We start from the raw sequence: 224,713 nt of genomic DNA, 5'->3' as shown, positions 1-224,713 counted from the left end.
GGATCGCCGCGGTGACAGCGACGATGGCGATGGCGAAAAGGCCGTAGCGCAGGCGGCGCGTTGCGGCGGTGGTCTGGCTCAAGTTGGTCTGCCTCAAGGAAGACTCCGAACGACATGACGGCCCGCCGGGGCCGGCCCATCGGCGCCGAATATCCGGCTTCAAGCCGCTTGCAAAGTCCGGACCATCCATTCGCGCCTAAGATAATTTTCATGCCGTTGCATCGTTGAATTGGGCGGCCTGCCGGGCCAGAGTAGCGCTGGTAACTGTCGCGCACTCGAACCGTGGGAGTGGTCGTTTGAGAGTCATCGAGACGGCGATTGAAGGATGTCTGCTACTGGAGACGGCCATCTTCGAGGACACTCGCGGTTGGTTTCTCGAAACCTACCGCCAGAGCCCGATCGGGGCCGTGCTTGGACGGCCACATCGTTTCAGCCAGGGCAACCACTCGCGATCAAAGCCCGGAGTCCTGCGGGGGTTTCATACCGAGCCATGGGACAAATTCGTCTATGTGAGCCGCGGCATGGCGCTCTGCGTGGTCGCCGATACCCGCCCGGACAGCCCGACCTTCGGTAAAACAGCGCGCTTTCTCCTCGGCGATCCGCCGCACCATCGTCACCGCGTCTTCCTGCAGAAGGGGCTCAGCAACGCCTTCTACTGTTTCACGGAGGTCGACTATCTCAACGACGTGTCGGAGGAGTTCGACCCGAACAACCGTGGCGGCGTTCTCTGGTCGGATCCGTTTCTCGGGGTCGAATGGCCGACGGCGGAGCCGATCCTTTCGGAGAAGGATGCCCTGCTGCCGACGTTGAAAGAACTCTATCCGGACCATCCGGTTTTCGCCGTTGGGCTGCACGCCTGATATTCGTACAGGCGTCGCCGTCGATCCTCAGATGCGCAGCCGACAGAGGTGATGGGAGCGCGGCTTCGGCCGAATTCATCTCTCGGGCATGGGCGGTTGTTAGCAGCCGATGGCTCAAGCCTGCGCCTCGAGCGCGGCGAGTTGCTCCTTGACCCGTCGGCTCATATTCTGTGCGACGTTGCCGATCGCGTGTGAAATTCTCCTCGCCGTGGCCGGACGGTCCATGGCGGCGTCGGCGAAGGCCCTCCTGTCACTATCCTGCGCCTCCGGCGCGCCGGCTTTCACCGCCAGGAAAGCCAGTTCCGCCTCTGCCCGCTGGTCGCGGGTCATCGGAATCTCCATCGGTGCGCCGTCGACAGCGATGTTGCCCGGAGCTTTTTCATCGACGATCAGCATCCCGCATCGCCGCATGGCGGCCTTGAACGAGACGGCGAGTTGCGCCTTGTGGACCGGCAGGCTCCGCGAGACGAGTTCCATGACGCTGGCGCTCTTCAAGACGGCCTCGAAGACGCCCGGAGCGTTGACCCGGGCAAGCCAGGGGGCGAGTTCCGCCGCCCGGAAGGTTGCGCTGAAGCCGCGCCGCTCGGCGCTGCTCGGCAGTTTCAACACGCTCGGACGGGCGCTGCAGGCGACGCTGACGTCGTCGCGGGCAAGGAACTTGTTCCACATATAGACATCGGACGGTGCTTTGGGTGGCGCCGGCATCCAGCCTTTTTCCAGCCGCAGATAGGCGTCGCGGCGATAGGCGACGTTGTTGAGACCGCTTGGAGGAATATGGCGTTTCCGCCGCGTGCCATGATTGCAGACGAACCACGAGGCCGCGCCCGAGTGATCCAGAAGCAGGGGCGACTGGACGGCAAAGTCGGCCTGTTCAAGCATGGCCGTCATGTTGCCGAGATGACCTGCCGTCCAGATATCGTCGTCGCTCAGATGGCAGACGAACGCCTCCGAAGCCTCGCGGATGACGGGGTCGCGATAGGCTTCGCCGAAGCGCTCCCCCTTATCGTGCCGCACGTAGGTGATCCGCGGGTCCTGTTGCGCGAAATGCTCGAGGATTTCGGTCGTGCGGTCCGGCGAACCGTCGCAGATCACCACCATACGCCAATCGGTGTCATGCTGGGCGCGAACGCTGCCGATCGACATCAGCAGCGCGTCTGCATGGTCGTGGGTCGGGCAGATGATGAGAGTGCGAGCCATGGTTCATCCGCAAGCTGCAAAGGCAGCGAGACCTATCAGAGCGTTTCCTCGCGGTCACCACGCACGCCACCGCCGTGACCATCCGCGAAGGCGCCGCGCCGGACCGTGAAGCGGGTATCGCAATCGGCAGCCGGTACCCCCGGCAGGCTTTCGGTTCGAGTGCAAAGCCTTCGCGATTGGCCGCGCGCGGGGTCAGTTCGCCGAGGTGATGCGCCCGTCGGTAAAGGGCTCGTAGGGGCCGTCTCTGCCGGCGAGATAATTCGCCACCACCTCGTCGAGCGCCGGGCCGAAGTCGTAGGCCTCGCTCGCCTTTTCCTCGAACACCGCGTAGCCGTCGCCGCCCGAGCGCATGTAGTTGTTCGAGACGACGCCATAGACCTTGTCCGGATCGAGCGGCACGAACTTGCCGTTCTCTTTGACCATCACCTCGGCGATCCGGCTGCCCGGCGCTGCGGCCGGCTTCCAGGCAAATTTCAGTCCCGCCACCTGGGGAAAACGCCCGGCGCCTTCCTCGACCTTCGAGACGCCGTTTTCCAGCGCCGCCTTCACGTCCGAGCCCTTGAGCCTGAAGGTCGAAAGCGTGTTCTGAAACGGCAGCACCGTCAGCACCTCGCCCATCGTCACCTTGCCTGCGTCGATCGAGGCCCTGAGGCCGCCGCCATTGGTGATCGCGATGGTTATGCCCTGATCCTTCACCCGCTGGAGCATCGCGTCGGCGACGAGATCGCCCATCGGGCATTCTGCGATCCGGCAGGTCTTGCTGCCGTCGATCGGCGAGGCCGTTTCGGCGACCACCTCCTTGCGGATGGCCTCGAGCGGCTTGGCGAGTTCCGCCACACGCTGCTTCAGCGTCGAATCCTCGGCGATCTCGCCGTCCATGATCAGCGGCTGGCCGGACGCGGCAGTGACGACGCCCTTCTCGTCGAACGTCACTTCGAGTTCGCCGAGATACTTGCCATAGGCATAGGCCTGGACGATTGGCACGTCGTGGCCGTCCGGCCCCTTCACCATGGTCGGATAGGGGCCCTCTGCCTTGGCGTCGATATTGGAGAGAAGCGAGTGGCTGTGGCCGCCGACGATGACGTCGATGCCCGGCACCTCGGCGGCGATCCGCTTGTCGACGCTGTAGCCGGAATGGCTGAGGAGGATGATCTTGTCGACGCCCGTGTCGGTCAGTGCCTTCACCTCGCGGGTCAGCGCCTCGACAGGATCGGAGAAGCGGATCTTCTTGCCGGGGCTCGAAAGCTCGTCGGTGTCGGCCGGCGAAACGCCGAGAAGGCCGATCTTCTCGCCCTTCTTCTCGATGACCACCGATCGCTTCACGACGCCGGCAAGGCCCGGTTCCTGCGAAACGTCGGCATTGGCGAGAAGCACTGGAAAGTCGACCGCCTTGATGAAGGCGGTCAGAACCTCGGGCCCGTCGTCGAATTCGTGGTTGCCGACGGTCATCGCCTCGTAGCCGATGGCGTTCATCATCTCGGCCGCCGCCTTGCCCTTGTAGGTCGTGTAGAACAGCGTGCCCTGGAACTGGTCGCCGCCGTCGACGAGGATCGGATTGTCGGCGGTCTGGCGCGCCGCGCGGATCGCTGTCAGGAGCCGCGCCGATCCGCCGAAGCACTTCGCCGCGGCAAGGTCGTCCTGATCGCAGGTCGAATCGTATTTGTTGATCGGCTCGATCCGGCTGTGGAAGTCGTTGGTGTGGAGGATGGTCAGCTTGTAGTCGGCATGGGCCGCATGGGCACCGAGGGCGAGGATCGCCGCTGCTGCTGCCGAAACCAGACGATGCTTCATGGCCAGTCCTTTCCCCTCGGCGCCGCCGACGGCGCGATGACGTGGTTCTTGCCGGGCGAGTTCGGCCGCGGGCAATCGCTGACCCGATCATAGGTCGGTTGGACGACAGTTGGATAGACACCGCCCGGTCGCCGCGACTGGGTCCGCGGAGCACCGTCCCAAGGTCGGTGGCCGGCATTTCCCGCAGCATTGATTGACTGATCAATCAATGCTGTTATCGTTGCGGCATGACCGATCCCGGACGCCAGACCGGCCGCCGCTCCGTCGAGGCGGCGCGGCGCGAAGCCGCCATCGCCGCGACCATTGCGGCGATCGACGAGGCGGGATCGCTCGACGTCACGGTGGCCGAGATCGCCGGCCGGGCCGGCATTTCGCCGGCGCTGATCCACCATTATTTCGGCACCAAGGACGACCTGATGATCGCGGCCATGCGGCGTCTGCTGAGGCAGTACCGGCAGGAGGTCGCCCGCCGGCTCGCGGCGGCGGAAAGCCCGCGCGGCAGGATCGGCGCAGTGATTTCCGGCAGTTTCGCGCCGAGCCAGTTCAGCCAGGAGACGATCTCCGCCTGGCTCGCCTTCTATCTCTACGCCCGGCGCTCGGGCGAGGCGGCCCGGCTCCTGCGGATCTATTTCCGCCGGCTCGAGACCAATCTCGTCTCGGCCCTCAAGCCGCTCGTCGGCATGCCGAGGGCAAGCCGGATCGCGGCTGCCGCCGGGGCGATGATCGACGGCGTCTGGCTGCGCCAGGCCCTGACCCCCCTCATCCAGCCCGACCCCAAAAGCGCGGCCGACATGGTCGAGCGCTACATCGACGCGGAGCTCAATTCATGAAGACCATCGACGAAGCCGACTATGTCATCGTCGGCTCCGGCTCGGCCGGCTCGGCCATGGCCTATCGCCTGTCGGAAGGCGGCCGCTACCAGGTGGTGGTGATCGAGGCCGGCGGCACCGATGCCGGGCCGTTCATCCAGATGCCGGGCGCGCTGTCCTTTCCGATGAACATGCGCCGCTACGACTGGGGCTATGTCGCCGAGGCCGAGAAGACGCTGGCCGGCCGAAGGCTGGTGACGCCGCGCGGCCGGGTCATCGGCGGCTCCTCCTCGATCAACGGCATGGTCTATGTCCGCGGCCATGCCCTCGACTACGAGCACTGGGCGGCGAGCGGCGCGTCCGGCTGGGCCTATGCCGACGTGCTTCCCTATTTCAAGCGGATGGAGAACTTCCACGGCGGCGCCGGTCGGGGCGTCGATCCTGAATGGCGCGGGACCGATGGGCCGCTCCACGTCAAGAACGGCGACATGAAGAACCCGCTCTACGACGTCTTCGTCGAGGCGGGGCGCCAGGCCGGCTATCCGGTCACCGACGACTACAATGGCCACCAGCAGGAGGGCTTCGGCCCGATGCAGCAGACGATCTGGCAGGGGCGGCGCTGGTCTGCCGCCAATGCCTATCTGCGCGACGCCCTGAAGCGGGACAACTGCAAGCTCGTCTATGGTCAGGCGCTGAAGGTGGAGATCGACAGGCGGACGAGCCGTGCGACCGGCGTCGTGCTCGGCTCCGGCAAGCGCGTCTCCGGGGTGGTCAAGGCACGGCGCGAGGTGATTCTTGCCGCCGGCTCGATCAATTCGCCAGTCCTGCTGATGCATTCCGGCGTCGGCGACCCGGCCGAGCTCTCTCGCCACGGCATCGACGTCGTTGCGCCCCGCGCCGGCGTCGGCCGCAACCTGCAGGACCATCTGGAACTCTATATCCAGGAGACCTGCGTCCAGCCGATCACCCTCAACGGCTATCTCGACCTGTTCTCCAAGGGTCGCGTCGGTCTCGAATGGATGATGCTGCACACCGGCTACGGGGCCACCAACCATTTCGAGGCGGCTGCCTTCATCCGCTCCGACGCCGGCATCGAATATCCCGACATCCAGTATCACTTCCTGCCGGGCGCGATCCGCTACGACGGCAAGGCCGCGGCCCCCGGCCACGGCTACCAGTCGCATGTCGGGCCGATGCGGTCGAAATCGCGCGGCGAGGTGCGGCTGAAGAGCGCCGACCCGACCGCAGCGCCGTCGATCCGTTTCAACTACATGTCCCATCCTGACGATTGGACTGAGTTCCGCAAGGCGATCCGGCTGACCCGCGAGATCTACGCGCAGCAGGCCTTCGACCCGTATCGCGGCCCGGAAATCCAGCCGGGAGCAGGGGCGACCACCGACGAGGATCTCGACCGCTTCGTCGCCGAACATGCGGAAAGCGCCTACCATCCCTGCGGCACGGCGCGGATCGGCGCGGCGGACGATCCGCAGGCGGTGGTCGATCCGGAATGCCGGGTGATCGGCGTCGACAATCTGCGGCTGGCCGATTCGTCGATCTTCCCGCGCATCACCAACGGCAATCTCAACGGGCCGTCGATCATGGTCGGCGAGAAGGCGGCGGATCACATTCTGGGGGAAGGGATGCTGGCTGGCGAGCCAGAGCTGAAGCCCTGGATCAACCCTGACTGGCAGACGAAGCAGCGGTAACCGCCGCCGTAATCGTCGCTCGATTACATGCGGCCTGCGGCTCGCCGAATCGGACGGGCCGCAGGCTGGGGCGCAGAACTCTCTTCGGTCAGGCCGCGAGCGGCAGGACGGCTTCGATCTCTTCCGGGGCGAAGGGTTTTTTCACCTGCGGGATCGCCTGCATTTCGCCCGGGATGCTTTCGGTCGTTGCGGAGACGAAGCAGAACGGCACCTTCGCCTCCATCAACAGCCTTGCAACCGGGATCGAGGTCGCGCCGTCGCGTCCGAGTTGCAGGTCGAGCAGCGCGAATTCGATGCCGTCGCGATGTTCGAGGACGTAGCGGAGGCCGTCGGACAGCGTTCCCGCCACGACGACATTGCCCTCCACACGCCCGAGAACGATCTCTTCGAGATCGACGGCGATGATCGGTTCGTCTTCCAGAATCAAGATATTCATCGGTTTTGCCCTTCCTCGGCTACGAAATGGCCGAGCAGGGGTTTTGGTTGCCGAAGGCGACGAAGAATCGGACAAGTTCAGATCAAATGCCGGCGATCGTGACTGCGCGGCCTTACGCTGCGGCGGCCGAAGCGGGCGCCTTGTGGTGGTGCAGCGGCCGCGGCGGGTTTCGCGGCGGCCTTGCCCCTGCAGTTGCCGGTTGCGCCGTAGGCAAGGGTAATTCGGCGCCCGTCGCAGGTCCGCTTTCCGCTGGCGAACAGGGCATCGGGTTGCGCTGCAGCGACACGTTGCCATGGCTGCCGGCTCGGCACTGGACAAGGGCCAAGGTTACCGCTTAGAACCACTGCAATCATCGCGGCGGGGGGCGTGGGTGTACGTTAGCTGGCCATTTACATGTCGCGACAAGGTTGAAAACGACATATGGCCGGCCGGAAGCTCCGGCTCTGCTTCAAGGGAGTTGCAGCGACCGTGAGCGTGCACGATACCGCCGAACCCAATCGCCGGGATTTCCTCTACATTGCCACTGGCGCCGTCGGTGCTGTCGGCGTCGCAGCCGTCGCCTGGCCGTTCATCGACCAGATGAACCCGGACGCCGCGACGCTGGCCCTGGCCGAGATCGACGTCGACATCAGCCAGGTCGCCGAGGGCCAGTCGATCACCGCCAAATGGCGCGGCAAGCCGGTGTTCATCCGCCAGCGCACCGCCAAGGAGGTCGAAGAGGCCAAGGCCGTCGATCTCGGCAGCCTGAAGGATCCCGTCGCCCGCAACGCCAACCTGCCGTCCGATGCGGAGGCGACGGACGCCAACCGCGCCGCCGAAGGCAAGGAACAGTGGCTGGTGATGATCGGCGTCTGCACCCATCTCGGCTGCATTCCGCTCGGCCAGTCCGGCCCCTATGATGGCTGGTTCTGCCCGTGCCATGGCTCGGCCTACGACACCGCAGGGCGCATCCGGCAGGGGCCGGCGCCGGAGAACATGGCGATCCCGCCGTTCGAATTCACCACCGACACGAACATTCGCATCGGCTGACCGGGGGGCAGCGAAAACCATGAGTGGTCATTCTTCCTACGTGCCCTCCAGGGGAATCATGCAGTGGCTGGACGCGCGGCTGCCGCTGCCCCGGCTGATGTACGATTCCTTCGTCGCCTATCCGGTGCCGCGCAATCTGAACTACGCCTATACCTTCGGCGGCATCCTCGCGATCTTCCTGGTGGTGCAGATCCTCACAGGCGTCGTGCTCGCCATGCACTATGCGGCGAATTCGGCGATCGCGTTCGATTCCGTCGAGAAGATCATGCGCGACGTCAACTGGGGCTGGATGCTGCGATACATGCACGCCAACGGCGCGTCGTTCTTCTTCATCGCCGTCTATGTCCACATCTTCCGGGGCCTTTATTACGGCTCCTACAAGGCGCCGCGCGAGGTGCTGTGGATTCTCGGCGTGATCATCTTCCTTCTGATGATGGCGACGGCCTTCATGGGCTACGTGCTGCCCTGGGGTCAGATGTCCTTCTGGGGCGCCACGGTGATCACCGGCTTCTTCACCGCCTTCCCGCTGATCGGCGATCCGATCCAGCAGCTGCTGCTCGGCGGTTTTGCCGTCGACAACGCGACGCTCAACCGCTTCTTCTCGCTGCACTACCTGCTGCCCTTCATGATCGCGGGGGTCGTCATCCTGCATGTCTGGGCGCTGCATGTGACCGGCCAGACCAATCCGACGGGCGTCGAGGTGAAGTCGTCGAAGGACACCGTGCCGTTCACCCCGCATGCGACGATCAAGGACAGCTTCGCCATGGCGATCTTCCTGATCCTCTTTGCCTACATGGTGTTCTACCTGCCGAATTATCTCGGCCATGCCGACAACTACATCGAGGCGAACCCGCTGAAGACGCCGTCGCACATCGTGCCGGAATGGTACTTCCTGCCGTTCTACGCGATGCTGCGGGCGATCACCTTCAATATCGGCCCGATCGATTCCAAGCTCGGCGGCGTGCTCGTCATGTTCGGCTCGATCCTCGTCCTGTTCTTCGTGCCGTGGCTCGACACGTCGCGGATCAGGTCGACGGCGTTCCGGCCGGTCTACAAGATCTTCTTCTGGATCCTCGTCGCCGACTGCATCTTCCTCGGCTGGCTCGGTTCGCGGCCCGCGGAGGGCATCTATCCGGCGCTCGCGCTCGCCGGGACGATCTATTATTTCGGCCACTTCCTCTTCGTCCTTCCGGTGCTCGGTCTCGTCGAGACGCCGGCGCGGCTGCCGGGCTCGATCTCCGAATCGGTGCTGGCGAAGCACGGTGGCAGCGGCACGCCGGTGGGCGCCGCCGCGGCGCCGGAAACCAAAGGCTGATGGAACGAGCGTGGGGGACAGACCGATGAAGAAAATCCTGCCGGCTCTTTTGGCCATGGGGCTCGCTTTCGCCCCGGCAAGCCTCGCCTTTGCCCAGGACGGCCAGGGACCGACGGAAAACTCGGCCTCCGAACAGGCGGCTGCCGGAGAAGATGCCAGCGCCGAGGCGGCCGAGGAGGGCCACGCCGAGACGCCGCATTATCCGCTGAAGGAGCCGGAGACCCTCTCCTGGTCCTTCGCCGGCCCGTTCGGGCACTGGGACGTCGGCCAGCTGCAGCGCGGGCTGAAGGTCTATAAGGAGGTCTGCTCGGCCTGCCACGGCATGCGGCTCGTCGCTTTCCGCAACCTTGAGGCCCTCGGCTACAACGAGGCCCAGGTAAAGGCCTTCGCCGGCGAATACACCGTGCAGGACGGCCCGAACGGCGACGGCGAGATGTTCGACCGGCCGGGCATTCCGTCCGACTACTTCCCGTCGCCCTTCCCGAACCACGAGGCCGCCGCAGCTGCCAACAACGGCGCCGCGCCGCCGGACTTCTCGCTGCTCGCCAAGGCGCGCGCCGTGGAGCGCGGCTTCCCGACCTTCCTGTTCGACCTGTTCTCGCAGTATCAGGAGGGCGGCCCGAACTACATCCACGCGCTGCTCACCGGCTACGGCCAGGAGCCGTCGCCGCAGGTGGAGAGCCTGATCCAGGAAGGCACCTACTACAATCCCTACTTCATCTCCGGCCCGGCGCTGGCGATGCCGCCGCCGCTCTCCGACGACCAGGTGGAATATCCCGACGGCGCGCCGCAGACGGTGGACCAGTATGCCCGCGACGTCGCGGCCTTCATGATGTGGGCGGCCGAGCCGCATCTTGCCGAGCGCAAGGCGACCGGCTTCGTGGTGATGATCTTCCTCGTCGTCTTCGCCGGTCTGCTCTTCGTGGTGAAGCGCAGGGTCTGGGCCGGCACGCCGCACTGACGGCCCGAACCTCAGACGACACCAAAGTGATCCGGGGAGCCATGCGGCTCCCCGTTTTCGTCTGCGGTCGGCCGCCTGGCTCCGGTCGTATCGCCGGGAATTGCGTCGCCCCGCTTGCAATCGGCCGGGCGACGGCGGAAAACCGCTCGACGGTGCGGCCGGCCCGGATCGCCGGCCGAATGCGAGAGAGGATTTTCCATGTTCATTGCGATGAACCGTTTCCGCGTGCTCCCCGGCGCCGAGGAGGAATTCGAGGCGATGTGGCTGAAGCGCGATTCCAGGCTCAAGGAGGTGCCGGGCTTCGTCGAGTTCCACATGCTGAAGGGGCCGGAAGGCGAGGGGCATCGGCTCTATTCCTCCCACACCGTCTGGGAGAGCGAGGACGCTTTCGTCGCCTGGACGCGCTCGGAGGCGTTCCGCGCCGCCCATGGCGGCGCCGGCGGCACCCGGCCGCTCTATGACGGCCACCCGAACTTCGAGGGCTTCACGGTCATCCAGACGATCGGCAAGGACACGTGAAGGGCGCCCATCATGTCTGAGACGACCGACTTCGCGGCTGCGATCCGGACCATTCCGGACTATCCCAAGCCCGGGATCATGTTCCGCGACATCACCACGCTGCTCGCCAGCCCGGAAGCCTTCCGCGCGGCGGTGGACGCGATGGTCGCCCCCTATACGGACGACGGCGTCGCGCTGGTGGCGGGGATCGAGGCACGGGGCTTCATCCTCGGCGGCGCGATGTCCCATCAACTGTCCGCCGGCTTCGTGCCGATCCGCAAGAAGGGCAAGCTGCCGCTCGAGACGATCCGCGTCGCCTACAGCCTCGAATACGGCGTCGACGAGATGGAGGTCCATCGCGACGCGGTGGTGCCGGGCAGCCGCGTGCTCCTCACCGACGACCTGATCGCCACCGGCGGCACCGCCGAGGCGGCGGTGAAGCTGCTGCGCGAGCTCGGAGCCGAGATCGTCGGCGCCTGCTTCGTCATCGATCTGCCGGAACTCGGCGGCCGCAGGCGGCTGGAAGAGATGGGCGTTTCGGTGAAGACGCTGGTCACCTTCGACGGCCATTGAGCCGCGGCCCGTCCCCGGGCGCGCAGGCGGGGCCGGCTTCTTTACCAAGTTTTCCGGAGTTTCAGGCGTGACGACGAGGCTTTCCATCGAGGCCGCCGAGCGGCTCGTCGCCGAGGCGATGCAGCGGGCGGGCACCGGCCCGGCTCAGGCCGCCTCCGTCGCCCGGGCGCTGGTCGCCGCGGAAGCGGCCGGGCAGGGCGGCCACGGCCTCAGGCGGGTCGCCGCCTATGCCGCCCAGGCCAAGGCCGGCAAGGTCGACGGTTTCGCGGCGCCGACGACGGAGCGCGTCAGGCCCGGCGTGCTCGCCGTCGATGCGGCGCATGGCTTTGCCTTTCCGGCCTTCGACCTCGTCGCCGGGCAGCTGCCGGCCCTTGCCTGCGAGACGGGCATCGCCTGCGCAGCGGTCCGCCGCTCGCATCACGCCGGCGTCCTCGCACTAACCGTCGAACGTTTCGCGCAGGAGGGTCTCGTCGCCCTGATGGTGGCGAATGCGCCCGGCGCGATGGCCGCATGGGGCGGCACGCGGCCGCTCTTCGGCACCAACCCGATCGCCTTCGCCGCGCCTTTGGAGGGCGCCGACCCGCTGGTGATCGACCTGTCGCTGTCGAAGATCGCCCGCGGCAAGGTGATGGCGGCAAGGCAGAAGGGCGTACCGCTCCCGGAAGGCTGGGCGCTCGACCGGGACGGTAATCCGACCACCGATCCCGACGCCGCCATGGCCGGGACGATGGTGCCGGCGGGCGACGCCAAGGGCGCGGCTCTTGCCCTGATGGTCGAGGTGCTGGCGGCGGGGCTGACCGGCGCGAACTTCGCCTATGAGGCCTCGTCCCTCTTCGACGACGTCGGCGATCCGCCGGGGCTCGGCCAGTTCGTCGTCGCCATCGACCCGGTGGCGATCGGTGGCCCGGGCACCTTGCGGCGGCTTGCCGGCCTTGCCCGGGAGATCGCCGCCGATCCCGGCACCCGGGTTCCCGGCCGCAGGGGCATCGAGGCGCGACGCCTGGCGGCCGAAACGGGCCTCGCCGTCGAAGACGACGTCATGGCCGCCATCGCGGCGGTCTGAGCATCGGTCTCATCCGCCTGCTCGAGACTGGCCCTTCCGTCGGCGGCCGGGGGCATTCTCAGGCGCAGGTTTCGCGCACCCAATCCCAGTAGGCGCGGGCAGCTTCCCGGGTCTTCGGCCCGACGGTTCCGTCGCCGATCGGATGGCCGTCGATCCTGGTCACCGGCGTGATGCCGCCGAGCGTGCCGGTGACGAAGGCCTCGTCCGCGGAATAGGCCTGGGCGAGGGTGAAGTCCTTCTGCATCGACGGGCCGATCTGCTCGCCATAGAGCCGCGAGACGTGGCTGCGGGTGATGCCGTTGAAGCTGTAGAGGCCCGGCGAGGTCCACAGCTCGCCCTTCCTGACGATGAAGAAGTTGGTCGAGTTGCAGCTTGCGACATAGCCGCGATGGTCGAGCATCAGCGCCTCGTCGGCGCCGGCGGCGATCGCCTGGATCAGCGCCTGGATGAGGTTCAGCCGGCTGTGGGAATTCAGATGCAGGTCGAAGACGTCCGGCGTCGAGCAGCGGAAGGTCGAGGTGAACAGCGTCAGGCCAGTCTCGGCGAACTGTGCGCGCGGCCGCTTGATCTCCGCGACGATGACGATCGTCGCGCCCGAGGCCATGAAGCGCGGATCCTGGTTCGGCGTCGTCTTCCGCCCCCGCGAGATCATCAGCCGGATATGGGTGTCGGTGGTAAAGCCGTTGGTCTCGCAGGTGGCGAGGATCGCGTCGGTGATCTCCTGCCGGCCAAGGCCGATGTCGAGGCTGATCGCCTTCGCCCCTTCGAACAGCCGGTCGAGATGGAGGTCGAGCGAGAGGAGCTTGCCGTTGACGAGGCGCAAGCCCTCCCAGATGCCGTCGCCGAGTACGAAACCGGCGTCGAAGACCGAGACCGACGCCTTGTCGCGGTGGACGAACTCGCCGTTGAGATAGACCAGCGCCGCGTCGTTCTTCGGATCGCCGTCATAGGATTGGGCGCTGGATGTGGAGGCCATGGGTCGTCCTTCGCTTGGAGCTCGTTCCGCTGGTCTCGCACATGCGCGCGCCCTCGGCAAAGCGTGTCCGCGGGACGCTGGCGCAGGCGTTGCCGCCGCCGCGAGTCAGCCCGGCGCAAACTCCGCTGGTTAATTCTCGTTAACCAGATCATTCGCCCCGAAGGCCATTTTCCCGGACCCATGACCAAGACGATCGCCAAGACGCTGACCGATACCCGCCCGATCCGCCTGAAGGGACGCTCCTTCCTGGCGCTGGTGCTGTCGCCGGAACTGCCCTTCACGAACTGGCTCGAACGTCTCGACGATCTCGCCGCCCGTTCGACTGGCTTCTTTCTCGGCCGTCCGATCGTCCTCGACCTCGAGGGCCTCGACATCACCCAGGCCGATCTGAAGGAACTGCTCGGCGAACTCGGCGAGCGCGGCGTGCGCGTCATGGGCCTCGAAGGGGCCAGGGGATCGCTGATCGGCGCCAACATGCCGCCGCTGATGAAGGGCGGCCGGCCGGCCGGCGACATCGAGCCAGAGCCGAACCCGGCACCGACCGCCGAGGCCGCCGCCGCCGCTCCCGCCCAGGAGAAGAAGCCCGAGCCGCGCGTCGAGCCGCAGCGCCAGGCCTCCTCCATCGTCATCACCGAGCCGGTCCGCTCCGGCCAGTCGATCATCTTCCCGGAAGGCGACGTCACCATCCTCGGCTCGGTCGCCTCCGGCGCCGAGATCGTCGCCGGCGGCTCCATCCACATCTACGGCACGCTGCGCGGCCGGGCGCTCGCCGGCTCGGTCGGCAACGCATCGGCGCGGATCTTCTGCCGCAAGCTGGAAGCCGAGCTGCTGGCGATCGACGGGCTCTACAAGATGCCCGACGACATGGACCCCAATCATCGCGGCCAGCCCGTCGTGGTCTGGCTCGAAGGCGACACCATCAAGGCTGAGAAGCTGGCCTGAGGCCATGACGGCCGGGCAATAGCAGGAGAATGACATGGCGAAAGTGATCGTGGTGACATCGGGCAAGGGAGGCGTCGGCAAGACGACCTCGACCGCCGCCCTCGGTGCGGCCCTTGCCCAGCGCGGCGAGAAGACCGTGGTCGTCGACTTCGACGTCGGTCTTCGCAACCTCGACCTCGTCATGGGCGCCGAGCGCCGGGTGGTCTACGACCTGATCAACGTCGTGCAGGGCGATGCCAAGCTGAACCAGGCGCTGATCCGCGACAAGCGCCTCGAGACGCTGCATCTGCTGCCGGCCTCGCAGACCCGCGATAAGGACAATCTCACCGCCGAGGGCGTCGAGATGGTGATCGACGAGCTGCGCAAGAGCTTCGACTGGATCATCTGCGATTCCCCGGCCGGCATCGAGCGGGGCGCCACCCTCGCCATGCGCCATGCCGACACCGCCGTCGTCGTGACCAATCCGGAAGTCTCGTCGGTACGCGATTCCGACCGCATCATCGGCCTCCTCGACGCCAAGACCAAGAAGGCCGAGAACGGCGAGCGGATGGAAAAGCACCTCCTGCTCACCCGCTACGACCCGAACCGCGCCGAGCGCGGCGACATGCTGAAGGTCGACGACGTCCTGGAAATCCTGTCGATCCCGCTGCTCGGCATCATCCCGGAATCGATGGACGTGCTGCGCGCCTCCAATCTCGGCGCCCCGGTCACCCTCAACGACGCCGCCTGCGCCCCGGCGCTCGCCTATCGCGACGCCGCCCGCCGGCTCGCCGGCGAGCAGGTGCCGATGACCATCCCCGGCGAGCGCCGCGGCTTCATGAACAAGCTGTTCGGTCGGAGGGCTGCATGAGCCTCTTCAGCTTTCTGAACAAGCGCAGCTCCGCGCCGACGGCGCGCGAGCGCCTGCAGGTCCTGCTCGCCCACGAACGGGCGACGGTCGGCCATGCCGATCTCGTCGGCCTGCTGCGCGAGGAGATTCTCGCGGTCATCGCCAAGCACGTCCAGCTCGACGGCGACAAGGTGAGCGTCACCATGGAGCGGGGCGAGCATGTCTCGACCCTCGAGGTCGATATCGAGATCCCGGTAACGGCGAGCATGCGGGCCGCCTGACCGGCGCCCGCCGCATGGCCGCCCTCCCGGCGTAATGCCGAAAGGGCGGCAACGGCACAGACAAGGAGAAGTCGATGAGCCGAGCACAGCTGATCAATCGACTGCAGGAACTGCAGAAGCTGCCGAAATTCGAAAAGCGCGACATCCGCTCGATTGCGGGCTTCCTGCCGAACGAAGCCCTGGCCAAGCACGTCCAGGCCTGCGAGGAAGCCGCCGCGCGCTGACTTTTATCGCCGGCGCCGGACTTCGGCCGGCGCCAGGGGATACGGCTCACGCGCTGCGTGGGCTTGATACCCGCGCGACCAGGCGAGGGTCTCTCAGGCCGTAGGTGTTACCGATTGCGGCCGACGCTCCGCCGGGCGTTGGCCGCCACCACCGGACCGGCGATGGGCCGGATCCCGAAGACGACGAAGGCGCCTGCCGCATGATGCGGCGGGCGCCTTCTTGCATTCGGGGCCAGCTTCCCAGTCCGCCCGAGCCCAGCTTCCGCATCTGCGCCGTGCAGAAAATTGCATGCAATTTGCATTTCTGCCTCATCGATGGGCAGTTTAGATTGGGACTGTCCGGCTAAGCCATTGAAAATCTGCCTGCCGCGAACTGGCACGGACGTTGCATGCAATCCCCTCGAGGACGTCGGCTGCCAAGCCGGGTCACGTCAGGCCGGCCTTTGGCCGGGTCCGCGATTCAAAGGACAGGGGAACCCAACCGAATGACCATGTTTCCGCTCAACCGCCGCCGTTTCCTGATGGCCGGTGCTGCGCTCGGTGCGGCGCCGCTCGTCATGCGTTCGCGGCCGGCCTTCGCCGCGTCGCTGACCGCCGGCTTCATCTATGTCGGCCCGCGTGACGACTACGGCTACAATCAGGCCCATGCCGAAGGCGCCGCGGCAATCAAGGACATGGAAGGACTGACGGTCGTCGAGGAAGAGAACGTCGCCGAGAGCGACGCGGTCGTCAAAACCATGGAATCGATGATCCAGCTCGACGGCGCCGAACTGCTCTTCCCGACCTCCTTCGGCTACTACAACCCCTTCGTCGTCGACACGGCGAAGAACTATCCGGACGTCCAGTTCCGCCATTGCGGCGGCCTGTGGACGGACAAGGACCCGAAGAACGCCGGCTCCTATTTCGGCTATATCGGCACGGCCCAGTACATCTGCGGCATCATCGCCGGCCACATGACCAAGTCGAAGAAGCTCGGCTTCGTCGCCGCCAAGCCGATCCCGCAGGTCCTGATGAACATCAACGCCTATACGCTGGGCGCCAAGTCGGTCGATCCGTCGATCCAGACCCAGGTGATCTTCACCGGCGACTGGGCGATGCCGGTCAAGGAGGCAGAGGCCGTCAACGCGCTGGTCGACCAGGGCGCCGATGTTCTCACCTGCCACGTCGACAGCCCCAAGGTCTTCGTCCAGACCGCCGCCGGCCGCGGCGCCTATGTCACCGGCTACCACACCAGCCAGGCGCCGCTCGCTCCCGAGAAGTACCTCACCGGTGCCGAATGGCATTGGGAGACGGTCTACAAGATGTTCGCCGAGAAGGCGCTCGCCGGCGAGGAGCTGCCGAACTTCGTGCGCGGCGGCCTCGCCGAGGACTTCGTCAAGATCTCCGACTACGGGCCGGCGGTCACCGAGGAGGCGAGGAAGCAGGCCGACAGCGTCAAAGCCGAGGTGATGAAGGGCGGCTTCGCCGTCATCAAGGGTCCGCTGAAGGACAACAAGGGCAACGAGGTCGTCGCCGCCGGCAAGGAATATCCCGAGACCGCCATCGAACTTGAGAAGATGGACTATCTGATCGAGGGCGTCATCGGCTCGACGTCGTGAGGCTGAAATGAGCGAGATCACGCAAGGCTCGTCCTTCGCCGGTGCTGCCGCCCGTCCGCTTCTTGGCGAGGCGGCGCGGCGGCGGCTCGAAGGCGTGCTCATCCCGGTGACCGCGCTCCTCGTCGGGCTCCTGCTCTTCGGCCTGTTCATCGCGCTGAACGGCAAGAGCCCCGAGGAGTTCTACTACCTCGTCTACCGGGGTGGCTTCGGGACGTGGTTCTCGCTGCAGAACACCATGACGCGCGCGGCGCCGCTGCTTTTGACGGCGCTCTGCGTCGCGCTGCCGGCGCAGCTCGGCCTCGTCGTCATCGGCGGCGAGGGCGCCTTCGTCCTCGGCGGTCTAGCGGCCGCCGTGGTCGGCCCGCTCTTCGGCTTTGCCCCGGGCTGGGTGGCGATCGGCCTGATGGCGCTCGCCGGCATCTGCGCCGGCGGGACCTGGATCGGCCTCGTCGGCGCCATGCGCCACTATCGCGGCATCAACGAGACGATCTCGAGCCTTCTGATGGCCTATATCGCCATTGCGCTGATGCATCATTTCGTCGAGGGCCCGCTGAAGGATCCGGCCAGCCTCAACAAGCCGTCCACCGTGCCGCTCGGCCCGGACATGCGGGTCGGCGAGATCCCCGGCATGGACGTCCATTGGGGCTTTGCCGTCGGCATCCTCGCCTGCCTTCTCGCCGGCTTCGTCCTGTCGCGCACCACCTTCGGCTTTTCCGCCCGGATCGCCGGCGGCAATGCCCGCGCCGCGGCGGTGCAGGGGCTGCCGGTCGGCCGGCTGATCCTCGCCTTCACCGCCGCTGCGGGCGCCGCGGCAGGGCTCGCCGGCATGATCCAGGTGGCCGCCGTCCAGGGTTCGGCCAACGCCTCGCTGGCGGCGGGCTACGGCTATACCGGCATCCTCATCGCCTTCCTCGCGCGGCAGAACCCGGTCGCCATCATTCCGATGGCGCTGCTCATCGGCGGGATCGACGCGGCCGGCGGCTTCATCCAGCGGCGGATGGATCTTCCGGACGCCACGGTCCTCGTCCTGCAGGGGATCCTCTTCGTCGCGATCCTCGTCTCGGAAACCCTGTCCGGCCGGCTTCTGCCGAGCCGCAACGCCAAAGGCTGAAAGGGAGGCGCAAGATGAATTCCGATCTCGGCCTCTGGGCAGTCCCGATCGCCGTCCTCGGGGGAATGCTGCGGGTCTCGACGCCGTTTCTCTTCGTCAGCCTCGGCGAATGCGTGACTGAAAAATCGGGCCGCATCAATCTCGGCCTCGAGGGCACCCTCGTCTTCGGCGCCATGGCCGGCTATGGCGGCTCCTATCTCACCGGCTCGCCCTGGCTCGGGGTGCTCGCCGCCGGGATCGCGGGGCTTCTCTTCGGCCTCCTTCATGCCGCCCTCTGCTCGCTGCCGAAGGTCAACGACATCGCGGTCGGCATCGCGCTGATGATCCTCGGCTCGGGGCTTGCCTTCTTCTTCGGCAAGCCGCTGATCCAGCCGGCCGCGCCGATGCTTCCCGGCCTGTCGCTCGGGGCCTGGTCGAGCGTGCCGCAGGTGCGGGCGGCGCTCGAGGTCTCGCCGCCGTTCCTCATCGGCGTCGTCGTCGCCGTCCTTCTGCTCTTCGTCTTCAAGCGCACGCGCATCGGGCTGGTGCTCCGAATGGTCGGCGACAGCGCCGATGCCGCGAGAGCGATGGGCTATCCGATCATCCCCGTGCGGGTCGCCGCCACCGCCTTCGGCGGCTTCATGGCCGGCGTCGCGGGGGCCTATCTGTCGCTCTACTATCCGGGCTCGTGGAACGAGCACATCTCCTCCGGCCAGGGGCTGATCGCCGTCGCGCTGGTCATCTTCGCCAGGTGGAACCCGCTCGCCTGTCTCGGCGCGGCGCTGATCTTCGGCGGGGCGGGGGCGCTCGGCCCGGCGCTGCAGTCGGTCGGCGTCACTTCCGGCTACTATCTCTTCTACGCCGCGCCTTACATCCTGACGCTCGTCATCCTCTTCGTCACATCCTCGCCGCGCAAGGCGCTCGAAGGGGCGCCGCGCGAACTCTCGATCACCAGATAAGGAGCCTCGCCATGAATGGTCTCGGCGGTCTCAACAAATCCGCAAACGGCGTCGTCATCGGCTGCGTCCAGCTGCAGCTGCCGAACGTCGTCACGAAAGCCGACCTCGCGGCGCAGACCGAGAAGATCGTCTGGATGGTCGGCAAGGCGCGGCGCAATCTCGGCACGATGGACCTCGTGGTCTTCCCGGAATATTCGCTGCACGGCCTGTCGATGGACACCAATCCGGAGATCATGTGCCGGGTCGACGGGCCGGAGGTCGCAGCTTTCAGACAAGCCTGCGTCGACAATGCGATCTGGGGCTGCTTCTCGCTCATGGAGCTGAACCCCGGCGGCATGCCCTACAACACCGGGCTCGTCATCGACGACAAGGGCGAGATCGTCCTCAACTACCGCAAGCTCCACCCCTGGGTGCCGGTCGAGCCCTGGGAGCCGGGCGACAAGGGCATCCCGGTCATCGACGGGCCGAACGGCTCGAAGCTGGCGCTGATCATCTGCCATGACGGCATGTTCCCGGAGATGGCCCGCGAATGCGCCTATAAGGGCGCCGAGATCATGCTGCGCACCGCCGGCTACACCGCGCCGATCCGCAACTCCTGGCGGTTCACCAACCAGGCGAACTCGTTCCAGAACCTGATGATCACCGCCAATGTCTGCATGTGCGGCTCCGACGGGTCGTTCGATTCCATGGGCGAGGGGATGATCGTCGACTTCGACGGCACGGTGATCGCCCATGGCGAGACCGGCCGGGTGGACGAGATCATCACCGCCGAGGTGCGGCCGGATCTCGTGCGCGAGGCAAGAGCCGGCTGGGGCGTCGAAAACAACATCTACCAGCTCGGCCATCGCGGCTATGTCGCGGTGAAGGGCGGCGCGCAGGACTGCCCCTATACGTTCATGCACGACATGGTCGCCGGCAAGTACCGGGTGCCATGGGAAGACGAGGTCAAGGTCACCGACGGCACCTCCTGTGGCTTCCCGGCCCCGACGCGGATGTTCGGGGAGCGGTTCAAGGATGCGGCGGAGTGATGGGCGCGTTCTTTCCCTTTGCTGTCGGCGGAGTGGCAAGGCCTCTTTTTGCCGTTGCAGGGCAGGGCATACCCCCCTCTGTCCTGCCGGACATCTCCCCCTCAAAGGGGGAGATCAGCAGCGTCGGGGGTTGCTCCTCTTCGGCCGCCCGTCTTGCAGTCTTAGCCCTTACCGAGTGGCTGCAGGCGTGTGAGCGGGATCGATCTCCCCCCTTGAGGGGGAGATGGGCTGCAGCCCAGAGGGGGGCGCGAAAGGGCGCGGACGTAAGCGGGGCTAGCGGCCAGCCCGCATGGTTTGCTCCGCCAATCGCCGGCCTCCCGGCCGAAGCGCGATGAACCGACAAGGACACCGCCGATGACCGACACCCTCGACGAGCGAATCGATGCCGCCATGGTCCCGGGCGGGCGGACGGTCGACTCCGATCCCTATCCCTGGCCGTTCGACGGTGATCTGAGGCCCGAAAACACCGCCATCGTCGTTATCGACATGCAGGTCGATTTCTGCGCGCCCGGCGGCTACGTCGATTCGATGGGCTACGACCTCTCCCTGACGCGTGCCCCGATCGAGCCGATCGCCAGGCTCCTGAAACTCGCCCGCGAAAAGGATTTCACCGTCATCCACACCCGCGAGGGCCACAAGCCGGACCTCTCCGACCTTCCGGCCAACAAGCGCTGGCGTTCGCAGCGGATTGGCGCAGGCATCGGCGATCAGGGCCCGTGCGGGCGCATTCTCATCCGCGGCGAGCCCGGCTGGGAGATCATTCCGGAGCTTTCGCCGATCGCCGGCGAGCCGATCATCGACAAGCCGGGCAAGGGCTCGTTTCTCGCCACCGACTTCGACCTCGTGCTGCAGACCAAACGCATCCGCAACATCGTCCTGACCGGCGTCACCACCGATGTCTGCGTCCACACGACGATGCGTGATGCCAACGACCGCGGCTACGAGTGCCTCGTCCTGTCGGACTGCACCGGCGCAACCAAGCGGGAAAACCATCTCGCTGCCCTGGACATGGTGAAGATGCAGGGCGGCGTCTTCGGCGCGGTGGCGACCAGCGACGCCTTCATCGAGGCGATCGGCTGATGCGACAGGCGCGGGTCCATCGGATCGCGACGGCCGGGCCGGACGACGTCTCCGGCCTCGACGAGGCGATCGCGGCGGGGCGGATCGATCCGGCCGGCATCGTCGCGATCCTTGGCAAGACCGAGGGCAATGGCTGCGTCAACGATTTCACCCGCGCCTTCGCCGTTTCGGCGCTCAGCGCCGCGCTGGCCGCCCGCCTGCCGCCCGCGGCGGTGGCGAGGATCGCCATGGTGATGTCCGGCGGCACCGAGGGTGCGCTGTCGCCGCACATCCTCGTCCTCGAACGGGGCGAGGCGGAAGCGGATGTGGCGAAGGGCCCGGCGCTCGCCATCGGTGTCGCCCATACGGCCGACCTTGCGCCGGAGCATCTCGGCCGCATGGGCCAAGTCTGGCTGGTCGCGGAGGGCGTCGCCAAGGCGATGCACGATGCAGGCATCGACGATCCTGCCGACGTTCATTTCGTCCAGATCAAATGCCCGCTTCTCACCGCCGAGCGCATCGCCGCAGCCGGTGCAAGGGGCGCCGACACCGCCACCCGCGACACGCTGAAGTCGATGGGCCTGTCACGCGGCGCCTCGGCGCTCGGCGTTGCTCTGGCGCTGGGCGAGATCGAGGCCCATGCCCTGAACGACGCGGTGATCGGCAGCGACTTCGGCCTTTATTCTGGCCGGGCCAGCACCTCCGCCGGCGTCGAGCTGCAAAATCACGAGATCGTCGTCCTCGGGATGAGCCAATCCTGGTCCGGGCCGCTCGCCATCGATCACGCCGTGATGGCGGACGGCATCGACATCGAGCCGGTGCGCGCCGCGCTGAAGCGGCTCGGCCTCGAGGCCCGCGGCCAGCTTGCATCGGAAGAGCGCTCCCGGCTCGTCGCGCTTCTCGCCAAGGCCGAGGCAGGCTCTTCGGGTCGGCTGCGCGGCTCGCGCCACGCCATGCTCGACGACAGCGACATCGCCTCGACGCGCCATGCGCGCGCCTTCACCGGCGGCGCGCTCGCCGGGCTCACCGGCCTCACCGAGCTCTTCGTCTCCGGCGGCGCCGAGCATCAGGGGCCTGACGGCGGCGGCCCGGTCGCTCTCGTCGTCGACCGTAGGAAAGGAGAGAGCTGATGTCCGCACTCGCCGAACCGGAAGCGATCGAAGCCGCTCTGGCCGAACCTGCCGCCCGCCGCGACCGGCCGCTGCTCGAAGCCGTGGGCCTTACCAAGCATTTCGGCTCCTTCACCGCGCTCGACCACGTGTCGATCGCGCTCAATGCCGGCGAGTTCCACGCGCTGCTCGGCGAGAACGGCGCCGGCAAGTCGACGCTCGTCAAATGCATGCTCGGCTACTACCATCCGGACGAGGGCGGGGTGATCCTCGACGGCCGCGAGCAGCCGATCGCCAGCCCAAGGGACGCCAGACGCCTCGGCATCGGCATGGTCTACCAGCATTTCACCCTGGTGCCGTCGATGACCGTCCTCGAAAATCTGGTGATGTCGCGCGCCGACGTGCCCGGCTATATCGACTGGCGCGCCGAGCGGCGGTCCCTCGAAGCTTTCCTTCAGACGATGCCCCTGAAGGTGCCGCTCGACACCAAGGTGGACAGGTTGTCCTCCGGCGAGCGCCAGAAGACCGAGATCCTCAAGCAGCTCTATCTCGGGTCGCGCGTCCTCGTCCTCGACGAGCCGACCTCGGTGCTGACGCCGGACGAGGCGCGCGAGGTGCTCGGCTTCCTGCGCTCGCTCGCCTCCGAGAGCGGCATGGCGGTGCTCCTGATCACCCACAAATTCGCCGAGGTGACGGCCTTCTGCGACCGGGTCACCGTGTTGCGGAAGGGCGCCAAGGTCGGCGAGGGCAGGGTCGCTGCGCTCTCGACCGCGGAGATGGCGGAGATGATGATCGGCGAGCGCGAGCTCGCCGCCGTGCCGGAGCGCGTCGCCCGCAGCGAGCCCGGCGAGCCGGTGTTGCAGGTCGAGAAGCTCGTCTCCGGCGATGCCGGCACCCGTGGTTCCGTCCAGATCGACCGGCTGGAGGTCCGTCCCGGCGAGATCGTCGGCATCGCCGGCATTTCCGGCAACGGCCAGACACGGCTGGTCGAGCTGATCTCCGGCCAGGCGCGGCCGGACGGCGGCGAGATCCGCGTCAAGGGCAAGGCCTATGACGCCAGCCGCGCGGCGGCGCAGGCGATGAAGGTGCGCTGCCTGCCGGAAGAGCCGCTGCGCAATGCCTGCGTCGGCAAGATGAGCGTTGCCGAAAACCTCGCCTTCCGCTCCTTCGACCGCGACGCTGACGGCAAGCGTCGCCGGCTGGTCGACAAGGGCTCGATGCGCCGCGAGGCCGAGCGGCTGATTGCCGCCTATTCGGTGAAGACCCAGTCGCCCTCGGCCAGGATCGAGACGCTGTCCGGCGGCAATGTTCAGCGGGCGGTGCTTGCCCGCGAGCTCTCCGGCGAGACCGACCTTCTGGTCGCGGCCAATCCCTGTTTCGGCCTCGATTTCGGCGCCGTCGCCGATATCCGGGCGCAGATCCTTGCGGCGCGCAATCGCGGCGCCGCGGTGCTCCTCGTCTCGGAGGATCTCGACGAGGTGGTCGCCCTGTCGGATCGCATCGCGGTGATGTTCGAGGGCCGCATCGTCTTCGAATGCCAGGGCGGCGAGAAGGCCGACACCCGCGAGATCGGCGCGCATATGGCCGGCCACTCGGCGGCGGCGTCAGCGGGAGGGCCGCACTGATGGCGAATGTTTCCGCGAGCCCGTTTCCCTTCGACCTTTCTCCCGCCCGTGTCGCCTTGATCGTCATCGACATGCAGCGGGATTTCCTCGAGCCGGGCGGTTTTGGCGAGAGTCTCGGCAACGACGTCTCGCGGCTCCAGGCGATCGTGCCGGCGACGCGCCGGCTGATCGAGGGCTTCAGGGCCGCCGGCCGGCCGGTGATCCACACCCGCGAATGCCATCGCCCCGACCTGTCCGACTGCCCGCCGGCCAAGCGCCTGCGCGGTGCGCCGGGCCTCAGAATCGGCGACGATGGGCCGATGGGCCGCATCCTGATCGCCGGCGAGCCGGGTGCCGAGATCGTGCCGGAGCTGTTTCCTGCGGACGGTGAACTGGTGATCGACAAGCCGGGCAAGGGCGCCTTCTACGCCACCGGGCTGTCGGAGCATCTGGAAGCGCTCGGCATCACCCAGCTGGTCTTTGCGGGTGTCACCACGGAAGTCTGCGTCCAGACGACGATGCGCGAAGCGAACGATCGCGGCTTCGAATGCCTTTTGGCGGAAGACGCGACGGAGAGCTATTTCGACGCCTTCAAGCGAGCCGCCATCGAGATGATCGTCGCGCAAGGGGCGATCGTCGGCTGGGCAGCGCCGGTGGACGCGATCCTCGCCGGCCTCGAGCTTGGCATGGCGGCCACGGCCACGACGCTTGAGACAGGAGCTGTGGGCAGCGCTGCCCCTGTGGCCACAGCCGCGGGTGGATCTCCAGGCGGTGCGGGCCCCGACCAAGGCCTTCGGCCGGCTGAGCCGCTTGCCGCGCCGCCGCTCTGTTTGGGAAGTGCCGTCTGATGCCGGCCGTCTTCCCGGGCCTCCTCGGTCTCGACCTCGCCGCTGCGACCTTCGAGCCGTTTCGCGATGGCGTCGAGATCGCCAGGCTGTCCGGCCGGACCGGTCAGGGGGAGACCGGCCCGGGCGAGACGGCGCTGCTGCGCTACGCTCCGGGCGCTTCGGTGCCGATGCACGAACACACCGGCCTCGAGACGATCGTCGTCCTTTCCGGCTCGCAAGCCGACGACGATGGCCTCTACCGGGCCGGCGACGTCGTCCTCAATGCTGCCGGATCGCGCCATCGGGTGTGGTCGGAGGAAGGCTGCCTCGTCCTGATCACCTGGGCTGCGCCGGTGCGGATCCTGGAGGCGGGGGAATGAGGTGTCTGGCCTGGTCTTTGCCGCGCCCTGGCTGCCGAGCCGATACGGCCGGGACCGATCGCCTGATCGGCACTAAGGCGCTGGCTTGCCCCCCTCTGCCCTGCCGGGCATCTCCCCCTCAAGGGGGGAGATCGGCAGCTTTGAACTCGGCGGCCTTTTGCAGACCTTTGCGCAACAAACGGCGTCTGAGGATCGGCGAGACCCGGATGCAGCTTCGATCTCCCCCCTTGAGGGGGAGATGGGCGGTAGCCCAGAGGGGGGCGCCTGGCGCCGGCCGCAGCAGAGAGGCCGCCGACCTCTGGCCCTTCGAGGCTCGCTCCGCCAGCCCCTCGAGATGAGCGGTCCAGCGGGCGCCGCAGCATAGACGACGACAACATGCCCCCGGGGAGGGGACTGATGACCGACCTGCCGACGATCCTCGATTTTGCCAGCATGCGGGCGCTCTATGCCTCGGGCACCAGCCCGGCCGAGGTGATGGAAGCGGTGGCGCTGCGCATGGAGAGCTGCGATCCGGCCGCCTTCATCCTGAAACGGCCCAAAGAGGCGATCCTTGCCGAGGCACGGGCGCTGCTCGATCGCGCGCCGGAGCCGAACTCGCTGCCGCTCTGGGGCGTGCCCTTCGCCGTCAAGGACAATATCGACGTTGCCGGCCTGCCGACCACCGCGGCCTGCCCGGACTATGCCTATACGCCGACGGCCGACGCCACCGCCGTGCAGCGGCTGAAGGAGGCCGGCGCGATCCTGATCGGCAAGACCAATCTCGACCAGTTCGCCACCGGATTGAACGGCACCCGCTCGCCCTATGGCGCGCCGCGCTGCGTCTTCGATGAGGCCTATGTGTCAGGCGGATCGAGTTCGGGCTCCGCCGTGGTCGTCGCGGCCGGCATCGCCGCCTTTGCGCTGGGCACCGACACCGCCGGCTCGGGGCGGGTGCCTGCGGCCTTCAACAACATCGTCGGCATCAAGCCGTCGCCGGGCCGCGTGCCGACCACCGGCGTCGTCCCCGCCTGCCGCTCGATCGACGTCGTCACGGTCTTCGCTCCGAGCGTTGCCGACGGGATCGCGGCGCGAGCGGTCGCCGAGGGGTTCGAGCCTGCTGACGCCTATGCCCGCCGTTTTGCCGACCATGGTCTGCCGCAGGCGCTGCGGATCGGCGTGCCCGAGGCGAGCGAGCGCGAATTCTACGGCAACGAGGCCTATCGCGCGCTCTATGGGGCGGCGATCGCCCGGGCCGAGGGGCTCGGTGCGACCATCGTCCCCTTCGACTACCGGCCGTTCCGCGAGGCGGCGGCCCTGCTCTACGAGGGGCCCTGGGTCGCCGAGCGGCTGGCGGCGATCGAGGCGTTCTTCGAGGACAGCCCGGACAGTCTCGATCCGACCGTCCGCAGGATCATCGAGGGCGCGCAGACGATGAGCGCCGCCGATGCCTTTCGCGGCGCCTACCGGCTGGAGGAACTGCGCCGCGAGGCGGAAGCCGAATGGGCGAAGGTCGACTGCCTGCTTTTGCCAACCTCGCCGGACATCCAGACCGTCGAGGCGATGCGTGCCGATCCGCTGGCGCTGAACGCCCGCTTCGGCCGCTTCACCAACTTTGCCAATTTCTTCGGCTGCGCGGCGATCGCAGTCCCGGCCGGATTCACGCCGGCGGGCCTTCCCTTCGGCGTCCAGCTGGTCGCGCCGCAGGACACCGATGACGCCCTTGGTGCCTTCGCCAACCGGATGCATGTCGCCGCGGCGACCGGGGCCGGCCTCGCCCGCGACTTCAGCCCGCCGGACTTCGCCGCGCCGGCAGTTGCGGCAGGGGCCGAAGGCGGTGCGATCGAGATCGCCGTCGTCGGCGCGCATCTGACGGGGATGGCGCTCAACCACGAGCTGACCGAGCGGGGCGCAAGGCTCGTCCGCGCAGCGAAGACCGCGCCGGACTACCGCTTCTATGCCCTCGACACGACGCCCGAAAAGCCCGGCCTCTCTCGCGATCCCGGCTTTACCGGCCCGGGCATCGCGCTCGAGATCTGGTCGATGGCGGCTGTGGAATTTGCCGGCTTCGTCGCCGCGATCCCGGCGCCGCTCGGCATCGGCAAGCTCACCCTCGACGATGGAACGAGCCTGCCCGGCTTCATCTGCGAGCCCGCCGCACTCGTAAGCGCGCATGAAATTACGTCCTCGGGAGGGTGGAAAAACTACCTGGGATCGCGCAACAGTGCTGCCTGAATCATTCATTGCATCCTGATGGAATCGGCGTGAAGAAACGCACCCAGGTCGACATGATCCGCGAGGCCCTCGCCGACCGGATCGTCCACGGATATCTGAAGCCTGGCGATCCTCTGGACGAGACCTCCCTCGCGGCCGAATTCGGGGTGTCGCGCACGCCGATCCGCGAGGCGCTCCGGCAGCTGGAGACCAATGGTCTCGCTCTGTCGCGGCCGCATCGCGGCGCCATCGTCACCAATCTTTCGGCCAGGCAGCTGACCGAGACCTTCGCGGTCATGGCGGAACTCGAGGCGTTTTCGGCGCGGCTCTGTGCCAGCGTCCTCAAGGGCGGGGCGCTCGGCGAATTCCAGGCGCTGCACGACAGCGGCGCCGAGGCTGCGCGGATGAACGACATCGCCGCCTATCGCCGCCACAACGAGCGCTTCCATGCGGCGATCTATGCCGGCTCCGGCAACGGCTTTCTGGAGGAGACGGCGCTCGCCGTGCGGCGGCGCCTCGCGCCGTTCCGGAACCTGCAGTTCGAAGCGTTCCGGCGGCCGGAGGCCTCGCACCGCGAACATGCGGCGATCGTCGACGCGATCATCGACGGCGATGGCGAGCGGGCGGCGAATGCCATGCGCGATCACATGCTGATCGTGCGCGAGGTGGTGGACGCCGTCGAGCATTCCCCGCCGCTGGAGGCCTGAGGCTTTCGAGCCCGCCGACCCGTCTGCCGACGAGCCGGGCGCCAGTCGGTCGGCCGTTGCGGGTGGTCACGCCGCCGGCTGAAACGCCGGCTTCTCAGGCAATGCGGCGCTATGCCACGACCATTTCGGGAGGCATTGCGACTATGACTGCCGCCGCGGACCATCCGGCAGATGCTCGCGCAGTTCGTTCATCGGCTCCGCCAGCCGGCCGAGCAGATCCTCGGGAAGCGGCGCCAGCACCTCGGCGTAGCTCTGGGTGGTGACCGCGGGAAACTCGGCAAGGAGCGCCTGACCCTTGCATGTGAGCGTGATCAGCTTCTGGCGGCGGTCGCCGGGCTTTTCGGTCCGGTCGAGAAAGCCCGCCTTCACCAGACGATCGACCATCCGGCTCGCGGCCGTCGGGGTGAGCTCCACCTCGGCGGCGATCGCGGCGATGTTCTGCGGCCCGGCGAATTTGATCGTGAACATGGTTACCAGATGCTGGAACGACAGCTCCTGGCCCTTGAGAAAGCGCGCCATGTGGGGGAACACGCGCGACATCACCGTCGCATGAAGGTGATGGAAGGCGTTCACGATTTCGCCATCCTGGCGGCGCTTCATCCCGGTGTCCTTGCATTAGATGCAATGTTGCATGTATTGAACCGCCCGCGCGACGCCGCGTCAAGCGGCCGTGGCAATTTTGGCTGGAGACGAAACCCATGACCCGATCCGACATCGGAAGCGGCGCCTGCAAGTTGGCGCGCAGCCTCGGCCGCCCGGTGATCGCGGCGGGGCTGGTGCTCTGCCTGGCGGCGGCCAGCGCCTGTTCGGACAGCGGCAGCGGCGAGTCGGGCAAGAGCGGCGCGGGGGCCGCCGGAGCCGGCGGCGGCCAGCAGGCGTCGAAGGTCGGCATCATCACCGTCGAGCCGAAGCCGGTGACGATCACCGCCAATGTCGCCGGCCGCGTCGTCGCCTTCCAGACGGCGCAGGTGCGCCCGCAGGTCGGCGGGCTGATCACCGAGCGGCTGTTCGACGAGGGCGCCAAGGTCGAGAAGGGCGACGTCCTCTACAAGCTCGATGACCGGTCCTACCAGGCGCAGGTCGATTCCGCCGAGGCGACGCTGCAGAAGAACGAGGCGGCGCTGGCTTCGGCCAAGCTGCAATATGAGCGCTACCAGAATCTCACCGCCAGCAACGTCGTCAGCCAGTCGGATCGCGACGATGCCCTGTCCACCTATCGTCAGGCGCAGGCCGACGTCGCGGTGGCCAATGCCGAACTCGAAACCGCGAAGCTCAATCTCGACTACACTTCGATCAAGGCGCCGATCGCCGGCCGCGTCGGCACCGATCCCGCCGATCCCGGCAACCTCGTCACCGCCGACCAGACCGACGCGCTGGCGACGATCCGCCAGATCGATCCGGTCTATGTCGATTTCACCGAGTCCTCCGGCAATCTTCTGAAGTTCCGCGACCAGATCAAACGCGGCGGCGTCAAGGCGCTGGTCGGGCCGGACGATGCCGGAAAGGCGAAGGTGAAGATCCGCTTTGCCGATGGATCCACCTATCCGATTGCCGGCACGATCGACGCGGCCGACCAGTTCGTCTCGGAGACGACGTCTAGCTTCACCGTCCGGACGCGCTTTTCCAACCCGGAGAACGCGTTGCTGCCGGGCATGTATGTCCGCGGCACGATCACCCTCGCCATCGCCGACGAGGGCATCCTTCTGCCGCAGATGGCCGTCTCGCGGAACGGCGACGGCCAGCCGACGGCGATGTTCGTCAAGACGGACGGCACCGTCGAGACGCGGGTGCTCGAGGTCTCCACCGACATCGGCACGAACTGGCTGGTCACCAAAGGCGCCAGGGCCGGCGACCGGCTGGTCGTCGACGGCACCATGAAGGTTCGCGACGGCGCCAAGGTCGAGGTGGTGCCGGTTCGGATCGACGAGAACGGGCGTATCCAGCCGGCGAACGACAAGGGCGAGGCCAAGCCGTCGGCCGCCGGCGGCCAGTCCGCCGATGCCGGCAGTGGTCCGGACGCGGCGGCAAACGGCGACGATGACAGCGCCGCAAAGCCCGCCGCGGGTGCCGGCAAGGCGTCCTCCGGCATGGAGGCCAAGGCGGCGGAGGCCGGGGAGGGCGGCAAGAGCGGCGCTGACGGTAGCGCGTCGGCCGCCGGCAGCGCGGAGTAACCGGCGATGGCACGCTTCTTCATCCACCGCCCGGTCTTTGCCTGGGTGATCGCCATCGGCATCATGCTGTTCGGCGTCCTCGCCCTCTACCAGCTGCCGATCGCACAATATCCGGACGTCGCGCCGCCCTCGGTCTCGATCGCCACGACCTATCCCGGCGCCAGCGCCGAGACCGTCGAGAATTCGGTGACCAAGGTCATCGAGCAAAACATGACCGGCGTCGACGGCCTGCTCTACATGTCGTCGACCTCGTCGAATTCGGGGCAGGCGCAGATCCGCCTGACCTTCGAGACCGGCACTGATCCGGACATTGCCCAGGTGCAGGCCCAGAACAAGCTGTCGGCGGTGGAATCGCAACTGCCCGACGCCGTCCAGCAGCAGGGCGTGACGGTCACCAAGTCGTCCTCCGGCATTCTGATGGTCGGCGCGCTGACCTCGAAGAATCGCGACTACACCTCCGTCGATCTCGCCGACCTGATCGCCACCGACCTCGAGGACACGGTGCGCCGGGTCACCGGCGTCGGCGACCTGCAGATCTTCGGCTCGGGCTACGCCATGCGCATCTGGCTCGACCCGGACAAGCTCGCCGAGTTCCAGCTGACGCCCTCCGACGTCACCTCGGCGATCGAGACCCAGAACGTCCAGGTCTCCGTCGGCCAGCTCGGCAATCTGCCGCAGACGCCCGGCGCGCAGATGAACTACACGATCACCTCGCAGAGCCAGCTGGAGACGCCGGCGCAGTTCCGCTCGATCATCCTCAAGACCGAGAGCGACGGTTCGCTGGTGTCCATCGGCGACGTCGCGCGGGTCGAGATCGGCGCCGAGAGCTACCTCACCTCCGGCCGCTACAACGGCTATCCCGCCGCCGGCTTCGGCGTCGAGCTCGCCGCCGGCGCCAACGCCATCGACACCGCCGAGGGCGTGCGCGCCGCGCTCGACACGCTGAAGTCGACGCTGCCTTCCGACGTCGAGGTGGTCTATCCCTACGATACGACGCCCTTCGTCGAGCTCTCGATCGAGAAGGTCTATCACACGCTGTTCGAGGCGATCGGCCTCGTCTTCCTGGTGATGCTGGTCTTCCTGCAGAACATCCGGGCGACGCTGATCCCGACGATCGCCGTCCCGGTGGTGCTGCTCGGCACCTTCGGCGTCCTCTCCGTCGCCGGCTTCTCGATCAACACGCTGACGATGTTCGCCATGGTGCTCGCCATCGGCCTCCTCGTCGACGACGCCATCGTCGTCGTCGAAAATGTCGAGCGCGTCATGTCGGAGGAGGGGCTGCCGCCCCGCGAAGCGACGGAAAAGTCGATGAGCGAGATTTCCGGCGCCCTCGTCGGCATCGCGCTGGTGCTCTCGGCGGTGTTCCTGCCGATGGCCTTCTTTGGCGGTTCGGTCGGCATCATCTACCAGCAGTTCTCGATCACCATCGTCACGGCGATGCTGCTCTCGGTGTTCATCGCCCTGGTGCTGACGCCGGCGCTCTGCGCCACCATGCTGAAGTCCACCCACGGCAAGAAGAAGTTCGTTCTCTTCCGCGGCTTCGAATGGGGGCTGACCAAGACCACCAACGGCTACACCGGCACGACCCGGCGCGCCGTCCGGCATCCGGTGCCGGCGCTCATCGTCTTCCTGCTCATCACCGGCGGCGCCTGGTGGGTGTTCTCCAGCCTGTCGAGCTCCTTTCTCCCGGAGGAGGACCAGGGCGTGCTGATGACGATGATCCAGCTTCCCGCCGGGGCGACGCGCGAGCGCACCGAGGCGATCGTCGAACAGGTGGAGAACCACTATCTCAACGACGAGAAGGACAACGTCACCAGCGTCTTCTCGGCGCTCGGCTTCTCCTTCTCCGGCTCCGGCCAGAACTATGCGCTGACCTTCGTCAAGCTGAAGGATTTTGACGACCGGCAGGATGCCGCCGCCGCCGCGAGCGCCATTGCGGGCCGTGCGATGGGTGCCTTTTCGCAACTGCGCGACGCCGTCGTCATCGCCTTGACGCCGCCGGCCATCCAGGGCCTCGGCTCCGCCGGCGGCTTCGACATGTATCTCAAGGACAGCGGCAATCAGGGAACCGAGGCGCTGGAGGCCGCCGCCCAGCAGCTGATCGCCACGGCGAACGGCGATCCGCAGCTCACCTCGGTGCGCCGCAACGGCCAGTCCCAGCAGCCGCAGTTCAAGATCGACATCGACAACCGGCTCGCCGGCTCGCTCGGCGTCGAGACCTCCGACATCAACGCGACCCTCTCGACCGCCTGGGCCGGCAGCTACGTCAACGACTTCATCAACAGGGGCCGGGTGAAGCCGGTCTATGTCCAGGCCGATGCGCCGTTCCGCATGACGCCGAGCGACATCGACCGCTGGTACGTGCGCAACGGCGACGGCGAGATGGTGCCGTTCTCGGCCTTCTCCAGCGCCAGCTGGACGCAAGGGCCACCGCGGCTGGAGCGCTACAACGGCGTCTCGGCCGTCGAGATCCAGGGCTCGCCGTCGGGCGACGTCAGTTCGGGCCAGGCGATGAACCGGATGCAGAGCCTCGTCGGCGACCTCGGCAACGGCTTCACCGTCGAATGGACCGGCCAGTCCTATCAGGAGCGGCTGTCGGGCTCGCAGTCGACGCTGCTCTATTCGATCTCGGTGCTCGTCGTCTTCCTGTCGCTCGCCGCGCTCTACGAGAGCTGGTCGGTGCCCTTCTCGGTCATCCTGGTGGTCCCGGTCGGCGTCTTCGGCGCGGTTCTCGCGGCCTATCTCACCGGCCACAGCAACGACATCTATTTCAAGGTGGGCCTGCTGACGACCATCGGTCTCGCCGCTAAGAACGCCATTCTGATCGTCGAATTCGCCCAGGAGCTTCGCCAGCAGGGCGAGAAGCTTCTCGAGGCGACGCTGCATGCGGCGCGGATGCGGCTGCGGCCGATCCTGATGACGTCCCTGGCCTTCATCCTCGGCGTCACGCCGCTCGCCACCGCCTCCGGCGCCGGCTCCGGCGCCCAGCAGGCGATCGGCATCGGCGTCATGGGCGGCATGATCTCGGCGACGATCCTCGGCGTGTTCTTCGTGCCGGTGCTCTACGTCACGGTGATCGGTTCGACGCTCTGGGTGCAGCGCAAGCTCGGCAGGGGCGGCGAGGCGGCTCCGGCCCCGGCGGAGTAATTCGAGCCACCCGGGAGATCGGTTCCCGGTGGCGGGTAGTAAGCCCGCACGGCGCTTGAGCTTCCCCCCTTGGCGCTAGGCGCCGGTCGCAGGCCGGGGCCGACGGTATCAGCGGTCGGCCTTCGGCGAGCGGCGCGGTCAGGCGTTCCAGACGCCGCCGCGCTTGTCGGGATTTCGCGAGAAGCGCGTCTCGTGCTCGTAGAGATCCGGCCGGTAGAGGCCGAAGATCCGCTCCACCGGACGGCCGGTTTCGTCGAAGACGGTTCGCCGCACCGACAGCAGCGCCTCGCCGATCTGGACCGCGAGGAGCCTTGCGACGTCGGGCGTCGCCAGCATCGCGGTGATCGCCTGGCGGGCGCTCGCCACCTTGTGGCCGGTCCGCTCGATCAGCTTCAGAAGCGGTTCGCGGCCCATCTCCTCGCGGGTGAAGCTGCGGCCGATCTCCTCGGGCAGCCAGGTCGTCAGATGGCTGAAGGGGATGCCGTCGAGGCTGCGAACCCGCACCGCGCGCTGCATGATCGTGCCCTCGGCAATGCCCATCTCGGTCGCCACCGCCAGCGGGGCGGGCAGAAACTGGACGTCGACGACGCGCACATTGGTGCGAAGGCCGAGCGCCATCAGGTTTTCGATGTTGCCGGACAGGCTGGCGCCGATCGGCGACTCGCTGCGCTCGCGAACGAAGGTGCCGCGACCGCGCATGCGCTCGACGATGCCTTCCTGGGTCAGGCGTTCCATGGCGGTGCGGATCGTCACCCGCGAGACGCCGAACTCCTTGGCGAGCGCCACTTCCCCGGGCATCGGCGCCGACGAGCCGTGGCGGCCCTCGAGGATCTCCTGGCGCAGCACCAGATAGACCCGGTGATGCTTCGGCATGGCGGCAAGGTCGTCGGCGCCGATCCGCCGCGCCGGCAGCGCCTCGGACATGCCCGGTTCGGCCGCTGTCAAGGACGCCGGACTTGCCGCGTCGCTCGCACCTTCGCCTCTCTGCATCATCCCCCCTGTCGCGCTCCCCATGGCCGCCGGCCGCCTCGAAGCCGTTGCCAGTCTAGCGCGAACCGACCGGCTTGTACAGGAAATGTCCTATTGACATGACATTAGGTCTATGGTGCCCTTCCGACGGGATATGATTTTCATTGGGAGGATGACATGCAACGATCACACGGATCGACGCGGCGGCGTTTCGTCGCGCAGATGTCGGGCATCGCCGCTCTGGCGCTGGCGACCGTCAGCGGGCTTTCGACCACCGCTGCCCCGGCTCGCGCCGACGACTGGCCGAGCGGTCCGGTGACGATCGTCGTGCCCTTCGACGCCGGCGGCAGCGCCGACCGCATGGCGCGCACCCTGGCGGAACCGCTCGGCGAGAAGCTCGGGCAGCCGGTGGTGGTGGAAAACCGCCCGGGCGGCGCCGGCGGCCTCGGCGCCACCTATGTCTCGCAGCAGGAAGCCGACGGCAACACGCTGCTTCTGATGCAGGCGACCCCCTATCTCGCCAATGCGATCCTCGTCGGCGGCGCACCGGTCTCCTGGGAGGACTTCGAGCTTCTCAACGCCCAGTGGAACGACTACGCCATCGTCGCGGTCAACAAGGCGAGCCCCTACCAGACCTTCGACGATCTGGTCACGGCGATGAAGAAGCCCGGCGAGGTCTCCTCCGGCATCATCTACGGCAATGGCGGCCACCTGCAGACGCTGATGATGATGGATGCGCTGAAGATCCCGCAGGACAATGTCCGCTTCGTCACCTATAGCGGCGGCGCCCCGCTGCGCACCGCGCTCGCCGGCGACCAGGTCGACTTCGAGATCCTCGCGGCGGAAGGTGCCCGCGGCATTTCCGACAAGCTGAGGGTGCTGGCCATCGTCAATGACGAGCAGCCGGAGGGCACCGACGAGCCGCTGTTCAACGACGTCATGAGCAAGCTCGGCACCGACAAGCAGCCGATCATCGGCGGCAACGTCACCGGCCTCCTGGTTCCGAGCGCCTTCGTCACCGACTATCCGGACCGCTACAAGAAGCTTCTCGACGCCTACAAGGCGGTGGTCGAGGATCCCGACTACAAGGCTTCGGCGAAGAAGGCCGGCGTCGGTGCCGACTGGGTCGGCCCGGAGAAGAGCCAGGCGATGGTCGACGACGCTTACAAGGCGCTGTCGAGCTATGCGGACGTCGTGAAGCAATGAGTCGGAGCGCTCCGGCGGCGGGCAGAGCGAAACCGCCCGTCGCCGCCGAGACGGCGATGGGCGTCGGGGCGGTCGTCTTCGCCCTTCTCGCCGCCATCGCCATGGCGAGCTACGCCTACAGCGTCGTCCAGTCCTCGCGCACCGTTGCCGACTACATCCTGATCCTGCCGACGGCGGTCCTCGGCGTCGCGGCGCTGCTCCTTGCGGCGGTTCGGGAGGCGGTAAAGAAGGGCGTCAGCTTCGGCGCGATCTCCCGCGCCGACCGGCAGCCGGTGCTGCTGCTGGTGCTCACCGTCGTCTATGCGGCGACGGTTCCCTACGCCGGCTTCGACGTCGGCACGGCGGTGTTCATCGCGCTTGCCCTCCTCATTCAGGGCGAGCGGCGGGTCTGGCTGATCGCGCTTGCCGCGCTGCTCGGAGCCGGGCTGACGGCATGGCTGTTCCACGATCTCCTCCTGGTGCGCATGCCCGTCCTGTTTCTGTGACGTTGTTGGAAATCTTTCGATGATTGATCTTGCCGCCTTCGGCGGGGCCCTGCAGCTCCTCACGAGCGATGCCATGGCCTGGCTGGTGGTCATCCCCGGCCTGCTGATCGGCCTCGTCTTCGGAGCGATCCCCGGCCTGTCGATCTCGATCGCCATGGCCGTGTTCCTCCCGGCCACCCTCTACATGGACTTTCTGCCGGCGATCCTGTTCCTCTCGGCAATCTTCACCGGCGGCAGCTTCGGCGGCGCGATCCCGGCGATCCTGATGAACATTCCCGGCACGTCGAGCGCCGTCGCCACCGCCTTCGACGGCTATCCGATGGCCCAGAAGGGCCGGCACGGCGAGGCCCTCGGCATCGGTCTTGCCGCCTCGGTGATCGGCACCTTCTTCGGCTATCTGATGCTCCTGCTCCTTGTCGGCCCGGTGTCGGACTGGGTTCTGATGCTCGGCCCGACGGAAATGCTGGTCGTCGCGGTCGGCGGGCTGCTGCTGATCGCCGTCCTCAATGATTCGAGCTTCTCCAAGGGCATTGCCGCCGGCGCCCTCGGGGTCCTGATCAGCACGGTCGGCTATTCCGACACCGGGCTGATGCGCGGCACCTTCGGCTCGATGTATCTCCTCGACGGCATCCCGGCTATCCCGGCGTTGATCGGCCTCTTTGCCGCCTCGGAGCTGATGAATCTCGCCGGCCGCGACTACATCGTCGCCGACAGCGCCAGCCGCCGCATCGCCCTTTCGCCGATCCTGAAAGGGCTGAAGGACACCCTCGTCAGCTGGCCGGCGGTGCTGCGCGGCTCGATCATCGGTACGCTGATCGGCATTGTCCCGGGCGTCGGGGCGAGCGTTGCCAATCTCGTCTCCTACGCCTTTGCCAAGCGTCTCGCCGGCCCGGCCCAGCGCTTCGGCGAGGGCGAGCCGGACGGGGTGATCGCGTCGGAAGCCGCTAACTCCTCCTCCGAAGGCGGCGGCATGGTGACCCTCCTGGCGCTCGGCCTTCCCGGCGGCGCCGGCACGGCGATCATTCTCGGCGCCTTCGCCATGCATGACGTCACCGGCGGGCCGCGCTTCATCGCCGAGCAGACCGACATCGTCTATGCGATCATCCTCGGCAACATGGTTCAGGCGGCGCTGCTCCTGTTCGTCGGCGTGTTCTTCGTCTTCTTCGCCGGCTTCATCGTCAAGGCGCCGGTGCGCTATCTCATTCCCTTCGTCGTCGCCATCGCGATGATGGGCAGCTACGCCATCACCGGTTCGATCGTCGGTCCGCTGACGGTCGCCGGCGCCGGCTGCCTGGGCTGGCTGATGCGTCGCTACGGCTATCCGGTGACCGCCACCGTCGTCGGCCTCCTGGTCGGGCCGATGGCCGAGGGCGAACTGGTCCGCTCGTGGCAGATCAGCGGCGGCGACCCCAGCTTCGTCCTCGGACGACCGATCACCCTGGTGCTGATCGCCGTGCTCGCCGGCGCCATCATCGCCACCACTCTCGGCCAGAAGCGGGCGAAGGCGAAACTCAAGGAGGCCTGATCGATGAGCCAGTCCATCCTCGACAAGATCTGGTCCGCGCACGAGATTCTCTCCCGCGACGGCTCGAGCCTCGTCTTCGTCGACCGCCATCTCCTGCATGAGGGATCGCACCACGCCTTCGCCAAGATCGGCGAGGCCGGGCGGAAGGTCCGCCATCCCGAGCTGACCTTCGGCGTTGCCGACCACTATGCGCCGTCGAGCGAACTCAGGGCCAATGCCGCATCGGCAACGATGATCGAGCGTCTCTCGGTCAACACCGCCCGCCACGGCATCGAAAGCTTCGGCCTCGGCGACGCGCGCCGCGGCATCGTCCATGTCGCGATGCCCGAGCAGGGGCTGTCGCTGCCCGGCACGATCATCGTCTGCGGCGACAGCCACACCGCCACCCACGGTGCCTTCGGTGCCTTCGCCTTCGGCATCGGCGCCTCCGAGGTCGCCCATGTGCTGGCGACCCAGGCGCTGTGGCAGAAGAAGCCGCCGCTGATGAAGATCACCGTCACGGGCGGGCTGCCCTTCGGCACGACGGCGAAGGATCTCGCCCTCCATATCATCGCGACCATCGGCACCGGCGGCGCGACCGGTCACGCGGTGGAATATGCCGGCGAGGCGATCGCGGCGCTGTCGATGGAAGGGCGCATGACGCTCTGCAACATGACCATCGAGATGGGCGCGCGCTCCGGCATCGTGCCGCCGGACGAGACCACTTTCGCGTGGCTGAAGGGCCGGCCGATGGCGCCGAAGGGCGCGGCGTTCGAGGCCGCGGTTGAGAGCTGGAAGGCGCTCCGCTCCGACGACGGCGCGGCCTATGCCCGCGAGGTGGTCATCGACGCCGGCGAGGTGGCGCCGATGGTCACCTGGGGCACCAGCCCGGAACAGGTGGCCCCTGTCACCGGCGAAGTGCCCTCGGTCGACCCCGACGCGCTCGACTATATGGGTCTTTCCGCCGGCGAGGCGCTTTCCACGATCAATATCGACCGCGGCTTCATCGGCTCCTGTACCAATGGCCGCTATTCCGATCTTCTCGCCGCGGCCCGCGTCCTCAAGGGCCGGCGGCTCGCCGTGCCGCTGCTCGTCTCGCCGGGCTCCAGCGATGTGGCGCGGCAGGCCGAGGAAACCGGCATTGCCGAGATCTTTCGCGAGGCCGGCGCCGAATGGGGCGAGAGCGGCTGTTCGCTCTGCGTCGGCATGAATGGCGACCAGGTGCGGCCGGGCGAGCGTTGCGCCTCCACCTCCAACCGCAATTTCCGCGGCCGCCAGGGGCCGGGCGCCCGCACCCATCTGATGAGCCCGGCGATGGTCGCGGCGGCCGCCGTCAGCGGCCATATCGTCGACGTCAGGGCCATCGACCTCGCGGACCTGCCGGAGCCGGTCTCCGCGCCAGACGTCCATTTGGAGGCGTGATCCGATGCAGCCCTTCACCACCGTCAGCGGCCCGGGCGTCGTCCTTGCCCGCGACAACATCGACACCGACCAGCTGATCCCCGCCCGCTTCATGAAGCGCACGCGGGCGGAGGGCTACGGCGACCAGCTTCTCTACGACCTGCGCTTCGACGAGGACGGCGACCCGGTCGAAGGCTTTCCGCTCAACCAAATGAGCGAGCGGCCGGTGCTGATGCTGGCAGGAAGGAACTTCGGCTGCGGTTCCTCGCGCGAGGCGGCCGTCTATGCCCTCGTCGACCACGGCATCCGCGTCGTCGTCGCCGACAGCTTTGCCGACATTTTTCGCGGCAATGCCGGCAAGAACGGCCTTCTGACGATTGCGCTCGGCGCTGCCGAGCGCGGCAGGCTGGCGAAATTTCTCGAGCCCCGCCCGGGCGAAAACGCCCCTGCCGAAGTCTTCGTCGACCTCGATGCGCAGGAAATCTCCGCCGAAGGTCTCGGCACGATCGCCTTCGACATCGACAAGGGGCTGAAGCGGCGCCTGCTCCTCGGTCTCGACGATCTCTCCGAAACCCTCGAGGACGAGCCGACCATCGCGGCTTTCGAGGAGCGCTACTTCGCGGCAGCGCCGTGGGTGGTGCCGAGGGGCGCGTAAGGCGGGTGAGGGGCGACTGTCTGGGCCAATCCCGACAGCTTGTCTGCTCAACCCGGCGCGATGCCGACGCCGTAGCGATCAAGTAGATCAAAGAACCAGTCGGCGGATCGAAGATCTACGGTTTGACCGATGGCTTCGATCGCATTACCAGCCCGGTCGAACAGCCCGTAGCAGATCTCCGCGTCGTCATGCCGGGCCGTATAGGCGATGCCGTCAAAGCGGGCGGGATGCGAGCGGATTGCCGCCGACCACGCCTGAGGCGCATCGTAGGGGAGGCCGCCATGGGTGATCTCCGCCGTGGCGCCCACCCGGGCAAGGCCTGGACCGTGAAGCTGAAACAGTCGCAGGTCTCGGGTCAGCCGAATTTCGACGAGCGCCTTCCGGGAAATGAAATCGGAGGAAAGCAGCGTGTGTCCCGGGTTGCGCAGGAACGTCTCGGCGAAGGCGCCCGCTCGTGTCGCCGCGGCATAGAGCACACCGTAGGACCCATCGGGCGCGTTGAGGCGGCCGAGCCTGGATGGATCGAAGAAAATCGGCCCGCGATCGGCAGTGTGGAAGCGGTAGACGATCGTTCCTGCAGCGAGCCCGACGACAAGCGGGTCTCGGTTAGTCAGATCAAATGGCGGCAGAGGCGTGCTCACGCACCCTGTTCGCCCATGCGTTTCGCCGCCTCGACCACGATCGCGACCTCGCCTCCATGAAGCAGCGCGATCGGTGCGCGCCCGCCCAGTCGCGGGTCCGGATTGACGAGAAAGTTCAGCACTGCCCAGGGATCGGTCGTCGGCAAGGCGGCCCGGACTTGGCGCAAGCCCTGCACCAATGACCCGTCGTCGGAAAACTGCAGCGTCGGATAGCGGCGGCTATTGCCTGGCCCTGGTACGGCAAGCAGTGAACCGTCCCGCGCTTTCTTATCGATTGCCTGGCGGGAAATGGCACCGAAGAGTTCGCGGACCTCTGAAAGGTCGTAGGTGCCGCCGGCCGCGACGAGATCGGCACGCTGCATGCGTCGGCCTCGCAGGATGGCTCGCGCCCGCGCGTCAGGTGCGAAAGCATCTGAGAAATCCTCAAGGGATGATGCAGCAACGGATCGGGCGTTCGACATAGGCAGAAGATGCGATCGGCGTGAACAACTGTCAACTTCGACAACGTCGCCAACCGCATGTTCAGCGCAATGGCCTGGATGCCACAAGCGCAGTTAGGACCTGCGGTGCCTTTGCAGGCAGACGTCGAGAACAGGATTGGAGCTGGCCGGTCGCACCTCGCGCCGCCGTCGAGAAGTACCGTCTGCGCCTCGTGTCAGGGCGCCCTTTACTCCCCGCCGAAGCGCGCCCGTTCGATCCGCTGTTCACGGTCGAGGCCGGGGGCGGGCCTCTCCGTCGTCAGCCCGCTTCGGGAAAACACGATCGGCGTTCTGAGCCCCGGAATGCCGCCGGCCTCGATCTTCAGGCCGCGCGCCTCGATCTGCGGTTCGGCGAGGGCTTCGGCCACCGTGTTGATCGGGCCGCCGGGCACGCCTGCCTTTTCCAGCGCGGCGATGATCTCGGCGCGCTCCAGCCGTTCGATCGCCGGCCCGAGCAGCGCCACCAGCCGCTCACGGTTCTCCACCCGCGCCGGATTGGTCGCAAAGGCCGGGTCCGCCGCCAGGCCGCCGAGATCGAGAACCTGGCAGAGGCTGGCGAACTGCCGGTCGTTGCCGCAGGCGACGATGACATGGCCGTCCTTCGCCGCGAAGACCTGATAGGGCACGATGTTCGGATGGGCATTGCCCATCCGGCGCGGCGACTTGCCGGAGACCAGCGCGTTCATCGCCTGGTTGGCGAGGGCCGCGACGCCGCAATCGAGAAGCGCGAGGTCGATATGCTGGCCGAGGCCGGAGCGCTGGCGCTCGATGATCGCGGCCTGGATGGCGATCGTCCCGTAGAGCCCGGTGAGGATGTCGATCCAGGCGACGCCGATCTTCTGCGGCTCACCCTCCGGATCGCCGGTGAGATCCATGATCCCGCAAAGGCCCTGGATCAGGAAGTCGTAGCCGGGGCGCGTCGCCTCCGGCCCAGTCTGGCCGAAACCGGTGATCGAGGCATAGACGAGGCGTGGATTGCGGGCTGAGAGGCTGTCGTAATCGAGGCCGAAACGCTTCAGCCCGCCGACCTTGAAATTTTCGACGACGATGTCGGCGCCGTCGATCAGGCGCTTCAGCGCCTCGAGTTCAGCCGGGTCCTTGAAGTCGCAGACGTAGCTCTGCTTGCCGCGGTTCGCCGCATGGAAATAGGCGGCGCTCACCGAGCCCTCGTGTTCGACGAAGGGCGGCCCCCAGGTCCTGGTGTCGTCGCCCTCCGGCGCCTCGACCTTGATCACCTCGGCGCCGAGATCGGCCAGCGTCTGGCCGATCCAGGGACCGGCCAGGATGCGCGCGAGCTCGACGACCTTGAGGCCCTTCAGCGGCGCCTCGGCCATCAGAAGAAGGCCTGCAGACCGGTGATCGCCCGGCCGAGGATCAGCGCGTGGACGTCGTGGGTACCTTCATAGGTGTTGACGGTCTCGAGATTGATCATGTGGCGCATCACCGGAAACTCCTCCGAGATGCCGTTGCCGCCGTGCATGTCGCGGGCCATCCGTGCGATGTCGAGGGCCTTGCCGCAATTGTTGCGCTTGACCAGCGAGATCATCTCCGGCGCGGCATTGGCCTCGTCCATCAGCCGGCCGACCCTGAGCGAGGCCTGCAGGCCGAGGGCGATCTCGGTCTCCATCTCGGCGAGCTTCTTCTGGAAGAGCTGGGTCTGGGCGATCGGCTTGCCAAACTGCTTGCGGTCGAGGCCATACTGGCGCGCGGCATGGAAACAGGCTTCCGCCGCGCCCATGACGCCCCAGGAAATGCCGTAGCGGGCGCGGTTGAGGCAGCCGAACGGGCCCTTCAGCCCTTCGACATTCGGCAGCAGCGCGTCTTCCGAAACCTCGACATCCGACAGGACGATCTCGCCGGTCACGCTCGCCCGCAGGGAAAGCTTGCCGCCGATCTTCGGCGCCGAAAGCCCCTTCATGCCCTTTTCGAGGACGAAGCCCTTGATCTTGCCGCCATGGGCCTCGGACTTCGCCCAGACGACGAAGACGTCGGCGATCGGCGAATTGGAGATCCACATCTTCGAGCCGTTGAGGACATAGCCGCCGTCGGTCTTCTTGGCGACGGTCTTCATGCCGCCGGGATCGGAGCCGGCATCGGGCTCGGTCAGACCGAAGCAGCCGATATAGTCGCCCGAGGCCAGCTTCGGCAGATAGCGCTTGCGCTGCTCCTCGCTGCCATAGGCATAGATCGGATACATCACCAGCGAGGACTGCACCGACATCATTGAGCGATAACCGGAATCGATCCGCTCGATCTCCCGGGCGACAAGGCCGTAGGCGACATAGGACGCGCCGATGCCGCCGTATTCCTCGGGGATCGTCACGCCGAGGAGGCCCATCTCGCCCATCGCCGGAAAGATCGACGGATCGATGGTCTCTTCACGGGCCGCCTCGGTGACGGCAGGGGCAAGACGGCTCCTGGCGAAACTTGCGGCCGCCTCGGCCAGCATGCGCTCGTCTTCCGTGAGCTGGGCGGCAAGGCGAAAGGGGTCCGACCAGTCGAATCGGCCGAGATCCGGCGCATCCTTCGGCTTCAGGGCCATGAGACTTCTCCCGAATGTCTGTGCAATCTCCGGCTGATAGCAGCTCGTCGGGGCTGCATTCAAACGAATTGGACTTGCAAACTCATGAGGATTGCTCATGAAGTGGCGCGATCGAAGGGCTCGGCGCCCTCTCTCCCCCTTGTGGGAGAGAAAGCGATTTCATCGGCTTAGACGCGAAGCGGCTAAACGATAGAAATCGCAAGAGAGGGGTTTCCCCGTTTCTGCCAATGCGGCGCGGCCTTGTTGACATGCCCGCCCCTTTCTTCTCGTCGGCGGCGGTCGGAACGGTGAAACTCCTCTCTTGCCTTTTCAGCGACTTAGCCCTCGCAAGGCTCGGGCTAAGACCGCGAAAAGGCTTTCTCTCCCGCGAAGGGGAGAGAGGGCGCCCCGCCTGACACGTCGCTGCCGAGGCCATCCCCCATGCGTCGCTCCTACACCCCCACCATCGGCGAGCTCGAAACCTTCCGGGCGCTCGCCGAGTCCGGCTCGGCGACACGGGCGGCTCAGACGCTCGGGCTCACCCAGAGCGCCGTCAGCCGTTCCCTGCAGAGCCTCGAGGAGCGACTCGGCGTGCGTCTTTTCCACCGGGTGCGCCAGCGGTTGATCCTGTCTGATGCCGGACGCTCCTTCCTGCGCGACGCCGAGAAGATCCTTGCCGCGATCGATGGCGCGGTGCTCACCGTCATGTCCTTCGGCGGCCGGGAAAAGCTCTTGCGGCTCGTCGCCCTGCCGACCTTCGCCAGCGCCTGGCTGATCCCGCGGCTGCCGCGCTTTGCCGAGATCGCGCCGGAGATCACCATCGACGTTACCTCGGCGCTTGGCCCGGTCGATTTCTCCCGCGACCCGGCGGATGCCGCGATCCAGCGCCTCGAACTCAGATCCCGCGGCGCCGAAGCGAATGCGCTCCTCGGCGAGACGCTGATCGTCGTCGCCAGCCCCGAGGTTGCCGGCCGATCGGGCGAGCTCGACGACAGCCAACTCGCCGGGTTGCCGCTGTTGCAGCAGGCGACGCGGCCGGATCTCTGGCTGCGCTGGTTCCAGGAGGCGAGGATGGATGCCGTCAGCATCCTCAGGGGGCCGCGCTTCGAGCATTTTGGCATGGTGCTGACCGCGGCCCGCGCCGGGCTCGGCGCCGCGCTGGTGCCGGAAATCCTCGTCGAGGAGGATCTCGCCTCCGGTCGTCTGGTGCGGGCCTCGCCGCGCCGGCTCGACGGCGGCTCGCCCTATGCGCTGATCTTCCCGCCGCAGCAGGCGGACAATCCCGCCTTCTGCCTCTTCCGCGACTGGCTGATCGAGGAGGCGGCGCGGTCCGGCGGCGGGACGGCGGGCTGACGCGCCTGCTCAGCTGCCGGCGAGTCGCCGGCCGGCCGCGTCCCCGGCGATCCGGCCAAGGGTGACGGCGGTCAAAAGGCCGTTGCCGGAGAGATAGCCGGAGGCCTTCGACCCCGAGACGCCGCAGGCCGCCCCGCCGGCGGCATAAAGATTGGCGATCGCCGTTCCGTCCTCGCGCAGCACCCGCGCCTCGCTGTCGACGACGAGCCCGCCCTGGGTGTGGAACAGCGCCCCGGTCACCCGAACGGCCCGGAACGGCGCCTGCAGCCGCGGCGTCTCCTTGAGGCCGCGGCCGAACGGATCGAGCTCGCCATTGACCTTGGCGAGTTCGAAGGCCTCCATCGTCGCCAGCAGCGTCTCCCCCGGCAGCTTCAGCTTTTCGGCAAGCTCGCCGATCGTCGGCGCAGCAATGACGGCGTTCATCGCTTCGAGATTGCGGAAGTCCTCGAACTGCCGGCAGATGCCGGCGATCCGCTCGTCGAAGAGGGTGAAGGCGATGCCATCCGGCTGCTTCAGGACTTCGGTGGCCTGTTCGGAATAGCCGCGGGATTCGTCGCTGAAGCGTTCGCCGCGAAGGTTCACCTGGCAACCGCCCTCGGTGATCGTCGCCCAGGTCAGAAGCACGCCGGCGGGATGGGCGACGGAACCGTGGCCCTGATGGCCGGAGAGATGGTTCAGCCTCGCGCCGATCGCCTCGCCCCAGAGCACCGCCTCGCCGCGATTGCCCTCGTGGCCGAAATAAAGGGCGTCGGAAAGCTCCGGAATGTGCCTCGCGACGAGTTCGCGATTGCCGCCATAGCCGTTGCAGGCCAAGATCAGCACCGATGTGCCGAGCCTCTCGCGGGTGCCGTCCGGCCGGGTGAAGGAAACGCCGGTCAGCGACCCGTCGGCGCCGACAAAGAGCGTGTCGACAAGGCTGTCGCAGAGGATGTCGCAGCCGGCGGTCTCGGCAGCCTGGCGCAGCCGGTCGACGAGTTCCTGGCCGGATCGGCTCGGCATGCCGTGCATCCTGCGGCGGGAGTGCCCGGGATAGGAGAAGTCGGCGACCAGCGAGAAGGGAAGGTCGAACCTGTCGGCCAGCCATTCCACCGCCGCGCCGCTTGCCGTGGCGACCTGCGCGACGAGGGCCGGGTCGGGCTCGTCATGCGCCTTCGTCATGATGTCTGCGGCAAACAGCTCGGCGCTGTCCTCGATGCCGGCGTCGCACTGGAAGCGCGTTCCCGCTGCCGGCACCAGCCCGGCGGAGAGGGCCGTCGAGCCCGACGGCGTCGCGTCGCGCTCGAACAGGACCACGTCTGTCACCCCGGCCTCCTTCGCCGCAAGGGCGGCCGTCAGCCCCGCGGCGCCGGCCCCGACAATGGCGAGCGCGACGGTGGTCTCGAAATCCGAAGGCTCCGCCCGCTCGATGCTCGGCATTTCAGGACCTTTCTCTGTGTCGCAGCCGGCATTGCCCGGCTGGCGTGTCATGCGAAGGCTAATTTGTCTGGTGGAAAAGACAAGATCGGTCTGCACCCTCAGTCAAAAGGTCGCTGCCGCCCGGGCCCGGATATCTCGGGCAGCTTCGATGAATGCGGGGCGGGAGAGACGGACGGCATCCGGTTGACAGGACCAGATCTGTCTGACTGAATAGACAGATAACGGGAGGAAATCAGAGCATGGCCGCGCCGTCGCAGCCTATGGTGTCGGAGCCGCGCAAGGCGCTTCGGGTGTATCTGCATCTGAAGGACCGCATTCTGTCCGGCGCCCTCGCGCCGACCGCGCGCATGCCGAGCGAGCCGGATCTCGCCACCCAGCACGGCGTCTCGCGGGTGACCATCCGTAGCGCGCTGGAGCGGCTTGCCGAGGAGGGGCTCGTCGAGCGGCGGCCGGGTTCCGGCACCTATGTGCGCTCGCCCTCGCGCACCGCGACGCTGGTCGCCGACTTCTCCAATGTCTTCACCCATCTCGTCGAGATGGGCCGCAGCACCGAGGTGAGGCTTCTCGCTTTCGGCTACATGCTGCCGACGCCGGCGGTGGCCGAAGGGCTGGGCCTTGATCCGGGCGAAGAGGTGCAGCGCTCGGTGCGGGTGCGGATCACCGACGGCATGCCGTTCTCCTATCTGGTCACCTATGTCCCGAAGCGCATCGGCATCTCCTATTCGGAGGCCGATCTCCGCTCGACGCCACTTCTGGAACTCCTCGAGCGCTCGGGCGCGCGGGTCGCCAGCGCCCGGCAGACCGTCGGCGCCAGCCAGGCCGGCCCGGAGATCGCCGATGCCCTCGGCGTCGAGACCGGCGCGGCGCTCCTTTCGATCACCCGGATCGTCAAGGACGAGACCGGCGCCGGCGTCGAATATCTCTACGCCCTCTACCGCCCCGATCTCTACGAGCTGCAGCTCGATCTCGAACGCACCCGGCAGGGCCGGTCGATGCGCTGGGCGGCGATTTCGCCCTCGGCGGCGGGGCGGCCCGCCGGCGCCCGCCGTTCCGAACCCCGCAATGCCAAAAACCCCGGAATCGTCAAAAGGAAAACCACGCGATGAGCATCTTCAAGCAGACGATCAGCCGCCGCACCGTGTTGGGCGGCGGCGCCGCCCTTGGCGCGAGCCTCGCGATGCCGGGCGTTTTGAGGGCCGAGACGCCGAAGACCATCAAGATCGGCATTCTCCAGCCGGTGACCGGCAATCTCGCCCAGGACGGTGAACTCGGCCGCACCGGCGCCGAACACGCCATCAAGTTCATCAACGACAATGGCGGCATCGCCTCGATGGACGGCGCCAAGCTCGAAATGGTGTTCGGCGACGCCCGCTCGACGCCGGAGGGCGGCACCGCCGAGGTCGAGCGGATGAAGTCGGAAGGCGTCGTCGGCATCGTCGGCGGCTTCGCCAGCCCGATCTGCCTTGCCTCCAGCCAGGCCGCGGCGCGCTACGACCTGCCCTACATCGTCGACGTCGGCGTGTCCGACAAGATCGTCCAGCGCGACCTGAAGAACACCTTCCGCTTCGGCCCCGGCTTCGGCACGTGCTCCGAGACGGCGATCGCCAATCTCGTCAAGCTCAACGAGGCGGCCGGCAACCCGGCGAAGACCGTCGTCCTCGTCCACGAGGACGGGCTGTTCGGCTCGGGCCTTGCCAAGCTGATGGCGACGGAGCTTCCCAAGCACGGCTTCGAGATCCTCGAGACGATCGCCCATCCGACGCCGGCCCGCGACATGTCGAATGTCGCCCTGCGAATCCGCTCCCTGAAGCCGGACCTGATCATCCCGTCCTCCTATTACGGCGAGACGGTGCTTTTGATGCGCACGCTGCAGCAGCAGCGGGTGCGGCCGATGGGCTATTATTCGGTGCTCAACGGCGCGGCCTCCAACATGCGCTTCGTCAAGGAGTTCCCCGAGGCGGCCGACCACGTCATGGACTGCAACCACTGGCACGACCCCCGCAAGGAGGAGGCCGAGGCGCTGAAGAAGTCGGTCGAGGATGCCGGCGGCCTGTGGGCCTACAACATCCCGCTGAACTATTCCTGCGTGAAGCTTCTCGCCGACGCCATCGACCGGGCCAAATCCACCGAGCCGGATGCGGTCAACGAGGCGCTGGCGGCTTCCACCTTCGAAAAGCACGTCATGCCCTACGGCCCGACCAAGTTCGAGGGTGGCCAGAACACCGGCGCCGCCCCGGTGTCGCTGCAGGTGCAGGACAATGCCATCAAGGTGATCTACCCGGAGGATTTCGCCGACGCCAAGCCGGTGTTTCCGATCAACGGGTGAGGCGCGTTCGCTCTAAAGGGCGGGTCGTTCCAGTAGCCCCTCATCCTGAGGTGCGAGCCCAGCTCGCCTCGAAGGGCGAGGGGCGCCAGGCGCGGCGTCGGTCGTATCCATGAGTCTGACCTCTGCGCTCACTGGAGCACCCCCCTCTGCCCTGCCGGGCATCTCCCCCTCAAGGCGGGAGATCGACTCTTGATCGAGGCCGCGGCCACTCGCTGACGCAGGGACATGCACCGGCGGCAAAGACGGCAGGCCGGCGCTGACGCTTTCAATCTCCCCCCTGGAGGGGGAGATGGGCGGCAGCCCAGAGGGGGGCGCCTGGCGCGAACGTCGAGCCATTCGCCGCCGCCGCGACCCCGACCGAACGCAACGCCCCAGACCACCCCAACGCGCCAACCGGCGCCGGAGACACAAACAGCCGATGTATTCTGCCGACATCATCATCGAGGCATTGTTGAACGGGCTTCTGACCGGGGCGATCTACGCTCTCGTCGCGCTCGGGCTGACCCTCGTCTACGGCGTCCTCCACATCATCAACTTCGCCCATGGCGCGCTGCTCGCCGCAGCAATGTTCGCCGTGCTCTTCGTCAACCAGATCCTCGGCCTCGACCCTTACGTCCAGATCCCGCTCCTGGCGGTGATCTTCTTCGGCCTCGGCTACGGCCTGCAGCGCCTCGTCATCGGCCCGGCGAGCCACGGCCGCGACGAGAACATCCTGCTCGTCACCCTCGGCCTGTCGATCATCATCGAGAACCTGCTTCTGGCCGGCTTCGGCTCCGACACCCGCTCGCTCAACACCGACTATTCCTTCGCGGTGTTCGAGGTCGGTCCCTATCTCCTCGGCCAGGCGCGGGTGTTCGGCGCAGCCGGTGCGCTGGCGACGGCGGCGCTGCTCTGGCTGTTCCTGTCGCGCTCCGACACCGGCAAGGCGATCCGCGCCGTCGCCAGGGAAAAGATCGGCGCCAGCCTTCAGGGGATCAGCGTGGGCCATGTCTATGCCGTCACCTTCGGCCTCGGCTGCGCCTGCCTTGCGGTTGCCGCCTGCCTGCTTCTGCCGACCTTCTACGTCAATCCGCGCATCGGCAGCGCCTATGTCCTCGTCGCTTTCACCATCGTCGTCCTCGGCGGCATGGGCTCGATCGTCGGGGCGATGCTCGGCGGGCTGATCATCGGCGTCGTCGAATCGATGAGCGGCCTGTTCCTCGGCGAAAGCCTCGGCCAGATCGGCATCTTCCTGATCTTCATCCTGGCGCTCCTGTTCAAGCCGACCGGCCTCTTCGGAGCCAAGGCATGAGAACGCTCCGCCCCTATCTCCCGGTGCTCGTGCTCGGCGTTCTCCTCGCCCTTGCGCCGCTGTTCGTCACCTCCAACGTCGTCCTCAACTTCCTCGTCTTCACCCTGACCGTCGCTCTGGCGGCGCAGGGCTGGAACCTCCTCGGCGGCTTCGGCGGCCAGTTCTCCTTCGGCCACGCCGCCTTCTTCGGCACCGGCGCCTATGCCTCGGCGATCTGGCAGATGCAGCTCGGCTTCGACGCCTGGACCGGCTTCGTCGCCGGCACTCTCGCCGGTGCGCTCGCCGGCCTCGTCATCGGCTTCCTGTCGTTCCGGGCGGGGCTTCGCGGCTCCTATTTCGCCCTCGTCACCCTCGCATTCGCCGAAGTGTTCCGGGTCCTCGCCAATTCCTCCGAGGTCACCGGCGGGGCCGCCGGCCTGCTGCTGCCCCTGAAGATCGGCGCCGAGAACCTGCAATTTGCCGACCGCGCGACCTTCCTCGGCTTCGTCGTCGCGCTGGTGATCGTCGTTCTCCTGCTGGTCCAGTGGATCCGCGGCTCGCGCTTTGGCGCGCAGCTGGTGGCGCTGCGGGAAAACGAGGAGGCGGCCCGCGCCCTCGGCGTCGACGTCCTCGTCGTCAAGCTGAAGGCGATCTGCCTGTCCGGGGCAATCACCGCCGCGGCGGGCGTCCTTTATCTCCAGTATTTCCTGTTCATCGATTCCGGCATCGCCTACGGCACCTGGATCTCGGTCGAGGTGTTGCTCGCGGCGATCGTCGGCGGCCTCGGCACGGTGCTCGGCCCGGTTGTCGGCGCCCTTGCGCTGCATGGCGTGGGCGAGCTCGCCAAGTCGCTGGCCGGCGGCCTGCCGGGCATCGACCTTGCCGTCTACGGCGCCGTCCTCGTCGTTGCGGTGGCCTTCCTGCCGGGCGGCCTCGTCGGCATCGTCAGGCGCCGCGACAGGCCGCGGCCGGTCCGCGACGCCGCGCCGGTCGAGGGAGAGGCCTGATGCTCACCGTCGACAACGTCACCATGCGCTTTGGCGGTCTCACCGCCGTCAACGACGCCTCGATGCAGGTGAAGGCGGGATCGATCACCGGCCTCATCGGCCCGAACGGCGCCGGCAAGACGACGCTCTTCACCATCGTCTCCGGCTTCCTGAAGCCGACCGCCGGAAAGGTCGCCTTCGAGGGCGAGACGATCACCGGCGTCGCCGCCCATCGGCTGGCAGAACGAGGGATCGGCCGCACCTTCCAGATCGTCAAGCCGTTCGCCGGTCTCTCCGTCCTCGAGAACATCGTCGTCGGGGCGTTCCTGCGCCATCCGCGCCGGCCGGATGCGGAGCGGCTGGCGGCCGCGGTCGCCGAAAAGGTCGGCCTCGGCGACAGGCTGGACGCGCCGGCGTCGAGCCTCACCGTCGCCGGCCGCAAGCGGCTGGAGCTCGCCCGGGCGCTGGCGACGGAGCCGCGGCTCCTTCTCCTCGACGAGGTGCTGGCCGGGCTCAACCCGTCGGAGGTGCGCGATATCCTTCCGGTCATCCGCTCGCTTCGCGACGACGGGATCACGATTTTGATGATCGAACACGTCATGCAGGCCGTCGTCAGCCTCTGCGACGAGGTCTTCGTCCTCGCCCAAGGCGCGATCATCGCCCGCGGCACGCCGGCTGAGGTGGTCGCCGACCAGAAGGTGATCGAGGCCTATCTCGGCCATGGTGCAGCCGCCCGGCTGAAAGGCGGGGAGGCGGCCGATGCTTGAGGTCGAAGGGCTGCGGGCCGGCTATGGCAGCGTCGAGATCCTGCGCGGCATCGACATGAAGGTCGAGGCGGGGGAGATCGTCGCCGTGCTCGGCTCCAATGGTGTCGGCAAGACGACGCTCAACATGGTGCTGTCCGGCCTCGTCAGGCCGCGCGGCGGGACGATCCGCTTTTGCGGGCGCTCGCTTGCCGGCGCATCGCCGGCCGAGATCGTCGCGAGCGGCCTCATCCAGGTGCCGGAGGGCCGCCGCATCTTCCCGAACATGGGCGTGCGCGAGAATCTCGAACTCGGCAGCTACGGCCGGGCAAAGCCGAACCGCGCGGCCAATCTCGAAAAGGTCTTTGCGATCTTCCCGCGGCTGAAGGAGCGGATCGGCCAGTTCGCCGGCACGCTCTCCGGCGGCGAGCAGCAGATGCTCGCCATCGGCCGCGGCCTGATGGCCGAGCCGAAGCTGCTGATCCTCGACGAGCCGTCCCTCGGCCTGTCGCCGCTCCTCGTCGAGGAGATGTTCGCCCTCATCAATTCGCTCAATGCCGATGGCCTGTCGATCATGCTGGTCGAGCAGAACGTCGTCCAGTCGCTGGAGCTCGCCGGCCGCGCCTACGTCATCGAGAACGGCGAGGTGGCGATCGCCGGCTCCGCCGCATCCGTCGCCGCCGATCCGGAACTGCGCCGAACCTATCTCGGCCTCTGACATAAGGGCCGCTCCCCGCGGCCGACAAAAGACAAGGAAACTGCCCATGTCCCTCAAAGCCAGACTGTCACGGGACGGCGTCGTCGTCGCCCCCGGCGTCTACGATCCGCTGACCGCGCTGATCGCCACCGATGCCGGCTTCGAGGCCCTCTATCTCTCTGGTGCCGGCGTCGCCTATACGCGGCTCGGCCGCTCCGACATCGGCCTTGCGACGATGAGCGAGATGACCGAGACGATCCAACTGGTGCGCGACCGGGTGGAGACGCCGATGATCGTCGACGCCGACAACGGCCATGGCAACGCCCTCAATGTCCAGCGCACCGTCAGGCTCTACGAGCGGGCCGGGGCGAGCGCCCTGCAGCTCGAAGACCAGAGCCTGCCGAAGCGCTGCGGCCACCTCTCCGGCAAGAAGCTCGTCACCTGCGGCGAGATGGTCGGCAAGATCAAGGCGGCGGTCGACGCCCGCAAGAGCGAGGAGACGCTGATCGTCGCCCGCACCGACGCGATCGCGGTCGATGGCTTCGATGCCGCGATCGAGCGGGCCGAACGCTATGTCGAAGCGGGCGCTGACATCCTCTTCGTCGAGGCGCCGCGCGACGAGGCTGAAGTGTTGGGCATTGCAACCCGCTTCTCGCGCCGTCTGCCGCTGCTCGCCAACATGGTCGAGGGTGGATCGACACCGCTGAAGAGCGCCGACGATCTCGGCGAGATCGGCTTCAAGGTGGTGATCTTTCCGGGCGGCATCGTGCGCGCCATCGCCAGGACCGCCCAGGACTACTACCGCTCGCTCCACCAGCACCGCACCAACAAGCCGTTCAAGGACAGGATGTTCGACTTCGACGGCCTCAACGCGGTGATCGGCACGCCGGAGCTTCTCGCCCTCGGCGAGCGCTACGAGGACCCCGCCGGGATGAAGGCCGGGGGGGAGGAATGAGCGCCATCGATCCCGTCACCCTTGCGGTCCTGAAGGGGCGGCTGGAGCAGATCGCCGACGAGATGGACGCGACCCTCTGCCGCTCGGCCTTCAATCCGATCATCGCCGAGGCCAAGGACGCCTGTCACGGCCTTTATCACGCGAGCACCGGCGCCACCCTCGTCCAGGGCACCAGCGGCCTGCCGATCTTCGTCGGCGCCATGAGCTTTGCGGTCCAGGCGGTGATCGAGAAGGTGAACCGCGAGGGCGGCCTCGCCCCCGGCGACACCTTCCTCTTCAACGATCCCTATTGCGGCGGCACCCACCTCAACGATTTCCGCCTGGTGCGGCCGGTATTCCGCAATGGCGCGCTGTTCGCCTGGCTCGCCTCGGTCGGCCACTGGCTCGACATCGGCGGCAACGTCGCCGGCGGCTATAACCCCAAGGCGACCGAAAGCTTTCAGGAGGGCATGCGCCTGCCGCCGGTGAAGCTGATCACCGCCGGGACGCTCAACCAGGATATCGTCGACATCCTGGCCGCAAATTCCCGGGTGCCGGCCTCCAACTGGGGCGATCTCAACGGCCAGCTCAACGCCCTCGACCTCGGCGAGAAGCGCTTCGCCGCCCTGCTCGACCAGTATGGCGAAGCGGTCGTCTCAACGGCACTCGATGCCTTTTCGGACCGGGCGGAGGCGATGATGCGGGCTGCCATCGCGACACTTCCCGACGGCTCCTATGCCTTCGAGGACGTTCTCGACAATGACGGCATCGTCGATGAGGAACTCACCGTCGCCCTCGACGTGACGATTGCCGGCGAAGAGATGACGCTGGACTTCTCGCGCTCTTCGCCGCCGGCACAGGGGCCGATCAACATCTCCTACGCGACGACGGTCGCCGCCTGCTATGTCGCGCTGAAACACATCTTCACCGACGTTCCGGCCAATGCCGGCTGCCTTCGCCCGATCAAGTTTGTCGTCCCTGAGACGACGCTGCTCGCCGCCAGGGCGCCGAAGCCGATGGCCGGCTATACCGAGACGATCCTGCGGCTGATCGGCGTCATGCTCGGCGCGCTCGCCAAGGCCGACCCATCCCGCGCGACAGCGGCGCCCTTCGGCACGATCAACGCGTTGTCGATTGCCGGCAACCGGGCGGACGACAGCCGCTTCGTGATGTTCTCCTTCTTCGGCGGCGGCATGGGCGGCAATCCCGAAAGCGACGGGCTGAACCACGCCAACAACCCGATCTCGACGGCGACGATCCCGCCTTTGGAGATTCTCGAGGCGGCCTATCCGGTGATGTTCACGCAGTGGGCGCTGCGGCCGGATTCTGCCGGGGCGGGCGAGCATCGCGGAGGCCTCGGCGCGGTCTACGAGATCGAGATGCTGACCGACAGCGACGTCGCGCTGCTCGGCGAGCGCGGCAAGGCGGCGCCCTTCGGCGTTTCGGGCGGCATGGCCGCGGCGCTCAACCGCTTTTCCTGGCAGGAGGGCGAGGAGACGCGCTCGCCGCCCATGGTCTCGAAGATCACCGACGTGAAGGTCAGGGCCGGCGAGCGGGTGCGGCTCGAAACGCCGGGTGGCGGCGGCTGGCGCGACCCCAAGACCCGCCCCTCCGCGCAGGTCGCACGGGACGTGCGGCTCGGCTATGTCAGCCGCGAGGCGGCTGCGCGAGACTACGGCGTCGCACTCGCCGACGATCTCTCCCTCGACGCGGTGAAGACCGCCGAGCTTCGGCAGGGAGTTTCGGCATGAGCACTCTCGGCAGGATCGTCGGCGTCGATGTCGGCGGCACCTTCACCGATCTGTTCTACTATGACGAAGGCGCCGGTGCTTTCCGCACCGCCAAGGTCTCGTCCAATCGCGGCGACGAGGCGGTCGGTTTCATCGAGGGCCTGAAGAGCTTCGGGCAGCTTTCCGATCTCTCCTCCGTCGTCCACGGCACAACCGTCGGCACCAATGCGCTGCTCGAACGCAAGGGCGCGAAGGTCGGCCTCATCACCACCCGCGGCTTTCGCGACGTTCTCGAGATGCGCCGGCGCGACCGCCGCAACACCTGGGGCCTGTGGGGCGACTTCGTCCCCGTCGTCGATCGGGATTTTCGGCTGGAGGTCGACGAGCGGGTGCTCGCCGACGGCACCGTCCGGAAGGCGGTCGATCCCGCCCAAGTGAGGGCGGTCGCCGAGGCGCTGCTCGAAAAGGGCGCCGAGGCGCTGGCGATCGTCTTCGTCAATGCCTATGCCGATCCCGGCAACGAAATCGCGGCGCTGGAAGCTGCGAAGGCCGTCTGGCCGAACGACGACATCGTCGCCTCGAGCCAGATCCTGCCGGAGATCCGCGAGTTCGAGCGGACCTCCACGACCGTGCTCAATGCCTATCTCCAGCCGGTCGTCGGCGGCTATCTCGGCAAGCTCGACGCGGCGCTGAAGGACGATGGCTTCACAGGCAAGTTCCACATCGTCCAGTCGAATGGCGGCGTGATGTCGACTGCGACGGCCCGCCGGCTGCCGGTGCGCACGGCGCTGTCGGGGCCGGCCGCGGGCGTCATCGCCGCTGCGGCGATCTCGGAAGCGGCGGGCTTTCCCAATGTCATTACCGGCGATCTCGGCGGCACCTCCTTCGACGTGTCGCTGGTCGCCGGCGGTGAGACCGCGCTCGCCGCCCAGACGACGATCGATTTCGGCCTCGTCATCCGCACTCCGATGATCGAGATCTCGACGATCGGGGCAGGGGGCGGTTCGATCGCTCATGTCGATGCCGGCGGGCTTTTGCAGGTCGGCCCGGAAAGCGCCGGCTCGCGGCCCGGCCCGGTCTGCTACGGTCAGGGCAATGACCGGCCGACACTCACCGACGCCAATGTCGTACTCGGCCGGATCAATGCCGAGCGGCCGATCGGCGGCAAGGGCAACCGCCTCGATGTCGAGGCTGCCAAGGCCGCCATCGCGAGCCATGTCGCCGGGCCGCTGGGGCTCGGGGTGATGGACGCGGCCGAGGCGATCGTGCGCATCGCCGACGACAAGATGGCCGGCGCCATTCGCCTCGTCTCGATCGAGCGCGGCCACGACCCGGCCGACTTTGCTGCGGTGCCCTTCGGCGGCGGCGGCGCGCTCCATGCCGGCGCGCTGATCAAGGATGTCGGCCTGAAGGCGGCTTTGGTGCCGCGCTTTCCCGGCGTCACCTCGGCGCTCGGCTGCGTCATCGCCGATGTCCGCCACGACCAGGTGCAGACCGTCAATCTCCTCCTGTCCTCCCTCGATGCCGAGGCGCTTTCCGGGCGCATGAAGGCCGAGGCGGCGGAGGCGAGGGCGGTGGTCGAGGCGGCGGGGCTCGCCACCGACAGCGTCGACACGCAGTTCGAGCTCGACATGCACTATCTCGGCCAGACCCACACCATCGCCGTGCCGCTGCCGGGCGAGGCGGCCGAGGGGCTGACGGCAGGCGACATCAAGGCGGCCTTCGAGACTGCCTATCAGAAGACCTTCAGCCGGCTTCTCACCGGCATCGACGCCAGGATCGTCAACCTGCGGACCGCCGCCATCGGCCGGCGCCCGCGTTTCGATCTTTCGGCGCTGGCGCCCGAACCTGGCACCACTGTCGATGCGGCGCGGCGCGAGGCGCGGCCTGTCTGGTTCGACGGCGCCTGGCACGATACCGCCGTCTACGACCGGCTGGCCCTGCCGGTCGGCGCCATCGTCGAGGGACCGGCGATCCTCGAACAGGCGGACGCCACAACGGTCGTCGATCCCGACCTGACGGCCCGGGTCGACGATTTCGGCAATCTTATCCTCGAACGCCGCGCAGCGAAGGACGTGTCATGAGCGGGACTCCCTCGATCGACAAACGCGCGCTGCTCCTCGTCGATCTGCAGAACGACTTCATCCATCCCAATGGCGCCTATGCGCGCGGCGGCGCGAAGAGCGCCGACATCGCGGCCCTGCCGGCCCGGCTGAAGCCGCTTGTCGAAGCGTTCCGGGCGAAGGGTGGTCTCGTCGTCGCAACGCTCTTCACCCTTGTGCCGGGCCGTGGCGGCGAGCCGATCGTCTCGCCGCATCTGAAGAAGCTGCGCCCCTTCATCGGCAAGGGCGATTTCCTGCCAGGCGGCTGGGGACAGCAGCTTGTTGACGAACTCGCACCCGCCGACATCGCCGTCGAGAAGGTGGCGTTCTCGGCCTTCTACATGTCGCGGCTCGAATGGGTTCTGAGAAAATCCGGCGTCGAGCATCTGACGGTCGGCGGCATCGTCACCAATGGCGGCGTCGCCTCGACGGTGCGCGAGGCCCATGTCCGCGACCTCGGCGTGACGGTGCTTGAGGACGGCTGCGCGGCGTTTTCGCGAGCGACCCATGACGAGGCGATCGCCGGGCTGAAGCCGGTGGCGGAGATTGCGACGATTAAGATGGTTTTGGAAGGGCTGTAGAGCGCTCATACGGCGCGGCGCCCCTCTCTCCCTTGAGGGAGAGAAAGTCATTCCAAGGAATTGGGTCGAGCGGAGCGAGATCCAAACCTTGAGAATGACAAGAGAGGGGGGCCACCGCTTCAGCTTCTGCCATTACTGCGGATTGACCCTGTGCAACCCCTCACTTGCGATTTCTATCACTTGGCTTCGCCAAGACGATGAAATCGCTTTCTCTCCCGCAAGGGGGAGAGAGGGCGCCTTCCTCGTCCGCCGCTGAACCGATCATCAACCTGAGGAGCACCCCATGCCCGATCCACGCCGTGTCCTCGTCCTCGTGCCCTTCCCGATGGACGCCGACAATCTCGAAAAACGCCGGGCGCAGATGCAGGCGGTGAAGCTCGGGCCGGACATCGCCTTCGACTTTCGCCCCGTCGCCATCGCGCCCATAAACTACGTCAGCCAGCAGGACATGCTGATCGCCGACATCGGCATGGTGGAAGCCGGCCGGCGGGCCGAGGCGGAGGGATACGACGCGGTCTGCATCGACACGGTATCGGACAGTGGCATGACGGCGCTGCGCTCGATCCTCTCCATCCCGGTCATCGGCGCCGGGCGCCATGCGATCCTTTTGGCGCTGATGCTCGGCGAGCGGTTTTCCTTCGTCTCCATGTGGGACCGCTGGCGCCCGCTCTACGAAAAGACCCTCGCCGAACTCGGCCTTCAGGGCAAATGCGCCTCGATGCGCTCGGCCGACCTGCAGCCGAACAATCAGTCGCTGCTTTCCGGCCGCGAAGAGGAGGTCTTCCCGGTCCTGCTCGCAACCGCGCGGCGCTGCGTCGAGGAGGACCGGGCCGACGTGATCATCCTCGGCTCGACGACGATGCACGAGGCCCATGCCCATCTCGCCGCCAATCTGCCGGTGCCGGTGATCAATCCGGGGCCGCTGACCTACCGGCTCGCCGATGCGGCGATCCGCCTGAAGCTGTCCCATTCCAAGACCACCTATCCGGCGCCGCTCGTCCCCCGCCTCGACCTCTTCGAGGCGATGGGCGCTGCGGTGCGAAACTGAGGAGAACGACCCATGCCGAAGATCCTCGTTCTCAATCCCTTCCCCCTCGACGAAGAGGGCGTGAAGCGCCGCGCCGCCCAGACCGGCCATGTCGAGCTCGACCCGGACACCGAGCTGGTCTTCCGGCCGGTGAAGATCGGCCCCACCTCCTTCATGAGCCCGCACGACTGGCTGGTCATGGATCTCGGCATCTACGAGGCGGGCCTTTCCGCCGAGGAAGAAGGCTTCGACGCCGTCGTCATCGACACCATGTCGGATAGCGGCATGGCGGCGCTCCGTTCGGTGCTGTCGATTCCCGTCGTCGGGCCGGGCAAGGCCTCGATGCTTTATGCGCTCACCCTCGGGGCGAAATTCTCTGTCCTCGCCCAGTGGAAGCCGGCACTGCCGAGATACGCCAAGGTCATCCGTGACTACGGCTTCGAGCGGCAATGCGCCTCGGTGCGCTCCTTCGATGTCGAGCCGGATTTCGTCAACCTCACCGAGGGCAAGGAGGATGCGACCTTCCCGGTGATGCTCGACGTCGCCATGCGCTGCGTCGAGGAGGACGGCGCCGACGTGATCTGCCTCGGCTCGACGACCATGCATCAGGCCGCCGCCTATCTTGCCGAGCGTCTGCCGGTGCCGCTGATCAATCCGGGGCCGTTCTCGTACAAGCTCGCCGAGACGCTGGTCGCCCTTGGCCTCACCCATTCGCGCCGGGCCTATCCCGAGCCGACCCTGAGGAAGGACGATCTCGTCCACGGGATCGTCGCAGCTGCCGCCAAGGCCTGAGAGCAGTCGACCGGGAGATCGCTCTCCCTGTCGCTGGTATCGCCCGCGCGGCGCCTGGGGCGACGGTCCGAGACCGCCGGCCGCGTCATGGTTGCATGCAATCCTCTTGCCACAGGGTTGCATGCGGGGCAGACTTCGCGCTCTCAACCGGCACGAGGTCGATCCATGACTGCCACCTCCGACCTTCACATCGACGTCGTCGTCCACCCGCGGCCGTCCCGCGTCGTCTTCAACCTCGACCACACCGCCTTTGCCGGCGGCGAGCCGATCGGGCTGAAATTCATCCAGCTGATGCGGGCCTTCTATGTCGAAGACGATACCCCGCTGGAAGCGATCGCGATCTTCCACGGCGCCATGGGCTATCTCTCCCTGAACGATGCCGCCTATGACCGCGATCAGAAGACTTCCGCCGGCAACCCCTACAAGACCATGATCGCCGCCGAAGCCGGGCAGGGCACGCGTTTCGAGGTCTGCGCCCAGACCGCGCGGGAGAATGGCTGGGTGAACGCCGATTTCCTGCCGGAGATCGCCGTCAATTCCGGCGCCAATCTGCGCCTCGTGCAACTCGTCCAGGAAGGCTTTGTCGCGATCCAGCCGTAGCGTCGGGGGAGACGATCCGGGCGCCGGTCCAACCGCATCTGACCTTCCGGCAACAGGCCGTCGACGATTAGCCGGAGTACGGTCCGCCCGGTGGGGCTCGACCGCAATTTCGTCGGCTTTCGGGCGCGATTGCGGCGAAGCATCAACCGCGGACCATAGCCGATGATCGCCCGTTTCCGCCGCAGCGCCCGTGGCACAGCTATGGCCGCGCTGTTCCTTGCCCCCCTCGTCGCATCGCCGGCGATGGCGCAGCAGACACCTGTCCGGGCCGGCGAGGAGCCGCGCAGCCTGCTCCTCGACCAGCTCTACGCGCTGGCGGGGCGGCAAAGACCGCTGTCCTTCGGCTCCGAGGCGATCCTGACCGCCTGCTGGAGCCCCGCGGAACTCGCCTCGAAGGGCGCTGCAGAAAAGGCGATCACCCACCGCGGGCCTGATGTCCGGCTCGGCCCGCCCCCGCGCCTTCGCCCGCAGCTTTCCTCGCCGCCACTGCCCGCTGCCGAGCAGAACTCGATCCGCCACGTCGATACGGGCGGCGAGAAGCTCGTCGCGCTCACTTTCGACGTCTGTGAGCAGAACAACGAGAAAGCCGGCTATGATGGCGCGATCGTCGACTATCTGAGGGCGAGCGGCGTTGCCGCCACCTTCTTCCTCGGCGGCAAATGGATGGCCACCCATCAGGAGCGGGCGATGCAGATCATCGCCGATCCGCTGTTCGAGGCCGGCAACCATGCCTGGACCCACGGCAATATGCGCGTTCTGACCGGCCAGGACATGCAGGACCAGATCGACTTCACCCAGGCCGAATACGAGCTGACGCTGGACCGGCTTTTCGAAAAGCCCTGCGCGCTGGCTGCCGGCGCCGCCGAGATGCGCCGCATCCCGCTCGCCATCCGCGCCTTCCGCTATCCCTATGGCACCTGCAGCGCCGAGTCGCTCGCCGCCGTCAACGCCGCAGGGCTCGCGGCGGTGCAGTGGGACGTCGTCACCGGCGATCCCGGCAAGGGCACCTCCGCCCGGTCGATCGAGCGGACGGTGGCGAACCAGGTGAAGCCCGGCTCGATCGTCGTCATGCATGCCAATGGCCGCGGCTGGCATACCGCCGAGGCGGTGCCGCAGCTCGTAGCGGCGCTGAAGGCGAAGGGCTATCGCTTCGTCACCGTCAGCCAGCTCATCGGTGCGGGCCGGCCGGTGGCGGCGAAGACCTGCTACGAGGTCAAGCCCGGCGACAACAGCCGCTACGATCGGCTGTTCGGCCGCGGCACCGGCGACCGACCGGTGCATGCCGCCTCCGGCCCCGTGAGGAATGGCCGTGGCGATCCCGCAAAGGGCGAAAAGGCGCTCCGGCCCGATCCCGGAGCCTCGCCCGACGGGGTCAGCCGGGCCATGCGCAAGTCCCTCTCGACGGAGCGCGATGACGCCGGCACTCGCGCGCGGCCGAAGATCGCGTCCGAAACGCTGCCGGCTTCGCAGCCGTGATCGGCGGCGGCACGGCGCCTTTTCGGGCCGAAGCGTATCATGTCGCTGGCCATTGGATCGCGCCGCTCGCCGCCGGCGAAGCCGCGATCCTCGCGGCGGAGATGGCAACGCTCGACCCCTGGGCGCGGCTCGGCATCGCTGCTGAAGGTCTTGCCGCGACACTGTCGCCGGCCGGCGATCCCTCGCTTTATGCGCCGGTCGCCTTCGGCCTGCGCCAGGCGGGCGTCGAAGCGCGCCTTGCCGGGCAAGACGAGCTCCTCGGCGCCTGCGCGATCCGCCCGCGCTTCCTCAATGGCCCCTATCTCGCGCTGCTCTTCGTGCGCCCGGCGGCGCAGTCGCGCGGTACCGGCCGGGCAGCGCTCGCCTTCATGGAGCAGGAGGCCCGCCGCAGCGGCGCCAACGGCCTCTGGGTGTCGGTCTCGGCCTTCAACGACCGGGCCTTCGCCTTCTACCAGCGCTTCGGCTTTGCCGAGGTCGGGCTGGTGCCGGACCTGTTGCGGGAAGGCGAGGACGAGCGGCTGATGCGGAAGGCGTTGTAGGGCATGCGGTCGCGCAATGATAGCGGTCAGCACCGAGCGGCCGAGAAGCCTCAGCGCCCCGCTCCCTCCGCCACCAGATGTCCGCCGCCGACATCCACCAGCCGCAGCCGCTGCGGCGCGTCGCCGACCTTGCGCACCGGGCTCGGAATCTCGCTGACCGAGCGTTCGAAGGCCGGTCGCCTGCGGGCCGGGTCCGGCTGCGGCACGGCGGCGATCAGCCGCTTCGTGTAGGGGTGGCGCGGATCGGAAAAGATCTGGTCGCGTGTTCCCGCCTCGACGATCTGCCCGAGATACATCACCGCGACCCGGTCGGAGACGTTCTCCACCACCGCCATGTCGTGGGAGATGAACAGATAGGCGATGCCGAACTCCGCCTGCAGTTCCCTCAGAAGCTTCAGCACCCGCGCCTGGACCGAGACGTCGAGGGCCGAGACGCTCTCGTCGGCGATGATCAGCTTCGGCCGCAGCGCCAGGGCCCTCGCGATGCAGATGCGCTGGCGCTGGCCGCCGGAGAATTCGTGCGGGTAGCGGGTCATCTGGTCCGCCGACAGACCCACCCGCTCGAACAGTCCCGCCACCCGCTCGCGTCGCTCCCGCCCCGAGGCGATGCCGTGAATGACCATCGGTTCTGCGACGAGCTCGCCGACATTCATCCGCGGATCGAGCGAGGCGAAGGGATCCTGGAAGATCATCTGGACGTCGCGCCGCAGCGCCTTGGTCTCGGCGGCGGTGCGCCCCGCCATGTTGCGGCCGGCAAGCAGGATATCGCCGCGATAGGGCACGAGGCCGGCCAGCGCCTTGGCGGTGGTCGACTTGCCGCAGCCGGATTCGCCGACAAGCGACAGCGTCTCGCCGGGCATGATCCTGAAGGAAACTCCGGCGACCGCGTGGACATGCGCCTGAACGCGCGAGAGGATGCCACCCTTGATGTCGAAGCTGACCTTCAGATCCTCGACCTCGACCACCGGCTGCGTGACGGCGTCTCCGGGCTCGCGCGTCGCCACCCGGCCATCGCCGCTGCCGATCCGCGGCACCGCGGCGAGAAGCTCGCGCGTATAGGCGTTTTTCGGCGCACCGAAGATCTCCCCGACCGGTCCTTCCTCGACCATCCGGCCATGGCGCATGACGATGACGCGGTCGGCCATCTCGGCGACGACGCCCATGTCGTGGGTGATCAGGATCAGCGCCGTGCCGAGCTCCTTCTGGAGGTCGCGCAGGAGTTCCAGCACCTCGCCCTGGACGGTGACGTCGAGGGCCGTCGTCGGCTCGTCGGCGATCAGCACGTCGGGCTTCAGGGCAATCGCCATGGCGATCATCACCCGCTGGCGCATGCCGCCGGAAAGTTCGTGCGGATATTGCTTCAGCCGCCCCTCGGCATCCGGGATGCGCACCGCCTTCAGCGCCTCCAGCGACCGCTGCCGCGCCTCGGCGCGACCGACGGGCTCGTGCGCCATGATCGCCTCGCCGAGCTGGCGGCCGATCGACAGCACCGGATTGAGCGAGGTCATCGGTTCCTGGAAGATCATCGCGATGCGGCTGCCGCGCACCTTGCGCATCGCCGCTTCTGAAAGCTGCGTGAGATCCTGCCCGCCGAGCCGCACGGCGCCGGCGGCGATCTTTGCACCAGGCTTCGGCAAGAGGCCCATGATCGCCAGCGAGGTCATCGACTTGCCGGAGCCGGATTCACCGGCGATCGACAGCGTCTCGCCGCGCTTCAGCTGGAAGGCGAGATTGGACACGACCGGCCGGGGGCCGTCCTCACCGCCGACGACGACGGTGAGGTCTTCGACCGTGAGGACACTGTCGTCATGCGTGGCAGGAACGCGGCGGCGTTCGATTGTCATGGTGGGAATGAGGCTCATCCGACGGCACTTTGCGGCGCTCGTGCCCGTGCCGGCCGGGGATGGCGGCGACGACGATCCCCCTCTGCCCTGCCGGGCATCTCCCCCTCAAGGGGGGAGATCGGCTGATCGCAGACGCCGCCGCTTTTCTTCAACGATGCAGAAACCGCGAAACCGTCGACGCGCGGGATCTCCCCCCTGGAGGGGGAGATGGGCGGCAGCCCAGAGGGGGGCGCGAAGGGCGCGACGCCTGGACCGGCCACCCCAAAAACCATACGCTGCATTTCATGCCGCACGCCACCGTTCCCGAGATCCACCGCAAGAACGCCCGCCGCATGCGCAGGGCGATGACCGAGGCCGAGCTGAAATTCTGGAACGCCGTCCGGGCGCATCGCCTGATGGGGCTCGGCTTTCGTCGTCAGCTTCCGGTCGCTGGCTTCATCGTCGATTTCGCCTGTCCGGAGTATCATCTGATCGTCGAAATCGACGGCAGCCAGCATGGCGACGACCTCGACGTGGTCCGCGACGCGCTGCGCACCGAGTGGCTGGAACAGGCGGGCTGGACCGTCGTCCGTTTCTGGAACGACGAGGTGTTGAGGGATATCGACGGCGCCTGTGCGCATGTCCTCGCCGTCATCGAGGAGAAGTCGCCAGGTATGTTCGTGACCCCGGCGGAGCGGTGATGCGAGTGCGTTTCGTTGCATGTGACGGCGGCGGCGGCGACCCCCCTCTGCCCTGCCGGGCATCTCCCCCTCAAGGGGGGAGATCGGCTGGTCGCAGACGCCGCCGCTTTTCTTCAACGATGCAGAAACCGCGAAACCGTCGACGCGCGGGATCTCCCTCCTTGAGGGGGAGATGGGCGGCAGCCCAGAGGGGGGCGCGAAGGGCGAGACATCGGCCGACGCCCCAGTGATCATCCCGGTCGAGCCGGCGAAAAGCTGCCACCCGGTCGCCGAACGCGCCGTCATCGCAGTGGATTGCGCACCAACGCCGACGCGCCTGATCTCCCCCCTGGAGGGGGAGATGGGCGGCAGCCCAGAGGGGGGCAAGCCGCGCCCCGCGTCGGAGGATTTCCCCCCGACGCCGCGCCGACGGTGGCTCGAGACTCCTGCCAGCGTCATTCGAAGACGCAGCGGGGGAAGTAGAACGACACCACCCAGTTCGGCATGTCGACGATCTCCGAGATCCTGAGGTCGCCGCAGGTGGAGACCAGCATATAGGCCTCGACCGGGTCCATCTGGTAGCGCCCGGCGAGGAGGTCGACCATCTGGGCGACGGCCTCCTTCGCGCCGGTCATCAGGTCGGGACCGATGCCGGTCGTCACCTCGTAGCCCTTGGCGTCGAGATGGCGGGTGACAGGCCCCGGCGTTGTGAAGCGCGGCATCTTCAGCCGCGCGTCCTTGACGAGATCGAGGGTCAGCACCGTGTTCATCGGGCTCTCGATCGCCGTGCCGCAGACCTCGCCGTCGCCCTGGGCAGCATGGGTGTCGCCGACCGAGAACAGCGCGCCCGCCACCTCCACCGGCAGATAGAGCACCGTCCCGGCCGCAAGGTCTCTAATGTCGAGATTGCCGCCGACCCGGCGCGGCGGCACCACCGAATGATGGCCGGGCTCGGCGAGAGCGCAGCCGATGGTGCCGGCGAAGGGCTTCAGCGGCACCCGGCCGTTCTTGCCGAACAGCGCCGGCTCGAGGGTCTCCGGATCGTATTTCCAGATGTTGATCGCCGGATCGGGAAAGTCGTCGGCGAGGAGGCCGAAGCCGGGGATGTTCGCCGTCCAGCCGAAGCCCGACGGCTTGAAGCTCTCGATGGTGATCTTCAGCGCGTCGCCGGGCTCCGCCCCCTCGACGAAGATCGGCCCGGTGACCGGGTTGATCTTGCCGAAGTCGACGGTCTTCACGTCCTCGACGGTGGACTCCGGCGAGAATTGCCCGCCGGAGGAATCGAGGCACTCGAACTCGATGGTGGAGCCGGGGGCGACGCGCGCCGCCGGCTCGAACGAGTTGTCCCAGCCGAAATGGTGCTGGTGGCGATGGATGGTGTAGTCGCAGTTACTGCACATCGGTCACATACACGTAGTCGTAGTTGATCGGGATGTGGACGGGATCGACATAGAGGTTGTCGGCGCCGCCCATCCGCTTCGACTTCATGGTGAAGCGCTGCTCGTTGAAGATCGGCACCCAGGGCGCGTCGGCCATCACCTTGTCGTAGATGTCGCTCCACATCTTGTCGCGCTCGTCGGCCTTCGCCGGGTCAACGATGGAATCGGCCTTCGCGGCTTCCTTGTCGAGGTCCTCGTTGCAGTACCACGACCAGTTCCAGCCGCCCGGCACGGCGCCGGCGCAGCCGAGGATCGGGCCGTAGAAGTTCGACGGATCGGGGAAGTCGGCGATCCAGGCCATGCCGCCCGACCAGATCATCGGCGCCTGGTCCTTGGTGCCGCCCGCGGCGATCACGTTGGCCTGGGCGAGCGACTGGATGTCCGCCTTGATGCCGATCTGCGAGAGATCCTGCTGGATCGCCTGGGCGATCCGCGGGTTGGGATCGGTGTTCATGACGTAGAGCTCGGTCGAGAAGCCGTCTGCAAAGCCGGCCTCGGCGAGCATCGCCTTGGCCTTTTCCGGATCGTAGGCGTAGCCCTCGAAGCTCTTGTCGTAGCCCGGCATCGAAGGGGGAAGCGGCTGGTTGGCCGGGATCGCCCGGTTGTTGATCATCTGGACGATGCGGTCCTTGTTGATCGCCATGTTGACCGCCTCGCGAACCTCCTTCTTGTCGAAGGGCGGCATGGTGACGTTCATGGTGATGTAGCCGGTCTGCAGCTGGCCGCCCTCGACGACGCGGGCCTTCTGGTCGGGATCGGCCATCACCTCCTGGAACTTCGCCGGCGGAATGCCGTCGCCGGGGATGTCGACCTCGCCCTTCTGGAGGCGGAGGAGAGCGACGATCGGCTCCTGGCCGATCTCGAAGGTGATCTGGTCGAGATAGGGGACGCCGTCGCGCCAGTAGTCGGCGTTCTTCTCGAAGGTCAGCTTCTGGCCGATCGTCCAGTCGGACAGCTTGAAGGCGCCGGTGCCGACCGGATGGTGGCCGAAATCGGCGCCGTATTCCTCGACTGCCTCGTGCGGAACGACGGAGGCGAAGTTCAGCGCCATCACATGCAGGAAGGTGGCGTCGGGCCGCGACAGGGTGATCTTCACCGTCGAAGGATCGACCACCTCGACGCCGGACAGGCCGTCGGCCTTGCCGCTGGCGACCTCGTCATAGCCCTTGATCGAGCCGAAGAAGCCGGCGCCCGGCGACTGGGTCTTTGAATCGGTCACCCGGTCGAGGGAATATTTCACGTCGTCGGCGGTCATCTCGCGGCCGTTGTGGAACTTCACGCCCTTCCTCAGATGGAAGGTGAACACCGTGCCGTCGTCGGAGATCTCGTAGCTCTCGGCCAGCGCCGGGCGAAGCTCGGTGGTGCCGGGAACATAGTCCATCATGGCGTCGAACAGGCTCTTGATCATCGACCAGTTCTGCCAGTCGTAGCCGATCGCCGGATCGAGGGTCGAAACGTCGTCCTTGTAGGTGACGGTGATCGCGCCGCCCTCCTTGGCGTCCGGATCCGGCTGGTATTCGGCGGCCTTTGCGCTCGCCATGCCGGCGTCCTCGGCGAAAGCCGGCGCCGATGCGCTGAGGGCAAGGCCGAGCGCGAGCGCGGCGACGCTGCAAGACAGGAATGATTTCATGCGTCTGTCCTTTCTGGAAGTTACTGGAGCTTGATGCGGGGATCGATGAAGGGGGTGACGAGATCGGCGAGAAGATTGCCGAGGACGATGGCGCAGGCCGAGACCAGGGTGACGCCCATGATGATCGGGATGTCGACACGCTGGATCGCCTGCCAGGCCAGCTGGCCGATGCCCGGCCAGCCGAAGACGCTCTCGACGACGACGATGCCCGACATGAACATGCCGATGTCGATCCCGATCATCGCGATGACCGGCAGGACGGCGTTGGGCAGCGCGTGGCCGAAGATCACCGCGCTGCGGCGCAGACCCTTGGCGCGGGCGGTGCGGATGAAGTCCTGGCGCAGCACGTCGACCATCGAGGAGCGCATCATCCGCGAGTACCAGCCGGCGCCGAGGATGCCGAGGGTGAGCGACGGCAGGACGAGATGGGAAAAGCTGCCGTAACCGCCGATCGGGAACCACGACAGCCGGACGGCGAAGACGTAGAGGAGCAGGAGCCCGACGACGAATTGCGGCGCCGAGACGCCGACGAAGGAGCCGACCATCAGCGCCTGGTCGGTGGCGGTGCCCCGCTTCAGCGCCGCGACGAGGCCCATGGTCAGGCCGAGGATGAGCTCGCAGACGATCGCCCCGACCATCAGTTCGAGGCTTGCCGGCAGCCGCGCCGCGATCAGCTCGCCGACCTCGGTGCGCTGCAGATAGGAGCGGCCGAAGTCCCCCTGCACGAGGCCGAGGAGATAGCGGCCGTACTGGACGATGAAGGGCTGGTCGAGGCCGAGCTGGTGGCGGATGTTCTCCACCGTCTGCGGCGTCGCCGAGCGGCCGGCGATCTGGCGCACGGGATCGGCCGGCAGGACGTAGAGCAGCGCGAAGGTGATCAGCGAGACGCCGAGAAGGATCAGCAGCGACTGGACGAGGCGGCGGGCGACATAGGCGAGCATCTACATCCTCCCCGTCTGGGTCGGGTCGAGGATGTCGCGCAGCGCGTCGCCGACGAGGTTGAAGGCAAGGGCAAGGGCGAGGATCGCCGCGCCGGGGAAGAAGACCAGCCAGGGCGCTGCCTGGAAATAGGTCTGGTTCTCGAAGATGATGTTGCCCCAGGAGGGGGTCGGCGGCTGCACCCCGACGCCGAGATAGGAGAGCGTCGCCTCGAGCAGCACCGTCGTCGAGATGCCGAGCGTGCCCCAGACGATGATCGTCGGCAGGAGATGCGGCAGGATGTGGCGAAACAGGATGCGCGGCGTCCCGGCGCCCATCGAACGCTCGGCCTCGATGAACTCGCGGCGCGAGAGCGAGGATGTCTCTGTGTAGATCACTCGCGCCGTCTGCACCCAGTTCACGAGCGCGATGACCATGGCGACGATCCAGAGGCTGGGCGAGAGGATCGCGGCGAGGCAGATGGCGAGAAGCAGCGCCGGAAACGCCATCATCAGGTCGGTGAAGCGCATCAGGATGGTGCCGATCCAGCCGCGGTAGAAGCCCGCCGTCACGCCGACCAGCGTGCCGATGACGAGCGCGATGCCGTTGGCGACGATGCCGATGATCAGCGAGGTGCGCGCGCCGAAGAGGATGCGGGTGAGGAGGTCGCGGCCGAGGAGGTCGGTGCCGAGCAGGAACTTTTCGCCCGGCGGCATCGGCGCGCCTTCGAGGCTCAGCCCGTCGAACATCTGCTCGTCCGGCGAATAGGCCGTCAGATAGGGCGCGAAGATGGCGCCCCCGACGGTGATCAGGATGATCGCGATGCCGAGGATCGCCAGCGGTCGGCGCAAGAGCCGCGAGACGACGCCGCGCCGCGCCGGCGGCGTGCCGGGCGAGATTGCATCGCCGGTGGCGATGACGGCGCTAGTTTGCGACGGGGTGCTCACGGCGCACTCCCTGTTCGAGTTCGACGATGCGGCGGGCGGCGTCCTCGATGGTCACCTGCCAGCTCATGGCGAGCGCCCGCAGCTGGGCATAGGCACGCTCCTCGCCGACGCCGCCGGCCGAAAGGGCGACGACGGCGCGGACGATGGTCTGGCGTTCGGAAACCCGCGCCCTGAGGCTCTCGACCTCGCCGGCGAGCGCCCGCCGCGCTTCGAAGCCGCGTTTGGCGATGAGCAGTGCGGCATAGATGCCGGAATTGCCGACCGGCTTGACCAGATGGCTGTCGGCGCCCTGGGCCAGCGCCCATTCGATGCGGCCGGGGGCTTCCGAGCCGATCAGCGCGATCAGCGGCATCGGCGCTTCGCCGGCCTTCCAGGGGAACTGGTCGTCGAAACCGAGATCGGCGTCGAAGAAGCAGAAGTCGGCGCCGAGGGCTTCAGCCGGAAGCTCCGGCCAGACTTCCACCGCATCGAGGCCGATGGCGCCGAGCTGGCGCATCAGCGTGCTCGTCGCCGGATGCGGGCGATGCAGGACGAAGGCCGTCGCGCCGCCGAGATTGGGGATGCGCTCGCGCCGGGTCATGAGACGACCCGCAGCGGTGGCCGGCCGAAATGTGCGGCCGGATCGTAGCGCGACAGATAGGGGTCCGGCGCGACGAGGGCCGGGCTCGATTCGACGAGGTCGAACCGCCCGCCGCGAACCCGGCCGATGCGGATCGGCAGATGCGCATGCTGGCTGGCAGGATCGATGGCGATCGCCCCGAGAGGCGTCTGGAACGTGCGGCCGGCAAAGCCGAGGGGGCCATCGGCGGAGGCAGCGTCCCCTGCTTCGAGGAGATCGGCGAGGACGAGGACGGCCGAATAGGCCGCCGTGTAGAAGGACGAGGCGTCGCAGGCCGTCGCTCCCGCCGGCGCGAACCATGGGCCGACGGAGAGATGACCTTCCGCCGAGGGGCCGATCGCCGGCAGTTCGATCTCGGTGAGATTGCAGGAGAGGATCGGACAGCGCTCCGGCGTGAAATGCGCGTCCTCCGCGCCGAGCCGGCCATAGGCCTCGAAGAAGGCATAGGAGGAGGGGCCGATCAGATTGTTCAGGATGAAGTCCGGCCGGGTCGCCCGGATCTCGGCGATCAGCCGCTCGACGTCGGTATCGCCGAGCGGCAGGTAGCGCTCGCCGAGCACCTTGCCGCCGGCGTCGAGAATGACGTCCCGCGCGACGCGGTTGGTCTCCCAGCCCCAGATGTAGTTGGATCCGAGGAGAAAGCCATCGGCGCCGAAGCGCGGCACGACATGGGCGAGCAGCGGCACCAGATGCTGGTTCGGGCAGGCATGCATGTAGACCACCTGCTCGTTGGTCTCGAAGCCCTCATAGGGGCAGGGATACCAGAGCGTGCCGCCATGCTTTTCCAGGACCGGGATCACCTCCTTGCGGCTCCAGGAGGTGGTGCAGCCGATGACGTGGCGGGCCGTGGAGGTGCGGAAAATCTCTTCGCAGAGCGGCGCATAGCGCTCGGTGCGGCCCTCGGGGTCGAGCGCCACCGGCGAGAAGGCGACCGTTCGGCCGGCATCGGCATTCACCGCCTCGATCGCCGCCAGCGCGCCGGCATGGGAGGCGCCGGAAAGCAGCCGGTAATTGCCGGAACGGGAAAACAACAGGCCGAGATCGACGCTTCGTCGCACTTGGAGTTCCCTGAACGAAAAAGCCCCGTTTGGCTGCGACGTCCGGGGACGCCGCAGCCAAACGGGGCTCGAATGCCGCCGGCGGTCATCGCCGGTATGTGCCGCCGAGACTATCAGGCGCACCCTCTCTGTCAATCCGTGATCAGATTTTCCTTTGCACAGATACTGTGCAGCAGGTCGCGGCTCGGCGCGAGCGCGCTCGGATGGATGCTGTCGGCGCACATCGCCACATCGACGGTCACGAACGCAAAACGGGCGCGATCCGGAAAAGACCGCGCCCGCCGCTTGCAAACATCCTGCCGAAGGGTCAGCAGCCGGAGGCAGACAGCATCGCGCTCTCGCCGTCGGTCTTGTCGACCTTCACCGAGCAGCCGCCGCCGAGATCGACAGACTTGCCGCTGGCGACTTCCTCGCGGCCCTTGCCGACGATGTAGAGGGTCGCGCCCTTGTCGGAGACCGCCGAGACGAACACCTTGTGATCGCCGAAGGTCTTGGTCTGGCCGGTGGCGGTGCCTTCGTCGGACCCGCCGGAGGCGTCGGACGCGGCGGCATCGCTCGATGCCGGCTCCTTGGCCGGGGCGGCCGTCTCGCCGCCGGACTGGGCGTTTTGCTCGCCGGAAGACTGCCCGCTCTCGGCCTCTGCCGGCTGCTGCGCGGCCGCGTCGTTCGAGCCACCCGCAGCGTCGCCTTCGCCAGACGACTTCTCTTCGCCTTCTGCCGGCTGCGCCTTCTCTTCGCTCGCCGCCGGCCGCTGCGACTGCTGCTGGTCCGCAGACCCGCCGGAAGCCGCCTGGCCGCTGCCGTCGCAGCCTTCTGCCGAAAGCTTCGCCTGGCCGTCCTCGACGGCATCGAGCGTCACCGAGCAGCCATTGCCGACGTCGACGCTCTTGCCGACTTCGACGCTCTGGCGGCCCTTGCCGCCGACGACGAAGAGCGTCGCGGCATTGTCCTCGACGCCCGAGACGAAGATGCGATTTTCGCCGAACACCGCGGTCTGGCCGGCGCCGAAGCTGTCGCCGGAGGACGACTGGTCGCCGCCGCCCGCCGCGGCCTGGCTGCCGCCCGCCGCGGCCTGGCCGCCGGCGGAGCCACTGTCACCCGCAGGCTGTTCGCCCGAGGACTGGCCCGACGCCGCACCCTTTTCGCTGCCTGAGCCCGAAGCCGGAGCCGCCGCGGCCTTGTCGCCGGAGCTGCCGCCGCCGGACTGACCGGACTTCTGCGCCTCGCCCGACTTCTGCGCCTCGCCGGACTGGCTGCCGTCGCAGCCCTTGCTCGACAGGCTGGCACCATTGTCGCCGACCTTGTCCAGCGTGATGCTGCAGCCATTGCCGGCATCGATGCTCGAACCGGTCTTGACCTCCTGGCGGTCGCCGCCGACGACCATCAGCATGGCGCCGTCGTCGGTGATCCCCGAAACGAAGACCTTGGTGTCGCCGAAGGTCGCGACGCCGCCCACCGGCACCGGACCGCTATTGCCGCCGGAGCCGCTGCCGCCCTCAGAGGAGCCCTGCTGGCCGGACGTAGCCGCCTGCTGCTGCCCGCCCTGCGCGGATGTCTGCTCGCCGCTCTGGCCCGCCTGGCCGCTCTGCTCGCCGCCGGACTGGCCTTCCGCCTCGCCAGTCGCCGCTGCTGCGGCGGCGCCCTGGCCGGCGCCGTCATTGCCGCCGCCGGAGCTGCTGCCGCCTGCGGCCGCGGCCTGCTGGCCGCCGCCCTTCGAGGCGTCCTCACCACCCGAAGCGGCCTTGCCGCCCTCGCAGCCTTTCGACGACAGGAATACTGCACCGGACGCTGCGCCGGACAGCGTCACCGAGCAGCCGTCGCCGACATCGACACTGTCGCCCGCCTTGACGTCCTTCGCCTCGCCGTCGCCGGCGGCGATCTTGGCGCTGCCGTCGGACACCTCGGAAACCTGGATCCGGCTCGAGCCGAAGATCGCCGACTGCCCGGCCAAAAGGACCGCGCCGGTCGGCCCGACCGACTCGACCAGCGAGGCCATGTCGCCGCCGCCCGACGCGCCGCCCGATGCGCCGCTCTGGCCGCCGCTGCTCGACAGGCCCGACACGCTTTCCTGCAGCTTGGCGATCTCGGCCTTCAGCTCTTCGATCCCCTGGCTGGTCTTGTCGCCGCCGTCCTTCGGCTGCACCGCCTGCGAGATCTGGTCCGTCTTGGTCTCGACGGTCTGGCCGATCTGGTCGAGCTGCTGCTTCAGGCCGGCGAGGGCATCGGTGACGCTCTTGCCGGTTTCGTCGAGCTTGCTCGACACCGTGTCGGAAACCGACTGGACGTCGGTCCGAGTCGCATCGATCGGCTCCTTGAGGGACGCGATCTGCTTGTCGACATTGTCGCTGACGTCGTCGACGTCGGGGCCGAGCAGCCAGCCGATGAACAGGCCGACGACCAGCGCCACGACGATCGGAATGAAGTTCGAACCGCCCATGCAATCTTCCTCCCGGGAATTTCGTGCAGGCCAAGGAAGGAAGGGGGACCGGGCCGGAAGTCAACCGCGCAGGGCGTCAAAGCAAGTTTTTTTGCGCTGTCCCTTGCCATGGCGGGCGGGTGAAAAATGTTCGCCCGATTGGCCCTTCGTTCCGGTGCCGCCCTTTCGGTTGCGTCGCTCGGCGGTGCATGGGATGGACGCGGGCACCGCAAAGGGCAGGAGAGGATCTTTTCAGCGATGACGGTCGAGCTTTCGGTCAATCTCAATGCGGTCGCCATGCTGCGCAACCGGCGCGATTTGCCCTGGCCCTCGGTCACCGGCCTTGGCCGCATCGCGCTTGCCGCCGGCGCCCACGGGCTGACGGTGCATCCGCGCCCCGATCAGCGGCATATCCGCTTTTCCGACCTGCCGGCGATCCGCTCCCTCATCGACGAGGAGTTTCCCGAGGCCGAGTTCAACATCGAAGGCTACCCGTCGATCGAGTTCCTCGCCCTCGTCTCGGCGGCAAAGCCCGAACAGGTGACCCTCGTCCCCGACGATCCCTCGCAGCCGACTTCCGACCACGGCTGGGATTTCGAGCGCCGGGGCGCGTTCCTGCGGCCGATCGTCGAGCGGCTGAAGGGCGAGGGGGCCCGGGTCTCGCTCTTCGCCGACGCCGACCCCCGGGCGATGCCGGCCGCCGCCGCGACCGGCTGCGACCGGGTCGAGCTCTATACCGGCCCCTATGGCGGCACCCATGACGATCCGCGCGCCGCCGAGGCGGAGATCGACAGGCTCGGCGCGGCCGCGGATGCGGCGCTGTCCCTCGGGCTCGGGGTCAATGCCGGCCACGACCTCACCGTCGCCAACCTGCCGCCCTTGGTCGAGCGCATTCCCGCCCTCGCCGAAGTCTCGATCGGCCACGGCCTGACGGCGGATGCGCTGGAATACGGCATGGCCGAGACGATCAGGCGCTTCCGCCGGGCCTGCGGCCAGGCGGTGTGAAAGCTGCCGGACCAGCCACCCGCTGGCGACCAGGCTCGATAACTTCGTGGCCGGCGCGGGCGCCAACCCGCCGTTCGAGGCAATGGGGCGCTTAGTAGCGCAGATCCTTGTCGTAGATCGCCAGCACCCAGTCGGGCAGGGTCGCATCCGCCTGGGCGAGATGGCCGCGCCTGAACACGAGGAGACGTCTCGGCGGTGCGTTGAGTGCCGAGTTGTCGAACACCATGCCTCTGTCGGCGAGAAGGACGGCTTCCCGGATGAGCGGCCCGCCGCGATCGTATCGTGCCCTGATCTTGGCTTCGGGCACGTCGTGGCCGCCTTCTTCGGTGCGGCCCTTCACGCGCTCGACAGAGAGGTCCGCGCCGGCAATTCCGACATGCATCAACACGACGAGGAAGTCGCAATCACGGGCCCTTCGGATCAGCTCCAGCTTCGAGGGGTGAGAGAAGACCGTCTCGGTCGCGAAGCTCCCCCGTTTCTTGAGTTTCTCGTCGCGGCGGTCCGCAGCGATCTCGGCGGCCTTGTAGGCCGCCTGCATCGACGGGTCTTCGAGTTCGTCCCGCTGAATGAGGTCGGCATTGATGAAGGGACCCGCGAAGCTCGGCGCCACTCGGGTCTCGTAGAGGGTCGACTTGCCGGCGCCGTTCGGTCCGGCGAGAAGCACGAGGGTCGGCCTCATGGAGTGGTAGGAGCCGCCGCGTGGACGAGATTGCCGCCGGCATCGAGCCCGACGCCGCGCCCGAGAGACCGGCGCTTTGCGAAAAAGGCCTTCTCGCTTTCGGAAGGCTGACCCATCGTCTCCGTAAAGGCGTCGAGCCAGGCGGCCTCTTCCTCTTGACTGAGTTCAATCGTGTCGAGGCGGCCTTCGAGCGCCGCGACGATCCGGGCATTGTCGTAGGCGCCGGACTGCTCGATTGCCCGGCCGAGCTTCACCCAGTGGGTGATCTGGCCGGCGACGGAGCGGCTCTGCAGCTCGGCCTCGCGGCGAATGAGGGCCATGGTTTCATCGGAGAGTTTGACGGACTGGGCCATTGTTTCACCGCTCGGTTCGTCGGCACGGATCGGAAGGATGGTTGCGATCAGTCTGCCGGTCAAGGGAAAGGGTGGCAAATTGACACCTGCCGTCATTGGTTGCGCCGGACCACCGTGGCTCGCCGCACCGATCGCTGTGCGTTCACGCTGGCGTGCCGGGCTCGTCGAGCCGAACGTCGCCGCATCGGCGAACGCGACTCAATCCTCGCCGATCCTCACCACCAGCTTGCCGAAGTTCTTGCCTTCCAGAAGCCCAATGAAGGCGTCCGGGGCATTTTCGAGCCCGTCGACGACGTCCTCGATGATCTTCACCTCGCCTGCCTTCACCCAGCCGGCCATGTCGCGCTCGAAATCGGCGAACTCGCCGGCATAGTGGTCGGAAATGATGAAGCCCTGCATGCGGATGCGCTGGCGCAAAAGGATGCCGGCGAGCAGCGGCAGCCGGTCCGGGCCGTCCGGCAGGCCGGTGGCGTTGTAGCTGGCGATGAGGCCGCAGACCGGCACCCTTGCATGGACGTTGAGCAGCGGCAGCACCGCGTCGAACACCTTGCCGCCGACATTTTCGTAATACACGTCGATGCCGTCCGGCACCGCCTGCTTCAGCTTTTCGGCAAAGCCAGGATCCTTGTGGTCGAGGCAGGCGTCGAAGCCGAAGGTCTCGACGACGGTCCGGCACTTCTTCGGCCCGCCGGCGATGCCGATCACCTTCGCGCCCTTCAGCCTGGCGATCTGTCCGACGATCGAGCCGACCGGGCCGCTTGCCGCCGCGACGACGACTGTCTCGCCCGCCTTCGGCTCGCCGATCTTCAGGAGCCCGTGCCAGGCGGTGAAGCCCGGCATGCCGAGGATCGAGAGGGCGTAGGAGGGATGGTCCAGTTCAGGCGGCAGCTTCCTCAGGTCGCGCCCGTTGGACAGCGAGAAATCCTGCCAGCCGCCCTGGGCGAGGACGAGGTCGCCCTCAGAGAATCTCGGGTTGTTCGAGGCTTTGACGACGCCGACCGTGCCGCCGCCCATGACGGCGTCGATCTCCACCGGCGTCGCATAGGATTTGGCGTCGCTCATCCGTCCGCGCATATAGGGATCGAGGGAGAGGAAGCGGTTGCGGATCAGCACCTCGCCGTCGCCGGGCACCGGCGTCTCCACCGTCTCGAAGCGGAAATTCTCCGGCGTCGGCGCACCTTTCGGGCGGGAGGCGAGGACGAAGCGGCGATTCTTGGCCATTGACGGGATTCCTTCGTATCGGGTCGGGCATGATGCGGGCAGAGCGACCGCCGGCCGGTTTCGTTCGCGGGTCGGCTCGGATCTGCGGCCATGTTGCATGGCCCACCTGCCGTGGCTAAAGATGTGTCGAAGGCCTTGCCCGGGCCACCCCCCTCCAGTCGGGAAAGCACCAGTCGTGCGGGGCCATTTCATCGTCGAGACGTCTTTCGTTCGAGCACGCATGAGGAGGGATTGCGCAATCGGCTCGGGCGAGGAGGCTGCCGATGAAACTCTCTCTGCCGATCTACCGCCTGAAACGTCAGGCCCGGCTTCTGTCCCGTGAAGCGAAAATTCCGCTTGCCGAAGCGCTCGACCGGATCGCCCGGCGCGAGGGCCAGCCAAGCTGGAGCATGCTCGCCCATTTGTCCGCGCGCCAGAATGTCGGGGCGCGGCTTTTGTCCGAGTTCGCCCCGGGCGATTTCCTGCTTCTTGCCGCCCGCCCTGGCCATGGCAAGACGCTTCTGGGTCTCGAACTCGCCGCCGCTGCGGCGCGGGCAGGGCGCGACGCCGTCTTCTTTTCGCTGGAGGAGACCCAAGCGGGGCTCTTGAAAAGGCTCGCCGATCTGCGCGTCGATCCGCCCGCCCAGCGTTTCGCCATCGACACGTCGGACGAGATCTCCGCCGGCCACGTCATCTCCCGGCTCGAGACGTCCCGCCGCGGCGCCCTTGCGGTCATCGACTATCTGCAACTCCTCGACCAGCGCCGCAGCAATCCCGACCTTTGTGTTCAGGTTCGCGATCTCGGCGAATTCGCGCGGGCGGCCGGGGTGACGATCGTCGCCATCTCGCAGGTCGACCGGGCGTTCGAGGCGCATGGCGGCTCGCTTCCGGGTCTTGCGGATATCCGCCTGCCCAATCCGGTGGATCTCGGGCTGTTCTCCCACGCCTGCTTCCTCCATGACGGGCAGATGCGGCTGCAGGCGATCGGCGCAGTGTCTTAGCGCGCCTTGCGTCAGATCGGACGCCCCGCGCACTATCTCTTTGATTCGACACATCGTGCTTCCCGAAAATCGATTCCGGTTTTCGGGCCGATGCTGTAGCCGCGCGCGATCGGCGAATATCGCCTATTGCGTTCATCCGCCGGAGCCGATAGAGGCATCGGCCGTAACGTACGGTACGGTACTGATGGATCTGGCGGTCGGCAACATTCAGGCGGGCGATAACGCGGCAGAGGGTGCCGGGGAGAAAACCCCGACGCCGCGCCAGCAGGCCGTGCTCGACGCCGCTCTGGGGCTGATCGTCGATCCGAAGGCGGCGCTAACCATGTCGAGCCTTGCCCGCGCCGCGTCCTGTTCGAAGGAATCGCTATACAAATGGTTCGGCGACCGCGACGGGCTCCTCACCGCCACGGTGCGCTGGCAGGCGGCCAAGGTGCGCGGCCGGCCGGTGCGGCGCGGCGAACTCGACGGCGAGCTCCTCAAGGAGAGCCTCGAGCGCTTTGCCGCCGACTGGCTGACGGTGATCTCCGGCGAGACCTCGGTGGCGCTCAACCGCCTCGCCATCGGCGAAGCGGCAGGCGGCGGCACCGGCCGCAATCTCGGCAGGATCGTCGCCGACAACGGCCCGCTCGCCATGGGCCGGCGGCTGACGCCGCTGCTTGAAATGGGCCGCGAGGCCGGCCTGCTCGCCTTCGACGAGGTGACGGAGGCGTTTCGCGACTTCTTCGGCCTCGTCGTGCGCGACGTGCAGATCCGGCTGCTTCTCGGCGACAGGCTCGATCTGTCGCCGGCTTCGATCCGTGCCGACGCCGCGCGCGCGACACGGCAGTTCATGGCCCTTTACGGGGCTCACCAGGGGCCCGACGGGCCGGCATTGAAAATGAAAGGGAAGGAATGACCATGCGCGTTTATTACGATCGCGACGCCGATCTCGGGCTCATCAAGGGCAAGAAGGTGGCCGTCATCGGCTACGGCTCCCAGGGCCGCGCCCATGCGCTGAACCTCAAGGACTCCGGCGTGCCGGATATCGCCGTCGCGCTGCGCGAGGGTTCGGCGACGGCCAAGAAGGCCGAGGCCGACGGCTTCAAGGTGCTCTCGGTCGCGGAAGCTGCCGGCTGGGCCGACCTGATGATGATGGCGACGCCCGACGAGCTGCAGGCCGATATCTACAGGAACGACATCGCGCCGAATATCAAGGACGGCGCGGCGATCGCCTTTGCCCACGGCCTCAACGTCCATTTCGGCCTGATCGAGCCGAAGTCGACGGTCGACGTCCTGATGGTCGCGCCGAAGGGTCCCGGCCACACGGTGCGCTCGGAATATCAGCGCGGCGGCGGCGTGCCCTGCCTCGTCGCCGTCCACCAGGACGCCTCCGGCAACGCCCTCGACCTTGGCCTCTCCTACGCCTCGGGCGTCGGCGGCGGCCGCTCGGGCATCATCGAGACGACCTTCCAGGAAGAGTGCGAGACCGATCTCTTCGGCGAGCAGGTGGTTCTCTGCGGCGGCCTCGTCGAGCTCATCCGCGCCGGCTTCGAGACGCTGGTGGAAGCCGGCTATGCCCCTGAGATGGCCTATTTCGAGTGCCTCCATGAGGTGAAGCTGATCGTCGACCTCATCTATGAGGGCGGCATCGCCAACATGAACTACTCGATCTCCAACACCGCCGAATGGGGCGAATATGTCTCGGGCCCGCGGATCATCACCGCCGAGACCAAGGCCGAGATGAAGCGCGTCCTCGATGACATCCAGTCGGGCCGCTTCACCTCCGAATGGATGCAGGAGTACCGCTCCGGCGCCGCCCGCTTCAAGGGCATCCGCCGGCGCAACGACAGGCATCAGATCGAGGAAGTCGGCGAGAAGCTGCGCGGCATGATGCCGTGGATCAAGGCCAACGCCCTCGTCGACAAGGCGCGCAACTGATCGCAGAGGCAGCGACCTCGCTCTGATCCACGGCATCTTTCCTTTGCCCGTCCTCGCGGCCCCACGAGTGGGTCGCCGCTGCGGTCGGGCGGGGGATCAAGGCGGGCGCCCTCGTCGACAAGGCGCGCAACTAAGCTTGACGCCGCGCCTGCGGCGAATCCACGGCATCTTTCCTTTGCCCGTCCTCGCGGCCCCACGAGTGGGGCGCCGCTGCGGTCGGGCGGGGGATCAAGGCGGGCGCCCTCGTTGACAAGGCGCGCAACTAAGCTCGACGCCGCGCCTGCGGCGAATCCACGGCCTCTTTCCTCTGCCCGTCCTCGCGGCCCCACGAGTGGGGCGCCGCTGCGGTCGGGCGGGGGATCAAGGCGGGCGCCCTGGTGGATCAGGCTCGCAGCCAGGCTAGACGCCGCGCCTGCCGCAAGGCCGGCCGGGGCTGTGGCGCGGATCGATTCGCCGATCGATCACGCTCTGCTTTGCCGATGCTTCCGTCCGAGCTGAAGATCTGCCGGAACGGCGCCGCGAGAGCCGTCGCAAAGACCATGAGGAGGCGCCGGATCAGTTCGGCGCCTCTTCTCCATTGTAGAGACGATGACGATTTTCCTGGCGGGCTTCATGGTTTCGAAACTGTGGAGATGCGACAATCAGTCCTGCATGTTTGATTCTGGAGGCTTGGAGATGACTGCGACAGCGCCGGAATTTGAAGGGGCGGAGCGCCGCGGCGCCCCTCGCATGCGCGTGTTGAAGCGGGCCAAGCTCGTCTTCAACAACGGCTTTTCCACCTTCGACTGCATTGTCCGCAACATTTCGGCGACGGGCGCGCTGCTCACCATCGACGACAGCGTCCATCTGCCGAAGGAATTCCGCATGCGGATCGGCGACGAGCAGACGATGCGCCCGGCCGAGCTGATCTATCGCCGCTCGATGTTCGCGGGGATCCGCTTTCTCGACGTCGGCGAACGCGAGCCGCACCTCAGCGCCCCCGCGCCAGCCCGCCCGGCCGCGCCGCAGGAGCCTGTCGCCGAGCCCGGCCGCGGCACCATCCGTCGCATCGTTCCGGAGGTGCTACCCGAGGCGGTCACCCGCCGCTTTGCCTGGCACCGCCGCGAAGAGGCCTGAAGCCAATCGGCAAGCCTTGGTGGGCGGCGACGCTGGGGCGTAGGGCATGGAGCCGTCAGAAAAGTCCGCTGCTTCCGCCAAGCGCCCAAGCGCTCTGAGGCGTCCGATTTGCGCTTTGAGGCACCCGGCGCGCGGCCAAAGGTCTGTGACGATCAAGACGGTCAACCTCTCCGGCGAGGCGCCACGCGCAGGCCGTCCGGCCTTCATAAAAAGCCTTTGCGGCTTGCATCGAAACGGAAGTTTCACCGCTTTGCCGAGAAAGGCGAAAACGAGGGTGGACAGCCCCGGCATCGCTCTTTATACAGCCGCAATCCGCGAAGGCGGCCGGCGGGTGATTAGCTCAGTTGGTAGAGCAGCTGACTCTTAATCAGCGGGTCGTAGGTTCGATCCCTACATCACCCACCATTCAACCTCTTTGTAGTCTTGGCCTTCCAGCGTCGTTCTTCGGCGCGGCATGACAGACTCAATTTCCCGGTTCGTGGGTTTGGTTTGTGCAAGTCGGCGCTCGGCCTGACGCTTTGCCGCGGCGTTGGTCTAGATGCGATCCGTTCGGCCGAGGTCGTTCCGGTCGAGCGTGTCGCTGTCTGGAGCGAACGCCCGGCGATCGAGGCAGTCGACTGATTCCCGAACCCGGGAGCCGCGTCACGGCGTTTCCCCGGATGTCGCCGAACGTCAGTCCGTCCAGCTTCAAGCTGCTCACCGCGCGTCCCCAAGACGCTCGAAAGCCGTTGCTCGTCCACATTTGGCCGCGGGTGTTCATTGGAGCGGCGTGCGTCCGAATGGACGCACGAAGGGCGCTCTAAGTTATTGAATCACCGCATCGCGCTTTCCGAAAATCGATTCCGATTTTCGGGCCGGCGCGGTCGGATGATCGGCGCGCGTTCGTCGACGCGTCGGTTCAAGGAGCCGCGTCAGGGCGTCCCTGGCCCGTCCCGCCGGACCCGACGCTCTGGCGGCGCGTCCCTCTCAGCCGAACATCGAATTGGGGATCAGCAGCGCGATCTGCGGGAAGGCGATGATCAGGATCAGGCAGAGGATCATCGCCGCCAGGAACGGCATCACGCCCTTGAAGATCGTCGCCATCGGCACGTCGCCGGCGACCGCCCGGATGACGAAGACGTTGAGGCCGACCGGCGGCGTGATCATCCCCATCTCGATGACGATCACCGCGACAACGCCGAACCAGATCGGGTTGAAGCCGAAGCCGGTGATCACCGGAAAGAAGATCGGCAAGGTGATCACCAACATCGCCAGGCCGTCGAGGAACATCCCGAGCAGCACATAGGCGAAGATGATCATCGCCAGCGAGCCGTAGGCGCCGAGGCCGAGCGAGGTCATCAGCTCGCCGAAGGCGTCCGGAATGTGGGTCACCGCCAGGAACGGGTTGAGCACGTTGGCGCCGATGACGATGGCGTAGAGCATCGCCGTCGTCTGCACGGTCTCCAGAATGGCGTTCCTGAAGCCGGCAAGCCCCATGCCACGCCTGAAGGCGGCAAAGAGGATCGTCAGCCCGGCGCCGACGGCGGAGGATTCGACCGGGGTGAAGGCGCCGACATAGATGCCGCCGATCGAGATCACCATGACGGCGATCAGCGGCGCGGCGCCGGCGAGAAACCGCAGGCGCTCGCCGAAGCCGAGCTTCGGGCCGCGGCGCCCCGCTTCGGGCCTGCGCAGCACCGTCAGCCACACGGCGACGATGAAGAAGCTGCACATCAGGACGCCCGGCAGGATGCCCGCCATGAACAGCCGGCCGATCGATTGCTCGGTCAGGATGGCGTAGATGACGAAGCCGGTGGAGGGCGGGATCAGGAAGCCGAGGGTGCCGCCGGCGGCGACCGAGCCGGTCGACAGGCCGTCGGCATAGCCGAGCCGGCGCATCTCCGGGAGCGCCACCTTGCCGATGGTCACGGCGGTCGCCACCGACGATCCGCTGACCGCCGAAAAGGCCGCGCAGCCGAGCACCGAGGCCGAGGCGAGGCCGCCGCGAAACCGCCCGACCCAGGCATTCGCCGCATCGTAGAGGCCGCGGCTGAAGCCCGCCTCCGAGGCGACATTGCCGAGAAGCACGAACATCGGCACGACGAGCAGCGAGTAGTTGGTCACCGCCGAATAGGATTCGGTCACCAGCGTCGCGCTCGCAAAGCGCATGCCGCCCGTCGCCAGCATGCCGAAGAAGCCGACGATCAGCATCGAAAAGGCGACCGGCGTCCTCAGCACCATCAGCACGAACAGGCAGGCGAATCCGACGGCGCCGATGGCGACATCGCTCATGGGTATTCCTCACCGCTGACGAGGAGCAGGACGATCTGGATGAGAAGCACCACGACGGTCAGCGCGAGGCCGAGGGCCATCAGTCCGTAGAACGGCCAGATCGGCAGAGCGAGCATGTTGGTCGCATCGCCGAACTCGCGGGCGTCGAGCATCTTGCCCCAGGACCGGTAGACGAGAACCGAGAGCACGAAGCCGGATACGGCGCGCGAGAGGATGTCGCCGCCGAGCCGGCCCCAATGGCCGATGAAGGGATCGAAGACGTCGGCCCTGACATGGGCGTTGCGCTCGGTGCACCAGGGCAGCGCCAGCATCACCATGGCGACCCCGCCGAGCTGGACGATCTCGTTGACGCCGAGGATCGGGGCATTGGCGAAGTAGCGAAGCAGCACCGCCGCGCAGACGAGGATGACGGTGCCGATCAGGCAGACCCCCGCCATCGCGGCGAGTATGAGCGTCGCCCGGTCGAGGATCAGCGACCGGGCTTTGGCCGTGACGAGGCTCATCGGTCAGTCGGAGGACAGCGCGCCGACCACCTTCTTGGCGGGAAGCCCGTTCGCTTCGGCGTCGGCGACGACCTTGTCGGTGACGTTCTTCGACAAGTCGTCGAAGGCCTTCTTCTCCTCGTCGGTGAGATGGATCACCTCGTGGCCGGACATCTCGCCGAAGGCGTCGATCCCTTTGTGGGCGGCCTTCAGCTGGGTGTCGTTGGCCATGATGGAGATCTCCTTGCCGACCTTGTCCACCGCCTGTTGCGCCTCGTCGCCGAGCGACTGGTAGCTGTCGCGGTTCATCAGGATGAAGAAGGGCGAGATCGTCGTGTTCATGCCGACGGTGACGTATTTCGACACCTCGCCGAGCTTGAAGGCCTTGGTGCCGGTGCCGTCGATCATCGCCGCGTCGATGACGCCCGTCTGCAGGGCGTTGTAGATCTCCGAAACCGGCATCGACACCGGCGTCGCGCCCCAGCTCTCGACGACGAGGCCGGTGTTGCGGGAGGGGACGCGGATCTTCAGGCCCTTGACGTCGTCGGGCGTGTGGATCGGCTTTTCGCGGCTGTAAAGGACGTTCTCGGCGTTCGACCAGAGGCTGACGAGATGCACCCGGCGATATTCCGGCTGGAACAGCTCGATATTGTCCCAGATCGCCTTGGTGCCGGTGTCCTCGCCGATGACGCCCGGCAGCTCGCTGAGGAGGGTGATCGGAAAGGTCGAGGCGGTGTAGCCGGGCAGGCTGACGACTAAGTCGGCAACGCCGTCGACGGCGCGGGAATACTGCTCCACCGGCCCGGCGCCGAGCTCGCCGCCGGAGAAGACTTCGACGCTCACTTCGCCGTTGGTCGCCTCTTTCAGCTTCTCGGCGAATGGCTGGAACGCGCCCTTCTCGTAGGGGTTCGTCGGCGGCATGAAATTGGCGAATTTCAGCTCCGCCGCATTGGCGGTGCCGATCGCCAGGCCCATTGCGAGGGCCGCGCCGGTCAGTCGTGTCACGAGGGTCATCGATTCCTCCCTGGCCATGGGCAGACCTCCCGCCTGTCCCTTTTCATCGATCCCCGGACGATGCCCGCCGGGCCTCAAAGGAGCCATTCAATAATGCGTCCCTTCGGATAAGATTTGGCTATATCGCCGCGATTTCGCGGACGAGGTCGAGAAGCTCGGCCTGGCTCCTGGTTGGGCGCCAGCCGCGCCGCGTCGTCAGGCCGATGACCCGTTCCGTCCCGGGCAGAGCCATCGGCAGGACATGCATCGCCCCGTGCTTCGCCTCGGCCTCGGCCTGGCGCCGCGAGACGCAGCCGAGATGCTCGGAATGCAGCAGCATCTCCCGCATGAAGATCATCGAGCCGCTTTCGATCAGCCCCGGCCCGCCGGCCGGCGCGCCGGCGACGAGCCGGTCGAAATGCTGGCGGGTCGGCGTGCCGGCGGTGGCGACGACGAAGGGGTAGGGGAGGATGTTTTCGCGGGTCACGGTGACCGAACCGGCGAGCGGATGGGCGGGGCCGCAGACGATCACCAGGTCGTCGCTGAACAGCGCTTCCTGTTCGATGTCGGGGCTCGGCGGCGGATTGCGCAGCGCGCCGACCAGAAAGTCCAGAGTGCCGGATTCCAGCCCGTCCAGAAGCTCGACATAGGGGCCGTCGACGATCCGCACGGTGATCGCCGGGCGGCTCCGGCGAAACCGCGCCACCGCCAGCGGCAGCGCCACGGCGCGCGAGAGCGGCATCGCGCCGATGGCGATGCGCCCGACGTCGCGGGCGCCGAGTTCCGCGACCTCCATGCTGGCCTGGTCCATCTCGGCGAAGGCAAGCTGCACCGCGCGGGCGAGTGCGCTGCCGAGGCGGGTCGGGACGAAGCCGCGCGAGGTCCGCTCCATCAAGGGGCGCGTCGCCTCCTTCTGGATCGCGGCCGCGGCGCGGTGGAGGGTCGGCTGGGCGATGTGCAGGGCGCGGGCGGCGTCGGTCGACCTGCCGGTGCTGGCGAGCGCCACGAAGGCGGCAAGTTGGGCGCTGGTCGCCGTCCAGGCAAGCCGCGGGCCTGCCGCCGAGGCGGCCTCCGTCAGACGAGCAAGGGCGCGTTCGGCCCGGGCGGCGAAGAGCGCCCCCGCCGGTGTCGGCTCGACACGGCGGTGGCCGCGGTCGAGGAGCGTCGCCCCGAGCTGCTTCTCCAGCCGAACGACCGCCTGGGTGACGGCCGGCTGCGACAGCCCGATCCGCGCCGCCGCCTCGGTGACCGAGCCGGTGGCGACGACATCGGCGAAGATCCTCAGATGCCGGAGGTTGAACTCCATCAGGCCTCGTCGGACTGAAGGGCCGCGTTCAGCCGGTCGGCGCGCTCGGCAAAATCGTTCGCGCCGCCGGCAAGGCCGAGCCCGCCGATCGCCCGCTGCCATTCGGCGATCGCGGCGCTCATGCGCGGCGGCAGGCCGAGATCCTCCACCGTCCGGCGCACCTCGTCCATTTCGGCGGCGCGGCGTGTCCCGTGCACCATCATGCGTTCGAGATTATAGGCCGAGCGGGCGGTCCAGTCCTGGCCCGGATCGGAAGCCTGCAGCGAGGCGAGCACCGCCTCTTCGACGCCGGCCCGGCGGGCGGCGAGCAGGCACTCTGCGGTCAGCGCCTCGAAACCCTTGACCATCACCGAGCGAAGCATCTTGATCGCCGACGCCTGGCCGACCTCGGCCCCGGCGGGGGCGGCGTTCATGCCGAGTTCCTGCAGGGTCAAGCGCGCCGCATCGGCATGCGGGCCGGAAACGAGCAGCGGCACCCGGTGGCCCTTCGGATGCACCGGCGCCATGATCGCCATGTCGACATAGCGCCCGCCGGCGGCCTCGATTCTTTCGCCCGCCTGCCGCTTGCTCTGCGGGCTGGCACTGTTGCCGTCGAGCCAGAGCGCGCCCGGCTCGAGCGCTCCCGCGGCCTGCCCGGCGGCCTCGACGGCGCGGTCGGCGGTAACGAGGCAGAAGACGATCACTGCCCCCGCCAGCGCCTCGCTCGCCGTTCCGCAGCCTTCGACCCCGGCCCCGGCGTAGCGCGACCGCATCGTCGCAGCCGTCTCGGGCTCGTCGGTCTTCACGTCGAAGGCCCGGATCGGCCGCTCGCCGGCCGGCCAGCCACGGCTGATCGTCATGGCGGCCTCGCCGAAGCCGATCAGCGCGATGCTCCGGCTGGTGGCATGTCCCGGCGCTGCGTCCATCCTCGTTCCTCTCTTTGCGGCTCAGCCCGAAGACGCCTGCAACAGCCGCAGCAGGTCGGCGGATGATTTGTTCGACGCTTCGGCGATGGCGCTGAGCGTCGCGTCCGGTGCGGGAATCTCGAAGCCGGCCGCGGCAAGTCGAGCCTTCGCCTCGTCTGCCGTCAGGCCGACCAGCGGTGCCACATCTTCCACGGTGCCATTGTCGAGAACGCGCTCGGCAAAGGCAAATTGCGGCGGCCCGCCCCGCGCCGCCTGCCGGCCGGTCGGCACGAAGAAGGCCAGGGATGCGGCGATCGAGACGCCAAGGGCGAGCGCCATCGGGACGTGTCGGAAATAATTCGCAAAGCCACGCCAGTTTCGCCACAGATGCATAAGGAAGGGCAGGATCAGCACCATGCTCAGCCATTCGTGGATGCCGTGAAAGGCACCGGGCCCGACATGGAAGAACAGGGCGATGCCGGAGATCAGCGACACCAGGAAAAGGCCGGTGACGAAAGGCGTGGCATAGCGCCTGAAAAGTGCAGTCATGGATGCGGCATCCTCATTGGCGGAGAAATTCCCTTGCGTTCGCCGATCATGACATGGCGGCTCCTGCCCTTGTGCAACGAAGCGCGACAAAAGCTTGCCGAACGCGCTCGTGCCCTCTCACCGACCGCTTCCCGCTGCGGACCGATCGCGCCGATGATAGCCGGAATGCCCATCGCCCGGCGATGCTGTATAGCTTGAACTTATGTGAAGGGACGCTTTTCCGATTGGAGAGGCGCCCGGTCGCGGTTCATCCTTCCCGGCAAGACGACCGAACGATGCCGTCACCAGCAGAGGAACGCCATGGCCACGCAAAAAACCGCCCTCGTCGTCTCGGCCCATGCCGCCGACTTCGTCTGGCGCTGCGGCGGCGCGATCGCCCTGCATGCCGAAAAGGGCTATGACGTCACCGTCCTCTGCCTCTCCTTCGGCGAGCGCGGCGAGAGCGCCAAGCTCTGGAAGCAGGAGGGCATGACCCTCGACCGGGTCAAGAGCGCCCGCCGGACCGAGGCCGAAAACGCGGCGAAGGCGCTCGGCGCCGCCGATCTCGTCTGCCTCGATCTCGGCGACTATCCGCTGGAGTTCTCCCGCGACAACAAGATGAAGATCGTCGAGGTGATCCGGAGGGTGCAGCCCGCCTTCATGCTGTCGCACTCGCAATATGATCCCTACAACACCGACCACATGAACACGACCAACGCCGTCCTCGAATGCCGGATGATCGCCCAGGCCTGGGGCCACAATCCCGGCGAGAAGGTGCTCGGCGCGCCGCAGCTCTACCTCTTCGAGCCGCACCAGACCGAGCAGATGGGCTGGAAGCCCGACACCTTCCTCGACATCACCCCGGTCTGGGAGAAGAAGCGCGCGGCGATCGAGTGCATGGAGGGGCAGGAGCACCTCTGGGAGTATTATACGCGCGTCGCGATCAACCGGGCGAACCACTTCAAGCGCAATTCCGGCGGCCAGTCCGGCGGGCGCGACTGCCGCTATGCCGAGGGTTTCCAGTCGATCTTCCCGCGCACCGTGGACGAGCTGTGATGACCGGCTGGGGAGACATCGCCCATCTCGGCCATGTCGAGATGCTGACCGACAGATTCGACGAGAGCCTCGATTTCTTCACCCGCGTCTACGGGCTGAAGCTCTCCGGCAGCGACGGCAGATCCGCCTATCTCAGGGCCTGGGACGACTACGAATTCTGCACCCTGAAACTGACGAGCGCCGATGTCACCGGCGTTGGCCACGTCGCCTATCGGGCGGCGTCACCGGAAGCGCTCGAACGCCGGGTCGCGGCGATCGAGGCGTCGGGATACGACGTGATTGGCTGGGTCGACGGCGACCAGAGCCATGGCCGCGCCTTCCGCTTTGCCGATCCGTTCGGCCATGTCTTCGAGATCTACTATGATCCGGTCTGGTACGAGGCGCAGCAGGAGGCCGAGAAGGCGGCGCTGAAGAATACCGCCTCGGCCTATACCGGCGCCGCGCCGCGCCGGATCGACCATCTCAATCTCCTTGCGGACGACGTGACGGAATTCCGCCGCTTCATGGAGACCTGTCTCGGCTCGCGTGTGACCGAGATGATCCGGCTCGACAACGGCCGGATCGGCGGCTGCTGGTTCACCGTCAACAACAAGAGCTACGACCTCGCCTGCACCGAGGAACACGGCAAGGGCCATGGCCGGCTGCACCATGTCACCTATGCAGCCGACCAGCGCGAGGACGTGCTGCGCGCCGCCGACATCTTCCTGCAGAACGGCGTCCACATCGAGACCGGACCCCACAAGCACGCGATCCAGGGCACCTTCTTCCTCTATGTCTGGGAGCCGGCCGGCAACCGCGTCGAGATCGCCAATTCCGGCGCCCGGCTGATCCTCGCCCCCGACTGGCAGCCGGTCGTCTGGACCGAGGCCGAGCGCAGGAAGGGCCAGGCCTGGGGTCTCAAGACCATCGAGACCTTCCACACCCACGGCACGCCGCCGGTCGAGGAATGATCGCGGAACGACGGCATCGGCCCGAAAACCGGAATCGATCTTCGGAATGCATGGTGCGGTGATTGAAAAAGCTGGAGCCCTCGGCGCGTCGGTTTGGAGGCGCCACGCTCCAAGCACGGGAGGAGGAACGATCATGATGAAACGCATTGCCCTGATCGCCGGTCTGATCGCGGCACTTGCCGCCATTCCGGCCGCGGCCCAGACCGCCGACGGCAAGCAGGCGAGCCCGGCGGTTTCGCAGGACGCCGCGACCATCAAGGTCACCCTGCTCGGCACCGCCTCGCCCGCCCCGCGACCCGATCGCAGCGGCATCAGCACGCTGGTCGAGGCCGGCGGGCTTCGCCTCGTCTTCGATGCCGGCCGCGGCGTTCCCGTGCGCCTGTGGCAGCTGAAGATACCGGTCGGCTCCGTCGACGCGCTGTTCCTGACGCATTTACATTCCGACCATGTCGGCGGCATTCCGGATCTGTGGATGACGAGCTACATCCCGGCTCCCTACGGCCGGCGCTCGAAGCCCTTCAAGGTCATCGGCCCGACCGGCACCAAGGCGATGATGACGGCGATTCGTCAGGCATTCGCCGAGGACGGCCAGATCCGCATCGCCGACGAGAAGATATCCGAGGAAGCCACGGAGGTCGACGCGAGCGACTTTGCGAAGGAAGGCGTCGTCTTCGAGAAGGACGGCGTCACGGTCAGCGCCTTCAAGGTCAATCACGGCGAGGCGATCAAGCCGGCCTATGGCTACCGGGTCGACTATGGCGGCCACTCGGTGGTGCTCAGTGGCGATACCAAATACGACGAAAACCTCATCGAACACGCCGCGGGCGCCGATCTTCTGATCCACGAGGTGGCGATGGCCCGGCCGGAGATCGCCGGCGGCCCGGTGCAGTCGCGAATCCTTGGCCACCATACCCTGCCGGCCGAGGCCGGCCGGGTGTTCGCCAAGGTCCGTCCGAAGATGGCCGTCTTCAGCCACATCGTCCTTCTCAGCACCAAGGACGTCCCGGAGCCGTCTCTGGACGATCTCGTTGCCGAGACCCGCACCACCTACGACGGGCGGCTGACCGTCGGAGAGGATCTGATGTCCTTCACGATCGGCGATGGCGTCACCATCGAGAGTGTTTCGCAATAGCTCGGCGCTCGTTCCGCCGGGGCGCGGAAGAGCCGTTCACAGTCAGAAGAGGAGGGCCGTGATGGCCGTCGTCGTCCAGAACATTCCTCGTGCAGATGCCGCCGTCATCGCCGGGCTCGCCAAGGCGGGCGTCGCCACCGTCCACGAGGCCCAGGGCCGCACCGGCCTGCTCGCCAGCTATCTGCGACCGATCTATGCCGGGACGCAGCTCGCCGGCTCGGCGGTGACCATCTCCTCGCCTCCCGGCGACAACTGGATGCTGCATGTGGCGATCGAGCAGCTGAAGGAGGGCGACATCCTCGTGCTTGCGCCGACCAGCCCCTGCGAAGACGGCTATTTCGGCGATCTCCTCGCCACCTCGGCCAAGGCCCGGGGCTGCAGGGGGCTGATCATCGATGCCGGCGTGCGCGACACCAGGGATCTCGAGGAGATGGGCTTTCCCGTCTGGTCGAAGGCGGTCTTCGCACAAGGGACGGTGAAGGAGACGCTCGGCTCGGTGAACGTTCCGGTGGTCTGCGGCGGCGCCTATGTCGAAGCCGGCGACGTCATCGTCGCCGATGACGACGGCGTGTGCGTCGTCAGGCGCGAGGACGCTGCGACGGTGCTCGAGAAGGCCAATCAGCGGCTGGCCAACGAGGAGGCGAAGCGCCAGCGTCTCGCCGCCGGCGAGCTCGGCCTCGACATCTACGACATGCGCGGGCGGCTCGCCGAAAAGGGCCTGAAATATGTCTGACGGCTCGCGCCCTGATCCCGAGCGCGACGGCATCGCCTGCCTCTGGATGCGCGGCGGCACCTCGAAGGGAGCCTATTTCCTCAAGGCGGATCTGCCGGCCGACGAGGCCGAGCGCAACGATCTTCTCCTCAGGATCATGGGTTCCCCCGATCCCCGCCAGATCGACGGCATCGGCGGCGCCGATCCGCTGACCTCCAAGGTCGCGGTCCTCTCGCCATCGAGCCACGACGACGCCGACGTCGACTATCTGTTCCTGCAGGTCTTCGTCGACCAGAAGCTTGTCTCGGACGCCCAGGGTTGCGGCAACATCCTCGCCGGCGTCGGCCCGGCGGCGATCGAGCGGGGGCTGGTTCCCGTCGCCGGCGAAGAAACCCCGGTGCGCATCCACATGGTCAATACCGGCGAAGTCGCGATCGCCCGCATCGCCACCCCGAACGGCCGCGTCGGCTATGCGGGCGAGGCGTCGATCGACGGCGTTCCCGGCCGCCATGCCGCCGTGCCCTTGATGTTTGCCGACATTGCCGGGTCGATGTGCGGCGCACTGCTGCCGACCGGCAACGCTGTCGACGTGATTGACGGCATCGAGGCGACGCTGATCGACAACGGCATGCCGATCGTCGTCCTGCGGGCGAAGGATTTCGGCATCACCGGGGAAGAAAGCCGCGAGACCCTCGACGGCGATTCCGACTTGAAGGCGCGGATCGAGACGATCCGCCTGAAGGCGGGGCCGATGATGAATCTCGGCGACGTCGCGGAAAAATCCGTACCGAAGATGACCCTCGTCTCGCCGGCAAAGAACGGCGGGACGATCTCGACCCGCAGCTTCATCCCGCATCGCTGCCACGCGACCATCGGCGTCTTTGCCGCCGTGTCGGCGGCCACGGCCTGCACCCTCGAAGGCACGCCCGCCGGCGAGATCGCCCGCCTCCCCGAAGACGGCCGCTTCCTGATCGAGCATCCGACGGGCGCCGCCGAGGTGCTGATCGAGCGGGACGGGAAGGGCGCGGTCGTGTCCGCCGGCACCCTGCGCACGGCGCGCAAGCTCTTCGACGGCGTGGTCTTTCCGAGGCCGCGCGAGCTCTCCTGAGGAGGCCGGGCTTGCCGTGGTCGAGGAGGCGGCACTGACCTTGGCTCGAGCTGCTTCAGGCCGCGCTAGAGCGCCGTGCGTCCGAATGGACGCACAAAGGACGCTCTAAGTTATTGAGTCTACGCATCGTGCTTTCCGAAAATCGATTCCGATTTTCGGGCCGATGCTGTAAGGGCGCGGTCCACGGCCTCGGGCTCGGCCTCGATGACGGCGAGATAGGCGAGCGCCGGTGCATCGGGCATGCGCCTCGCCTGCTCCCAGTCCTTCACGGTTCCTTGCGGGATCCGGAATCGCGCTGCGAATTCGGCCTGAGACAGGTCCAGTCGCCGGCGTAGCCGCTTCAGCCGGCGTGCGAGAACGGCTCGCTCGAGCATCGCCTCGTCAGGCGGAGACGCGGCATCGTCGGTCAGCTGCATCGCCTCGATCTCGTCCTCCGTCAGCGCGGCGAGACGATCCCGTAAAGTCTGCGGTAGCATCGGGCGATTATCCGGGGCTCTTTCATAGCTTGCCACGATAGGCGCTCCTCTGCTTGCGGCTGGCCGGCCAGACGGTGATGATCCGGCAGACGGCACCGCGCATCGTGTAGACGACTGTGAGCAGGAGGCCGTCGGCTTCGCCGATGGTGATCCGCCTTTCCTCGCCATAGGGCTGCCTGTCATCCACCATGTCGAGACGGTCGGGATCATCGAACACCGCCGTCGCCAGCGCAACGGAAATGCCGCGTTCCGCCTCGATCCTGGCGGCCTTCGCATCATCCCATTCGAAGCGGCGCGGCGCTCTCATCGTTGGAAAGTATACGGCAATGCCGTATGAGTTTCAATGTCGCTCGGCGGCCTGTTCACGGTTACGGGACTGAAAATGCGGGAACGCCGACGCTGGAACGCCCGCCAAACGGACGATGTCCAAAGCGCGTCGCGCCAGGGCGCCGGAAGGCGCTCCGCCCCTCACATCCGCTTCAGAAATCCGTCCGGCGAAGCGGTGATCATCAGCTTGTTCTCGATGGTCCTGTCGGTCGCAAAGCGCAGCGGCTCGCCGTCGCGGCCCGTGGCGCCCTCCTTTTCCAGCCGATCGAGATAGGCCCAGACCGCGGTCTTGGGATTGTTGCCCTTGCCCCATGGCCGGTCGCCGCACATGTCGGCGGGTAGGTCCTCGACCCCGGTGTCCCAGACCACGCAGTAAGAGCCCTTCGAGACCAGCGGCGCATAGAGCCTCAGCTCTTCCAGCACATGCTCGTGGGTGTGGTTGGAATCGAGGAACACCATCACCCTCTCATAACCCTCGGCATGGGCGTAGATCGTCTCGGCGATGCCGGGGGCGATGGAGGAGCCCTCGAGGAGATGCATCTTGTGGCGCATCGGATGGGCGTCGAGGGCCGAGCGGTTGTGGGCCCTGATGTCGATGTCGACGCCGACCACCTTGCGCCGGCTGCCCCTCGGATCGAGGGTCGCGCCGGCCTCCACGGCGTCGCAATAGTCGAGCATCGCCAGCATCGAGGCGCTCATCACCAGAGAGCCGCCATGGGCGATGCCGGTTTCGACGACGAGGTCCGGCCGCGCCGTCCAGATCAGTTCCTGGATCGCGTAGCTGTCCTGCGGCACCTGGATGATCGGCCGGCCGAGCCAGGTGAAGTTCTGGGCATAGGCGTGGCGGATCGATTCGCGCACCCACACCTCCGACAGGCCGCGAAAGCCGGTGTCGGCGCCGGCCCGCTCGATATTGCCGGCGACATAGCGGCGGAAGTTCTCGATGGGGTCGTTGTCGCTCATATAGTCCTGTCCGATGGCTGGTCCCCGGCATAGGCGTAGAGGACCGTTTCGAGGAGGCTCGCCGTATGATGGCGCAGCCTGAAGCGATAGTCGCCCGAAAGCTCCGTGATGAAGCCGGGAATGTCGAGGAAATCCTCGAGCCGGTGATAGAGGCTGATGGCGAGCTTCGGCCGGTGCGCCGAGATCATCCGCCGGGCGCCGTAGAGCATCGCAAGCTCCATCCCCTCGACGTCGGCCTTGAGAAAGCTGACGGTCTGGTCCGCGACGATTTGGTCGAGCGGCAGGACGGCGATCGTCTCGCCGGTGCCTGTTCCGGCCGGCACCAGCGCATTGCTGGTCGGCATCGCCGCATCGGCAGCGAGCGCGAGCGTCATGGGTTTGGCGCCGACCCCGGCATTGACGAGGGTGACGCGCTCCGGCGAGAAGCCCCAGCGTTTTCCGAGCACCGCGACGTTTCTTTCGAGCGCGGCGAAGGTCGACGGGGTCGGCTCGATGGCGACGATGCGCTCGAAGCGGCCTTTGTGAAAGTCGAGAAAGGCGGCGACCGTATCGCCGTCATGGGCCCCGGCGTCGATGAAGACCTCCCGCTCGGCCCGGGCTTCCTTCGGGAAATGGAAATACTGGTCCGGCGAGACGATCGCTGCGATCGGCGCCGCGTCGCCGGTCAGCATGGCGAGGAGCAGCGTGTCGAAGACCCTTTTGGATTCGGTCTCGGCAAAGAATTTTTCGCGGGCTATCTGCAGGCGACCCAGGTGCCGGGCGACGAAAAAGGCGTCGTAGGAGAGATGGTCGATCCCCGCCTGCGACAGCTGGCGCGACAAAAGCGGAACGACATGGCGTGCCGTGATCAGCACGAAGCCATGTCGCTCCTGCCGGTAGGCGGCGAGCGGCAGAACCGGCAGACCCTCTTGCGTCGTACCCTGCTTCCTCGGATCGTTGTCGAAGAAGCCGGCCAGCTCGCGGCCTTCGCCGCGAAGGGTCGCCGCGGCATGGCGGCCGTGAAATCCGCAACCCATCAGGCTGAGGTGCCCTGCGGCCTCCGCCGCCTCGACCTTCGCCGAAAGGCTTGCGGCCTCTCGCTCGACCCGCGGCCAGAGATCGTCGGCATCGCTGCCGCGATGGGCTGCCTTCAAGAGCATCGCGGTCATGGCACGCGCTCGTCCGGGATGGCGTAGAGGACGGCGCCGGTGCCGCAATAAGCGTGGGTGCGCATCAGGATGCCATAGTCCGCAAGCTCGCGCATCAGGAAGAGCGGCGATTCGATGAGCCCCGCCGCGTCGTGATAGACGGTCAGCATGACGATCGGCCGGTTGCGCCGCACCGTTTCGAGCCCGCCCTTCAGCGCGGCAAGTTCGCCGCCTTCGAGATGCAGCTTGAGGATGGTCGCATCGAGACCGAGCGCGTCGATGGTCGTCGTTTCGCGGAGCGTCGATCCTGTGGCCGCGGTCTGCGAGGCATAGCCGAGACCGGCGTGGAAGCGCGCCTTCTTGCCGCAGTCGGCGAGCACGGCATCGACGATCTCGACGCGGTCCCGTAGGACGCTCGGCCAGCCGATCTGCGCTAGGCCGAGCGCGTTGAGGCTTTGCGGATCGGGCTCGATCGCCCAAAATTTTTCCGCACTGCCATCGAGCGCCGCCCAGAAGCGCGGCAGAAGCTCGCCCTGATGGGCGCCGGCATCGACGACGCGCTCTCCCGGCTGAAATGCGGAGCAGGTCTCGGGAATGAAGAAGCGGTCGCCGGTGGTGACGGGTGCCTTCGGAAAATCCCATTCCTGGCGGGCGAGCCGCCATGCCGCAAAGCGCAGATAGTGGGCCCGCGAGGCGTCGTCGGCAAAGCCTTCCAGAACCTCCCCGGCATCGCCCATCGCCTCGGTGCCCATGGCGGCGGCAAACCAGCCATTGGAGAGCGGATGGCGGTCGCGATAGGTCTCCGCGACGTCGTAGAAGGGAACGACGGTCCGCCAGCCGCTTGCCACGAGCTCGGCCTGAAGCGGCGCGAAGGGCGACGTCACGACGGAGACCGCCAAGAGGGCCTCTTCCTTCACCGCAGCGGGCACCTCGTCCGGCGCCAGGACGGGCAGGCCGGCAAAGGCGTCGGTCCCCGCGAAGGCCTGCGCGTTGCGGTCGATGATCCCGGCGACCGGCTGGCAGACGGCCTCGAGGTGGCGACAAGCGAGGCGGCCGAGATTGCCGGCGCCGTAGAGCCAGAGGTCGCGATTGCGGACGACGACGGGCTCGCCGCCGGGTGCCCGCAGATTGGCCTCGCAGAGAAGCGCCAGCGCTTCCCTCGCGTCCGGCAGCTTCGAGATTGTCCGGGAGATCGTGCGCCCGGGAAAAACGGCGTCCATCTGATCGTCCGATGCTCAAATCCGCTTTCCTTATCGCGGACAAGTCTCGCGCAAAGCTTGCGGTGGATGAAGACGATTGAAATCATCTCCGGTCGATGGTGGCCGGATAGCTTTGCAAAGACGGACGATGTCCCGGCCGACCACCTTACGGAAACGCGTTCTCCTCACCGGCGCCACCGGCTTCGTCGGCCGGCAGATCCATCGCGCGCTGATGGCGGATGGCCACGAGGTGCGCGCGCTGTTGCGGACGGGATCGGCCGGGCGCCTCGCCGCGCCCGCCGCAATCGTCGAGATCGACGACGTCTTTGCCCCAATTGCGCAAACGCTCGCCGCGGCTTTCGAAGGCATCGACACGCTCGTCCATGCCGCCTGGTCCGTCGAGCCGGGCCAGTATCTCGAATCCGAGGAAAACCTTGCCTGCCTCTCCGGCAGCCTGGCGCTGGCACGCGCGGCGGTTTCCGCCGGCGTTGGCCACATCGTCGGCCTCGGCACCTGCTTCGAATACGCCCTGCCGGCCGACCGGTTGACGATCGCCTCGCCGCTTGCCCCGACGACGCTTTACGCAACGACGAAGCTCGCGCTGTTTGCGACGCTCGAGCGCTACCTCGCCGCGCGAAACGTCCGCTTTTCCTGGGCGCGGCTGTTCTATCTCCACGGCGAGAGCGAGCACCCCTCCCGCCTGGTACCTTATCTTCGCCGCTGCCTTGCCTCGGGTGAGCGGGCGAAGCTCTCTTCCGGCACGCAGCTGCGCGATTTTCTCGACGTCGCCGAGGCCGGGCGGATGATCGCGAGCATCGTCGAAACTGAACAGGCTGGCGCAATCAACATCTGTTCAGGTCGCGCCGTCACGCTGCGCGCCTTTGCCGAGGCGATCGCCGACGAGACCGGCCGACGCGACCTTCTGGATTTCGGCGCCGCACCGGCTAGGGCCACCGACCCCGCGGCCGTCGTCGGCGTCCCGAACCTCTTGCCGCGGGCTCCGAGCGGCCCGCAGGGCGACTGAAACGATCGGCCGCCCGTCCCCGGCGGCTACAGCATCGGCCCGGAAATCGGAATCGATTTTCGGTCCGCACGATGCGGTGATTCAAAGAGTTAGAGCGTCCTTTGCGCGTCCATTCGGACGCATGGCGCTCTGAGGAAAAGAGCGACACGATGAAAGCCGAGATCAAGCCGCGCATCAATCTCGAAGGCCGGACCCGACTGGAAACCGTGATCCCGCTGGAGACGCCCTTCGTCGTCTTCGTCGATCCGGCGAGCGCCTGCAATTTCCAGTGCTCCTTCTGCCCGACCGGCCACCGCGACATGATCCGCGATACCGGGCGGTATCAGGGTGCGATGAAGTTCGACCTGTTCACCAAGATCGTCGACGACCTCGGCGAATTCGGGCAGCCGATCAAGGTGCTGCGCCTCTACAAGGACGGCGAGCCCTTCCTCAACAAACGCCTCGCCGACATGATCCGCTACGCCAAAGAGAGCGGCCATGTCGACTATATCGACACCACCACCAACGGCACCTTCATCACCCCGGAGCGCCTCGGCCCGGTGATCGAGGCCGGCCTCGACAAGATCAACATCTCCGTCGACGGCATGACGCGCGATCAGTATCGCCGCTTCACCAAGACCGATTTCGACTTCGACGGTTTCGTCGCCAATGTCCGCTGGCTCTATGCCAACAAGGGCGATTGCGAAGTGGTCGTGAAGATCCCCGGCGAGCTCATCACCGACGCCCAGCGCCAGGAATTCTACGACACCTTCGGCGATCACTGCGACCGGATCTTCATCGAGAATTTCGCGCCCTGCTGGCCGGAATTCGACATCGAGGCCCATACCGGCGTCAAGATCCAGGGCGGCATCTACCAGCAGGAGGTCGGCGACACCGATACCTGCCCGTATATCTTCTACGGCTATTCGGTGAATGCCGACGGCCTGGTCAGTTCCTGCTTCCTCGACTGGGAGCGCAAGCTCGTCATCGGCGACGTCCGCCGGCAGTCGATGAAGGAGATCTGGACCTCCGACAAGATGAATGCCCTGAGGCTCCAGCATCTTCAGGGCAGGCGCTGCGAGAACGGCGTTTGCGGCGGCTGCGGCCAGCTCACCCATTGCCTGCCGGACAATATCGATCCCTATCGCGAGACGCTGCTCCAGCGCTTCGGCGAGAGCGTCGCCTTCGACCGCTCGGTGCCGGCGCCGGGCGGCGTGCGGCGGCTGCCGGAAGCTGCCGAATGAGGATCCTCCACGTCGCGGCACATCTCGGCGGCGGCGTCGGAAAGGCCCATGCGGCGCTGGCCGAGGCGAGGCAGGCAGCCGGATGCCTGGAGAGCCATCGTTTTCTACTTCTCGAAGCGCCGCAGGACAGGCGCTTCGTCGATCGTATCGTCGCTGCGGGAGCCGAAGTCGTCGTCGCGCCGGACGCGGCGGCGATCGCCCGGCACACCGAAGCGGCCGACATCCTGCAGGTCGAGTGGTGGAGCCATCCGCGGCTCTACGAATGTCTGGCGCGCCGACCTCTGCCGCCGCACCGGCTGGTGCTGTGGGCCCACATATCGGGGCTTGCCCCGCCGGTCATTCCGTCGGCGCTGGCCGAGCTTGCGGAGGTCACGGCCTTCACCTCGGCCTGCTCTTTTGCGGCCGGCAATCTGCAGCCGGAGATCGCCCGCCGGCCCGAGGCCTTCATCGTGGCGAATTCCGGCTTCGGCTTTTCGGCGCCGCGTGAGCCGAGTGAGCGTCCGTCCGGCCCGCCGCGCATCGGCTATCTCGGCACCCTCGATTTCGCCAAGCTGCATCCGGGCGTCTTCGCGGCGATCGACGCTGCCCGCAGCGATATCCGCGTCCGGCTGTTCGGCTCGGTCGATCCCGGCGGTGCGGTGGCAACCGCCGCAGCAGCCATGAGACGGCCCGAGCGGGTCAGCCTCGAAGGCCATGCTGACGACCCGGCGTCGGCGCTTGCCGGCCTCGATGTCTTCTTCTACCCGCTTTCGCCCGATCACTACGGCACCGGCGAGAATGCCCTCGTCGAGGCGATGTCGCTCGGCCTCTGCCCGCTGGTGCTGGACAATCCGGCCGAGCGGGCGATCGTCAGCCATGGCGAGACCGGGATCGTCGCAGGGTCGTTGGAAGAATGTGCCGGCTGGCTCGACTGGATGGTCGGCCATCCGAGCGATGTCGCGGCACTCGGCGCGGCGACCGCCCGCCACGTCGCGGCCCACCACGCGCCGGCCGCGACCCTCAGTGTCTTCGCCGCTCTTTACGACCGCGCCGTGGCCGCGCCGAAGCGCCGCCGCGACTATGTCGAGGTTCTGGGTGCCGGGCCGGCGGAATGGTTCGCGGCGAGCCTTGGAGTGCCCGCGCGGGGCGGGGAGGCCTTGTCGGAAGCCTCCGGCCTGTTCGGCCCGACCGCGACGAAGGGCTCGATCGCCCATTTCCGCCGATGTTTTCCCGGCGATCCGGCGTTGTGGGCGATCGCCGGCTGACCAGGCTCGCCCGACATACGCATGTCGCCAGCCCGCAGTTGTCGAGCGCCGGCCGAACCCTCGAGCACCAGGACGGTCTCCTCTCGCCAGCCGAGCCGCGCCGCCTCTTGGGAGATCGCTTCGCCCGCCATATAGGCACAGACGACGAGGCCTTCCGATGAGAGCGGCGGCCCGGCGGGGCCGATCGGCAACCCGTCGACGGTCAGCTTCTGCTTGCCGCCATTGCCGTCGAAGAGCCGCACGGGGAAGCGCCGCTTGAGTTCGTTTCCGAGTCTTGCCCACAGGTTCAGGAATTCGAGGCTGATCCCCCAGAAGGCGATCCGTTCGTGTCTTTCACAAAAGGCCGAGATCGCCTGCGCCTGTTCGGCAAAGGCGCGGATCTCCGCCGCAACGTGTTCGGGCAGCGCCTTGTCAAACGCGCCGGACACCGCGGCGGCTGACGCATCTTCGGTTTTCCTGGCGACGACGATCAGCGAGGGATAGGCCTTGCCGGCACGCATCGGCAGGTGCGAGCGCACCGTGCGGAGCACCGAAAAGCCGTTGCGGGCGAGGATCGCCGCGAGGGCATCTTTCGTGAAGTGATAGACGTGTTCCTTCATGGCGAGCCAGAACATCGTCCCGACCCGCGCGTCGTCGGCGCCGTAGTCGGCCGCATCCGGCACCTCGATGAAGAGCAGGCCCTCCGGCATGATCACCCGGGCGGCTTCCTTGAGCACCTGATCGGTGTCGAGGATATGCTCGAAGACGTGGAGGTAGGAGAGCATCGACTGGCTGGCGGTCGGAAGCGGCAGGTCGAGCGCGCTGCCGGGGCTGGCGGCGATGCCGGCCTGGCGCAACGACGCAAGGCTCGCCTCGTCGAGGTCGATGCCGGAGAGCGGCAGTTCGGGAAACCGGTCCTTCAGATCGCGCAGCATGCCGCCCCGCGAGCAGCCGACATCGACCAGCCCGGCCTTGGCGGAAATCTCCCCGACGAAGGGCGCGAGAATGTCGGCATAGTGCTCGTAGCGTGCGGCGTCCTCGGGCGTGTTGCCGCCGACGCCGACGCCGGTCATCTCCACATAGAGGCAATCGTCGGCATAGTGCCGGGCGATCGCCGCGTCGCTCAGCCCGGTATCGACGGCGCCGAGGCCGCATGCGGTGCAATGGCGGATGACGCCGGAGCGCGAAAACAGCGAGCCGTCGAAATCACGAAAAACGACGTCGTCAAGCGGACGCGTCGGCGCGCCGCAGGCATGGCAGGAGGTCATGGGGGTCAGTGTCTCCGGGAAGAGCTTCGTCGGGGATACTCGTCCGTCACTCGCCGTACAGCAGGTAGCCGCGATACTCTTGCGGGATGTCGTACATCACGACCATTCTCTCGATCAGCGCCAGCTGGGCAGGCGACATCAATTCACGGCCGCGGCCATTGACGCCCCGGTTGAGCCGGCGGCTCTCCAGCCGTTCGGCGCCGTCGCCGGCCTTGGTATCGATCTCATAGTCCAGCCCCAGCATGGCCGGGATCGTCCTGAGGAATGCCATGTTGTCCCGGGCGAGATCCTCGTATTTCAGCCAGACCTCTCCAAACCGCTCGTAGCGGCTCCACGACTTGAAGAATTTGAGCAGCCACGGCGTCTGGAAGTGAATGACGTAGTCGATCTTTTCCTCCATAGACCTTGCCTGAAAATCTACTGGAAGTAGGAAGTTTTCCTTAGTATTGTCGTTCTGAGCATAGTGATCGATCGAAGAAATCAGGTCGTCCGGCAGGTTCCGCGTCGACACCAGCGGCAGAAGCAGCTTGCCGTCGATGAAGGAGCGGGTGGTGTTCGACAGGCAGACATGGGTCTGCGCCACGAAGGTCCGGCCGACATTGGCGGCGAGCTGCTGCTCGAGGATCTTGATGTCGATTTCCTGCTCGCGAATGTCGAAGGCCGGCACCAGGAAAGCCGTGCGGACATTCGGAAAGCGGCTGATCATCCGCGCCGTCGAGGACGAGCCGCTCTTCGGCATGCAGGCGAGCAATATGCCCGACTGATGGGTGCCATTGAAGGTCTGCAACGGTGTTCTCCGCTCTGTCGCCGTCAATGCCCGATGGCAAGTTCCGGCACGGCGGTGACGAAGCGTCCGCCCCATTCGCCGACATAGGCGAGCTGCCGGGTGAGCTCGTCCCTGATGTTCCACGGCAGCAGCAGCACATAGTCCGGCCGGGCCGCCTTCAGCCGCTCTTCCCCGACGATCGGGATGCGGCTTGCGGGCAGGAACTTTCCGAGCTTGCCGGGGCTGCGATCGACCACGAATGGCAAAAGGTCGGGGCGCACGCCGGCAAAGTTCAACAGCGTGTTGCCCTTCGCCGCGGCGCCATAGGCGGCGACGCTGCGCCCTTCGCGCTTTGCCGCGATCAGGAAGGCGAGGAGGTCGTCCTTGATCCTCTCTGCGACCGGCTGCAGGCGACCGTAGAAGGTGGCGCCGCTCATGCCGGCCGCATCTTCGGCGGCGAGCACCGCCGCGACCTTGGAAGAGACCATGCGGGGCACGCCGTCGGCCCGCCGGGCGAACACCCGCAGGCTGCCGCCATGGGTAGAAAGCTCCTCGACGTCGAAGACCGCAAGGCCGTTTCCGGCGAAGATCCGGCAGACGGCAGAGAGCGACAGATAGGAATAGTGCTCGTGATAGGCGGTATCGAACTGCCCGCCTTCCACCATGCGCAGAAGATGCGGGAACTCGAAGGTCGCAACGCCCGCTGGCTTCAACAGCGCGGCAAAGCCTGCGACGAAGTCGTTGATGTCCGGCACATGGGCGAGAACGTTGTTGGCGGCGATGAGATCGGCAGCGCGGCCGTCTGCGGCCAGCACCTCGCCGAGTTCCCGGCCGAAGAACGCCTCGACGACGTCGATGCCCTTTTCGCGCGCCGCCGCGGCGGTGCCCGCCGTCGGCTCGATACCGTAGCAGGGGATGCCGGCATCTTTCACATATTGCAGGAGATAGCCGTCATTCGCCGCGACTTCGGCGACGACGCTGTCAGGCGACAAGCCGAAGCGCTGGGTCATCTCGGCGACATAGCGGCGGGCATGATCGAGCCAGGACGACGAGACCGAGGAGAAATAGGCATAGTCGCCGGCAAACAGCGCGTCGCGGCCGGCATAGTCCTCGGTCTGGACGAGGAAGCATTCCTCGCAGACGAGGAGCTTCAGCGGAAAGGTGGTCTCCGGCGCGCCGAGCTGCGCCTCGCTCAGATAGGCGTTGGAGGGCGGCGCGCTGCCGAGGTCGAGGAAGGGGAGCGACAGCCCGGCGCCGCAATGGCGGCAGCACGCCGCCGCGCGGTCATTTTCTGCCGGGACGGGGGAGAGTGCGGCGCGCATCGTCAGATCGGGAAGTTCGATTCGATGTCGCCGGTGCTGACGATCAGCCCCTTCTCGAAGCCTTCGCCCATGAAATGCGCGCGCCGCGCCTCGTCGCGCAGGAAGACGAAGCTCCGCTCCTTCGGCGTATCGTCTGCCGCCCCGACTGTGCTGCTGGCGACGACGGCGATGTGATCCTTCAGCCCGAGATCGCGCAACGTCGTCTCGAAACCGGACACGTCGTCGATCCCGTCGAGGATCAGCCGATCGATCTCGGCGATCCCGTTGGCGAGCTGCGCCAGCACCTGCGCCCGCACCAGCGGCAACAGCTGCTCGACGCCGGCGATGTTCCGGACGCTGGCGGGATTGAGATAGCTCAGCCTCGTGATCAGCTCATAGGCCTTCAGATAGTCCCGCCGGCCGAGCCAGAGCCGGAGCGAGACATGCATGCGCATCGACAGGAAGCTGTCGACCATGTCGCGGAAGATCCGCTGCAGCTCGCGGTCCGGCGTCAGGCCGAGGCGCTTCAGGAGGCTGAACACCATGAATTCGAGGCCGCCGCGAAACGCATCCCAGTTGTAGAGATTGTCGTGGGTGCCTTCCTGATGCCGGTTCGGCATTACCGGCGTCAGCGTCACCGAGCGGTAATAGGGCACGTCCCGGAAGGCCACCGGCCCCTGCGAGACCATCGTCGCGAGATAGGCGAAGGCCCAGTAGCAGAACTGCGGTGCCGAGACGAGCTGGCGCACCGCCTCGGCCCGGTAGATGCCGATCTCCGGCATCACGTGGTTCTCGACCAGCATCTTCAGAAGATCGACTTCCTGGCCGGGCTGGAACACCTCGACTGGTTTGCGCAGATGATAGAACAGGCAATGCCGCTCGCCGTTGAGCGCGTCGTAGATCTCGAAGGGCGTATAGACGACGCGGATCTGAGGGTTTTCCATCATGAAGCGGATGTTGTCGGCGAGCGCTTCGGGGATCATCAGGTCGTCGTCGGCGAGATAGACCAGAAACTCGCCGCGGGCATGGCGGAAGGCGCTGAACTGGTTGGAGAGGCGCTTGTTCTCTTCCTGGCGGAAATAGCGGATCGGCAGGCCCTCGGCCTTGAACCTTGCCACCACCTCGGCGGTGTCGTCGGGCGAGGCGTTGTCCGAAACGACGATCTCGTAGGAAAAGTCGAAGACCTGCGAGGCTTCGCGGATATGCGGGAAGAGATGTTCGAGGAACCGCGCCCGGTTGTAGGTCGGAACGCAGAGCGACAGCACGACGTCGGTCGGCGCTTCGGGGCCTTCGAGCGCGCTTGCGGCCGAGAGGCGGGCGGGATCGACGGTGATGGTCATGGCAGAAAATCCTCGGCGCTGGCATCGCGGGGCGAGATGAGCGTGGGGGCGGCCGGCCAGTCGATCGCGAAGGCCGGATCGTCCCAGCGGACGGTCCGGGCGCAATCGGGCGCATGGGCTGCGGAGACGAGGTAGAGAACCTCGCAGTCCTCGGTGAGGGTGAGAAAGCCGTGGGCGCAGCCCTCGGGGATATAGAAGGCGTTGCGGTGCGAGGCGTCGAGCTCGACGCTCGCATGGGCGAGATAGCTCGGCGATCCCGGCCTGAGATCGACGGCGACATCGAAGATCCGGCCCGCAGTCGCGCGCACCAGCTTGGCCTCGCCATGCGGTGCTGACTGATAGTGCAGGCCGCGCAGGGTACCGCGTGTCGGATTGAACGAGGTGCTCGCCTGCACAAGCCGGGCTTCGAGGCCGCGCGCCGCGAAAGTCTCGGCGCAGAAGGTGCGGGCGAAGAGCCCGCGCTCGTCGGTAAAGGGTTCCGGCTCGACGAGATAAGCGCCCGCGATCGCGGTCTCGGCAAAACGCATCACGCCGCCTCGACGCGGCGGGGTCGGCGCAGTGCCTCATAGGCGGCGATTTGCGCCTCGGTGACCTGGCGCATGGCGGCGCCGGAACTTTGGGCGCGATACCATTCGGCGGTCCAGGCCAGCGTCTCGTCCAGCGACAGCAGCGGGCGCCAGCCGAGCCGCTCGGCCGCGAGTCTTGAAGACAGGCGAAGCTGCCGCGCTTCGGGCGGATGGACGCCGCCCGCCGGCAGCCAGGGCAGCGGCCTCTCGAAGGCGCGGCCGAGCGCTTCGGCAACGGTCGCGACGCTTGCGAACTGGGCCGGGTCGGGGCCGAAATTCACCGCTTCCGGCGCCTCGGAGGGGCGTAGCGCCAGGGCCTCCGCCAGCATCAGATAGCCGGCCAGCGGCTCGACCACATGCTGCCAGGGGCGCACCGCCATCGGCGAGCGCAGGCGGATCGGCTCGCCCCGCTCAACGGCCCGGACGAAATCCGGCACCAGCCGGTCGGCGGAAAAGTCGCCGCCGCCGACCACATTGCCGGCCCGTGCCGTGGCGATGGCCGGACCGCCCTCAGCGAAGAAACTTGCCCTGAAGCTCGCGGCAACGAGTTCGGCGCAGGCCTTGGAGGCGCTATAGGGGTCCTTGCCGCCGAGCCTGTCTTTCTCCTCGAAGGGCCGGCCGCTCTCGTCGTTCTCATAGACCTTGTCGGTGGTGACGATCACCACGGCCTTTGCCTCCGGCGCTCGGCGGAGCGCCTGCAGGAGGTTGACCGTGCCCATGACGTTGGTCCCGAACGTCCCGACAGGATCCGAATAGGAGCGGCGCACCAGCGCTTCGGCGGCGAGGTGGAAGACGATCTCCGGCCGGGCCTCGGCGACGATCCTCTCCAATGCGGCAAGGTCGCGGATGTCGGTGAGATGCTGTCTCTGGCCGGCAAAGGGCGTCAGCATGGCATGGAGCGAGGGGGCGGTGTCCGGCTCCAGAGCAACCGCGGTGACCGCCGCGCCGAGCCGTTCCAGCCAGAGGCTGAGCCAGGCGCCCTTGAAGCCGGTGTGTCCGGTGAGGAGAACCCGGCGGCCTTTCCAGAAGCCGCTCACGACCACAGCTTCCAGGGTGCGCGGCCGGTGCGCCACAGCTCTTCCAGCTGGTCGCGCTCGCGCAGGGTGTCCATCGGCTGCCAGAAGCCGTCGTGGCGATAGGCGGCGAGCTGCCCCTCGGCGGTCAGCCGCGCCAGCGGCGCACCCTCGAAGGAGGTGCCGTCGCCGTCGATGAGGTCCAGCACGGAAGGCTCCAGCACGAAGAAACCGCCATTGATGCGCTGGCGGTTTGCCGTCGGCTTCTCGACGAAGGCGGAGACCCGGCCCTCGTCGATCTCGACGGTGCCGAAGCGGCCCGGGGGAGCGATGGCGCACATCGTCGCCTTGAGGCCGTGAGAGCGGTGAAAGGCAACCTCGGCTCGAACGTCGATGTCGGCGACGCCGTCGCCATAGGTCATCAGGAAGGTCTCGCCCTTGTCGAGGAAGGGCGCGATGCGCTTCAGCCGGCCGCCGGTCAGCGTGTCGAGGCCGGTGTCGACGATGCTGACCTTCCAGTTCGGCCGCTTCGACTGGTGATAGCGGATGGTGTTTTCGCCAAGGTCCACCGTGATGTCGGAATGGTGGAGCACCAGATTGGCGAAGTATTCCTTGATCTGGTAGCCCTTGTAGCCGGCACAGACGATGAACTCGTCGAAGCCGAAATGCGCGTAGATGCTCATGATGTGCCAGAGGATCGGCTTGTCGCCGATCTCGACCAGCGGCTTTGGCCGCAGCGTCGTCTCTTCGCTCAGCCGCGATCCGCGCCCGCCGGCCAGGATCACCACCTTCATGCCGCGGCTCCCGGCGAGAGGCTGCATGGGTCAGTCTTGCGATCGTTGTTCAAGGCTGCCGTCGACATCTGGGAATCTTCAAGAATCGATCATCCGGTCACGACCGGGATACTCGCAAAGCACTTGCGTGAGCCTGATCCGGGGCTCAGGTCCCTGCCGCGATGCGGATCGGCGCCGGCGCCTCGCCCGCAAGCTGGCGGCGATGCGCGGCCGCGAAGGCTGCCTCGAGATGGCGGGTGTAACCGGCACTGTCGAAGAGCGGCGCCGTCGACCGCGCCGCCGCGAGCTTCGCTTTGACGGCTGCGAGCCTCGCCGGGTCGGTCGCGAGGCCGAGCGCCAGTTCCTCATAGGCGGCATCGGTCTGTGTCACGAGTTCCGGCAGCCCGGCCGCATTCAGCACGCTCGCCGCCACCCGGGCGGCGAACTGCTCGCCGATCCGTGTCACCAGCGGCAGGCCGGCCCAGAGCGCGTCGCTCGCGGTCGTGTGGGCGTTGCAGGTGAAGGTGTCGAGGAAGAGGTCGGCATGACGATGGCGGGAAAGATGCGGCAGGTGGCCGATCGGCGGGGCGAAGACCAGCCTCTCCGGGTCGACGCCGGCCGCCTTCGCCGCAGCCCGCAGATTGGCTTGCGCCCACTCATTGGATTTCATCAGCCAGAGGACGCTGCCGCCGACCGCGGAGAGCAGCCGCATCCAGACCGCAAAATCGCGCGGCTGGATCTTGTAGGTGGCGTTGAAGCCGCAGAAGACGAAGCCCGTCTCCGGCAGGCAGTGGTCGCTGCGGCTGGAAGCGTCCTGAACGATCGCCCGTGTCTCGTCGGTCGGCTGGTAGCTGTGCGGCAGGCGGATCACCGCCTCGGAATAATGCTGTGCGTGGCTCTCCGGGATGATCACCTCGTCGGCGACGAGATAGTCGATGAACGGCGCCCCCATCGTGCCGGGAAAGCCGAGATAGCTGATCTGCACCGGCGCGACGCGGGCAGCGAAGATGCCCGGCCTTGCCCCCTTGGTGTAGCCCTTGAGGTCCACCGCGATATCGAGGCCGTCGGCTCTGGCCAGCTGCACGATTGCCGTGTCGGGGAGGGGGGCGACGTCCCGGTAGAGGCCTGCCGCCTGCCGCAGCCGCGGGCCGATCGCCGCGTCTTCCTTGCCGCCATAGGAATAGACCGCGATCTCGAATCGGTCCCGGTCGTGATGGGCGAAGACCTGCGAGATCAGATACATCGTTGCGTGATTGTGGAAGTCGGCCGAAAAATAGCCGAGCCTGATGCGCCCGCTGCCATCGCTCGCGGAACGCGCCGGCAGCGGCGCTGATGGAACGGCGATCTCGCCGGCCCAGGCCTCCGATCGCTGCCTGAAGCGGCCGGGTGAATCGTCGAGGGCGATCAGCGCGAAGGGCTCGATCGGCTGGCCGTCGAGGCCGAGCGTCTCGACATGGGCGCGATGCGCCCCCAGCCGCTCGAAGTCGCAGAGATGGCAGAGCTGGTGCATCGCCAGCGCCCGCGCCCGGGCATGGCCGGGATCGATGGCGAGCGCCTTCACCGCATGGTCGACCGCCGCCGGGCCGTCGCCCGCCTCCTGCAGGATCGAGGCGATGGAGAACCGCGCCTCGGCATCGCCCGGCCTGGCCCTCGCTGCCTTTTCGAAGGCGGCGATCGCCTCTTGTTGCCGGCCGGCACCGCGCAGCAGATTGGCGAGGTTGAAGAGGATGCTGGCGTTGTTCGGCGTGAATTCCGCCGCTGCGGCATAGCTTGCCAGCGCCTCGTCGAACCGGTTCTGCGCCTTCAGCGCGACACCGAGATTGGACAAGGCGTCGACATTCTGCGGATGGATGGCGAGGGCCTGGCGGAAACTCGCTTCGGCGGCCTTCGCCTCTTTCAGGGCGAGGGCGGCCGCGCCGAGGATGTTCCACAGGGTCACCGAGCGCGGGAAGGAGGCGGCGAGCGCCGTGCCGGTCCCGATCACGGCGGCATAGTCGCGCCGGTGATAGGCGGCTTCGAGGGCCTCCAGCGTCTCGATGGGCGGATTGCCGGTCCGTTCGATCAGCGCTTCGAGGGCGCCGGCGACGCGCCGGTTCTGCGGATACTGGCCGAGGAGTTCGGCATAGAGTGCGTGCGCCGCGTCGAACTCGCCGCGCTTTTCGAGCTTGCGGGCCTGGGCAGAGGCTTTTTCGACAGACAGTCGCACCGAACCATTCGCTCCATCCGGAAAGACGATGGAAGGTCTAAGCGGTGCGACTTGCCCCTGACTGGCGGCTAGGCCGGAACGGAGCGCGGCCGACGCCCCGGATGCCGGGGTGACGCGAAGCTCGACGGACCGGAAAGGCGGGCGCTGGTGGAGCTGAGCGGGATCGAACCGCTGACCTCGTCATTGCGAACGACGCGCTCTCCCAACTGAGCTACAGCCCCGTCCACCGTTGCGAAGCGGCATGTAGTGCCAGCGGGCGGTGGCTGTCAACGGGGTCGATGCCGGGCTCGGCGAAATCGCCGGTGCCCCTCCTGCGCGGCGGAAAAGCCCGCCGCAAGTCCTGCGAAGATCAGGCACCAGACGGATCAGCCATTCCGGGCGTTAACGCTCCGGACCCGCGCTGCTTGCGCCACCCTGCCGCGATGTCTACATCGGCGGGGTCAGAAACAGGGCACGGGATCGATGCTGGCAGTCACTTTCGTACTTTATCAGGCACTCAATCTCTATTGGTGGATCGTCATCGCCTCGGCGATTCTGTCCTGGCTCTACGCCTTCAACATCGTCAATCCGGGAAATCCCTTCGTCGACAGCGTCGGCCGTTTCCTCTGGCAGATGACCGAGCCGGTCTATCGCCGCATCCGCCGCTTCCTGCCCGATCTCGGCGGCATCGACCTGTCGCCGCTGGTGGTGCTCTTCGCCATCATGTTCCTGCAGTATTTCATCGTCGTCTACATCGATCCGGCGATCGTCCGCGCCGGCCTCTGAGGCAGGCGCTCGATGCCTGACGAGCCGGCCGGCCAGCGGTTTTTCAGGAGCGAAGGCGAGGCGACGCTCCTGTTCGTGCGGGTGACGCCCCGGGCATCGCGCGACGCCATCGCCGGCGTCGTCACGGATGCCGCGGGGGACGAGCGGCTGGCCGTCCGGCTTGCCGCCGTTCCGGAGGACGGCAAGGCCAACAAGGCCCTCATCGCATTGATCGCCAGACACTTCCGTATCCCGAAGACGGCGATCACCGTCGCTGCCGGCATGACGCAGCGTCAGAAAACCCTCCGTCTCGCCATTCCCTGTGATAGTCTCGCCGAGACCCTGCAGGAGATCGGGATCCGGAATGACCAGCCGACCTGAATTCAGCCTGTCACCGCGATGCCTGACGCGCGCCGTTCTTCCAGCGGCTGCGGGTCTTTTCGTCGCCCTTGCCACCGGCATTCCCGCTTCTGCCGCAGGCTTCGACAGCGCCTATACCAAGCTCGACCTCGATTCCTGCGAGGTGTTGAAGGAATATGAGGAGGGCGGCGGGGTCGATCTGAAATGCCCCGGCTATCAGGACATTCCGGTCTTCGCCTCCGAGGGGGATCTGCGCTTCAGCGTCGATTTCGGCGCGCCCGGCGAGGAGTCCGCCACCTTCGGCCCGTTCAACGAGCCGGGTGAGACGATCGAGTGGCGGCTTGCCGGCGGCAAGCCCTTCGCAACGATCCTGCGTTTCCATCTCGACCCCGGCGACGGTTCCGGCAAGATCACCGACGTCCTCGCCGTCTATACGCTTTCCGGCGAGGGCAGCTGCCCGGTCGGCTATGTCGATGCGAGCGTCAACCGGGACGCCAACGTGCTTGCGCGCCAGATCGCCGACGAAGAGGCGCAAGGCTTCGTCTGCGGCTCGGACAGGCCGAAATATCGCGGCAAGTTCTCCGAACTCGGCGGCAGCGCCTCCGCCGTCCAGCAGTAGCCGCAAACCCCGCCTTTACCGAAGGTCGAGATTCTTTTCGGACCGGCTGAACCTCTTGCCGGGATTCCCGTTGCGCGAGTCATGAGTACTCCGCGCGCCTACTGGACCGGGCATATCCGCCTGTCGCTCGTTTCCTTTCCGGTTCGTCTCTTCGCTGCGACGAGCCCGGCGAGGACGATTCAGCTCCATCAGTACGACAAGGAGACCGGTCAGCGGATCCGCTACCAGAAGGTGTCGGAAAAGGACGAGGAGGTCGTCGAGAACGACGACATCGTCAAGGGCTATGAGTACGAGAAGGGCAAGTTCGTCGCCGTCGAGGACGAAGAGATCGAGAAGCTCAAGGCCGAGAGCAACCACGTCATCGAGCTCACCCAGTTCACCGACGCCAGCGACATCGACCCGATCTATTACGACAGGCCCTATTACATCGCCCCGGACGAGGACGGCGTGCAGGACGCCTATGTGACGATCCGCGAGGCGCTGCGGAAGACCAAGAAGGTGGCCCTCGGCCGCATCGTCATCGCCAACAAGGAGCGCATCGCCGCCATCAAGCCCTGCGGCGACGGGCTGATGCTGGAGACGTTGCGCTATGCCCAGGAAGTGCGCGACGCCAAGAAGTTCTTCGACGAGGTGGACGACGACGCCGAGATCGACGACGAGCAGCTCGAACTCGCCCAGCTGCTGATCGAGAAGAAGTCCAAGCCCTTCGATCCGAAGGCCTTCAAGGACACCTATCAGCAGGGGCTGATGGAGATCATCAAGGCGAAGATCGCCGGCAAGGAGCCTGAAGCCGAGGAAGCGCCGGAGGAGGATTCCGGCAACGTCATCGACATCATGGACGCGCTGAGGCGCAGCCTCGAACAGTCCGGCGGCGGCAAGGGCTCGAAGTCGTCGTCCCGGACAAAAGCGTCATCGGGCGGCGGGTCCTCCGCCAAAGGGTCCTCGTCCAGCAAGCCGTCCGGCAAGTCGTCCGCCGGCAAGTCGTCGGGATCGAAATCGACGTCTTCGGCCAAATCGTCGGCCAAGTCATCGTCGACGAAATCGTCCTCGACGGCAAAATCCTCCGGCTCGGCGAAGTCGTCGTCCAAGTCCTCTGCATCGAAGAGCGCCTCCGGAACCTCGCGATCCTCCTCAAAGTCGGGCACGAAAAAATCGGGTGGACGCTCCAGGGGCAGCAAGGCAGCCTAAGCCATGGCCTCGCTCGAAACCTATCATTCCAAGCGCGATTTCAAGCGGACGAAGGAACCGCGAGGCAGCGCCGGCCGCGGCAAGGCGGGCCGCGCCTATCTGATCCAGAAGCATGACGCGACAAGGCTGCATTACGACTTCCGCCTCGAGGATGACGGCGTCCTCCTCTCCTGGGCGGTGACCCGCGGCCCGAGCTACAACCCTTCCGACAAGCGCCTCGCCGTGCGCACCGAGGACCACCCGCTCGACTACGGGTCCTTCGAAGGCACCATTCCCAAGGGCGAATATGGCGGCGGCACCGTCATGCTGTGGGACACCGGCACCTGGAAGCCGCTCGGCGACGTCGCCGAAGGGCTGGAAAAGGGCGAGCTGAAATTCGAGCTCTCCGGCGAACGGCTGACCGGGCGGTGGGTGCTGGTGCGGATGAAGCCGCGCAAGAAGGAAAAGCGCGAGAACTGGCTGCTCATCAAGGAGAAGGACGATTTCGCCCGTCCCGACGAAGACGGCGAGGCGTTTCTCGGCGGCGAGACGACAAGCGTGAAGTCCGGCCGGTCGATGGCCGAGATCGCCGAAGAAGAGGGCGGCGAGGACGGCGATCACTGGTCCAGCGACGTCACACGCGGCAAGGGCGGCAGGATCTCCAAGGCGACCAGCCGCGCGGCGCAGTCGAAGGGAACGACGTCGAAAGGGGCGAAGTCGTCCGGCAAATCCGCTTCGACAGGGTCGTCGGATTCGAAGAAGGCAAGCACAGGGAGCTCGGGCCGCAAGACTTCCGCCAATACCAGCGGCAAGAAGAAGGCGGCCGGCATTTCCCTCGACGCTCTCGCGAAGTCCCACGGCAAGCCGCAGCTCGCGACGCTTGTCGATGCGCCGCCCGGCGGTGCCAACTGGCTGCACGAGATCAAGTTCGACGGCTACCGGCTGATCGGCCTCGTCAGCGGCAACGATGCTCGGCTCCTCACCCGCAACGGCAAGGACTGGACGCACCGCTTCGGGCGGCTGGCCAAGGCGCTGGAAAAGCTCGACGTCGCCGACGCGGTCTTCGACATGGAGGCGGTCGTCCTCGACGATGGCGGCCGCTCCGACTTCCAGAAGCTGCAGAACGCCCTGTCCGAGGAGACCGACAGGGGGATCGTCGCCTTCCTGTTCGACTGCCTGGAACTCGACGGCGAGGACCTTGCGAAGCAACCGCTGACGGCACGCAAGGAGCGGCTGAAGGCGGTGCTCGCCGGCCAGTCGGCGCGGGAGAAGAAGATCCTGCGCTACTCCGACCATATCGAGGGCAAGGGCGATCAGATGATCGCGCGTTCCTGCTCGATGGGCCTCGAGGGCGTCATCTCGAAGAAGGCCGATGCGCCCTATCGCGTCGGCCGGACGAAAAGCTGGCTGAAGTCGAAATGCATCAAGCGCCAGGAATTCGTCATCATCGGCTATACCAAGGCGGCCGGCGGCGCCCGGGCGATCGGGGCGCTGCATCTCGGCTATTCCGGCGATGACGGCCTTGTCTATGCCGGCAAGGTCGGCACCGGCTTCACCGACGTCTCGGCCGCGGCGCTGCGGGAAAAGCTGGAAGCGATCGGCCGCAAGACGCCGCCGGTGGAGGGGCTGACGGCGGCGGAAAAGCGCGGCGCCAACTGGGTCACCCCGAAGCTCCTCTGCGAGGTCGCCTTCACCGAATGGACGGGGGAGGGCAAGATCCGCCACCCGTCCTTCAAGGGGCTGCGGGAGGACAAACCGGCCGAGGAGGTGACCCGCGAGACTCCGCAGGAGAACGCGGCCAGCGAGACGAAGGCTAAGAAAGCAGGCAAGGCGGGGAAGGCAGGGAAATCGCGCAGCGCTTCGACAGCCGGGTCCTCGCGTGAGGCTGCGGCGAAGACGGCATCCGCATCGAAATCCGAAGCCCCTACCAGGAAGCGCTCGAACAAGCCGCTTCGCGTCGCCGGCGTCGAGATCACCCATCCGGACCGGCCGATCTTCGACGACGAGAACGGGCCGACGAAGGGCGACCTTGCGGACTATTACGGCAAGGTGGCGAAGCTGATGCTCGCCGACATCGCCGGCCATCCGGTCTCGCTGCTCCGCTGTCCGGGCGGCATCGGCGAGGAATGCTTCTTCCAGCGCTCGGCCGGCAAGGGCTGGGGCGCCGACATCAAGCCCGTCGACGTCACCCATGACGGCAAGACGACGGAGTATTTCTACGTCGATGACGAGAAGGGCATCCTCGAACTCGCCCAGATGGGCGGGATCGAGTTGCATCCCTGGGCGTCGACGGTCGACAAGGTGGACGTGCCGGACCGGCTGGTCTTCGATCTCGATCCGGACGAGGGCATTCCCTTCGAGGCGGTGAAGCTGGCGGCCCGCGATCTTGGCAACCGCCTCGATGACCTCGGCCTTGAAAGCTTCGTCAAATGCACCGGCGGCAAGGGGCTGCACGTCGTCGTGCCGATCAGCCGCCGGCGCGAGTTTCCCGAGGTGAAGGCGTTCTGCGAGGCCTTTGCGGAGAAGATGGCGACCGATGCGCCGAAGGCCTATGTGGCGACGATGTCGAAGGCCAAGCGCAAGGGAAAGCTGTTCATCGACTATTTTCGCAACGACCATGCGGCGACGTCGATCGCCGACTATTCGGTGCGGGCAAGGCCCGGCGCGCGGGTGGCCGTGCCCTTGTCCTGGGACGAGCTCGACGATCTCGAATCCGCCAGCGCCTTCACCATGCAGGCGGTGATCGATCGCATCGACAAGGGCGAGGCCTTCGAGCGGCCGACGATCCGCCAGTCGATCACCAAGGCGATGATGGGGCGGCTCGGGCTGAAGGGCTGAGCCGGGGTCTGGCCATGGGCGGGCGTGTTCCGACCGGCCTCACTTCGCCGGCGGCGGCGCGAAAGCTTCCTTCAGCTTCTTCGACAGGTCCTTGAACGGCTTGTCGGTGATCTTGTCGCCCGGATGCTGGATCAGATAGTCGTAGATATGCGGCACCAGATCGACCGCCTGGTCGAGGGTTCCGTCCGAGCCGCGCTGATAGCCGCCGAGAAGCCTGAGGTCGCGGGTGTCCTCGAAGCGGGCGATCATCGCCTTCAGCCGGGTGACGAGCTCGCGCTCCTGCGGGTTCCAGGCCCGGTCGGCAAGACGCGAGATCGATTTCAGGACGTCGACCGCCGGGAAGCGGCCCTGTTCGGCGATCGCCCGGTCGAGCACGATATGGCCGTCGAGGGTTCCCCGGATCGCGTCGGCGATCGGGTCGTTGTGGTCGTCGCCGTCGACGAGCACCGAAAAGACGCCGGTGATGGTGCCGGAGCCTTCAAGGCCGGGGCCGGCCCTTTCCAGAAGCTGCGGCAGCTCGGAAAAGACGCTCGGCGGATAGCCTCTCGCCACCGGCGGCTCGCCGGCGGCGAGCGCGACGTCGCGCGCCGCATGGGCAAGACGCGTGACGCTGTCGATGATCAGGAGGACGTTCTCGCCCTGGTCGCGGAAATATTCGGCGATGGCGGTGGCGGTCTTCGGCGCCAGCCGCCGCATCATCGGGCTCTCGTCGCCGGTCGCCACCACCGTGACGAGCTTGTCGAGGCCGCCGGCCATGGTCTCTTCGAGGAATTCGCGCACCTCGCGGCCACGCTCGCCGACCAGCGCCACCACGGCGGTGTCGAAGCCCTGAGCCCGCGACAGCATGCCCATCAGCGTCGACTTGCCGACGCCGGAGCCGGCGAAGATGCCGATACGCTGGCCTTTGACCAGCGGCGTGAAGAGGTCGATGGTGCGGATGCCCGTCTGCACCGGGCTGCCGACCCGGCCGCGTTTCAGGGCAGGGGGCGGCGAGCCGTCGGCGACGCGCTCCTGTTCGCCCTTGTCGAGCGCCCCGCGGCCGTCGACCGGCTGACCGAAGGCGTTGACGACGCGGCCCTTCCAGTCTGCCGTGGGGGCGACGGTATAGGGGCCGATGCGCCGGGCCGGGCTCTTGACGCCGAGGGTCGAGCGGATGCCGAAAGGCTTGACGGTGAGGGAGTCGGATTCGATCCGCACGACCTCGCCGATCTCCTCGCCGCCGGTGCCCGGGCAGGCGATGCAGTCGCCGAGCCGCACGAAGGGCGACAGGCCGGAGACGCGGTAGGCCTGCGGCCCGACATCGACGATGCGGCCGGATATGGCGATGCGCGGCGCGTCGAGCGGCGAAAGGTCGCGCGGTGTCTGGCTGGAAAGGCTCACCGGCTGCTCCCGAGGGTCTGGATGGCGTCGCCGAGGCTACGCTCGTTCGACTGGACGAGGTTTGCGGCGCTCTCGAAGGCGCGCTGCAGTTCGATCAGGCGCGTCATCTCCAGCACCGGATTGACGTTCGAACCTTCGATGAACCCCTGCATGACGCCGACCTGGCTGAAATCGAGGGCCGGCTGGGCGGCCTGGTCGGGGACGACGCCGGACGTGTCGAAGCGGTTCAGCTTGGCGGTGGCGGGGATGGTGAACAGCCCGACGGCGCCGAGCTGCTGGCCGTTCTGGGTGATCATGCCGTCGCGGGCGATCGTCAGCGGGCCGCCATTCGTATTGACCTGGATCTGCGCGCCGCCGGCATCGACCAGCGGGTAGCCGGTGAGGGTCTCGACGGTGCCGGCCTGGTTGATCCGCATGCGGCCGTCGCGGGTGTAGACGACGCCGTTCGGCCCCTGCATGCCGAACCAGGCGTCGCCGGCAACCGCCATGTCCAGCGGATTGCCGGTCTGGGTGAGTTCGCCGTTCTTGGTCGACAGGAAGGTGGTGCCTTCCGAGGCAAGGCTCACGGGGTCGGAGCCGAAGCCGTCGCCGGGCTTCAGAAGCTCGTCGAACTTCACCTCCTCGGCGCGGAAACCGGCGGTGCGGATGTTGGCGAGGTTGTGCGCCAGGGTGTCGAGCCGGCGCTCGATGGCAAGCTGTGCCGACAGGGCCGGCGAAAGCGAAGCCTCCATGGGGATCATCCTCTTGGTCTGGAGCCGGCGGCATTGCCGGAACGTCTCAGCGTTCCACCGGCCGGCACGTTGTTGCCCGCAACCTGCCGAACAAGGCTTGTCTCAGACTGGCAGGCCGCATTCCCGCAATTTCAGGAGAGGCAGAGGGGTGGCGGACAAGGCTCGCACAAGCGCTTCTGCCGTAGGCCAGTATCCGGAACAACGCGTATCCGAGGATGAAAAATGGGAATTCTGATTGGCCTCGTCGTGGCACTCGGCGCGCTGCTCGGCGGCTTCGTCGCGATGGGCGGCCATCTCGACGTGCTCGTGCAGCCCTTCGAATACGTCATCATTCTCGGCACGTCGCTCGGCACCTTCATCATCTCCAACTCCGGCAAGACGATTAAGGATACCGGCAAGGCGATGGGCGATGCTTTGAAGAACAAGGTGCCGAAGCAGAAGGATTATCTCGAGGTCCTCGGGCTCCTGCACAATCTGATGCGCGAGATGCGCTCCAAGTCGCGCTCGGAGGTCGAGGCCCACATCGACGACCCGGCGGAATCGACGATCTTCCAGGCCTATCCGAACATCATCAAGGATACGCCGATGCTCAACTTCATCTGCGACTATGCGCGGCTGATCATCATCGGCAATGCCCGTCCGCACGAGATCGAGGCGCTGATGGACGAGGAGATCCAGACCATCCACCACGATCTCCTGAAAGCCAAGCACGCCCTGCAGGATGTCGCCGACGGCCTGCCGGCGATCGGCATCGTCGCCGCCGTCCTCGGCGTCATCAAGGCGATGGGCGCCCTCGACCAGCCGCCGGAAGTGCTCGGCCACCTGATCGGCGCCGCGCTCGTCGGCACCTTCGCCGGCATCTTCTTCTCCTACGGCATGTTCGGCCCGATCGCCGCCAAGATCAAATATGTCCGCGAGAAGAAGGTGCGCGTCTTCGTCATCGTGAAGTCGACCCTGATCGCCTACATGAACGGCGCCATGCCCCAGGTCGCCCTCGAATACGGCCGCAAGGTGATCTCGGCGGCCGACCGTCCGACCATCGACCAGGTCGAGAACGAGACCATCGGCGGCGGCTCGGGAGCTTGATGCCATGAGCGAAGTCGCCTTCGCATCCGATCCGGCCGAGATCCATGCGCGCCTGAAAAGCGCCAACGAGATCGACCCGGCCCGGCTGCCGCGCCTGACCCACATCTGCAACGCCTGGACCGAGGATCTCAACCTCCGGCTCCGCGAGCTCGCGCCGGGCGCCATCGAGGTCGTCTACCAGCAGTGCGAGATGGAGAACGCCCCCGATCCGGAGGACGCTCAGCTGGCGACCGCGCTGATCGCGCCGCTGTTGTCGAACCGCTTCGCCAGGCCGAGCTACGTCATGGCCGACCGCAAGGTCGTCGAGGCGGTGCTTGCCTCCTTCCTCGGCTGCGAGCCGTCGGAGGAACTGGCCGCCAGCCGCGAGCCGACCGCTCTCGACCAGCATTTCGTTCGGTTGTTCTTCGCCAAGGTGCTGGAGACCGCGACGAAGGCGTTTCAGCCGATGGACAGCTTCGACATGTCGCTCGGCAGCTTCGTCGCCGCGGCCGACCTCGCCGAGGTGCTGGGCGAGGAGCCCGAGCGCTACTTCGTCTTCCGCTTCGAGGTGGAGGTCGGCGACTTCAAGGCGGAGTTTTCCCTGGCGCTCGGCAAGAGCTTCCTGTCGCCCCACCGCCGCTTTCTCAGCGGTACGCCGGAAAAGCCCGAAATGGGCACCGACGAGGCCTGGAAGAAGGGCATCGAGGCGAGCTTCGCCCAGTCCGACCTCAAGATCGAGGCGGTGCTCTGCAAGAAGAAGATCCCGCTGTCGCAGGTCGCGCGCTTCCGGGTCGGCGGCATCGTCGAGCTGGACGTCGGGCTTTCCAGCCTCATCCCGCTCGAATGCGAGGACCGGCCGATGTTCCGCGCCCAGGTCGGGCGCTCGCGCGAATCCTACGTCGTGCGGATCGAGGAGCGGATCGACCCGGCTCAGGAGTTCATCGATGACATCCTATCTGATTGACCTGCTCCTCGTCGTCGCGCTGGTCGTCACGGCGCTGCGCTGCGGCCGGATGCACAAGGAGCTGAGGGCGCTGCGCCAGACCGATCTGGTCGAGGCGCTGGAAAACGCCGAGGTCTCGCTCAACCGCGCCGCTGGCGCGATCGTCGGCGCCCGCCACGAGGGCATCGAGACGGTGCAGACGCTGGAGCGCCAGCTGGTCGAGGCAAGGCAGCTTGCCGAGCGGCTCGAAGGCCTTCTTGCCCGCGCCGACGTCCATGTCGCCAGCGCCGCGCCGGAGCCGCAAGCGGCGAACGAGGATCCCTATCACGACTTTTTCGCCGCAGCCCATGACAGGCTTCGCGCCAGTCTGGCCCGCTAATCAGAGACCGACGCCGCGGTGGCGCGAAGCGGCCCGCATGATGCCTCCAGCCCTGGAAAGACCGCACCATGATCGATTCCGACCTGGATCTTGATCTCGAAGACACCGACGAAGAGGAATCCGAGCTCGGCGGCTTCGAAATGCCGTCCGGTTTCGATCCCGCCGCGGCCATGGCCGGCGTCGGCGCCGCCGCTGAAGAAGAAGACGAAGAGGACGAGGTGGTCGCAGAGGAAGAGCCGGTCGAGGATCACGTCGACCTCGACCTCGTCATGGACGTGCCGGTGACCATGCAGGTCGTTCTCGGCTCCTCGACGATGACCGTCGCCAACATCCTCAAGCTCGGCCGCGGCGCCGTCGTCAAGCTCGACACCAAGGTCGGCGAGCCGGTCGACGTCGTCGTCAACGGCCGCATCGTCGCGCGCGGCGAGATCGTCGTCATCGACAAGGAGGAGCAGCGCTTCGGCATCACCCTCACCGACGTTGCAAAGCCCGGCACCAAGCTGCAGGCCCGCAAGTCTCGCGCAGCCTGATAAGCCATGTCGATCATCGCCGCCTACAGCAATGACCCCGGCGTGCCCGACAGCGGCAGCGCGCGTGCGGCCATTCTCTTGCTTGCGGTCGGATCGCAGGGCGCGTCGCGCATCCTGAAGCATCTCTCGCCCGAGGAGATCCGGATCATCCGCGAGAGCGCAGCCAAGCTGCCGACCGTCGGGCCGGAGCAGATCGACGAGGTCGTCGACGACTTCCAGAGCTATTTCAAGAAGGGTGCGGCGCTGACCGGGCCCGCCAAGGAAATGGCCGAGCTCCTCGAAAGCGCCCTGTCGCGCGAAGAATATATCGCGATCTTCGATCCGGACAGCCGCGACCCTGCACTGGCGGACCTCGCCGAGATGGGCCGGGAAGGTGACGTCTGGGAGGCGATCGCCGCGATGGATCCGCCCAAGCTCGCCCGCAAGCTCCTTGCCGAACATCCGCAGATGGTGGCGATCATCCTCGCCAGGGTCCAGCCCGAGATGGCCTCGGCGATGATCCGCGAATTCGGCTCGGCGATGCGCAACGACGTGATGCGCCGGATCCTGACGCTGAAGCCGCTGCAATATACGGTCCAGAGCGTCCTCGAGGGCCAGATCCGCCGCAACTTCGTCGCCGGAGGCGGCGAGAGCGAGGAGGGGGGCAGCCACGCCTTCCTCGCCGAGATCGTCAACCGTCTCGACAAGGACTCCTCGGAAGAGGTGCTGGAATCCCTGCGCGCCACCCGTCCGAAGGACGCCGAGGCGCTGGAGAAGCTGCTCTTCGCTTTCGAGGATCTGCCGGCGCTGCCGCTGAAGTCGCGGCTCACCCTGTTCGATGCGGTGGCTCCGGACGTGCTCGTCCTGTCGCTGAGAGGCGCGAGCCAGGAGATCGTCGATCTCGTTCTCTCCTCGCTCGGCGCCAGAGCCCGGCGCATGGCCGAGGCCGAGCTCAAGCAGGACTCCGGCGCCCAGAAGGCCGACATCGACGGGGCCAGGCGCCAGATCGCCAAGGAGGCGCTGCGCCTCGCCGGCGAAGGCAAGCTCGCTCTGCGCGAGCAGGCCGAAGAGTAGAAGCCATTGCCGGCGCCCGCCCGTCTTGTCGGGCCGCGCCGGCAGCATCCCGTCCCCTGCGAGAGAAGCGGGGATGGCGCATCGTAACGGTTGCGCAACCGTAATCCCACTGAGACCTTTCCCGGTTCATCCGACGTCAACGGCTTGAGGGAGTAAATCGTTGTCGGACGAGGATCGATCGTCAAAGACAGAGCAGCCGACGGACAAGAAGATCCGCGACACGGTCGAGAAGGGCAACCTTCCGGTCTCGCGGGAAGCTCCGATCCTGGCCTCTCTCTTGGCGGCGATGGCCTTCCTGACCTTTCATGTCCAGGATGGCTCGGCACAGCTGCTCCTCGCGCTGAAGTCGACGATGGAGAATCCGCTCCAGTGGGAGTTGGAGACGGGAGCCGATGGGTTACATGTCCTCGAAATGCTGGCGGTCCAGATGGGCCGGTTCATCATGCCGGCGACCCTGCTCTTCGCCGGCGCCGGCATCCTCGCATCGCTCCTGCAGAATCCGCCTCAGATCAATTTCGAGCGGATCGCTCCCAAGGCTTCGAACGTTTCGCTGTCGTCCGGCTTCCGCCGGATCTTCGGCCTTCGCGGCGTAACGGAGTTCGGCAAGGCCATGTTTAAGTTCGTTGCCATCGGCGTCGTCGTCGGTTCGATCCTGGTCTCGGGTTTCCCGACCATGGTCAAGGCCATGTATGCCGACCCCGTCCTGATGCCGGAACTCATCCTGCAGATGGCGATGAAGCTTCTGTCCGGCGTCTCCATCGCGACGATCCTCCTCGTCGCCGCCGATATCGGCCTGTCGCGGCTGCACTGGAAGCGCGACCTGATGATGTCGAAGCAGGAGATCAAGGACGAGGCCAAGCAGATGGAGGGCGACCCGATGGTCAAGGCCCGCCAGCGCCAGATCGCCCGCGACCGCACCCGCCGCCGGATGATGGCGGAGGTGCCGAAGGCGACGCTCGTCATCGCCAACCCGACCCACTACGCCATCGCTCTGCGCTACGTTCGCGAGGAAGGCGGCGCGCCGATCGTCGTGGCCAAGGGCACCGACCTCCTCGCCCTCAAGATACGCGAAATTGCCGAGGCGAATGACGTCCCCGTTCTGGAGGACAAGCTCTTGGCAAGGTCGATGTACGATCATGTTGAAATCGACCAGATGATCCCGCCACAGTTTTTCAAGGCCGTCGCCGAAATCATCTATTATCTGTACACTCGGTCGGGGACCAAGATGGGAGTTGCCACGGCTTAGTCATGCTCGACATCAGAAAAAGATCGACCATGTCGCGTGAGCGGGCGCTTGCGGACGGCATCAAGGAAATCGCCGCGGAACTGCGGCTCGTCGACGTCGTCGACTACATCGCGTTCCTGCGACTGGAGCGCTACGGCAATCTCGCCGATATCGTCACGTCCTCCTCGGAACTCTACCTGAAGCCGGGCGTGCTGCGCTTTGCCGACGGTGGCGAGGTCCGGCTGAGATGGGGCGAGGTGCCGATCGTCGTCCTTGCACTCGAGTTCCGCCATGCCGGCGTGACCGCGCATTTCCATCTCGAACTCGGCGCCACCACCGCGGCCGTCGACATCGCCCATGTCAGCTTCGAGGATCGTCCCGCCACCGCGGACGAGGAACTGGTGGCGCTGATGAACGCCATTGCCGACGCCCATCTGAGGGTGCCCGAGTAACGGCGCGGTCTGGCAGGCCGAAGAGCGGCTTTCCGGACGACAGTTTCCCGCAATGTTGCAGCGGCAGGGCGGACGCCTTGCCGCTGCACTGCCTGGCAGCAAGCCGCCGGACAATGAGCCGGGCGCTGCAATCCCATCCGGCCCCTGCGGCCTGACCGGCCGCCGGAGAGGGCGGCGCTGGCGTCCCTCTCTTATTCTTTCTCTTCTCTTTGCCCTGTTCCGATCGTCGCTCGCCGCGCCGGCCATTGAGCGATGGCGCGCCTGCGTTTCGCGGACAAGCGTAGCTCCGGTGATGGCCCGCCCGCCGGAGGCTTTTCGTCGCCTTCAGGCACGACCGCGAATCGGCTGTTCCCGCCTGTTCCTCGCGCGGCGGATGACACCCTTGCCTCCCGGAAAGGTCGTGTCCACTGAGCGCTCGTCGGCCTTCCGGGAAGAGCTTTTGCTTCCTTAGCGTTTCATAAGGCTGATTTACGGCTTACCTACAAGTTTCGGACAAGTGCTCCGGCGTAGAAGCGGGACAGTCGAAGCATTCGGAAGTTTCGCCATGGACAGCGCCTATCTCTTCGGACTCACTTCCCAGCGCAATGCGTGGTTGACCGCCCGTCAGACCGTGGTCGCCGACAATGTCGCGAATGCCGATACGCCCGACTACAAGACCAAGGAAATCGCCCCCTTCGAAGACGTCCTGAACGAGGTCGGCAGCCGCATGGTCGCCGACAATGCCGGTCACATCTCGATCGGCTCCGGCTTGAGCGAGGGCGTGGCGCGCACCGGCCAGCAGGACTGGACGGTCAAGACCACCGACAAGGACGTCACCCTGGAGCAGGAAATGCTGAAGGGGGGCGAGATCGCTCGCGACTACTCGCTCAACACCTCGATCGTGAAGGCCTTCCACCGGATGATCCTCAATACGGTAAAGGGCTGATCGCCATGATGGACCCCATCATCTCGTCCCTGAAGATCGCCTCGAGCGGGTTGTCGGCACAGTCGACCCGCCTGCGCGTCGTCTCGGAAAACATCGCCAATGCCAACACCACCGGCAATGCGGCCGGCGCCGATCCCTATCAGCGCAAGACCGTGACCTTCGGCCAGGAGCTCGATCGCCTCACCGGCGCCGATCTCGTCAAGGTCTCCCAGGTCAGCCGCGACAACAGCCCCTTCGTCATCGAGCACGACCCGGGCAATCCGGCCGCCAATGCCGAAGGCTACGTCAAGATGCCGAACGTCAACATGCTGGTCGAGATGGCCGACATGCGTGAGGCGAACCGCTCCTACGAGGCCAACCTCCAGGTGGTGAAGCAGGCCCGGGAGCTGATCAACATGACCATCGATCTCCTGAGGAGTTGACCATGATCCCTGCTATCGGATCGAGCCTTCCCAAGGTCGAGCTCGCCCCCACCAGCGGCCTCGTCACCGGCGGCGCCGCGCGCATTCCCGAAGCTGCCGGCGCCCAGAGCTTCGGCGCCGTCCTGACCCAGCTGGCCTCCGACGCCGTCTCGACCGTCAAGACGGCCGAGGCGACCTCGATCAAGGGCGTCAACGGCGAAGCCTCCACCCAGGCGGTGGTCGAGGCGGTGATGGATGCCGAGCGCACCCTCCAGACCGCGATCGCGGTCCGCGACAAGGCGGTCGCCGCCTATCTCGAGCTCTCCCGCATGGCGATCTGAGGGCGCCTGCGGCGGGCGGCAAGCCCGCCGGTCCGGTCCCAACGACGGCTTTGCGGCTGCATCTTCCTGATCTGCCGGCGGTATTCGCCGCTCCGGCGGGCCAATCCAATCGACGGAGTTTTCCATGCGTGCGCTAGCCATCGCCGCCACCGGCATGAATGCCCAGCAGACCAATGTGGAAGTGATCTCGAATAATATCGCGAACATCAACACCACGGGCTTCAAGCGGTCGCGGGCCGAGTTCACCGATCTGCTCTACCAGATCGAGCGGATGCAGGGCGTGCCGAACCGCGGCGGCGAGGGTGTCGTTCCCGAGGGAGCCCAGCTCGGCCTCGGCGTGCGCCTCGCGGCGATCCGCACCGTGCATCTCCAGGGCACGCTGAACCAGACCGGCAACAAGTTCGACCTCGCGATCAACGGCAATGGCTGGTTCCAGGTCCAGGGCCCGAACGGCGACACGCTCTATACCCGCGACGGCGCCTTCAACACCAACGCCACCGGCCAGCTTGTGACCCTCGACGGCTTCGTCGTCGATCCCGGCATCACCGTGCCGGCGAACACCACCGACGTGACCGTCAACGGTAGCGGCGAGGTCTATGCGACGATCGACGGCCAGACCGCGCCGCAGCTCCTCGGCCAGCTGACCATTTCGACCTTCCCGAACGATGCCGGCCTGACCGCACAGGGCGGCAATCTCTTCCGCGAGACGGTCGCCTCCGGCGCGCCGGTGGCAGGTGTCGCCGGCGAGGAGGGCTACGGCACCATCAACCAGGGCTATCTGGAAGATTCCAACGTCGATCCGGTGAAGGAAATCTCCGAGCTGATCTCCGCCCAGCGCGCCTACGAGATGAACTCCAAGGTGATCACCGCCGCCGACGAGATGTCGAGCGTGATCTCCAAGGGCATGAGGTAAGACGATGTTTCGCCGCGCCCGATCGCTCGCCGGCGGTCCTGGCCGCCTCGGCAGGCTCTGCCGTGTCCTCGGCCTTGCGGCTGCGACCGTCCTTGCGGCGGGCATGCCCTCGAGGGCCGCCGATCTTCAGATGCCGGTGCCGGTCGCCATCGTCTATCCGGGCCAGTCGATCATCGATCGCGGCCTCTCGACGGGGGAGTTCATCGTCAAGGACGACAAGGTCGGCCTGTTCGTTCTCGACGAGAAGATGCTGCAGGGCATGGTCGCCAAGCGCACGCTGCTGCCGGGCAACGCCATCCGCCTCACCGACATCGCGATGCCCGACCTCGTCAAGGCCGGCTCGCAGGTCACGCTCGTCTATCGCGAGGCGGGCCTCGTCATCACCAGTCTCGGCACGGCGCTGCGCTCCGGCGCCGAAGGCGATCTGGTCAAGGTCCGCAACATCGACAGCGGCATCGTCGTGTCCGGCGTGATCGACTCGGATGGAACGATCAGGATCGAGGGATGAACCTCTTCAATTTCGCGCGTGTGCTTCTTGCGATTCTGTTCCTCGCCGAGACGGCGCAGGCGGCCGATATGGTCGCCAGCCGTGACACCAGGCAGGGGCGCAGCTTCGGCGAGCCGTTCCGCCCGGTGCGCGGCGACCCGGATTCGGCGATCGGCACCGTCCGCATCAAGGACATCACCTCCGTCCGGGGCGTGCGCGCCAACCAGCTCGTCGGCTACGGCCTGATCGTCGGCCTGCAGGGCTCGGGCGATTCGATGCGCAACGCGCCCTTCACCGAACAGTCGCTGCAGTCGATGCTCGACCGCATGGGCGTCAACATCCGCTCCGAGAGCGCCCGCGGCAAGAACGTCGCCGCGGTGACGGTGACGGCCGAGCTGCCGCCCTTCATCGGCACCGGCCAGCGCATCGACGTGACGGTGTCCTCGCTCGGTGACGCCGATTCGCTGATGGGCGGCACGCTGGTGATGACGCCGCTCTACGGCGCCGACGGCGAGATCTACGCCGTCGCACAGGGCTCCGTCGCGGTGTCCGGCTTCACGTCGCAGGGCGACAGCGAGACCCTGACCCAGGGCGTGCCGACCTCCGGCCGCATCGCCAATGGTGCGCTGGTCGAGCGCGAGGTGCCCGGCTCCTTCAATGACGGCGGCAAGCTCGCCTTCGAGCTCTTCAATCCCGATTTCAAGACGGCGATCCGCATCGTCGACGTGATCAACGCCTATTCGGTCAAGCGCTGGGGCGTCGCCGTCGCCCAAGAGGAAGACCTGCGCACGGTGCATCTGCATCGCCCGTCGAAGGTCTCGGCCACCCGCTTCCTCGCCGAACTCGGCGATCTGAGGGTGGCGCCCGACCAGCCCGCCCGCGTCGTCATCGACGAGCGCACCGGCACGGTGGTCATCGGCAAGGACGTCCAGATCTCCACCGTGGCGCTGACCCACGGCAACCTGACCGTCCGGGTCAGCGAACTGCCGTCGGTCTCGCAGCCGCCGCCGCTCTCCGACGGCCAGACGGTGGTCACCTCGGAAACCATCGTCGAGGTCCAGCAGGACGGCGGCAACTTCGCCTTCGTCGGCGGAGCCGACCTCGAAACGGTCGTTCGCGGCCTCAACCGCATCGGTCTGAAGCCGACCGGGATCATCGCGATCCTCCAGGCGATCAAGACGGCCGGTGCCCTCCAGGCGGAACTCGTGGTGCAGTGATGATGAACAAGACGCGACAGACGATCCTTGGCCTGCGGCCGCTGCTTGCCGCCGCCGCCATCTGCCTCTCGAGCCTTGCCGCACACGCCGCCGGCGGCGCTGCAAAGCCGGCCGAAAAGCCGGTGATCCCGCCGCAGGAAGTGCGCGTCCTCGACGAGAACGGCAATCCCGTCGAAGGACCGAAGCCGGCGACCGAGGTCGAGAAATACTGCCTCAATATCGCCGACCGGGCGCAGGACAAGCGCTACGCCATGCAGCAGGCCAAGCTGAAGGAGCTCGAGGGCGAGATCTCCAAGCAGATCGACGATCTCGAGCGCCGGCGCGCCGACTACAAGGAATGGCTCGCCGAGCGAAAGAAGTTCCTCGACAGCGCCTCCGTCATCGTCGTCGACATCTATTCCAAGATGAATGCGAGCTCGGCCGCCGCCCAGCTCGGCAAGCTCGACCGCGATGCGGCGGCTTCCGTTCTGGTCAAGCTGAAGCCCCGCCAGGCAAGCTCGATCCTCGCCGAAATGGACACCAACACCGCGGCCGAAATCGCCGGCCGCATCGTTCAGAAGACGGCCGCCGGTAGCAACGGGGCGCCGCCCGCGTCGGAGAAGCGTTCGTGAACAAGACGCTGGTTGCAATTTTCGGCCTTGCGGCTCTCGCCGGCTGTTCGACGACGGCCGACGACGCCTTGCGCGAGCCCAAGCTCTCGCCGGTCGGCAGCGGGCTCTACGAATATCCGCCGGTCACCGTGCAGCCGGCATCCTTCCCGGGGGCGGGGCCGCGCACCCGCAATTCGCTGTGGACCGACGATCGCGCCGATTTCTACAAGGACCCGCGGGCTCTCGACACCGGCGACATCGTCACCGTCAAGATCGAGATCAAGGACCAGGCCTCGCTCGACAACAATTCCAAGCGCTCGCGCACCTCGGGCGTCGGCGCGACCCTCGGTCTCGGCGGCTTCTTCGGCAACTGGGTGCTGCCCGATGTCGACGCCAACCTGACCGCCGACGGAAGCTCGGAAGCCGAGGGCAAGGGCAAGGTGTCCCGCTCGGAGAACATCAAGCTGTCGGTCGCCGCCGTGGTCACCCAGAAGCTGCCCAACGGCAATCTGTTCATCGCCGGCCAGCAGGAGATCCGGGTGAACTTCGAGGTGCGGGTGCTTTCCATCGCCGGCATCATCCGGCCCCGCGACATTCTGCCGAACAACACCATCGACTACGACAAGATCGCCGAAGCGCGCATCTCCTATGGCGGCCGCGGCCGGCTGACGGAGGTCCAGCAGCCCGGCTGGGGCCAGCAGGTCTACGACATCGTCGCACCTTACTGAGCGGCGCCGCAGGACTTTTCGCATCGTGACGCGCCGGCCGGGCCTCGACCTGGCCGGCGCGTCTGTTTTCCGGCGCCGAAGCGCTGCGGCAGGCGGCGCAAGTCTCGCGATAGCGAGCCGGTTTACGCAGGTGGCGATCGGTCGATGCCGGGCCATGAGGACCCGCCCGACCGGCACCATTGCTGAAAGGGCTTTCTTCGATGGCCGAGATCGACCTTCCCGATCTTGATGACGATGGCGGCGGCAAGAAGAAGGGGGGCATGATGCCCACCATCATCGCCGGCGTGGTCGTCACCCTCGTCGCCGCCGGCGGCGGAGCCGGGCTCGGCTCGATGCTGGCCGCCAGCGCGCCGCCGCCCGCCGAGGCGGCAGCACCTGCCGCCGCGGACCCTCACGCCGCCGCCGATGACGGCCACGGCACGGCCGATGGCGAGAAGAAATCCGACATCGCCGCGGCCGAGGAAGACGCCCTGCCGCTGCAGCTGATCGAGCTGAAGCCGGTCCTCACCAACATCTATTCGCCGTCGGATTCCTGGCTGCGCATCGAGGCCTCGCTCGTCGTCAGGCAGGACGGCAGCGTCAATGGCGAGGTCCTGGCGGCCGAGATCGAATCCGACACGCTGGCCTTCCTGCGGTCGGTCCAGCTCGCCCAGGTCGAGGGCTCCCGCGGCCTGCTGCATCTTCGCGACGATCTGCGCGAGCGCGCCAAGCTGCGTTCGCCGGCGGTCGTCGACTATCTCATCCGCGCCATGGTGGCGGAATGAAACGCGGGCTCCTCGTCGCGGGCCTCGCTGGCCTCGTGGTGCTGATGGCGGCCCATCCCGGCCTCGCGCAGACCTCCAAGAGCGTCACCCAGACGCTGTCCGACCTCCTCCCGGAGGGCGATGCGTCGGTCTCCGGCCGCATCGTCCAGCTGTTCGGCATCGTCACCGTCCTGTCGATCGCGCCGGGCCTCCTGGTGATGGTCACCTCCTTCACCCGCATCGTCATCGCCTTGTCGATCCTCAGGACCGGTCTCGGCCTGCAGACGACACCGGCCAACCTCATCCTCATCTCGCTGGCGCTGTTCATGACCTTCTTCGTCATGGCGCCGACCTTCGACAAGGCGTGGCGGGACGGGCTGCAGCCGATGCTCGCCAACGAGATCACCGAGGAGGAGGCGTTCTACCGGATCTCCGATCCGTTCAAGGAATTCATGCTCACCCAGGTGCGTCCCTCGGACCTCTCCCTCTTCGACAGCCTCGCCGCGACCAACAGCCGTGACAGGGTCGAGCCGCCGGAGCAGGGGGCCGCCGACGAGCGCGACGTCGACCTGCGGGTGCTGATCCCGGCCTTCATGATTTCCGAGCTCCGCCGCGGCTTCGAGATCGGCTTCCTCATCGTTTTGCCGTTCCTCGTCATCGACATGATCGTCGCGACGCTGACCATGTCGATGGGCATGATGATGCTGCCGCCGACGATCATCTCGCTGCCGTTCAAGATATTGTTCTTTGTCCTTATCGATGGCTGGAACATGCTGGTCGGATCCTTGGTCAGATCGTTTTTCTGACCTACCGCAATCGCCGTTGGTGCTTTAACCGCCATTTAACGTTAAAAAACTAGGTTAACACCATCGGCGCCGGCATGAAGCGAGGGCCTTTAGAGACGGTGGCTTCCCATGAAAGGGCGGCTCGCCAGTAAAGGTTGACTAGTATGACGAGTATCATCACCAACGTCGCTGCAATGACGGCTCTGCAGACCCTCCAGCAAACCAACAAGGCGATGGAGGAGACGCAGAACAAGATTTCCACGGGCTACCGTGTCTCCGAAGCCAAGGACAATGCCGCCTACTGGTCGATCGCGACCGGCATGCGTTCGGACAATTCGGCGATGTCTGCCGTTTACGATTCGCTCGGCATCGGTGAGGCGACCGTCGACGCAGCCTATACGGGCCTCGCCTCCGCCAAGGACGTTCTGGACGAGATCAAGGCCAAGCTGACGGCGGGTTCCGCCGACGGCGTCGACAAGGCCAAGGTGCAGGACGAGATCTCGGCTCTCCAGCAGCAGCTGCAGACCATCGCCGAGTCCTCGTCCTTCTCCGGCCAGAACTGGCTGTCGACCGGCTCTTCGTCGTCGCTCACCAAGGAGATCGTCTCCTCGCTGTCGCGCGACTCCTCCGGCTCTCTCACCGTCGGTTCGATCTCGGTGGACATCACCAATATCCGCCTGTTCTCCGACGACGGCGCCGGCACCAATACCGGCATCCTCAACAAGACCATCGACCTGACCCAGTACACCAACACCTCGGGTGTCGCTGCCACGGTCGAGACGACGGCTGTCTCCTTCTCCAACACCGACGACCTCGTGACCTTCTCGGTCAAGCAGGGCGGCGCTGCGGCGAAGACCGTCGAGATCACCGACCAGACGCTGCTGGATGCCGGCCTCACCGACACCACGATCCGGTCGAACGCCGACCTCGCGGCCGTCCTCAAGCAGGCGCTGAAGGATGCCGACGTCACCGGCATCGATGTCACCATCGACGGTTCGGACAACGTCGTGTTCTCTTCGACCGACACCTTCTCGCTGGGCGATGCCGCGGCGACGGGCACCACCGGCATCACCGCCGGCAGCCTCGGCCTCAACACCACGGCTGCGACCACCTCGACGGCAACGGCCGGTGCGATCTCCCTCATGGACATCGACATCTCGCTCGGGTCGATCACCGCGGCGGACGTCAACAACTACATCCGCGTCGTCGACAAGGCCCTCTCGGAGGTCACCACCGCCGCTTCCACGCTCGGTGCCATCCAGAACCGCGTCGACATGCAGAAAGGCTTCGTCTCCAAGCTGATGGATACCATCGACAAGGGCGTCGGCACGCTGGTCGACGCCGACATGACCGAGGAGTCCACCCGCCTCAAGGCTCTGCAGACCCAGCAGCAGCTCGGCGTCCAGGCGCTCTCGATCGCCAACACCTCGAGCCAGGCGATCATGCAGCTCTTCCAGAACTGATCGTCGCCGCCAACCGGCTGATCTGACGAGGGCCGCCCTTCGGGGCGGCCCTCTTTTTTTGTGCGAAGCGATCGTATCTAAAGTATATTTTCTAGTTCCTTTTGATTAACTATGCCGATTACGTTTGACTTAACCATGAACAATCTTCCCTACGTCAGGCGGAAGCTTTGAGCTTCCCGATTAAGATATCCGAAGGGACGTCGGCCGCATCTTGCAATCCATAGCAAGGTGGTCGGACGAAACCGAATAGAGACCACGGGCATGATGCCGTTTTGCTATCCCGGCTGATCCGGAGTGTCCCAATTTCTTGTGCTCGCGTATGGGACGCAGACTAATGACTAGTATCGTTACGAACACCTCCGCCATGACGGCTCTCCAGAGCCTTCAGTCGATCAACAATGCCCTCGACGAGACCCAGGGCCGCATCTCGACCGGCTACCGGGTCAACGAGGCCCAGGACAACGCCGCCTACTGGTCGATCGCCACCACCATGCGGTCGGACAACAACGCCCTTTCCGCCGTCTCCGACTCGCTCGGCATCGGTGCCGCCACCGTCGACGCTGCCTATACCGGCCTGAACTCGGCCAAGGACATGCTCGACACGATCAAGGCGAAGCTCACCACCGCGACCTCCGACGGCGTCGACAAGTCCAAGGTGCAGTCCGAGATCTCGGCTCTCCAGGGCCAGCTGAAGACGATCGCCGACTCGGCGTCGTTCTCCGGCCAGAACTGGCTGTCGACCGGCTCCTCGTCGGCTCTGTCGAAGGAAGTCGTGTCCTCGATCGCCCGTGACTCCTCGGGTACGCTGAGCGTCGGCTCGATCACCGTCGACATCACCAACGTCCGTCTGTTCTCCGATGACGGCGCCGGCACCGACACCGGTATCCTCAACAAGACCATCGACCTGACCCAGTACACCAACACCTCGGGTGTTGCTGCCACGGTCGAGACGACGGCTGTCTCCTTCTCCAACACCGACGACCTCGTGACCTTCTCGGTCAAGCAGGGCGGCGCTGCGGCGAAGACCGTCGAGATCACCGACCAGACGCTGCTCGATGCCGGGCTGACCGACACCACGATCCGGTCGAACGCCGACCTCGCGGCCGTCCTCACCCAGGCCCTGAAGGATGCCGACATCACCGGCATCGACGTCTCGATCGACGGTTCGGACAATGTCGTCCTGTCTTCGACCGACACCTTCTCGCTGGGCGATGCCGCGGCGACGGGCACCACCGGCATCACCGCCGCCAGCCTCGGCCTCAACACCACGGCTGCGACCACCTCCTCCGCCTCGGCGGGTGCGGCGGCTGTCGACACGATCGACATCACCTCGGCTTCGGTCACTGACATCAAGAACTACATCAAGGTCGTCGACGAGGCCCTCTCGCAGGTCACCAGCGCCGCTTCCAGCCTCGGTGCCATCCAGAACCGTATCGACATGCAGACGGAGTTCGTCTCCAAGCTGATGGATACGGTCGACACGGGTGTCGGCACGCTGGTCGATGCCGACATGACCGAGGAGTCCACCCGCCTCAAGGCGCTGCAGACCCAGCAGCAGCTCGGCGTCCAGGCGCTCTCGATCGCCAACTCCTCCTCGCAGTCGCTGCTGTCGCTCTTCCGCTAAGGCGATCGGGGCAGCGCCCCGTTCTCCTGAACGCATGGAAAGCCTTGAGGCCCGGCAATCGCTTGCCGGGCCTCTTTGCGTTTGAGGTCCGGGGCTTCCGCGGCAGGCTTTTCCGCCAGCCGCCAGCCGCCAGCCGCCAGCCGCCGGGTTCCGGTCGCCCGCCGCCAGCGCAGGCTGCCAAGGCACGAGACGCCGCGATTTTCCGGGCCGGGGAGGGACGGTGAGCCGGTCGTCCCAGCGAAAGGCAGGGTGCGACGGTCAAGCTCTGTGGCGGCTTTGCGGCGAGTTTCCTGTCGGCGAAGGTTTCGACAGTCGATCCGAGCCTCGTGATGCAACGCCTGATTCATCATGAATCGTCTTGGTAAATTTATCTCGTTAACGCTGGCGAATTTAACTATCTATTTTGGTGCTCTATTAGTGTTGAATCTGTCGGGTAGCGCATGAACTGTGCCTGTTAAGACTTTGGAGTGACTCGGAAACCCAAAGTCTTTGCATGACGAGGCGACCTGACATGACAACGGTCGCGGGCATGATGCCGTCTCGTCATTCCGGCCGATCCGGACTGTTCCCAAATTGTACTCGCGTATGGGACGCAGACGAATGACCAGTATCAACACCAATACTTCGGCCATGACGGCTCTCCAGAGCCTCCAGTCGATCAACAATGCCCTCGAGGACACCCAGGGCCGCATCTCGACCGGCTACCGTGTTTCGGACGCCAAGGACAACGCCGCCTATTGGTCGATCGCCACCACCATGCGGTCGGACAACAACGCTCTTTCCGCGGTGTCCGACTCGCTCGGCATCGGCGCCGCTACGGTCGATGCTGCCTATACCGGTTTGAACTCGGCCAAGGACATGCTCGACACGATCAAGGCGAAGCTCACCACCGCGACCTCCGACGGCGTCGACAAGTCCAAGGTCCAGGCGGAAATCACCTCGCTGCAGGGCCAGCTGAAGACGATCGCCGACTCGGCCTCGTTCTCCGGCCAGAACTGGCTGTCGACCGGCTCTTCGACCGCGCTGTCGAAGGAAGTCGTGTCCTCGATCTCCCGCGACTCCTCGGGTTCGCTGACGGTCGGCTCGATCTCGGTCGACATCACCAACGTCCGTCTGTTCTCCGATGACGGCGCCGGCACCGACACCGGTATCCTCAACAAGACCATCGACCTGACCCAGTACACCAACACCTCGGGTGTCGCTGCCACGGTCGAGACGACGGCGGTTTCCTTCGGCAACACCGACGACCTCGTGACCTTCTCGGTCAAGCAGGGCGGCGCTGCGGCGAAGACCGTCGAGATCACCGACCAGACGCTGCTCGATGCCGGCCTGACCGACACCACGATCCGGTCGAACGCCGACCTCGCGGCCGTCCTCACCCAGGCCCTGAAGGATGCCGACATCACCGGCATCGACGTCTCGATCGACGGTTCCGACAATGTCGTGTTCTCGTCGACCGATACCTTCTCGCTGGGCGATGCGTCCGCGTCGGGTACCTCCAGCATCACCGCCGGCAGCCTCGGCCTCAACACCACGGCTGCGACCACCTCGTCCGCCTCGGCGGGTGCGGCGGCTGTCGACACGATCGACATCACCTCGGCGTCGGTCACCGACATCAAGAACTACATCAAGGTCGTCGACGAGGCCCTCTCGCAGGTCACCAGCGCCGCTTCCAGCCTTGGTGCCGTGCAGAACCGCATCGAGATGCAGGGCGACTTCGTCTCCAAGCTGATGGATACGGTCGACAAGGGCGTCGGTACGCTGGTCGATGCCGACATGACCGAGGAGTCCACCCGCCTCAAGGCGCTGCAGACCCAGCAGCAGCTCGGCGTCCAGGCGCTCTCGATCGCCAACTCCTCCTCGCAGTCGCTGCTGTCGCTCTTCCGCTAAGGATCGCGTCAGCCGCATCCTGCGGCACGAACGGAAGGGGGCTGCCCGCGAGGGCGGCCCCCTTTCTCTTTGGCATCGCCGCTTGGCATCCCGCCCACCTCCGAACGCCGGTGCCCGAGGCGCAGGATGCCCGCCGTCCTACCGGCCCTGCCCGGTCGGCGGCACGTCGACCTCGGTGCGCGCGGCATCCTTGGCGAAGGCGATATAGCCGGCGATTTCGCTCACGCCTTCATGGGGCGTCTCGTAGCTCCACGCGCCGTTCTCGCCGGCCCGGCCCATGGCCGATATCGTCCAGTAGCGTGCCTCGCCCTTGTAGGGGCAGGTCGTCCGCTGGTCGGTCCCGACCAGATAGGACATCTCCACCCGGTCGCGGGGAATGTAGTAGACCGGGTCGTAGCCGGTCTCTTCCAGCCGCAGCGCTTCATTGGTCGAGGCGACGACGACGTCGTCGAAATACACCGTCACCGCGCGGGACTCCGGCGTCACGGTGATCCGCTGCCTGATTTCCTCGGTCGTCGGCATGGTCGTCTCCCTTCGTGGTCGATTGCGTCAGTCCCAATCCGCCGGCCGCCGGTTTCGATCCCGCGGGTAACGCTCATTTGCCCGTGAAGGCCGGCGCGCCCGCCCGCAGGAACCGGGGTCTTGGCGAAAACTTCGTCGCCTTGAGGTGGTGCGCCGCGGCTTCGGGCGCTATCTCGGGGCCTCGATCAGCCCCCGGCCAGGAGACCCACTTATGCGCGCGCAGCCCCAAGCCTCCCACTATGTCGACGGCGCCTATGTCGAGGATCCCGAGGGTGCGGCTTTCGACAGCCTCTATCCCGCGACCGGCGAGACGATCGCGACGCTGCGCGAGGCAACGCCGGGCCTGCTCGATCGGGCGATCGAGGCGGCCCGCCGCGGCCAGGCCGAATGGGCTGCGATGAGCGGCGGCGAGCGCGGCCGGGTGCTGCGCCGGGCGGCCGATCTCATGCGCGAGAAGAACGAGGAGCTGAGCCAGCTCGAGACCCTCGACACCGGCAAGGCGATCCAGGAGACCCGCGTCGCCGACGCCGCGTCCGGCGCCGACTGCATCGAATATTTCGCCGCGCTCGCCGCCGACATGCGCGGTGCCCACATCCCCCTGCCCAACGGCTTTGCCTATACCCGCCACGAGCCGCTCGGGATCTGTGCGGGGATCGGCGCCTGGAACTACCCGATCCAGATCGCCTCCTGGAAGAGCGCGCCGGCGCTCGCCTGCGGCAATGCGATGATCTTCAAGCCCTCGGAGGTCACGCCGCTCTCGGCCCTGAAGCTCGCCGAGATCTATGCCGAGGCGGGGCTTCCCGCGGGGGTCTTCAACGTCCTGCAGGGCAAGGGCGCGCTCGGCGCGGCGCTGTCCTCCCATCCGGCGATCGCCAAGGTTTCGGTCACCGGCTCGGTCGGCACCGGCGCGAGGGTGATGGGCGCTGCCGCCGAGACCACCAAGCACGTCACCCTCGAACTCGGCGGCAAGTCGCCGATCCTCGTCTTTGCCGACGCCGATCTCGACGCCGCCGTCTCCGGCGCGATCCTCGGCAACTTCTATTCGACCGGCCAGATCTGCTCGAACGGCACCCGCGTCTTCGTCGAGAAAAGCGTGCGCGCGGCCTTCGTCGAGAAGCTCTGCGAGCGGGCGAAGGCCATCCGCATCGGTGATCCGCTCGATCCTCAGACCCATCTCGGCCCGCTGGTGTCGAAGGCGCAATACGACAAGGTTCTCGCCTATATGGCCGCCGGCCGCGAGGAAGGCGCGACGCTCGCCTGCGGCGGCGGGGCGGCGAAGGTCGAAGGTCTGGAGAACGGCTGGTTCGTCGAGCCGACGGTGTTTACCGACGTCGCCGACGCCATGCGCATCGCGGCCGAGGAGATCTTCGGCCCGGTGATGTGCGTGCTGGATTTCGACGGCGAGGACGAGGCGATCGCCCGGGCCAACGCCACCGACTTCGGCCTGGCCGCCGGCATCTATACCCGCGACCTGTCGCGCGCCCACAGGATGGCAGCGCGCGTCGAGGCGGGCACGGTCTGGGTCAACGCCTACAACCTCACCCCGGTCGAGATGCCCTTCGGCGGCGTCAAGCGCTCGGGCATCGGCCGCGAGAACGGCCGCGAGGCGCTCTCACACTACAGCCAGGTGAAGTCGGTCTATGTCGCCACCGGGCCGGAAGAGGCGCCCTACTGACGCGGGGCGACGTTTCATCCGACAATCAGCAGCGTTGACATTCGGCGCCCGAAATTGTTCGCCTAGACGAAAGAACAGATCGCCGAAGTCACGGGGAGGGGCCGGCATTGCAGCCAGATCAGGGTCGGTTGGCGCTCGTCGCACTCATGGATCGCCTCGCCACGGGCGAACAGGACGCGCTTGGCGATCTCTATCAGCGCACCTCGGCGAAGCTATTCGGCATCTGCCTTCGTATATTGAACGATCGCGACGAGGCCGAGGATGTACTTCAGGACGTCTATCTCACCATCTGGCGGCGTGCCGACCGGTTCGATGCCGCGCGGGCGAGCCCGATCACCTGGCTCGCGACGATCGCCCGCAACCGCTCGATCGACCGGTTGCGCCAGATCGGCCGGCGCGGCGAACGACCGGTCGAGGACATGGACGACCTGGCCGATGCCGGGCCGAACCCGTTCGAGGCGCTCGCCGAGAGCGACGACGGCCGCCGCCTCGCCGAGTGCCTCGGCACGCTGGACGAGCGGACGCGGGGCTCGATCATAGCCGCCTTTTATGGCGGCAGCACCTATGACGCGCTGGCAGAGCGCCTGAGCGTGCCGCTCGGCACGATCAAGAGCCGGATCCGGCGGGGACTGATGAAACTGAAGGGATGTCTGTCGCAATGAGCGATGTGGGACACGGGGACAGCGAAGAGGCCGATCTGGCCGCCGAGTATGCGCTCGGCGTCCTTGACGGGTCCGAACGTCGCTCCGCCGAGCGCCGCATCGAGCGCGACGGAGCCTTTGCCGCCGACGTCGACGACTGGAATCGGCGCCTCGCGCCGCTCTACGAGCGGATCGAGGCGGTGGAGCCGCCGCCGGGCGTCTGGCAGCGGATCACCGAGGATCTTTCCCGCATGCGCCGTCTCGGCGGCTTCGGGCCGCAGGCGCCGGCGCCGCGCGGCCGCCGCGTTGCCGGCATCTGGCAGTGGATCGGGCTCTCCGGCATGGGCCTTGCCGCCGCCAGCCTTGCTGCGCTGATCGTCGTCGGCGGCAACCTCGCCGGTCTCGGTGTTCCCGACGGCGCGGAAGACACGATTCTCGCGGGCACGCTCGTCAACGACCAGGGACAGCCGCTGTTCACTGTCGTCTTCTATCACGAGGACGAGCATGACGTCGCGACGCTGATCCCGGTGACCCGGCAGGACGATGGCGGCAAGGTGCCCGAGCTCTGGCTGGTGCCGCCGGACGGTGCGGCGCCGCGCTCGCTAGGCCTCCTCCATGCCTCGCAGCCGATCCTGATCGACATTGCCGATCGCACCGCCGGCGAGCCGAATGCGGCGCTGGCCGTCTCGCTGGAGCCGCCGGGCGGCTCGCCCACCGGCCAGCCGACCGGGCCCGTGGTCGCCCATGGCGCCCTGAATACGCTCTGAGACGCTGATAGCGCCGCTCGCCCGATCCCCTTCCGGTGCAGAAAGCGATTTCGATTCCGGCGGCCATGGGTTACGGCTGCCGGCCATGAGCAAGCTCTTTTCGATCCTCTTCGTCGTCCTGATGGGTGCCCATCTGGTCAGGCCCTTCGGCGTGCCGGGGCTGAGGAAGCGCGGCGATTTCTGGAAGATCGCCCTGGTCGGCCTCGTCGTCTTCGGGCTCACCGTCCTGATCCGGCCGGAGTGAGGCCGAGAGCCACCCGGCGTCGGCGATGCGAAGTGGTCTTCGACAAGACGTATACGTTGCCGGACTTCGCCGCGCCTGCCGGATGACCGTGGCCGTTCTCACCGTCCTTCGTCGGCAATCAGCTCATCCAGCGTCGCCACTGCAACGACGGTGCGGGCGACCCGGGCGAGGTCCTGGTCGAGCGTGACGAAGGCGTCGGCCTGGAGCCTCGTCAAGGCGAGATATTCGGCCGCAAAGGTGTCCGGCCAGTCGAGGCTCTCGGCGATCTCGAAGGCCACCCGCTGCAGCACCCGATCGCCGAGAAGGCGGAGCTTCAGCCGCCGCAGCTTGTCGAGCCGGGCATTGGCGGTTCTGCGGTCGCAATCGCCGCGCCGGACCGCCCGATAGAGCTCCGCAAGGACTTCCGACCTCAGGATCGTCGGCGCGAGGAGCTGGTGTCCGCTGAGAGACCCGCCGCCTTCCTCGATCAGCCGGAGAGCGACGTCAGGTCCGATGACGAAGCGCGCCATGAGCTGAAATCTCCCGTTTCGAAGCAGGCGATCGCGCCGGCTGCGACCAAATTTCCGTGCCGACTATAGAGCCACCGGCCAGCTTCGGGGATATCGCCGAACGGCTCTCTTGCCCCGCCCCACGCGGGCATCCGGAGCGTGCTTCAGCGGCGGTGCGGCGCCCTCCTGCCGGGCTGTACCCAGGGCACGATGAGCGTGCCTGTTGCGCTCACCGAGCGAAGCAGCCACTATGCGGTCAAAGAATACGTTGGGGGGAAGCGTATGGCATCGGTGGCGTTCAAGGACGTCCGCAAGGCATTCGGGACGGTGGAGGTGCTCCACGGCGTCTCGATCGACATCGAGGAGGGCGAGTTCGTCGTGCTGGTCGGCCCGTCGGGCTGCGGCAAGTCGACACTTCTGCGCATGCTCGCCGGGCTCGAGCATGTTTCGGCCGGCGAGATCATCATCGGCGAGCGGGTGGTCAATGCGCTGCCGCCGAAGGAGCGGGACATCGCCATGGTGTTCCAGAACTACGCGCTCTACCCGCACATCACCGTCGCCGAGAACATGGGCTTCTCGCTGACGCTGAAGGGCGTCTCGAAGGCGGAGATCGCCGAACGCGTGCGGCCCGCGGCCGAGATCCTCGGCCTCAGCCATCTCCTCGACCGCTATCCGCGGCAGCTGTCCGGCGGCCAGCGCCAGCGCGTCGCCATGGGCCGCGCCATCGTGCGCGAGCCGCAGGTGTTCCTGTTCGACGAGCCGCTGTCCAATCTCGACGCCAAGCTGCGGGTCTCGATGCGCTCGGAGATGAAGAACCTCCACCAGCGGCTGAAGACGACCACGGTCTACGTCACCCATGACCAGATCGAGGCGATGACCATGGCCGACAAGATCGTCGTCATGCATGACGGGGAGGTCGCCCAGGTCGGCGCACCGCTGGAACTCTACGACAGGCCGAACAACCTCTTCGTCGCCGGCTTCATCGGCTCGCCGGCGATGAACTTCCTGACCGGCACCATCGACGCGAACGACCGCCAGCGCTTTTCCACCGGCAATGGCGTCGCCCTGCCGGTCGGGCGCCCGGGCGAGGCCAAGGCGGGCAGCGAGCTGATCTACGGCGTCAGGCCGGAGAGCTTCCGCCTCGGCGGCGACGTGCCGCTCACCGTCGACGTCGTCGAGCCGACGGGCTCGGAGACTCATGTTCTCGCGCGGCTTGGCGAGACGCCCGTCACCTGCGTCTTCCGGGAACGGATCTCGGCCAAGCCAGGCGAGGAGATCCGGGTCGGCATCGACGAGGCGAGCGTCCATGTCTTCGACGCCAAGACCGGAGAGCGCGTTTCGGCATAGGAGATTGCGGCGACCTCGGGCGCGAGCGCCTAGCCGCAGCATTCCGGCGATCTGCCGGAAGGGAGGAAGAGGTCGAATGCGGCCCTGCCGGGGAGGCGGGGTCTCGAGACAACCGAGTACGTTGTGACAGGGAGGAATCGTCATGACCATCAACCGCAGAACCCTTATCCAGGGTGCGGCAGGCCTTGCCGCCGGCGCCGCGCTGGGCAGCCCCTTCGGGGCGGGGAGAGCCTTCGCGCAGGGCGCGATGCCGCAGTTCAAGCCGGAGGAGGGCGCTTCCCTCCGCCTGCTGCGCTGGGTGCCCTTCGTCACCGGCGAGGAGGAGGCCTTCAACGCCAACACCAAGGCGTTCACCGAGGCCACCGGCGTCGAGGTCCGCATCGACCAGGAGAGCTGGGAGGACGTCCGTCCGAAGGCTGCCGTCGCCGCCAATGTCGGCTCCGGGCCGGACATGGTGATGAGCTGGTTCGACGATCCGTTCCAGTATCCGGACAAGCTCGTCGACGTCACCGATCTCGGCAACGCCCTCGGCGAGGCGAATGGCGGCTGGTACGATGGCCTGAAGGGCTATGCCACCCAGGACGACAAGTTCATCGCCATCCCGCTCTGCGCCATCGGCAACGCCATCTGCTATCGCGAAAGCCACATGAAGGCGGCGGGCTTCGACGAATTCCCGAAGGACACCGACGGTTTCCTCGAGCTCTGCAAGGCGATGAAGGACAAGGGCACCCCCGCCGGGTTCCCGCATGGCAAGGCGGTCGGCGACGGCAACAACTACGCCCACTGGCTGCTCTGGAGCCATGGCGGCATGACCGTCGACGAGAGCGGCAAGCCGGCGATCAACAGCCCGGAGACCAAGGCCGCGGTCGAATACGCCAAGAAGCTCTACGAGACCTTCATTCCCGGCACCGAAAGCTGGCTCGACATCAACAACAACCGCGCCTTCCTCGCCGGTCAGATCTCGCTGACGGCCAACGGCGTCTCGCTCTACTACGCCGCCAAGAAGGATCCGGCGATGGCCGAGATCGCCGAGGACATCCGCACGACGAACCTGCCGATCGGGCCGATCGGCAAGTCGGTCGAGCTGCACCAGACCTCGACGATCAACATCTTCAAGCACACCAAATATCCCGAGGCCGCCAAGGCCTGGATCGCCTTCATGTTCCAGCCGGAGCAGTTCAACGCCTGGCTGGAAGGCGCCAGCGCCTATTGCTGCCAGCCGCTGAAGGGCTTTGCCGACAATCCGGTCTGGACCTCGAACCCGGTGCACAAGGCCTATGCCAACGCCTCGGCGAGCCTCAGGCCGAACGGTTTCGCCGGCCCGCTCGGACCGGCATCGGCAGGCGTCATGGCGGACTACGTGCTCGTCGACATGTTCGCCGAGGCGGTGACCGGCCAGCGCTCGACCGAAGACGCCATCGCCAACGCCGAACGGCGGATCAAGCGGTATTACCGGTAAGTCCAAAGACGCCGCGCCGATCCGGCGCGGCGCCGCATTAGCCCCCTCATCCTGAGGTGCGAGCGCGATCTTCGATCGGGCGAGCCTCGAAGGGCGAGGGGGCGCTTGGTGCACCTTAGAACCAAGGCGGGGGATCACCCCCGCCCTTCGAGGCTCCACCGGTCTATCGACCGGCTCCGCACCTCAGGATGAGGGTGATCCGTGCCCGTCATCTCCACTGCAGCGACGTTCACCGCGCAAGGAGCGGTCATCCATGGCCACCACAGACACCACGGCAGCGCGAGGGCGGTCCGGCGAGGCGATGCCGCGGCCGAACATCCTTCGCCGCTTCGTCGAGAGCCGCAACGGCCTCGGCCTGCTCTTCATGCTGCCGGCGGCGGTGTTCCTCCTGTGCTTCCTCACCTATCCGCTCGGCCTCGGCGTCTGGCTCGGCTTCACCGACACGACGATCGGCCGCAACGGCGAGTGGATCGGCTTTGAGAACTATGCCTGGCTGTTCGACGACCCGGTGTTCTGGCTGTCGGTCTACAACACGCTGCTCTACACCGTCGTCGCCTCGATCCTGAAATTCGCCCTCGGCCTGTGGCTGGCGCTGATCCTCAACGAGCATCTGCCGTTCAAGACCTTCTTCCGGGCGATCATCCTCCTGCCCTGGGTGGTGCCGACGGTGCTTTCGGCGCTGGCCTTCTGGTGGATCTACGATTCGCAGTTCTCGATCATCTCCTGGGTGCTGATGCAGTGGGGCTGGATCGATGCGCCGATCAACTTCCTCGGCGACCCGAACAACGCCAGGGCCGCCGTCATCGCCGCCAATGTCTGGCGCGGCATTCCCTTCGTCGCGATCTCGCTGCTCGCCGGGCTGCAGACCATCCCGCAGTCGCTGAACGAGGCGGCCGCCCTCGACGGCGCGACGTCCTGGCAGCGCTTCACCAAGATCACGCTGCCGCTGCTCACCCCGATCATCGCCGTGGTGATGACCTTCTCGGTCCTGTTCACCTTCACCGACTTCCAGCTGATCTATGTGCTGACCCGCGGCGGCCCGGTGAACGCCACCCATCTGATGGCGACCCTCTCCTTCCAGCGGGCGATCCCCGGCGGCCAGCTGGGCGAGGGCGCGGCCATTGCCGTGGCGATGATCCCGTTCCTCCTCGCCGCGATCCTGTTTTCCTTCTTCGGCCTGCAGCGCCGCAAATGGCAGCAGGGGGGCGGCGACTGATGCCCCGTCCGATCCCCGACAGAGCCATCGGAGTTTCCTTGCGATGACCGACAAGACCGTCGCCGACCATGCGATCTCCGGCAAGGCGAGGGCAGCCGCCCTTCGCGACGATTCGGAGGGCATGGACCAGTTCGACACGCCGCTGCGGCGGATCATGGTGGTCTATCTGCCGCTTGCCTGCTTCGTCTTCGTCCTGCTGTTTCCGTTCTACTGGATGGCGATCACCGCCATCAAACCGGATCACCAGCTGACCAACTACAAGGACTACAGCCCGTTCTGGGTGGTCGAGCCGACGCTCGAACACATCAGGTATCTCCTGTTCGAGACCTCCTATCCGGGCTGGCTTTGGAACACGATGCTGGTCGCCGTCGCCTCGACCTTCATCTCGCTCTTCGCCTCGGTCTTTGCCGCCTATGCGATCGAGCGGATCCGCTTCACGGGCGCGCGCACCACCGGGCTTCTCATCTTCCTCGCCTATCTGGTGCCGCCGTCGATCCTGTTCATTCCGCTCGCCTTCATCGTCTTCCAGGTCGGCATCTTCGATTCGCGGCTGGCGCTGATCCTCACCTATCCGACCTTCCTCATCCCCTTCTGCACCTGGCTGCTGATGGGCTATTTCCGGACGATCCCCTTCGAGCTCGAGGAATCGGCGCTGGTCGACGGGGCGACGCGCTGGCAGATCCTCACCAAGGTGGTGCTGCCCCTGGCGGTGCCGGGCCTCATCTCCGCCGGCATCTTCGCCTTCACCCTCTCCTGGAACGAGTTCATCTATGCGCTGACCTTCATCTCCTCCTCGGAGAACAAGACGGTGCCGGTCGGCGTCCTCACCGAACTCGTCAGGGGCGACATCTACGAATGGGGGGCGCTGATGTCCGGCGCGCTGCTCGGCTCGCTGCCGGTGGTGATCCTCTATTCCTTCTTCGTCGACTACTACGTCTCGTCGATGACCGGCGCTGTGAAGGAGTGATAGTCGAGGGGTCTGGCAGGCCGTTTCTTTCCACGCCATTGTGCGGCGCATGCTTGACACCTTCGACGACAACGCTCATTCCCCCGCAACCCAAGAGGTTGCGGAAAATTTGACGGAGTGACGACATGACGATGGCGCTGGTCTTTCCCGGGCAAGGCAGCCAGGCCGTGGGAATGGGCCGGTCGCTGGCCGAGGCCTATCCGGGCAGCCGCGCCGTCTTCGACGAGGTCGACGAGGCGCTCGGCGAAAAGCTCTCGCAGCTGATCTTCGAGGGGCCGGAGGACCGGCTGACGCTGACCGAGAACGCCCAGCCGGCGCTGATGGCGGTTTCGCTCGCCGCGGTGCGGGCGCTGGAGGCGGAAGGCTTCGCCGTCGGCGAGGCGAAGTTCGTCGCCGGCCATTCCCTCGGCGAATATTCGGCGCTCGCCGCCGCCGGCGCGATCGGCATCTTCGAGACGGCGCGGCTCCTGCGCCTGCGCGGCCAGGCGATGCAGCAGGCGGTTCCGGCTGGCGAGGGCGGCATGGCGGCGATCCTCGGCCTCGAGGCTGCGGCGGTCGCCGAGCTCTGCGTGCGGGCCGCCGAGGGCGAGGTCCTCTCTCCCGCCAACGACAATGGCGGCGGCCAGATCGTCATCTCCGGCGCTGCCGGCGCCGTCCGGCGCGCCGTCGCTCTGGCGTCCGAGGTCGGTGCCAAGCGGGCGATCGTCCTGCCGGTCTCGGCACCCTTTCATTGCAGCCTGATGACGCCGGCGGCCAGCGCGATGGCGGAGGCGCTGAAGGATGCGGCGATCGTCGAGCCTGCCGTGCCGGTCGTCTCCAACGTCACCGCCACCCCGACGCGCGAGCCGGCGGAGATCCGCGACCGCCTGGTCCGCCAGGTGACCGGCGAGGTGCGCTGGCGCGAGAGCATGGAATATCTCGCCGGCGCCGACGTCTCCGAACTCGTCGAGATCGGCAGTGGCAAGGTTCTCTCCGGTCTCGCCAGGCGGATCGACAAGCGCTTGACCGCCCAGGCCGTCGGCACCGCCGAAGCCGTCCAGGCCTTCGTCAGCGCGAGGGCTTCCGCCTGACGCGCAAGCTGAGTGGGACGCCGGGGCGAGCCCCGTTCAAGAAAAGCCGAGGAAACGCGACATGTTCGACCTGACCGGCCGGAAGGCCCTCATCACCGGCGCCACCGGTGGGATTGGCGAGGCGATTGCGAGAGCCCTGCACGGGCAGGGAGCGACCGTCGGGCTGCATGGCACGCGGCAGGAAAAGCTCGAGGAGCTCGCCGCTTCGCTCGGCGAGCGCTGCGCGGTGCTGCCGGCAAATCTTTCCGACCGCGACGGCCAGACCGACCTCGCAACCCGGGCGATGGAGGCCCTCGGCGGCGTCGATATCCTCGTCAACAATGCCGGCATCACCAAGGACGGGCTGATGGTGCGCATGTCGGATGCCGACTGGGACAGCGTCCTTGAGGTCAACCTGACGGCCGCTTTCCGCCTGACCCGCGAACTCACCCATCCGATGATGCGCCAGCGCTTCGGCCGCATCATCAACATCACCTCGGTGGTCGGGGTGATCGGCAATCCCGGTCAGGCGAACTACTGCGCCGCCAAGGCCGGCATGGTCGGTTTTTCCAAGTCGCTCGCCCAGGAGATCGCCGCCCGCGGCGTGACGGTGAACTGCATCGCCCCCGGCTTCATTTCCAGCGCCATGACGGATAAGCTCAACGAAAAGCAGCGGGACACCATTCTGGGGAAGATCCCGATGAAACGCATGGGGGAGGTGGCGGACATCGCGACCGCGGCGGTATTCCTGGCTTCGCAGGAGGCCGGCTACGTCACGGGACAGACAATTCACGTCAATGGCGGCATGGCGATGATCTGAGCCGCGAGATCCTGCCTCGGGCTCGGCCTGTGCCGCTATTGGCGGGGCCCAAGGAAGATGCTAACCACGCGCCCCATTATAATTCTTGGGGTGCAATCCATGGCGCTGCCGGCGAATCGGGCGGTGCCGCTTGATAAACGGCCGTGTCACGTCTAACGAACGGCAAACGTCATCACAGCAAAGGAATGACAATGAGCGATACCGCCGAGCGAGTGAAGAAGATCGTCGTCGAACATCTGGGCGTCGAGCAGGAGAAAGTCACCGAGAACGCCAGCTTCATCGACGATCTGGGCGCCGACAGCCTTGACACGGTCGAGCTCGTGATGGCGTTCGAGGAGGAGTTCGGCGTCGAGATCCCCGACGATGCGGCCGAGACCATCCTCACCGTCGGCGACGCCGTGAAGTTCATCGAGAAGAACCAGGCCTGATCGGCCGGCGGGGCCGGTTCGCGCTTCGGCATCGGGCTGCGGCAGGCAAGCCGCCGGGATGCCGGAACGGCGTGCTCCGCCAAACATGCATTCTAGTGGTCCATTGATCCCGACATTTGGCTGGAGCCATCGAGCAACGGGACCCAAATGTCGGCATCGGCTCACTGGTTCGACTAAATCAGTCTGGCAAAAGAGCGGACATGAGACGAGTAGTCATCACCGGCGTCGGGATGGTCACCCCGCTTGGCGCCGGCGCATCCGTCACCTGGAAGCGGCTTCTGGCCGGCGAGAGCGGTGCGGCGAAGGTCGAGAACTTCGAAGTTTCCGACATTCCCTGCCAGATCGCCTGTCAGATCCCTCGCGGCGACGGCCACGACGGCACCTTCAATCCCGATCAGTGGATGGAGCCGAAGGAGCAGCGCAAGGTCGACGATTTCATCGTCTATGCCGTCGCCGCTGCGGCCGAGGCGCTGGATGACGCCGACTGGCATCCGGAAGCCTATGAAGACCAGATCGCCACCGGCGTTCTCATCGGCTCCGGCATCGGCGGCCTGCAGGGCATCGAGAAGACCTCGCTGGTCCTTGCCGAGCGCGGTCCGCGCCGGGTCTCGCCCTTCTTCATCCCCGGCAGCCTGATCAATCTCGCTTCCGGCCACGTGTCGATCCGCAACGGGCTGAAGGGTCCGAACCATTCGGTCGTCACCGCCTGCTCGACCGGCGCCCACGCCATCGGCGACGCCAGCCGGCTGATCGGCCTCGGCGATGCCGACGTGATGGTGGCCGGCGGCGCCGAATCGCCTGTCTGCCGCCTGTCCATGGCCGGTTTCGCCGCCTGCAAGGCGCTGTCCACCCACTTCAACGACGACGCGCAGCGTGGCTCCAGGCCCTATGACCGGGACCGCGACGGTTTCGTCATGGGCGAAGGTGCCGGCATCGTCGTTCTCGAAGAGCTCGAGCATGCCAAGGCGCGGGGCGCGCGGATCTATGCAGAGGTGATCGGCTACGGCCTTTCGGGCGACGCCTATCACATCACCTCCCCCTCGCCGGATGGCGATGGCGCCTTCCGCTGCATGTCGGCGGCGCTGAAGCGGGCCGGCATCAGCGCCGGCGAGCTCGACTACGTCAACGCCCACGGCACCTCGACGCCGATGGGCGACGAAATCGAGCTGAAAGCCTTCGAGCGCCTCGCCGGCGACGGCGCGTCGAAGATCACCATGTCGTCCACCAAGTCGGCGATCGGCCATCTTCTCGGGGCCGCCGGCTCCGTCGAGGCGATCTTCTCGGTGCTGGCGATCCGCGACAATGTCGCGCCGCCGACGCTCAATCTCGACAATCCCTCGGTCGAGACGCCGATCGACCTTGTGCCGCACAAGAAGAAGGAAAAGCAGATCGACACGGTGCTGTCGAACTCCTTCGGCTTCGGCGGGACGAACGCCTCGCTGGTGATGCGGCGCTACGTCCAGTAGGCTCTGCCGGATCGATTTTGCCGAGCGGGCGGATGGTCGAAACGGCCGTCCGCCCTTTCTTTTTGCAGGGATCCTTGGTTCCGATTTGGCGGGGTCCGGGAGACGATCGGAGGAGATGCGACGATGACAGGCTTGAAGCTCTATTATGCGCCGGGGACCTGTTCCGTCGCATCGCATGTCACGCTGGAGGAGGCGGGCGCCGACTACGAGGCGGTCCGCATCGACTTCACCAAGAGCCAGCAGACCTCGCCGGACTATCTGAAGATCAATCCGAAGGGCCGGGTGCCGGCGCTGGTCGATGGCGATCTCGTCGTCACCGAGAACCCGGCGATCATGCGCCATATCGCCTTGAAGCATCCCGACAAGCGGCTGTGGCCGCAGGACGCCCGTCTCGATGCGCGCTGCACCGAGTGGCTGGCCTTCATGTCCTCCACCGTCCATGTCGCCTTCGCGCATGTGCGCCGGCCGATGCGCTACGCTCGCTCGGACGAGGGGCAGGCCGAGGTGGTCGATCTCGGCAGGGAGACGGCCCGCAAAGTCTGGCAGATGGTCGAGGACAGGCTCTCCGCCGAGGCGGCTCCCTTCGCGCTCGGCGCCGAGATTTCGGTCGTCGACGCCTATCTCCTCGTCTTCTGGAACTGGGGGCGCACCCCGACCCTCGGCTACGACATGGCGGCCGAGTTTCCGGCCTGGACGCGGCACGCGGCCATGATGGCCGAACGACCGTCGGTCAAAGCCGTTTTCGCCGAGAACGGCCTGACGCTGCCGGGGGCGGCGGCGTAACCCGTTACGCCTTCGAGTGCCTGTCCCGTATGGGGTTCGGCGATCGGCGGCGGGACGGGTATGAGGTCTGCGGCCAGCAACCGGCCGGCGTATCATTTTTGCAACAAATCTGCCGCCGGCCTCTTCCGACGCGGCCTCCCGTCTCCCATATCTCTCGCGGGCGGCTCGCCGAATTGCGGGAGCCGGACTCCAGTATGGGTGCGACGTGCCTCTTCAGAGGGCGCCGCGCAGATAGGAGAAAGCCATGAATCTGGAAAAATACACCGAGCGCGTCCGCGGCTTCATCCAGGCGGCGCAAACGGCGGCGGTCTCCGCCGACCATCAGCAGTTTTCCCCCGAGCACCTCCTGAAGGTGCTGATCGACGACGACGAGGGTCTCGCCTCCGGCCTGATCGAGAAGGCCGGCGGCCGGCCCGAGGAAGTGCGCCTCGCCGTCGAGGCGGCGCTCAAGGCCATGCCCAAGGTCACCGGCGGCTCCGGCCAAATGTATCTCGCCCAGCCGCTGGCCAAGGTCTTCGCCACCGCCGAGGAGATCGCCAAGAAGGCCGGCGACAGCTATGTCACCGTCGAGCGCCTGCTGCTTGCCCTCGCCATCGAGAAGAGCGCCAAGACCGCCGACATCCTCAAGAAGGCCGGCGTCACGCCGAACGGCCTCAACGAGGCGATCAACGATCTGCGCAAGGGCCGCACCGCCGACACCGCCTCGGCCGAGAGCGGCTACGACGCCCTGAAGAAATACGCCCGCGACCTGACGGCGGCGGCCCGCGAGGGCAAGCTCGACCCGGTGATCGGCCGTGACGACGAGATCCGCCGCACCATCCAGGTGCTCTCCCGGCGCACCAAGAACAACCCGGTGCTGATCGGCGAGCCCGGCGTCGGCAAGACCGCCATCGCCGAAGGCCTCGCTTTGCGCATCGTCAATGGCGACGTGCCGGAATCCCTGCGCGACAAGCAGCTGATGGCCCTCGACATGGGTGCGCTGATCGCCGGCGCGAAATATCGCGGCGAGTTCGAAGAGCGGCTGAAATCCGTCCTCTCCGAAGTGACGGCAGCGGCCGGATCGGTCATCCTGTTCATCGACGAGATGCACACCCTCGTCGGCGCCGGCAAGGCTGACGGCGCGATGGATGCCTCGAACCTCCTGAAGCCGGCGCTCGCCCGCGGCGAGCTCCACTGCATCGGTGCGACGACCCTCGACGAATACCGCAAGCACGTCGAGAAGGACCCGGCGCTCGCAAGGCGGTTCCAGCCGGTCTTCGTCTCGGAGCCGACGGTCGAGGACACGATCTCGATCCTGCGCGGCCTGAAGGAGAAGTACGAGCAGCATCATCAGGTGCGCATTTCGGATAGCGCCCTCGTCGCCGCGGCGCAGCTGTCGAACCGCTACATCACCGACCGTTTCCTGCCGGACAAGGCCATCGACCTCGTGGACGAGGGTGCCGCGCGTCTCAGGATGCAGGTCGATTCCAAGCCCGAGGAGCTCGACGAGATCGACCGCCGCATCATGCAGCTGAAGATCGAGCGCGAGGCGCTGAAGAAGGAGACCGACGACGCGTCCAAGGACCGGCTCGAGCGTCTGGAAGGCGAACTCGCCAATCTGGAGGAAGAGTCCGACCGGATCACCCAGGCCTGGCAGGCGGAGAAGTCGAAGCTCGGCCAGGCGGCCGACCTGAAGAAGCGTCTCGACGAGTCCCGCAACGAGCTTGCCATTGCCCAGCGCAAGGGCGAGTTCCAGCGGGCGGGCGAGCTCGCCTATGGCGAGATCCCCAAGCTCGAGGCGGCGCTGAAGGAGGCCGAGGCGAGCGACGGCGCGAAATCCGGCTCGATGGTCGAGGAGACGGTTTCGGCCGACCACATCGCCCAGGTCGTCTCGCGCTGGACCGGCATTCCGGTCGACCGCATGCTCGAAGGCGAGCGCGACAAGCTCCTGCGCATGGAGGATTCGCTGCAGAAGCGCGTCGTCGGCCAGGGCGAGGCGGTGCAGGCCGTGTCGCGGGCCGTCAGGCGGGCCCGCGCCGGGCTGCAGGATCCCAACCGGCCGATCGGCTCCTTCATGTTCCTCGGACCGACCGGCGTCGGCAAGACCGAGCTGACCAAGGCGCTCGCGAGCTTCCTCTTCGACGACGAGGCGGCGATGGTGCGCATCGACATGTCGGAATATATGGAGAAGCACTCGGTCGCCCGGCTGATCGGCGCGCCTCCGGGCTATGTCGGCTACGAGGAAGGCGGCGCGCTGACCGAAGCGGTGCGGCGCCGGCCCTATCAGGTGATCCTCTTCGACGAGATCGAGAAGGCCCATCCGGACGTCTTCAACGTGCTCCTGCAGGTGCTCGACGACGGTCGGCTGACGGACGGGCAGGGGCGGACGGTCGACTTCCGCAACACCCTGATCATCATGACCTCGAACCTCGGGTCCGAGTTCCTGGTGGCGCTCGGCGAGGACGAGAATGCGGAAGCCGCGCGCGAACAGGTGATGGCGGTGGTCCGCTCGGCCTTCCGGCCGGAATTCCTCAACCGCGTCGACGACGTCATCCTGTTCCACAGGCTGCATCGCTCGGAGATGGGCGCGATCGTCGACATCCAGATGGCGCGGCTGGAAAAGCTGCTCACCGATCGCAAGATCCATCTGGAACTCGACGAGACGGCCCGCGAGTGGCTCGCCCAGAAGGGCTACGACCCCGCCTATGGCGCGCGGCCCTTAAAGCGGGTCATCCAGCGCGAGGTGCAGGACCCGCTCGCCGAGAAGATCCTGCTCGGCGAGGTCAGGGACGAGCAGACGGTGAAGATCTCCGCCGGCACCGACCGGCTGAGCTTCTACGTCGTCGGCTCGAAGACCGGCAGCGAGGGCGACCGGGTGGCGGCTTGAGCCGCCACTGCGTCACCTGAACGAACTGACGGCGCGGGTCCGAAACGGCCCGCGCCGTTCGCCGTTCGTGGCGGCCTTGCAAGCAGTCAAGCACGCGTTCGGTCTACTTTCGCGAGGCCACCCTGTCGGGAGAGGGCTTTCAGGGCCTCGGCGATGTCTTTGCAGAACTTCGAGCTGAACGATCCGTAGGTCTTCGTGCCGGGTGCGTAATGCCAGGAATGCGGCAGGACGTCGTAATTGTATTCGCTGACGACGACGAAAGCCGGGCGCTTGGGGTTCAGGCCCGCCCGGCGTTTTTCGGTGTCCGGTACTTCGACGGCCTTTTGTCCTTTCCAGAGCTGATCCGTAATGCCGAGCAGCATGAGATGAGTCGTCGTGCCGTCCGCGCCCCCAACGTCGCGGCGGATCGCCAAACAGGTGGTGCGATCCTTGGCGTCGCGGATGCCCTTCGCTTCCTCCACCATCCAGAGATAGGGATAGGCGAAGACCGAACCCGTCACTCGCATTAGGCTTCAGCCGACTTGGTCATCATCCGCGATAAGCTGGACACGATGGGACGGATCGTAGCTTGCCTCGCCTTCCACGAGGTTGAGGTCGCCGACGGAACGATCGCGAACCTGCCCCAAAAAAAGCTCGCGAAGAGGCTCCGGCATCTCGTCCACATATCCTACATGGCGCGGGTCGCGGCCGCGTTGCGCCAGCTTTTCGTATTCCTCCACACGCATCAGAACGTACTTCTCGCGGCCGTGATGGGTCAGCGCGACGACCTCTCGGTCGGCGGCGCTCGTCACCGTCGACGTCGAGTGTGAGAGGGAAGTCATGGAGAACGTCTTCAAGGCCAATCTCCGCAAACGGAACCCCGAATCTACGTGTGCAAAATGCACATTTTTTACAAATTGGTAAAGCGCGTTCCTCGATGCGGCGGCTTCTCTTGGAGCGATGACCTTTCACAGGAGTCCGTTCAATTCGACAGAACGGATGAACAAAGCCAGCTCAGAACCTCGCTTGCGAATCACATAAGTCCATGCTTATCTATTGTCATGAGCGAGGACGACATCTTCAAGGCCCTGGGCGACACCACCCGCCGGGCCATCTTCGAAAAGCTGGCCTCCGGCGCGATGAACGCCAGCGCCTTGCGTGAGGGCATGGCGATCTCGCAGCCGGCGATGTCGCAGCATCTCGCCGTTCTTCGGGGCGCCAGTCTGGTGCGGGAGAGGCGGCAGGGGCGCTATGTGAACTACGAGGTCGATCCCGACGGGCTCGCCCGGATCGCCGGCTGGCTCGCACGCTACCGGACCTACTGGCCGGCCCGGATCGAGGCTCTCGAAGCGCTGTTGAAGGATATGGACCAATGAGCCGGGATACCGAAGACGACAAGGCCGCCGAACTCGTCTTGGAGGTCGACCTCGAAGCTGCGCCCGACAAGGTCTGGCGGGCACTCTCGATCGAGGCGTTCCGCGAGCGCTGGCTGCCGGCCGAGGATCTGGCGGATCCGGAGCCGATCGCGTCGGTGCCGGGCGAGGAATTGCTCTACCGGATGCGTGAACCGGAATATGGGGAAAGCTTGGTAGCGTTCCGGATCGCCGCCAACGCGGCGGGCGGAACGCGGCTGAGGATCCTCCACCATCTGACGGACACGCGGCGGGTCGCGCCACGGGCCGCCAACGGCAATGCACCGCTGATGCGCGCCGCCTGAACTCGGGCCGCCGGTCGCGCGGCCCGCGAAAGCCGATCAATGCCACTCGTAAGGGAGGTCGCCGATGCGCGGCACGATGCAGCTCGTCCCCATGGTGGTGGAACAGTCGAACCGGGGCGAGCGCGCCTTCGACATCTTCTCGCGGCTCCTGCGCGAGCGGATCATCTTCCTGAATGGCGAGGTCAACGACGACGTCTCCGGCCTCGTCTGCGCTCAGCTTCTGTTTCTCGAAGCCGAGAATCCGAGGCGGCCGATCTATCTCTACATCAACTCGCCGGGCGGCGTCGTGACCAGCGGCATGGCGATGTACGACACCATGCGTTACGTCTCCTCGCCGGTCCACACGGTCTGCATGGGAACGGCCCGATCCATGGGCTCGTTCCTGCTGATGGCGGGTGAGCCCGGCGAGCGTGTGGCGCTGCCGAACGCCAGCATCCACGTCCATCAGCCGCTCGGCGGCTTTCAGGGTCAGGCCTCGGACATCGAGATCCAGGCCGAGGAGATGCTGAAGGTGAAGCGGCGGATGATCCGGCTCTATGCCGAGCATTGCGGGCGCACGATCGAGGAAGTCGAGAGAACTCTCGACCGGGACCGCTTCATGTCGGCCGAAGAGGCGCTCGAATGGGGCCTGATCGACCGCATCCTCACCGAGCGCGAACTGCCGCGGTGAACCAGCTGACGGTCAGCCCACCAGCCCCAGCCGCTCGCGCCTGACATAGCGCCAGTTCATCATCACCGCCGCTGCCGCGAGCCCCGAGGCGAGGCCCCACCAGATCCCCGGCGCGCCGAGGCCGACCGGAAATGCCAGCACATAGGCGATCGGCATGCCGACCAGCCAGTAGCTGACCAGCGCGATGACCATCGGTACCCGGGTGTCCTTCATGCCCCTGAGGACGCCGGCGCCGATCGCCTGCAGCGCATCGGCGATCTGGAAGACCGCCGCGACGAGAAGCAGTGGCACGGCGGCCACCAGCACCTCGGCCGAATTGGCATTTTTCGGGTCGAGATAGAGCCCGATCAGCCGTTCGGGAAAGGTCCAGAACAGCGTCGCGGCGCCGAGCGCGAGCGCAGCGCCGATGAGCACCACGACCGCGCCGGCCCGCCCCAGCGCCAGGCGGTCGTTTCGCCCGAAGGCGAGGCCGACGCGGACGGTCGCGGCGCTGGCGAGGCCGAGCGGAACCATGAAGGAGATCGAGGCGATCTGCAGCGCGATGCCGTGGGCCGCGAGCGGCACGGTGCCGAGCCAGCCCATCATGATCGACGAGGTGGCGAAGAGCCCGACCTCGGCGATGATCGTCGCGGAGATCGGCAGGCCGAGGCGGACGACCTCGAAGAAGGCCGGCCAGTCCGGCCGCCAGGCCCGCGCATAGAGTTCGTAGCGTTTCAGCCCCGGCGCGGCGACGGTATAGCCGACGAGCAGCCCCGCCATCAGAAGGTTCGACAGGAGCGTCGCCAGTGCCGCGCCGACGATGCCCATGGCCGGCGCGCCGAGATGACCGAAGATGAAGATCCAGTTGAAGCCGGCATTCGCCACGGCGCCTGCGACGATCACCGCCAGCATCAGATAGGCGCGGTTCACCACCGTCAGATAGGCCCTGAGGCTGAGGATCGTCAGCGCCGGGAACATCGACCACTGGCCGATCGCCATATAGGCGCCGGCGAGCCGCGCGGTCTCGGGCTGCTGATCGAGGGCGAGGAGGATCGGCTCGATCAGCGCCAGCGGCACCATGATGATCGCGCCGTAGAGCATCAGCACCCAGACGCTCATGCGGATCGAGCGGCGCACGCCGCGGCTGTCGCCGCGCCCCTCGGCCCCCGCCGCGAGCGGGATCGCCGCATGGGCGAAGCCGGAGCCGAACAGGAACAGCACGAAGAAGGCCTGGGTCGCCAGAACCGTCGCGGCGAGCTCGCCGGCGCCGAGCCATCCGACCATGACCGTGTCGGTGACGTTCATCGTCACCTGCGCCAGCTGCACGCCGATCAGCGGCAATGCGAGGCTCATGGTCGCGCGGGCATGGCCGAGCCAGCCCTCGGCGGGCCGTCCCCGTCCGACCGCCGCCCCTTCGATTTCCTCGCCCAGTCGCATTGTTCTGCCCTTTTGACGGCGCTGTAGCGCCTCGGGCCGATGAAATCCAATGCGAATCCGCGATGGCAGAGATCGTCGCCGCAGATCGGCCGAGCTTTATGCTTTCAGGTCGCGGGGGCTTGCGAGCTTAGGGACGGATGCCCTCGATATTGACGAGGTCGAGCTGTCCGAAGCCGACCTCGCCGTTTTCGCTGTCCCAGCCGGCCGGAAGATCGCTCATCGCGATGTCGCGGCAGAGCAGCTTCTCGCGCATCGTCTTGCCGGCGGTCGGATAGTCTGCCGGCTGCACGGAAAACTGCGCCTGGGCCCGGCGGTGGGTCTTCGGCGCCATCATCACGTCATAGACCTGCCGCGAGACCCGGTTGCCGAGCACCACGCCGTCATCGGCGTCGTCGATCCAGTGCACGCCCATCCACAGGCGGCTGTCGGCGTTCTCCCGTTCCGCGCAGTCGAGGGTCAACGGCCTCGGTGCGCAGAACTTCGCCGGAGTCACCTTGTCCCGCAGGCCGCCGCCGGGCGCGGCTTCGCACCGGACATAATTGAAGACGTCCTTGCTGAAGCCGTTGAACTCGTCCGACTCGAAGGCGAATTCGGTCTTCGGGCCGACGAACTGGCGCAGCATGCCGAACAGGGCGCCGCCGAAGGCCGCGTGGCCGGAGACATAGGCGGGGAAGGGCGGGGTGATGTTGTAGGGCGAATCGGAATTCGTCACCTGCGCCCCGGCGGGAAACCACTTCGTCTGGCTCACCGAGCCGCGCGGCAGGGTGTGCTGCTGGGTGGAGGCGGTCGTCAGCGCGCTGGCTTCCTGGACGGGATAGGGCACGCCGGCCTGCCCCTGATCGGAGGACTGTCCGGTAGGGAATCCGCCTGCCGCCGGCTGGCTCTGCGATGGCGACATCGCCATGCTCAGGGCCTCGGCCCCGGACGGCTCCAGCCCGTCGGTCGCCTCATTGTTTGGGTCGAGCGCCTGTACGGCGCGGATATAGGTGACCGGGCGCGGGAACTGGAAATAGAACTTCGCGTCCCATGCCGCGATGGCAGTGTCGGCCATGGCGAAATTGACGAGGGCGAGGAAGCGGGAGACGTCGGCCGTGCTGGAAAGGTCGATTTGCTCGCGGCCCGCAAGCTCCGGCGCGGCGCCCTGCGCCTGCAGGTCGCGGATCTTCATCAGCACGGTCAGGGCGATCTGGTTGTAGAGCCGCGGCGGGGCGCAGAGATAGGCCGTCCCGTCATAGGCCCAGTACTGCGCCAGGAAGAAGCGGTCGAGCTTCGGGCCGCCGGGATGGCCGGCGCCGGTCCCGTCGAGCCGCGGGTCGGTGCCCCATCTCGCTACGGCGTTATAGGATTTCAGCTTGCGGGCTGCGGCCCGGATCTGGTCCGGCGTGCCGTTCACCGGCAGGTCGATGCGCGGCGCGTCGGCCTCCGACGGGCGGAACTGATAGCTCGACTTCATCGCGAAGGGCTTCACATGCATCCAGTTGCCGCCGAGCGCGGTGCTGATCTTCGAGACGGGGTCCTGCATCCACTGGACGAAGGCGCGGTTCCGCTCGTCCGGCCGGTAGCGGTATTCGAAGCTGTCGTCGAGTTCGGGCTCCGACAGCCGCGCATTGTCGCCCTCGCGCTCGGCCTTGATCGTCCCGGCAATCTCCCGCCCGACGGCGACACCGTTTTCGCGTGCGAGCTTCAGGATCGCGACGTCCGGATCGTTGTCGCCCTCGATCGCCTGGAGCGAGCACTGGTAGTAGACATGCAGGCTGAGCGACGGCGTCAGTTCGTTGCAGAGAGCGTCGGAAAAGCCCGTTCGCGCCGCCCCTTGCGAAAACCAGCTGACCGTCGAAAGGCTCGGCGGCGCGGTGTTGAGCGTTGTTTCCCGGAGGCTCGGATAGAGCAGCTCGAGCGTCAGATAGGCCGCCTCGGACAGGGCCGCCGCCTCCCGCGCCCTGACGTATTTCTGCCGCTGCTGTGCGGAAAGCCCACCGGGCAGGGAGAGGTCGAAGGTGTGCGGCGTCTTCAGGGTGGTCGCGTAGGGCGCGGCGTTCATCGTGTTGGCGACTTCGAACAGCGCCTGATGAACCATGGCGAGCGCCCGCGACGACCGCGCCGGGCCGACCTGCTGGTGCCTGATCCCCGGTCCGGTCGGAGCATGGTCGACCGCCGTCGTGTCCAGCGCGACGAGATGCCAGAGATAGAGATAGCTCATGGGATCGTTGCGCTGCTTGAGCAGCTTCAGGAGGGCGGTGGAATTGGTGAGGGTCGTGTCGGTGAACTGCCCCTTTTCGACCACCGCGGAGAGCATGTCGTCGATCCCGGCCACCCGCTGCGCCCAGCGCTGCTCGCTGGCGGCCCGCGCGGCGTCCGACTGGGCGCTGGGGGACGGCGTGGTGCCGAAGACGCGGTAGAAGTCGTGCTGGCTCAGCGCTCGCAGCGGGTGATCCCGATCCTGCGCAGTTGCCGCACCCATAGCACTTAACGAAACGGCACAAAGTGCCGCGCAAAGCTTGAGCATAAAAGCCTCCTCGAAAAAGCAAGCATGCCGGCACTCTATTTACTATAGATATTCCAAGTCTAAATCCGGATCAAACGGATTTTTTACATGCGTGCAGCGACAATCGCCGGGCAAATCGCCGGTTGAAAAGATGATTTTTCACGAGGAACGGTGACCGCATGCCGCAGCGGTAGAGAGAGGTGCGGGCGCCGGTCGGGACGATGACCGCGTCCTCCGCCCGTCGGCCGTGTCTCAAGCCGTGCCGGTCCGTGGTGCCTCGCGGTCTTCGCCGGCCGGAGCGGCTTCCTGCGCAAAGGCCCGGAGCATCAATGCTCCGACCGTCTCGGGCGCCTCTTCATGGGCGAGATGGCCAAGGCCCGGCAGCGTCTCGACCCGGGCGCCCCTGACCATGCGGGCGACGCGCTCGGAGACTTCCGGCGGCACTGCCCGGTCGCGCATGCCGACGACGAGGGTGAGCGGCACTTCGAGCCGCGGCAGGTCGCGCCGCAGACTTTCGAGATCCCAGTTCGCCATCATCGTCAGCGCGCCCTCGACATGGGCGGGCGAGGCGAGCAGCCGCTCGTAATAGGCGACGCCCTCCGGCGAAATCCGCGAACCGGTGCTTTCCATCAGCTGGGCGACGGCACGGCCGTTTTTCGCCCGCCAGGAGAAGAACCGCGGCGCCACCGGGTTGAGGAAGAGGAGCTTCGCCAGCCGCGGGAAGAGATGCGCCGCGACGCCGGGAAAGGGCAGCAGCGCGCCGTTGAGCGAGACGATGTGGCGGGGGCGGATCTCGCCGTCGAGGGCCATGCGAAGGAGGATCGCCGCGCCCGCCGAATGGCCGGCGGCAAGGGCCGGCACGACATCGATCGCCCGCAGCATGGCGGCGAGGGCCGCACCCATGCCGGTGATCGACGGCCGCCGCCAGCGCGGCGCCGGGGTGAAGCCGTGGCCCGGCAGGTCCGGCATGATCACGCGATGGCTTTCCGCGAGAAGCGGCGCGAGATCGCGGAACGAGTGGGTCGAGGCGCCGGTGCCATGCAGGAGAAGCAGCGGCGGCGCGTCGTCCGGCCCGAGGACCTGGACATGGAAGCGCGTGCCGCCGGCCTCGATGAAGCGGCTCCGATCGCGATGCGGCCAGTCGCGGCCGTCGCGGGAAAAGTCGAGCCGTCCGCTCATGGCCTGGCGATGGCGCGGCTTGCGAGGGCCCCGCGCGGTGCGGCCGCCACCAGTTCCGCCAGCGCCTGCGAATCGGCGCGTGGCAAGGCGAGGTAGCTCGCGCCCATGGCCGCGGCGATCTCCCGCGCGGCCTCGCTCGGGCGTTGGGCAAGGTCGATGACGAGGGCGGCGATACCGCTCGCCCGCACCGCCGCTGCCGCCATTCTTGCGTCTTCCATCGCCTGCGGCCGGCCGGCCGCGCCGGCAAGCGAGATGTTCGCCCGCCCGTCGGTGAGAAGCGCGATCAGCGGCGTGCGGCCCTCGCGGGCGCTCGCCTTGGCAAGGTCCAGCGCGGCGAGAATGCCGCTGGCGAGCGGCGTGCCGCCGCCGGCCGGGAGCGCGGCGAGGCAGCGCTTCGCCCGGGTAAGCGAGCGGGTTTCGGGAAGCAGCACGTCGGCGCGGGTGCCGCGGAAGGCGGCGAGCGCCACCCGGTCGCGGCGGACATAGCATTCGGCAAGGATGCGCTCCACGGCGCCCTTCGCCTCGGCGAGGCGGGCGAGCGCCGCCGAACCCGAGGCGTCGACGGCGAAGATGGTCGCGGTCTCCGCCTTGCCACGATGGCGGCGGACCTGAATGTCCGCGGCGCGGATCTCGAGCGGTCGCGGGAGCACATCGGTTTGCCGCCCGCTGCGCTCGCGTCGCCGGATCGTCTGCCAGGGCGCTGCGGCGCGGAGCGTCGCGACAAGGTCGAGCCGGTCGCGGCGGGGATCGCCGGGCCGGGTGCCGATCGCCCGCCCACGCCTTGCCCTGCCGGCAAAAGCGCCCTTGCGTCCGCCGCCCGCCGGCATCTGCCGCGAGCGGGCCATGGCGGCGAGGCGCTTCAGGAGATCGGCCGGGAGCCCGGCATCCGCCGCCTCGATCAGCGTTTCGTCCTGCGGCGCGATCTCTCCGGTTTCCGTCTCTTCGGCCCTGTCGCGGACATCATCCTGCGGCGGCTCGTTCCGCGTCGCGTCGTTGCCGTCCTCTTCGTCGCGTGCGGCAGACAAGTCGTCCTCGTTGCCGTCTTGGGGCATGCCGGGAAGGGTGGTCGCACGGGGAAGCAGCACCAGCCGGATGGCGGTCTCGATGTCGGTCTCGCCCGGCAGATGCCTGCCGGCGAGCGCCGCCGAGGCGCAGGCCGCCCGGAGCGCCAGATGCGGCGCCCGCAGCGAGACGATGCCGAAGGCCATCGCCGCCTGGCAGATCGTCTCGAGGCCGGCCTCGTCCGGCCGCACGGCCATCAGGCGGTCGCGGGCCGCTGCGATGGCCGCAGCGTCGAGATGTCCGCCAGCGCTGCCCCGGGGATCCGCTCCGTCCAGCGACAGCCATAGCCCCAGCCGCTCGCAAAGAGCGTGCGGCGGCGCCTCGTCCTCCTCCATCCCCTCGTCGAGGGCGAGGACGCCGATGCGCGCCGGCAGCTCTGCCGAAAGGCCGTCCCGCTCGATCGGCACCGTGCCCCTGTCGAGCGCCAGCGCCAGCAGCCCGGCGGCGTCGTCTGCCATGCGCTCGGCCATGGCGGCGACGATGACGCCGCCGTCGCTTGCGGCGATCAGGCCCTTTTCGGCGATCGGCCGCCCGGCCGCGAGCGATGCGGCAAGATCGAGCCCGCCGGTCAGCGCCGCCGGCGATGCGCCGGCCGGAAGTTTGCGCCATGCCTCGCCGGGGGGAAGCGACGCCCGCAGGTTTTTGAGCGCCTGCTGGCGGACGGGCCCGGCCCTGGCGGCGAGCCGAAGCCCGAGGCCGGGATCGACCGCAAAGAGCGAGAGGCAGAGCAGCGCTTCCTGCCAGAGCGCCGCAGCATCGGCGGTCTCCGGCGGGCTCGCCGCGCCGTCATTTGCCGGGATCGGCCGGGCGGTCATCGCGCCGACCCGCTCAGGCTGCCGCGAGTTCGCCGACGGCGCGGGTGACGCGCGTCGCCGAGCCCGCCTCGTCCAGCGGATCGCGGCGCAGCCGGTGGGAGAGCGCCAGCGGCGCAAGCTCGGCGAGATGCGGCCAGCCGACCTCGGCCCCGCCCTGCAGGGCGGCGAGCGCCCGCGCGGCCCGCATCAGCGTCAGTTCGCCGCGCAGCCCGTCGGTCCCGAGGCGGATCGACAGCTGCGCCGCCTTCTCCAGCGTCTCGTCAGGAACGGCGACGTTGGCGAGGCGCTCACGCGCCGCGAGGATGGCGCCCCGCACCGCGTCGTTCTCCGCCTCGAAGCGGGCGGTGAAGCCGGCCGGGTCGCGCTCGAAGGCGTCCCGGCGCTTCACCACCTCGATGCGGGTCGCAAGATCGGTCGGCGTCTTCACCTCGACCGACAGGCCGAAGCGGTCGAGCAGCTGCGGCCGCAACTCGCCCTCTTCCGGGTTGCCGCTGCCGACCAGCACGAAGCGCGCCGGATGGCGCACGCTGAGCCCCTCGCGCTCGACGACGTTCTCGCCGGAGGCGGCGACGTCGAGCAGCAGGTCGACCAGATGATCCTCCAGAAGATTGATCTCGTCGATATAGAGAAAGCCGCGATTGGCCCGCGCCAGAAGCCCGGGCTCGAAGCGCTTCTCGCCGGCGGACAGCGCCCGTTCGAGGTCGAGCGAGCCGGCGATCCTGTCCTCCGTCGCGCCGAGTGGCAGGTCGACCACCGGCACCGGGACACGGGCTTTGCCGCGCCGCGACTTCGGCTTGCCGCGGCAGGTCTCGCAGGCCTCGTCGGGCCGTGCCGGGTCGCAGCGATAGGGACAGCTCGCCGCCTCGATTTCCGGCAGCACCGCGGCGAGCGCGCGGACGGCGGTCGACTTGCCGGTGCCGCGATCGCCAAAGACGAGCACGCCGCCGATGGCCGGATCGACCGCGGCGATCGACAGCGCCAGCTTCATCTGGTCCTGGCCGACGATGGCGGCAAAGGGGAAGGCGAGCCTCATATCCGCAGGCTAGCGAGTTTGGCGGCGAATGAGAAGCCGTCATTCCATCAAAAATGACAGCCCGAGTGTCACGTCGTATTGACAGCGAGGCTCCGGCCGCCGCCTGCCGATCGCCTGCCCGCCAATCGAGGCGCCTCCCGCTGTTGTGCCGGCCCGCCGACTGTGGTCGAAAGCGGCTCCTTCGAAAGACAAGCGGGACGAAAAGCCATGACGGTCCATTTCATCGGCGCGGGGCCGGGCGCTGCCGATCTCATCACCGTGCGTGGCCTGAGGCTGATCGAGGCCTGTCCGGTGTGCCTCTATGCCGGCTCGCTGGTGCCGCAGGAGGTGGTCGCGGCGGCTCCCGCGGGAGCGCGGGTGATCGACACCGCGCCGATGACGCTCGACGAGATCGTCGCCGAGATTACGGCGGCGCATGGGCGCGGCGAGGATGTCGCGCGGGTGCATTCCGGCGACCCGTCGCTCTATGGCGCCATTGCCGAGCAGATCCGCCGGCTGGAGGCGCTCGCCATTCCCTACGACATCACGCCGGGCGTGCCGGCCTTCGCCGCCGCCGCCGCGGCATTGAAGCTGGAACTCACCGTCCCGGAGATCTGCCAGACGGTGATCCTCACCCGCACGGCGATGAAGTCGTCGAAAATGCCGGAGGGCGAGGAACTGTCGACCCTCGGGCGGAGCGGCGCGACGCTGGCGATCCATCTTTCGGTCCGCAACATCGCGCATATCCAGCGCGAACTCGCGCCGCTTGCGGCCTATGGCGAGGATTGCCCGGCGATCATCGCCTACCGGGTCGGCTGGGAGGACGAGGCATTCATCCGGTCGAGCCTCGGCGAACTGCACCGCGCGGCGCGGGACGCCAAGCTCACCCGCACCGCGCTGATCTTCGTCGGTCGCGCGTTGGGGGCGACGGACTTCATCGATTCCAAGCTCTACGATGCCGGCCACGTCCATGTGCTGCGGCCGAAGCGGAAGACGACGAAAGCGGAGTAAGGCGGAAACCGACTGGCCGAAGCCTCAGCGGAAACGGGTCGGCGAGAGCTGAATTGCCGCGAGATGGGTGCGAGGTCCCAGAGCGAGAGTCCTTCGACCCCGCCACGACGCTCGCCAAGGCCCTGTGTTCTGCCGGACGCGGCTATTCCGTCGCAAGGTCCGATCGTCTCCCAACCGCCGCCAGCAACGCCTCCACCGTCTCGAACACCGGCCCCTCCGGCACCGCAGGCCGGGCGATCATCACGACCGGGAGCCCCAGTTCTCGCGCCGCGGCGACCTTGGCATAGGAGGCCTCGCCCCCCGAATTGCGGGTGACGAGGTGGCTCGCGCCGTGGGCCCGCATCAATTCGGCTTCTGCCCGCCAGTCCGGCGATGGCCGCGACAGGACCAGCGTCCAGCCCACCGGCAAAGGCGGGTCAGGCGGCTCGATCATCCGGGCGAGGGGGGCGAGATCACCGCGAGAGAAGAAGGGCGACAGATGCTGGCGGCCGAGGGCGAGGAACGGCCTTGCGCCCTTGGGCAGCGCGTCGCGGGCTTCGGCGAGGCAGGTGACCTCCGTCCACCTGTCGCCATCGACCGCTTGCCAGGCCGGTCGCAGAAGCTTCAGTCGCCGGATGCCCGCGACGTCCGCCGCCTTTGCCCCGTTGCGCGCCATGCCGGCGGCGAAGGGATGCGTCGCATCGACAAGCAGGCCGACGGCCTCGGCCCTGAGGAAAGCGGCCAACCCCGCCGCGCCACCGAAGCCGCCGATGCGGATCTCGGCGCCTTCGGGAAGGCTAGGCGCGCGGGTGCGGCCGGCAAGCGACAGGATCAGCCGATGGTCGGGGAAACGTTTGCCAAGGGCGCGGACGAGGTCGTTCGCTTCTGCCGTGCCGCCAAGGACAAGGACGGTGGGCCGGCGCCCGGCGACGCCCGTCGCACGCTCCGGCGACGGTTTGGCCGCTTCCGCGTCAGGCCCTGGCAAGCAGCTGTCCTCCGCGATCGGCGACAAGGATTTCGACCGCGACGCCCGTATCCTTCAACATCTTCAGGCACGCCTCCTGCGCCGAGAGCGCGATGGCTCCGGCAAGGTCGATCCCCTCGGTCCGCGTCAACTCCACCACTTCCTTCGCCGTATTGGCGGCGAGGATCCCGCTCCTCAACTGCCCCGCAGCCGGCGGATCCAGCGCCTCGACGACATCGGCGAGGAAACCGAAATCCACCTGGCTCCGGCCGGAATGAAGGTCCATCGCCCCTTGCGCCAGCTTTGTCAGCTTGGCGAAGCCACCGGCGATGGTCAGCCGCTCCACCGGATGGGCCCTCAGATATTTCAGCAGCCCGCCGGCAAAGTCACCCATGTCGAGAAAGCCGATCTCCGGCAGCGTTGGGTAGAGCCTGCGGGCAAGATCCTCGCTGGCCGAGCCCGTCGCGCCGACGACATGGGCGAGGCCTGCCGCCCGGGCGACGTCGACGCCGCGATGGATCGAATGGATCCAGGCCGAGCATGAGAAGGGATGGACGATGCCCGTGGTGCCGAGGATCGACAGCCCGCCGACGATGCCGAGGCGCGGGTTCCAGGTCCTTTGAGCGAGCGCCTCGCCGTCGGTCACGCCCATCTCGACGACGACGTCCGCCGCCCGGCCATGGACAGCGCAGAGCGCCTCGACCACCTCGCGCATCATCTGCCGCGGCACCGGGTTGATCGCCGGCTCGCCCGGCGGGATCGGCAGGCCGGCGCGGGTGACCATGCCGACGCCCGGGCCGGCCCTGAAGACGAGCCCGGTGCCCGGCGGTGCGAACGAGACCGTCGAAACGATCTCGGCGAGATGGGTGACGTCCGGGTCGTCGCCGGCGTCCTTGACGATCGCCGCCATCGCCGAGCCACCCGCCAGCTTCTGCCGGTTCAGCGCGAAGGCCGGCATCTCGCCCTTCGGCAGGCGGATCTCGACGGGATCGGGGAAGCTGCCGGAGAAGAGCGCCGTCAGCGCCGCCTTGGTCGCCGCGGTGGCGCAGGCGCCCGTCGTCCAGCCGCGCCTCAGCGGCCGGCCTTCCGGTTTGCGCGTCTCGTCCGCTTCGAAGCCCATTGCGCGCTTATAGCCGAGTTCCGTAATGGTGCCAGACATCGTCGGGGCGCCGCGCCGCGGCGATCCTCGCGAGCCGGCTATCCTCGCCGGGCACCCGATGGAGAATGATTTGGCCGGGCTGATGATCGCCGCGCCCTCGTCTGGCGCAGGCAAGACGACGGTGACGCTGGCGCTGATCGCCGCGCTCAGGGCGGCCGGGCATCGGGTCGCCTCGGCGAAGGCCGGGCCGGACTATATCGACCCCGCCTTCCATGCCGCGGCGAGCGGGCGCGAATGCGTCAACCTCGATCCCTTCGCCATGCGGCCGGACCTGCTGTGCTTTCTTGCCGGGCAGCGGGCGGCGGATGCCGACCTCTTCGTCACCGAAGCGGCGATGGGCCTCTTCGACGGCGCCGCCGACGGCACCGGCTCGGCCGCCGATCTCGCCGCGACGATCGGCGCGAAGATCGTCCTCGTCGTCGATTGCGCCCGCCAGTCCCATTCGGTGGCGGCGCTCGTCTCGGGGTTTCACCGGTTCCGCACCGATACGCGGCTCGCCGGCCTGATCCTCAACCGGATCGGCTCCGAACGCCATCGCGCCATGCTGGCGGAGGCGCTGGCGCCGCTCGGCGTTCCGGTTCTCGCCGCCCTGCCGCGTCGCGACGAGCTGACACTGCCCTCGCGCCATCTCGGCCTCGTCCAGGCCGGCGAGCATGGCGATCTCGCCGGGTTTTTCGAGCGGGCCGCCGCCTGGATGGCCGGCCATGCCGATCTCGACGCCCTTGTGGTCCTGGCGACGCCGCCCACCCCTCGGCCTTTGCGGGCGACCCCGCCGCTGCCGCCGCTCGGCCGGAAGATCGCCGTCGCCAGGGACGAGGCCATCGCTTTTGCCTATCCGCATATGCTTGCTGGCTGGCGGCAAGCCGGCGCCGAGCTCGCTTTTTTCTCGCCGCTCGCCGATGAAACGCCAGCGGGCGATGCCGATGCGGTGTTCCTGCCGGGCGGCTATCCCGAACTCCATGCCGGTCGGCTCGCCGCTGCCGAGGGGTTTCGGGCAGGCTGCCGTGCTGCCGCAGAGCGCGGCGCGCTGGTCTATGGCGAGTGCGGCGGCTACATGGTGCTCGGCGAAAGCCTCGTCGATGCCGGCGGCGAGCGCCACAAGATGCTCGGCCTCCTGCCGCTTCAGACGAGCTTTGCCGAGCGCCGGCGCCATCTTGGCTATCGCCGCCTGACGCCGCTCGGCGAGGGGCCGTTCGGCCCCGCCAACGAGGACCTGATGGGCCACGAATTCCACTATGCGACGACGCTTCAAGAAGGTCCGGGCGAGCCGCTTTTTGCGGTCCACGACGCGCGCGGCGCCGATCTCGGCCAGACGGGCCTTCGCAATGGCCGGGTGATGGGCTCCTTCTGCCACGTGATCGATCGGCGATGAGAGAGGCCTATACCCATGGCGGCGGGCTCGGCCTGGCGATCGCCCGCTTCGGCGGTGCGCGCGCCGGTTGGCTCGACCTTTCGACGGGCATCAACCCGTCGCCGGTGCCGCTGCCGGAGCTCTCGCCCGACGTCTGGACCCGGCTGCCGGAAGACGGGCTGATGGCAGCCGCGATCGCGGCGGCGCGCAGCGCCTACGCTGCGCCCGCAAAAGCCGGCATCGTCGCCGCCCCGGGCAGCCAGGCGCTGATCTCGCTCCTCCCCTTCCTGCTGCCGCAGACCGACGTCGCGATCCTCGAGCCGACCTATGGCGAGCATCGCGCCGCATTCGCCGCCGCCGGCCACCGCGTCCACGCCATCGCCTCGCTAGACGAGATGCCGGCCAGAGCCGGCGTCGCCGTCGTCGTTAATCCGAACAATCCCGATGGCCGGCAGACGTCCCTCGAATCGCTCGCCGGGTTGCAGGAGGAAATGCGCCGGCGCGGCGGCCTCCTCGTCGTCGACGAGGCCTTCGCCGACGCCGAGCCCGCCCTCTCGGTCGCGCCGAAAGCCGGGACGGAGAGCCTGCTCGTCCATCGCTCCTTCGGCAAGTTCTTCGGCCTTGCCGGCGTCCGTCTCGGCTTCGCCCTGACGACGCCGGTCCTCGCCGAGACCCTCGCTGCGCGGCTCGGGCCCTGGGCGGTCAGCGGCCCGGCGCTGGCGATCGGCGCCGCGGTCCTGGCATCTTCCGAGACCTGGTCGAAGGTTGCGGGCGAGGTCGCGGCGCAGGCCGCGCGCCGGGACGAGGTGCTCCAAGGTGCCGGCCTGACAATCCATGGCGCGACGCCGCTGTTTGCCACCGTCGAGACGCAGGATGCCGCCGCCCTCTTCGAGGCGCTCTGCCGGCGCCACGTCCTGACCCGGCCCTTCGACTACCGGCCGGACTGGCTGCGTTTCGGCAATGTGAAGGGCGCAGCCGAGGCGTCGCGCCTGTCGAAGGCCCTGGCGGAGGCACTCTCCGACACCGCGAAGGGAAACGAAGCTTGATCGCGCGGCTCGCCATTCTCCTTGCCGCCATGGTGCTCGACAGGCTGGTCGGCGATCCGCCCTGGCTGTGGCGCTCGCTGAAGCACCCTGTGGCGCTGATGGGGGAGGCGATCGACGTTCTCGACAGGCGGCTGAACCGCGACGACTTCACCCGCGAGACCCGCCGGCGCGCCGGCTTCTTCGCCCTCGGGCTCCTGCTTCTCGGGGCGCTCGTCCTCGGCGGCTTCGTCGCGGCGCTCGCCGATGCGCTCGGTTTCTTCGGGATGGTCTGCGAGGCGCTGGTCGTCGCGGTCTTCCTCGCCCACAAGAGCCTGATCGATCATGTGCGCGTGGTGGGCGCGGCGCTGCGCGACGGCGGGCTGGCGGAGGGGCGGCGGGCGGTCGCCCATATCGTCGGGCGCGATCCCGAACAGCTCGACAAGGCCGGCATCATCCGCGCCGCGATCGAGTCGCTTGCCGAAAACGCCTCTGACGGCGTCGTGGCGCCGGCCTTCTGGTTCCTTCTCCTCGGCCTGCCGGGGCTGTTCGCCTACAAGCTGGTCAACACCGCCGATTCGATGATCGGCCACATGGACGCGCGCTATCGCGATTTCGGCTATGCCTCGGCGAAGCTCGACGACATCCTCAACTTCGTCCCGGCGCGGCTGACGGCGGTGCTCTTCGCCTTCGCCGCGATCTTCAGCCGGCGGCGCCGCGCCGGCTTTTCGGCGATCATGGCGCGCACCCGGCGCGATGCCGGCCTGCACCGTTCGCCGAATGCCGGCTGGCCGGAGACTGCGCTGGCCGCCGCCCTCGACATTTCCGTCGGAGGGCCGCGGCGCTATCGCGACCTCATCGTCGATGCGCCGCAGCTCAATCCGGAAGGCCGCCGCGACGCGACGCTGGACGATCTCGCCCGCTCGATCAACCTGTTCGACCGGGCGATGGCGATCGTCATGATCGCCATCGTCGTCGCGGTCGTCGTGGCCATTCCGGGATGACCGGCACGGCCGATAGGGCGGCCGGTCCGCTCGCCCGCCGGGGTCAGCGCGGCAGCGAGGCGGCGACGGCCTTGCCGATCTCGGCGATGGCCGCGCTGCGCGCCTCCATCGAGGCCTCAGTCCCGGTCAGATAGATCGCCGCGACGATCGGCTTTCGTTCGGGCGGCCAGGCGACCGCGATCACCGAGCGTGAGCCGTGGCCGCCGGCGCCGGTCCGGTCGGCGACCGCCCAGTCCTTCGGGAAGCCGGCCCTGAGAAGCGGATCGCCGACCTTGTTGCCGATAAGCCAGGACTTCAGCTGCTGTCGCGACGTCTCGGAGAGGGCGTCGCCGAGAACCAGGGTCTGAAGGCTCGCCGCCGCGGCTTTCGGCGTCGTCGTGTCGCGCGGATCGCCGGGCGCTGCCTCGTTGAGGGTCGGCTCGGTCCGGTCGAGCCGGGTCTCGCCGTCGCCGATGGCGCGCATGAACTGCGTCACGCCATCCGGTCCGCCGAGGCTTTCGATGACGAGATTACCGGCGGTGTTGTCGCTCATCGACATGGCCGCATCGCAGATTTCGCCGAGCGTCATGCCGGTATCGACGTGTTTCTCGGTGACGGGCGAATAGGTGACGAGATCGTCGGCGGAATAGGTGATCGTCTCGTTAAGCGACGCTTCGCCGGCATCGACCTGACCGAGGACGGCGGCGCAGCCGAAGGCCTTGAAGGTGCTGTTCAAGGGGAAGCGCTCGTCGGCGCGGGCCGACCAGACCTTGCCGGACTGGGTGTCGACGATCATCACGCCGACGCGGGCGCCGAGATCGCTGCCGGCCTTTTCGACGGCGCGAATGACCGCGTCATCGCCGCCGCCGATGGACCCGGCATGGGCGAGCGATGTCGCTGCGAGCATGAAGAGCGCTGCGGCGGCCGATGGCAGCCCGCGAGGCGAGATCGATATGGTCATGGAAATCAGCCCTGAAGCGTTGGTTCATGCGTTGAATGGCGGCCGATCCTGTCGCAAACAAGCCTCGCCGGGCGGGCGAGGAAACATATTCAATTCAATGCTTAATTAAGGAAATCTTTAGAGATTCTTGGCCTGCGCCATCGGCCGGTCCTCGGGCACCGGCCGCTGCGGGAGCGTCCCGTTCGCGACCGGCAGGTCGAGGCCCTTGTGCCGATGCAGCAGCGAGAGCGCGAACAGCGTTCCACAGGCGAAGATCGAGATCGCGAAGGCCAGCCACAGCGCGGCGTGCGGGCCGGCGGAGGTCATGATGGCGGTGAAGACCGGCGGCGCCGCTGCAAAGGAAAGGTTCAACGGCACCGCCAGCTGCGCCGAGGCCCTCGCATAGGCCGCGACCGGGAAGATCTGCAGCGGCAACGTCGCCCGGGTGACGGCGGTGATGCCGCTGGCGAGGCCGTAGAGCGTCGCAAAGATCATCGCGCCGGTAAAGTCGCTCAAAACCAGCAGGGCGACGAAGCTGAGCGGGAACAGTGCGGCGGCGAAGAGCCCGCTGACGAAGCCGGACCAGCGCCGGCCGCCGAGAAAGTCGATCATCCGCCCTGCCCATTGGGCAATGCCGATGAAGGCCGCCGCCGCCAGCGCGCTGGTGTGATCGAGGCCGCCCCTCTCGAAAAGGATGATGATGGTGAGGGCGAAGCCCCAGGTGAAGAAGCCGTTGGCGGCAAAGCTGAGGGCGAGGAGAACGAAGCTCGGCAGGTGGAGCGGTGCGGCCTTGGACCTGGTCTTCGAGGCGGACTTCTCCCGCGGGCGGCGGGCCAGCGCCGTAAAGTGCAGCGGCAGGCAGACGCAAAGCATCAGGGCGCCGTAGATCGCCGTCGTCACCCGCCAGCCGAGATGGGCCTGCAGCAGCCCCGACAGCGGCCAGACGATCGTCGATGTCAGCCCGCCCGCCAGGATCAGGATGCCTAGTGCCTGGCGCGCTCTCTCGCCGGCGATCTCGGCGAGGGCGATCTGCGCCGGGGTCGACAGCATGGTGGCGCCGGCAAGGCCGAGGACGGTCCAGGCGAATGCGTAGGACACAGGGCCGCCAGCAAGGCTGAGGAGCAGCAGGCCAGCCGCCCCGAGGCAGGAGCCGAGCATCATGACCGGGCGGGCGCCCTCGCGCTCGAAGATGCCGCTGAGCGGCCAGGAGACCAGCGCCATGACGACGAGCATGATCGTCGGGCCGCCCATCACCATCGGCAGACCGATGTGAAGATCGGCCGCCATCGCCGGCCCGGTGACCGCGGGCAGCCAGAAGGTCGCGCCCCAGCCGATCAGCTGGGTCAGCGACAGGGCGGCGAGGGCACGGGCCGTCGGGGAGAGCGGGCACATCAAGCGGAGCAGCGCGAATGGCGCGGCCGACCGGCCGACTGACCGACCCAAGCGCCGCCGCGCCATTCGCGGACGGCAACGTCGATCCGACCGTCCTCGATGACGATGAGGTTGTAGGCGTTCGGCTCGCCGCGAAGCCTTGTCGAAATGGCGCTCGCCGCCTGGACGACGGTGAGCGGCAGGGCCTTCGGTCGGCGCTCGCCCGACGTCGTCGGCTGGCCCTCGCGCACCGCCTTGTCCGGCGCATGCCGGCGTTGATAGGTCAGGTGGAAGTGCCCCGACAGAACCAGCCTGACGCCGAGCCCGGCAAAGGTCGACAGCGCAAGGTCCGCCCGCTTGACCGTCTTCATGCCGAAAGGCGTTTCCGGCAGCATCAGCGGGTGATGGGCGACGACGACGCGCACCGCGCCAGGGTCGCTCTCGGCGAAGCGATGCTCGAGCGCGCCGATCTGGTCGCGGCTGAGCGAGCCATGCGCCCAGTTCAGCCCGAGGCGCAGCCGGCGCGAGGTCTTCAACCCGGCAATGGCGACGCCGCCGGTCTCGACGAAGGGTTCGAGCTCGTCGGCGATATGGCGCCGGTAGAGGCTGTAGGGCGCCGTGAGCCGGCGCAGGATGTTCTTTGCCGGAACGTCGTGATTGCCGGGAATGCAGAAGAGCGGCAGCGACAGCGCGTCAAGGAACGCCTCGGCCTGGCGGAATTCCGCCTTAGTGCCGTCCTGGGTGAAGTCGCCGCTGACGACCACGAGGTCTGGCGCCTGGCCCCGCACGTCCTTGACGAGCGCGTCCGCAGCCTCGGGGTCGTGACGGCCGAAATGGAGGTCGGAGAGGTGGGCGAGCAGCATCACTCGCTTCCATCGCGCGGCTCGGCCGTCGCCACGACGGGCGCCAGCACCGTCAGGGCCGCGGGGCGGATCTCGAAGCGCAGCGGCGAGCGCAGCTTGACCACCTCGCCGTCGACCATCGCCTGCAGCCGCTTCAGCCGCGACTTCAATTCGACGCTCGTCGCGCTGCGCACGCTCAGCGCCTCGTCCTGCCGCCAGCGGCCGATCAGCATGCCGGCAGACAGCCGCAGGAGATCGGGAAGGCCGAGCCGCTTGAGGGTGTAGACGGTGAGCTCGCCGCGATCGAGGCGCGAGCGCGCGAAGAACCGGCCGAGACCCTCGTCATAGGCGTTGTTCGCCACTGCCACGGCCCGGACCTTGACCTCCTCCTCCGGCGCGCCGCCGAGCCGGAGCACCAGGCGCAGCTTGTGGGGCATTGCCAGCCGGCGCAGGCAATAGCGCAGGAATTCGGCCATCGCCCCGAACTCGCGGTGATGGCGCAACTCCTCGCGTTTCGCCGCGATGGCCGGAGCAAAGCCGACGACGACCTTGTGGAGGAACAGCCGGCCGTTCACCGTCCCGGCGTCGATGCGCCGGGGTTGCATCGAGGCCATGGCGAGGATCGCCTCGTCGAGATCGAGCGGAATGGCGAGGTCGCGGGCGAGAAGATTGGCGGTGCCGAGCGGCAGGACGGCGAGGACCTTGTCGGTATCGGCGATGGCCGACGCCAGCGCCGTCGCGGTTCCGTCGCCGCCGGCCGAAACGATGACGCGGGCCTCGGCAGCCGCCGCGTCGCGGATCCGCTCCTCGAACGGCCGCGAACGGTCGGCGTCGATGGTGACGGCGGAGGCGCCGATGCTCCGCAGGCCGCATTCGATCCGCTCGCGGAGTGTCTCGCCGCCGTCGGCGGCGCCTCCGGCATCGGCGTTGAGGACGACGTGGAAGCTGCGAAGCGCGCCTTCATTCGCGGCGTCGGGCGCATCGGGTTCGGCCGTGGTGGACAGGGGCGCCTCGCTCGTTTCGCTCAAGTCAAGCAGGCCTAATTGTCGCCTGTATCATCGGCGTGACGCCCCCTCACGCCGAGGCGTTCGCCGCGCTCTGCGGATGCGCTTCGCCGCCGAGATCGGCCTCGATCTCTTCCAGCGAGCGGCCCTTGGTTTCGGGGACCAGCCGGAGGGTGAAGAAGATCGCCGCGACGGTGAGGACGGCGAAGGCGAGGAAGGTCGAGGCCGAGCCGATGCCGTCGATCAACAGCAGGAAGACCTGCGAGACGATGAGGTTCGACACCCAGTTGGCGACCGTGGCGATCGACATGCCGCGGCCGCGAACGGCGAGCGGGAAGATCTCGGCGATCAGCAGCCAGAAGACCGGGCCAAGGCCGATGGCGAAGAAGCCGACATAGGCCGCGACCGACAGGGTGGTGATCCAGGCGAGCGCACCGGAATTGCCGATGAAGAAGCCGCCGGCAAGGATGGCGAGGGTCACCGCCATGCCGATCAGACCGACCAGCAGCAGCGAGCGTCGGCCGGCGCGGTCGATCAGCCGCAGCGCCACATAGGTCATCACCACATTGACGACGCCGACGCCGGCAGTCGCGAGGATCGAGGCCGAGGTGTCCGGCATGCCGGCGGAGTTGAAGATCGTCGGGGCGAAATAGATGACGGTGTTGATGCCGGTGATCTGCTGGAACACGGCGAGGCCGACGCCGACGATGAGGGCGTATTTCGCCTTGCCGCTGAACATTTCCGACCAGGGGGCGACGCGGCCGTTCTCACGCTTCAGGTCGGTGCGCAATTCGTGCATCTGCGCCTCGACCTCGCGCGGCCCGGCGATCCGGCGGAGCGCGTCGCGGGCGGCGTCGATATGGCCCTGTCCGGCGAGCCAGCGCGGGCTGTCCGGCAGGAACAGCATGCCGACGCCGAGAATGATGCCCGGCACGGCGCCGATCCCCAGCATCCAGCGCCAGCCGCCGGTGACATGGGAGAACAGGTAGTCGACGAGGTAGGAGACGAGGATGCCGCTGGTGATGCACATCTGGTTCAGCGAGACGACGGCGCCGCGCTTGTCCGCCGGGGCCATTTCCGACAGATACAGCGGCGTCAGCATCGAGGCGACGCCGATGGCAAGGCCGAGCACCAGGCGGCCGCCGAGGAGATGCCAGTAGCTCGTCGCGAAGGCGCAGATCAGCGCGCCGACGACGAAAAGGGCGGCCGAGGTGATGATCACCTTGCGCCGCCCGAGGCTGTCGGCGATGCCGCCCGCAAATGCCGCTCCCAGCGCCGCGCCGGCGAGCGCGATCGAGACGACCAGGCCCTGATCGCCGGGGCTGAGGGAATACTGGTCCTTGATGAAGGGCAGGGCGCCGGAAATGACGCCGGTGTCGTAGCCGAACAGCAGGCCGCCGAGGGAGGCCGTCGCCGCGATCTTGCCGAAACTCATGAAAAACTGCCCGAAGAACGTGATGCTTTGCTGCGCTGATTAATTAGCCGGCCAAGCCGATGGTTCCAGTGACGCATCGTTCGACGGTTTGTCGCTGCCGGCCAGGCGCTCGCGGAGCGTCGGCTCCCCGCGAGGCCATTCACTCCGCCGATGCGGCCGTCTTGGCCCGTCAGCCGCCGAGCGACAGGAAGAAGCGCAGCATCTCGCGGCTGGCATCGGGGCCGGCGGGAAGGGTGTAGGTGCCCTTCGCGCTGCCGCCCGACCAGGCATGGCCTGCGCCATGGATGCGCCAGCTTTCCAGCCGCTCGCGCCCGTCCGGCTCGCGGTGGACGGTGCGGGTGTAAGTGACGCCGCCGCTCGACACGCCCTCGCTGGTCACGGCCTCTGCCGGCTTTCCGGCCATCGCCTGCTTAAGAACATGGTCGCCATTGACCGGCGCGACGGTAGCGTCGCGGTCGCCATGGAAGACGATGGTCGGCACGACCCTCGTCCCCGCCGTCACCGGACTGCCGCCGCGCATCGCCGCAAAGGCCGATCCCATGTCCCTGGCAGCGCCGCAGGCAAGGCCGGAATGGACGCCGACCGCCGCAAAGAGGTCGGGATAGCGCTGGCCCATGATCGCCGCCGCGGCGCCGCCGGCCGAAAGCCCGGCGACGAAGATCTTCGCCGTGTCGATCGAATGGTCCGCGATGATCTGCCGCGTGATCCCGGCGATCAACGCCGGCTCACCGGCGTCGCGCTTCTGGTCGCGGGTCTCGAACCAGTTCCAGCATTTCTGGGCATTGGCGCGCTTGCTCTGCTCCGGATAGGCGACAAGGAAGCCGAGCTCTTCGGCAAGCTCGTTCATCCTTGTGCCGGCGGCAAAATCGTCCGGCGACTGGGTGCAGCCATGCAGCATGACGACGAGCGGCGCCGGGCGGCCGTCATGGCTCGCCGGAACGTAGAGCTTGTAGCGCCGCGCCCCCGCGGCGGAGCTGTGTTCGAGGGCCTCGAAGCGCGCGCCGTCCGGCGTCTCGGCGTCGCCCGATCGCCCCGGCATGCCGGGCAGGGAGCCGAAATCCGGCAGGCCGTGGGCACTGAGCCCCGCCCAGAGGTTCGGCATCGGCTCGAAGCTGCCCGGGCGGGCGGTCTCCTCGCGCGGCTTGCCCCGAGCACCGCCGGTCGTGCCGCCACCCGAGGGCATCCCGCTGTTCACAGAGGCTCCGTCAGATCCTGTCCCCGATGTTCCGCTCTGCCCGGAATGCACCTCGCCCGCAAGGCCGGCGCGCAGCAGCTTCATCGCCTCCTTGAGCTTGCCCTTGCGGGTGAGGCGGGTGACTTCCTGAATGTCGATGTTCGGAATGGCGTTCATGGTCGAATGTCCGATCGTGGAAGCGGAAAGGGTAGTGCGCGGCGGCGGGCTGCACCGTCAGCGTATGCGATCCTTCAGCGCAGCCCTGACCGCGGCGGGAGCCTGGAGTGCGCCGAGCACTTCGAGCGAGCCGATGGTTTCGGCCGCAAGCTCGGGCGAAACGTCGTCGGCAATCACGGCCAGGCCGAGCACATGGACGTCGAGCCGTTCTCCGGCAGCCCTCGCCGCCTCGAGATCGGCGCGGGCAAAGCGCCTCACGCCGAGCTCGATCTTCCGGCGGTCGACGGTCCTGCGCATGGTTTCGTCATGCCGCGTCAGCTGGTTGCGGATGGCGGTGCGGATGAAGTCGGTGCGGTTGGCGTAGAAGGATTCCTGCACCAGGAGGTCGATCTGGCCGAGATCGACGAGGCCGAGATTGAGCGTGATCTTCTCGCTCTCGACATTCCGGCTTTTCGTTTCGGTCAGCATCGCCATCTCTCTACCATCCGTCTGGATGGTATATGGATGGTGATGTTGCGCTGCACAAGATGACCCGGGCGTCCAGGAACAATAAGAACAGTTGGCCGGCTGTGGTTCCCTCAGACGGTTGCGGCAAGGACCAGCAGCACCGCCATTTCGCAGAGCTGTTCGGCGGCGCCGAGGCAGTCGCCGGTCTGGCCGCCGATGCGGCGCAGGATGAAGCGCCTGAACATCACGAGGACGAGCGTCGGGACGAGGATCGCGACGATCGCGGATCCGGGGCCGGCGACCGGCAGCGCGAGACCAAGGCCGATCGCGAGGCCGACGATCAGCGATGCCCGGCCCCTTGACCGCGACGGCTGGCCGGCCCTTGCGGCAAGGCCGCTGTCCAGCGCCGAGGGCGTCAGCGCCCAGAACGCCGCCATCGCGCCGCGGGCCGCGGCGCCTGCGGCGAGCACGGCGCAGGCGGCCAGCAGCGGCGAGCTGGCGCAGAGTTCTGCGAGAAGCGCGGCACGCAGGCCGAGCGACAGGATCAGCGCGATCGCGCCATAGCTGCCGACCCGGCTGTCATGCATGATCTCCAGCGCCCGCTCGCGCGGCTGGTGGCCGAACAGACCGTCGGCGACGTCGGCGAGGCCGTCCTCGTGCAGTGCGCCGGTCATCGCCACGAGCGCGGCGAGGGCGAGGATGCCGCAGACCAGCGGCGACAGGCCGGCAGCCGGCAGGACAAGGAGAAGGATTGCCGCCGGCGCCGCGGCGATCAAGCCGACCAGCGGGAAGGCATGGGCGTCGTCGCCGAGCCGATAGGGGGCGGCAGGGGAAGCGCCGGACGTCCGGGCACCCCCGATTTCGCCGTCGCGATTTCCGGGGGATTTGCCTGCCGCAGTTTCCCCGCGGCTCTTAAAGTGCCGGCCGGAAATGCTAAGGCGAGTGAAGAAGGCTGCGGCGCGGAGCGTTGCGCCAAAGATTGCCTCTGCCTCTCGCAAGCCGTTCATTCGCTGCTTTCCTCTCATGACGAACGGCGCTACGGACGACCGCCGGCCGGCAGAGGCTGCACACCCCCAAAGGCTGAACACCCCAAAAGGCTGAACACCAAGGAGCATGCGATGTCCACCACCGGGCTTCCATTCGACGACATCCGCGATCTCGTCCGCACCATGCCTGGGCCGGACGGCGCGGCGGTCCACACGGCGCGGCAACGGGAAGCGGAACTGACCAAGCCGGCGGGCTCGCTCGGGCGGCTCGAGGAACTCTCCCACTGGCTGGCCGCCTGGCAGGGCGGCGTGCCGCATGTCGACCGGCCGCTGGTCGCGGTGTTCGCCGGCAATCACGGTGTGACGAAGAAGGGCGTTTCGGCCTTTCCGCCGGAGGTGACGGCGCAGATGGTGGCGAATTTCGCCGCCGGCGGCGCGGCGATCAACCAGATCTGCGCGGCTTATGACCTCTCCCTCAAGGTCTACGACCTCGCCCTCGAAATTCCGACGGAGGATTTCACCGAGGCTGCCGCCATGGACGAGCGCACCTGCGCGGCGACCATGGCCTTCGGCATGGAAGTGCTGATGGACAAGCCGGATCTCCTTTGCATCGGTGAAATGGGCATCGGCAACACCGCCGTCGCGGCGGCGATCTATGCCGGGCTGTTCGGCGGTACCGGGGCCGACTGGGCCGGTGCCGGCACCGGCCTCGAGGGCGAGGCGCTCGCCCACAAGGCGGCGGTGATCGACGAGGCGCTCGCCTTCCACAAGGGGCATCTTTCCGATCCGCTCGAAGTGCTGCGGCGGCTCGGCGGCCGCGAGATCGCCGCGATGGCCGGCGCGATCCTCGGCGCGCGGCACCAGAACGTGCCGGTCATCGTCGACGGTTTCGTCGCCTCCGCCTCCGCCGCCGTCCTCCACAAGCTCGACCCGCGGGCGCTCGACCACTGCCTGTTCGGCCATGTCTCGGCCGAGCGCGGCCACATGAAGGCGCTGGAGGCGTTGGGCAAGGTCCCGCTGCTCGCCCTCGGCATGCGGCTCGGCGAGGGCACCGGCGCGGCGCTCGCCGCCGGCATCGTCAAGGCCGCCGCCCGCTGCCACCGCGACATGGCGACCTTTGCCGAGGCGGCGGTGTCGAACAAGGGCTGAGCACCTTGCCCGGCCGCCCGGAAATCGGGTTGTTCGGGATCGCCGCGGAAGGCTATGTTTCGTCCGGCCGGTAGAAACTAAGTTCGACTGACGAAAGACGGGTGCGACCATGAAGGCAGCGGTCATCGGCGCCGGGGCGATCGGCGGCTATCTGGCGGCGATGCTGGAAGCGGCGGGCCACGAGGTGACGCTCTGCCTGCGCACGCCTTTCAAGGCGCTGACGATCGAGGGTCAGGGCGAAGTCCGCGCGGTCAAGGCGAGGATCGTCGCCGATCCGCAAGACCTTCCGGAGGATCTCGGCAAGGTCGGCCTCGTCGTCGTCGCCACCAAGGCACAGGACACCGCCAGCGCCGAACCCTGGCTGAAGGCGCTGACCGGCCCGGACACGCTGGTCCTTGCCGCCCAGAACGGCGTCGACCATCAGCAGCGCTTCGCCGGCTTCGGCCTTGCGGGCGAGATCGTCCCGTCGATCGTCTACATCGCGGCGGAGCGCGTCGCGCCGGGGCGGATCGTCCACCATTCCAACAGCCGGCTGATCGTTCCGGGCGACGGGGCCGGGCGAAAGATCGCCGAGCTCTTCGCCGGCTCGCCGCTCAAAGTCGAATGCGAGCCGGACTTTCTTACCGCCTCCTGGCGCAAGCTCCTGTCGAACGTCGTTGCCAATCCGGTCACGGCGCTGACACTCAGGCGCATGGAGGTGTTCCAGATCCCGGCAATGCGCGATCTCGGCATCGCCCTTCTCGCCGAGGCGGTGGCGGCGGGCCGGGCCGCCGGCGCCGCTTTCGGCGAGGATGAACTGCAGCGGACGTTGCAGCTTTACGCCGGCATCAATCCGGAAAGCGGCTCGTCGATGCTCTACGACCGCCTCGCCGGCCGGCCGCTGGAGCACGACTATCTGACCGGCGCCGTGGTCGCCGCCGGCGAGCGCCATGGCGTGCCGACGCCGCTCAACAGGGCGGTTCTCACGCTGCTTGGCGCACTCGACCGGGCGCCTATCGAACGACCATGACCGAAACCTTCGCATGCGACGCCACATGGCCGGCATGGGACGCGAAGAAATGCTCCGGAAAGCCCGGCCGGTGCGAGGCCATGACGACGAGATCGGCGCCGCTCTTCTCGACGGCTGCAAGCAGTACGTGGTTGAGGTCGCGGGCAGGGTCCGGAACAACCTGGCTTTCGGCACTCGCCGAAACGCCATCCTCGTGCGCCCTTTGCGCCGCGAAGGCGGTCAGCTTTTCCTCAAATTCCTCCGGCGTGTGCGCCACCGGCCCCGGGCTCGATGACGTCACGCCAAGATAGCTGAGCTCGGCGCCATAGAGCCTGGCAAGTTCGGCGGCCGTCTTCAGTGCCTTGTCGAGTGTCCTGACATGGCTGAGATCGACCGGGACGAGGATTTTCTTGTACATCACTGACACCTTTCTTCAGATCGGTGTTCATTCTCGCCGGCAGCAAGCGGGTTCTATGCTTCCGACCCCCCGAATGATGGTCATGCCGACCGAGATGCGCAACCTTGGATGCTGCAGCCTTACAGCCGGGAACTTTCACCCCTTGCAAGGGTTGCGAAGCTTGGAAAACCGGACGATCCGGGCGCTGCCGACGAAGCGCCCGGCCGGCCCCGCGTCTTGACCCGATGGAGCGATCCTTGACACCCATGTTCCGTGCCGCCGTCGCCAGCCTCTTCCTTGCGGGGATGGCCGGTCAGTCTCTGGCGCAGGACGCCGGGACCGCGCCCGACGCCTCTGCAGATGCGCCCGCAGATACGAGCGCGGCGACGGGCGGCGCGGCGACCAGTGGGGCTGCGGCGGGGGTTCTGGCGCCGATCGAGGACGACAATGCGCCGGTGCCGCAGCTCAATCTGATGGTCGGGCAGGTCGAGGACATGGACCTCGTCGGCCCGAACGACGAGGAAGTCGGCGAGATCGACGGCATCCTCGGCGATGCCAACGGCAGCGCCAAGGCGATCACCGTCGACGTCGGCGGCTTTCTCGGCATCGGCGAGAAGACCATCATCCTGATGCTGTCCGATCTCTCCCTCGACATGGGGCGGATCAAGACGAAGCTGACCAAGGACGAGATCGAAAAGCTGCCTGCCTTCGGCGGCTGACCCGACCGCCCGTCCCGCACCCGCCGGACCGGTCTTGCGGCCGGAGCCCACGGTCCGGAACCCACGACGAAGCGCCCGGCGGCGCCGCGCGCCCCGGGGTTCGGCCGAAACTTGCGCCGCGAGGCACCGGATGGACGGTGCCGCGGCCATGCTGCCCGACAGGCGGACAGCGGAACGCCGGAGGCGAGCCTCCGAAGGTTGGTATTTCAACGGCTCGCCTCCGGCGCTCCGCGCGGTGTCTTTTCGGGGTCTTCTCGGCTCACCCGCCCTGTCCTGTGCTTTGGCCTTGTGAGCCAAAACGCCGACCTCGGGCCGGCAACACCGGCTGCTGGCTCTTCGCCCGCCGTGCCTTTTCAGCACGGCGACCTCAAGCGGACCGATCCGCACCCGCGCCGTATTACGCGAGGGGCCAGCGGAGCCTCGAACCCGTCCGGGACGTAGAAACCCTCCGGAAGGGGCCACGCCGCGGACACCGCCCGCCTCCCCGAACGATCCCGGCGATCATTCGTGTCCGTCGGGGGAGACGGTGCGGGGAGTTTAGGCGAGGCAGGTGGGGGCGGGGATAAGTTTGGGCGTCAATAAAGCGTGCTCGGGCGCAAAGGCCTGTGGCGAAGGCCTTTCGGTGAAAAAGGCCGGGCAGATGCGGGCGCCGCCGTCCACGCTTCGTCAGTCTCGGGCCCCGTCCCGCGCATCCAGGAATTCTGCGGCGCCCTCCGCCATCGACCGTCCCGTCATCCGGCCACCGCCCCTGGGTTCCCGGGACGGGGCCCGAGAACGACGGCGTGGTGGCCGCGAGTGTTCCCGGCAAGGCCGGAGAGAACACGGGTCCGGAAACGGACTGCTCCGGACGCGGCGAGGCACGGAGCCCGGTTCGGAGGCCGGAATGACGAAGCGGTGAGGGCGGCGCATGACGGAGACTGCGGATGCGTCGATGAAAAATTCTCATCCAGCGGTGCGGATGGTTACGGCCGGATTGCGCCCATTCTCGCCGTTCGTCGGGCTATTTGCAATTTTGGGAAGCTGACCTTCTGGAGCCCGGGATGACCGTCCTGATGGCGTTGGTTTGCGGACCATGCGGTAAATTGACATCCTCGCCCGCTCAGCCGCAGAACGAGTGTCGCATCGGTAGCGAGCCGACCTATGACGGCGCCGACATATTTGGAATCGCTGAGAGGCATTTCGGCCACGAGCCATCGAACGAGAGATTCCGCTCCTGGGTCACCACAGGAAGACGCCGCGCCTCGGGAAGACGTCAAACGCAGGTCGCTCCATAGGCGCAGCGGGTCGCAGGCTCACTCTTTTATTTTTACTCGCCTTTGAGCGCAACAACGAGCAAAAACTGACGGTTTCTTCGATATGACGAGGCGTTTATAAAAAGACGCGATAGAATGTCCATCGGTCGAGTTTGCTATTTTTTGGAATAGGACTACGTTCATTATCAAGGCGTTGAAGTGTTCAGGTCGGGGTGGAACTGCCTTCCATGCCGGTGATCCTTCAGCTATGCGGCTTTCAGTCCATGTTCGGATTGCGCCTGGCAAAGAGCGGCGAAACTATTACTCGTAGGCGCCTCCGCAATCGGTTGGCGCCCGAGAGCAATGGCCATCCAACGCGTTCTTCGTTCTCGCGACCATTCCCAACGAGATCTAGCTCGCGACAATAACCCGGTATCGCCTTGAGCTGCCGAAGGGGCGCGCCGGCGATGCCGAACACCGCTGGCTGAGCGTGACGCTTGTAAGTCAAGCTTTGGCCCGCCGCCTTTCCGTCCACTCTGTCGATCGAGGTTACGTATGTCCCTTTCCCGTTTCGCCCCCACTCGATCTGCCCATCTCTGGTTAGTCCCCGGGTCGTTCCCGGCGCAGCAAAGCCTTGCGATACGCAGCACCCCGACGGCAGAGCAGCAGCGACGCAGGATTCGCATGGAGGCCGAGGATAAAGCGGATGCGATCCGCATGCCGATCTTGCCGGCTGGGAGAATGTCATGAAGCCTTTACTCGTCCAGTTCTATCTCGATCGGGCGCATGAGGCCCGCATGGCTGCGGCCGATGCGGTACTCCAAAATGTCCAGAAGAAGCACAGGGAGGCAGAGGTGACCTGGCGTGCGATGGCCGATCTCGCCGCGCAGCGCCAGAAGAGCGGATCGCCGACATGAACGCCCTGTTCGCCTCTACGCTGAACGTCATGCTCCTAAGTCTGGAGTCGCAGCAGGCCGCCCAACTTCGTCTGTTTCGTCTCGGCGTCGGTGGTCCGATGGCCGTCGACGAGGCGACATTGATGGTCCGGGAGAAGATCGAGGCCTTCGACAAAGCGCTCGGGTCTGCGATGGCGGGCAGTACGTTCGAGAGCATCGTCGACAACTACCGGACGATCGTCCAGGCCAATATCCAGCGCCTAAAGCTGGTGACTGAACTGACTTGAAAATGCCAAGCAGGCGTTTGCGGCAGGAGGGCCTTTCGGAGCCTTAGCAGTTGACGCGGCGCAAATCCTTGACGGGCGCTCCTGCTTTATGTGACCGCACGGAAAGGATTATATATGCCAGATACCATGCGAGAATTTGCGTCGAGTTCGAATGGCGACCGGTGGTTCCTGTGCTGCGACGAGGCGACGAGGAATGGATACGTCCTCCACCAAGCCAATTTGCCATCGGGCGGGGCGGCGACGCGCGTTGCCATCGGCGATTTTCTCAAACAAGGGTCGGCCGGCCCCGAACATCAGGCATTGCTTCACTTGATCGGGACGTTAGCGGATGATCGAGGGTTATCGCAGTGAAGTCGAAGCCGACCATCATCAAACCGCCCACGCCAGCCTGCCCGAATTGCTCTTTGAGGCGTCAGAGCGGATCTGCCCTCTTGTCGACGGGATGAAGAAGACGACGGACCGGCATAACTCAAACGGTTGTGGTCGATCTTACAGTGTGGCCGAGTTCTGGGCAGACGGCGTCGTCCACGCACTCGGGGGCGCTTTGGCGCTTGTTGGTTCGGTCGCGCTGGTGATGGTTCTCGCCGGCGACATCTCCGTGGCAGCGTTTACGGCGGTCTTGGTCTATCTCACTGCTCTCGTTAGCTCGATCGGCGCCTCGGCCGCGTACAATTTGTGGCCGGAGACAGGATACATGAAGCTGCGGCTGCGTCGCTTCGACCACTCCGCCATCTATCTCCTGATTGCCGGCACCTACACCCCATTCCTCCTGCGATTGCAGAACTTCGGCCTGCTGACGGTCGTCTGGATCGTCGCGGTACTCGGCATCATCGTGAAGCTGATTGCGCCGGGACGCCTCGACCGCCTCGCCATTCTGCTTTATCTCGGTCTGGGTTGGAGCGGGATCGTGGTGTTCGGCAGCCTTTTCGTCACCTTGTCATCGGCGACCCTTGGCCTGCTCCTGGTCGGCGGGGCGATCTATTCCCTCGGCGTGCCGTTCTATCTTTGGGAAAGCTTGCCGTTCCAAAACGTCATCTGGCACGCGCATGTTCTGTGTGCGGCCGGGCTGCATTTTGCAGCGGTATGGCTTCTCTCAGTGTCGTAGTCCAGGCTCTTCGCGTTCGATCGACGCTGGAATGCCTGGAAGGTCCATCACAACAGGCCCGTGGCTTCCTGCCCGTCGGCCGTTAGCGCGGCCACCAGTTCTTCGGCCCCGACGGAAAACATCTGGACCTTGTTCGACGGTTTTGAGATTGTGGGGAACTGTATCGTGAACGATCGGCGATACGCCGAGAAGGACAGTCCGGCAATCTCCTCGCAGTCCATCAGGACGCGATAAGTCCCGGCCGGAAAGGATTTCCCGACGGATCCCAAAGTGAACGGCTTTTGAAAGGTAAAAAGCCTCTCGGAATAGCGATCCGTCACGACAGCGCAATCCTGACACGGCAATGGCCACGGGATACGTCGGTATCGCCGCGGCCAGACTTCTGGCGGTTCGAGGCTCCGCATTGCCTCACTGGTAGGTTGCGGTATCGGCCCGAAAATCGGATCGATTTTCTAAAGAGCACGATTCGTGGAACCGTAGAGATAGCGCGTCCTTTGTGCGTCCTATCGGACGCACGACGCGCTAGGGAGCGGATTCGCGTCGAGGGGCGAGGTCGCCAGTACATCCGTGGTCGACCTGACCCGCTCAACACGTTTCCCTGCGATGATCGATCGCAGGGAGGAAATCAGTCGACGGTCGAGAGATTTTCAGCGGCCATCTTGCCGCTCTTGCGGTCGGAGACGAGCTCGTAGGAGAGCTTCTGGCCGTCGCGAAGGCCGCTCAGGCCTGAGCGCTCTACGGCGCTGATATGGACGAAGGCGTCGGTTCCGCCATCATCTGGGGCGATGAAGCCGAAGCCCTTTTGCATGTCGAAAAATTTTACGGTTCCCGTCGTCATGGGATACCCTTCCTAAGATTAAGTGCAGACCGCCCCGTGATCGTCACAGGCCGTTGTAGATCGATTTATTGGGAAAGATTTTGAACAAAACACTGCGCAGGCAGTGGGACGTCAAGCTGTCTGACCGTCTATCGACGTTCCGTATATCCGCTTTAATTGAGAGAAATACAAGGTGGTCTGAGATTTATTTCGGTCATCCCATCGTATTCGAATTCGCGATAAAAAAAATTCACTTGTACGATCTGACAAGAAGCCACCCCAGCTTCGATATGTTCGTCGCGCCCCAGAGAGAGTTCACCCTTGCCCCGCCTGGAAATTCGGCACCTCACGACCTATCGCTACCACGAGCCTGTCGGCCTCGCCAGCCATCGCCTCATGCTGCGTCCGCGTGAGAGTCGTGACCTACGGCTGGTAGGGATCGAACTCGTCATATCGCCCAACGCCGAGATTTCCTGGGCGCAGGATGTCTTTGGCAACATGACCGCGACGGCAAGTTTCGCCGGCATGTCACGCAGTCTGACGATCGAAAGCCGGGTGGTATTGGATCTCAGCGCCGACCCCTGGCCCGTCTTTCCCATCAGCGCGTCGGCGATCTCGTATCCGTTTCGCTATGGCGACGACGAGTGGACCGATCTAGGCGCTCTCGTGCAAGCCCAGTACCTCGATCCGGCGGGCCGCCTGGATCGCTGGGCGCGTGGCTTCATTCTGGGGAAGCCCACCGACACGCTCTCGCTTCTGAAAGATCTTAGCGCAGGTGTCTCCGGTCAAGTCTCCTATCAGAGCCGCGAAGAGGAGGGCACGCAGGGGCCGCTTGAAACCATCGATCGCGGTTGGGGATCATGCCGGGACTTCGCCGTGCTTTTCGCCGAGGCGGCGCGATGTCTCGGCTTCGGTGCCCGGATCGTCTCGGGCTATCTGTTCAATGCCGACGGGGACTCGATCGGATCGGATGTGACGGGGTCAACCCACGCCTGGGTCGAGATCTATCTGCCTGGCGCTGGATGGATCATGTTCGACCCGACCAACCGTAGCGTCGGCGGGTTCAATCTCATTCCGGTGGCCGTTGCCCGCGACATCGGGCAGATCATGCCAATTTCAGGAAGTTTTATTGGCAGCACTGATGCCTTTGCGGAAATGGCGGTTGAGGTGAACGTGAGAACGAGCCCGCCCGGCAACGAGATTGATGTTTTCCGTCGTGGGAATCCTCGCGAATGACGGGTGAGTGCTTCAGCAGACCGAAAGCAGCCGGTCTCCTTCCGGCCCATTCGCAACATGACGATCGATGCCTCAACCGCTCTTTCGGCGCGACCCTTCCCCACCCATCCCCGTCAACCGAACACCCCCCGCCCTTCCGTCACCGCCGCGCGGATGAAGTCCGCCACCGCAGTCACCCGGCGGAGGTCGCGGGCGCTCTCGTGGTAGACGAGCCAGTAGCTGCGGGTGATGGCGTGGGCGGGTAGGATGGTGGTGAGGTCGTGGCGGCCTTCGGCAATGAAGCGGTGGAGGATGCCGATGCCGGCGCCGGCGGCGACGGCTTCGGTCTGGCCGAGCGCACTGGAGACTTCAAAACGCGACGGCCAGGCGGCGAGAAGATCGGCGTGATAGGCGAGTTGCGGGGAGTAGAGGAGATCTTCGACCGCGCCGACCAGCCGGTGCGCGGTGAGATCGTCGAGGGTTTGCGGCGTGCCGGCGGCGGCGAGATAGGCGGGGCTGGCGTAGAAGCCGAGCCGGTAGTCGCAGAGTTTCGCCGCCACCAGCCGGCCGGACGCCGGGCGCTCGACGGTGATGGCGATGTCGGCCTCGCGCCGCGACAAGGAGAAGCTCCGGGGCACCGGCACCAGCTGCACCGTCAGATCGGCGTGCTGCTCGGTGAGGCGCCACAGGCGGGGGGCGAGGAACGCCGTGCCGAAACCGTCCGGCGCGCCGACGCGGACCGTGCCGGAGAGTTCGACATCGCTGCCGCCGATCTCCGCGCGGCCGGAAATCATCGCCGCCTCCATCGCCTCGGCATGAGAGCGGAAGGTCCGGCCGGCTTCGGTGAGGGCGCAGCCGCCCGGCGAGCGGTCGAACAGCCTTGCGCCGATCGCCTCCTCCAGCGCGGTGAGCCGCCGGCCGACGGTCGCGTGGTTCAGCTCCAGCCGCCGCGCGGCGGAAAGGATCTGTCCAGCTCTCGCGACGGATAGAAAGATGCGCACGTCGTCCCAATTCATCGGCGTAAGACCTGTCATAACCGGCAAGGGCTACAAAATCCGCACAACGGATGAGCGTTCCACGGGCTTTGTGGCGGCGGCATTGTGCGCAAAAATACAGTCAGTCGACAATGGCCGGGGTCTTGCGTTGGCCGCCGGCATAGTTTGACCCGGCCGCCGGGCCGCCGGGCGACACTGAAGGGAGGCTCTTCCATGTACGAGATCGGTCATTTCATCGGCGGCAAGAGGGTCGCCGGCAAGAGCGGCCGCTCCGCCGAGATCTTCAATCCGGCGACGGGCGAGGTGCAGGGGACGGTGGCGTTGGCGTCGCCAGACGAGCTGCGCGCCGCCGTCGAGAACGCGAAGGCAGCGCAGCCCGAATGGGCAGCGACCAACCCGCAGCGCCGGGCGCGGGTGATGATGAAGTTCGTCGAGCTTCTCAACCGCGACATGGACAAGCTCGCCGAGGCCCTGTCGAAGGAGCACGGCAAGACGTTTCCCGACGCCAAGGGCGACGTGCAGCGCGGCCTCGAAGTGGCGGAGTTCTGCATCGCCGCGCCGCAGATGATGAAGGGCGAGTTCTCCGAAGGGGCGGGGCCGGGCATCGACATCTATTCGATCCGCCAGCCCCTGGGCGTGGTGGCAGGCATCACGCCGTTCAACTTTCCGGCGATGATCCCGATGTGGAAGTTCTGCCCGGCGATCGCCGCCGGCAACGCCTTCATCCTGAAGCCGTCGGAGCGCGACCCCTCGGTGCCGATGATGCTCGCCGAACTGATGCTCGAGGCCGGCGCGCCGGCCGGCATCCTCAACGTCGTCAACGGCGACAAGGGCGCGGTGGACGCGATCCTCGACGACCCGGACATTCAGGCCGTTGGCTTCGTCGGCTCGACGCCGATCGCCCAGTACATCTATGGCCGCGGCTGCTCGAACGGCAAGCGCGTCCAGTGCTTCGGCGGCGCCAAGAACCACATGATTGTCATGCCCGACGCCGACATGGACAAGGCGGTCGACGCGCTGATCGGCGCCGGCTACGGCGCGGCGGGCGAGCGCTGCATGGCGGTGTCGGTGGCGGTTCCGGTCGGCGAGGAGACGGCGGACCGGCTGGTCGAGAAGCTGATCCCCAAGGTCGAGGCGCTGAAGATCGGGCCGTGGACCGCTGGCGACGACGTCGATTTCGGCCCGCTGGTGACCCGCGAGGCGCAGAAACGCGTGCTCGGCCTCGTCGACCGCGGCGTCGAAGAGGGGGCGAAGCTCGTCGTCGACGGGCGGAACTTCAAGATGCAGGGCTATGAGGACGGCTTCTTCGTCGGCGCCTGCCTGTTCGACAACGTCACCAAGGACATGGACATCTACAAGACCGAGATCTTCGGTCCGGTCCTCTCGGTCGCGCGGGCCAGGGACTACGAGGACGCGCTCGACCTGCCGATGAGCCACGAATACGGCAACGGCGTCGCGATCTTCACGCGGGACGGCGATGCGGCGCGCGACTTTGCCAGCCGTATCAATATCGGCATGGTCGGCATCAACGTGCCGATCCCGGTGCCGCTCGCCTATTACACCTTCGGCGGCTGGAAGGCCTCGGGCTTCGGCGACCTCAACCAGCACGGCCCGGACGCCTTCCGCTTCTATACGCGGACGAAGACGGTGACCTCGCGCTGGCCCTCCGGCATCAAGGACGGCGCGGAGTTCTCCATCCCGACGATGAAGTAGGGATCGAGACGGCGCTCCGGAGCCGAAGTATTGCCGATGATCAGAGCAAGGGGCGGTCGCATGGCCGCCCCTTTTTGCATGGGACCTTGCGACAAACGCCGAGGCCGACATCCGTCATGCCGCCCGTCCGCGATCGTCGAAGCACGTCACCGTCGTCTCGCCTGTCGATCGATCACGTAAAATGCAGATGCAAAGCGTGATTTCGGGGCGTCCGAGCGCCACGATCGGCAGAGCACGACAAGGGGATGACAAGCATTCGTGAGCCGTTTCCGCTCCAACGGACCGTTCATGATCCCGCCGTTTCGGATCAGCACATGATGCATAGATGGGTGGATGACGGGCATGGAGCTGGAAACGCTGCAAGGCGGCGGGGCTTGCTGCCCAAGCATTTGCAAGGAGTACAAAAATGCGTCCGAATATTATCGCCACCTCGATCTTCGCCGCTGCCGTCGGCTTCAGCGCCGCGGCGTCCGCACAGACGGTTCCAGGCTCGGATTTCTTCCAGACAAGGGCGAACGAACAGTCCCGCGCTGCCGTCGCGGCGGGCGGCGTCTATGGCGAGGCGGGCGGCAATTCCGCCGCCTATGGCTACACCGCGAGGACCCGCGTGCCGGGCTCCGACTACGGCCGCACCCGGGCGAACGAGGCGTCGCGCGCTGCGGTCCGCAACGAGGACTATCGCGGCAGTGCGGTCTCCGTCGGCGGGGCGTCCGCAACCCGGGTGCCGGGGTCGGACTACGGCCGGACGATCCGCAACCAAAAGATCCGTGACACCGTTCGCTGATCCGACCGGAGGCGCAGGCGTCGAAGCGCTGACGCGTATCAGCCGAAACGAAGATGCGACAAGGGCGACCCCGGCGGGGCCGCCCTTTTTCTTGGCTCGAAGAGGCGTTGGCCTTCTAAAGCATCGGCCCTTAGCCGTGATCGATCGTCTGCAAAGCCCGATGCTGCACTCCAGGCCGGTGGTCTGCCGGTTACTGCGTGGTCTTGCGGGCCTGCGCCGCGGCGGCCTGCATCTTCGGCAGGTTGGCCGCGCAGGCCGGCGAAAGCTGCTTCTCGTGGTCGACGAGGCAGGCGAAGATCCGCCCGCCGCCGCGCGGCACGTCGCTGCAGTAGTTCTGGTAGTCCGGCACGCAGGGTTTCAGCAGCGCCTTCACCTCGGCTCGCGTCATCGCCGTCTGGGCAAGGGCGACGCCGGGGACGAGCCCGCAGGCGAGCGCGCCGACGAGGGCGATGGTCGCCGTGCGCAGGGGGCGCGGGGTGGTGGTCTCGTTCATCGTCATTCTCCTTGGATGATGAAGGGGGTGGGGGCCGTGCGGGGCTTTTCCGCGACGGTTTTCGGCCGGATCGGCGGTCCGGGCGGGGCCAGGACGGCGCGGACGCGCTCGCGCCAGGAGCCGGCATTGCCGAGGTCGCGGCCCATCCGTGCCCATTCGCCGAAGGCGATCTTCAAGGGGTTGAGGCTCGGCTTCACGCCGACGAGGCCGTATCGCAGCGGCTCGTCCTTCGGCGCCTCGGCAAAGGTGCCGAACAGCCGGTCGAAGACGATGAGGACGCCGCCATAGTTCCTGTCGAGACAGGCAGTGTTGGAGGCATGGTGGACACGGTGGTGGGCCGGGGTGTTCAGCACCCATTCGAGCGGGCCGAGCCGCGGCGACAGCTCGGTGTGGGTGAAGAACTGATAGGCGAGGTTGATCGTCAGCATGCCGACGATGGCGATCGGGTGAAAGCCGAGAAAGGCGAGCGGCAGGAAGAACAGGAAGTGGCCGGAGATCGTGCCCGTCCAGCCGAGCCGCACCGCTGCCGTCAGGTTCATCCGGGTCGAGGAATGGTGGACGGCATGGGTCGCCCAGAGCCAGCGGATCCGGTGCGAGGCCCGGTGATACCAGTAGTAGGCGAATTCGGTGAGGAGGAAGAGCGCGCCGAGCCCGAGCGGGCTGAAGGTATCGAAATCGAACAGGCGGTATTGATAGGCGAGAGCAAAGGGCACGGCGAGGAGGCCGGCCTCGAGGGCCCGAAGCGCGCCGTGGCCGATCCAGACGGCAAAGGAGGCGGCCGATTCCTTCAGGTCGTGACCGTCGTGATGGGCCAGCCGCGACAGGCCGTATTCGAGCACGATGAATCCCGTCGCGACGAACAGGATCATGACACGCAGATGCGTGTCGAACGAGGCGGGTGAGAGCATGGGATGCTTTCTTCCGAACGGTTTTGGAAAGGCAGGGCGGGGCCGGGAGCGGCAATGCGGGGGGAGTGCTCCCGGCCCCGGCAGCGTGTCGCAGGCTTTGGCCGGCGGATGCGGGCGGCATCCCTTTTGAAGGACGACCGGCCGGCGACGTCCTGAAGATTGGCGCAGCGATGTCGCCCGAATTTCACCGGCGCCAATCGCTTTGTCGGTCTCCGTCAGCGGCTTGTATCAACGTGTCACAAGCCGCTGAATCGGCTTGCCGGAACGCTTCGCTTCGACCAATCTCGCCGCCATGAACCAGATCGCGACACGCCTTTTGATGGTCGAGGACGACCCGGAGATCAGCCGGCTCGTCTCCGAATTCATGACCCGCGAAGGCTTCGAGATGCATCTCGCCGAGAACGGCGTGGAGATGGACGCGCTTTTGACGCGGCTGCGGCCGGACCTCGTCATTCTCGACCTGATGCTGCCGGGCGAGGACGGCCTGTCGATCTGCCGGCGCCTGAGGCTTGCCGATACCATTCCGATCATCATGCTGACGGCGAAGAGCGACGAGGTCGACCGGGTGGTCGGCCTCGAAATGGGCGCCGACGACTATCTGGTGAAACCCTTCGGGGCGCGCGAACTGCTTGCCCGGGTCCGCGCGGTGCTGCGCCGCGGCCAGGCGAGTGTCGCGCCGCGGGCCAACCGGCGGCTCTCCTTCGAAGGCTTCGTGCTCGATCTCGACGCGCGCGGGCTCGAAATCGCCGAGAGCGGCGAGCCGATCCAACTGACGACCGCCGAGTTCGACCTCCTCGCCTGCTTCGCCCAGCATCCGCGACGGGTGTTGACCCGCGACCAGATCATGGACTTCACCCGCGGCCGCAACTTCGATCCCTTCGACCGGACGATCGACATGCTGGTCTCGCGGCTACGCCGCAAGCTGTCCGCCGTCATTCCCGACGTCAATCTCATCAGCACCGTGCGCAATGGCGGCTATCTGATGACGGTGCCCGTGAAGCAGGTCCTCTGATTGTTCGATCTTCCGAAGGTCACGCTGGCGAGACGCTTCATCGCGACGGTCCTGGTGGCCGTCGTCGCGATCTGGACGGTCATCACCCTCATCTACTACCAGTCCAATGCCACCAACCCCGAAGACAGGCTGCCGCAGCCGGCGCGGATCGCCGCGATCGCTGAGATGCTCGAGGAAGAGAGCGGCGAAGGGCGCGACCGCCTGGTCTCGGTCCTGACGACGCCGGACTTTCTGGTGAAGGTCGTGCCGCAGGGATCGTCGGGCGCCCCGGAGGGGATCGACTGGCAGCCCGTCGAGGCGAAAGCGCTGGCGCACTATGCCGGCGCGCTCGACGGCCGGTCGCTCAGCCTGTTGTGGGAGCCGGTGACGACGATCGGAGCCTCGCCGCTGTTCGAGCGGACGCTGGCGCGCGGGCACCTGTTCTTCCGCATCGGCCTTTCCTCCGGCGACACGCTGTCGATCGAGACGAGGGAGCCGATCCTCGTCAACCGCTACGGTGTGCCGACGGGGCTGGCGGCGGGCACGTTCGGCTCGCTGATCGCGCTCGTGGCGCTCATCGTCATGTACCGCCAGACCCGGCCGCTGAGGCGGCTTGCGGCCGCCGTCGACAGCGTCGATTTCGGCGGCGAGCCGGTGGTGCTGCCGGATGCCCGGCGCAGTGCCCCGGAGATCCGAGCGGTGATCCTGGCCTTCGACAGGCTGCAGTCGCGGCTCTCGGCGATGCTCACGGCGCGCCTTGCGCTGATCGGCGGCATCTCCCACGATGTCAGGACCTTCGCGACGCGGTTGCGGCTGCGGGTGGACGCGATCCCCAGCGAAGTGGAGCGCGAGCGCGCCATCGCCGACATCAGCGACATGATCCGCCTGCTCGACGACGCGCTGGTGGCCAGCCGCGCCGGGGCGGGGGTGCTCGGCCAGGAAATGGTCGAATTCGCCGAGATCGTCGAAAAGGAGGTCGAGGCGCGCCGGATCGAGGGCGGCCGGGCCGACCTTAGGGTCGGGGCTTCGGCACGCGACGCGCTCGTCCTCGGCGATCGGCTGGCACTGCGACGGGTGGTCGCCAATCTCATCGACAATGCACTGAAATACGGCCACGCCGCCCATGCCATGGTGGCGATCGACGATGAATGGCTGGCTCTCTCGGTCGCCGACGAGGGGAAAGGCATTCCGCCGGAGCAGCGCGCTCTGATGCTGGAGCCTTTCGCCCGCATGGAGACGTCGCGCAACCGGCGCACCGGCGGGGCGGGCCTCGGCCTTGCCATCGCCCGCAGCCTCGCCGAGGCCCATGGCGGCAGGATCGAGATCGGCACGGCGCCGAAGGGCGGCGCGCTGCTGACGCTCTGGCTGCCGCTGTTCAGGCCCGAATGAACGAAAACGGGACGCGGCCTCGTCGGACGCGTCCCGCGTGTTTGATGAAACTGTGCCTGTCGGCGCCCCCTGCCGGCGCTATGCGCCGGGGAAGGCATCCGAGCCGCTACTGGAACAGGGCCAGCGCGTTCAGGAGCGTCATGATGATCCCCCAGGCAAGGGGGATCCCGACGAAGGCCCAGGCGAGGGCGAGCTTGCCGGTGCTGGTCGTGGTGGTGTTGTTATCCATGATGATCGATCTCCCCCTCAGGCCCGGCTGGGCTCGGGTTCAGCTTCCATGTGATGGCGCTCGTCCACCGGCGACATCATGAAGTTGAGGACGAAGCCGATCGCCAGCAGACCGGCCATGATGTACATCGTCACCGTATAGGCATCGGCCTTCGGCACGCCCGAATTGATCTGGTACTGGCGGATGTAGTTGACCAGGACCGGACCGACGATGCCCGCCGCCGACCAGGCCGTCAGCAGCCGGCCGTGGATGGCGCCGACATACTGGTTGCCGAAGACGTCCTTCAGATAGGCCGGGATGGTGGCGAAGCCGCCGCCATACATCGACAGGATGATGCCGTAGAACAGCACGAAGAGGACGATCGAACCCATCTGCCCGGTGGTCGGGACGAGGGCGTAGAGGATGATGCCGAGCAGGAAGAAGATCATGTAGGTGTTCTTCCGGCCGATATAGTCCGAGGTCGTCGCCCAGAAGAACCGTCCGCCCATGTTGAACAGCGACAACAGGCCGACGAAGCCGGAGGCGGCCGCGGCGGTGATCAGCCCGGGGAACATCTCCTGGCTCATCAGCGAGGCCTGGCCGAGAACGCCGATGCCGGCGGTCACGTTGAGGAACAGGACGCCCCAGAGCAGCCAGAACTGGCGGGTCTTCAGCGCCTCGTCGACATGGACGTTGGCGGTGGTGATCAGGCCTTTCGACTGCTTCGGCGGCACGTAGCCGGCCGGCAGCCAGCCCTTGGCCGGGACGCGGACGATCAGGGCGCCGACCATCATGTAGATGAAATAGACGATGCCGAGGACGACGAAGGCACCGGCAACGCCCGGCACGGCAGGCGTGTCGCCGGCAGCAGGAGTTCCGAACAGGCTCATCAGGCGGACCGAGAGCGGCGAGGCGATGAAGGCGCCGCCGCCGAAGCCCATGATGGCCATGCCGGTCGCCATGCCTGGCCGGTCGGGGAACCAGCTCATCAGCGTCTTCACCGGCGAGATGTAGCCGAGGCCGAGGCCGCAGCCGCCGAGGACGCCATAGCCGAAATAGACCAGCCAGAGCTGGCCCCAGGCGACACCCAGCGCCGAAACGATGAAGCCTCCGCCGAACAGCGCCGCGGCCGTCGCCATGGTCATGCGCGGGCCGACCTTCTCGACCCAGGCGCCGCCGAAGGCTGCCGCGAGGCCGAGGAAGAGGATGGCGATCGAGAAGATCCAGCCGACATCGGCGATCAGCTGATCGACCTGGGCGGGATCCGACGCGAGCAGCGTCGCGATCGGCTTATTGAAGACCGAAAAGGCGTAGACCTCGCCGATGCACAGATGCACGCAGAGCGCCGCGGGCGGCACCATCCAGCGGTTGAAGCCGGGCTTGGCCACGGTCCGCTCACGCGCGAACCACCCCCCTTGCGATGCATTTCTGGCTTGATTTGCCATCTATTTTTCCCCTCCCTGAGACAGGACAAAGCGGCGCGACTCTAGTCCGATTTCCTCAGAGCACAAGACGGTCGAGGCCCCTTCGCAAGTCGGGATTGCGTCGAAGTCGAAGATCGCGGGTGGAGGAAGCCGCCTGACGAATCAGAGATCTGCGGGCAAGGGCTCGCGCCGCTCCGGTCAGGAAGCCGGTTCGAGCCTTGTCGCCGCAGGGTTGTCGCCGCTTCGCGCGACGCTCGGGCGGACCGCATGGGAAGCCGGCCTCGCGCCGAGCGGCACGCTTGCCCGCGTCGGGTCGACGGCGCGGCCGGCGACGGGGCCGAGCGCGACCTTCTGGGCGACGGCCCACCAGTCGAGGAAGCGCGCCATGGCGAACTGCACGCCGATACCGCCGGCGATCAGCAGCGTGTCGGTGAGGAAATGCGGCTCGGCGTCGAACTTGATGACCTGGCAGATGAGCGCCAGCGTCGTGCCGGTGGCGAAGATCGGCAGCGAGTGACGGCCCAGCATGGCGAAGGGATTGTCGCGTGTCACCGTCGAGAAGGGTGAGGTCCGCGCCGCATTGGCGAATATGTAGATGATGGCGACGACATGCAGCAGCCGCGGCAGGCTGACATAGGTCTTGTCGAAGCCGCTCACCAGGACAGGGAAGGGCAGGGCGCCCCACCAGGACCAGAGGCTGAACCGCACGGTGATGAAGGCGATCAGGCAGTAGCCGGCAGCGAGCGCCATCAGCCACGGCTTGAACGGCACCGAATAGCCCCGCTCGATCCGCTGGAAGCCGCAATAGAGGCCGAGGGCGAAGATCAGCTGCCAGGCAATCGGATTGAAGAACCAGCCGCCGGGCAGCGGATAGTTCGGCAGGTCGATCTCGAAGACATAGGCGAGCAGCCAGACCGTCGCCGAGACCGCCAGCATCAGGTTGAGGCCGATCCGTGCCAGCACCAGCAGCGCCGGCAGCATCAGGAGCAGCACCGCATACATCGGCAGGATGTTCACATAGCCGAGCTGATGGGAGAGAGTGGCAAAGCCGACCATCGTCTCGATCGGCGCGGCGACGAGCTGCGACAGGCCGATCCGCGACAGGAGCTCGCCTTGGCCGAGCGCCAGGGCGCCCCAGGCGAAGATGCCGAGCGCCAGCACCGTCAGCATGAACTGGACGAGGACGAGCACGCCGGCGCGCCGCCAGGCTTTCAGCGTCGCCACCAGCTGGTGCCCGGCGAGGAACAGCCTTCCATAGGCATAGGCCGAGGCGAAGCCGGCGAGGAAGACGAACAGCTCGGCAGCGTCGGAAAAGCCGAAATTGCGCGAGGTGAAGTTCTCGTAGAGATTGCCGGGCACATGGTTGATGAAGATCATCACCAAAGCGATGCCCCGCCAGAAATCGACGCGATGGTCACGGCCCGGTCGGGCAGGGTGCGAAACAGCGATGTTCATCTATTTGTCGTAGGACTCAGGCCGGATCTGGCAACCCTTCGGTGCGCTCCATGGCGGCTTTCCGGGGGCGGGCCGCGGCGTCCAGCGTTGCCAGCCGGCTCCGCCAGTGCGAACTCGCCCGGATCACCGATTCCGGGTGCGCCTCGAAAGGCGTGGTGAAGAGACCGAGGCGCCTGAGGCCGTCGCCGAGCACGGGATTGCCGGTCAGGCTGATCATCAGCGGCGCTGCCACGAGAGGCAGGGCGATGGGCAGCGTCCAGAGCACCAGATCGGGAGCGTAGGCGTAGGAGGCATAGAGCACGGCGGCGCCGCTCAGCACCATCCACCAGGAGGCGCGGAAGGCGACCGAAACCGGCATGTGATCGTCGTCGCGGTCGGTCGAGGGCCAGCCGGCATCGGCACCGACGAGGATCTCGTAGACCGCCTTGGACTGGAACATCATCATGATCGGCGCGAGGATGCTGGTCAGGATCAATTCGACGAAGGCGCCGGCGAGGACGAGGCCGGTCCCGCCGAAGGATTTCCGCCGCTCGGTGAAAGCGGAACCGAAGGCGATCAGCGTCTTCGGCAGAAGCAGGAGGACGAAGATGCCGAAGAGGAGGAGCAGCGCCTTGTTGGTCTCGGCCTGCGGGAACACCGGAAACAGCGAATTGGCGGGGAAGTAGTTCGGCTCGGGCGCCAGCACCGGGTCGAGCAGGCTGACGATCAGGAACATCAGCCAGATCGGCGAGGCGAGATAGGCCATGATGCCGGCGATCAGCGAGATGCGGCTCCAGGACTTCAGCCCCGGCGCCGGCAGGAGCCGCGCATGCTGCAGATTGCCCTGGCACCAGCGGCGGTCGCGCTTGGCATATTCGATGATGTTGGAAGGGGCTTCCTCGAAGGAGCCCTCGAGATCCGGATCGACCCGCACCTTGTAGGCGGCGCGGGCGAGGAGCGCTGCCTCGACATAGTCGTGGCTGAGGATGTGGCCGCCGAAAGGCGGCTTGCCCGACAGGGTCGGCAGGCCGCAGCTCGCCGCGAAAGCCCGGACGCGAATGATCGCATTGTGGCCCCAGAACGGCCCCTCATGGCCCTGCAGGGCGGCGATGCCGCGGGAGAAGATCGGCGAGAACAGCGCGGCGGAAAACTGCAGCGCCCGGCCGAAGGGGGTCCTGCGGCCGATGATCAGCGGCTGGCTCTGCAACAGCGCCAGTTCGGGATCCTCGTCCATGCGGCCGACCATCTCGACGATCGTGTCGGCCCGCATCAGGCTGTCGGCGTCGAGGATCAGCATGTAGTCGTAGGCGCCGCCGTGATTGGTGACGAAATCGGCGATGTTGCCGGCCTTGCGACCGACATTCTGCTCGCGGTTGCGGTAGTAGAGGCGGCCGGCGGCGGCAAGGTCGGCGACCAGCATGTCGTGGACGCGGCGCTCCTCGGCGACGTTCTCCGCCTTGGTGGAATCCGACAGGATGTAGAAGTCGAAGCGCTCGAAGTCCGGCGAGCGCCGGAGCTCCTCGTACATCGCGGCGACCCGGGCGAAGACCGCCCTGACATCCTCGTTGTAGACCGGCATCAGCACGGCCGTGCGGGAGGTCGCGACGGCGGGACGCCTCTCAGGATGGGGCAGGCGATCGCGGCTGAAGATGCCGACCAGGGCAGTGTTGAACCCCCAGGATAGCCAGATGCAGCAGACGAAGAGAAGCCCGATCTGCACGAAATGCAGATCCGTGATGCCGTTCGTCGTGACCACGACGAAAAACAGCCAGGCCGCAATGGCGGCGAGCACCAGTGCGGCAAAGACGAACAGCAATCGCTTCAGCGCCATCGCGGCTTCGCTCCTATCGTCCGGGGCCGGCACTCATGCGGCAACCGCAACTGTCCTGCCGCCGGTCAAGGCGTCGAAAAACCACGCCCGGCCGCCGCTATGGGCGGACCGGCGCGAGCAGAGGCTCCGCGAGGCGCGAAGCGCCGGCGTCACCGACGCGCCCAGGAAAAGCGCAGGCTCGAAAGGCCGAACCCGCGACGCTGGGCTTCGCGGTGAAGCGGCTGGGTCGGCATCGCCAGCCTGACATTGGGAGCCGGGACCTTGATGGTCCGCATGAACGAGATCGCCTCCCGGTCGCCCGCCATGGCGGCGCCGATCAGGCTTTCGGCATCCTCGGAACGCTCGTTTGAGGCGAGCCGCTCCTTCAGCGCGTCGATGACGACGTCGTCGGAAAGGTCTGCCCGGCCGATGATGGCACCGCAGTTCATGTCGTCACGAACGGAGAGATCGTTTGCGAGGGTCGTCATGTTTTACTGGTCCATTGGTAAAGCCACGTTTCGCTTACAATGCGCTGCAGCATGGAAAGTTTCACGCGAAGCTCGACCGGTTGCGAATCTTCTCGCTCGATCTCGAGCGAGAGGCGCCAGCCACCGTCCGGCAGCCGGGAAAGGCTGCTGTCGAGAAGGCGCGCATTCGAGGGAATGTCGACCTGCGGCTCGAGCTTGGCGTCGGGCGGCAGATTGTGGATCGAGCCGCCCTGAAAGTTGATCGCGAAGCGCCGGCTGGTCGGATTGTCCTTGGCCTCTGCGGCATTGCCGCCGATCCCCACATAGGTACCCGATACCCGCGCCATCAAGGTCGGGTCCTCGGTCGACAACCCCCACAGCATCCGGTAGCGGAACTCCATCGCCTTGCCGGCGGTGGCCTTTTCCTCGGGCACCCAGAAGGCGACGATGTTGTCGTTCGCCTCGGAATCCGTCGGGATCTCGACGAGTTCGATCGTCCCGTTGCCCCAGTCGCCCATCGTCTCGATCATCAGCGACGGGCGAAGGTCGTAGCGGGCCTCGGTGTCCTGGTAGTGGCTGAAGTCGCGATCCCGCTGCAACAGGCCGAAGCCGCGCGGATTGCTCTCCTGGAAATAGGACAGCGCCAGCGTCTCGGGATTGTTCAGCGGCCGCCACAGCTGCTCGCCCGTCGCCCGGACGATGAACAGGCCGTCGCTGTCGTGGACCTCCGGGCGGAAGTCCTCGTGGTCGCTGTGGTCGTTCTCGCCGAAGGTGTACATCGAGGTCAGCGGCGCGATGCCGAGACGGGTGATGTCGGTGCGCGGATAGAGCCGGCAGGTCGTCTCGATCGTCGTCGTGTCGCCGGGAGCGATGACGAACAGGAAGGCGCCGGTGAGGCTCTGGCTGTGCATCTCCGCCATGATGCGGATCGAACTGTCGGCCGGCTGCGGCTGGTCGATGTAGAAGGCGGTGAAGCGCGGGAACTCCTCGGTCTCCGAGGTCGCCGTGTTGATCGCCAGGCCGCGGGCCGAGAGGCCGTAGCGGGTGCCCGTGCCCAGCGCGCGAAAATAGCTCGCTCCGAGGAAGGTGACGAGCTCGTCGAAATAGTCCGGCCGCTGCAGCGGCGCATGGATGCGGAAGCCGGCGACGCCGCCGAGATTGAGCGACTGGAACTGCGAGGGATCGAGCGGCGGGCGATATTCGAAGTCGGAGGCGTCGAAGACGTGCTGTTCGTAGACGCCGCCGGTGCCGATGAAGATCTTCGTCGTGTCCTTGAACACCCAGCCCGGATAGAAGGCCTGGAGGTGGAACTCGCCGGCCTCGGCGCGCCACAGCGCCTGCTCGGGACGAAAGCGGATCGCCCGGTGCTGGTCGTAGGAGAGGTTGGCGACGCTATCCGGCAGATCGGATTCCGGCGCCGCATAGTCCTGCTTGGCGGCCTCCTGCATCTGCGCCGACAGGGCGTCGAAGCTGAAGGGCTTTTCCTGCGATCCGACGACGGCCTTGGAGGCGCCGGAAGGCTGTTGCGTCTGGTCCTGGGCGCCGGCCTTTCGCGGTGCCACGAGGCTGCCCGGAAAGACCGCACCAAAGGCGGCGGCGAGGCCCAGCTTGAGGGTCGTCCGACGGGACTCGTTACGCGGAATTTTCACGGCAAACATCTGTTTTGGCGGTGGAAGTTCGGGGCGACGTTATCTGCAAACCGGATCGTTGAATAGCTGTGCTGCGGTGCAGCGAGAAAATTATTCGGCGCTTCCGCGAGCCTGGTTTTCCGCCACGGTCTGCTCATGCGGCATATCAGATGAACCGACGATGAACCGGTAGCGCGAAATGCTTCTATAAGTCTCGCCGGGCAGGAGCATGGCAGAGGGAAAACTCGGCCGGTTGGGAGCGTCCGGCCAGGTCTGCGGCTCGAGCGCGAGACCGGCGAAGGCTTCGATCGGCCGCCCTACCGCATCGCTCTGGGCACCATCGAACTTGGCGCCGTCATAGACCTGCAGCCCGGGCTCGGTGGTTGAAAGTTCGAGCGTCCAGCCGGAGCGCTGCGAATGAAGGCTGGCGGCCAGGCGCGGCTCGGCGGCACGCTGCGAGGCGAGGCAGTAATTGTGATCGAGGCCTTGCGGCCGCTCGGCGAGAAGTCGGCCGCCGCGAAAGTCGAAGCGGGTGTTACCAACGGCGGCGATCTCGCCGGTCGGAATGGTGGTCTCGTCGATCGGCAGGTAGCGGTCGGCGGCGAGCGTCAGCCGGTGGTCGAGAATGTCGCCGGAGCCGGCGAGGTTGAAGTAAAGATGGGAGGTGAGGTTGACGATGGTCGGGCTGTCGGCCTCCGCCTCGTAGGCGATCTCGAACTCGTCGCCGGAAAGGACCGTGAAGATCGCTCTCGCCTCGATCGAGCCGGGATAGCCCTCGTCGCCGTTTTCGGACTGCAGCGCCAGGACCGCCCGCGAGGGCTCGCGCGATGCGACCTCCCATCGGCGTACCGAAAAGCCGCCGGGGCCGCCATGGAGATGATGCGGCCCGTCATTGACCGGAAGAGAGAAGTCGCGGCCGTCGAACGCGAACCGGCCGAAGGCGATGCGATTGGCAAAGCGCCCGACGCTCGCCCCGACATAGGCCTTGTTGGCGGCGCCATAACCGGAAGGCGCCAGCCCGAGCACCATCGAATGGGCGGCGCCCTTCGGCCTGAGGCTGGCGATGGAGGCGCCATCCGTCAGGATGTCGACGGCCATGCCGTCCTTTGCGATGGTGATGCTCGCTGCGTCGTCCAACCGCGCGCCCCGTCTGCCCGTTCCCCGACGGTGGCAGTAGATAGGGCTTCAGCCAGAAAGCCGTAGCGGCAGGTGGTCGAAGATCGCAATTTTTTGGCGGGTGGGCGGTGTCTTCGAACGCCCCTGTCACGACGGCACGAGGCGGGGCGGCGGCCGGAAATACCGGCGGGCGGATCAGCGGAGGCGGCGGAGCTTCTGGCTGAGAATGTCGCCGGCGCGGTAGAGCGAGTCGTCCAGAATGGAGATCTCCTCCTTGCTCAGCGCCGAGGTGAGGTCCGCCTCGAGCTTGTGCCAGATCTCGCGCACCCGGCGCTGGGCCTCGAGACCGGCCGGCGTCAGATGCACCATGGTGCGCCGTGCGTCGCGGGCGTTGGAGGAGCGGGTGACGAGGCCGCGCTCGATCAGCCGGTCGAGCATCTTCGAGACGGTGGAGGGGCGCACCGCGAGAAGCTCGGCGAGGGTGGAGACATTGACCGGATTTTCCACCTCGAGCCGGTCGAGCAGCTGATCCTGCCCGGGATGGAGATCGATCTCCGCCAGGAGGATGGTCAGGAAGGCCCGGGTCGATTTGGCGATCGACAGCAGGGACGGCACAATGACGGGAGGTGACTCAGTGAGCATTCGTGGCATTTTCCGCGGTCATCTCGATGGGAATCTCTTCCCGGCTTATGGAGCCATTGGGCGCACGCGTTCTTTTAAATGTTTTACGAATCGTCGACTGGACTGAGCGATCCGGGGCTTTCAGGCAGCGAAAATGCCCCGTGAGGCTGCCCGTTGACGCTTCGTGCCCATACACAATAGGCGTTCGAGCCGACGTGGCGAATCGGTGGCAGGCAAAACCTGGCCAGCGAACGGCCCTAAGAATATAGGCCGAAACCGGCGATGCCAGTGTCGGATGCGGATTTGCCCGGAAAAGTTGCGGGAAAGGGTGAGAGCTTGGCGGATGTGAGAGTGATCTGCGCGATCGGCCGCAGCGGGCAGCTGGGCCTTGGCGGCGGCATGCCCTGGGAGGGGCGCCCGGAGCGGGCGTTTGTCGAGGATGTCGAGCGCTTCTTCGAGATCACCCGCGGCCATGTCTTGATCGCCGGGCCGAAGACCGTCGCCTCCTTTCCGGATTTCGCCCATCGGGAGCGGACCATCGTCGAGATCCGTTCCACCGAGGAACCGGAAGCGGTTCTGGCGCAGTTTCGGGGCCGGGTCGTCTATATCGGCGGCGGGCCGTCGGTCTGGACCGCCTATGCCCGCTTCGTCCGGCACTGGGACATCAACACGCTGCCCTATGACGGCGAGGCCGACACCTGGTTCGATCCCGCCTGGCTGATTGCGGGAGGGACTGCCCACCGGCAGTGAATGCGCGCTGGGAGCGATGGCCCGCGGCAGTAAAGGCAGGCCGGCCTTTCAGCCGGCGACCACTGCGCCGAGATCGCGCGGGTCGCGGCCGCACTCTGAAGCAATCGCCTGGCAAAGACGCTCCGACAGCCTCGTCACGACGTCGCTCTGCGGCAGCGTTTCGCCGTCGAGCCGGCTGACCGGCGCGATCAGCCGCAGGCTGTTGGTCGCGAAGAGAGGCCGCCCGGCAATGGCGGCGGGGTCGAGTTCCGTCTCCTCGACCGTCAGGCCGGCGGCGCCGGCATTTCCCAGGATCCATTTGCGGGTAATGCCGTCGAGGACGCCTTCGCCGAGCCGCGGCGTCAGCAGGCGCTCGCTTTCGACGACGAAGAGATTGGCAAGGGCGGTGGAAGCGAGCCGCCCCTGGCCATTGAGGAACAGGGCGTCGTCGGCGCCTCGCGCTTTGGCGTCGCGGCTGGCGATGACGGCGTCGAGATAGGCGAGCGACTTCAGCCGCGACGTCGGCGAGGTCTCGTTGCGCCGGATCGCCGTCGTGGCTAGGCTGATCGGCCGGAACATCGTGGCCGAGGCAAGCGGCGCGACGCTGCCGAGGACCGTCGGATGCGGCTCTTCGGGAAGAGCGAGGCCCCGCGGCCCCGGACCGCGCGTCACCGTCAGGCGGATCGCGCCGTCGCCGCAGCGTTCCGCGAGCGCCTGCATCGCTTCGCGCAGGCGCGCCGTATCGGCGGGGATGCCAAGGGCGGAACAGGCGGCGGCGAGGCGTAAGAGATGGTCCTCGCCGCGAAACACCCGGCCGGCGACGACGAGGGCGGTGTCGAAGACGCCGTCGGCAAGGAGCAGCCCGCGATCGCTGGCGTGAAGCGCGCTCTCGGCCGGCCGGAACGCGCCGTTCAGCCAGATCTCAGCGGCGGGCGTCATGGAACCTCCGGGCAAGATCGAGGAAATTGCCGATCATCCGGTCGCCGTCTTCGGTGAGGACGGATTCGGGGTGAAACTGCACGCCATAGGTCGGGTGATCGAGGTGGGAGAGCGCCATGATCTCGCCCTCGTCGGAGCGGGCGTCGACGGCGAGGAAGCGCAGCATTTCCGGCGTTTCCTCGACGATCAGCGAGTGATAGCGCCCGACGGGCGAGCCGGCGCCGATGCCCGCGAGAACGCCGGCTCCGTCGTGGCGGAGAGGCGAGGCGCGCCCGTGCATCGGCCGGATCGCCCGGGTGACCCTGCCGCCGAAGACTTCGCCGATCACCTGATGACCGAGGCAGACGCCGAGGATCGGCAGGCGACCCGACATCCGTCTGACGAGATCGAGCGAGATGCCGGCATCCTTCGGGGCGCAGGGGCCGGGCGAGACGACGACGGCGTCCGGCGGCTCGGCAAAGATCGCATCGACCGTGATCGCGTCGTTGCGGCGGACGCTCGCCTCGGCCCCGCGCCGGACGAAGTAGCGCGCGACGTTGAAGACGAAGCTGTCGTAATTGTCGATGACGAGGACCTTCACCCGCCGTCCTCCCCAGGGGACGCACCGAAGGCGGCGAAGACCCGCGTCGCCTTGGTGAAGGTCTCTTCATATTCGGCGGCAGGGTCCGAGAGGACGGTGATGCCGCCACCGGCGGAGAGCTTCGCGGTTCCCGACTCGAAACTCACCGTGCGGATGGCGATGTTGAGGTCCATCGAGCCGTCGAAACCGAGATAGCCGAGCGAGCCGCAATAGGCGCCGCGGGCGGTGTTCTCGATCTCGGTGATGATCTCCATCGCCCGGATCTTCGGCGCCCCGGTGATCGAGCCGCCGGGAAAGGCCGCGGCAAGAAGGTCGGTCGCGTCGCGGCCCTCCGCCAGCCGGCCGGTGACGACCGAGACCAGATGATGGACCGCGGCATAGCTTTCGAGGCCGCAGAGCACCGGCACCTCGACCGAATCCGGCTCGCAGACCCTTGCGATGTCGTTCCGCAATAGATCGACGATCATGACGTTTTCCGCCCGGTCCTTCTCCGATGCGAGGAGCGCCTCGGCGAGGCGCGCGTCTTCCTTCGCGTCAGCGGAGCGCTTCGCAGTGCCCTTGATCGGCCGGGCCTCGACCGTGCGGCCGGCAAGGCTGAGGAAGCGCTCGGGCGAGGAAGAGGCGATCTTGAGGTCGCCGAAGTCGAAATAGGCGCCGAAGGGAGCGGCGTTGGTTTGCCGAAGCTTCAGATAGAGTGCGAAGGGATCGAAGCCGCCCGGAAGCGCCGAGCGGAAGGTCTGGGCGATGTTGGCCTGGAAGATGTCGCCGTCGAGGATGTATTCGCGCACCCGCTCGATGCCGCTGCGATAATCGCGGGCAAAGAAGTTCGACCGCCAGTCGAAGCCGGCCGGGATCTCCGCGTCACCGGCCGAGGCGGCAAGCGGCGTCGAAAGGGCTTCCTCGAAGCGGTCGAGGCGATGTCGCGCGCGGTCCTCGCGGGCCTGCTCGCCGGTCTCCGGATGCCCCGAGGAGACGAGGATCGCGCGGGCTTCGGCAAGGTCGAAGGCGAGCACCGTGTCGTAGAGGCCGAGGCGGATGGTCGGCCGCGCCGGGTCGAAATCGGCCGGCTTCGTCAGGCGCTCGAGATGATGGGCGAAGTCATAGGCGATCATTCCCATCGCGCCGCCCTGGAATGGCGGCAGGCCGAGCAGCGTCTCGGCCGGGTATCGCGCGAGGACCGCCTTCAGCGCCGCAAGCGGCGGGCCGGTCAGCCGCTCGCCGCCGAGCATCGCGCCATCGGCATCGACGGTGAAGACCGCGAAGGGGTCGGCGGCAACGTAGGCGTAGCGGCCCAGCGAGGGATGCGCCATGGCGCTGTCTAGAAAGCCGAGCATGCCGAGCGGCCGCAATCTTTCGGCGGCGACTTCCGGTGCCAGAAAGCGAATCTCGCGGGTCCACATGGCCTCGACTTGGACAGGAGTTTCGGCGGGCCGTCAAACCTCAGAAACGCGCGAGAAAAGGCGCGGGGCCCGGCCGCCGGGCTGTGACGGCGAACACATCTGATTGATCGCATTTGGTCTTTTCTGTCGCGGCGACAGATGCCCTCGACAGTTAAGGCAGGCAAGACCCTGCCTGGAATCCCATCCGGAGACAGCCATGCGTCCGATCATCCTCGCCGCCACGCTCGCCGCGCTTGCGGGGCTTGCCGCCTGCACCGGCGGAACGCCCTATCCGAACGGCTCGCCCTTTGTCGGCGCGCGGGTCTCGGCCAATCCCTATCAGCCGGGAACGCCGGACTACTGCCGGGAATATGCCCGCCAGACGGCGGCCAACACCTATGAGAACCGCATCGACCGCGGCGAGGACGGCTTCGGCGTGCAGGCGCTCACCCGCCACAGCGCCGAGCGCAGCGGCGACCGGGCCTATCAGCGCTGCCTGCAGCGGGGCAGATAAGGGCCGCAGGCAGGAAAGAGCGCGGACGGCCTCGCGCCGCAAGGTCGATTGCCCCAAGGGCAGCTCGGCGATATTGACGAATGGCAAAGTTGCGACGCTTCCAGCGAGGCTGCCATGCGCCTGTCGATTGCCATCCTACTCGCCCTCGTCCTTGCGGCCATGCCGCGGCCGGCCGGCGCGCAGCAATATGCGCAGGGCTGGCAGGCCTCGATCGAGCGCTGGCTCTACGGCCTCGAAAGCCGCACGGCGACGGCGGCCTGCGTCGACAAGCTGAAGAACCGGGCGATCACCTTCATCGGCATCGCCGAGGACGAGCCGCGCATCGGCTCGGGCCGGAGGCGCGACCTCAACAGCCTGATCGTCGACGCGATCCCCGGCAAGTACACGCCGCGCCTCGGCCGGGCCTATCGCCAGATGGTCGAGGGCATCCTGCCGCAGCGGGCGGGGGCGGCGGGGAGCGCCGAGGCGCTGCAGAGCTTTTTCGGCTCGGACATGTTCCTGACCGTCGAGGCGGAGCGCCGGCTGCCGGAGATCCTGCGGCTCTATCTCGGCCTCACCATCCTCGACCCCGGCACCGGCCAGATCTGCGCCACCGAGACCGGCCCGACGCTGACCCTCGACCTCAACCGGCTCGGCACGGCCGAACTCTCCGACACCTTCTCCAGCCGGGAATTCTACGACGTCGACGGGGCGCTGCGGGAGGCCTCGCTGAAGGCGATCACCCGGCTGCAGCAGTTCCAGCTCCTGAAGGACCCGTCGGTGCCGCTCGCCTACCGGGTCGTTGCGGAGGTGGATTCGCCCGACTGCCGGCTCGCCGATTCCATCGACGATACCTTCAACAGCGCCTATACCGAGCTCTCCGGCGACCGCCAGAGCCGCATCAATGCCAGCATCGGCGCCACCTCCTGGCCGCTGCTGCGCCGTGTCGCCGCCGGTGCCGACGGCGCCGCCCCGGCGGTCGACGGCGTCTTCCTCGACATTGCCGTCGAGCCGGCGCCGGACGAGCGCGCCACAGCGGAGGAAGAGGGCGGCTCGAACTCGGCGGTGCTGAAGCTCGACGTCTCGGCGCAGCATTCCAACGGCGCCAATATCGGCCGCTATTCCTACCGTGTCGTCGTGCCGCGCGGCGACGTCCGCAACTGCCTGCCGAAGCCGGCGAAGACTGCCGAACCGGCAGCTCCCCCAGCGGCCGATCCGGCGCTCGCCTGCGGCACGGCCTTCGAGGCAGCCCGCGCGGGCGGCTCGGTCGCCACCCTTCGCACCTTCGTCGCCGACCATGCCGATTGCGCCGGCGAGAAGCGCCAGGCAGATCTCCTGCTCGATCAGGTCGCGACCAGCTGCTCGGCCGAGGCCGACGCCATGGAGCCGGCGGCTGCGATGGCGCGGGTCGGCGTCTGCCTGCAGGAATTTGCCGGCAGCCTCCGTCACGAGATCGGCCTCAAGGCGGCCCGCGACCGCGCGGCGCAGCGCCAGAAAAGCGCCGAGGCCGAGGCGGCCCGCGAACAGCGCGAGACAGAATTGCGGGCGAAGATCGAGGCCGACTACCAGGCAAGGCTGAGAGAGATCGAGGCGCGCCTCGACGCCGAACGCCGCGAGCGGGAGGAGGCGGAACGGCGCGCCGCCGAGGCGAGGGCGGAGGCCGAGCGCCGCGCCGCGGAGGCGCGGGCCGACCCGCCCCGGATCGCCGACGGGCGCCAGCGCTGCGTCGTTGCCGACCCGACCAGCACGCCGCTCAATCTGCGGGCCTCGCCCGGCAATACCGGCAAGGTCATCGGCACGCTGCGCGACGGCCATGTCGTCTATGTGCTGCGCGAATATCCGGGCGGGCGGCCCTGGGCCTATATTGCCGACAGCGCCGGCGGGGCCGAGCGCGAACTCGGCTGGGTGTATCGGCCCTATCTGCGCTGCTGAGGCGCCGCGCGCCCGGAAAGGACGCGCGAAAGGCGCTCTAACTGATTGAAAAATCTGCGCATCGGGCTTTCCGAAAATCGATTCCGATTTTCGGGCCGATGCTGTAGTGACAGGGCCGGACATTCGTCGGAACAGATTTCCCTGGAGCAGCCATCTTGAACGAGAAGCAGCCGTCCCGCCTGGTGGCGATCGGGGAATGCATGGTCGAGCTCTCCGTCGCCGGGGAGCGGCTCTATGCGCAGGGCTTTGCCGGCGACACCTTCAACACGATCTGGCATTTCGCCCGCAACGCCCCAACCGGCTGGCAGGCGGCCTATCTGACGGCGCTCGGCACCGACCGGATGTCGGAGGAGATGCTCGGCTTCTTTGCGGCGAGCGGCATCGCCACCGATGCGGTGCGGCGCATTCCGAACGGCTCGCCCGGCCTCTACATGATCCATCTGACGAACGGCGAGCGATCCTTCTCCTACTGGCGGGAGATGGCGGCGGCGAAACAGCTCGCCGCCGACGAGGCGCATCTCGAGACGGTGTTTGCCGGCGGCGACGCCGTCTATTTTTCCGGCATCACTTTGGCGATCCTCCCCGAGGCGGACCGGGCGCGGCTCATCGACCATCTCGGCCGGGCGAAGGCTGAGGGAAAGCTCGTCGCCTTCGATCCGAACGTCCGTCCGCGGCTCTGGCCGGACATGGCAACCGCCCGGGCGGCCGTCGAGGCGGCGGCGAAGGTCTCCACCCTCTGCCTGCCGAGCTTCGACGACGAGCGGGCGACCTTCGGCGACGGGTCGCCCTCAGACACTGCCGCGCGCTATCACGGGCTCGGAGTCGGCGAGGTGGTCGTCAAGGACGGCGGCGGCGAGGCGCTCGCCTCCTGGGACGGCGGCCAGGAGCCCGTGCCCTGCATCGCCCCCGCCGCCATCGTCGACACGACGGGCGCCGGCGACAGCTTCAACGCCGCCTTCCTCGCGGCAAGGCTCGGCGGCGCCGATCCTCTCGCCGCGACGCTGGAAGGGCACAAGCTGGCGTCGCGGGTGGTCGGCGGGCATGGGGCGCTGGTGGGCTAGCAGGCCATCTGGCAGTCTGCTCGCAGACGTTGCGCCCGATGAAGTTTAACGCCAATCTGGTCCTTGAAAGATGTTTCGGGAGCAGGAATGGCGGATCCGGTCACGCTCGGTGGGTTGGTCGTCTGGGGGCTCGGTGCCGCGGCGAGCGGGGCGCTCGGCGGGGTGAGCGATCGCGGCCTGTGCGGCGTCGTCGCCGGCTTCAGGAACAAGGCGACGGCCTGGAACGGGCTGCCGGCCAATCATCATGTCGCCCGCGCGGTGCAGATTGCCCATGCCCAGGCGCTGGAGGTCGTGATCCGCGACTTCCGCAAGACCGATCCGGGTGGCTGGGCAACGCCGCCCAGCGCCGAAGGCGCCTTTTACGACGAGACGATCGCCGAATGCCGCCGGCTGCATCGCTTTGCGGAAAATGCCAATGAGGGCGATCTGCAATTCGACCTCAACGCGGCGCTGACAGGCGCCATCGACAAGGTGCTGCTCGCGCCGAATGACGGGCCGGCGGGCGAGCGTGCGGCGGCGTTGAAAGCCGGCGCCGAGGATCAGGCGATGGCGGCCTTTCGCGCAATCCTCGCCGATCGGCGATTGCCGGAGCCGCCCGGCTTCGAGGCGCTGTTCCGCTCCGTCGAGCCCGGCAGGGGCTATGTCTCGGCCTTCGGCGGCTTCGTCTCCCGCCAGATCAAGACCAACGACGACTTCCGCAACATCTATGTCGTCAAGGGGCTGGCGGAGTTGAAGGCGCTGGGGCTGGACGCCCTGACGGTGATGCTTCGGATGGAGGCAGCGTTCGTCCCGGCGCTCGAACGGATCGAGCGGCAGATCGGCGAAGGTTTCGACGCCGCCCAGCGGGATCGCGACGCGAAACATGCAGAAGACGCCGCGGATCATGCGGATACCCATCGCATGCTACGCGAGCTTCTGGCGAGCGAGCGGAAGATCCCGCCCGAAAACCTGCGCCCGCTGTTCGAGGCCGTCGGCCGCGAGGTTCCCGAAGCGCAGTTCGAAGAGGCCGTCCGCACCGCCGTCGCCGAACTTTTGGCCCGCGCGGAGCGAAAGCCGCAGGTCTTCAACGACCCGGTGGAGATCCAGGCGGCCATCGAAGCCGCCCGCGCAAAACTGCGATTGCTCGACCCGGACGGCGCCGTCGCGATCCTTGACGGCGCCGAGGCCGAGGAAGAAGCGAATGTCGCGGCCCGCAATCGCGGCCGAGCCCGCATGCGTACTGAGAAGGCGGAGATCCTGAAGACCGTCTATCGCTACGACGACGCGCTCGAAGCCTTCGCCGAGGCCGCGGCGCTCGACCCGGCGGACCCCTGGCCGCATTTCGAGAGCGGCGACATCTGGCAAATACGCGGCAATGTCACCCGCGCCCTTGCCTGTTACGAAACCGGCAGGGATGTTGCGGTGGAGGTCGGCAACGAGCGCGATCTTTCGGTGAGCCATAACAGGATCGGCGATGTGATGGTGGCGCAGGGACGGCTGGAGGATGCGGCGCAGTCATTCCAGGCCGGGCTGGAGATTGCCGAGCGACTTGCGAGATCGGATCCGTCGAATGCCGGTCTTCAGCGCGATCTTTCGGTGAGCCACAGCAGGATCGGCAATGTTCGTGTGGCCCAGGATCGGCTTGAAGATGCGATCCAATCTTACGAAGCAATGCAAAAGATCTTGGCGCATATTGCAATTTCGGACGCTTCGAACGCCGGTCTTCAGCGCGATCTTTCGGTGAGCCATGACAAGATCGGCGATGTTCGGATCGCGCAAGGTCGGCTCGAGGATGCGGCGCAGTCATTCCAGGCCGGGCTGGAGATTGCCGAGCGAATTGCGAAATCGGATCCGTCGCATGCCGGTCTTCAGCGCGATCTTTTGGTGATCCATAGCAAGATCGGCGATGTTCGGATCGCGCAAGGTCGGCTTGAGGATGCGGCGCAGACATTCCAGGCCGGGCTGGAGATTTTCGAGCGACTTGCGAAATCGGATCCGTCGCATGCCGGTCTTCAGCGCGATCTGATCATCTCGAACGTCAAGCTGGCCGAGATCGATGCCGATCCGGTCGGGCGCTATGGCCAAGCCCTTGCCATCGCACGCACTCTTGCGGCGACCGGCCGGCTTGCGCCCGCTGATCACTGGATGGTTCCCGAACTCGAGCGGCTCCTCCGCGAAGCCGGCTGCTGACCCCGCCTACTCCGCCGGCTCGAGCGCGGCTTCCGCCTTGCCCCATTCGCGCACGTCGACGAAGCGGCCGGCGATCGCGGCGGCGGCGGCCATGGCGGGCGAGACGAGGTGGGTGCGGCCCTTGGAGCCCTGGCGGCCCTCGAAATTGCGGTTGGAGGTGGAGGCGCAGCGCTCATAGGGGGCGAGGCGATCCTCGTTCATGCCGAGGCACATGGAGCAGCCGGCCTCGCGCCATTCGAAGCCGGCGTCCTTGAAGATCCTGTCGAGGCCTTCGGCCTCGGCCTGCAGCTTGACGAGGCCGGAGCCCGGCACGACCATCGCCGAGACGCTAGGCGCGACCTTGCGGCCCTCGACGATCTTTGCCGCGGCCCTCAGATCCTCGATGCGGCCGTTGGTGCAGGAGCCGAGGAAGACCCGGTCGATGGTGATGTCGGTCATCTTCGTGCCCGGCGTCAGGCCCATATAGTCGAGCGCCCGCTCCTTCGACCGGCGCTTGTTCTCGTCGGGGATCGCGGCCGGATCCGGCACGGTCCCGTCGATCGTCGCGACGTCTTCCGGCGAGGAGCCCCAGGTGACGATCGGCGGCAGGTCGCGGGCGTCGAGCTTCACCACCTTGTCGTAATGGGCGCCTCTGTCCGAGACCAGCGTCTTCCAATAGGCGACGGCGCGCTCGAATTCCTCGCCCTTAGGCGCCCGCGGCTTGTCCCTGATATAGGCGAAGGTGGTCTCGTCCGGGGCGATCAGTCCGGCCCTCGCGCCGCCCTCGATCGACATGTTGCAGACGGTCATCCGGCCTTCCATCGACAATTGCCGGATGGCTTCGCCGGCATATTCGATGACGTAGCCGGTGCCGCCCGCCGTGCCGATCTTGCCGATGATGGCGAGGATGATGTCCTTCGCCGTCACGCCGTCGGGGATCGGTCCGTCGACCTCGACCAGCATGTTCTTCGCCTTGGACTGGATCAGCGTCTGGGTGGCGAGCACATGCTCGACCTCGGAGGTGCCGATGCCGTGGGCGAGCGCCCCGAAGGCGCCGTGGGTGGAGGTGTGGCTGTCGCCGCAGACGATGGTCATGCCGGGCAAAGTGAAGCCCTGCTCGGGGCCGATGATGTGGACGATGCCCTGGCGGTTGTCGGCGGCGTCGAAATATTCGATGCCGAAATCGGCGGCGTTCTTCGCCAGCGCCTCGACCTGGATGCGGCTTTCCTCGTTCTTGATGCCCTGTTTGCGGTCGGGGGTGGTCGGCACGTTGTGATCGACGACGGCAAGGGTGCGCTTCGGCTGATGCACCTTGCGGCCTGCCAGCCGCAGCCCCTCGAAGGCCTGCGGGCTGGTCACCTCGTGGACGAGATGGCGGTCGATGTAGATCAGCGAGGAATCGCTGTCCTCGCCGCCGATCAGATGGGCGTCCCAGATCTTGTCGTAGATCGTGCGGGGCTTCTCGCTGGCTTGGCTCATTGGTCTTGGCTCCCGGCGCGGCCGGTCTCTTTCTGGGACGCCTGCCGCGGTCAATGGTTCGGACGTGGAAAAGACGGGGGCGGGCGGCGTGATCGCCGCGCCGCCGGGTTCCGGCCCTATCTGCCGCCCGCGTCGGTCAGCCGGTAGAAGAAGCGTCCGGGCAGGCGCGCGCGGTCGGAGAGCCTGGCGAAGCCCTCGCTGGTCGGCAGCCTGACGCGCCCCTTGCGGCGCGACCAAGATCGCGGAAATCCATCCATACGGCGGAAAATAACAATTCGCCCCCGTCATGACAATCGAAGCGTTCCAGCCTTGGTGGCGTGACGCCGCGTCCAAGGTGCCGGACTGTGGACTTACAAGACGCCGGAATAGCGCTTGGCGATGGCCGAGAGGGTGGTCTCGCGCCAGCGCGTGTCGCGCTCGCTGCGCGGCGTGGTGATCTCGTGGATGCCGCGAACCCGCGCCGGGCGTTCGGTCAGAAAAACGATCCGGTCCGACAGCTCCACCGCCTCGCGCAGATTGTGGGTCACCATCAGCGCCGTCGTCGGTCTTGCCGACCAGACCTCGGTCAGCAACCTGCGCAGCCGGCCCGCCGTCTGCTCGTCGAGGGAGACGAAGGGCTCGTCGAGGACGAGCAGCGACGGCCTGATCGCGAAGGCCCGGGCGAGCGCCACCCGGCGGGCGAGGCCGAGCGACAGTTCCGAGGGGTAGCGCGTCCGCATCTCGGCAAGGCCGAGCACCTCGAAGAGCTCATCGAGATCGCGGCCGGCCTCGGCATCCGGCAAGGCAAGCCGGACATTCTCCTCCACCGTGCGCCAGGGCAACAGGCGCGGCTCCTGGAACACGGCGGCGATGCGGCCGTCCGCCTCCGGCAGCTTCAACCGGCCGGTAAAGTCGGTGTCGAGGCCGAGGATGATCCTCAGCGTCGTCGTCTTGCCGCAGCCGGACGGGCCGATCAGCGTCGCAAAGCTTGCCGGCGCGACCTCGAAGGCGATCTCCTCGATCGCCCGGACGGCTTCCCCGTCGGCGCCGAGAAAGGTCTTGCCGCGGATCTCAACCGCGAGCGCGCTTCGGCCGCCAGCGGGTGGAATGGGCTTCGAAAGGTTGGACAAGCAGGAACTCGATGGTCAGCATGACGGCGACGAAGGCCAGCGTATAGGCCAGAATGGCCGCAACGTCGAAGAGCTGGAAGTAAAGGTTGATCTGGAAGCCGACGCCGTTCGAGCGGCCGAGCAGCTCGACGACGAGGGCGATCTTCCAGATCAGCGAGATGCCCGAGCGCGAGGCCGCGGCGAAATAAGGCTGCAGCTGCGGCAGCACCACGTGGCGGAGCGTCTTGAGCCCGGAAAAGCGGTAGACCCGCGCCATCTCCTCGAGATCCCGGTCGAGGGTCCGCGCCCCCTCGCGCATGGTGACGACGACATTGGGGATCTTGTTGACGGCGATGGCGCCGATCGCCGCCGCCTCGTTGAGGCCGAACCAGATATAGGCGAGGACGATCAGCACCAGCGCCGGGATGTTGAGGAAGAGGATCAGCCAGGGATCGAAGAAGCGGTTGGCCTCGGCATTCATGCCGAGGAGGATGCCGATCGCCGAGCCGACCGCCATGGCAATGACGAAGGCGCCGGCAACGCGCATCAGCGTCATGGCGAGATGGAAGAAGAGTTCGCCCGTCAACGCGTCCCGCCAGAAGGCGTCGAACACCTCCGGCGGTGTCGGAAGGACGCGGCTATGGGCAAGGCTCGCCGCCACCCACCAGATGGCGAGAAGCCCGGCAAGCGAGACGACGGCGACGAGGCGCGGGCCGAGGAGCTGCCAGGCGCCCCTCGGCATCAGCGCTCCGCCCGAGGGGGCAGCAGGTCGATCAAGAGCCATTCTTGCCGTCGTCGTAATAGGTCCCCGGCGACAGCGTCTTCGCCGGGCCGACCAGCCTTTCGCCGCCGATCCCGGCGAGAAGCTGGTAGAGCGTCTCGGTGTCCTTGGCTTCCTCGGCCCCGGAGCGGGAGGGAATGCCCTCGCGGTAGCGGTCGCGAAGGGTGGTGAAGGTCTTCTCGTCCTCGGCCTTCATCAGCGGCTTCAGCGCCTCCCAGGCCTCGTCGGAGCTCGCGAGCAGGGCCTTGGTCGCCTTGTCCGCGGCCAGGAACCCTTCGATCGCCTCCGGGTGCTCTTTTGCGAAACCGTCGCTGAACACCCAGCCGATCGCGGCGACGGGGCCGGAGGTGCCCATCTTCACCGCCGCGTCGGTGCCGGACACGAGGGTGCGAAAACCCTCTGCCTCGAGCCTTGCGGCGTAATGCCAGAAATTCAGGACGGCATCGAGCTCGCCCTGCCGCGCCTTTTCGGTCAGGAGCGGCGGCGCGCCGTAGACGATGGAATTTTCGGCGGCGAGGTCGACGTCGAAGGCCTTCTTCGCGAGCGCCTGGATCAGCAGCCAGTTCTTGTCGAGCGGCCCGCCGGCGACGCCGATGGTCCTGCCCTTCAGGTCGCCGAGATTTTCGACCGGGCTGTCGCCGGCGACCATCAGCGAGCCGACCGAGGTGGAATAGGGCACGAAGGTATAGTCGGCCCCCTCGGCCCGCAGCCGCGACACCCACAGCCAGTCCGAGACGATCATGTCGACGCTGCCGGCCTGGAGCGCGACGGCCGAGGCATCCTCGCCGGCGAAGGGGACGATCTCGACGTCGACCCCGGCCTTGCCGTCAAGGCCGGCGCGCTTCATCGCGTCGAGCTCCCAGTTCACCGTGCCGAATTTCAGGACCCCGACGCGCAGGGTGGGCTTCGTCTCGGCCGTGGCCGGCAGAGCGAGAACCATGGCGAAAAGCAGCGCGAACAGAGCCGAGACGGCGCGAGACAGCCGCATGACGATCCTCCCAAAATCGACGATGCCCGGTTCGATCATAGGGACTGCCCGGAAGGATTGCGATGGGTGCCAGTCCCAAAAGCGCGGCCGGGCGCCGTTCAGGATCGCGCGTCGATCGCCTCGGCGATCTCGTCGGCCATCTTGAGGAGACGCACGATCAGCGGCGCGACGAGGGTCAGCGGGTTCGGCCGCTGGCCCCTGGCGATCTGCGCTTCGCGGATCTCTGCGGCGATCTGCCCGACGGCGGGGATGAAGCGGATGGCGAGCGACAGCGACAGGCTGACTTTCGCGACGTCGACACCGAGGCGCGAGAGCGGCGCGAGGCCACGCTCGATGGCGTCCACGAGATCGCTCGTGCGGGTCGTCAGCGTCACCAGCGCCGCGGCGAGGACGAGGGCGGCAAGGCGCGTGACGAAAAGCGCGGCGACGGCCGGGGAAGCGAGCCAGAGTTGGGCGAGGAACAGGATCGCGAGCACGATCGCCACCGGCCGCAGCTGCGCCATGGCGAGGCGAAGGCCGAAGCCGGCGAGGCGGTAGAGCACGAGGACCGCGAGGAGGGCCGCAAGCGCCGCAAACGGTGATTCGACGAGGAAGACGAGCGTTCCGGCGACAAGCAGCGCGAGAAGCTTCCACCCCGCCGCCATGCGGTGCAGCGGGCTGTCGCCCGCCCTGTAGAGCCCGGCGATCACGGGACAATTCGCAGATAGGCGGCGATCGCCTCGCCCGGGGCCGCGTCCTCGACGATCCGGCCATCGTCGAAGACCAGCACCCGGTCGAAGCCTTGCAGCAGCGTCAGGTCGTGGGTGACGAGAACGACCTTCTGCGGCAGCGCCCCGACGGTCGCCATGATCGTGCGGGTGTTCTTCCGGTCGAGGAGGGTCGTCGGCTCGTCGAGCACCAGCCATTCCGGCTCGAGGATCATCACGCCGGCAAGCGCCACCATCTGGCGTTCGCCCCCGGAGAGCTCGTGGACGAGGCGGTCGCCGAAACCGGCAAGGCCGAAGCGGGCAAGCGTCGTTGCCACGCGGTCGGCGATCTCGGCCTTGTCGAGACCGCGCCCCTTCAGGCCGAAGGCGAGGTCCTCGCCGACGGTCGGATAGACCACCTGGTTGTCGGGGTTCTGGAACAGGAAGCCGACCTTGCGGCGGACTTCCTTGGCCTGCCTGCGCGTGTCGAGCCCGCCGACGCTGACGCGCCCCTCGCTCGGCAGAAGCAGACCGTTGAGCAGCCTCGCAAACGAGCTCTTGCCCGAGCCGTTGGCGCCGACGACGCCGATGCGCCGTTCGTTCAGGCCAAGATCGATGCCGGACAGGACCCTGCGCCCGCCGCGCTCGAGGCTGACGCCTTCGACTGCGATCATCCCGTCAGGGCCGGCCATGCGCCGGGCGGATGATCGGATAGGAGCGCTTGACCATGAGGATCGCCGCGGCGGCAAGGCCCGCCTTGATCAGATCGCCCGGGATGAAGGCGGCCGAGCCGGCGGCGGCCGTCGCCAGGGGAACGCCGCCGACGAGGGAGATCCAGGGAATGCCGATCGCATAGAGAACGACAATGCCGCCAATGGCGGCTGCGAGGAAGGCCGTGACGAAGGAGAGGCCGCTCCAGAAGCGCTCGACGAGGACGCCCGTCACCGCGGCCGCGGCGATCCAGCCGAGGATGAAGCCCGCCGTCGGTCCGGCGAAGATCGCAAGGCCGCCGCGCCCGCCGGGCAGAAGCGGCAGGCCGACGGCGACGAGGACGACGAAGAGCAGCATCGACAAGGCGCCGCGCCTTGCCCCGATGATGCCGCCGGCGAGCATCGGCCCCATCGACTGGGCGGTGATCGGCACGCCGATCGCCGGGATCATCAGCGGCGGAAAGGCGCCGAGCGCTGCCATCAGCGCGGCGAAAAGGGCGACGAGGACGACGTCACGGGTCGACAAGGGGCGGGTCCTTTCAAGACGGGACGGAATGAAGCCGTGATGCCGAGTGACCGCAATCGGGCGCAAAAATCAATGGCCCGGATCGGCCCGGCTCAGGCCGTGCCGCCCTGCGGCGGGGTGGCGGCCCGGCCGGCCGGCGAAGCCCTTTCGGCCCGCCGCCAGCGCCCGGCGCCATGGCCGGCGAGGATCCAGTAGACGAGGGCGAAGGTCAGCGAGGCGACGAGGATCGCCGTCTGGACGCTCATATGCGGCACATTCGGCCCATAGGCGGCAAACAGGATGGCGACGCCGCCGAGAAGGCCTGCGAGCATGTGGAGAAGCAGCGAGGAGAGGCCGGCGATCTCGCTCACCACCATGAAGCCGGCCCAGGGCAGGAAGGCGACGGTGCCCACCTGGATCGCCTGCGCGCCGAAATAGAACGCCGCGCGGCCGATGAAGACCGGATCGGACGCCGCCGCCCGGCTGATCTCGAGGAACGGCCAGAGCATTGCGAAGGCCGCCGTCAGGCAGGCGGCGACATAGGCGAGGGGGAGGACGAACAGAAATCTCAGGACCGTGCCCATCGGCGGCAACTCTCCTCCAAATCTCGGCCGAGCGATAGCGAATCTTCGTGGCGGGCGACAGTAACCTTTCCGGCCGCCGCACCGAACCCTCGATCAGAACCGGCCATCGAGGAGAGACCGATGTCGTTCCGATCGTCCCTTGCCATTCTCGCTTTGCTTCTGGCGACGCTGCAGCCGGCGGCGGCCGGCCAGCGCCATGTCGTCGAGCTGTTCACCAGCCAGGGCTGCTCGTCCTGTCCGCCGGCAGACGCCCTGCTCCGCACCCTTTCCGGCGCCTCGAACGTTCTCGCCCTCGGCTATCACGTCGATTACTGGGACCAGCTCGGCTGGAAGGACACGCTGGGCTCGCCGGCCCATTCGGCCCGCCAGCGCGCCTATGCGGCGCGGCGCGGCGACGGCCGCGTCTATACGCCCCAAGCGGTGGTCGACGGCGGCGGCCATGCGGTCGGCTCGAATGCCGGCGCGGTGTCGGGGCTGATGGGCGCCGCGCTGCCGGTCGATCTGACACTCGATCGCGAGGCCGGCACCGTCAGCGTCGGCGCGAAGAGGGGAACCGGCAGCGGCGCGACGCTCTGGCGCGTCGACTATCGGCGGGAAGCTGCGGTGCCGATCGCCAGGGGCGAAAACCGCGGCCGCACGGTCACCTATGTCAACGCCGTGCGCGGCATGACCCGGCTCGGGACATGGACCGGCGCGCCGGCGCGCTTCGAGCTCGGCCGCTGCGGCGCGGCCAAGGGCGCCGATGCCTGCGCGGTGATCCTGCAGGAAGGCAGCGAAGGCAGGCCGGGGGCGATCCTCGGCGCGGCGGATTGAGGCAACTCGCCGGCGATCATTCCTGGCCGACCCCGCCGCTGAAAAGCGCCTCGATGTCGAGATGCCCTTCCAGAATATCGACGACCTCAAAGGTCGCCCGGTCGTCCAGATAGCGAAAGAAGATGACGTATCCGCGGAACGCGAAGCTGCGGATGTCGGGCCGAAGCTCCGGGCGCGGCGTGCCGATCAGTCCGGGGAGCGCGGCGAGGCTGGCGCATTTCTGGCGCAACAAGGCGACGAACCGCCGCCCGACGAGCAGGCTGCCGCTCTGGCGCGTGACGTAGCCGAGGATCTCTACCAGATCGGCTTTGGCCGACGGCAGATACCGGAGCCGTGGCACCTCAATAACCGTCCTTCGTCAATTCCGCCGCCCGTGCTTCGAGGGCCGCGTCGATGTCGGCCTCGCTCGCCTCGCCATCAGCTGCGATCGAAGCATCGAGAGTCTGGCGCAGACCGGCGAGCCTTGCCTCGCGCTCTTCGACGAGCCGCAGACCCTCCCGCACCACCTCGCTGGCAGATCCGTAACGACCGGTCCTGACCGCCTCGTCGACGAACTGCTCCCAGCGCTTTCCGATCGACACGTTCATCTGCCCTCCTTTCGGATCAATTGGCATACGATAACATCAAATGCGCAATTTTCGCTACTGGATGCGGGTTGACCGATTGGCAGGGCGGGGACGAGCGGGACGTCGATCAGTCGAGGATGCCGATCGGAAGGTCATCGCTGCGACCGCAGACGTCTCGGCTGAAACCCGAGAATTGGCGGCACGGTACCGTCAGCCACCGGCCATTGACGCTCGCGCGCGCCCGAGCGTCAATGGCCGTGCTTTGCCAGCCAGGCCTTCATTTCGGCGATCTCGCCTTCCTGCGCCTTGATGATCGACTCGGCGAGAGCCCGTGCCTGCGGATCCCGACCGTAATCGAGCTCGACCCTCGCCATGGCGATGGCACCTTCGTGGTGGGCCAGCATCCCGCGCATGAAGTCGACATCCGCGTCGCCCGTCAGCGGCTGCGCCATGCCCGTATCCATGGATTTCATAGCCTCCATGAAGGCCCGGCTCGACGGCGAGGCGTCCGCTCCCATCGTCATGTCCTTCATGGCGTGGCCGGCCTGATGGTCCATCGTCATCGGTGCCTTGGCATCCGACTGTGCCAGAGCCGCGCCTGCGGTAGAGAGCAGGGCGGCTGCGACCAAACCAGCGATCTTCATCATCGACGTCGTCTCCAGCGGGGTCCCGTGACTCCCGTCCGCAAAGAGATGGAGCTTCCAGTAGCAGGAAGGTCAACGGTCTGCGCGGACTCATGCGATCCCATTTTCGATCACTTGCCCGGCAACACCCCATCGAGATATCGGGTAACTGGCTTCGTCCCGTTTCCACTGGAATTCGGCCAGTCGCTCCCGGACAATCTCTTCCAGCTCTCTCTTCCGCCGCGGCCCCGACTGATGTCCGGATCTCGCCTATCAAAAGCGGCGGCGCGGCGGCCGGGATTTTGACCCGTCCCCGCTCGCATAGTAGGCGGAGGCTTCGAGGCGGCGGGGCGATGTCATGTTGCAAGTGCTATCCAGCATCTGGGCCCTTCTGGTCGGCATCGTGCTGATCATGCTCGGCAACGGCATGCACTTCACCCTGATCGGCCTTCGCGGCGGCATCGAGGGTTTTTCGGCGACCGAACTCGCGGTGGTGACGTCGGGCTATTTCGTCGGCTTTCTCTCCGGCGCGAAATATACCCCCTCGCTGATCCACAAGGTCGGCCACGTCCGCGTCTTCGCGGCGCTGGGCAGTTTCATGTCGGCCGGGCTCATCGCCTTTCCGCTGCTTGCCGAACCGTTTGCCTGGACGGGGCTGCGCCTTCTCGTCGGCTTCTGCATGTCGGGCATCTACGTCACGGCCGAGAGCTGGCTGAACGATGCCTCCACCAACGAGACGCGCGGCAAGGTGCTGTCGGCCTACATGATCGCCCAGACGCTCGGCATCATCGGGGCGCAATATCTGCTGACGCTCGGCGATGCGAAGACCTCCGTCCTGTTCATCGGCGCCTCGATCCTCGTCTCGGTCTCCTTCGCGCCGATCCTTCTGACCGCCTCGCGGACACCGGCTACGGAGCTGACGCGGCCGATGCCCCTGAAAGCGCTCTTCCTCAGCTCGCCGCTCGGCACGGTCGGCATGATCCTCCTCGGCAGCGCCTATGCTACGCAGTCCGGCATGGGCGCCGTCTTCGGCGCGCTGATCGGCATGGGCAAGTCCGAGATTGCGCTCTTCGTGGCGATGCTGTTCACCGGCGCCTTGTTCTTCCAGTATCCGATCGGCTGGCTGTCGGACCGGATCGATCGCCGCCAGATCATCTTCGGCGCGTCAGTGATCGGCGCTGCCTCGTCCCTTCTCGGCTGGACGACCGGCGGCGGGCTCTGGCCGCTGATGATCTCGGCCTTTCTCGTCGGCGGCATCACCACGCCGCTCTATGCGCTGCTGCTCGCCCATACCAACGACTTCCTGCCGCCGGAGGACATGCCGGCGGCTTCCGGCGGCCTGGTCTTCACCTTCGGCATCGGCGCCATCGTCGGCCCGCTGGTCACCGGCTGGGCGATGGAACATGCGAGCCCGATCGCCTTCTGGCTGGTGCTGACCGTCACCTTCGCGATGATCGCCGCCTATGCCCTCTACCGGATGACGCAGCGCTCCGCCGTCCCGGCGAGCCAGACGGACAGCTATATCGGCGTCGTCCCGACCACCTCGCCGGTGGCGACCGAAGCCGCCAGCGTCTGGGCATCGGAACAGTCGGAAGAGAGCGCCGCTGAAACGGCGTGATCGTCCCGGACGGGCCGAAGGTTGGCGATCCGTGGATCTGGCCGTCAGTCGGCCGGCTGGTCGCTGCAGAACAGCCGCCTGAAGCTGTCGCTTTGCTTGTCCGCCATGACCTTGGCGAAGGTTCGGATCTCCCCGGCCGTAAGGGCGGGGGCGGCGGCCTCCTCGGCGAGTTCGGGCGCTTCGGCGCCCATGCCGGCACGCCGGAAGCTGACGAAGCGGTCTCGCAGCTGCTTGCGCTCGGCGGCGTCCCCGGGCGGCGCCAGCCGCTCGAACGTCTCGACCAGGCGGCGCTCCAGCGGCTGCGGCAGCGTCGCCGGCTCCTGCCGCTCCAGCGAGGCATCGTCGGTGACGATGGTGGTGATGCTCACCTGATAGGAGGCGACGGCGAGGAAATCGTCGAACCAGTCCGGCCGGTCGGCGGCGTCCCCGTGCAGCGTCGCGAATGCCGGATCGCCCGCCTCGGCATTGCCGACAAAGCACGGCCAGCGGCGCCCGGTCTCGTCGGACATGACGAAGGCGGCGACGAGACGCTGCAGGCGGCGGGGCTCGATCCTGGCGAAGACCCGCGCCGTCGCCGGGTTTTGAGGATTGAGGACCAGCCGCCGCCCGTCGGTATCGAGCTTGTAGTTCCACGCGGTGAGGGCGCCGACCGCGGCACCGCGCAGCATGCCGTCGAGTTCCGCGCGGTCGATCACGTCCTCACCGGCGACACGCTCTTCCAGCTTGAAGTGGTCATCTGCCGGAGCGAGCTTCGCGCGCCAGGCGAGCGCCATGTCCGAGCACCAGCGCGTGTCGGCGCAAAGCTCTCGGGACGGGGCGGTGAAACGGAAGAAGCGATCTTCGAACCGGCCGTCCGGGCTGACGACAAGAACTTCGACGGAAGGAACGATCAGGCCAGCGCCGGCGAGCCCCGCGGAAAGCGGGCCGAGCGAGATCCACCAGCCCACGAGCGAAGACCTTGCGCCGTCGCTCGTCTGGACGCCGTCGCTTTGACCGGACGCAGCGTGCGCCGGGCCGCCCGCCGCGATGAGGAGGAGGGAGGCGAGGCAGGCGAGGAGGCAACGCATGGATCAGTCCGGCTTACGATGTTCGGTGAGCCGCGATCTATTGCCTCAGCCGGCGGCTTCCAGCGCCTCGCGCTCTTTCTTGCGCATCCGCTCGCTTTCCGACTTCAGCTGCCCACAGGCCGCAAAGATGTCGCGGCCGCGCGGGGTGCGGATGGGGGAGGCGTAGCCGGCCTGGTTCACGTAATCGGCGAAGCGCTCGATCTGGTCCCAGTCGGAGCATTCATAGGCCGAGCCGGGCCAGGGGTTGAAGGGGATCAGGTTGATCTTCGCCGGAATGCCCTTCAGCACCTGAACCAGCTGTTTGGCGTCGTCGAGGCTGTCATTGACGCCCTTCAGCATGACGTATTCGAAGGTGATGCGCCGGGCGTTCGACAGGCCGGGATAGGCCCGGCAGGCGTCGAGCAGCTCCTTCAGCGGGTACTTTTTGTTGATCGGCACCAGCTCGTCGCGCAGCGTGTCGTTCACCGCGTGGAGCGAGATCGCCAGCATCACGCCCATCTCCTCGCCGGCCTTTGCGATCATCGGCACGACGCCGGAGGTCGAGAGGGTGATCCGCCGCTTCGACAAAGCGAGGCCTTCGCCGTCGGAGACCACGGCGAGGGCCGCCTTGACGGCGTCGAAATTATAGAGCGGCTCGCCCATGCCCATCATCACGACGTTGGAGACGAGGCGGCCTTCCGAGGGCACGATGGCGCCGGCCGGCGTCTCGGCATCCGGGAAGTCGCCGAGCCGGTCCCTGGCCAGAAGCACCTGCCCGACGATCTCGTCGGCGGTGAGATTGCGGACGAGACGCTGGGTGCCGGTGTGGCAGAAGGTGCAGGTGAGGGTGCAGCCGACCTGCGAGGAGACGCAGAGCGTGCCGCGACCTTCCTCGGGGATGTAGACCGTCTCGATCTCCACCGGCCGGCCGGCGCCCTTCGCCGGAAAGCGCAGCACCCACTTGCGGGTGCCGTCGACCGAGACCTGTTCGGTGACGATTTCGGGCCGGGCAATGGTGTAGGCGGCGGCGAGCTTTTCGCGCAGCTCCTTCGAGACATTGGCCATCTGCGAAAAGTCGGCGACGCCGCGCACATAGAGCCAGTGCCAGAGCTGGGCGACGCGCATCTTCACCTGGCGCTGGGGAACGCCGACGGAGGCAAGCGCCTCGCCGAGCTCCTCGCGCGACAGGCCGATGAGCGAGGGCTTGTCTTCGAACTGCTGCGGGGCGGCCGGGATCGCAGCGGCAGCAAGCGCCCGTTCGGCGAGCGCTGAACGGTTTTCCTGAGGCTTCAGGTCGATCGAAACGGCCATGACGGTCCTTCGCGAAATCGTCTTGCCGGCGGCGCGTCGCAGCCGGCGGAGTCGAGCGCTGCCTCTCGCGGGCGCGCGGATGTGTCGGATTGCGGGAACACATGCCCGTTTTGCCCCGATACTTCAAGGTCCGGGGGTGCCTTGGCGCCGTCCTTTCCGAACGTCGGCGCCGCACCCCCCTCTGGGTTGCCACCCATCTCCCCCTCAAGGGGGGAGATCGACGCGTCGCCGCAGTGCTGGCCCTCTATCGGCAGCCCTGTGGATCTGTCTGCCCTTCTATCTCAGCTCTCGTCGTTGCGGATGTTAAGCATGTGGCCGCAGGCCTTGCAGTGGACGGCGTCCGGGTCGTGGCGCGTCAGGCCGCATTGCGGGCATTCGTGATGCACCTTGGTCGGCCGGAAGATCGCCTGGGCGAGCTGCACGAACAGGCTGATGCCGATGATCATGATGACGATCGAGGTCAGCTTGCCCCAGGAGCCGGACAGGGTGACGTCGCCGTAGCCGGTCGTCGTCACCGAGGCGACGGTGAAGTAGAGGGCGTCGAGATAGCCTTCGAGGCCGGAATTCTTGCGGAAGAACACCGTGTAGATGAAGCCGGTCGCCAGGAACAGGAAGGTGACGAGGTTGAGCACCGCCCGGGCCGGCAGCTCCCACTCGGCAAGGCCGCGGCGCCTGAGCGGCTGCCACAGCCTGCCGGACTTCGACAGCGACCACAGCCTGACGATCCTGAGGAAGCCGAAATTGATCAGCGTCTCCGGCAGGAGCAGGGTGACGAGGATGAAGATGTCGAGGAGCACCACCGGCTGGCGCAGCCGTCGCCAGGGCTGGCGGGCCGCCAGCATGCGGGCACAGATGTCGAGAAAGAGCACCGCCGCGACGCTGTAGTCGATGGCGAGGAAAGCCGGCGTGTTCTTCAGGACGGGCTGGGCGATGAACAGCGCGATGATCGCAAGATCCACCGTCAGCGCCGCCGCCTGGAAGCGCATCGCCGCCCGGCTTTCCCCGTAATAGAGCCGGCGAAGGCCGACCCGCAGGCGGGCGAGCGGCCCGTCATAGCGCGGCGCTCTGGCGGCGGGATCGGGCGGTGCGGCCGTCTTGGTCGACATCGGCATCCTTGAGAGCGGGCGGATGTTGGGGCCATATAGGCGGTTCGGTCCGGGATCGAGCATTGTCGCGCTCGCCCGGGCCCCAGAAAATGCCGGAGCCGCAAGATGTCAGACCCGATCGAGGCCGGAGGGCCGCGTATTGCGATCACCTACTGCACCCAGTGCCAGTGGCTGCTGAGGGCGGCCTGGATGGCGCAGGAGCTCCTGTCGACCTTCGGCACCGATCTCGGCGAGGTGGCGCTCGTGCCGGGGACCGGCGGCACCTTCGAGATCCGCTACGAGGACGCCTCCGGCACGGCGACGATCTGGGAGCGCAAGGCCGACGGCGGCTTTCCCGAGGCGAAGGTGTTGAAGCAGCGTGTCCGCGACCGTCTCGACCCTGGCCGCGATCTCGGCCACAGCGACCGGAAGTGAGCTGCCTACCGACCGGTATCTTCGGCC

At 67.0% G+C, this 224,713-nt stretch carries 219 protein-coding genes, 2 tRNA genes and 2 pseudogenes (1 of these 223 running past the window's edge); 127 read left to right on the top strand and 96 right to left on the bottom strand.

Annotation, left to right across the window (positions count from 1 at the left end; all coding sequences use genetic code 11):
- On the bottom strand, positions 1-97 hold the start of the coding sequence (locus E3C22_RS14650) for a DUF2585 domain-containing protein (RefSeq protein ID WP_425364981.1). 497 nt of this gene lie to the left of the window's left edge; 97 of the gene's 594 nt are visible here — the first part of the coding sequence; its start codon is at positions 95-97; its stop codon lies beyond the left edge, outside the window.
- Positions 98-296: 199 nt separating this feature from the next.
- Between E3C22_RS14650 and E3C22_RS14645 the strand changes: the two genes are divergently transcribed.
- Positions 297-860, top strand: coding sequence for a dTDP-4-dehydrorhamnose 3,5-epimerase family protein (locus tag E3C22_RS14645; protein WP_167591779.1), 564 nt, complete (start codon positions 297-299; stop codon positions 858-860).
- A 114-nt stretch (positions 861-974) separates the two neighbouring features.
- Here E3C22_RS14645 and E3C22_RS14640 read toward each other — a convergent pair whose 3' ends face one another.
- Both E3C22_RS14640 and E3C22_RS14635 read right to left on the bottom strand, forming a co-directional pair.
- Positions 975-2,057 carry a glycosyltransferase family 2 protein gene (locus E3C22_RS14640; protein WP_134762784.1) on the bottom strand — a complete coding sequence of 361 codons (1,083 nt, stop codon included), beginning with the start codon at positions 2,055-2,057 and terminating at the stop codon, positions 975-977.
- 192 nt (positions 2,058-2,249) lie between these two features.
- Positions 2,250-3,848, bottom strand: a complete 1,599-nt coding sequence (locus tag E3C22_RS14635) for a bifunctional metallophosphatase/5'-nucleotidase (RefSeq protein WP_134762783.1) — start codon at positions 3,846-3,848, stop codon at positions 2,250-2,252.
- Positions 3,849-4,075: 227 nt separating this feature from the next.
- Between E3C22_RS14635 and betI the strand changes: the two genes are divergently transcribed.
- Together betI and betA are read left to right on the top strand one after the other, a co-directional pair.
- The gene (gene betI, locus E3C22_RS14630; protein WP_134762782.1) at positions 4,076-4,678 is read left to right on the top strand and encodes a choline-binding transcriptional repressor BetI; all 603 of its coding nucleotides are present in this window, start codon (positions 4,076-4,078) and stop codon (positions 4,676-4,678) included.
- Positions 4,675-6,363: a choline dehydrogenase gene (gene betA / locus E3C22_RS14625; RefSeq protein ID WP_134762781.1), complete on the top strand. Its 1,689-nt coding sequence runs from the start codon at positions 4,675-4,677 to the stop codon at positions 6,361-6,363. Before betI ends, betA begins: the two co-directional genes overlap by 4 nt.
- A gap of 88 nt (positions 6,364-6,451) precedes the next feature.
- Here betA and E3C22_RS14620 read toward each other — a convergent pair whose 3' ends face one another.
- The gene (locus E3C22_RS14620) at positions 6,452-6,799 is read right to left on the bottom strand and encodes a response regulator (RefSeq protein ID WP_134762780.1); all 348 of its coding nucleotides are present in this window, start codon (positions 6,797-6,799) and stop codon (positions 6,452-6,454) included.
- A 468-nt stretch (positions 6,800-7,267) separates the two neighbouring features.
- On the opposite strand from E3C22_RS14620, the gene petA reads away from it, so the two are divergent.
- The 6 genes from petA to E3C22_RS14590 all read left to right on the top strand — a co-directional run bounded on the left by petA (position 7,268) and on the right by E3C22_RS14590 (position 12,238).
- A complete protein-coding gene (petA, locus tag E3C22_RS14615; protein ID WP_134762779.1) occupies positions 7,268-7,828 on the top strand; it encodes a ubiquinol-cytochrome c reductase iron-sulfur subunit in 561 nt (186 codons plus the stop codon).
- Between the two features lie 19 nt (positions 7,829-7,847).
- Positions 7,848-9,143, top strand: a complete 1,296-nt coding sequence (locus tag E3C22_RS14610; RefSeq protein WP_134762778.1) for a cytochrome b — start codon at positions 7,848-7,850, stop codon at positions 9,141-9,143.
- Positions 9,144-9,168: 25 nt separating this feature from the next.
- A complete protein-coding gene (locus E3C22_RS14605; protein WP_134762777.1) occupies positions 9,169-10,104 on the top strand; it encodes a cytochrome c1 in 936 nt (311 codons plus the stop codon).
- 198 nt (positions 10,105-10,302) lie between these two features.
- On the top strand, positions 10,303-10,623 hold the full coding sequence (gene hmuQ / locus E3C22_RS14600) for a heme-degrading protein HmuQ (protein ID WP_134762776.1): 321 nt from the start codon (positions 10,303-10,305) through the stop codon (positions 10,621-10,623).
- A gap of 12 nt (positions 10,624-10,635) precedes the next feature.
- Positions 10,636-11,175, top strand: coding sequence for an adenine phosphoribosyltransferase (locus E3C22_RS14595; protein ID WP_134762775.1), 540 nt, complete (start codon positions 10,636-10,638; stop codon positions 11,173-11,175).
- A 67-nt stretch (positions 11,176-11,242) separates the two neighbouring features.
- Positions 11,243-12,238, top strand: coding sequence for an Ldh family oxidoreductase (locus tag E3C22_RS14590; RefSeq protein ID WP_134762774.1), 996 nt, complete (start codon positions 11,243-11,245; stop codon positions 12,236-12,238).
- A gap of 58 nt (positions 12,239-12,296) precedes the next feature.
- On the opposite strand, the gene E3C22_RS14585 is transcribed toward E3C22_RS14590, so the two are convergent.
- On the bottom strand, positions 12,297-13,214 hold the full coding sequence (locus E3C22_RS14585; protein WP_134762773.1) for an aminotransferase class IV: 918 nt from the start codon (positions 13,212-13,214) through the stop codon (positions 12,297-12,299).
- Positions 13,215-13,406: 192 nt separating this feature from the next.
- On the opposite strand from E3C22_RS14585, the gene minC reads away from it, so the two are divergent.
- The 15 genes and pseudogenes from minC (at position 13,407) to E3C22_RS24900 (ending at position 28,041) form a co-directional block, all read left to right on the top strand.
- Positions 13,407-14,156 carry a septum site-determining protein MinC gene (gene minC, locus E3C22_RS14580; protein ID WP_134763020.1) on the top strand — a complete coding sequence of 250 codons (750 nt, stop codon included), beginning with the start codon at positions 13,407-13,409 and terminating at the stop codon, positions 14,154-14,156.
- Positions 14,157-14,190: 34 nt separating this feature from the next.
- Entirely contained in the window at positions 14,191-15,006 is an 816-nt protein-coding gene (gene minD, locus E3C22_RS14575) for a septum site-determining protein MinD (RefSeq protein WP_134762772.1), read from the top strand.
- Entirely contained in the window at positions 15,003-15,266 is a 264-nt protein-coding gene (minE, locus tag E3C22_RS14570; RefSeq protein ID WP_134762771.1) for a cell division topological specificity factor MinE, read from the top strand. Before minD ends, minE begins: the two co-directional genes overlap by 4 nt.
- A 74-nt stretch (positions 15,267-15,340) precedes the next feature.
- Positions 15,341-15,490, top strand: a complete 150-nt coding sequence (locus E3C22_RS24505; protein WP_167591778.1) for a hypothetical protein — start codon at positions 15,341-15,343, stop codon at positions 15,488-15,490.
- A gap of 485 nt (positions 15,491-15,975) precedes the next feature.
- Positions 15,976-17,088, top strand: coding sequence for a BMP family ABC transporter substrate-binding protein (locus E3C22_RS14565; protein WP_134762770.1), 1,113 nt, complete (start codon positions 15,976-15,978; stop codon positions 17,086-17,088).
- Between the two features lie 7 nt (positions 17,089-17,095).
- On the top strand, positions 17,096-18,199 hold the full coding sequence (locus E3C22_RS14560; RefSeq protein ID WP_134762769.1) for an ABC transporter permease: 1,104 nt from the start codon (positions 17,096-17,098) through the stop codon (positions 18,197-18,199).
- A gap of 14 nt (positions 18,200-18,213) precedes the next feature.
- The gene (locus E3C22_RS14555) at positions 18,214-19,137 is read left to right on the top strand and encodes an ABC transporter permease (protein WP_134762768.1); all 924 of its coding nucleotides are present in this window, start codon (positions 18,214-18,216) and stop codon (positions 19,135-19,137) included.
- An 11-nt stretch (positions 19,138-19,148) separates the two neighbouring features.
- Positions 19,149-20,165 carry a formamidase gene (locus E3C22_RS14550; protein ID WP_134762767.1) on the top strand — a complete coding sequence of 339 codons (1,017 nt, stop codon included), beginning with the start codon at positions 19,149-19,151 and terminating at the stop codon, positions 20,163-20,165.
- 354 nt (positions 20,166-20,519) lie between these two features.
- A complete protein-coding gene (gene biuH, locus E3C22_RS14540) occupies positions 20,520-21,245 on the top strand; it encodes a biuret amidohydrolase (protein WP_245514999.1) in 726 nt (241 codons plus the stop codon).
- Positions 21,245-22,354, top strand: a complete 1,110-nt coding sequence (atzD, locus tag E3C22_RS14535) for a cyanuric acid amidohydrolase (protein WP_134762766.1) — start codon at positions 21,245-21,247, stop codon at positions 22,352-22,354. The genes biuH and atzD overlap by 1 nt, the downstream gene beginning before the upstream one ends.
- On the top strand, positions 22,354-23,958 hold the full coding sequence (locus E3C22_RS14530; RefSeq protein WP_134762765.1) for an ABC transporter ATP-binding protein: 1,605 nt from the start codon (positions 22,354-22,356) through the stop codon (positions 23,956-23,958). The genes atzD and E3C22_RS14530 overlap by 1 nt, the downstream gene beginning before the upstream one ends.
- A pseudogene (locus E3C22_RS14525) lies at positions 23,958-24,614 on the top strand (cysteine hydrolase family protein); the annotation flags it as partial. The gene E3C22_RS14530 and the pseudogene E3C22_RS14525, both read left to right, overlap by 1 nt.
- Before the next feature lie 170 nt (positions 24,615-24,784).
- Positions 24,785-25,144, top strand: a complete 360-nt coding sequence (locus tag E3C22_RS14520; RefSeq protein ID WP_134762763.1) for a cupin domain-containing protein — start codon at positions 24,785-24,787, stop codon at positions 25,142-25,144.
- A 396-nt stretch (positions 25,145-25,540) separates the two neighbouring features.
- Entirely contained in the window at positions 25,541-27,355 is a 1,815-nt protein-coding gene (gene atzF / locus E3C22_RS14515; protein ID WP_134762762.1) for an allophanate hydrolase, read from the top strand.
- Positions 27,356-27,384: 29 nt separating this feature from the next.
- Entirely contained in the window at positions 27,385-28,041 is a 657-nt protein-coding gene (locus E3C22_RS24900; protein ID WP_134762761.1) for a GntR family transcriptional regulator, read from the top strand.
- A 141-nt stretch (positions 28,042-28,182) separates the two neighbouring features.
- Here the strand turns inward: E3C22_RS24900 and E3C22_RS14505 are convergent, their stop codons facing one another.
- Entirely contained in the window at positions 28,183-28,641 is a 459-nt protein-coding gene (locus E3C22_RS14505; protein WP_134762760.1) for a MarR family winged helix-turn-helix transcriptional regulator, read from the bottom strand.
- 98 nt (positions 28,642-28,739) lie between these two features.
- Between E3C22_RS14505 and E3C22_RS14500 the strand changes: the two genes are divergently transcribed.
- Positions 28,740-30,212 carry an efflux RND transporter periplasmic adaptor subunit gene (locus E3C22_RS14500; RefSeq protein WP_134762759.1) on the top strand — a complete coding sequence of 491 codons (1,473 nt, stop codon included), beginning with the start codon at positions 28,740-28,742 and terminating at the stop codon, positions 30,210-30,212.
- A gap of 6 nt (positions 30,213-30,218) precedes the next feature.
- Entirely contained in the window at positions 30,219-33,359 is a 3,141-nt protein-coding gene (locus tag E3C22_RS14495; RefSeq protein ID WP_134762758.1) for an efflux RND transporter permease subunit, read from the top strand.
- Between the two features lie 138 nt (positions 33,360-33,497).
- Here E3C22_RS14495 and E3C22_RS14490 read toward each other — a convergent pair whose 3' ends face one another.
- Entirely contained in the window at positions 33,498-34,283 is a 786-nt protein-coding gene (locus E3C22_RS14490) for a GntR family transcriptional regulator (RefSeq protein WP_206026966.1), read from the bottom strand.
- Between the two features lie 222 nt (positions 34,284-34,505).
- On the opposite strand from E3C22_RS14490, the gene E3C22_RS14485 reads away from it, so the two are divergent.
- Genes E3C22_RS14485 through leuD form a run of 5 tightly spaced genes read left to right on the top strand, consistent with a single transcriptional unit; the run spans position 34,506 to position 39,579 of the window.
- Positions 34,506-35,534, top strand: a complete 1,029-nt coding sequence (locus E3C22_RS14485; protein ID WP_134762757.1) for a Bug family tripartite tricarboxylate transporter substrate binding protein — start codon at positions 34,506-34,508, stop codon at positions 35,532-35,534.
- Entirely contained in the window at positions 35,531-36,019 is a 489-nt protein-coding gene (locus tag E3C22_RS14480) for a tripartite tricarboxylate transporter TctB family protein (protein ID WP_134762756.1), read from the top strand. Before E3C22_RS14485 ends, E3C22_RS14480 begins: the two co-directional genes overlap by 4 nt.
- A 19-nt stretch (positions 36,020-36,038) precedes the next feature.
- Positions 36,039-37,544 (top strand): tripartite tricarboxylate transporter permease, encoded by a 1,506-nt coding sequence (locus E3C22_RS14475; RefSeq protein ID WP_134762755.1) that lies wholly within the window; start codon positions 36,039-36,041, stop codon positions 37,542-37,544.
- Positions 37,545-37,547: 3 nt separating this feature from the next.
- A complete protein-coding gene (gene leuC, locus E3C22_RS14470) occupies positions 37,548-38,945 on the top strand; it encodes a 3-isopropylmalate dehydratase large subunit (protein ID WP_134762754.1) in 1,398 nt (465 codons plus the stop codon).
- A gap of 4 nt (positions 38,946-38,949) precedes the next feature.
- Positions 38,950-39,579, top strand: a complete 630-nt coding sequence (leuD, locus tag E3C22_RS14465) for a 3-isopropylmalate dehydratase small subunit (RefSeq protein ID WP_134762753.1) — start codon at positions 38,950-38,952, stop codon at positions 39,577-39,579.
- Between the two features lie 47 nt (positions 39,580-39,626).
- On the opposite strand, the gene E3C22_RS14460 is transcribed toward leuD, so the two are convergent.
- The 4 genes from E3C22_RS14460 to E3C22_RS14445 all read right to left on the bottom strand — a co-directional run bounded on the left by E3C22_RS14460 (position 39,627) and on the right by E3C22_RS14445 (position 43,241).
- Entirely contained in the window at positions 39,627-40,220 is a 594-nt protein-coding gene (locus tag E3C22_RS14460) for an RES family NAD+ phosphorylase (protein WP_134762752.1), read from the bottom strand.
- A complete protein-coding gene (locus tag E3C22_RS14455) occupies positions 40,217-40,582 on the bottom strand; it encodes a hypothetical protein (RefSeq protein ID WP_134762751.1) in 366 nt (121 codons plus the stop codon). Before E3C22_RS14455 ends, E3C22_RS14460 begins: the two co-directional genes overlap by 4 nt.
- Before the next feature lie 305 nt (positions 40,583-40,887).
- Complete coding sequence (locus E3C22_RS14450) at positions 40,888-42,033, bottom strand: CaiB/BaiF CoA transferase family protein (RefSeq protein ID WP_134762750.1); 1,146 nt, start codon at positions 42,031-42,033, stop codon at positions 40,888-40,890.
- On the bottom strand, positions 42,033-43,241 hold the full coding sequence (locus tag E3C22_RS14445) for an acyl-CoA dehydrogenase (protein WP_134762749.1): 1,209 nt from the start codon (positions 43,239-43,241) through the stop codon (positions 42,033-42,035). Before E3C22_RS14445 ends, E3C22_RS14450 begins: the two co-directional genes overlap by 1 nt.
- A gap of 420 nt (positions 43,242-43,661) precedes the next feature.
- Here E3C22_RS14445 and E3C22_RS14440 point away from each other — a divergent pair, with 420 nt between their 5' ends.
- Positions 43,662-44,573 carry a LysR family transcriptional regulator gene (locus E3C22_RS14440; protein ID WP_134762748.1) on the top strand — a complete coding sequence of 304 codons (912 nt, stop codon included), beginning with the start codon at positions 43,662-43,664 and terminating at the stop codon, positions 44,571-44,573.
- Between the two features lie 9 nt (positions 44,574-44,582).
- Here the strand turns inward: E3C22_RS14440 and E3C22_RS14435 are convergent, their stop codons facing one another.
- A complete protein-coding gene (locus tag E3C22_RS14435; RefSeq protein ID WP_134762747.1) occupies positions 44,583-45,989 on the bottom strand; it encodes an FAD-dependent oxidoreductase in 1,407 nt (468 codons plus the stop codon).
- A 239-nt stretch (positions 45,990-46,228) separates the two neighbouring features.
- Between E3C22_RS14435 and E3C22_RS14430 the strand changes: the two genes are divergently transcribed.
- The 15 genes from E3C22_RS14430 (at position 46,229) to E3C22_RS14355 (ending at position 61,792) form a co-directional block, all read left to right on the top strand.
- On the top strand, positions 46,229-47,095 hold the full coding sequence (locus E3C22_RS14430) for a GntR family transcriptional regulator (protein WP_134762746.1): 867 nt from the start codon (positions 46,229-46,231) through the stop codon (positions 47,093-47,095).
- Complete coding sequence (locus tag E3C22_RS14425; protein ID WP_134762745.1) at positions 47,092-48,315, top strand: ABC transporter substrate-binding protein; 1,224 nt, start codon at positions 47,092-47,094, stop codon at positions 48,313-48,315. The genes E3C22_RS14430 and E3C22_RS14425 overlap by 4 nt, the downstream gene beginning before the upstream one ends.
- 418 nt (positions 48,316-48,733) lie before the next feature.
- Positions 48,734-49,606: a branched-chain amino acid ABC transporter permease gene (locus E3C22_RS14415; protein WP_134762744.1), complete on the top strand. Its 873-nt coding sequence runs from the start codon at positions 48,734-48,736 to the stop codon at positions 49,604-49,606.
- On the top strand, positions 49,603-50,592 hold the full coding sequence (locus tag E3C22_RS14410; protein ID WP_134762743.1) for a branched-chain amino acid ABC transporter permease: 990 nt from the start codon (positions 49,603-49,605) through the stop codon (positions 50,590-50,592). The genes E3C22_RS14415 and E3C22_RS14410 overlap by 4 nt, the downstream gene beginning before the upstream one ends.
- The gene (locus E3C22_RS14405; RefSeq protein ID WP_134762742.1) at positions 50,592-51,338 is read left to right on the top strand and encodes an ABC transporter ATP-binding protein; all 747 of its coding nucleotides are present in this window, start codon (positions 50,592-50,594) and stop codon (positions 51,336-51,338) included. Before E3C22_RS14410 ends, E3C22_RS14405 begins: the two co-directional genes overlap by 1 nt.
- The gene (locus E3C22_RS14400) at positions 51,331-52,032 is read left to right on the top strand and encodes an ABC transporter ATP-binding protein (protein ID WP_134762741.1); all 702 of its coding nucleotides are present in this window, start codon (positions 51,331-51,333) and stop codon (positions 52,030-52,032) included. Before E3C22_RS14405 ends, E3C22_RS14400 begins: the two co-directional genes overlap by 8 nt.
- A 46-nt stretch (positions 52,033-52,078) precedes the next feature.
- Positions 52,079-52,966, top strand: a complete 888-nt coding sequence (locus tag E3C22_RS14395) for an isocitrate lyase/PEP mutase family protein (RefSeq protein WP_134762740.1) — start codon at positions 52,079-52,081, stop codon at positions 52,964-52,966.
- A complete protein-coding gene (locus E3C22_RS14390; RefSeq protein WP_134762739.1) occupies positions 52,963-54,696 on the top strand; it encodes a hydantoinase B/oxoprolinase family protein in 1,734 nt (577 codons plus the stop codon). Before E3C22_RS14395 ends, E3C22_RS14390 begins: the two co-directional genes overlap by 4 nt.
- Positions 54,693-56,759, top strand: a complete 2,067-nt coding sequence (locus E3C22_RS14385; RefSeq protein WP_134762738.1) for a hydantoinase/oxoprolinase family protein — start codon at positions 54,693-54,695, stop codon at positions 56,757-56,759. The genes E3C22_RS14390 and E3C22_RS14385 overlap by 4 nt, the downstream gene beginning before the upstream one ends.
- On the top strand, positions 56,756-57,358 hold the full coding sequence (locus tag E3C22_RS14380) for a cysteine hydrolase family protein (protein ID WP_134762737.1): 603 nt from the start codon (positions 56,756-56,758) through the stop codon (positions 57,356-57,358). Before E3C22_RS14385 ends, E3C22_RS14380 begins: the two co-directional genes overlap by 4 nt.
- Positions 57,359-57,641: 283 nt before the next feature.
- Positions 57,642-58,406, top strand: coding sequence for an aspartate/glutamate racemase family protein (locus E3C22_RS14375; protein WP_134762736.1), 765 nt, complete (start codon positions 57,642-57,644; stop codon positions 58,404-58,406).
- Positions 58,407-58,418: 12 nt separating this feature from the next.
- Positions 58,419-59,177: an aspartate/glutamate racemase family protein gene (locus E3C22_RS14370; RefSeq protein WP_134762735.1), complete on the top strand. Its 759-nt coding sequence runs from the start codon at positions 58,419-58,421 to the stop codon at positions 59,175-59,177.
- Between the two features lie 165 nt (positions 59,178-59,342).
- A complete protein-coding gene (locus tag E3C22_RS14365) occupies positions 59,343-59,777 on the top strand; it encodes a DsrE family protein (protein ID WP_134762734.1) in 435 nt (144 codons plus the stop codon).
- Between the two features lie 162 nt (positions 59,778-59,939).
- The gene (locus E3C22_RS14360; protein ID WP_134762733.1) at positions 59,940-61,253 is read left to right on the top strand and encodes a polysaccharide deacetylase family protein; all 1,314 of its coding nucleotides are present in this window, start codon (positions 59,940-59,942) and stop codon (positions 61,251-61,253) included.
- A 101-nt stretch (positions 61,254-61,354) separates the two neighbouring features.
- Positions 61,355-61,792: a GNAT family N-acetyltransferase gene (locus E3C22_RS14355; RefSeq protein WP_134762732.1), complete on the top strand. Its 438-nt coding sequence runs from the start codon at positions 61,355-61,357 to the stop codon at positions 61,790-61,792.
- 50 nt (positions 61,793-61,842) lie between these two features.
- On the opposite strand, the gene E3C22_RS14350 is transcribed toward E3C22_RS14355, so the two are convergent.
- Positions 61,843-63,636, bottom strand: coding sequence for an ABC transporter ATP-binding protein (locus E3C22_RS14350; RefSeq protein ID WP_134762731.1), 1,794 nt, complete (start codon positions 63,634-63,636; stop codon positions 61,843-61,845).
- Positions 63,637-63,695: 59 nt separating this feature from the next.
- On the opposite strand from E3C22_RS14350, the gene E3C22_RS24935 reads away from it, so the two are divergent.
- Positions 63,696-64,316 (top strand): endonuclease domain-containing protein, encoded by a 621-nt coding sequence (locus E3C22_RS24935; protein ID WP_342635625.1) that lies wholly within the window; start codon positions 63,696-63,698, stop codon positions 64,314-64,316.
- 434 nt (positions 64,317-64,750) lie between these two features.
- Here the strand turns inward: E3C22_RS24935 and E3C22_RS14330 are convergent, their stop codons facing one another.
- The 7 genes from E3C22_RS14330 to E3C22_RS14300 all read right to left on the bottom strand — a co-directional run bounded on the left by E3C22_RS14330 (position 64,751) and on the right by E3C22_RS14300 (position 73,343).
- Positions 64,751-65,695: an acetamidase/formamidase family protein gene (locus E3C22_RS14330; protein WP_134762729.1), complete on the bottom strand. Its 945-nt coding sequence runs from the start codon at positions 65,693-65,695 to the stop codon at positions 64,751-64,753.
- Positions 65,685-67,274, bottom strand: coding sequence for an ABC transporter substrate-binding protein (locus E3C22_RS14325; RefSeq protein WP_245515026.1), 1,590 nt, complete (start codon positions 67,272-67,274; stop codon positions 65,685-65,687). Before E3C22_RS14325 ends, E3C22_RS14330 begins: the two co-directional genes overlap by 11 nt.
- Positions 67,275-67,384: 110 nt before the next feature.
- A complete protein-coding gene (locus tag E3C22_RS14320; RefSeq protein WP_134762727.1) occupies positions 67,385-68,305 on the bottom strand; it encodes an ABC transporter permease in 921 nt (306 codons plus the stop codon).
- On the bottom strand, positions 68,306-69,181 hold the full coding sequence (locus E3C22_RS14315) for an ABC transporter permease (protein WP_134763017.1): 876 nt from the start codon (positions 69,179-69,181) through the stop codon (positions 68,306-68,308).
- Between the two features lie 25 nt (positions 69,182-69,206).
- A complete protein-coding gene (locus tag E3C22_RS14310; RefSeq protein ID WP_134762726.1) occupies positions 69,207-69,809 on the bottom strand; it encodes an ANTAR domain-containing response regulator in 603 nt (200 codons plus the stop codon).
- Positions 69,806-70,906, bottom strand: coding sequence for a transporter substrate-binding protein (locus E3C22_RS14305; RefSeq protein WP_134762725.1), 1,101 nt, complete (start codon positions 70,904-70,906; stop codon positions 69,806-69,808). Before E3C22_RS14305 ends, E3C22_RS14310 begins: the two co-directional genes overlap by 4 nt.
- A gap of 307 nt (positions 70,907-71,213) precedes the next feature.
- Complete coding sequence (locus E3C22_RS14300) at positions 71,214-73,343, bottom strand: hypothetical protein (RefSeq protein WP_134762724.1); 2,130 nt, start codon at positions 73,341-73,343, stop codon at positions 71,214-71,216.
- Between the two features lie 237 nt (positions 73,344-73,580).
- Here E3C22_RS14300 and E3C22_RS14295 point away from each other — a divergent pair, with 237 nt between their 5' ends.
- The gene (locus tag E3C22_RS14295) at positions 73,581-74,327 is read left to right on the top strand and encodes a pyridoxine 5'-phosphate synthase (protein WP_134762723.1); all 747 of its coding nucleotides are present in this window, start codon (positions 73,581-73,583) and stop codon (positions 74,325-74,327) included.
- Positions 74,328-74,418: 91 nt separating this feature from the next.
- On the opposite strand, the gene E3C22_RS14290 is transcribed toward E3C22_RS14295, so the two are convergent.
- The 3 genes from E3C22_RS14290 to E3C22_RS14280 all read right to left on the bottom strand — a co-directional run bounded on the left by E3C22_RS14290 (position 74,419) and on the right by E3C22_RS14280 (position 76,580).
- Positions 74,419-75,006 carry an ATPase gene (locus tag E3C22_RS14290; protein WP_134762722.1) on the bottom strand — a complete coding sequence of 196 codons (588 nt, stop codon included), beginning with the start codon at positions 75,004-75,006 and terminating at the stop codon, positions 74,419-74,421.
- Positions 75,003-75,359: a TA system antitoxin ParD family protein gene (locus tag E3C22_RS14285; protein ID WP_134762721.1), complete on the bottom strand. Its 357-nt coding sequence runs from the start codon at positions 75,357-75,359 to the stop codon at positions 75,003-75,005. The genes E3C22_RS14290 and E3C22_RS14285 overlap by 4 nt, the downstream gene beginning before the upstream one ends.
- Before the next feature lie 198 nt (positions 75,360-75,557).
- Positions 75,558-76,580, bottom strand: coding sequence for an NADP-dependent oxidoreductase (locus E3C22_RS14280; protein ID WP_134762720.1), 1,023 nt, complete (start codon positions 76,578-76,580; stop codon positions 75,558-75,560).
- A 263-nt stretch (positions 76,581-76,843) separates the two neighbouring features.
- Between E3C22_RS14280 and E3C22_RS14275 the strand changes: the two genes are divergently transcribed.
- From E3C22_RS14275 to E3C22_RS14255, 5 genes are all read left to right on the top strand, one after another.
- Complete coding sequence (locus tag E3C22_RS14275) at positions 76,844-77,560, top strand: DNA helicase (protein WP_134762719.1); 717 nt, start codon at positions 76,844-76,846, stop codon at positions 77,558-77,560.
- 184 nt (positions 77,561-77,744) lie between these two features.
- Entirely contained in the window at positions 77,745-78,455 is a 711-nt protein-coding gene (locus E3C22_RS14270) for a TetR/AcrR family transcriptional regulator (protein ID WP_134762718.1), read from the top strand.
- A gap of 2 nt (positions 78,456-78,457) precedes the next feature.
- Positions 78,458-79,477: a ketol-acid reductoisomerase gene (gene ilvC / locus E3C22_RS14265; RefSeq protein ID WP_134763016.1), complete on the top strand. Its 1,020-nt coding sequence runs from the start codon at positions 78,458-78,460 to the stop codon at positions 79,475-79,477.
- 675 nt (positions 79,478-80,152) lie between these two features.
- Positions 80,153-80,593, top strand: coding sequence for a PilZ domain-containing protein (locus tag E3C22_RS14260; protein WP_167591777.1), 441 nt, complete (start codon positions 80,153-80,155; stop codon positions 80,591-80,593).
- 329 nt (positions 80,594-80,922) lie between these two features.
- Positions 80,923-80,998, top strand: a tRNA-Lys gene (locus tag E3C22_RS14255).
- Positions 80,999-81,559: 561 nt separating this feature from the next.
- Here E3C22_RS14255 and E3C22_RS14250 read toward each other — a convergent pair.
- The 6 genes from E3C22_RS14250 to E3C22_RS14225 form a co-directional block, all read right to left on the bottom strand.
- The gene (locus tag E3C22_RS14250; RefSeq protein ID WP_134762716.1) at positions 81,560-82,864 is read right to left on the bottom strand and encodes a TRAP transporter large permease; all 1,305 of its coding nucleotides are present in this window, start codon (positions 82,862-82,864) and stop codon (positions 81,560-81,562) included.
- On the bottom strand, positions 82,861-83,367 hold the full coding sequence (locus E3C22_RS14245) for a TRAP transporter small permease (RefSeq protein WP_134762715.1): 507 nt from the start codon (positions 83,365-83,367) through the stop codon (positions 82,861-82,863). The genes E3C22_RS14250 and E3C22_RS14245 overlap by 4 nt, the downstream gene beginning before the upstream one ends.
- 3 nt (positions 83,368-83,370) lie before the next feature.
- Positions 83,371-84,378: a TRAP transporter substrate-binding protein gene (locus tag E3C22_RS14240; RefSeq protein WP_245514997.1), complete on the bottom strand. Its 1,008-nt coding sequence runs from the start codon at positions 84,376-84,378 to the stop codon at positions 83,371-83,373.
- 100 nt (positions 84,379-84,478) lie between these two features.
- The gene (locus E3C22_RS14235; RefSeq protein WP_167591776.1) at positions 84,479-85,645 is read right to left on the bottom strand and encodes a LysR substrate-binding domain-containing protein; all 1,167 of its coding nucleotides are present in this window, start codon (positions 85,643-85,645) and stop codon (positions 84,479-84,481) included.
- A complete protein-coding gene (locus tag E3C22_RS14230) occupies positions 85,645-86,550 on the bottom strand; it encodes an NAD(P)-dependent oxidoreductase (RefSeq protein ID WP_134762712.1) in 906 nt (301 codons plus the stop codon). The genes E3C22_RS14235 and E3C22_RS14230 overlap by 1 nt, the downstream gene beginning before the upstream one ends.
- 21 nt (positions 86,551-86,571) lie before the next feature.
- On the bottom strand, positions 86,572-87,078 hold the full coding sequence (locus E3C22_RS14225) for a DUF4405 domain-containing protein (protein WP_134762711.1): 507 nt from the start codon (positions 87,076-87,078) through the stop codon (positions 86,572-86,574).
- Positions 87,079-87,378: 300 nt separating this feature from the next.
- On the opposite strand from E3C22_RS14225, the gene E3C22_RS14220 reads away from it, so the two are divergent.
- From E3C22_RS14220 to E3C22_RS14200, 5 genes are all read left to right on the top strand, one after another.
- Complete coding sequence (locus E3C22_RS14220; protein ID WP_134762710.1) at positions 87,379-88,113, top strand: PIG-L deacetylase family protein; 735 nt, start codon at positions 87,379-87,381, stop codon at positions 88,111-88,113.
- The gene (locus tag E3C22_RS14215) at positions 88,113-89,063 is read left to right on the top strand and encodes a VOC family protein (protein ID WP_134762709.1); all 951 of its coding nucleotides are present in this window, start codon (positions 88,113-88,115) and stop codon (positions 89,061-89,063) included. Before E3C22_RS14220 ends, E3C22_RS14215 begins: the two co-directional genes overlap by 1 nt.
- Before the next feature lie 133 nt (positions 89,064-89,196).
- Positions 89,197-90,195, top strand: coding sequence for an MBL fold metallo-hydrolase (locus E3C22_RS14210; protein WP_134762708.1), 999 nt, complete (start codon positions 89,197-89,199; stop codon positions 90,193-90,195).
- A 61-nt stretch (positions 90,196-90,256) separates the two neighbouring features.
- Entirely contained in the window at positions 90,257-90,928 is a 672-nt protein-coding gene (locus tag E3C22_RS14205; RefSeq protein ID WP_206026965.1) for a 4-carboxy-4-hydroxy-2-oxoadipate aldolase/oxaloacetate decarboxylase, read from the top strand.
- Positions 90,921-92,015 (top strand): 4-oxalomesaconate tautomerase, encoded by a 1,095-nt coding sequence (locus E3C22_RS14200; RefSeq protein ID WP_134762706.1) that lies wholly within the window; start codon positions 90,921-90,923, stop codon positions 92,013-92,015. Before E3C22_RS14205 ends, E3C22_RS14200 begins: the two co-directional genes overlap by 8 nt.
- Before the next feature lie 119 nt (positions 92,016-92,134).
- Here the strand turns inward: E3C22_RS14200 and E3C22_RS14195 are convergent, their stop codons facing one another.
- The 5 genes from E3C22_RS14195 to E3C22_RS14175 form a co-directional block, all read right to left on the bottom strand.
- A complete protein-coding gene (locus tag E3C22_RS14195; RefSeq protein WP_134762705.1) occupies positions 92,135-92,491 on the bottom strand; it encodes a helix-turn-helix domain-containing protein in 357 nt (118 codons plus the stop codon).
- A 22-nt stretch (positions 92,492-92,513) separates the two neighbouring features.
- Entirely contained in the window at positions 92,514-92,798 is a 285-nt protein-coding gene (locus E3C22_RS14190) for a BrnT family toxin (protein WP_134762704.1), read from the bottom strand.
- A gap of 161 nt (positions 92,799-92,959) precedes the next feature.
- Entirely contained in the window at positions 92,960-93,781 is an 822-nt protein-coding gene (locus E3C22_RS14185) for a cephalosporin hydroxylase family protein (RefSeq protein WP_134762703.1), read from the bottom strand.
- Entirely contained in the window at positions 93,778-94,929 is a 1,152-nt protein-coding gene (locus E3C22_RS14180; protein WP_134762702.1) for an FkbM family methyltransferase, read from the bottom strand. The genes E3C22_RS14185 and E3C22_RS14180 overlap by 4 nt, the downstream gene beginning before the upstream one ends.
- Entirely contained in the window at positions 94,926-96,128 is a 1,203-nt protein-coding gene (locus tag E3C22_RS14175) for an FkbM family methyltransferase (protein ID WP_134762701.1), read from the bottom strand. Before E3C22_RS14175 ends, E3C22_RS14180 begins: the two co-directional genes overlap by 4 nt.
- 127 nt (positions 96,129-96,255) lie before the next feature.
- Here E3C22_RS14175 and E3C22_RS14170 point away from each other — a divergent pair, with 127 nt between their 5' ends.
- The 3 genes and pseudogenes from E3C22_RS14170 to E3C22_RS24790 all read left to right on the top strand — a co-directional run.
- Positions 96,256-97,131, top strand: a complete 876-nt coding sequence (locus E3C22_RS14170) for an NAD-dependent epimerase/dehydratase family protein (RefSeq protein ID WP_134762700.1) — start codon at positions 96,256-96,258, stop codon at positions 97,129-97,131.
- A 149-nt stretch (positions 97,132-97,280) separates the two neighbouring features.
- Entirely contained in the window at positions 97,281-98,354 is a 1,074-nt protein-coding gene (locus E3C22_RS14165) for a radical SAM/SPASM domain-containing protein (protein ID WP_134762699.1), read from the top strand.
- Positions 98,351-99,223, top strand: a pseudogene (locus E3C22_RS24790) (glycosyltransferase); the annotation flags it as partial. The gene E3C22_RS14165 and the pseudogene E3C22_RS24790, both read left to right, overlap by 4 nt.
- Before the next feature lie 188 nt (positions 99,224-99,411).
- On the opposite strand, the gene E3C22_RS14155 reads toward E3C22_RS24790, so the two are convergent.
- From E3C22_RS14155 to E3C22_RS14115, 9 genes are all read right to left on the bottom strand, one after another.
- The gene (locus E3C22_RS14155; protein ID WP_134762697.1) at positions 99,412-100,845 is read right to left on the bottom strand and encodes a class I SAM-dependent methyltransferase; all 1,434 of its coding nucleotides are present in this window, start codon (positions 100,843-100,845) and stop codon (positions 99,412-99,414) included.
- A 46-nt stretch (positions 100,846-100,891) separates the two neighbouring features.
- Positions 100,892-101,632: a hypothetical protein gene (locus tag E3C22_RS14150; protein ID WP_134762696.1), complete on the bottom strand. Its 741-nt coding sequence runs from the start codon at positions 101,630-101,632 to the stop codon at positions 100,892-100,894.
- Positions 101,633-101,655: 23 nt separating this feature from the next.
- Complete coding sequence (locus E3C22_RS14145; RefSeq protein WP_134762695.1) at positions 101,656-102,933, bottom strand: class I SAM-dependent methyltransferase; 1,278 nt, start codon at positions 102,931-102,933, stop codon at positions 101,656-101,658.
- 2 nt (positions 102,934-102,935) lie between these two features.
- Positions 102,936-104,252 carry a glycosyltransferase family 2 protein gene (locus E3C22_RS14140; RefSeq protein ID WP_134762694.1) on the bottom strand — a complete coding sequence of 439 codons (1,317 nt, stop codon included), beginning with the start codon at positions 104,250-104,252 and terminating at the stop codon, positions 102,936-102,938.
- Positions 104,249-104,779, bottom strand: a complete 531-nt coding sequence (gene rfbC / locus E3C22_RS14135) for a dTDP-4-dehydrorhamnose 3,5-epimerase (protein ID WP_134762693.1) — start codon at positions 104,777-104,779, stop codon at positions 104,249-104,251. The genes E3C22_RS14140 and rfbC overlap by 4 nt, the downstream gene beginning before the upstream one ends.
- A complete protein-coding gene (gene rfbG / locus E3C22_RS14130; protein WP_134763014.1) occupies positions 104,779-105,861 on the bottom strand; it encodes a CDP-glucose 4,6-dehydratase in 1,083 nt (360 codons plus the stop codon). The genes rfbC and rfbG overlap by 1 nt, the downstream gene beginning before the upstream one ends.
- The gene (rfbF, locus tag E3C22_RS14125) at positions 105,852-106,625 is read right to left on the bottom strand and encodes a glucose-1-phosphate cytidylyltransferase (RefSeq protein WP_134763015.1); all 774 of its coding nucleotides are present in this window, start codon (positions 106,623-106,625) and stop codon (positions 105,852-105,854) included. Before rfbF ends, rfbG begins: the two co-directional genes overlap by 10 nt.
- A gap of 145 nt (positions 106,626-106,770) precedes the next feature.
- Entirely contained in the window at positions 106,771-108,810 is a 2,040-nt protein-coding gene (locus tag E3C22_RS14120; protein ID WP_134762692.1) for an O-linked N-acetylglucosamine transferase, SPINDLY family protein, read from the bottom strand.
- A 145-nt stretch (positions 108,811-108,955) separates the two neighbouring features.
- A tRNA-Ala gene (locus E3C22_RS14115) sits at positions 108,956-109,031 on the bottom strand.
- A gap of 241 nt (positions 109,032-109,272) precedes the next feature.
- On the opposite strand from E3C22_RS14115, the gene E3C22_RS14110 reads away from it, so the two are divergent.
- The 5 genes from E3C22_RS14110 (at position 109,273) to ligD (ending at position 114,538) form a co-directional block, all read left to right on the top strand.
- Entirely contained in the window at positions 109,273-109,575 is a 303-nt protein-coding gene (locus E3C22_RS14110) for a YggT family protein (RefSeq protein WP_134762691.1), read from the top strand.
- A gap of 12 nt (positions 109,576-109,587) precedes the next feature.
- Positions 109,588-109,935, top strand: a complete 348-nt coding sequence (locus tag E3C22_RS14105) for a DUF167 domain-containing protein (RefSeq protein ID WP_134762690.1) — start codon at positions 109,588-109,590, stop codon at positions 109,933-109,935.
- Positions 109,919-110,533 (top strand): hypothetical protein, encoded by a 615-nt coding sequence (locus E3C22_RS14100; RefSeq protein WP_134762689.1) that lies wholly within the window; start codon positions 109,919-109,921, stop codon positions 110,531-110,533. Before E3C22_RS14105 ends, E3C22_RS14100 begins: the two co-directional genes overlap by 17 nt.
- Positions 110,534-110,614: 81 nt before the next feature.
- Positions 110,615-111,721, top strand: coding sequence for a non-homologous end joining protein Ku (gene ku / locus E3C22_RS14095; RefSeq protein ID WP_134762688.1), 1,107 nt, complete (start codon positions 110,615-110,617; stop codon positions 111,719-111,721).
- Between the two features lie 3 nt (positions 111,722-111,724).
- Positions 111,725-114,538 (top strand): DNA ligase D, encoded by a 2,814-nt coding sequence (ligD, locus tag E3C22_RS14090; RefSeq protein ID WP_134762687.1) that lies wholly within the window; start codon positions 111,725-111,727, stop codon positions 114,536-114,538.
- A 39-nt stretch (positions 114,539-114,577) separates the two neighbouring features.
- On the opposite strand, the gene fliI is transcribed toward ligD, so the two are convergent.
- Together fliI and flgF are read right to left on the bottom strand one after the other, a co-directional pair.
- Positions 114,578-115,918: a flagellar protein export ATPase FliI gene (fliI, locus tag E3C22_RS14085; protein WP_134762686.1), complete on the bottom strand. Its 1,341-nt coding sequence runs from the start codon at positions 115,916-115,918 to the stop codon at positions 114,578-114,580.
- Positions 115,915-116,649 (bottom strand): flagellar basal-body rod protein FlgF, encoded by a 735-nt coding sequence (gene flgF / locus E3C22_RS14080; RefSeq protein WP_134762685.1) that lies wholly within the window; start codon positions 116,647-116,649, stop codon positions 115,915-115,917. Before flgF ends, fliI begins: the two co-directional genes overlap by 4 nt.
- A 222-nt stretch (positions 116,650-116,871) precedes the next feature.
- Between flgF and motA the strand changes: the two genes are divergently transcribed.
- From motA to E3C22_RS13980, 20 genes are all read left to right on the top strand, one after another.
- On the top strand, positions 116,872-117,735 hold the full coding sequence (motA, locus tag E3C22_RS14075; protein ID WP_134762684.1) for a flagellar motor stator protein MotA: 864 nt from the start codon (positions 116,872-116,874) through the stop codon (positions 117,733-117,735).
- Positions 117,736-117,739: 4 nt separating this feature from the next.
- Positions 117,740-118,678 carry a FliM/FliN family flagellar motor switch protein gene (locus E3C22_RS14070; protein WP_134762683.1) on the top strand — a complete coding sequence of 313 codons (939 nt, stop codon included), beginning with the start codon at positions 117,740-117,742 and terminating at the stop codon, positions 118,676-118,678.
- Positions 118,659-119,036, top strand: coding sequence for a hypothetical protein (locus tag E3C22_RS14065; protein ID WP_134762682.1), 378 nt, complete (start codon positions 118,659-118,661; stop codon positions 119,034-119,036). Before E3C22_RS14070 ends, E3C22_RS14065 begins: the two co-directional genes overlap by 20 nt.
- A gap of 68 nt (positions 119,037-119,104) precedes the next feature.
- On the top strand, positions 119,105-119,566 hold the full coding sequence (gene fliN, locus E3C22_RS14060; protein ID WP_245514996.1) for a flagellar motor switch protein FliN: 462 nt from the start codon (positions 119,105-119,107) through the stop codon (positions 119,564-119,566).
- Positions 119,567-119,572: 6 nt separating this feature from the next.
- Positions 119,573-120,619 (top strand): FliG C-terminal domain-containing protein, encoded by a 1,047-nt coding sequence (locus E3C22_RS14055; RefSeq protein WP_134762681.1) that lies wholly within the window; start codon positions 119,573-119,575, stop codon positions 120,617-120,619.
- A gap of 160 nt (positions 120,620-120,779) precedes the next feature.
- The gene (locus E3C22_RS14050) at positions 120,780-121,865 is read left to right on the top strand and encodes an EscU/YscU/HrcU family type III secretion system export apparatus switch protein (protein WP_134762680.1); all 1,086 of its coding nucleotides are present in this window, start codon (positions 120,780-120,782) and stop codon (positions 121,863-121,865) included.
- Positions 121,866-121,894: 29 nt separating this feature from the next.
- Positions 121,895-122,296, top strand: a complete 402-nt coding sequence (locus tag E3C22_RS14045) for a hypothetical protein (RefSeq protein ID WP_134762679.1) — start codon at positions 121,895-121,897, stop codon at positions 122,294-122,296.
- 544 nt (positions 122,297-122,840) lie between these two features.
- Positions 122,841-123,221 carry a flagellar basal body protein gene (locus E3C22_RS14040; RefSeq protein ID WP_134762678.1) on the top strand — a complete coding sequence of 127 codons (381 nt, stop codon included), beginning with the start codon at positions 122,841-122,843 and terminating at the stop codon, positions 123,219-123,221.
- 5 nt (positions 123,222-123,226) lie between these two features.
- Complete coding sequence (gene flgC, locus E3C22_RS14035; RefSeq protein WP_134762677.1) at positions 123,227-123,643, top strand: flagellar basal body rod protein FlgC; 417 nt, start codon at positions 123,227-123,229, stop codon at positions 123,641-123,643.
- Positions 123,644-123,645: 2 nt separating this feature from the next.
- Positions 123,646-123,963 carry a flagellar hook-basal body complex protein FliE gene (gene fliE / locus E3C22_RS14030; RefSeq protein WP_134762676.1) on the top strand — a complete coding sequence of 106 codons (318 nt, stop codon included), beginning with the start codon at positions 123,646-123,648 and terminating at the stop codon, positions 123,961-123,963.
- 124 nt (positions 123,964-124,087) lie between these two features.
- The gene (flgG, locus tag E3C22_RS14025) at positions 124,088-124,876 is read left to right on the top strand and encodes a flagellar basal-body rod protein FlgG (protein WP_134762675.1); all 789 of its coding nucleotides are present in this window, start codon (positions 124,088-124,090) and stop codon (positions 124,874-124,876) included.
- A 4-nt stretch (positions 124,877-124,880) separates the two neighbouring features.
- The gene (gene flgA, locus E3C22_RS14020) at positions 124,881-125,384 is read left to right on the top strand and encodes a flagellar basal body P-ring formation chaperone FlgA (protein WP_167591775.1); all 504 of its coding nucleotides are present in this window, start codon (positions 124,881-124,883) and stop codon (positions 125,382-125,384) included.
- Complete coding sequence (gene flgI / locus E3C22_RS14015; protein ID WP_245514995.1) at positions 125,381-126,580, top strand: flagellar basal body P-ring protein FlgI; 1,200 nt, start codon at positions 125,381-125,383, stop codon at positions 126,578-126,580. Before flgA ends, flgI begins: the two co-directional genes overlap by 4 nt.
- Before the next feature lie 2 nt (positions 126,581-126,582).
- On the top strand, positions 126,583-127,191 hold the full coding sequence (locus tag E3C22_RS14010; protein ID WP_134762674.1) for a MotE family protein: 609 nt from the start codon (positions 126,583-126,585) through the stop codon (positions 127,189-127,191).
- Positions 127,188-127,898, top strand: coding sequence for a flagellar basal body L-ring protein FlgH (gene flgH, locus E3C22_RS14005; RefSeq protein WP_134762673.1), 711 nt, complete (start codon positions 127,188-127,190; stop codon positions 127,896-127,898). Before E3C22_RS14010 ends, flgH begins: the two co-directional genes overlap by 4 nt.
- A gap of 200 nt (positions 127,899-128,098) precedes the next feature.
- Positions 128,099-128,662 (top strand): flagellar basal body-associated FliL family protein, encoded by a 564-nt coding sequence (locus E3C22_RS14000; protein WP_134762672.1) that lies wholly within the window; start codon positions 128,099-128,101, stop codon positions 128,660-128,662.
- On the top strand, positions 128,659-129,447 hold the full coding sequence (gene fliP / locus E3C22_RS13995; RefSeq protein WP_134762671.1) for a flagellar type III secretion system pore protein FliP: 789 nt from the start codon (positions 128,659-128,661) through the stop codon (positions 129,445-129,447). The genes E3C22_RS14000 and fliP overlap by 4 nt, the downstream gene beginning before the upstream one ends.
- 143 nt (positions 129,448-129,590) lie before the next feature.
- Entirely contained in the window at positions 129,591-130,889 is a 1,299-nt protein-coding gene (locus E3C22_RS13990) for a flagellin N-terminal helical domain-containing protein (protein WP_134762670.1), read from the top strand.
- Between the two features lie 334 nt (positions 130,890-131,223).
- Positions 131,224-132,513 (top strand): flagellin N-terminal helical domain-containing protein, encoded by a 1,290-nt coding sequence (locus tag E3C22_RS13985; RefSeq protein WP_134762669.1) that lies wholly within the window; start codon positions 131,224-131,226, stop codon positions 132,511-132,513.
- Positions 132,514-133,113: 600 nt separating this feature from the next.
- Positions 133,114-134,403, top strand: a complete 1,290-nt coding sequence (locus E3C22_RS13980; RefSeq protein WP_134762668.1) for a flagellin N-terminal helical domain-containing protein — start codon at positions 133,114-133,116, stop codon at positions 134,401-134,403.
- A 138-nt stretch (positions 134,404-134,541) separates the two neighbouring features.
- Here E3C22_RS13980 and E3C22_RS13975 read toward each other — a convergent pair whose 3' ends face one another.
- The gene (locus E3C22_RS13975) at positions 134,542-134,925 is read right to left on the bottom strand and encodes a DUF427 domain-containing protein (protein WP_134762667.1); all 384 of its coding nucleotides are present in this window, start codon (positions 134,923-134,925) and stop codon (positions 134,542-134,544) included.
- A gap of 211 nt (positions 134,926-135,136) precedes the next feature.
- Between E3C22_RS13975 and betB the strand changes: the two genes are divergently transcribed.
- The 4 genes from betB to E3C22_RS24500 all read left to right on the top strand — a co-directional run bounded on the left by betB (position 135,137) and on the right by E3C22_RS24500 (position 138,252).
- Positions 135,137-136,600, top strand: a complete 1,464-nt coding sequence (betB, locus tag E3C22_RS13970) for a betaine-aldehyde dehydrogenase (RefSeq protein ID WP_134762666.1) — start codon at positions 135,137-135,139, stop codon at positions 136,598-136,600.
- Between the two features lie 107 nt (positions 136,601-136,707).
- Positions 136,708-137,262 (top strand): sigma-70 family RNA polymerase sigma factor, encoded by a 555-nt coding sequence (locus tag E3C22_RS13965; protein ID WP_245514994.1) that lies wholly within the window; start codon positions 136,708-136,710, stop codon positions 137,260-137,262.
- On the top strand, positions 137,259-138,008 hold the full coding sequence (locus tag E3C22_RS13960; protein ID WP_167591774.1) for an anti-sigma factor: 750 nt from the start codon (positions 137,259-137,261) through the stop codon (positions 138,006-138,008). Before E3C22_RS13965 ends, E3C22_RS13960 begins: the two co-directional genes overlap by 4 nt.
- 85 nt (positions 138,009-138,093) lie before the next feature.
- Complete coding sequence (locus tag E3C22_RS24500) at positions 138,094-138,252, top strand: hypothetical protein (RefSeq protein WP_167591773.1); 159 nt, start codon at positions 138,094-138,096, stop codon at positions 138,250-138,252.
- Between the two features lie 98 nt (positions 138,253-138,350).
- On the opposite strand, the gene E3C22_RS24785 is transcribed toward E3C22_RS24500, so the two are convergent.
- On the bottom strand, positions 138,351-138,761 hold the full coding sequence (locus E3C22_RS24785; RefSeq protein WP_134762663.1) for a PIN domain-containing protein: 411 nt from the start codon (positions 138,759-138,761) through the stop codon (positions 138,351-138,353).
- Positions 138,762-139,022: 261 nt separating this feature from the next.
- Here E3C22_RS24785 and E3C22_RS13950 point away from each other — a divergent pair, with 261 nt between their 5' ends.
- From E3C22_RS13950 to clpB, 10 genes are all read left to right on the top strand, one after another.
- Positions 139,023-140,087, top strand: a complete 1,065-nt coding sequence (locus E3C22_RS13950) for an ABC transporter ATP-binding protein (protein ID WP_134762662.1) — start codon at positions 139,023-139,025, stop codon at positions 140,085-140,087.
- Positions 140,088-140,229: 142 nt separating this feature from the next.
- Entirely contained in the window at positions 140,230-141,546 is a 1,317-nt protein-coding gene (locus E3C22_RS13945) for an ABC transporter substrate-binding protein (RefSeq protein ID WP_134762661.1), read from the top strand.
- 301 nt (positions 141,547-141,847) lie between these two features.
- Positions 141,848-142,762, top strand: a complete 915-nt coding sequence (locus E3C22_RS13940; RefSeq protein ID WP_134763010.1) for a carbohydrate ABC transporter permease — start codon at positions 141,848-141,850, stop codon at positions 142,760-142,762.
- Between the two features lie 121 nt (positions 142,763-142,883).
- Entirely contained in the window at positions 142,884-143,729 is an 846-nt protein-coding gene (locus E3C22_RS13935; protein ID WP_245515025.1) for a carbohydrate ABC transporter permease, read from the top strand.
- A gap of 125 nt (positions 143,730-143,854) precedes the next feature.
- Complete coding sequence (gene fabD / locus E3C22_RS13930; protein WP_134762659.1) at positions 143,855-144,799, top strand: ACP S-malonyltransferase; 945 nt, start codon at positions 143,855-143,857, stop codon at positions 144,797-144,799.
- 61 nt (positions 144,800-144,860) lie between these two features.
- Positions 144,861-145,598 carry a 3-oxoacyl-[acyl-carrier-protein] reductase gene (gene fabG, locus E3C22_RS13925; protein WP_134762658.1) on the top strand — a complete coding sequence of 246 codons (738 nt, stop codon included), beginning with the start codon at positions 144,861-144,863 and terminating at the stop codon, positions 145,596-145,598.
- Between the two features lie 191 nt (positions 145,599-145,789).
- Positions 145,790-146,026, top strand: coding sequence for an acyl carrier protein (locus E3C22_RS13920; protein WP_026358398.1), 237 nt, complete (start codon positions 145,790-145,792; stop codon positions 146,024-146,026).
- A gap of 200 nt (positions 146,027-146,226) precedes the next feature.
- A complete protein-coding gene (gene fabF, locus E3C22_RS13915) occupies positions 146,227-147,492 on the top strand; it encodes a beta-ketoacyl-ACP synthase II (protein WP_134762657.1) in 1,266 nt (421 codons plus the stop codon).
- 123 nt (positions 147,493-147,615) lie between these two features.
- The gene (locus tag E3C22_RS13910) at positions 147,616-148,275 is read left to right on the top strand and encodes a glutathione S-transferase family protein (RefSeq protein WP_134762656.1); all 660 of its coding nucleotides are present in this window, start codon (positions 147,616-147,618) and stop codon (positions 148,273-148,275) included.
- Between the two features lie 244 nt (positions 148,276-148,519).
- Positions 148,520-151,141 carry an ATP-dependent chaperone ClpB gene (gene clpB / locus E3C22_RS13905; protein ID WP_134762655.1) on the top strand — a complete coding sequence of 874 codons (2,622 nt, stop codon included), beginning with the start codon at positions 148,520-148,522 and terminating at the stop codon, positions 151,139-151,141.
- A gap of 86 nt (positions 151,142-151,227) precedes the next feature.
- On the opposite strand, the gene E3C22_RS13900 is transcribed toward clpB, so the two are convergent.
- Together E3C22_RS13900 and E3C22_RS13895 are read right to left on the bottom strand one after the other, a co-directional pair.
- Entirely contained in the window at positions 151,228-151,641 is a 414-nt protein-coding gene (locus E3C22_RS13900) for a hypothetical protein (protein WP_134762654.1), read from the bottom strand.
- A gap of 12 nt (positions 151,642-151,653) precedes the next feature.
- Entirely contained in the window at positions 151,654-151,977 is a 324-nt protein-coding gene (locus tag E3C22_RS13895; RefSeq protein WP_245514993.1) for a type II toxin-antitoxin system prevent-host-death family antitoxin, read from the bottom strand.
- A 204-nt stretch (positions 151,978-152,181) separates the two neighbouring features.
- Here E3C22_RS13895 and E3C22_RS13890 point away from each other — a divergent pair, with 204 nt between their 5' ends.
- The 3 genes from E3C22_RS13890 (at position 152,182) to E3C22_RS13880 (ending at position 153,507) form a co-directional block, all read left to right on the top strand.
- Positions 152,182-152,496, top strand: a complete 315-nt coding sequence (locus tag E3C22_RS13890; protein WP_134762653.1) for an ArsR/SmtB family transcription factor — start codon at positions 152,182-152,184, stop codon at positions 152,494-152,496.
- Positions 152,493-152,837: an SRPBCC family protein gene (locus E3C22_RS13885; RefSeq protein ID WP_134762652.1), complete on the top strand. Its 345-nt coding sequence runs from the start codon at positions 152,493-152,495 to the stop codon at positions 152,835-152,837. Before E3C22_RS13890 ends, E3C22_RS13885 begins: the two co-directional genes overlap by 4 nt.
- Positions 152,838-152,901: 64 nt before the next feature.
- Positions 152,902-153,507: an ATP-dependent Clp protease proteolytic subunit gene (locus tag E3C22_RS13880; RefSeq protein ID WP_134762651.1), complete on the top strand. Its 606-nt coding sequence runs from the start codon at positions 152,902-152,904 to the stop codon at positions 153,505-153,507.
- A 12-nt stretch (positions 153,508-153,519) separates the two neighbouring features.
- Here E3C22_RS13880 and E3C22_RS13875 read toward each other — a convergent pair whose 3' ends face one another.
- The 5 genes from E3C22_RS13875 to bchI all read right to left on the bottom strand — a co-directional run bounded on the left by E3C22_RS13875 (position 153,520) and on the right by bchI (position 161,497).
- A complete protein-coding gene (locus tag E3C22_RS13875) occupies positions 153,520-154,923 on the bottom strand; it encodes an MATE family efflux transporter (protein WP_134762650.1) in 1,404 nt (467 codons plus the stop codon).
- A 127-nt stretch (positions 154,924-155,050) separates the two neighbouring features.
- Positions 155,051-157,384, bottom strand: a complete 2,334-nt coding sequence (locus E3C22_RS13870) for a vanadium-dependent haloperoxidase (RefSeq protein ID WP_134762649.1) — start codon at positions 157,382-157,384, stop codon at positions 155,051-155,053.
- Positions 157,385-157,660: 276 nt separating this feature from the next.
- Complete coding sequence (bchO, locus tag E3C22_RS13865; protein ID WP_134762648.1) at positions 157,661-158,587, bottom strand: alpha/beta fold hydrolase BchO; 927 nt, start codon at positions 158,585-158,587, stop codon at positions 157,661-157,663.
- On the bottom strand, positions 158,584-160,464 hold the full coding sequence (locus E3C22_RS13860) for a magnesium chelatase subunit D (RefSeq protein WP_134762647.1): 1,881 nt from the start codon (positions 160,462-160,464) through the stop codon (positions 158,584-158,586). Before E3C22_RS13860 ends, bchO begins: the two co-directional genes overlap by 4 nt.
- A gap of 13 nt (positions 160,465-160,477) precedes the next feature.
- Positions 160,478-161,497: a magnesium chelatase ATPase subunit I gene (gene bchI / locus E3C22_RS13855; protein ID WP_134762646.1), complete on the bottom strand. Its 1,020-nt coding sequence runs from the start codon at positions 161,495-161,497 to the stop codon at positions 160,478-160,480.
- Between the two features lie 207 nt (positions 161,498-161,704).
- Between bchI and cobM the strand changes: the two genes are divergently transcribed.
- Positions 161,705-162,487, top strand: a complete 783-nt coding sequence (gene cobM / locus E3C22_RS13850; protein WP_134762645.1) for a precorrin-4 C(11)-methyltransferase — start codon at positions 161,705-161,707, stop codon at positions 162,485-162,487.
- A gap of 142 nt (positions 162,488-162,629) precedes the next feature.
- On the opposite strand, the gene E3C22_RS13845 is transcribed toward cobM, so the two are convergent.
- Both E3C22_RS13845 and E3C22_RS13840 read right to left on the bottom strand, forming a co-directional pair.
- The gene (locus E3C22_RS13845) at positions 162,630-163,451 is read right to left on the bottom strand and encodes a cobalt-precorrin-6A reductase (RefSeq protein WP_134762644.1); all 822 of its coding nucleotides are present in this window, start codon (positions 163,449-163,451) and stop codon (positions 162,630-162,632) included.
- Entirely contained in the window at positions 163,438-164,550 is a 1,113-nt protein-coding gene (locus E3C22_RS13840; protein WP_134763008.1) for a cobalt-precorrin-5B (C(1))-methyltransferase, read from the bottom strand. Before E3C22_RS13840 ends, E3C22_RS13845 begins: the two co-directional genes overlap by 14 nt.
- Before the next feature lie 109 nt (positions 164,551-164,659).
- Here E3C22_RS13840 and E3C22_RS13835 point away from each other — a divergent pair, with 109 nt between their 5' ends.
- The 3 genes from E3C22_RS13835 to cbiB are packed head-to-tail and all read left to right on the top strand — an operon-like array spanning position 164,660 to position 167,966.
- On the top strand, positions 164,660-165,961 hold the full coding sequence (locus E3C22_RS13835) for a cobyrinic acid a,c-diamide synthase CobB (protein WP_134763007.1): 1,302 nt from the start codon (positions 164,660-164,662) through the stop codon (positions 165,959-165,961).
- Complete coding sequence (gene cobD / locus E3C22_RS13830; RefSeq protein ID WP_134762643.1) at positions 165,958-166,986, top strand: threonine-phosphate decarboxylase CobD; 1,029 nt, start codon at positions 165,958-165,960, stop codon at positions 166,984-166,986. The genes E3C22_RS13835 and cobD overlap by 4 nt, the downstream gene beginning before the upstream one ends.
- A complete protein-coding gene (gene cbiB, locus E3C22_RS13825; RefSeq protein ID WP_134762642.1) occupies positions 166,983-167,966 on the top strand; it encodes an adenosylcobinamide-phosphate synthase CbiB in 984 nt (327 codons plus the stop codon). Before cobD ends, cbiB begins: the two co-directional genes overlap by 4 nt.
- A 43-nt stretch (positions 167,967-168,009) precedes the next feature.
- Here cbiB and bla read toward each other — a convergent pair whose 3' ends face one another.
- The 8 genes from bla to cobS all read right to left on the bottom strand — a co-directional run bounded on the left by bla (position 168,010) and on the right by cobS (position 176,342).
- The gene (bla, locus tag E3C22_RS13820; RefSeq protein ID WP_245514992.1) at positions 168,010-168,906 is read right to left on the bottom strand and encodes a class A beta-lactamase; all 897 of its coding nucleotides are present in this window, start codon (positions 168,904-168,906) and stop codon (positions 168,010-168,012) included.
- A 117-nt stretch (positions 168,907-169,023) separates the two neighbouring features.
- The gene (locus E3C22_RS13815; RefSeq protein ID WP_134762641.1) at positions 169,024-170,277 is read right to left on the bottom strand and encodes an MFS transporter; all 1,254 of its coding nucleotides are present in this window, start codon (positions 170,275-170,277) and stop codon (positions 169,024-169,026) included.
- The gene (locus tag E3C22_RS13810; RefSeq protein ID WP_134762640.1) at positions 170,277-171,119 is read right to left on the bottom strand and encodes a metallophosphoesterase family protein; all 843 of its coding nucleotides are present in this window, start codon (positions 171,117-171,119) and stop codon (positions 170,277-170,279) included. The genes E3C22_RS13815 and E3C22_RS13810 overlap by 1 nt, the downstream gene beginning before the upstream one ends.
- Positions 171,119-172,126 carry a diacylglycerol/lipid kinase family protein gene (locus tag E3C22_RS13805; RefSeq protein ID WP_245514991.1) on the bottom strand — a complete coding sequence of 336 codons (1,008 nt, stop codon included), beginning with the start codon at positions 172,124-172,126 and terminating at the stop codon, positions 171,119-171,121. The genes E3C22_RS13810 and E3C22_RS13805 overlap by 1 nt, the downstream gene beginning before the upstream one ends.
- 46 nt (positions 172,127-172,172) lie before the next feature.
- On the bottom strand, positions 172,173-173,537 hold the full coding sequence (locus E3C22_RS13800) for a sugar porter family MFS transporter (protein ID WP_134762639.1): 1,365 nt from the start codon (positions 173,535-173,537) through the stop codon (positions 172,173-172,175).
- A 169-nt stretch (positions 173,538-173,706) separates the two neighbouring features.
- On the bottom strand, positions 173,707-174,888 hold the full coding sequence (locus tag E3C22_RS13795) for an extracellular catalytic domain type 1 short-chain-length polyhydroxyalkanoate depolymerase (protein ID WP_134762638.1): 1,182 nt from the start codon (positions 174,886-174,888) through the stop codon (positions 173,707-173,709).
- 57 nt (positions 174,889-174,945) lie between these two features.
- A complete protein-coding gene (locus E3C22_RS13790) occupies positions 174,946-175,362 on the bottom strand; it encodes a CopG family transcriptional regulator (protein WP_134762637.1) in 417 nt (138 codons plus the stop codon).
- 104 nt (positions 175,363-175,466) lie between these two features.
- The gene (cobS, locus tag E3C22_RS13785) at positions 175,467-176,342 is read right to left on the bottom strand and encodes an adenosylcobinamide-GDP ribazoletransferase (RefSeq protein WP_167591772.1); all 876 of its coding nucleotides are present in this window, start codon (positions 176,340-176,342) and stop codon (positions 175,467-175,469) included.
- Between the two features lie 111 nt (positions 176,343-176,453).
- On the opposite strand from cobS, the gene cobT reads away from it, so the two are divergent.
- Entirely contained in the window at positions 176,454-177,470 is a 1,017-nt protein-coding gene (gene cobT / locus E3C22_RS13780) for a nicotinate-nucleotide--dimethylbenzimidazole phosphoribosyltransferase (RefSeq protein ID WP_134762635.1), read from the top strand.
- Between the two features lie 109 nt (positions 177,471-177,579).
- Positions 177,580-178,479, top strand: a complete 900-nt coding sequence (locus E3C22_RS13775; protein WP_134762634.1) for a 2-dehydropantoate 2-reductase — start codon at positions 177,580-177,582, stop codon at positions 178,477-178,479.
- Here E3C22_RS13775 and E3C22_RS13770 read toward each other — a convergent pair.
- Entirely contained in the window at positions 178,463-178,876 is a 414-nt protein-coding gene (locus E3C22_RS13770) for a universal stress protein (RefSeq protein ID WP_134762633.1), read from the bottom strand. The genes E3C22_RS13775 and E3C22_RS13770 overlap by 17 nt on opposite strands.
- Positions 178,877-179,121: 245 nt before the next feature.
- On the opposite strand from E3C22_RS13770, the gene E3C22_RS13765 reads away from it, so the two are divergent.
- The 4 genes from E3C22_RS13765 to trhA all read left to right on the top strand — a co-directional run bounded on the left by E3C22_RS13765 (position 179,122) and on the right by trhA (position 183,094).
- Positions 179,122-179,574, top strand: coding sequence for a PRC-barrel domain-containing protein (locus E3C22_RS13765; protein ID WP_245515024.1), 453 nt, complete (start codon positions 179,122-179,124; stop codon positions 179,572-179,574).
- A gap of 1,978 nt (positions 179,575-181,552) precedes the next feature.
- A complete protein-coding gene (locus E3C22_RS24495) occupies positions 181,553-181,723 on the top strand; it encodes a hypothetical protein (protein WP_167591771.1) in 171 nt (56 codons plus the stop codon).
- The gene (locus E3C22_RS13760) at positions 181,720-181,989 is read left to right on the top strand and encodes a hypothetical protein (RefSeq protein ID WP_134762631.1); all 270 of its coding nucleotides are present in this window, start codon (positions 181,720-181,722) and stop codon (positions 181,987-181,989) included. Before E3C22_RS24495 ends, E3C22_RS13760 begins: the two co-directional genes overlap by 4 nt.
- A gap of 442 nt (positions 181,990-182,431) precedes the next feature.
- Entirely contained in the window at positions 182,432-183,094 is a 663-nt protein-coding gene (gene trhA / locus E3C22_RS13750; RefSeq protein WP_134763004.1) for a PAQR family membrane homeostasis protein TrhA, read from the top strand.
- A 47-nt stretch (positions 183,095-183,141) separates the two neighbouring features.
- Here trhA and E3C22_RS13745 read toward each other — a convergent pair whose 3' ends face one another.
- Positions 183,142-183,414 (bottom strand): hypothetical protein, encoded by a 273-nt coding sequence (locus E3C22_RS13745; RefSeq protein ID WP_134762629.1) that lies wholly within the window; start codon positions 183,412-183,414, stop codon positions 183,142-183,144.
- A gap of 305 nt (positions 183,415-183,719) precedes the next feature.
- A complete protein-coding gene (locus E3C22_RS13740) occupies positions 183,720-183,932 on the bottom strand; it encodes a cold-shock protein (protein ID WP_134762628.1) in 213 nt (70 codons plus the stop codon).
- A gap of 300 nt (positions 183,933-184,232) precedes the next feature.
- On the opposite strand from E3C22_RS13740, the gene E3C22_RS13735 reads away from it, so the two are divergent.
- On the top strand, positions 184,233-185,147 hold the full coding sequence (locus tag E3C22_RS13735; RefSeq protein ID WP_134762627.1) for a transglutaminase family protein: 915 nt from the start codon (positions 184,233-184,235) through the stop codon (positions 185,145-185,147).
- Positions 185,148-185,260: 113 nt separating this feature from the next.
- On the opposite strand, the gene E3C22_RS13730 is transcribed toward E3C22_RS13735, so the two are convergent.
- Positions 185,261-186,142 (bottom strand): LysR family transcriptional regulator, encoded by an 882-nt coding sequence (locus tag E3C22_RS13730; RefSeq protein WP_134762626.1) that lies wholly within the window; start codon positions 186,140-186,142, stop codon positions 185,261-185,263.
- Between the two features lie 192 nt (positions 186,143-186,334).
- Between E3C22_RS13730 and E3C22_RS13725 the strand changes: the two genes are divergently transcribed.
- Positions 186,335-187,834: a CoA-acylating methylmalonate-semialdehyde dehydrogenase gene (locus tag E3C22_RS13725; RefSeq protein ID WP_134762625.1), complete on the top strand. Its 1,500-nt coding sequence runs from the start codon at positions 186,335-186,337 to the stop codon at positions 187,832-187,834.
- A 406-nt stretch (positions 187,835-188,240) separates the two neighbouring features.
- Positions 188,241-188,618 carry a hypothetical protein gene (locus E3C22_RS13720; protein ID WP_134762624.1) on the top strand — a complete coding sequence of 126 codons (378 nt, stop codon included), beginning with the start codon at positions 188,241-188,243 and terminating at the stop codon, positions 188,616-188,618.
- A 190-nt stretch (positions 188,619-188,808) separates the two neighbouring features.
- Here the strand turns inward: E3C22_RS13720 and E3C22_RS13715 are convergent, their stop codons facing one another.
- A complete protein-coding gene (locus tag E3C22_RS13715) occupies positions 188,809-189,111 on the bottom strand; it encodes a cysteine rich repeat-containing protein (RefSeq protein WP_167591770.1) in 303 nt (100 codons plus the stop codon).
- Positions 189,112-189,113: 2 nt separating this feature from the next.
- Positions 189,114-190,019: a sterol desaturase family protein gene (locus E3C22_RS13710; RefSeq protein WP_134762622.1), complete on the bottom strand. Its 906-nt coding sequence runs from the start codon at positions 190,017-190,019 to the stop codon at positions 189,114-189,116.
- 292 nt (positions 190,020-190,311) lie between these two features.
- Between E3C22_RS13710 and E3C22_RS13705 the strand changes: the two genes are divergently transcribed.
- A complete protein-coding gene (locus E3C22_RS13705) occupies positions 190,312-191,031 on the top strand; it encodes a response regulator (protein WP_134763003.1) in 720 nt (239 codons plus the stop codon).
- Positions 191,032-192,399 (top strand): sensor histidine kinase, encoded by a 1,368-nt coding sequence (locus E3C22_RS13700; protein WP_245514989.1) that lies wholly within the window; start codon positions 191,032-191,034, stop codon positions 192,397-192,399.
- Positions 192,400-192,505: 106 nt separating this feature from the next.
- Here E3C22_RS13700 and E3C22_RS24895 read toward each other — a convergent pair whose 3' ends face one another.
- From E3C22_RS24895 to E3C22_RS13665, 8 genes are all read right to left on the bottom strand, one after another.
- Positions 192,506-192,628, bottom strand: coding sequence for an MFS transporter small subunit (locus tag E3C22_RS24895; protein ID WP_280987764.1), 123 nt, complete (start codon positions 192,626-192,628; stop codon positions 192,506-192,508).
- A 17-nt stretch (positions 192,629-192,645) separates the two neighbouring features.
- A complete protein-coding gene (locus E3C22_RS13695) occupies positions 192,646-194,052 on the bottom strand; it encodes an L-lactate MFS transporter (protein WP_134762621.1) in 1,407 nt (468 codons plus the stop codon).
- A gap of 177 nt (positions 194,053-194,229) precedes the next feature.
- Entirely contained in the window at positions 194,230-195,486 is a 1,257-nt protein-coding gene (locus E3C22_RS13690; protein ID WP_134762620.1) for an OpgC family protein, read from the bottom strand.
- A 16-nt stretch (positions 195,487-195,502) separates the two neighbouring features.
- The gene (gene mdoH / locus E3C22_RS13685; RefSeq protein WP_280987761.1) at positions 195,503-197,329 is read right to left on the bottom strand and encodes a glucans biosynthesis glucosyltransferase MdoH; all 1,827 of its coding nucleotides are present in this window, start codon (positions 197,327-197,329) and stop codon (positions 195,503-195,505) included.
- Between the two features lie 116 nt (positions 197,330-197,445).
- Positions 197,446-197,763: a hypothetical protein gene (locus E3C22_RS13680; RefSeq protein WP_134762618.1), complete on the bottom strand. Its 318-nt coding sequence runs from the start codon at positions 197,761-197,763 to the stop codon at positions 197,446-197,448.
- Entirely contained in the window at positions 197,760-199,391 is a 1,632-nt protein-coding gene (locus E3C22_RS13675; protein WP_245514988.1) for an OpgD/OpgG family glucan biosynthesis protein, read from the bottom strand. Before E3C22_RS13675 ends, E3C22_RS13680 begins: the two co-directional genes overlap by 4 nt.
- A 90-nt stretch (positions 199,392-199,481) precedes the next feature.
- Positions 199,482-200,507 carry an aldose epimerase family protein gene (locus E3C22_RS13670; RefSeq protein WP_167591769.1) on the bottom strand — a complete coding sequence of 342 codons (1,026 nt, stop codon included), beginning with the start codon at positions 200,505-200,507 and terminating at the stop codon, positions 199,482-199,484.
- Positions 200,508-200,681: 174 nt separating this feature from the next.
- Complete coding sequence (locus E3C22_RS13665) at positions 200,682-201,128, bottom strand: MarR family winged helix-turn-helix transcriptional regulator (RefSeq protein ID WP_245514987.1); 447 nt, start codon at positions 201,126-201,128, stop codon at positions 200,682-200,684.
- 315 nt (positions 201,129-201,443) lie between these two features.
- On the opposite strand from E3C22_RS13665, the gene E3C22_RS13660 reads away from it, so the two are divergent.
- Positions 201,444-201,857: a dihydrofolate reductase gene (locus E3C22_RS13660; protein WP_134762615.1), complete on the top strand. Its 414-nt coding sequence runs from the start codon at positions 201,444-201,446 to the stop codon at positions 201,855-201,857.
- Between the two features lie 48 nt (positions 201,858-201,905).
- Here E3C22_RS13660 and E3C22_RS13655 read toward each other — a convergent pair whose 3' ends face one another.
- The 3 genes from E3C22_RS13655 to pabB are packed head-to-tail and all read right to left on the bottom strand — an operon-like array spanning position 201,906 to position 204,755.
- Positions 201,906-202,775, bottom strand: coding sequence for an aminotransferase class IV (locus E3C22_RS13655; protein WP_134762614.1), 870 nt, complete (start codon positions 202,773-202,775; stop codon positions 201,906-201,908).
- Entirely contained in the window at positions 202,759-203,355 is a 597-nt protein-coding gene (locus tag E3C22_RS13650; protein ID WP_134762613.1) for an anthranilate synthase component II, read from the bottom strand. The genes E3C22_RS13655 and E3C22_RS13650 overlap by 17 nt, the downstream gene beginning before the upstream one ends.
- Positions 203,352-204,755: an aminodeoxychorismate synthase component I gene (pabB, locus tag E3C22_RS13645; RefSeq protein WP_134762612.1), complete on the bottom strand. Its 1,404-nt coding sequence runs from the start codon at positions 204,753-204,755 to the stop codon at positions 203,352-203,354. The genes E3C22_RS13650 and pabB overlap by 4 nt, the downstream gene beginning before the upstream one ends.
- A 196-nt stretch (positions 204,756-204,951) precedes the next feature.
- Here pabB and E3C22_RS13640 point away from each other — a divergent pair, with 196 nt between their 5' ends.
- The 3 genes from E3C22_RS13640 to E3C22_RS13630 all read left to right on the top strand — a co-directional run bounded on the left by E3C22_RS13640 (position 204,952) and on the right by E3C22_RS13630 (position 208,220).
- The gene (locus tag E3C22_RS13640; protein WP_134762611.1) at positions 204,952-205,248 is read left to right on the top strand and encodes a hypothetical protein; all 297 of its coding nucleotides are present in this window, start codon (positions 204,952-204,954) and stop codon (positions 205,246-205,248) included.
- Positions 205,249-205,362: 114 nt separating this feature from the next.
- Positions 205,363-207,159: an SH3 domain-containing protein gene (locus E3C22_RS13635; RefSeq protein ID WP_134762610.1), complete on the top strand. Its 1,797-nt coding sequence runs from the start codon at positions 205,363-205,365 to the stop codon at positions 207,157-207,159.
- Between the two features lie 155 nt (positions 207,160-207,314).
- Complete coding sequence (locus E3C22_RS13630) at positions 207,315-208,220, top strand: sugar kinase (RefSeq protein ID WP_280987755.1); 906 nt, start codon at positions 207,315-207,317, stop codon at positions 208,218-208,220.
- A 45-nt stretch (positions 208,221-208,265) separates the two neighbouring features.
- On the opposite strand, the gene E3C22_RS13625 is transcribed toward E3C22_RS13630, so the two are convergent.
- The gene (locus E3C22_RS13625) at positions 208,266-209,084 is read right to left on the bottom strand and encodes a hypothetical protein (protein WP_134762609.1); all 819 of its coding nucleotides are present in this window, start codon (positions 209,082-209,084) and stop codon (positions 208,266-208,268) included.
- On the opposite strand from E3C22_RS13625, the gene E3C22_RS13620 reads away from it, so the two are divergent.
- The gene (locus E3C22_RS13620) at positions 208,992-210,389 is read left to right on the top strand and encodes a tetratricopeptide repeat protein (protein ID WP_134762608.1); all 1,398 of its coding nucleotides are present in this window, start codon (positions 208,992-208,994) and stop codon (positions 210,387-210,389) included. The two genes, E3C22_RS13625 and E3C22_RS13620, sit on opposite strands and share 93 nt — an antisense overlap.
- Before the next feature lie 6 nt (positions 210,390-210,395).
- On the opposite strand, the gene leuC (E3C22_RS13615) is transcribed toward E3C22_RS13620, so the two are convergent.
- The 8 genes from leuC (E3C22_RS13615) to E3C22_RS13580 form a co-directional block, all read right to left on the bottom strand.
- Positions 210,396-211,847, bottom strand: a complete 1,452-nt coding sequence (leuC, locus tag E3C22_RS13615; RefSeq protein WP_134762607.1) for a 3-isopropylmalate dehydratase large subunit — start codon at positions 211,845-211,847, stop codon at positions 210,396-210,398.
- A gap of 350 nt (positions 211,848-212,197) precedes the next feature.
- Positions 212,198-212,935 (bottom strand): ABC transporter ATP-binding protein, encoded by a 738-nt coding sequence (locus tag E3C22_RS13610; protein ID WP_134762999.1) that lies wholly within the window; start codon positions 212,933-212,935, stop codon positions 212,198-212,200.
- Positions 212,898-213,677, bottom strand: a complete 780-nt coding sequence (locus tag E3C22_RS13605) for an ABC transporter permease (RefSeq protein ID WP_245514985.1) — start codon at positions 213,675-213,677, stop codon at positions 212,898-212,900. Before E3C22_RS13605 ends, E3C22_RS13610 begins: the two co-directional genes overlap by 38 nt.
- A 31-nt stretch (positions 213,678-213,708) precedes the next feature.
- A complete protein-coding gene (locus E3C22_RS13600) occupies positions 213,709-214,704 on the bottom strand; it encodes an ABC transporter substrate-binding protein (protein ID WP_134762605.1) in 996 nt (331 codons plus the stop codon).
- Positions 214,705-214,802: 98 nt separating this feature from the next.
- On the bottom strand, positions 214,803-215,393 hold the full coding sequence (locus tag E3C22_RS13595) for an energy-coupling factor transporter transmembrane component T family protein (protein ID WP_134762604.1): 591 nt from the start codon (positions 215,391-215,393) through the stop codon (positions 214,803-214,805).
- On the bottom strand, positions 215,390-216,064 hold the full coding sequence (locus E3C22_RS13590; protein WP_134762603.1) for an energy-coupling factor ABC transporter ATP-binding protein: 675 nt from the start codon (positions 216,062-216,064) through the stop codon (positions 215,390-215,392). The genes E3C22_RS13595 and E3C22_RS13590 overlap by 4 nt, the downstream gene beginning before the upstream one ends.
- A 4-nt stretch (positions 216,065-216,068) precedes the next feature.
- Positions 216,069-216,626 carry a biotin transporter BioY gene (locus E3C22_RS13585; RefSeq protein ID WP_134762602.1) on the bottom strand — a complete coding sequence of 186 codons (558 nt, stop codon included), beginning with the start codon at positions 216,624-216,626 and terminating at the stop codon, positions 216,069-216,071.
- 92 nt (positions 216,627-216,718) lie between these two features.
- The gene (locus E3C22_RS13580; protein ID WP_134762601.1) at positions 216,719-217,189 is read right to left on the bottom strand and encodes a hypothetical protein; all 471 of its coding nucleotides are present in this window, start codon (positions 217,187-217,189) and stop codon (positions 216,719-216,721) included.
- 120 nt (positions 217,190-217,309) lie between these two features.
- On the opposite strand from E3C22_RS13580, the gene E3C22_RS13575 reads away from it, so the two are divergent.
- The gene (locus E3C22_RS13575; protein ID WP_134762600.1) at positions 217,310-218,002 is read left to right on the top strand and encodes a DUF1223 domain-containing protein; all 693 of its coding nucleotides are present in this window, start codon (positions 217,310-217,312) and stop codon (positions 218,000-218,002) included.
- 16 nt (positions 218,003-218,018) lie between these two features.
- Here the strand turns inward: E3C22_RS13575 and E3C22_RS13570 are convergent, their stop codons facing one another.
- From E3C22_RS13570 to copM, 3 genes are all read right to left on the bottom strand, one after another.
- Entirely contained in the window at positions 218,019-218,342 is a 324-nt protein-coding gene (locus tag E3C22_RS13570; protein ID WP_134762599.1) for a type II toxin-antitoxin system RelE/ParE family toxin, read from the bottom strand.
- A 1-nt stretch (position 218,343) separates the two neighbouring features.
- Complete coding sequence (locus E3C22_RS13565) at positions 218,344-218,589, bottom strand: type II toxin-antitoxin system ParD family antitoxin (protein WP_134762598.1); 246 nt, start codon at positions 218,587-218,589, stop codon at positions 218,344-218,346.
- Between the two features lie 227 nt (positions 218,590-218,816).
- A complete protein-coding gene (gene copM, locus E3C22_RS13560; protein WP_425364987.1) occupies positions 218,817-219,212 on the bottom strand; it encodes a CopM family metallochaperone in 396 nt (131 codons plus the stop codon).
- A gap of 337 nt (positions 219,213-219,549) precedes the next feature.
- Here copM and E3C22_RS13555 point away from each other — a divergent pair, with 337 nt between their 5' ends.
- Positions 219,550-220,809, top strand: coding sequence for an MFS transporter (locus tag E3C22_RS13555; protein ID WP_134762596.1), 1,260 nt, complete (start codon positions 219,550-219,552; stop codon positions 220,807-220,809).
- A gap of 44 nt (positions 220,810-220,853) precedes the next feature.
- Here the strand turns inward: E3C22_RS13555 and E3C22_RS13550 are convergent, their stop codons facing one another.
- From E3C22_RS13550 to E3C22_RS13540, 3 genes are all read right to left on the bottom strand, one after another.
- Positions 220,854-221,876, bottom strand: coding sequence for a hypothetical protein (locus E3C22_RS13550; RefSeq protein ID WP_134762595.1), 1,023 nt, complete (start codon positions 221,874-221,876; stop codon positions 220,854-220,856).
- A 45-nt stretch (positions 221,877-221,921) separates the two neighbouring features.
- On the bottom strand, positions 221,922-223,166 hold the full coding sequence (gene rlmN / locus E3C22_RS13545) for a dual-specificity RNA methyltransferase RlmN (RefSeq protein ID WP_134762594.1): 1,245 nt from the start codon (positions 223,164-223,166) through the stop codon (positions 221,922-221,924).
- A gap of 281 nt (positions 223,167-223,447) precedes the next feature.
- The gene (locus tag E3C22_RS13540) at positions 223,448-224,272 is read right to left on the bottom strand and encodes a potassium channel family protein (protein ID WP_134762593.1); all 825 of its coding nucleotides are present in this window, start codon (positions 224,270-224,272) and stop codon (positions 223,448-223,450) included.
- A gap of 105 nt (positions 224,273-224,377) precedes the next feature.
- Between E3C22_RS13540 and E3C22_RS13535 the strand changes: the two genes are divergently transcribed.
- Positions 224,378-224,686: an Rdx family protein gene (locus tag E3C22_RS13535; protein ID WP_134762592.1), complete on the top strand. Its 309-nt coding sequence runs from the start codon at positions 224,378-224,380 to the stop codon at positions 224,684-224,686.
- The last annotated feature ends 27 nt before the right edge of the window (positions 224,687-224,713 follow it).

The sequence above is a fragment of the Jiella endophytica genome (genome assembly GCF_004519335.1).
Lineage (GTDB): Bacteria > Pseudomonadota > Alphaproteobacteria > Rhizobiales > Rhizobiaceae > Jiella > Jiella endophytica.
This window is presented reverse-complemented; position numbering and strand designations above follow the sequence as displayed.

Coding starts and splice junctions, on each gene's coding strand:
- E3C22_RS13640 (WP_134762611.1), top strand. CDS start 204,952: ATGCGTCCGATCATCCTCGCCGCCACGCTCGCCGCGCTTGCGGGGCTT.
- E3C22_RS14490 (WP_206026966.1), bottom strand. CDS start 34,283: ATGTCCGAGGCGCTGCCGGCGCGGCGGATCGGCGCCGACGACCTTGCC.
- flgI (WP_245514995.1), top strand. CDS start 125,381: ATGAACCTCTTCAATTTCGCGCGTGTGCTTCTTGCGATTCTGTTCCTC.
- minD (WP_134762772.1), top strand. CDS start 14,191: ATGGCGAAAGTGATCGTGGTGACATCGGGCAAGGGAGGCGTCGGCAAG.
- E3C22_RS13600 (WP_134762605.1), bottom strand. CDS start 214,704: ATGCGGCTGTCTCGCGCCGTCTCGGCTCTGTTCGCGCTGCTTTTCGCC.
- E3C22_RS14155 (WP_134762697.1), bottom strand. CDS start 100,845: ATGACCTCCTGCCATGCCTGCGGCGCGCCGACGCGTCCGCTTGACGAC.
- bchO (WP_134762648.1), bottom strand. CDS start 158,587: ATGAGCGGACGGCTCGACTTTTCCCGCGACGGCCGCGACTGGCCGCAT.
- fliP (WP_134762671.1), top strand. CDS start 128,659: ATGAAACGCGGGCTCCTCGTCGCGGGCCTCGCTGGCCTCGTGGTGCTG.
- E3C22_RS13940 (WP_134763010.1), top strand. CDS start 141,848: ATGCCGCGGCCGAACATCCTTCGCCGCTTCGTCGAGAGCCGCAACGGC.
- E3C22_RS14605 (WP_134762777.1), top strand. CDS start 9,169: ATGAAGAAAATCCTGCCGGCTCTTTTGGCCATGGGGCTCGCTTTCGCC.
- E3C22_RS13680 (WP_134762618.1), bottom strand. CDS start 197,763: ATGACGACCCTCGCAAACGATCTCTCCGTTCGTGACGACATGAACTGC.
- E3C22_RS14285 (WP_134762721.1), bottom strand. CDS start 75,359: ATGGCCCAGTCCGTCAAACTCTCCGATGAAACCATGGCCCTCATTCGC.
- E3C22_RS14215 (WP_134762709.1), top strand. CDS start 88,113: ATGACCGGCTGGGGAGACATCGCCCATCTCGGCCATGTCGAGATGCTG.
- leuC (WP_134762607.1), bottom strand. CDS start 211,847: ATGAGCCAAGCCAGCGAGAAGCCCCGCACGATCTACGACAAGATCTGG.
- E3C22_RS14195 (WP_134762705.1), bottom strand. CDS start 92,491: ATGCTACCGCAGACTTTACGGGATCGTCTCGCCGCGCTGACGGAGGAC.
- cobS (WP_167591772.1), bottom strand. CDS start 176,342: ATGAACGGCTTGCGAGAGGCAGAGGCAATCTTTGGCGCAACGCTCCGC.
- E3C22_RS14290 (WP_134762722.1), bottom strand. CDS start 75,006: ATGAGGCCGACCCTCGTGCTTCTCGCCGGACCGAACGGCGCCGGCAAG.
- flgG (WP_134762675.1), top strand. CDS start 124,088: ATGCGTGCGCTAGCCATCGCCGCCACCGGCATGAATGCCCAGCAGACC.
- E3C22_RS14240 (WP_245514997.1), bottom strand. CDS start 84,378: ATGGCCAGGGAGGAATCGATGACCCTCGTGACACGACTGACCGGCGCG.
- E3C22_RS13875 (WP_134762650.1), bottom strand. CDS start 154,923: ATGCGACTGGGCGAGGAAATCGAAGGGGCGGCGGTCGGACGGGGACGG.
- cobD (WP_134762643.1), top strand. CDS start 165,958: ATGAGAGAGGCCTATACCCATGGCGGCGGGCTCGGCCTGGCGATCGCC.
- E3C22_RS14480 (WP_134762756.1), top strand. CDS start 35,531: ATGAGTCGGAGCGCTCCGGCGGCGGGCAGAGCGAAACCGCCCGTCGCC.
- E3C22_RS14370 (WP_134762735.1), top strand. CDS start 58,419: ATGCCGAAGATCCTCGTTCTCAATCCCTTCCCCCTCGACGAAGAGGGC.
- flgA (WP_167591775.1), top strand. CDS start 124,881: ATGTTTCGCCGCGCCCGATCGCTCGCCGGCGGTCCTGGCCGCCTCGGC.
- E3C22_RS13740 (WP_134762628.1), bottom strand. CDS start 183,932: ATGACGACGGGAACCGTAAAATTTTTCGACATGCAAAAGGGCTTCGGC.
- E3C22_RS13935 (WP_245515025.1), top strand. CDS start 142,884: ATGGACCAGTTCGACACGCCGCTGCGGCGGATCATGGTGGTCTATCTG.
- biuH (WP_245514999.1), top strand. CDS start 20,520: ATGACCGACACCCTCGACGAGCGAATCGATGCCGCCATGGTCCCGGGC.
- fabG (WP_134762658.1), top strand. CDS start 144,861: ATGTTCGACCTGACCGGCCGGAAGGCCCTCATCACCGGCGCCACCGGT.
- E3C22_RS14000 (WP_134762672.1), top strand. CDS start 128,099: ATGGCCGAGATCGACCTTCCCGATCTTGATGACGATGGCGGCGGCAAG.
- E3C22_RS14310 (WP_134762726.1), bottom strand. CDS start 69,809: ATGACCCGGCGCGAGCGCATCCCCAATCTCGGCGGCGCGACGGCCTTC.
- E3C22_RS14430 (WP_134762746.1), top strand. CDS start 46,229: ATGGCCGCGCCGTCGCAGCCTATGGTGTCGGAGCCGCGCAAGGCGCTT.
- motA (WP_134762684.1), top strand. CDS start 116,872: ATGGGAATTCTGATTGGCCTCGTCGTGGCACTCGGCGCGCTGCTCGGC.
- E3C22_RS14190 (WP_134762704.1), bottom strand. CDS start 92,798: ATGAGAGCGCCGCGCCGCTTCGAATGGGATGATGCGAAGGCCGCCAGG.
- E3C22_RS13860 (WP_134762647.1), bottom strand. CDS start 160,464: ATGACCGCCCGGCCGATCCCGGCAAATGACGGCGCGGCGAGCCCGCCG.
- E3C22_RS24495 (WP_167591771.1), top strand. CDS start 181,553: ATGAAGCCTTTACTCGTCCAGTTCTATCTCGATCGGGCGCATGAGGCC.
- trhA (WP_134763004.1), top strand. CDS start 182,432: ATGAAGAAGACGACGGACCGGCATAACTCAAACGGTTGTGGTCGATCT.
- E3C22_RS14140 (WP_134762694.1), bottom strand. CDS start 104,252: ATGACCATCACCGTCGATCCCGCCCGCCTCTCGGCCGCAAGCGCGCTC.
- bla (WP_245514992.1), bottom strand. CDS start 168,906: ATGACCATATCGATCTCGCCTCGCGGGCTGCCATCGGCCGCCGCAGCG.
- E3C22_RS14275 (WP_134762719.1), top strand. CDS start 76,844: ATGAAACTCTCTCTGCCGATCTACCGCCTGAAACGTCAGGCCCGGCTT.
- E3C22_RS14405 (WP_134762742.1), top strand. CDS start 50,592: ATGCTCACCGTCGACAACGTCACCATGCGCTTTGGCGGTCTCACCGCC.
- minE (WP_134762771.1), top strand. CDS start 15,003: ATGAGCCTCTTCAGCTTTCTGAACAAGCGCAGCTCCGCGCCGACGGCG.
- E3C22_RS14185 (WP_134762703.1), bottom strand. CDS start 93,781: ATGAGCGACAACGACCCCATCGAGAACTTCCGCCGCTATGTCGCCGGC.
- E3C22_RS13800 (WP_134762639.1), bottom strand. CDS start 173,537: ATGAGTTTCGGCAAGATCGCGGCGACGGCCTCCCTCGGCGGCCTGCTG.
- E3C22_RS14530 (WP_134762765.1), top strand. CDS start 22,354: ATGTCCGCACTCGCCGAACCGGAAGCGATCGAAGCCGCTCTGGCCGAA.
- E3C22_RS13795 (WP_134762638.1), bottom strand. CDS start 174,888: ATGAACGCCATTCCGAACATCGACATTCAGGAAGTCACCCGCCTCACC.
- E3C22_RS14610 (WP_134762778.1), top strand. CDS start 7,848: ATGAGTGGTCATTCTTCCTACGTGCCCTCCAGGGGAATCATGCAGTGG.
- E3C22_RS13910 (WP_134762656.1), top strand. CDS start 147,616: ATGACAGGCTTGAAGCTCTATTATGCGCCGGGGACCTGTTCCGTCGCA.
- E3C22_RS14620 (WP_134762780.1), bottom strand. CDS start 6,799: ATGAATATCTTGATTCTGGAAGACGAACCGATCATCGCCGTCGATCTC.
- E3C22_RS14245 (WP_134762715.1), bottom strand. CDS start 83,367: ATGAGCCTCGTCACGGCCAAAGCCCGGTCGCTGATCCTCGACCGGGCG.
- E3C22_RS14270 (WP_134762718.1), top strand. CDS start 77,745: ATGGATCTGGCGGTCGGCAACATTCAGGCGGGCGATAACGCGGCAGAG.
- E3C22_RS24500 (WP_167591773.1), top strand. CDS start 138,094: ATGAGCAAGCTCTTTTCGATCCTCTTCGTCGTCCTGATGGGTGCCCAT.
- E3C22_RS14425 (WP_134762745.1), top strand. CDS start 47,092: ATGAGCATCTTCAAGCAGACGATCAGCCGCCGCACCGTGTTGGGCGGC.
- betA (WP_134762781.1), top strand. CDS start 4,675: ATGAAGACCATCGACGAAGCCGACTATGTCATCGTCGGCTCCGGCTCG.
- E3C22_RS14400 (WP_134762741.1), top strand. CDS start 51,331: ATGCTTGAGGTCGAAGGGCTGCGGGCCGGCTATGGCAGCGTCGAGATC.
- E3C22_RS14325 (WP_245515026.1), bottom strand. CDS start 67,274: ATGGCGAGCGCAAAGGCCGCCGAATACCAGCCGGATCCGGACGCCAAG.
- E3C22_RS14440 (WP_134762748.1), top strand. CDS start 43,662: ATGCGTCGCTCCTACACCCCCACCATCGGCGAGCTCGAAACCTTCCGG.
- E3C22_RS13655 (WP_134762614.1), bottom strand. CDS start 202,775: ATGACGCCCGCCGCTGAGATCTGGCTGAACGGCGCGTTCCGGCCGGCC.
- E3C22_RS14550 (WP_134762767.1), top strand. CDS start 19,149: ATGAATGGTCTCGGCGGTCTCAACAAATCCGCAAACGGCGTCGTCATC.
- E3C22_RS13790 (WP_134762637.1), bottom strand. CDS start 175,362: ATGGCGATGCTGACCGAAACGAAAAGCCGGAATGTCGAGAGCGAGAAG.
- E3C22_RS14395 (WP_134762740.1), top strand. CDS start 52,079: ATGTCCCTCAAAGCCAGACTGTCACGGGACGGCGTCGTCGTCGCCCCC.
- E3C22_RS13840 (WP_134763008.1), bottom strand. CDS start 164,550: ATGGGCTTCGAAGCGGACGAGACGCGCAAACCGGAAGGCCGGCCGCTG.
- E3C22_RS13945 (WP_134762661.1), top strand. CDS start 140,230: ATGACCATCAACCGCAGAACCCTTATCCAGGGTGCGGCAGGCCTTGCC.
- E3C22_RS13665 (WP_245514987.1), bottom strand. CDS start 201,128: ATGCTCACTGAGTCACCTCCCGTCATTGTGCCGTCCCTGCTGTCGATC.
- E3C22_RS13980 (WP_134762668.1), top strand. CDS start 133,114: ATGACCAGTATCAACACCAATACTTCGGCCATGACGGCTCTCCAGAGC.
- atzD (WP_134762766.1), top strand. CDS start 21,245: ATGCGACAGGCGCGGGTCCATCGGATCGCGACGGCCGGGCCGGACGAC.
- E3C22_RS24895 (WP_280987764.1), bottom strand. CDS start 192,628: ATGGATAACAACACCACCACGACCAGCACCGGCAAGCTCGCCCTCGCC.
- E3C22_RS13705 (WP_134763003.1), top strand. CDS start 190,312: ATGAACCAGATCGCGACACGCCTTTTGATGGTCGAGGACGACCCGGAG.
- E3C22_RS14350 (WP_134762731.1), bottom strand. CDS start 63,636: ATGACAATCGAACGCCGCCGCGTTCCTGCCACGCATGACGACAGTGTC.
- E3C22_RS14210 (WP_134762708.1), top strand. CDS start 89,197: ATGATGAAACGCATTGCCCTGATCGCCGGTCTGATCGCGGCACTTGCC.
- cobM (WP_134762645.1), top strand. CDS start 161,705: ATGACGGTCCATTTCATCGGCGCGGGGCCGGGCGCTGCCGATCTCATC.
- E3C22_RS14170 (WP_134762700.1), top strand. CDS start 96,256: ATGTCCCGGCCGACCACCTTACGGAAACGCGTTCTCCTCACCGGCGCC.
- E3C22_RS13760 (WP_134762631.1), top strand. CDS start 181,720: ATGAACGCCCTGTTCGCCTCTACGCTGAACGTCATGCTCCTAAGTCTG.
- E3C22_RS14040 (WP_134762678.1), top strand. CDS start 122,841: ATGGACAGCGCCTATCTCTTCGGACTCACTTCCCAGCGCAATGCGTGG.
- E3C22_RS14415 (WP_134762744.1), top strand. CDS start 48,734: ATGTATTCTGCCGACATCATCATCGAGGCATTGTTGAACGGGCTTCTG.
- E3C22_RS14250 (WP_134762716.1), bottom strand. CDS start 82,864: ATGAGCGATGTCGCCATCGGCGCCGTCGGATTCGCCTGCCTGTTCGTG.
- E3C22_RS14495 (WP_134762758.1), top strand. CDS start 30,219: ATGGCACGCTTCTTCATCCACCGCCCGGTCTTTGCCTGGGTGATCGCC.
- E3C22_RS14375 (WP_134762736.1), top strand. CDS start 57,642: ATGCCCGATCCACGCCGTGTCCTCGTCCTCGTGCCCTTCCCGATGGAC.
- leuC (WP_134762754.1), top strand. CDS start 37,548: ATGAGCCAGTCCATCCTCGACAAGATCTGGTCCGCGCACGAGATTCTC.
- E3C22_RS14505 (WP_134762760.1), bottom strand. CDS start 28,641: ATGAAGCGCCGCCAGGATGGCGAAATCGTGAACGCCTTCCATCACCTT.
- betB (WP_134762666.1), top strand. CDS start 135,137: ATGCGCGCGCAGCCCCAAGCCTCCCACTATGTCGACGGCGCCTATGTC.
- E3C22_RS13720 (WP_134762624.1), top strand. CDS start 188,241: ATGCGTCCGAATATTATCGCCACCTCGATCTTCGCCGCTGCCGTCGGC.
- E3C22_RS13690 (WP_134762620.1), bottom strand. CDS start 195,486: ATGAACATCGCTGTTTCGCACCCTGCCCGACCGGGCCGTGACCATCGC.
- E3C22_RS14355 (WP_134762732.1), top strand. CDS start 61,355: ATGGCAACGCTCGACCCCTGGGCGCGGCTCGGCATCGCTGCTGAAGGT.
- E3C22_RS14295 (WP_134762723.1), top strand. CDS start 73,581: ATGACGGTCGAGCTTTCGGTCAATCTCAATGCGGTCGCCATGCTGCGC.
- E3C22_RS13725 (WP_134762625.1), top strand. CDS start 186,335: ATGTACGAGATCGGTCATTTCATCGGCGGCAAGAGGGTCGCCGGCAAG.
- cobT (WP_134762635.1), top strand. CDS start 176,454: ATGTCCACCACCGGGCTTCCATTCGACGACATCCGCGATCTCGTCCGC.
- E3C22_RS14300 (WP_134762724.1), bottom strand. CDS start 73,343: ATGGGCGGTTCGAACTTCATTCCGATCGTCGTGGCGCTGGTCGTCGGC.
- clpB (WP_134762655.1), top strand. CDS start 148,520: ATGAATCTGGAAAAATACACCGAGCGCGTCCGCGGCTTCATCCAGGCG.
- E3C22_RS13815 (WP_134762641.1), bottom strand. CDS start 170,277: ATGTGCCCGCTCTCCCCGACGGCCCGTGCCCTCGCCGCCCTGTCGCTG.
- E3C22_RS13770 (WP_134762633.1), bottom strand. CDS start 178,876: ATGTACAAGAAAATCCTCGTCCCGGTCGATCTCAGCCATGTCAGGACA.
- ligD (WP_134762687.1), top strand. CDS start 111,725: ATGGCCTCGCTCGAAACCTATCATTCCAAGCGCGATTTCAAGCGGACG.
- E3C22_RS13590 (WP_134762603.1), bottom strand. CDS start 216,064: ATGATCGCAGTCGAAGGCGTCAGCCTCGAGCGCGGCGGGCGCAGGGTC.
- E3C22_RS14110 (WP_134762691.1), top strand. CDS start 109,273: ATGCTGGCAGTCACTTTCGTACTTTATCAGGCACTCAATCTCTATTGG.
- E3C22_RS13880 (WP_134762651.1), top strand. CDS start 152,902: ATGCGCGGCACGATGCAGCTCGTCCCCATGGTGGTGGAACAGTCGAAC.
- atzF (WP_134762762.1), top strand. CDS start 25,541: ATGACCGACCTGCCGACGATCCTCGATTTTGCCAGCATGCGGGCGCTC.
- E3C22_RS14450 (WP_134762750.1), bottom strand. CDS start 42,033: ATGGCCGAGGCGCCGCTGAAGGGCCTCAAGGTCGTCGAGCTCGCGCGC.
- E3C22_RS14230 (WP_134762712.1), bottom strand. CDS start 86,550: ATGGACGCAGCGCCGGGACATGCCACCAGCCGGAGCATCGCGCTGATC.
- flgC (WP_134762677.1), top strand. CDS start 123,227: ATGATGGACCCCATCATCTCGTCCCTGAAGATCGCCTCGAGCGGGTTG.
- E3C22_RS13580 (WP_134762601.1), bottom strand. CDS start 217,189: ATGGGCACGGTCCTGAGATTTCTGTTCGTCCTCCCCCTCGCCTATGTC.
- E3C22_RS13625 (WP_134762609.1), bottom strand. CDS start 209,084: ATGTTTCGCGTCGCGATCCCGCTGGGCGGCGTCGAAACCTTCGCCGAT.
- E3C22_RS14045 (WP_134762679.1), top strand. CDS start 121,895: ATGTCGCGTGAGCGGGCGCTTGCGGACGGCATCAAGGAAATCGCCGCG.
- copM (WP_425364987.1), bottom strand. CDS start 219,212: ATGAAGATCGCTGGTTTGGTCGCAGCCGCCCTGCTCTCTACCGCAGGC.
- E3C22_RS14070 (WP_134762683.1), top strand. CDS start 117,740: ATGAGCGAAGTCGCCTTCGCATCCGATCCGGCCGAGATCCATGCGCGC.
- fabF (WP_134762657.1), top strand. CDS start 146,227: ATGAGACGAGTAGTCATCACCGGCGTCGGGATGGTCACCCCGCTTGGC.
- bchI (WP_134762646.1), bottom strand. CDS start 161,497: ATGAGGCTCGCCTTCCCCTTTGCCGCCATCGTCGGCCAGGACCAGATG.
- ku (WP_134762688.1), top strand. CDS start 110,615: ATGAGTACTCCGCGCGCCTACTGGACCGGGCATATCCGCCTGTCGCTC.
- E3C22_RS13565 (WP_134762598.1), bottom strand. CDS start 218,589: ATGAACGTGTCGATCGGAAAGCGCTGGGAGCAGTTCGTCGACGAGGCG.
- rfbF (WP_134763015.1), bottom strand. CDS start 106,625: ATGAAGGTGGTGATCCTGGCCGGCGGGCGCGGATCGCGGCTGAGCGAA.
- E3C22_RS14165 (WP_134762699.1), top strand. CDS start 97,281: ATGAAAGCCGAGATCAAGCCGCGCATCAATCTCGAAGGCCGGACCCGA.
- E3C22_RS14500 (WP_134762759.1), top strand. CDS start 28,740: ATGACCCGATCCGACATCGGAAGCGGCGCCTGCAAGTTGGCGCGCAGC.
- E3C22_RS13960 (WP_167591774.1), top strand. CDS start 137,259: ATGAGCGATGTGGGACACGGGGACAGCGAAGAGGCCGATCTGGCCGCC.
- fabD (WP_134762659.1), top strand. CDS start 143,855: ATGACGATGGCGCTGGTCTTTCCCGGGCAAGGCAGCCAGGCCGTGGGA.
- E3C22_RS13890 (WP_134762653.1), top strand. CDS start 152,182: ATGAGCGAGGACGACATCTTCAAGGCCCTGGGCGACACCACCCGCCGG.
- E3C22_RS14200 (WP_134762706.1), top strand. CDS start 90,921: ATGTCTGACGGCTCGCGCCCTGATCCCGAGCGCGACGGCATCGCCTGC.
- E3C22_RS14455 (WP_134762751.1), bottom strand. CDS start 40,582: ATGCAGCGTGCCGATCTCGTCGCGGCCGGCGGCACCTACGACCTTTCA.
- E3C22_RS24505 (WP_167591778.1), top strand. CDS start 15,341: ATGAGCCGAGCACAGCTGATCAATCGACTGCAGGAACTGCAGAAGCTG.
- E3C22_RS14560 (WP_134762769.1), top strand. CDS start 17,096: ATGAGCGAGATCACGCAAGGCTCGTCCTTCGCCGGTGCTGCCGCCCGT.
- ilvC (WP_134763016.1), top strand. CDS start 78,458: ATGCGCGTTTATTACGATCGCGACGCCGATCTCGGGCTCATCAAGGGC.
- E3C22_RS14565 (WP_134762770.1), top strand. CDS start 15,976: ATGACCATGTTTCCGCTCAACCGCCGCCGTTTCCTGATGGCCGGTGCT.
- betI (WP_134762782.1), top strand. CDS start 4,076: ATGACCGATCCCGGACGCCAGACCGGCCGCCGCTCCGTCGAGGCGGCG.
- E3C22_RS13535 (WP_134762592.1), top strand. CDS start 224,378: ATGTCAGACCCGATCGAGGCCGGAGGGCCGCGTATTGCGATCACCTAC.
- E3C22_RS13920 (WP_026358398.1), top strand. CDS start 145,790: ATGAGCGATACCGCCGAGCGAGTGAAGAAGATCGTCGTCGAACATCTG.
- E3C22_RS13695 (WP_134762621.1), bottom strand. CDS start 194,052: ATGGCAAATCAAGCCAGAAATGCATCGCAAGGGGGGTGGTTCGCGCGT.
- E3C22_RS13715 (WP_167591770.1), bottom strand. CDS start 189,111: ATGAACGAGACCACCACCCCGCGCCCCCTGCGCACGGCGACCATCGCC.
- E3C22_RS14320 (WP_134762727.1), bottom strand. CDS start 68,305: ATGCTCGCCTATGTCGCCCGCCGCCTCGTCCAGTCGCTGCTGATCCTT.
- E3C22_RS14225 (WP_134762711.1), bottom strand. CDS start 87,078: ATGACTGCACTTTTCAGGCGCTATGCCACGCCTTTCGTCACCGGCCTT.
- leuD (WP_134762753.1), top strand. CDS start 38,950: ATGCAGCCCTTCACCACCGTCAGCGGCCCGGGCGTCGTCCTTGCCCGC.
- E3C22_RS13810 (WP_134762640.1), bottom strand. CDS start 171,119: ATGCTGCTCGCCCACCTCTCCGACCTCCATTTCGGCCGTCACGACCCC.
- E3C22_RS13555 (WP_134762596.1), top strand. CDS start 219,550: ATGTTGCAAGTGCTATCCAGCATCTGGGCCCTTCTGGTCGGCATCGTG.
- E3C22_RS24935 (WP_342635625.1), top strand. CDS start 63,696: ATGGCGGCGACGACGATCCCCCTCTGCCCTGCCGGGCATCTCCCCCTC.
- E3C22_RS13550 (WP_134762595.1), bottom strand. CDS start 221,876: ATGCGTTGCCTCCTCGCCTGCCTCGCCTCCCTCCTCCTCATCGCGGCG.
- E3C22_RS14635 (WP_134762783.1), bottom strand. CDS start 3,848: ATGAAGCATCGTCTGGTTTCGGCAGCAGCAGCGGCGATCCTCGCCCTC.
- E3C22_RS13990 (WP_134762670.1), top strand. CDS start 129,591: ATGACGAGTATCATCACCAACGTCGCTGCAATGACGGCTCTGCAGACC.
- E3C22_RS14385 (WP_134762738.1), top strand. CDS start 54,693: ATGAGCACTCTCGGCAGGATCGTCGGCGTCGATGTCGGCGGCACCTTC.
- E3C22_RS14390 (WP_134762739.1), top strand. CDS start 52,963: ATGAGCGCCATCGATCCCGTCACCCTTGCGGTCCTGAAGGGGCGGCTG.
- E3C22_RS13870 (WP_134762649.1), bottom strand. CDS start 157,384: ATGGGTGCGGCAACTGCGCAGGATCGGGATCACCCGCTGCGAGCGCTG.
- E3C22_RS14380 (WP_134762737.1), top strand. CDS start 56,756: ATGAGCGGGACTCCCTCGATCGACAAACGCGCGCTGCTCCTCGTCGAT.
- E3C22_RS14435 (WP_134762747.1), bottom strand. CDS start 45,989: ATGCCGAGCATCGAGCGGGCGGAGCCTTCGGATTTCGAGACCACCGTC.
- fliE (WP_134762676.1), top strand. CDS start 123,646: ATGATCCCTGCTATCGGATCGAGCCTTCCCAAGGTCGAGCTCGCCCCC.
- E3C22_RS14055 (WP_134762681.1), top strand. CDS start 119,573: ATGTCGATCATCGCCGCCTACAGCAATGACCCCGGCGTGCCCGACAGC.
- pabB (WP_134762612.1), bottom strand. CDS start 204,755: ATGTGGACCCGCGAGATTCGCTTTCTGGCACCGGAAGTCGCCGCCGAA.
- E3C22_RS14360 (WP_134762733.1), top strand. CDS start 59,940: ATGATCGCCCGTTTCCGCCGCAGCGCCCGTGGCACAGCTATGGCCGCG.
- rfbC (WP_134762693.1), bottom strand. CDS start 104,779: ATGCGTTTTGCCGAGACCGCGATCGCGGGCGCTTATCTCGTCGAGCCG.
- hmuQ (WP_134762776.1), top strand. CDS start 10,303: ATGTTCATTGCGATGAACCGTTTCCGCGTGCTCCCCGGCGCCGAGGAG.
- E3C22_RS13710 (WP_134762622.1), bottom strand. CDS start 190,019: ATGCTCTCACCCGCCTCGTTCGACACGCATCTGCGTGTCATGATCCTG.
- E3C22_RS14235 (WP_167591776.1), bottom strand. CDS start 85,645: ATGGAGTTCAACCTCCGGCATCTGAGGATCTTCGCCGATGTCGTCGCC.
- E3C22_RS13885 (WP_134762652.1), top strand. CDS start 152,493: ATGAGCCGGGATACCGAAGACGACAAGGCCGCCGAACTCGTCTTGGAG.
- E3C22_RS14555 (WP_134762768.1), top strand. CDS start 18,214: ATGAATTCCGATCTCGGCCTCTGGGCAGTCCCGATCGCCGTCCTCGGG.
- E3C22_RS14445 (WP_134762749.1), bottom strand. CDS start 43,241: ATGGCCCTGAAGCCGAAGGATGCGCCGGATCTCGGCCGATTCGACTGG.
- E3C22_RS14205 (WP_206026965.1), top strand. CDS start 90,257: ATGGCCGTCGTCGTCCAGAACATTCCTCGTGCAGATGCCGCCGTCATC.
- fliN (WP_245514996.1), top strand. CDS start 119,105: ATGATCGATTCCGACCTGGATCTTGATCTCGAAGACACCGACGAAGAG.
- E3C22_RS14180 (WP_134762702.1), bottom strand. CDS start 94,929: ATGACCGCGATGCTCTTGAAGGCAGCCCATCGCGGCAGCGATGCCGAC.
- E3C22_RS13540 (WP_134762593.1), bottom strand. CDS start 224,272: ATGTCGACCAAGACGGCCGCACCGCCCGATCCCGCCGCCAGAGCGCCG.
- E3C22_RS13620 (WP_134762608.1), top strand. CDS start 208,992: ATGGAGGCAGCGTTCGTCCCGGCGCTCGAACGGATCGAGCGGCAGATC.
- E3C22_RS14175 (WP_134762701.1), bottom strand. CDS start 96,128: ATGGACGCCGTTTTTCCCGGGCGCACGATCTCCCGGACAATCTCGAAG.
- flgF (WP_134762685.1), bottom strand. CDS start 116,649: ATGGAGGCTTCGCTTTCGCCGGCCCTGTCGGCACAGCTTGCCATCGAG.
- E3C22_RS14010 (WP_134762674.1), top strand. CDS start 126,583: ATGAACAAGACGCGACAGACGATCCTTGGCCTGCGGCCGCTGCTTGCC.
- E3C22_RS14280 (WP_134762720.1), bottom strand. CDS start 76,580: ATGGCCAAGAATCGCCGCTTCGTCCTCGCCTCCCGCCCGAAAGGTGCG.
- E3C22_RS14220 (WP_134762710.1), top strand. CDS start 87,379: ATGGCCACGCAAAAAACCGCCCTCGTCGTCTCGGCCCATGCCGCCGAC.
- E3C22_RS14260 (WP_167591777.1), top strand. CDS start 80,153: ATGACTGCGACAGCGCCGGAATTTGAAGGGGCGGAGCGCCGCGGCGCC.
- E3C22_RS14595 (WP_134762775.1), top strand. CDS start 10,636: ATGTCTGAGACGACCGACTTCGCGGCTGCGATCCGGACCATTCCGGAC.
- E3C22_RS14485 (WP_134762757.1), top strand. CDS start 34,506: ATGCAACGATCACACGGATCGACGCGGCGGCGTTTCGTCGCGCAGATG.
- E3C22_RS13635 (WP_134762610.1), top strand. CDS start 205,363: ATGCGCCTGTCGATTGCCATCCTACTCGCCCTCGTCCTTGCGGCCATG.
- E3C22_RS14100 (WP_134762689.1), top strand. CDS start 109,919: ATGACCAGCCGACCTGAATTCAGCCTGTCACCGCGATGCCTGACGCGC.
- E3C22_RS14640 (WP_134762784.1), bottom strand. CDS start 2,057: ATGGCTCGCACTCTCATCATCTGCCCGACCCACGACCATGCAGACGCG.
- rlmN (WP_134762594.1), bottom strand. CDS start 223,166: ATGGCCGTTTCGATCGACCTGAAGCCTCAGGAAAACCGTTCAGCGCTC.
- E3C22_RS14520 (WP_134762763.1), top strand. CDS start 24,785: ATGCCGGCCGTCTTCCCGGGCCTCCTCGGTCTCGACCTCGCCGCTGCG.
- E3C22_RS13730 (WP_134762626.1), bottom strand. CDS start 186,142: ATGAATTGGGACGACGTGCGCATCTTTCTATCCGTCGCGAGAGCTGGA.
- E3C22_RS24785 (WP_134762663.1), bottom strand. CDS start 138,761: ATGGCGCGCTTCGTCATCGGACCTGACGTCGCTCTCCGGCTGATCGAG.
- E3C22_RS14065 (WP_134762682.1), top strand. CDS start 118,659: ATGACATCCTATCTGATTGACCTGCTCCTCGTCGTCGCGCTGGTCGTC.
- E3C22_RS13775 (WP_134762634.1), top strand. CDS start 177,580: ATGAAGGCAGCGGTCATCGGCGCCGGGGCGATCGGCGGCTATCTGGCG.
- E3C22_RS13605 (WP_245514985.1), bottom strand. CDS start 213,677: ATGCCGAGGGGCGCCTGGCAGCTCCTCGGCCCGCGCCTCGTCGCCGTC.
- E3C22_RS13985 (WP_134762669.1), top strand. CDS start 131,224: ATGACTAGTATCGTTACGAACACCTCCGCCATGACGGCTCTCCAGAGC.
- E3C22_RS14365 (WP_134762734.1), top strand. CDS start 59,343: ATGACTGCCACCTCCGACCTTCACATCGACGTCGTCGTCCACCCGCGG.
- E3C22_RS13575 (WP_134762600.1), top strand. CDS start 217,310: ATGTCGTTCCGATCGTCCCTTGCCATTCTCGCTTTGCTTCTGGCGACG.
- E3C22_RS13950 (WP_134762662.1), top strand. CDS start 139,023: ATGGCATCGGTGGCGTTCAAGGACGTCCGCAAGGCATTCGGGACGGTG.
- E3C22_RS14105 (WP_134762690.1), top strand. CDS start 109,588: ATGCCTGACGAGCCGGCCGGCCAGCGGTTTTTCAGGAGCGAAGGCGAG.
- E3C22_RS14475 (WP_134762755.1), top strand. CDS start 36,039: ATGATTGATCTTGCCGCCTTCGGCGGGGCCCTGCAGCTCCTCACGAGC.
- E3C22_RS14145 (WP_134762695.1), bottom strand. CDS start 102,933: ATGCGCGCCGCACTCTCCCCCGTCCCGGCAGAAAATGACCGCGCGGCG.
- E3C22_RS13765 (WP_245515024.1), top strand. CDS start 179,122: ATGTTCCGTGCCGCCGTCGCCAGCCTCTTCCTTGCGGGGATGGCCGGT.
- E3C22_RS14585 (WP_134762773.1), bottom strand. CDS start 13,214: ATGGCCTCCACATCCAGCGCCCAATCCTATGACGGCGATCCGAAGAAC.
- E3C22_RS13975 (WP_134762667.1), bottom strand. CDS start 134,925: ATGCCGACGACCGAGGAAATCAGGCAGCGGATCACCGTGACGCCGGAG.
- E3C22_RS14330 (WP_134762729.1), bottom strand. CDS start 65,695: ATGTGCAGTAACTGCGACTACACCATCCATCGCCACCAGCACCATTTC.
- E3C22_RS14410 (WP_134762743.1), top strand. CDS start 49,603: ATGAGAACGCTCCGCCCCTATCTCCCGGTGCTCGTGCTCGGCGTTCTC.